Raw genomic sequence first — 226,863 nt, forward strand, 5'->3', positions numbered from 1 at the left:
TGCCCTCACCCGCACCAGCCACTTCGCAGCGCTGTGCCCCGCCGAGCTGACGCTCGGCGGGGCACAGCAAGGGCCGAATTAACCAACAGCGTCCGGCCCGGGGCGGGCCCTCCCTGTCGCCGTACGACTCGGCGCCGGACAGGCGGGCCTGAGTGGCCGTCAGGACCACCGACCCGATGAAGAGCCAGGTGGGGGCACAGGGGACGGGTCCGGTCGCATGCGGCAGGATGACGTCCGCGTCAGACCGCCCCGTACGCCACGCGTACGCCATCGGTACGTCCCGACGCGACCGCGCCGCATCCCTCGGACCACGGGAGAGAATCACTGATGTACCGGGCCCTCACACTGCACGACGTGATCGTCGCCGGAATCGCGGTGGCCGTCGGCGTCGCCGCGGGTCTGCTCCTGAGAGCGACCCTGCGCTGGCTGGGCGAACGCGCCAGCCGGACGCGGTGGGGCGGAGACGACGTCATCGTCGACGCCCTGCGGACCCTCGTCCCGTGGGCGGCGATGGCAGCCGGCGCGGCCGCCGCCGCCGCGGTGCTCCCGCTGACCCCCACGACCGGCCACAACGTCACCGTGGCGCTGACCGCGCTGCTCATCCTGGCCGGCACGCTCACGGCGGCCCGGGTCATCGCCGGTCTGGTGCGGTCCGTGGCACAGTCCCGGTCCGGAGTCGCCGGCTCGGCCACCATATTCGTCAACATCACGCGCGTCGTGGTGCTGGCCATGGGCTTCCTCGTCGTACTCCAGACTCTGGGCGTCTCCATCGCGCCGCTGCTCACGGCACTCGGTGTGGGCGGTCTGGCGGTGGCGCTGGCGTTGCAGGACACGCTGGCCAATCTCTTCGCGGGCGTGCACATCCTCGCCGCGAAGACCGTCCAGCCCGGCGACTACATCCGCCTCAGCAGCGGTGAGGAGGGCTATGTCGTCGACATCAACTGGCGCAACACCGTGGTGCGCAACCTGTCGAACAACCTGGTGATCATCCCCAACGCCCAGCTCGCCGGCACCAACATGACCAACTTCAGCCAGCCCGAGCAGCAGCTCTCGATCATGGTCCAGGTGGGAGTCGGCTACGACAGCGACCTGGAGCACGTCGAGCGCGTCACGACCGAGGTCGTCGAGGCCGTGATGTCGGACATCACCGGGGCCGTCCCCGACCACGAACCGGCCGTCCGTTTCCACACGTTCGGAGATTCCAGGATCGGCTTCACGGTGATCCTGGGCGTCGGCGAGTTCAGCGACCAGTACCGGATCAAGCACGAGTTCATCAAGCGCCTGCACCAGCGCTACCGGGCCGAGGGCATCAGGGTCCCCGCCCCCAAGCGGACCGTGACCGTACAGCAGGGCGAGGCGCAGGGAGAGTCACGTGGTGAGCCGCCGATGCCGACGGCCTTCCCGCACCAGCGCGAGGCGAGCGAGCCGGTGCGGTAACGCCGTGCTTCGCGGTCAGGGCGCGTACTTGTAACCGACCCGTCGCACCGTCTGGATCGTGGCGCGGTGCTCGGCGCCCAGCTTGCGGCGCAGGCGGGCGATGTGGACGTCGACGGTCCGGCCGTCGCCGACATGGCCGTAACCCCACACCGTGGTCACCAACTGGTCGCGCGTGTGCACCCGGTGGGGGTGCGTCACCAGGTGGGCGAGCAGTTCGAACTCCAGGTACGTGAGGTCGAGTGGCCGCCCGTCCACGGCGGCGGTGCGGTCGGCCCCGTCGATCCGCACGGGACCGTCGTCCGGCGCGTCGTCCGTGCCGGGAACGGGCACCACGGCCGGCTGCTGATCGGCCGGTACCAGCACCAGGTAGCCGATCATCGGCGGCCGCCCCGGCAGCGCGGGCAGCGTGTGCTGGGGCGCCGGGAGCCAGGTGGCGCCCGGCGGAAGGAAGTCGCCCACGTCGAGGGTCGTGCCGGTACGCACCACCTCGTCCCGGTCGACGGCCCGCAGCCGGTGCCGGCCGAGGTGAGCGGGTGCCTGGGGCTGGGCCTGGGGAGCGGCGGAGAAGGTACGGGTGTTCGCCATGAGAGGTCAGCTTCTTTCGCGCGGAGGAGTCGTCGAGGGACGTACTGCGTCGTGCGCGCTGGACCGAAGACCGGGGTGAACGGCTTTAGAGGGCCCGCGCGTTCCTCGCGCGACAACACACCCGGTCGAAGTCGTGATGCTGACGGGAAGGCCAGAACGGCTCCAGGTCGCTGCGACCTCTCGCGGTGTCCTGGTGGCTGGCCATGGGACCTATTGAAGCAGACGCCCGCCCCCGAGGGCACGCGAAGGGGGCGCCCGCCGGACCGGCGGACGCCCCCAGTTGCCTGTGGCGCACGATCAGACCTGGCCGGCCTTCTCCAGGGCGGTGCAGCAGGTGTCGACGATCAGACGCGTGACGACGTACGGGTCGACGTTCGCGTTCGGGCGGCGGTCCTCGATGTAGCCCTTCTGGTCCTGGCCGACCTGCCACGGGATGCGGACCGAGGCGCCGCGGTCGGAGACGCCGTAGCTGTACTCGTTCCACGGGGCGGTCTCGTGCAGTCCGGTGAGGCGGTCGTCGATGCCGGCGCCGTAGTTCTTGACGTGGTCCATCGGCTTCGAGCCCTCGCCCAGCGACTCGCACGCGGTGACGATCGCGTCGTACCCCTCGCGCATTGCCTTCGTCGAGAAGTTGGTGTGCGCGCCCGCGCCGTTCCAGTCGCCCTTGACCGGCTTCGGGTCGAGGGTCGCGGAGACGTTGAAGTCCTCGGCGGTGCGGTACAGCAGCCAGCGGGCCACCCACAGCTGGTCGGCGACCTCCAGCGGCGCCAGCGGGCCGACCTGGAACTCCCACTGGCCCGGCATGACCTCGGCGTTGATGCCGGAGATGCCCAGACCGGCGGCGAGGCAGTGGTCGAGGTGCTTCTCGACGATCTCGCGGCCGAAGATCTCGTCGGCGCCCACGCCGCAGTAGTAGCCGCCCTGCGCGGCCGGGAAGCCGTTGACCGGGAAGCCGAGCGGGCGCGAGCCGTCGAAGAAGGTGTACTCCTGCTCGATACCGAAGATCGGCTCCTGGCCGGCGAACTGCTCGGCGACCGGGCGCAGCAGCGCACGCGTGTTGGACTCGTGCGGCGTCATGTCGATGTTCAGGACCTCGCACATGACGAGGACGTCGTCACCGCCGCGGATCGGGTCCGGGCAGGAGAAGACGGGGTTCAGCACCCGGTCGGACGCGTGACCCACGGCCTGGTTCGTGCTGGATCCGTCGAAGCCCCAGATGGGCAGCTCGGCGCCATCGGCCAGTATCTTCGTCTTCGAGCGAAGCTTGGCGGTCGGCTCTGTGCCGTCGATCCAGATGTACTCGGCCTTGAAGGTCACGGACGCCATCCTTTGCGGTGCTGCTGCGGTACTGCGGCTTGTGAGGGCAGCTTCGCAAGCGCTGATTTCCCGTCCGTTGCCCGATTGTGAACCCCGTGTTACTCAGGTTTCCGGCGTATCACGAGTGCGTATCGCGACCGTCCGCTACTCCCGGACGACACACTGGCGGGCATGAGCGAACCGTTGACCAGGCCGCGCATCGGACTTCTCGGCACCGGCCCCTGGGCCAGAGGCACCCACGCACCGGCGCTCGCGGCGCATCCCTGCGCCGGCTTCGCGGGCGTGTGGGGCCGCAGGCCCGAGGCGGCCGCCGCGATCGCCGCCGCCCACGGGACCACGGCGTACGACGACGTCGACGACCTGTTCGCCGCGTGTGACGCCGTGGCGATCGCCCTGCCGCCCGACGTCCAGGCTCCGCTGGCGGTACGGGCCGCGGGCGCCGGATGCCACCTGCTGCTGGACAAGCCGCCCGCGACGACTGTGGCGGGGGCGCGGGAGGTCGTCGGGGCGGCGGCGAAGGCGGGCGTGTCGTCGGTGGTCTTCTGCACCCTGCGCTTCGCGACGGGCACGACGGAGTGGATCGCCGAGCAGGCGGCGGCGGGCGGCTGGTTCACCGCACACGCGCGGTGGCTCGGCGCGCTCTACTCGCCGGGTGCGGACAGTCCGTACGCCGCATCGCCGTGGCGCCGCGAGAAGGGCGCCCTGTGGGACGTGGGACCGCACGCGCTGTCCGTACTCCTGCCGGTCCTCGGCGACGTTACGTCGACGACCGCGGCGCCGGGCCCCGGGGACACGGCCCACCTCGTACTGCGCCACACCTCCGAGGCGTCGAGCACGCTCACGCTGAGCCTGAGCGCCCCGGTGGGCGCGGCGGGCGCGGCGGTGGAGCTGCGGGGCGCGGCGGGCGTGGCCGAACTGCCGCCGTGGGGCGACGCGGTCACTGCCTTCACCACGGCGGTCGACGCACTGCTGGCCGCCGTACGCACCGGGGAGCCGCACCCCTGCGACGCGGTGTTCGGCCTGCGCCTGACGGAGATCCTCGCCGACGCGCAGACCCAGCTGGGACGCTGAGCACTTCGGCCCGGCCGACGTACAGGGCCGGGCCGGAGCGGAACACCGGTCACGGGAAGGGGCGGGGGTGGGGGGAAACAGGTGAGCCCCGCCCGCCCCGCCTAGCCCACGCGCTCGATCCGTGCCTTGCGGATCAGGAACTTGCCCGGCTCCCGTACCTGCTCGAACGCCGCGTTGTTCAGCAGTGCACAGCTCCCGGAAGTCGAAGTGACCTCAACGGTGGTCGACTTGGAGTTGTCCAGGTTGGTGACCTTGAGCTTCGTACCGACAGGGAACTCCCCGCTGGAGGCGGCCGGTGCGCCGCCCTCACCGGACAGCGTGACGGTGGACCCGGCGCAGACCACTTCGCCGGCCGCCCCGTCACCCCCACCGGCACCCGCCTGGTCCCCCGCGCCCGCCCCGTCCCCCGCGCCGCCCTCCGCCGGCGGCGCCGTTTCCTCGCCCGGGGGAGCCGTCTCGTCCGCGGGCGGCGCGGCCTGGTCCGCCGGCGGGGCCGCCGCGTCGTCCGGCGGAGCCGCCTCGCCACACCCGGACGCCGCCTGCTGGCGCTTGATCTGCTCGATGACGGCCTCGCGGTTGGCGATCCGCGCATCCGACTGCGCGTCAGGGTTGGCCCGTTGTCCGGCGATGAACTGCTCGTTGTTGCTCAGCGCGGTGGCCAGCCCGTCACAGGCAACCGAGGCCTGGCTCGTACCGGTCATCACGACGGCGGTGCCCGCGACCAGCGCGGCGGCGCCCGCCAGCAGGGCGATCTTCTTCTTGCGGGTGAGGGACTTCTTGCGCGACACGTGTGACTCCTGTCCGCGGCCGTGTACACCAGGGCCGCATGGGTTTCCGTGTGCCGTTACGTACGAGTAGCAACCGCGTCCGTCTCAATCACCCCACCAACAACTTCTGTATCAGGCGGGCGGCAGCGCCCGGCACAGGGCGTCCAGCGCCCCCGCGTACGCGTGCTCGGGCGGCGTCGAATACCCCACGACCAGCCCGTCACGCCCGCGACCGTCATCACCGGCATCACCCGCCCCACGGCCCCCGGGCCCACACTCCGGGTGCAGGTAGTCGGAGAGCCCCTCCACCGCCAGCCCCTGCCACGCCGCCGCCTTCACCACCGCCCGCTCGGTGCCCGGCGGCAGCTCCAGCACGGCGTGCAGGCCCGCCGCGATCCCCGTCACACGCACGTGCGGCGCCCGTTCGGCCAGGACCGCGACCAACTGGTCGCGCCTGCGCCGGTGACGCTGCCGCATCCGGCGTACATGACGGTCGTAACCGCCCGATGCGACGAAGTCCGCCAGCGTCAGCTGCTCGGTCGCGCTCGACCACTGCTCACGCTCGCCCTTCGCCGCCACGACGCCGTCCATGAGCCGCTCCGGCAGCACCATCCAGCCGATCCGCAGGGTCGGCGACAGGCTCTTGCTGACCGACCCGATCAGCACCACATGGTCCGGATCGAGCCCCTGCACCGCGCCGACCGGCTGCCGGTCATAACGGAACTCGCCGTCGTAGTCGTCCTCCAGGACCAGCCCCCCCGTCGCCCGCGCCCAGTCCACGACGGCCGCCCGCCGCTCCGGAAGCAACGGCCCCCCGGTCGGGAACTGGTGCGCCGGAGTGAGCAGTACGGCCCCTGGCCCGCCCAGTCCGCCCACCCGCGCCCCGTCCTCGTCGACCCCCACCGGCACGGTACGCACCCCCTCGCCCGCCAGCAGCGCGCGATGGAACGGCAGCCCGTACGCCTCCACCGCCCACGTCCCGCCCACCACCCGGGCCAGCAGCCGCAGCGCGTGCGCGGCCCCGGAGCACAGCACGATCCGCCCGGCGTCCGCCCTCACCCCACGCACGCGCGCCAGGTACTCCGCCAGCGCCTGCCGCAGCTCCGCCCTGCCCCGCGGATCACCGGGCCCGAACGCGTCGTGGGGCGCGGCGGTCAGCGCCCGGCGGGCGGAGGCGAGCCAGGCGCCGCGCGGAAAGGCGGAGGGGTCCGGTCTGCCCTGGACGAGGTCGTACGCCGGACGGGACTCCCGCGCGGGTGTGCGGGACCGGGGCAGGGGCGCGGCCGGCGCGGCCCGCTGGGCCACGCGGGTCCCGGAGCCCTGCCTGGCCGTCAGCCAGCCCTCGGCGACGAGTTCGGCGTACGCGTCGGCGACCGTATTGCGGGCGATTCCCAGGTCGGCGGCGAGTGAACGGTACGGAGGCAGCCGCGTTCCCGGGGCGAGCCGCCCGCCGCGAATCGCCTCACGCAGTGCGCGCATGAGCACGGCACGCCGACTGCCCGAGCCGGCGGTCTCCAGCTCCAGATGCAGATCGCTGCCGAGCTCCTCCGCCGAATTGACCCATGATTCCGCCATTCGAATGCACCCCTTCTCCGGTCGCCTGTACGCCTAGATTCGTATCCATGACGACGACAGAGATCAAGCAGACGCCCGCCACCTCCACCCGCCTCAACTTCGCCAAGGCCGCCCCGAAGGCGTTCAGGGCCGTGATCGGTCTCGACGCCGCCGCCCGCGAGGGGCTCGACCCGACGCTGGTGGAACTGGTCCAGATCCGTGCCTCGCACGTCAACCACTGCGCGTACTGCCTGCACATGCACACCTCCGACGCGCGCAAGGCGGGCGAGAGCGAGGAGCGGATGCACATGGTCGCGGTCTGGAAGGAAGCCAAGCACTTCTTCACCGAGAAGGAGCAGGCGGCCCTGGCGCTCACGGACGCCGTGACACTGATCGCGGACGGCGGACTTCCGGACGACGTGTACGCCCGGGCGTCGGCCCACTTCGATGACAGGGAACTGGCTCAGCTGCTGGCCCTGATCTTCACGATCAACACCTGGAACCGCATAGCGCTGGCCACCGCGAAGACGGCGGGCGAGGACGAGCGAGTCTCCTGATCCGGCGGTGGCGCGCACCCGCCCCGCCCCCCCGCTTCACCCGGTGCGCGGCGCCTCGAGCCCCTCCTCGTACGCCGCGACGTTCTCGTTGACGTACGCCAGCAGGTCGGTGCCCTGCTTCGTGAGCTCCGCCTCGCGGGCTTCCGACCCGTCCGCCCACTGGGCGTTGGAGAAGACCACCGACCTGACCGTCATGAGCCGCCGGAACACCCCCGCGGAACCGGGCGGCACGGTCGGCAGGTCCGCCTCGGGCGGCGGGTCGAGCGAGACGACCTGGTAGGTGACCGGGTCCATGGAGGCCATCCCGAAGACCGAGGCCGCGTCCTGCGCCCGCTTGAGGCTGAGTACGCCAATGGTCACCTGCGAGCGCCGCTCCGCGTCCGTGAACAGCGCGGAGGTCAGCTGAAGACAGCCGCCGCCCTGCGCCACGAGGCCGGCGAGCTGCTGGGACATACCGTGCTCGCACGCGGTGGTGGTGGCGACGTCGACCCGGTGGTAGACGGTGCCGTCGGCGAGCCGCACGGTCTTCTCGGGGAAGGCGCGGGCGGCGCGTACGACGGGGCGCGACAGCAGCGAGGGCAGCGCGGTGGGCGCGTCGGAGGGGAGCGCGGCGTCGACCGAGGGGGCGGGCGCGGCCGAGGCGGAGGCCGAGGACGGCGGGCCGGCCGTTCCGGCCTTGTCGGCGCCGGAGTCGTCGCCCTGGCCGACGTACAGCACCGCGCCCACCGCCACAGCCGAGACCACGGCCAGCACGCCCACCGCGCCGCCCGCTATGAGCCAGGTCCGGCGTGCGGACTGCGGGGCCGGTGGCGGGGGAGGGGGAAACCGGGGCGGGTAGGAACCGTACGGACCATGATCACCAGAACTCATGGCCGCGGAGGGTAGCAGCGATGCACCGCCCGGGTCCCGCCGAGTAACGAAATGCTCAAATCGCCCCGGAGGTCAGGAACTCGGTCACCGTGACATGGCGTCGCGCACGGCCTCGTCCGTACGCGCCACCACGGCTGTACCGTCCTCCGCCGTGATGATCGGCCGCTGGATCAGCTTCGGATGCTCGGACAGCGCCTCGATCCACCGGTCCCGCGAACCGGCGTCCCGAGCCCAGTCCTTGAGCCCCAGCTCCTTCGCCGCCGCCTCCTGCGTGCGCGTGATGTCCCACGGCTCGAGCCCGAGCCGCTCCAGCACCGCACGGATCTCGTCCTGGGTCGGTACGTCCTCCAGGTAGCGGCGCACGGTGTAGTCGGCGCCCTCCTCGTCCAGCAGATGCAGCGCGCTGCGGCACTTCGAACACGCGGGATTGATCCAGATCTCCATGGCCCCAACCGTACCTCCAGGCAGCCCCCCCAAACACGCTCTGGCCAGGGCCGATTGTCAGTGGTGGGCAGTAAAATCGAAGGAGTCAGAGAGGGTTCCCGACCGCCCCAGGAGGATGCCCATGGCCGCAGCCGCGCTGTTCTCGATCGCTCCGCAGTCCTTGTCGAAGACCCCACTGCCGGCCGGGCGGCCGCGCGCGTGGTACGAGACGCACAACCGCCGCCTCAAGGCCATGCGCCTGGCCATCGCACTGCTCGACACGGGTGTGTACCACCCGGCGCAGGCACCCAACCGCACGATACGCACCACCGCGGAGCTCATCGGCATCCACCCGCCGTCGGACACGACCTGCCGGATGGTGCGCGCCCTGATCCGCTACGGCCGCTGACCGAGGCCGACCGGGGGCGCGTCCTCGCAACGAGCGAAGGCGCGCCCCTCCCGGCATGTCCGGCACTTCGACGCCTGGCCGGAAAAGCACCCTCCCGGACCCCCGGCCGGCACCCCCATCATGTGCTGATGACGACTACTGCCGCCTTCGGCTCCGCCTGGAGCCGCAGTACCGCCGGGGAGACGGGCCGCCGCCGTGTGACGTGTCACAGACGCCCCCAACTTCATTACTGCTCAGTACAGTTGCCCGGCAACGCGGTCTGCCCCTGTGCGGAGAGGATCGAATGAGCACTTTGGAAGACACGACGCTCGACCAGGTGGTCGACACAGCCCGGTACCCCCTGTCGGAACCCGACAGCGCCGGAGGACGGGACGTCATCTCCCGTGCCCGGCGCGAACTGGCCGCTGTCGGCTGCACCGTGCTGCCGGACTTCGTCCGCCCGTCGCTGCGCGAGGTCCTCAGGGAGGAGTGCTCGGCCATCGCCCCCCGGGCGCACTCCGACGTCGAAACGGTCAACGTATACAACATCGCGGTCGACTCGGAACTGCCGGCGGAACACCCCGGCCGCCGGACTTTCCAGCGGGGCAACGCCTTCGTGGCCCGCGACCGCATCCCCGCGAACTCCCTGATCAGCAGGCTCTACTCCCACCCGGAGTTCCAGGAGTTCGTCGCCCGCTGCTTCGGACTGCCGAAGCTCCACGAGCTGGCGGACCCGCTCTCCGGGCTGGTTCTCAACGTCGTCGCGCCCGGCATGGAGCACCCCTGGCACTTCGACACCAACGAGTTCACCGTGAGCATGCTCACCCAGCAGCCGCAGTCCGGAGGAGACTTCGAGTACTGCCCGAACATCAGGTCCGCACAGGACGAGAGCTTCGACGACGTCCGCGCCGTACTGGACGGCCGGGGCGAGCGGCTGATCCGGCGCCTTCCCCTGCAACCGGGCGACCTGCAGCTGTTCAAGGGCCGGTACTCCCTGCACCGGGTGAGCCCCGTGGGCGGCGAGGCCGCGCGCCATTCCGCGATATTCGCCTACAGCGAGCGCCCCGGCGTCATCGGGAGCGTCGCCCGCACCCGCCAGCTCTTCGGCCGGGTCCTGCCCGAGCACCTGGAGTCCGAGGGCCGGGCCGTCCGGGGTGACCGGCTGCTGGATTAGCGGTTCCGCACTCCGCAACTCTGCCGATCCACGGAGGAGCAAGCCCTGTGCGTTTCGACGCGACCGGAAAAGTAACGCTCGACCACATCTACACGCAGCCCGACCCCCGCGCGTACTTCAGCGTGCTGCGCCCGCTCGGCTACTGCGTTCCGCAGCTGGCCAAGCCCTACTTCGCCAAGCTCATCGAGGAGTACGCGGAGACCCGGCAGGTAGCGGTGCCGAAGGTGCTGGACATCGGCTGCTCGTACGGGATCAACGCCGCGCTGCTGAAGTACGACGCCACCATGGACGAGCTGTACGCGCGCTACGGCGGCGCGCAGGGCACGGAACCGGGCCGGGGCACCACCCGCCAGGCCCTGCTCGCCCGTGACCGCGAGCTGTCGCGCTCCCGCCGCCCCGCGCGCGGCATCCGCTTCACCGGCCTGGACACCTCGACGAACGCCCTCTCCTACGCACTGGAGGCGGGGTTCCTCGACGACGCGGTGAACGCCGACCTGGAAAGGAACGAGCCCACGGCCCACCAGCGCGCCCAGTTCGCCGGCACGGACCTGGTGATCTCGACGGGCTGCCTCGGATACGTGACCGAGCGGACCCTGACGCGCGTCGTGCGGGCGCAGGGCGGCCACCGCCCCTGGATGGCGCACTTCGTCCTGCGGATGTTCCCCTTCGACTCCGTCGAGCACGCGCTGGACGGCCTGGGATACCGGACCGTCCGCGTCGAAGGAGTCTTCAAACAGCGGCGCTTCGCCTCCCCCGAGGAGCAGTCGCTCGTACTGGAAAAGATGTCGGCCGCCGGCGTGGATCCGCACGGCCTGGAGACGGACGGCTGGCTGTACGCACAGCTCTACCTCTCCCGGCCCGCCGACGAGCTGGCGCCAGGCCCCCACGAACCGAATCGAGAACAGCTGTGAACACGAGTCAGGCAACAGCGGCCGCCGTCACGACCTTCTCCCAGGAGGACAGCCTCCCGCGGGTGCCGCTGCCCGCGCTGGAGGCGAGCTGCGAGAGGTTCCTCGCCTGGTGCGCGCCGCTGCTCAGCGACGGGGAACGGGCGGCGACGGAGGCGGAAGTGGCCGCGTTCCTCCGCCCCGACGGACCGGGCCGGGTCCTGCACCGAGCCCTGGAGGAGTACGACGCCACCGACGGCGTACACAGCTGGCTCGACACCTTCTGGCCGTACCGCTACCTGGGCCGCCGGGACCGGATCGCCCTGAACGCCAACTTCTCCTTCCTGTTCCAGGACTCCGGCGAGGAGCAGGTGGAACGGGCGGCCGGCCTCGTCGCGGGGGCCCTCCACTACAAAGGCCGCCTCGATCAGGAAAGCATCCCGCCGGTGACGCAGCGCGGGCGGCCGCAGTCGATGGTGCAGAACAAGTACCTGTTCTCCACCACCCGCATCCCCGGAGCGGAACTGGACACCGTCCGCAGCCCCCACTCCGAGGCATGGCCCGGCCCGTCCGACGCCCGGCACATCGTGGTGTTCTTCCGGGGCGCCATGTTCCGGCTGGACGTCATCGGCGCGGACGGTGTGCCGCACAGCCTGGACGACCTGCGGACGGGCCTGCACGCCGTCATGAAGGCGGGCGCCGAACCGCCCGCCCCCGGCACATCGGTCGGCCACCTCACGACGACGGCCCGGGCGGAGTGGGCGGCCGCCCGGCAGTCCCTGCTCGCCCGCCACCCCCGCAACGGGGAGGCACTGGACACCATCGAGACCGCCCTTTTCTGCGTCTGCCTGGAGGACTTCGCACCGGCGGACACCCAGGCGGCCTGCGACGAGCTGCTGTACGGCGACCGGGGCAACCGCTGGTTCGACAAGGCCGTGTCCTTCGTCGTCTTCGCCGACGGCCGCGCGGGCATCAACGTCGAACACTGCGAGCTGGACGGCACCACCATCCTCAGCTTCACCGACGCGCTCCTGAGCACCCCCGCCGAGGAGCACTCCCGCCGGTCCGGAGCCCGCACCCAGGGCCCGCCGGTCCCGGAACCCGTCACGTTCGACCTGAACGACACACTGCGCTCCCAGGTGCGCTCCGCCGCGGAGGCCTTCGCGCAGTACGGGGAGGACACGGCCACCAGCACCGTCTCCTTCGAGGACTTCGGCGCAGGCACCGCCAAGGCACTCGGCGTCTCGCCCGACGCGTTCGTCCAGGTCGCCTACCAGCTGGCCCACCAGCGCGCGAAGGGACACCTGGGCGCGACGTACGAGTCGATCGCCACACGCCAGTACCGGCACGGCCGGACCGAGGCGATGCGCGTGGTCACCCCCGAGATGCAGGCCTTCGTCACGGCGATGGACGACCGGGCGGCGGACGCCGCGACGCGACGCACCGCGTTCCGCGCCGCGGCCGAGCAGCACGTCGCACGCGCGAAGGAGTGCCAGGCCGGCCAGGTGCCCGAGCAGCACCTGTGGGAACTGGAACTGATCCAGCGCCGCCGGGGCGCCGCCCTGGGAGTCACCGAACAGCCGGCCCTCTACCGGAGCCCGGGCTGGCTGAAGATGCGCGACGACTACCTGAGCACGAGTTCGGCCCCCTCCGCCAACATCCAGTACTTCGGCTTCGGCTCCACCAGCCCCCGCTGCATCGGCGTCGCGTACGTCCTGCTCCCCACCCGCTTCAACCTCTACCTGAGCACTCCACGCCCGGTGGCCCCCCAGATGCACACCTTCGCCACCGAACTCCGCCGCGCGGTCGCCGAGCTGCGCGACCTCCTGGCACCGGGGGCCTGACCCGCTCCAACGCGGAGGGCCGCCACCCGAAACCGGGTGGCGGCCCTCCGTGCTGTTCCGTGCTGTCCCGCGCGACTTAGAGGTCGAAGTACAGCTCGAACTCGTGCGGGTGCGGGCGGAGCTGGATCGGGGCGATCTCGTTCACGCGCTTGTAGTCGATCCACGTCTCGATCAGGTCGGGGGTGAAGACACCGCCGGCCAGCAGGTAGTCGTGGTCCGCCTCGAGGGCGTCGAGGACAGCGGGGAGCGAGGTCGGGACCTGCTGGACGTTCGCGTGCTCCTCGGGAGCCAGCTCGTACAGGTCCTTGTCGATCGGCTCCGCCGGCTCGATCTTGTTCTTCACGCCGTCCAGGCCGGCCATCAGGAGCGCCGAGAACGCGAGGTACGGGTTCGAGGACGGGTCCGGGGCGCGGAACTCGACGCGCTTGGCCTTCGGGTTCGAGCCCGTGATCGGGATACGCATCGCAGCCGAGCGGTTGCGCTGCGAGTACACCATGTTGACCGGGGCCTCGAAGCCGGGGACCAGGCGGTGGTACGAGTTCACCGTCGGGTTCGTGAAGGCGAGGAGGGAGGGGGCGTGCTTGAGGATGCCGCCGATGTAGTAGCGGGCGATGTCCGAGAGACCCGCGTAACCCTGCTCGTCGTAGAACAGCGGGTTGCCGCCGGACCACAGCGACTGGTGGACGTGCATGCCCGAGCCGTTGTCACCGAAGATCGGCTTCGGCATGAAGGTCGCGGTCTTGCCGTTGCGCCAGGCGACGTTCTTCACGACGTACTTGAAGAGCATCAGGTCGTCGGCCGCGGCGAGCAGCGTGTTGAACTTGTAGTTGATCTCGGCCTGGCCGGCCGTGCCGACCTCGTGGTGCTGGCGCTCGACCTGGAGGCCGTTCTTGTCCAGTTCCAGGGAGATCTCGGCACGCAGGTCGGCGAAGTGGTCGACCGGCGGGGTGGGGAAGTAGCCACCCTTGTAGCGGACCTTGTAGCCGCGGTTGTTCTCGACCGCACCGGTGTTCCAGGCGCCGGCCTCGGAGTCGATGTGGTAGAAGGACTCGTTCGCGGAGGTCTGGAAGCGCACGTTGTCGAACACGTAGAACTCGGCCTCGGGGCCGAAGTACGCCGTGTCGGCGATGCCGGTGGACGTGAGATAAGCCTCGGCCTTCTTCGCCACGTTCCGCGGGTCACGGCTGTACTGCTCGCCCGTGATCGGGTCGTGGATGAAGAAGTTGATGTTGACCGTCTTGTCCTTGCGGAACGGGTCGACACGCGCCGTCGACAGGTCCGCACGGAGCGCCATGTCGGACTCGTGGATGGCCTGGAAGCCGCGGATCGACGATCCGTCGAAGGCCAGCTCCTCGTTCGGGTCGAACGCCGCGGCCGGGATCGTGAAGTGCTGCATCACTCCGGGCAGGTCGCAGAACCGGACGTCGACGAACTTGACGTCTTCGTCGGCGATGAACTTCTTCGCGTCGTCGGCGTTCTGGAACATCCAACTCCTCCTACTCCCACCCGGTAGGGATGGGGTTGCAGCTCTCCGTGCGGCCAGTGCGGTGGCACACGCTGGACCCGACCATAGGCAGACCGGATTTCTCAAGCATGACCCATTTGTTTCGCGCAAGTTAACCGGACCGGCTCCGCACCGGTTGGGAAGGGCCCGACCTCCAGGGTACGAAAGCGGTCGCAGTACCTTGTACGGGTGGACAACAGGCAAGCAATCGGATCGTGGCTCTCCGGGCCGGGCGAAGCCGCCAAGGAGATGGGTGCCGACAGCGGGTACCGGGGCGAGCGGCTCGGACTGCCGGAGCAGGGACCCGGGGCCGTCGCCCCGCTCGGCCGGCGCTTCGGCGCCCTCTTCCTCGACTGGGCCCTGTGCATGCTCATCGCATACGGGCTGCTCACGGGTGGTGACTGGCAGGCCTCGGGCAACTGGGCGCTGGGCGTTCTGCTCGTCCTGAGCGTGCTCACCGTCGGCACGGTCGGCTCCACGCCGGGCAAGCGCCTCTTCCGCCTGCGTGTCGTCGCCGAGAACGGCGGCCGCCTCGGCCTCTTCCGTGTCCTCGTGCGCAGCGTCCTGCTGTGCCTCGCGATCCCCGCCCTGGTGTGGGACCGCGACGGCCGCGGCCTGCACGACCGCCTCGCGCGCGCCGTCCAGGTCCGGATCTAGCGAAGAGACCGGACCCGGCGAAGAGAAAAGAAGGGCGGCCCGGAACCGATGAGGTTCCGGGCCGCCCTTCGACGTATGTCCAAGCGTGTGTCGTACGGGAGTGGAGAGGTCAGCGCATCTTTCCGCGCGGCATCCGCCCGCCCTTGGGGATCGGCCCCTTCGGCAGCGGCATGTTCGACATCAGGTCGCCCATCGCGCGCAGCCGGTCGTTGGCCGATGTCACCTGGGGGCCGGTGAGGACGCGCGGCAGCTTGAGCATCGTGGTGCGCAGCTTCTTCAGCGGCACCTGACCCTCGTCGTTGCCGATGACGATGTCGTGGACGGGTACGTCGACCACGATCCGCGCCATCTTCCTCTTCTCGGCCGCCAGCAGGCTCTTCAGCCGGTTCGGGTTGCCCTCGGCCACCAGGACGATGCCTGCCTTGCCGACCGCCCGGTGCACGACGTCCTGGCTGCGGTTCATCGCCACCGCCGGAGTCGTCGACCAGCCGCGGCCCACGTTCTGCAGCACGGAGGCCGCAGCGCCCGGCTGTCCCTCCATCTGTCCGAACGCCGCCCGCTCGGCGCGGCGTCCGAAGACGATCGCCATCGCGAGGAAGGCCAGCAGGAAGCCCAGAATGCCCAGATAGACCGGGTGATCGATCAAGAAGCCGATCGCGAGGAAGACACCGAAGGTGACGATGCCCACGCCCGCGAGAACGAGACCGATCCTGGAGTCGGCCCGCCGGGTCATCTTGTAGGTCAGGGCAATCTGCTTGAGTCGCCCGGGGTTCGCAGTGTCCGCGTTGTCTGCGTGTTCCTTCCTCGCCATGCTGTGAAGTTTACGTTGCCCGGGAAGCCCGGCCCGCCACGGCCTCCAGTACGTGCTGAGCCTCGACCCGGTCCTTGGCCCTGCGCCGGTCTTCGAGCACCGACGTCCATGCGTTGCGGCGTGCGGTGCGCTGTCCGCCGCCCATGAGCAGGGACTCGACGGCGCGCAGGGCGTCGGTGACGGACGGGATGGCGGTAGCGCGGACGGGTGTCGCGGCCTGCATGGTGTGGGTCCCCCCTCGGAGTGGTGACTCGGGAACGGGCGGGTGCGGAAGTGCAGCTGTGCGTAAACCTAGGGTCACTGATTGGTGTTACCAGCGCATGACCGGGCGGTCAAACACCCATGAACCCTTAACTCGTACGGGTGAAACGAAAGTGCGGCCCGTGCGCTCCCCCCACCTGCGGGGACTGCACGGGCCGCGCCCTCTCGGCCATTACTGGCCGGTAATCACTTGTGCCGGGATTCACACAGTCGGTGCGGCCGCCAGCTTCTCGCGACGCTCCATCGCCTGGCCGAACAGCCGGCCCGCGCGGTACGAGGAACGGACCAGCGGCCCGGACATCACACCGGAGTAGCCGATCTCCTCGGCCTCCTCCTTCAGCTCCACGAACTCGTGCGGCTTCACCCAGCGCTCGACGGGGTGGTGGCGCGGCGAGGGGCGCAGGTACTGCGTGATCGTGATGAGCTCGCAACCCGCGTCGTACAGGTCCTGGAGCGCCTGGCTGACCTCTTCGCGCTCCTCGCCCATGCCCAGGATGAGGTTCGACTTCGTGACCAGCCCGGCCTCGCGGGCGCGCGTGATCACTTCGAGGGAGCGCTCGTAGCGGAAGCCGGGACGGATGCGCTTGAAGATGCGCGGCACCGTCTCGACGTTGTGCGCGAGCACCTCCGGGCGGGACGAGAAGACCTCGGCCAGCTGCTCGGGAACCGCGTTGAAGTCGGGGATGAGCAGCTCGACCTTGGTACGGCCGGCCTCGCGCTCCGCCGTCATCGCGTGGATCTGGCGCACGGTCTCCGCGTACAGCCAGGCGCCGCCGTCCTCCAGGTCGTCGCGCGCGACGCCCGTGATGGTGGCGTAGTTCAGGTCCATCGTGACGACGGACTCACCCACGCGGCGCGGCTCGTCCAGGTCGAGCGCGGCAGGCTTGCCCGTGTCGATCTGGCAGAAGTCGCAGCGCCGGGTGCACTGGTCACCGCCGATGAGGAAGGTGGCCTCGCGGTCCTCCCAGCATTCGTAGATGTTCGGACAGCCGGCCTCCTGGCACACCGTGTGCAGGCCTTCGCTCTTCACGAGCGCCTGCATCTTGGTGTACTCGGGGCCCATCTTCGCCCGGGTCTTGATCCACTCGGGCTTGCGCTCGATGGGGGTCTGGCTGTTCCGGACCTCCAGGCGCAGCATCTTGCGTCCGTCGGGTGCGACTGCGGACACGTCCGGCTCCCTACGACTTCGATTCTTCGGCGCCCACCAGGGTACGCCCGATATTTGTATGGGGATTACGTCACGCCAACCCATGGCCAGCGGTCTGCATTCCCCGGGGCTGGACGGTGGCCTTCTCGACGGGGCGAGGGGCCGGATCCGCGTTCTCCAGTACGTCCCGCAGATGCTTCTCGACGACCGGCAGGACTTCGTCGATGGTGACATCACGGCCCAGCTCGCCCGCGAGCGAGGCGACGCCCGCGTCGCGGATGCCGCACGGCACGATCCGGTCGAACCAGGTGTTGTCCGGGTTCACGTTCAGCGCGAAGCCGTGCATCGTGACGCCCTTGGCGACGCGGATGCCGATGGCGGCGAGCTTGCGGTCCTCACGGCGCTGGCCGGCGTTGGACGGGGCGTACTCGGGGCCGTTCAGCCTCGGGTCGAATTCGTCGTCCTGGAGTCGCGGGTCGAAATCCAGGGAGAGCCTGCCGAGCGACGGCCGCCGCTCCACCGGGTCGCCCAGCACCCAGACGCCGCTGCGGCCCTCGACCCGGCTCGTTTCGACGCCGAAGCCGGCACAGGTGCGGATCAGGGCGTCCTCGAGGCGGCGTACGTGCGCCACCACGTCGACCGGGCGCGGCAGCTTCATGATCGGGTAGCCGACGAGCTGGCCGGGGCCGTGCCAGGTGATCTTGCCACCGCGGTCCACGTCCACCACGGGGGTGCCGTCCAGCGGGCGCTCGCTGTCCTGCGTGCGTCGTCCGGCGGTGTAGACCGGCGGGTGCTCGAGGAGCAGGCAGGTGTCCGGGACCTCGTCCGCGAACCGCGCCGCGTGCACCTCGCGCTGCTTCTGCCAGGCCTCCTGGTACTCGACCGCTTCCTCGCCGAACCCCAGTCGGACAAACCGCAGGTCACTCACGGCAACGCCTCCCTAGAACCAACATCCGGCGCGTTGTGCGCGCCTCAGCCACTGTACGGCCGCGGCGTTCGAGGCCACCGGGCAGGTCGTTTTCGTCAGTGTTCGTCAGCGTTCCAACGAATCCTCACACGATCGGATGAATGCGAGTCGATGCGGCCGGGGCGGGCGGCATGTGCCGCTAAATTCGCGCCGTTCCATGAGGGCTGCTGCCCGGAGCCCAGAAGGCAGGAGACCGCACAGCTGATGACGGAACGACCCCCGCAGCGCACGCCCAACCGCCAGCTCGCCGCGCTCATCGCGGAAGCGGGATTCTCCAACGCGGGCCTCGCCCGACGGGTGGACCAGCTCGGCCTGGAGCACGGCCTCGACCTGCGGTACGACAAGACGTCGGTGACCCGGTGGCTGCGCGGCCAGCAGCCCCGCGGCACCACGCCCGCGCTGATCGCCGAGGTCTTCACCCGGCGCCTCGGGCGGCGGCTGACCGCCCAGGACCTGGGGCTCGACGCCTGCGCCCCCGTCTACGCGGGGCTGGAGTTCGCGGCCGGTCCCGAGGAGGCCGTCGACATCGTCAGCGGACTGTGGCGCAAGGACTCCGGCAGCCACGCCGAGCTGCGCAAGATCGCGTTCACCCCGGCCGGGCTCGTCGTCCCGAGCCGGGACTGGCTGATCGGGCGCGCCGACGACCGGGTCGCCCGCGGTGACCCCCCGCCGGTGAACGGTGCCCGGGTGCCCGCGCAGGGACGCCCCGCCGTGCCCCGGCCGCGCCACACCGACCGCGGGCCCGGGCAGCGCGTGACCATGGGCGACATCGCGGCGCTGCGCTCGGTCGGCGAACTGTTCCGGACGCTGGACCACGCCTACGGCGGCGGGCACGCCCGGCAGGCCCTGGTGCGCTACCTGGAGCACGAGACGGAGCCGATGCTGCGCGGCACGTACGGGGAGGCGACGGGGCGGCGGCTCTTCGCGGCCGCCGCGGATCTGACCCGGCTGGCGGGCTGGACGTCGTTCGACATCGCGGCGCACGGCCTCGCCCAGCGGTACTTCGTCCAGGCACTGCGCCTCGCCCAGGCGGCGGGCGACCGGCCGTACGGCTCGTACGTCCTGGTCACCATGAGCCGACAGGCGGTCCACCTCGGCCACGGGCGCGAGGCGGTACAGCTGGCGCGGGTAGCGCAGCAGGGCGTGGGGAGCGCGGCGCCGGCTGTCGTGCAGGCGCTGTTGCACTCGGTCGAGGCGCGGGGGCACGGTGTGCTGGGAGAGGTCCGGGCGTGCACGGCCTCGCTCGTGCGGGCGGAGCGGGCGATGGAGGCGGCGCGGCCGGGGGACGAGCTGCCGCACTGGGCCCGCTTCTTCGACGAGGCGCAGCTGGCGGACGAGTTCGGGCACTGCCACCGGGACCTTCAGCAGTACCGCGCGGCGGCGCAGCACGCGGAGCGCTCGCTCCAGCTGCGCGCGCCCGGCTATGCGCGGAGCCGGCTGTTCTGCCGGGTGGTGCTCGCGAGCGCACGGCTGGGGCTGGGGGAGCTGGACCAGGCGTGCGCGCTGGGGGCGGAGGCCGCGCAGCAGGCTTCGGAGATGCGGTCGGCGCGGGCGCTGGAGTACGTACGCGACTTCGAGAAGCGGCTCGAGCCGTACCGGGACGCGGCGGCGGTCCGGAACTACCGGGACCGGGTTGCGGCACTGGGGTGACGGCGCCCTTCGCGGGTGCGGCACTTCGCCGCTCCGCCCCGGCCCCCGCCCCTCGAAGGCCGGAGGGGTCGGAGCCGCCCAGGAGGTCGATCCCGAGCGCGGACCCTGCCCGGCCCTGGACCGCCGCGCCCGCGACCTCGCCGCAGGGGAATCCGGCCCGTCCGGGGCCGGCGACGCTCAGGCCGCCTCGCGCAGCGCACCGGCCGCGTAACCGGGCTGGATGCCGAAGTCGAGGAGGATGTCGTGCGCGGCCCGGCGGCCCGAGTGGAGCGCGCCCTGAACCGTGCTCGTCTCCCGGTGGTCGCCGCACACGTACAGGCCCGAAAGGAGCCGTACGGGACGGCGCAGGTCGTGCGGCGCCGGCATGGCCGGGACCGCCTCCCGGTCGTGGTGGACCGCGAGGAGTTCCCAGTCGCGCGTGGACACGCCGTACAGCCGGGCCAGGTGGGCGCGTACCGCACGGTCGGTGTCGGGCGGGGGCGTGCCCAGGACGGTGGAGGAGACCAGCGCCCGGCCGCGCGGCGCGCGCGACGGGTCGACCTCGCTGAGTACGGCGGTGTGCGAGACCGGGCCGCTCCGGTCGGCGTCCAGCAGCAGGGCGGGGTCCGCGAGCGGAGAGGCGGGCGCGGCGTGATGCAGGACGGTCACCTGGTGGAAGGGCGGCACCCGCAGCCCGGGGAGCAGTCCGGCGGCGGCACGGGCGCCGGTGGCCAACAGCAGGGAACGGCAGCCGAATTCGCCGTGCTCCTCGGTGGTGACCGAGGTCGTGGAAGCGGCGGTCACCCGTACTCCCGTACGTACCGTTCCCGGCGGCAGTGTGGCCGCCAGCAGCTCGGGCAGCGCCGAGGCCCCGCCCTCGGGCACGCACAGTCTGCCCCGCGCGAAGCCGCGCAACGCGAGGTCGGCGCACCGGCTGGAGGTGGTGAGTTCGGGGTCGCTGAGCAGCGCCGAGAGCAGCGGGCGCAGGAAGCCGTCGACCGTACGGGAGGGCAGTCCGCGTCCGGACAGGGCTTCGGCGGCGGTCCGTTCGGGGCGGGCCATCAGCCGGTGCGCCGGTGTGGCCGCGAACCGGCCGAGCGCCGCGCCGAGGCGGGCCTGGTCGAGCGCGCCCCCGAACGGCGGGCGGGGAGCGCCGGCCAGGGCGCGCGCGGCACTGAGTGCGCCGCGGGCGCTCCCGGCCTCCCCCGCGCGATAGCGACGGCCCTCGCTGTGCACGAGGACGCCGGGCGAGAAGGTACGCAGCGCGATCCCTTCGAGGCCCGGCGTGCGGAGCAGTTCCGGGTACGCGGTGCTGAGGACCTGGCCGATGCGGTCGAGCCGGAAACCGTCGACCTCCTCGGTGGCCATCCTTCCGCCGACGTGAGGGGCGGCCTCCAGGACGCCGACTGTTACTCCGGCGCTGGTCAGTTGATGGGCTGCGGAGAGACCGGCGACCCCGGCCCCGACTATGACGACGTCCGCGTGGTGTGCGGTGGTGAGCACGTGGCCCTCCCCGAGGTCGGCGCGACTGTGCGGGTCTCATGCCCTCAACAGGTTCACGGAATACCCGAGTTCGGGTTGCAGCGTAGAAGCGGACGCAGGGCGGGCACAGTCGCGCATCGACCGGGGCATCGGAGCACAACCGGAGCACAACCGGAGACCAATGGTCGAACGACAGACAGAATGCGATCAGAATCGGTCAAGCGGCGCCGTGCGGCCGGGTCAGCGAAGCGCCGTGCGGCCGGGTCAGCCCAGCGCCGCCCGGAGTGTGTCGTCGATCCCCGGGAACGCGAACGAGAAGCCCGACTCCTCCAACTGCCGCGGCAGCACCCGCTGGCTGCCCAGCACGTCGGCGGAGAACTCACCCAGGGCGAGCCGCAGCGCCGGCGCGGGCACCGTGCAGAGGGTGGGCCGCTTGAGCACCCGCCCCATCGCCTCCGTCATCTCCCGGTTGGTGACCGGCCGCGGCGCCGTGAGGTTCACGGGACCGGAGAGCGACTCGGTGTCGATCAGGTGGCGCAGCGCCGCGATCTGATCGTGCATCGAGATGTAGCTCTGGTACTGGCGGCCGGACCCCAGCCGCCCGCCGAGTCCCGCCTTGAACAGCGGGAACAGCCTTCCCCAGGCGCCGCCCTCGCGCGCCACCACAAGTCCCGTGCGGGCGAACACCGTCCGTACGCCCGCCTCCTGCGCCGGAGCGGCGGCCTCCTCCCAGTCCACACACACGGACGGCAGGAAACCGTCCCCGGGCGGTGCCTCCTCGTCCACCGCGCGTTCCCCGGTGTCGCCGTAGAACCCGATGGCCGAACCGCACACGAGAACCCTCGGCGGGGCTTCCAGGGAAGCGACGGCCTCGGCGATCGCGGCCGTACCGAGGACGCGGCTCTCGCGGATCTCCTTCTTGTACGTCCTGGTCCAGCGGTGGTCGCCGACGCCGGCCCCCGCCAGGTGGACGACCGCCTCGCACCCGGCGAGCGCGTGGGCGTCGACGTACTGGCGCTTCGGGTCCCACGTCACCTCCTCCCGGCTGCGCGCCGGGCGCCGCACCACGCGGCGCACCTCGTGTCCGTCCGCGCGCAGCGAGCGCACGAGCGCCGTACCGATGAGACCGGTCGAGCCGGTGACCGCAATCCGCATGCCGCCCATCCTGCCCCGCATTCCGGCCAGCCGGGACCGGATGGCACAGTGGCGGCCATGCCGGAGCCCGCCCCCGCCCACGTGATACGCCCCGCCACGACGGCCGACGAGAAGGAGCTGGCCGCGCTCGACCGGGAGACCTGGTCGCCGGTGCACTCCGTACAGCCGAGGCCACAGCCCCCGTACGGCCCGTTCTTCGACGAAAGGCACCGGCCCGAGGACATCCTGGTGGCCGAACTGGACGGTGCGATCGTCGGATACATCCGGCTGGTCCCGCCCACCCCCCTGGCGAGCAACGCGCACGTGCGGCAGATCCAGGGCCTGGCCGTGGCGGAACGGGCGCGCGGGCACGGGATCGGACGCGCCCTGCTGCGCGCGTCCTTCGAGGCGGCGAGGCGCCAGGGAGCGGTGCGCATCACGCTGCGGGTGCTCGGCCACAACGCGCCCGCGCGAGCGCTGTACGAGGCCGAGGGTTTCGTCGTCGAGGGCGTACTGCCGGGCGAGTTCCACCTCCACGGGAAGTACGTCGACGACGTGCTCATGGGGCGCGGACCGGGCTTGGGCTGACGGGCGTGCGGTGACTCCCTGAGCCATAGTGGGAGGGGTATGAAGAACCTCCCGATGCCGCCCACGTCAGCGACCCGCGCGATGAGCCGCGGGCCCTTCGCCCGATGAGTTCGGCGCGGGCCAGGGGCGCGGAAGAAGCCCCCGGCTGGCTGCGCGGAACGCCGCAGCCGCGCTGGCTCAAAGCCCTGCCCGCGATCATCCTCGGACTCCTCACCGTCGCGCAGATCGTCACGCCCCAGACGCTCCAGCTGGGCTACTTCGTGGTCGCCGTGACACCGGTGGCGGCCCTCGCCTACGGCCCGCTCAGCGTCGCGGTGCTCGGCTGCCTCACGCTCCTGACGCTGAGCCTGCCGTACGGCCGCCGGATCTGGGACGTCGAGACCCCCGACCTGCTGGCGGTGGTGGTGGTCGTCGTGCTCAGCGTGGTCATCTCCTGGGTCCGCACCCGCCGCGAGCAACAGCTGGTGACGGTCCGCACGGTGGCGGAGGCCGCCCAGCTGGCCGTTCTGCCGCCGCTGCCCACCGCTGTGGGCGAGGTGCGGTGCGCGGGCCTGTACCGGTCCGCGCAGCGTGGGCTGCTGGTGGGAGGGGACCTCTACGACGTACGCGAGGGTCCGCACGGCGTACGGGCGCTGGTGGCCGACGTACAGGGGCACGGTCTGGAGGCGGTGGCGACGGTCGCCGCGCTGCTGGGCGCCTTCCGCGAGGCCGTGCTGGACGAGGAGGACCTGGCGCGGGTCGCGGCGCGGCTGGACAGGCGGCTGGTCGTCGACTCCCGCGCCGTGGAGCACGCTGAGCTCTTCGCCACCGCCGTGGTGCTGGAGTTCCCCGCCGACGCAGCCGTACTGCGCGTGGCCAGTTGCGGCCACCCGCCGCCCCTGCTGCTGCGGGGCGGGACGGCGCGTGAGATCACCCTGGACCCGGCGCCGCCCCTGGGGCTCGGCCTGGCCGGGACCGTGCCGGTCGCGGTGACCTCCGTACCGCTGGAGCGAGGGGACCGCGTCCTCGCCCACACGGACGGGGTGACGGAGGCGCGCGATGCCTCCGGCACCTTCTACCCGCTCGCACAGCGGCTGCCCGCGCTGACCGCCTCCGTCCCGGAGGACGACCTGATGGCCCTCAACGAGGCCGTACGCGAGGACCTGGTGCGCTTCGCGGGCAGTGCGGAGAACGTCAAGGACGACGTGGCCCTGCTCGCGCTCGGGCACGAGGAGATCGGCGACCGGGAGCCGGCAGCCGCACCCCGCCCGTGAGCGGGGCCCGCCGACGTCGGGGCTACCCTCCGAACCGCTCCCACAGCCGGGGGAACCGGTCGGCCAGGGCCGCTTCGTCCTCGAAGTCGAACGGCGCCCCGTACGGCTCCGGCGCCTGCGCCGGGACGCCCAGGTCCGGCGCGACCGCGCCGGTGAGCTGCTCGTACGCCTCGTCCGCCGCGTACCCCAGCTCCTCGGCGTCGCCATCGACCTCCTCGTCGAAGTCGCCGAGGAGGTCGGCCAGGTTGTCCGGGTCGTGCAGGGCGCCCTCGAAGACCTCCCGGCCCTGGCCGATCAGCCAGCAGCGGAAGTAGTCGAAGGCGTCGTCGCTCGCGCCGCCCAGCAGCACGGCAGCCGCGCCCCACAGGTCCCAGCGGTACGCGCGGTTGTATCGGGCCTCGAAGTGTCTGGCGAAGTCGAGCACGGAGTCGGGGTCCAGCTGGAGCAACGCGTCGACCAGCAGGTCGGCGTGATCCTCGGGGTCGCCCTCGGCGGCCTCGCGGGTGTGGTCGATGATCTCCCAGAATTCCGTCTCGTCCATCACGGGACAAGCATCGGCCTTGCCACAGGCCCGCGCACGCGGAGTACCCCGGATGCGGCTGTGTCGTTACCGGGCGCGCGGCGCGGCGCGGTAATCACGACAGAAGATGTCGGCTTTGGGTGCCAGTGTGGTGATGCACGGCACGGAGCAGCGGCACCCGAGGAGCAGCTATGAGCGAGCAGGACGCACCACTCAAGGGCAGAATCGCGCTGGTGGCCGGCGCGACCAGGGGCGCGGGGCGGGCGATCGCCGTGCAGCTGGGGGCGGCCGGAGCGACGGTGTACGTCACCGGGCGCACCACCCGCGAGCACGTCAGCGAGGTCGGCCGTCCCGGCGAGACCATCGAGCAGACGGCCGGACTCATCAACGACGCGGGCGGCGAAGGCATCGCCGTACCCACCGACCACCTCGAACAGGACCAGGTCAGGGCGCTCGTCGAGCGGATCGACCGGGAGCACGGACGGCTGGACATCCTCGTGGACAGCGTCTGGGGCGGCGAGCACCTGCTGGAGTTCGGCAAGAAGATGTGGGACACGGAACTCGCCATCGGGCTGCGGATGCTGGAACTCGGCGTGAAGACCCACGCCATCACGCTGAGCTTCGCGCTGCCCCTGCTGGTGCGCAACCGTGGCGGCCTGGTGGTGGAGGTGACCGACGGAACGGACGAGTACAACCGCACCCGTTTCCGGGAGAACTTCTACTTCGACCTCGCCAAGAACGCGCCCATCCGGATGGCGTTCGCCCTCGGGCACGATCTGGCGGACGTCGGCGGCACGGCGGTCTGTGTCACCCCGGGGTTCCTGCGCTCGGAGGAAATGCTGGACGCCTTCGGTGTCACCGAGGAGAACTGGCGCGACGCGATCGCCAAGGTCCCCGACTTCGTGATCGCCGAGTCGCCGGTGTACGTCGGCCGGGCGGTCGTGGCCATCGCCGCAGACCCGGACCGGGCGCGCTGGAACGGGCGGTCGCTGTCCAGCGGGCAGCTCGCGAAGGAGTACGGCTTCACGGACACCGACGGCAGCCGGCCGGACGCCTGGCCGTACATCATGGAGGTCTCGCAGGGCGGGAAGGATGCCCCGGCGAGCGACTACCGCTGAACGCCGCCTGCACGCCTAGTCGTAGAGCCGTGCCGTACGGGCCGCCGCCTCCGCGAAGCGTTCGCGGAGGTCGGGCGGCCCCAGGACCTCCAGCTCCGGCCCGACGGAGAAGAGCTGGCCGAAGGCGACCTCGTACGACTCGACCGGCAGGGTCACCGTGATACGCCCCAGCTCGTCCGGCGGCCCGGCCACGGCCAGCGCCTCCGTCGCCGCGGCGCGGTCCACGGCGTACGGCAGCCGCCGCGCGCCCGTCTCCGACAGCCGCACCACCACCTCGGACCGCAGGATCGAGCGGGCGAAGTCCGCCGCCCGCTCCTCCCAGAACTCCGGCAGTACGAAGCTCTCGTCCCGCACGAAACGCTCCTCGGACACGGCCACCGCGGCGAAGCGGTCGATCCGGTACACCCGGAAATCGTCGCCCGAGCGGGCGCACAAGTACCAGACCCCGGCCTTGAGCACGAGGCCGTACGGTGCCAGTTCCCGCTCGACCTCGCCGTCCTGGCCGCGCCGGTAGCGGCCCGTGATCATCCGGTCGTCCCAGACCGCCTCCGCGATCGTCGGCAGCAGCTCGGGCGTCTTGGGCTCCTGGTACCAGCCGGGCGCATCGAGATGGAACCGCTGCGCGGCTGTGTCCGAAGCGTCCCGGAGCGACGGGAGCAGCGCCGCTGAAACCTTCAGGCGGGCGGCCGACGCCGCGTCGTCGAGACCCATCTCCCGCAGCGCGCCCGGCAGTCCGGAGAGGAAGAGCGCCTCGGCCTCACTGCGGGCCAGGCCGGTCAGCCGGGTGCGGTAGCCGCCGATCAGGCGGTAGCCCCCGCTCCGGCCACGGTCGGCGTACACCGGAACACCCGCCTCCGAAAGCGCTTGCGCGTCCCGCGTGACGGTCCGCTCGGAGACCTCCAGTTCCCGGGCGAGTTCGCCGGCGGTCATGGAGGGGCGGGACTGGAGCAGAAGCACCATCTTGATGAGCCGGGCTGCGCGCATGCCGGACATTGTGCCGTGCGGCCCCCAACTGCGGCTCCCTCCCGGACCCGGTCCCCGAACGCCGGACGGGCCGGACCCTCCCGCCAGGGAGAATCCGGCCCGTCCGGCGTTCGGGACTCAGCCCCTCACAGGCCGTAGCGCTCCCGCGCCTCCTTGACCGCCGAGGCCGGCACCTCGCCACGGCGGGCGAGCTGGGCCAGGGCGGCGACCACGATCGACTGGGCGTCGACGCCGAAGTGGCGGCGGGCCGCCTCGCGGGTGTCCGAGAGGCCGAAGCCGTCCGTACCGAGCGAGGAGTAGTCCTGCTCGACCCACTGGCTGATCTGGTCCGGAACCTGACGCATCCAGTCGCTCACCGCGAGGACGGGGCCCGGCGCGCCTTCGAGCGCGCGGGTGACGTACGGCGTACGGGACTCGCCGCGCAGCAGCGCCTCGTCGCACTCCAGCGCGTCGCGGCGCAGCTCGCCCCAGGAGGTGGCGGACCAGACGTCGGCCGCGACGTCCCAGTCGGCGGCGAGCAGTTCCTGCGCCTCCAGGGCCCAGTGGATCGCCGTGCCGGAGCCGAGCAGCTGGACGCGCGGGGTCTCGGCGGTGGCGTTCGCCGCCTCCTTGAAGCGGTAGAGGCCCTTGACGATGCCCTCCTCGACGCCTTCCGGCATCGCGGGCTGCGGCTTCGGCTCGTTGTACACGGTCAGGTAGTAGAAGACGTTCTCGGCCTCGGGGCCGTACATCCTGCGCAGACCGTCCTTGACGATGACGGCGACCTCGTACGCGAAGGCCGGGTCGTAGTTGAGCGACGCCGGGTTCGTGGACGCGATGAGGTGCGAGTGGCCGTCCGCGTGCTGGAGGCCCTCACCCGTCAGGGTCGTACGGCCGGCGGTGGCGCCCACGATGAAGCCGCGGCCGAGCTGGTCGCCGAGCTGCCACATCTGGTCGGCGGTGCGCTGCCAGCCGAACATCGAATAGAAGATGTAGAAGGGGATCATCGGTTCGCCGTGCGTCGCGTACGACGTCGAGGCGGCGATGAAGTCGGCCATGGCGCCGGCCTCGGTGATCCCCTCGTTGAGGATCTGGCCGTCCTTGGCTTCCTTGTAGTACATGAGCTGGTCGCGGTCGACCGGCTCGTACGTCTGGCCCAGCGGCGAGTAGATGCCGGCCGACGGGAACAGCGACTCCATGCCGAAGGTGCGGGCCTCGTCGGGGACGATCGGCACCCAGCGCCTGCCCGTCTCCTTGTCCCGCATCAGCTCCTTGGCCAGGCGTACGAAGGCCATGGTGGTGGCCATCTCCTGCTTGCCCGATCCCTTGAGGAGCGCGCTGAAGGCGCGGTCGGCGGGCTCGGGCAGGGCCACCGCGTGCACCCGGCGGGCCGGGGCGGGGCCACCGAGGGCGGCGCGGCGCTCCTGCAGGTAGCGGACCTCGGGGGAGTCGGCGCCGGGGTGCCCGTACGGTACGAGCTCCTCGTCCAGCTTCGCGTCCGGGATCGGCAGCTCCAGCAGGTCCCGCATGGCGCGGAACTCCTTGCCGGAGAGCTTCTTCATCTGGTGGTTGGCGTTCTTCGACTCGAAGCCCGCACCGAGGGTGTAGCCCTTGACGGTCTGCGCGAGGATCACCGTCGGCGCGCCCTTGAACTCCACGGCCGCCCGGTACGCCGCGTACACCTTGCGGGCCTCGTGGCCGCCGCGGGAGCTGTGGAAGCACTCGGCGATCTTGGCGTCGGTGAGCAGCTTGCCCAGCTCGGCCAGCGCGGGCTCGGCGCCGAAGAAGTGCTCGCGGATGTACGCCACGTCACGAGTCGCGTACGTCTGGAACTGCGCGTCCGGCACCGCGCGCAGCCGGCGTACCAGCGCGCCCTGGGTGTCCAGCTGGAACAGCTCGTCCCAGGCGGAGCCCCACAGCGTCTTGATGACGTTCCAGCCCGCACCGCGGAACTGGGCCTCCAGCTCCTGGACGACGCGGAAGTTCGCGCGGACCGGGCCGTCGAGGCGCTGGAGGTTGCAGTTGATGACGAAGGTCAGGTTGTCGAGCTGCTCGCGGGCGGCGAGGGTGATCGCGGTGGTCGACTCGGGCTCGTCCATCTCGCCGTCACCGAGGAACGCCCAGACGTGGGAGTTGGACGTGTCCTTGATGCTGCGGTTCTGCAGGTAGCGGTTGAAGCGCGCCTGGTAGATCGCGGAGAGCGGCCCGAGGCCCATCGACACGGTCGGGAACTCCCACATCCAGGGAAGCCGCCGCGGATGCGGGTACGAGGGCAGTCCGTCGCCGGCGGCCTCCTGGCGGAAGCGGTCGAGCTGGCCCTCGTTCAGGCGGCCGTCGAGGAAGGCGCGGGCGTAGATGCCGGGGGAGGCGTGGCCCTGGATGTAGAGCTGGTCACCGGAGCCGTCCCCCTCCTTGCCACGGAAGAAGTGGTTGAAGCCGGTCTCGTACAGCCAGGCCGCGGAGGCGAAGGTGGCGATGTGGCCGCCGACGCCGAAGCGGGAGCCGCGGGTGACCATGGCGGCGGCGTTCCAGCGGTTCCAGGCGGTGATCCGGGCTTCCATCGCCTCGTCGCCGTCGAAGGCGGGCTCGGCGGAGGTCGGGATGGTGTTGACGTAGTCCGTCTCCAGCAGCTTCGGCAGCGCGACACCGGCGCCTTCGGCGTGCTGGAGCGTGCGGCGCATCAGGTAGGCCGCCCGCTGCGGGCCTGCGGCCTTGGTGACGGCGTCGAGGGAGGCCGCCCATTCGGCGGTCTCCTCGGTGTCACGGTCCGGGAGCTGGTCGAGCTCACTCGGAGAAATGCCTACGGGGTCGGTCATGATGGCCGCCTTCCGGACAGGAGGGGGGTGGAGAAAAGGGGGGCCTTGTCTGGCAGGACAGGGCGACGGGGTCGGTGGACCCGCCGTCGACTGTAAGTCCCTGATCGATGATCGATCAAAGCCTGGGGGCGAAAAACTTCTCCGTACAACGAAATTGGCATTCCGTGCCGTGAAATGGGGCACGGGGTGCCGAGACCTTATGCGGCATTTCGGGCGCGGGCGGGTAGGGAACAGCCCTGCGGGGCACGCGGGCGCACCCGCGCGCGGCGGCGGTCAGGCCCTCGGCGCGCAGCCCAGGACGTGGGCCTTGACCAGGCTGCCGATGTCCGGGTCGCGGCGGCGGAACGCCTGCACCAGCGCCTCGTGCTCCTCGGCGTACGACTTCTGGACCGTGCCCAGCCAGCGGATGGACAGGGCCGTGAAGACCTCGATGCCCAGGCCCTCCCACGTGTGCAGCAGGACGCTGTTGTGTGCGGCCCGGACCAGCTCGCGGTGAAAGCCGACCGTGTGGCGCACCTGCGCCGTCCCGTCCGCCGTGCGGTCCGCCTCGTACAGCGCCGCCACGTGCGGCTCCAGCGCCGAGCAGTCCTCCGCCAGGGCCGACGCCGCGAGCTCGGCCGCGATCTGCTCCAGGCCGGCCCGTACGGGATAGCTCTCCTCCAGGTCGGCCGCCGTGAGATTCCGTACCCGTACGCCCTTGTTCGGCGCCGACTCGATCAGGCGCAGGGACTCCAGCTCGCGCAGCGCCTCCCGCACCGGGGTCTGGCTGACCTCCAGCTCGGTGGCGATCCGGCGCTCCACGATCCGCTCACCCGGCTTCCAGCGCCCGCTGACGATCCCCTCCACGATGTGCTCGCGGATCTGCTCGCGCAGCGAGTGGACGACGGGCGGGGTCATGAAGCGCTCCTTCAAGCCGTGTTCGGTCCTCTAGACCATACGGCGGCGCCCCCGTCCGGATAAGTCCGGACGGGGGCGCAGACGCTGGTGAGACGAGCGTTACAGGCCGAGCTCGACCTCGAACTCGCCGGCCTCCAGGATCGCCTTGACGGCCGTCAGGTAGCGGGCCGCGTCGGCGCCGTCCACCAGGCGGTGGTCGTAGGAGAGAGCCAGGTAGGTCATGTCACGGATCGCGATGGTCTCGCCGAGGTCCGGGTGGTTGATGACCACCGGGCGCTTGACGGTGGCACCGATGCCCAGGATGGCGACCTGGTTCGGCGGCACGATGACCGTGTCGAACAGCGCACCGCGCGAACCGGTGTTGCTGATCGTGAACGTCGCACCGGACATCTCGTCCGGGCTGATCTTGCCGGAGCGGGCCTTGCCGGCCAGCTCGGCGGTCTTCTTGGAGATACCGGCGAGGTTGAGGTCGCCCGCACCCTTGATGACCGGGGTCATCAGACCCTTTTCGGCGTCCACCGCGATACCGATGTTCTCGGTGTCGAAGTAGGTGATCGTGCCCTCGTCCTCGTTGATCCGGGCGTTGACGACCGGGTAGGCCTTCAGCGCCTGGGCCGCGGCCTTGACGAAGAACGGCATCGGGGACAGCTTGACGCCCTCGCGGGCGGCGAACGCGTCCTTCGCCTTGTTCCGCAGCTTCATCAGCTTCGTGATGTCGACCTCGACGACCGAGGTCAGCTGGGCCTGCGTGTGCAGCGCCTTCATCATGTTGTCGCCGATGACCTTGCGCATGCGGGTCATCTTGACCGTCTGACCACGCAGCGGGGACACCTCGAGGGACGGAGCCTTCGAAGCGGCGGCCGGGGCGGCGGCGGCCGGAGCCGGGGCAGCGGCGGCGGCCTTGGCGGCCTCCGCGGCGGCGACGACGTCCTGCTTGCGGATACGGCCACCGACACCGGTGCCCTTGACCGAGCCCAGGTCGACGCTGTTCTCGGCGGCGAGCTTACGGACCAGCGGGGTCACGTACGCACCGTCCGCGTCGCCCGCGGAGGGGGCGGCGGGGGCGGGAGCGGCCGGAGCGGCGGCGGCCGGAGCGGCGGCGGCCGGAGCCGCGGGAGCCGGAGCGGCAGCGGCGGGAGCGGCCTGGACCGGAGCGGGAGCCGGAGCCGGCGTCGGCGCGGGGGCCGGTGCCGGAGCGGCGGCCGGCTCGGGAGCCGGAGCGGCGGCGGGGGCCGGGGCCTCCTGCGCCGGGGCGGCGGCCGGGGCCGCGCCCGCGGCACCGATGACGGCGAGCTTCGCGCCGACCTCGGCGGTCTCGTCCTCACCGACCAGGATTTCCAGCAGCGTGCCCGCGGCCGGGGAGGGGATCTCGGTGTCGACCTTGTCGGTCGAGACCTCGAGCAGCGGCTCGTCCTCCGCGACCTCCTCGCCGACCTCCTTCAGCCAGCGCGTGACGGTGCCCTCGGTGACCGACTCGCCCAGCGCGGGCAGTACGACGTCGGTACCGGAGGCGCCACCGGCCGGAGCCTCGGCGGCGGGGGCCGGAGCGGCCTCGGGCTGGGCGGCCGGAGCCTCGGCGGCGGGGGCCGGGGCCTCGGCAGGTGCCTCGGCGGCGGCCGGGGCGGGAGCGGCCTCGGGCGAACCCGTGCCGTCGTCGATGACGGCCAGCTCTGCGCCGACCTCCACCGTCTCGTCCTCGGCGACCTTGATGGACGCGAGGATGCCGGCGGCGGGGGCCGGGATCTCGGTGTCGACCTTGTCGGTCGAGACCTCGAGCAGCGGCTCGTCAGCCTCGACGCGCTCGCCCTCGGCCTTGAGCCAACGGGTGACAGTGCCCTCGGTGACGCTCTCGCCGAGCGCCGGAAGGGTTACGGAAACCGGCATGGTTTCTGTTGCTCCTTACGAATTGCGGAAGTGGTCGTCGCGCCCGGACTGGATCAGTCGTGGGAGTGAAGAGGCTTGCCGGCCAGGGCCAGGTGGGCTTCGCCCATCGCCTCGTTCTGCGTCGGGTGGGCGTGGATGAGCTGCGCGACCTCGGCCGGCAGCGCCTCCCAGTTGTAGATCAGCTGAGCCTCGCCGACCTGCTCGCCCATACGGTCACCGACCATGTGGACGCCGACCACGGCACCGTCCTTGACCTGGACGAGCTTGATCTCGCCCGCGGTCTTCAGGATCTTGCTCTTGCCGTTGCCCGCGAGGTTGTACTTCAGTGCGACGACCTTGTCCGCGCCGTAGATCTCCTTGGCCTTGGCCTCGGTGATACCGACGGAGGCGACCTCGGGGTGGCAGTACGTCACGCGCGGCACACCGTCGTAGTCGACCGGTACGGTCTTCAGGCCGGCCAGCCGCTCCGCCACCAGCATGCCCTCGGCGAAGCCGACGTGCGCGAGCTGGAGCGTGGGGACGAGGTCACCGACGGCCGAGATGGTGGGCACGTTGGTCTGCATGTACTCGTCGACCAGGACGTAGCCGCGGTCCATCGCGACGCCCTGCTCCTCGTAGCCCAGGCCCTGCGACACGGGGCCGCGGCCGATGGCGACGAGCAGCAGCTCGGCCTCGAACTCCTTGCCGTTGGCGAGGGTGACCTTGACGCCGTCGTTCGTGTACTCGGCCTTCTCGAAGAAGGCGCCGAGCGAGAAGTTGATGCCGCGCTTGCGGAACGCGCGCTCCAGCAGCTTCGAGCTGTTCTCGTCCTCGACCGGCACGAGGTGCTTGAGGCCCTCGACGATGGTGACGTCGGTGCCGAAGGACTTCCACGCGGAGGCGAACTCGACGCCGATGACGCCGCCGCCCAGCACGATCGCCGACTTCGGGACGCGGTCCAGCGTCAGCGCGTGGTCCGAGGAGATGATGCGGTTGCCGTCGATCTCCAGGCCCGGCAGCGACTTCGGCACGGAGCCGGTCGCCAGCAGGACGTGGCGGCCCTCGACACGCTGGCCGTTCACGTCGACGGAGGTCGGGGAGGAGAGCCTGCCCTCGCCCTCGATGTACGTCACCTTGCGCGAGGCGACCAGGCCCTGCAGTCCCTTGTACAGGCCGGCGATGACGTCGTCCTTGTACTTGTGGACGCCCGCCATGTCGACGCCGTCGAAGGTCGCCTTGATGCCGAACTGCTCGGACTCGCGTGCCTGGTCGGCGATCTCGCCCGCGTGCAGCAGGGCCTTCGTCGGGATGCAGCCGTTGTGCAGGCAGGTGCCGCCGAGCTTGTTCTTCTCGATCAGGGCGACGTCCAGGCCCAGCTGCGCTCCGCGCAGCGCCGCGGCGTAACCGCCGCTGCCACCGCCGAGGATCACTAGGTCGAAAACGGTGCTGGCGTCGTTCGCCACGTCACGTCCTCCATGCATGTGCGCCGGTCGCCGGTCTTCGACCGGGCGGCGGCTGGTGTTCGGCCGCTTTTATTCGGCCCTGTGGTGGGGGCCCTGTCCTGCCGAGAACCCATCTTCGCACTTGTTGACGGACGGCGGGACGCGGGGCCGGGGTCCGAGACGGTCGCGGGAGCGCCCGGCTCGGGTTACTGGGGCGTACGGATGTGCGGATTTCGTTGAAGGCGAAATCGGACGTAGGTATTCCTGCGTGCGTACGGTCCCGGGCACGTGCCCGGGACCGTACGACCGTACCTACGAGGAAATCGCGCCGATCAGCCGAGGTCGCCCGCGGCCGTGCGCTCGGCGAGCGCCACCAGGGTGCGGATCGCGGAGCCGGTGCCGCCCTTGGGGGTGTAGCCGAACGGGCCGCCGTCGTTGTAGGCGGGACCCGCGATGTCCAGGTGCGCCCACGCGATGTCCTCGCCGACGAACTCCTGGAGGAACAGACCGGCGACCAGGCCGCCGCCCATCCGCTCACCCATGTTGGCGATGTCGGCCGTCGCGGACTCCATGCCCTTGCGCAGCTCGGCCGGCATCGGCATCGGCCAGGACTGCTCGCCGGCCTCCTCCGCGATCTCGTGGATCGCGGTACGGAACGACTCGTCGTTGCCCATGATGCCGAAGGTGCGGCTGCCGAGCGCCAGCACCATCGCGCCGGTCAGCGTCGCCACGTCGACGATCGCGTCCGGGCGCTCCTCGGAGGCGCGGGTCAGGGCGTCGGCCAGGACGAGACGGCCCTCGGCGTCGGTGTTGAGCACCTCGACGGTCTTGCCGCTGTACATGCGCAGCACGTCGCCGGGGCGGGTGGCGCTGCCGGACGGCATGTTCTCCGCGAGCGCCAGCCAGCCGGTGACGTTGACCTTCAGGCCGAGGCGGGCGGCCGTGACGACGGCGGCGAACACGGCGGCGGCGCCGGCCATGTCGCACTTCATCGTCTCGTTGTGGCCGGCCGGCTTCAGCGAGATGCCGCCGGAGTCGTAGGTGATGCCCTTGCCGACGAAGGCCAGGCTCTTCTCCGCCTTGGGGTGCGTGTAGGCGAGCTTGACCAGGCGCGGACCGTGCTCCGAGCCCTGGCCGACGCCGAGGATGCCGCCGTAGCCGCCCTTGGCGAGCGACTTCTCGTCGAGCACCTGCACCTTGAGGCCGTGCTCCTTGCCGGCGGCGGAGGCCACGGCGGCGAAGGACTCGGGGTAGAGGTCGTTGGGCGGGGTGTTGACCAGGTCGCGGGCGCGGTTGATCTCCTCGGTCAGCGCCAGGGCGCGCTCCGCGGCGGCCTTGAACGCCTTGTCGCGCGGCTTGCCGCCGAGCACGGTGATCTCGGCGAGCGGCTGCTTCGCGCCGTTGCCCCCGGACTTCTCGGCCTTCCCGGCGGTCTCGCCGCCCTGGTAGGCGGTGAAGGCGTACGCACCGAGCAGCGCGCCCTCGGCGATCGCGGCGGCGTCCTCGACGGCCTCGACGGGCAGGGCGAAGCCGGCCTTCTTGGAGCCGTTCAGCGCGCGGGCGGCCGCACCGGCCGCGCGGCGCAGTGACTCGGAGCTGTACGCGTCGTCCTTGTCCAGGGCCGCGCCCAGGCCGACAGCCAGTACGACAGGGGACTTGAAGCCCGACGGGGCGGGCAGCTTGGTCACCTCGCCCTCGGCACCCGAGGCGCCGAGGGTCTCCAGGACGGTGGCGAGCTTTCCGTCGAACGCCTTGTCCACGGCCTCGGCGCCCGGTGCGACGACCAGGGCCCCGGACTTGGATCCAGCGCCCTTCGCCACGCCGACGACGATGGCGTCGGCGCGCAGCGCCGCCGCGCCGGAAGTGCTGAGAGTGAGAGCAGTCACGGTGGTGAAATCTCGCTTCCGTTGAGTTCTTCGGCCGATGGGGTGGGGCCGGCCGTGCCCGGCGCGTCCGTGACCCGGTGGCCCGGCGGCCGGCCGGATGCGCCGGGAACGAGCCTACGCGCGGTTGCCCCCTTCGATCACAGCAGCGAGCAGTTCACTCATCAGAGGTGTCCTTTTCGCGTTTATGGGGCGCGTGGTGAGGCCTGAGTCACACTCGTGGCAATCCGGCAAGGGGCAATGGCCTTGCTTCGCAGGATTTCCGCAGATCGCCCGCTATTTCTGCGCAGGGCGTTCGACAAGGGGGAGGGTGCGCCGTGGCGTACAGGACGCGTATGGGCAGAACCGGAGCGGCACTGCTGGTGGCCGGTCTGCTCACGGTGGCGGTGCCGCCGACCGGTGCGGGAGCGGCCGCGGTACCACGTATCGACCTGAAGGTGCTGGTCGTCGACGACGGCGGCAACGCCGTGGACGCGGTCGAGTCGGAGCTGCGCGGCACCGGCGTCCCGTACACCGTGGTGCGGCTGGACCGGCCGGGGAGGCCGGTGATCGACGCGGCCTTCCTCTCCGACACGGTGGACGGGCGGCCGCGCGCCAAGTACCAGGGGGTCGTCCTGCCCAGCGCCGACCCGTTCGGGGCCGGCTCCGCGGAGTCGGAGGCCCTGGCCGCGTACGAGAAGGCCTTCGGCGTCCGGCAGGTCGACGCGTACAACTGGGCGCATCCCGGCGTCGGGCTCGACTACACGAACGAAGGCGGGTACGCCGGGCCGCTCGACGGCGTGGCCGCGGCGGTGACCCCGGCCGGGAAGGCCGGGCCCTTCGGCTACCTGGACGGCGCTGTCGCGTTCGAGGACAACTCGGCGTCCGTCGACGAGAGCTACGGGTACGCGGGCCGGCCCCGCGAGGGCTACACCAGCTACCTGGACATGCCGGTCGCCGGAGAAAGCGGCGCCCGGGCCAGCCTCGTCGGCGAGTACGCCCACGACGGGCGCCGCGAACTGGTGGTCACCTTCGCCTACAACCGGCACCAGCGGCAGTTCCGGCTGCTCGCCCGCGGCATTGTCGAATGGCTCACCCAGGGCGTCCACCTCGGGCAGAGCCGCAACTACTTCTCCGTGCACGTCGACGACGTCTTCGCGCCCGACAGCCGCTGGGACACCGAGCTCAACTGCACCCCCGGCGACTTCGACTGCGGCGACGGCGAGGGCCAGGGCACCACGCCGATCCGGATGAATCCGGCGGACGCGCAGTACGCCGCGCAGTGGCAGCAGAGCGCCGGGTTCACCCTCGACATGGTCTACAACGCGGGCTCCGGCGAGGCGTGGAAGAGCGAGAACGGCGGCAGCGACCCGCTCACCGCGCAGCTGCTGGCCGACCGGGCGAAGTACCGCTGGGTGAACCACACGTACACACACCCCTTCCTCGGCTGCGTCCAGGACACCTCGACCGTGCCGTGGCAGTGCGCCAAGAGTGCGACGGGCAGCACGCTGTGGATGAGCCGCGCCGAGATCGCCGCCCAGATCAGGAACAACCACAGCTGGGCGGTCGGCAAGGGCATCGCCGTCGACCGGGCCGAGCTGGTCACCGGTGAGCACTCCGGTCTGAAGACCCTTCCGCAGCAGCCGGCGGACAACCCGAACCTGGCGGGCGCGTTCGCCGACAGCGGCGTGAAGTGGGTGGCGAGCGACAACTCGCGCGAGCCGGGCCAGCGTGCCGTCGGCGGTGCGCTCACCGTGCCGCGCCACCCGATGAACGTGTACTACAACGTCGGCACCGCCGCCGAGATGACGGACGAGTACAACTGGATCTACAGCAGCAGCGCCGACGGCGGCAGCGGCGTCTGCGAGACCAACCCCGGGTCGACCTGCCTGGGCGAACCGCTCGACCCGGCCACCGGCTACGCGACGCACATCGCGCCGCAGGAGGCGCGCACCGCGCTCGGTCACGTCATCGCCAACGACCCGCGCCCGCACTACGTCCACCAGTCCAACCTGGCCGAGGGGCGGATCCTCTACCCCGTCCTGGACAAGGTCCTCGGCGACTACCGTTCCCTCTTCGCGGACAACACCCCGGTGGTCAACCCGCGTCACCGGGACGTCGGTTCGGAACTCTCCCGCCGCGCTGCCTGGGACAAGGCGCTCGCGGACGGCAAGGTCACGGCGTACCGCATTGGCACTACCGTGACCGTCAAGGCGCCGGCGGGGGTCGCGGCGCCCGTCACCGCACCGGAGGGCACGCGGAAACAACTACTCCTGGGCACCGGCGTGTTCGGCACGGCATACGCGGGACAGCGCTCGGCCTGGACGGCGCCCGAATCGCTCCAGCAGGCGGTCACGCTCCGGCTTCCCGTCTGACCGGCCCGGCCCCGCCCGGTCCGCCCGGCCCCGCCCGGTCTGCCCGACCAGCAGACCGGGCACAGCACACCGCACCCGTCCTGGGGGGACACGAACATGAGCCGCGGGCTCCACGTCAGCATGCTCACCGAGGGCACCTACCCGCACGTCCAGGGGGGTGTCAGCACCTGGTGCGACCAGCTCGTCCGCGGAATGCCGGACGTCGACTTCCACGTCGTCTCGCTCACCGGCAGCGGCCTCGAGCCCGTCACCTGGGAGCTGCCGGACAACGTCTACCGGCACACGACGGTCCCGCTGTGGGGAGCGGAGGCCGGGGCACGGAACGCGCTGCGCGCCGCGCGCCCTGTCCTCGGCCGCGAGCGCCGCCGCTTCCTCGCCTCGTACGAACGCTTCCTGCTCGCCGTGCTCGACCCGGAGGCCGGCTGCGACTTCGGCCATGAGCTGTACGTCCTCGCCGCCCTCTCCCGCCAGGGGCGGCTGACCCCGGCCCTGCGCTCGGAGGCGGCGCTGCGGACGCTCACCAGGATCTGGACCATGCGGCACCTGGCGACGGCCCGCGCCGAGCCGACGATCCACGACGCGCTCACCGCCACCGACCTGCTGGAGCACCTGCTCCGTCCGCTGGCCACCCGCATCCCCGCCGACAGCGTCGCGCACGCCGTCAGCAGCGGGCTCGCCACCCTCCCCGCGCTCACCGCGAAGCACTTCGACGGTGCGCCGTTCCTCCTGACCGAGCACGGCATCTACCTGCGCGAGCGCTACCTCGGGCACCGCACGGCCACCCAGCGCTGGCCGGTCAAGGCGCTGCTGCTCGGCTTCTACCGCGAGCTGAACTCGCTCGGCTACCGCGAGGCCGACCTGATCACACCCTGCAACCAGTACAACCGCCGCTGGGAGGAGCGCGGCGGGGCGCCCGCCGAGCGCATCCGCACCGTCTACAACGGCGTCGACCCGCACCTCTTCCCGCACGCGGGCCCCGAACCGGACGTTCCCACCCTCACCTGGACCGGCCGCATCGACCCGATCAAGGACCTGGAGACGCTCGTACGGGCCTACGCGCTCGCCCGCGCCCGGCTGCCGGAGCTGCGGCTGCGGCTCTTCGGCGGGGTGCCGGACGGCGGGGAGGAGTACCTCACGGGGCTGGAGAAGCTCGCCGCCGAGCTCGGGGTTGCCGACGGCATCACCTTCGAAGGGCGCATATCCGACGTGGCGCGCGCCTATGGGGCGGGGCACGTCGTCATGCTCTCCAGCATCAGTGAGGGCTTTCCGTTCAGCATCCTCGAAGCGATGTCGTGCGGCCGGACGACGGTGTCGACGGATGTCGGCGGTGTACGGGAAGCGGTCGGCGACACGGGAATCGTGGTGCCGCCGCGCGAAGCCGAGGCGATGGCGCGGGCGGTGCTCGAGCTGATGCGCGACGACGCCCGGCGCATGGAACTGGGGCGGCTCGCGCGGCAGCGGGTGATCGACCTGTTCACGCTGCGCCGCTCGGTCGAGGGCTTCCGCGGGATCTACCGCGAACTGGACGGCGTACCGGAGCCGACAGGCCTCGCCGTTCTCCCGGCGCACTGGACGACCGAGCTCAAAGACCCCTGGTGGAATGATCTGTCGTCGCACGGGGCGGCCTGATGAGCGGCTCCCTGTGGACGGGCGCGGGCGAGGCCGTACGGCGTGACGCGCGGCCGCGCGCGCCGAAACCGGGACCGCGCTGGGCGGCCGATCCCGTCGACGAACTGGCCGAACGTCTGGGGCCGTTGGCGGCGGCCGCCGTGCACCCCGACGAGATCGCGGCGATCCTCGAGTCCGACGGCATGACGGACGATCACATCCGGCTGACCTACGGCCGTGAGAGTTCCTTCGCCCTGGCCGAGGACCTGTTCGCGCGCGTGCCCCGCGCCTGCCGGGAACCGGAGACGCCACCGTCGGCGGGGCCCTGGAACATCGGCCTCGCCGGATGTCTGCTGCGCGGGCTGGTGTTCGCCCTGCCGGGGCTCGCGTACGTCCTGGGGGCGCCGTTTCTGTCCGTCCCGGCGGAGGACGGGCGGGGCCTGCCCGCCGGGACGGACGTCCTGCTCGTGGGAACGCTCGTCGGCTGGGCGTGGAACCAGGCGCTGGCCCATCGCGCGTACGCCTGGCTGGGCATGGGCGAGCGCCGGTCCGCGGCCCGCGCCCTGCTCATCGGGGGCCCGGCGGGCGCCCTGCTCGGCACGGCGGCCGCCGTCGCCGTCGCGGGGCCGGGAGACGGCGCGGTGGCGGCGTTCGCCACCGCCCAGGCGCTGTACCAGGGCGCCGCGACGGCGCTGCTGGTGCTCGGCCGCGAGCGGCTGCTGCTGTACGCGCTGACCCCGTTGGCGGCGGGCGCCGGGGTGACGCTGTTGCACGAGGTCCCGGACGCGGGGAGGGCGGCGCCGCTGCTCGTGTCGGGGGCGGCGGTGCTGACCCTGGCGGCCCGCGAGGTGCTGCGTGCCGGGCTCTCGGCGCCCCCCGCCGAGGCGCCGCGCGCGTCGCGCGGGCCTTCGCTGATCCGGTCCCTCCCGTACGGCGTTTTCGGCCTCGCCACCGGAACCCTGGTACTGCACGCCGTACTCCAGAACACGCTCGGCGGGGCCGCCTCCGGGGTCGTCGCGGCCCCCGGCGCCGTCGCGCTCACGCTCAGCATGGGGCCCGCCGAGTGGCTCCTGTACCGGTTCCGGCGCGACTGCGACGCTGGGCTGCGCAGGAGTACCACCCCCCGGGCCTTCCGGCGCGCCGCCACCCTCACGCTGGGCCGGTGCCTGGGCGCCTACCTCGCCGTGCTGTTCGTCCTCCTGGCCGCGACGACGCTGCTGTGGATCGGCGCACCCGTGCCGGACACCGGCCGCGCGACCGGCCTGCTGCTCATCGGCGTCATGCTGTGGACGGGGCTGCTGCTCCAGTCGTTCGGCGCGGCGACCGCCGCGGCGACCGTCTGCGGCGTGGCCGCGCTCGTCCAGACGGCGGCCCTTTTCGCGGACCCGCCCGTGGCCGGTACCGTCGTGCTCGCCGTCCCCGGGGTCGCGTCCGCCGTCCTGGCAGCCCTGGTCTGCGTACTCCTCGGTCGCGCGACGGCTCACCGTCCTTGAGGATGCCTACGTGAAGAACCTGCTCGTGCCCTTCTACGAGCACCCCGCCGAACGCCCGGACGCCTGGGAGGCCGTCATCCGGGCGGCCCCCCGGCTGTACGGCGTCGTGCTCAACCCCGACAGCGGCCCGGGCGCCGCGCCCGACCCCGCGTTCGCCGCCGTGTCGACGCGGCTGCGCGCGGCGGGCGTACGCGTCCTCGGGTACGCCGACACGGACTACGCGCGCCGCCCGCACGACGACGTGGTCCAGGACCTGTTGCGCCACCGCGACTGGTACGGCGCGGACGGCGCGTTCCTGGACCAGGTGACGGCAGGACCGGAGGCGCTGGCCCACTGTCAGCGTCTCGCCGTCGCCGCGCGCGTGGCCGGCGCGGTGACCCTCGTGCTCAACCACGGCGTCCACCCCGACCCCCGCTACCTCGGACTCGCCGACGTCCTCGTCACGTTCGAGGGCACCTGGGACACGTACCGCGACGCCCCGGACGCTCCGCCCTGGACAGCGGCGCACACCCACGACCGCTTCTGCCACCTCGTGTACGCGGCGCCCGCCACCGCAGCGTTCACCGCCGGCATCGGCTGCGTCGTGCCGGGCGAAGCGCCGCACCCGTGGGGGACGTTGCCGTACGCGCTGGAGGCGGCCCGGTGAGGCCCAGGAACGTGCTGCTCCTCCTGCTTCCGCTGCTGCTGCTCGCCGGGTGCACGGGCGGCGGCCCTTCCGCACCGGACGACCGGGAGGCATCCGCGCGCTGGCAGCCGGAGCCGGGGCTCGCCTGGCAGTGGCAGCTCAGCGGCACACTGGACCCGGCCGTCGACGTACCGGTGTACGACATCGACGGCTTCGACCACCCCGCCTCCGCCGTCGCCGACCTGCACCGCCGCGGCCGCAAGGTCATCTGCTACCTCTCCACCGGCGCCTGGGAGGACTTCAGGCCGGACGCCGGCGAATTCCCCACGTCCGTACTGGGCCGCGGGAACGGCTGGAAGGGCGAGCGCTGGCTCGACATCCGCCGCACCGACGTCCTGGAACCCCTGATGGCACACCGTATGGACCTCTGCCGCGACAAGGGCTTCGACGCGGTCGAGCCCGACAACATGGACGGCTACCGCAACCGCACCGGTTTCCCGCTGACCGCCGCCCACCAGCTCGACTACAACCGCCTGATCGCCCGCCTCGCCCACGAGCGCGGCCTGGCCGTCGGCCTGAAGAACGACCTCGACCAGATCCCGGAACTCGTGGGCGACTTCGACTTCGCGGTCAACGAGCAGTGCGCCCAGTACGACGAATGCGAGAAGCTCACGCCGTTCGTCCGGGCGGGCAAGGCGGTCTTCCACGTGGAGTACGAGCTGGCGACGAGCCGCTTCTGCCCCCGGGCGCGCGAGCTGAGGCTCAGCTCGATGCGGAAGAAGTACGACCTCGGGGTGTGGCGCGAACCCTGCGCGTAGCCCGCGTGCTGTCCCCGGAGCCCGTCACCTCCACTGTCCATCTGTCACTGCAGCACCAGGACCACCAGTGCGGCCGTCGCCGCGGTCTCCGCCAGGCCGCCGAAGACGTCTCCGGTGACCCCGCCGAAGCGGCGCACGCAGTGACGCAGCAGGAGGTGCGCGGCGGCGAGCGCGACCAGCACGGCGGCGGCGTGGCGCAGGGCGGCGTACGGGCCCAAGAGCGCACCCGCGGCCGCGCAGGCGGCGCCCGCCACCACCGTGACGGCCGCCGCCGGACGGACCGGAACCGTCCCCGCCACCACCGCGCCGAGGCCCTCGGGGCGCGCCGGAGGGACTCCCGTACGGGAAGCGAGGGTCAGGGCGAGGCGGGCGGCGACGGCCGAGACGGCGGCGCCGGCCGCGCCGTGCGCCCACCCGGCGGCGTACAGCTCGGCGAGCGCGGCGACCTGGGCGAGGAGCACGAACAGCAGGGTGATGACGCCGAAGGGGCCGATGTCCGACTGCTTCATGATGCGCAGCGCCTCTTCGGCCGGTTTGCCGCTGCCCAGGCCGTCGGCGGTGTCGGCGAGACCGTCCAGGTGCAGGCCCCGGGTGAGGGCGGCCGGTACGGCGGCGCTCGCCACGGCGGCGAGCAGCGGACCCGACCCGAGCAGCAGGAGTACGCCGCCGGCGGCCGCCGCGCACAGGCCCACGACGAGACCGGCGAGGGGGGCGCACAGCATTCCGGCGCGCGCCGCCTCGCGGTCCCATCGGGTCACGCGGACGGGGAGCACGGTGAGCGTGCCGAAGGCGAAACGTATGCCGTCGCCGAGGAGAGAGGTCACGGCGCGCACGCTAGTCGCCGGAGACGGCCGGTAAGTTGCGCATAGCGCGCAAAAGTACACAGAGAGGTGACGAGTGGCATGGGTCACTGGTGGTATCGCAACATTCTCGAACCGGGGAAGCTCCCGCTGCTGCTGGCCCTGCTGTCCTTCGTCCTCACCTTCCTGATCACCCGGACCATCACCCGGATGATCCGGGCGGGGCGGGGCCCCTTCCGGAACGTCTCGCCCGGCGGGCTGCACATCCACCACGTGGTCCCCGGCGTGATCCTGATGACGATCGGCGGTTTCGGGGCGGTGGCCACCGGCGCGCACGGCGTCAGTTCGGCGATCTGCGCGGTGATCTTCGGGATGGGCGCGGGGTTGGTCCTCGACGAGTTCGCGCTGGTCCTGCACCTCGACGACGTCTACTGGACCGAGCAGGGGCGCCAGAGTGTGGAGGTCGTGGTCGTGACCGCCGCCGTGGTCGGACTGGTCCTCATCGGATCGGTCCCGTTCGGGGTCGACCAGCTGACGCCGGACGAGCGGCAGAGCCGCGGCGTACTCGTGCTCAACGTGTGCCTCAACTTCCTCCTGGCGCTGGTGGCGCTCACGAAGGGCAAGCTCCTCACCGCGCTCTTCGGCGCCGTCGTGCCCTTCGTGGCGCTTGTCGGCGCGATCCGGCTGGCCAAGCCCGGCTCCCCGTGGGCCAAGCGCGTCTACCGGCGGCGTCCGAAGGCCCGGGCCAGAGCGGCGCTGCGCCTCTGGCACCACGACCGGCGCTGGTCCGGGCTCAGCCGGAAATTCCAGGACCTGATCGGCGGGACACCGACCCCGGAACGGACGCCGTCGCCCGAGCAGAAGTGAGCGACCGCGCACAGCGCCAGGACCGCGGCGATCGCCGCCAGGTGCTCCTTGCCCGCGAGGTTGCTCTTGACGCACACCTCCACCACCATCGCCACGACCACCAGACCCCCGGTCCAGTACGCGCCGTACCGCAAGCACACATGGACGGCGAGGCCGACGACCGCAGCCGAAGGGCCGGTGTCGACGACCTGCGCGTCCGAGGCGGGCAGCCCGAGAGGGCTTCCGGGGCCCAGCGCGATGCCGACGCGGGCGTACAGGGTCCCGGCGAGCGTCGCGACGTACGCGACGACCAGGGCGCGCAGCCGCCCGACGCAGATCTCGGCGACGCCGAAGACCAGCAGGACCTGCGCGAGCGCGCCCCACACGGGCAGATCGAGCGCGGGCACGAACAGCGACAGCGGGGTGCGCAGCAGTGCGAGCCACAGCGGGTCCTCGGCGCGGACGAAGCCGATGCAGTGGACCGGGCCGTAGCCCCACGACTGGTGCTGTACGGCCTGGAGGAGCGCCGTGAGGCAGACCGCCCCGAGCGTCAGCGGGACGGCCCGCCACTTCCGGGCCACGAGCGCGGTCCGCACACCGGCGTACAGCGGACCCCACTCGCGGCGCGCGAACGCGCGCACCGGTGACGGGGTCGTCAGGGTCGTCACCGTCGGGTCTCCAGGTGACGGCGGTGCATCCACCCGGGCAGGCCGGGCGCTTCGAGGAAGCCCTCGGCGCGGGCGGACGCGATACCGATGCGCAGCAGGTCGGAGCTCTTCTCGAAGAGCATGAATCGGGGCTCCCAGATCGGGCGGTACTTGGCGTTGGCGCGGTACAGCGACTCGATCTGCCACCAGCGCGAGAAGAAGCTGAGCAGCGAACGCCACATCCTCAGTACCGGCCCCGCGCCGAGCTTCGAGCCACGTTCGAAGACCGACCTGAACATCGCGAAGTTCAGTGAGACCTGCGTGATCCCGATCTCCTTGGCGGACTGGAGCAGCTCGATGACCATGAACTCCATCAGGCCGTTCTCGGAGTCGCGGTCCCGCCGCATCAGGTCGAGGGAGAGCCCGTTGGGGCCCCACGGTACGAAGCTCAGTACCGCCCTCAGCCGCCCCTCCCCGTCGGTGCACTCGAGCATCACGCACTGGCCGTCCGCCGGGTCGCCGAGCCGGCCGAGCGCCATCGAGAAACCGCGCTCGGTCTCGCCGTCGCGCCAGTCGTCGGCCCTGCGCAGCAGTTCGGTCATCTCGTCGTCGGGAATGTCCTGGTGGCGGCGGATGCGGACCGTGTAGCCGGCCCGCTCCACGCGGTTGTAGGCCTGGCGCACGGTGCGCATCGCGCGCCCCTCCAGCGTGAACTCGTCGATCTCGACGATCGCCTCGTCACCCAGCTCCAGCGCGTCCAGGCCGTGCCGGGCGTAGACCGTGCCGCCCTCCTCGCTCGCGCCCATCACGGCGGGGATCCAGCCGTGCTCGCGCGCCTCCGCCAGCCAGGGTTCGATGGCACCCGGCCAGGCCTCGGGGTCGCCGATCGGGTCGCCGGACGCGAGCGACACGCCGCCGACGACCCGGTAGGTGACGGCGGCCTTGCCGGTGGGGGACCAGATGGCGCTCTTCTCGCGGCGCAGCGCGAAGTAGCCGAGGGAGTCGCGGTCGCCGAACTTGTCGAGGAGGGCGCGGAGTTTCGTCTCGTCCTCCTCGGTGATCGGGTCGACGGTCCGGCGGGAGCGGAAGGCGGCGTACAGGACGGCCAGGAGCAGCAGCGTGCTCATGACGTTGATGGTGACGTTGACCCAGCCCGGTGTGGTGATGCCCTGGAAGCGGGCGTCGTCCGGCGCCAGCGACACCAGCCGCATCACGCCGTACCGCCAGCGGTCCAGGAACGAGGACCGGTCGTCGTCGGGCGCGGTGTTGCTGACCGTGACGAGGAGGGTGGCGATCAGGGAGGTGACGAGCAGCCCGCCGAGGGCCACGACGGCGGCCAGCGCGGGGTTGGAGCGGTCGCCCTTCGCGTAGAACTCGCGCCGGCCGAGGAGCAGGGCCAGGACGAAGGCGGCGGTGAGAACCAGGGAGACCCAGTTCTGCCAGTACTGCCGTACCTCGGGGAAGAGCATCACGAGGGCGAAGAGCAGCAGGAAGAGCCCGCCGAGTACGAAGTTGAGGATCCAGGCGGCGCGTTTGCGACGGCGCATGGTGACCGCGAGGAAGAGCGTGAAGGCGCCGGAGGCGAAGCCCGCCGTCAACAGGTAGGGGGTGAAGAAGTCGTCGGTGTTGTGGCGTCGCAGATCCTGGCCGAGCGAAACCCATACGGCGCTCAGGAAGTTGATGAACGTGACGGTGCGCAGATACCAGACGGCGAAGGCCGCGCCGCGGCGCGAGCGGAGGGTGCCGCGCCTGCTCGTCGGGCTCGTTCGGTTCGTTCCTTCGGTGGCCAAGCGGACTTCTCCCATGAAACGCGATGATATGGGGCACCGCGGTACGCAGAGTGGGCGTGTGCGGCCGGTGGCCGCCGGCCGCACACGCGGTCAGTCCGTCGCGCCTTCGGTCTCCACGGCCGTCCCGCCGGCCGTCCCTTCGGCCGTCCCGTTGTCCGTCCGTCCGGCCTCCGGTACGGCCACCCCGTCCTCGTCCGGCGCCCGCTCGGGCAGCTCGGCCGCGAGGGCGGCGGCAGCCTGTACGAGCGGGAGCGCGAGCAATGCCCCGGTTCCTTCCCCCACAGTGACGCCCTGGTCGAGCAGAGGGTTGAGTGCCATCCGGTCCAGCGCCTTCGCCTGTCCCGGCTCGCCGCTCACCTGGCCCGCGAGCCACCAGTCCGGCGCCCGGAAGGCGGCGCGCTGGCCCACCAGGGCGCAGGCGGCGGAGACCACGCCGTCGAGGATCACCGGCGTACGCCGCACAGCGCACTGGAGGAGGAAGCCGGTCGCCGCGGCGAGGTCGGCACCGCCGACGGCCGCCAGCAGCTCCAGCTGGTCCCCGAGCACGGGCCGCGCGCGGCGCAGCGCGTCGCGGATGGCGGCGCACTTGCGCATCCACGCCAGGTCGTCGATGTGGGCGCCGCCGCGGCCGGTGACCACCGAGGCGTCCGTGCCGCACAGGGCGGCGATCAGGGTGGCGGCGGCGGTGGTGCCGCCGACGCTCAGATCGCCGAGTACGACCAGGTCGGTGCCGGAATCGGCTTCCTCGTCGGCGATCGCCATGCCGAGGCGTACGGCCTGCTCGGCCTCTTCCGGGGTGAGCGCGTCCTCGATGTCGATGCGCCCGGAACCGCGCCGCACGCGGTGGCGTACGACCTCGTCGGGAAGCAGCGCCGGATCGCAGTCGAGCCCGGCGTCGACGATCCGCACGGTCGCGCCCATACGGCGGGCGAGCACGGCGACGGGGCTCTCGCCGTCCAGCACGGAACGCACGAGCCGGTGTGCGCCTCCCGCCGGCCGGGCCGAGACGCCCAGCCCGGCGACCCCGTGATCGCCGGCGAAGAGGACCACGCGGGGCCGCTCGATGGGCTTGACGCGTGCGGACGCCTGCGCGGCCGACAGCCACTCACCCAGCTCGTCGAGCCGGCCGAGTGCGCCGGGCGGCACGATCAGCCGCTCCCGGCGTTCTTCGGCATCGCGCCGGACGCCGCCGTCGGGGCGCTCGATCAGGTCGGAGAAGTCGTCGAGGTTAAGCGAGCTCATTCGCCGAACAGTACCGGCAGCGTCACTGACGCCCAGTCAGCGGTGGCGGACCCTGGCGGGAAGCCCCCACTCACCCCCGCAACACCACAGCCTGCCCCGCCACCACCAGCAGCACCTGCTCGCACTCCCCGGCGAACGCCGCGTTCAGACGCCCCAGTTCGTCCCGGAAGCGGCGCCCGCTCGCCGTGGCCGGTACGACGCCCGAGCCGACCTCGTTGCTCACCGCCACCACCGTCCGCCGTGTCCCGCGCACCGCCTCCACCAGCTCCGTCACCCGTTCCCCCAGCGCCCGCCGCCCGTCCGCCGCCCACTTCGCGTCGTCCCACGCCCCGACCCGGTCCATCGCGTCGGTCAGCCACAGCGCAAGGCAGTCGATCAGCAGCGGCGGGCCCTCCGCCGCCAGCAGCGGAGCCAGCTCGCACGTCTCCTCCGTGCGCCAGGCGCCCGGCCTGCGTTCCCGGTGCAGGCCCACCCGCTCCGCCCACTCCCCGTCACCTTCCCGGGTGCCGCTGGTGGCGACGTACACCACCTCGGGGAACGTCTCCAGGCGCCGCTCCGCCTCCACCGACTTGCCCGACCGCGCCCCGCCCAGCACCAGCGTCCGCCGTGGCACGTCCGGCACCGCGTGGTACTCGCCGACGATCACGGTCGTCCCGTCCGGCACGGCCCGCGCGCCCGCCGCGGCGAGCCGCCGCTCCAGCTCGGGGCCCTGCGGCACATCGTGATCGAGGTGTACGGCGACGACATCCGTGGTCGCCCGGACCGCCCCCGTCGCCCGCAGCCGTGCCAGCGCGTCCGGCCGGCCCGTGACGTCGGCGACGACCATGTCGTACGTACGGCCGTCCGTCGTCCCCCCGGCGGGCGCCCCGCCCGGCGGCAGGTACAGCAGCAGCTCGCCGTCCGGCGAGGTCACCTCGTACCCCGTGCCCGGCGAGTCCATCGGGACGGCCCGCACCCGGTGCCCGCTGATCAGCGTCAGCTCCCTCCCGTCCGGCACCCGCCCGGCCGCCGGCAGCCCGGCCGGCAGTTCCATCGGCGGCCCGTCGTGCGGGTGCGTCAGCAGCACCTGCCGTACGCCGGTGAGCGAGTGCCCGGCCCGGGCGGCGGCCAGCGCGGCCCCCGGCGTCAGATCGAGCATCAGCGCGCCGTCGACGAGCAGCGCGGTCGCCGCCCTGGCGAGCCCGCCGCGGGCGGTGGCGCACGAGGCGCAGGGGCAGTCGGGTCGGGGCAGGCCTGCCGGAGCCCCGGTGCCGAGGAGAGTGAGTTCCACGAGCACGATCCTCCCGCGTCCCCGCCGGTGATGCGCGCCCGGCTACTCTGCGGGGCAGGCTGTGCTGGACAAAGGCACGGCTGGGACCCGGGAGGCGAACATGGCGTGGACGTGGCGGTTCGAGAAGGCCGACGGTACGGAGGTCCAGCCGGCGGTGGTGCCGGAGGAGTTCACCACGCAGGGCGACGCGGAGTCGTGGATCGGCGAGGTCTGGAAGGACCTGGTCGAAGGCGGCGCCGACCAGGTGGTGCTCTTCGACGACGGCACGAAGATCTACGGCCCGATGAACCTGCACGCGGAAGAGGCCTGACGGTCTGAGCACGTGTCCCCGGCCGCCGGACGGCCCCGCATCGGGTCCGTCCGGCGGCCGGGGACAGCAGGCGCTCGCCCTAGAGAACGTCCCTGATGACCCTCTGGTAGTCGCTCGCCAGGTCCTGCCGCGCCACCGGCGCCCCCGCCTCAGCGGTGGCCTTCGGCGGTGCGGACGCCGCTCCGGTGCCGGAACACCCGCTCAGGCAGGCCAGTACGACCGCACAGGCCGCGGCGGTCAAGGACAGCGGAAGCGGGTGGCGTGCCCGTCCGCGGCCCGCGGGGCCGGGGTGCGCGCCGAAGCGGCCCGCGTGGCCGGGATGCGCGACGGCCACCCGGGCCGCTCGGCCGGGGTCACGTGTTCCATCCATGCCTGGAGTGTCCCGTTCGGGGGAATCCAGGGCCCGTGGAGAAGGTCCGTCGGAGGGGCGCCGGGGGAGTGGCGGAGGGACGCGTCAGCCGCGTACGCCGCACAGGTGCAGCAGCGCCGCGACCTGACGGTACGGGTCGGTCCGCCCCGCGCGGTCCTCCAGGGTCAGGATCCGCTCCAGCTCCTCGGCGGGAAGCCGTGAGGCGTCGTTGGCGTCGCCCTCGACGTTGTCGGTGAAGACCCGGACGCCGTACCACGTGTGCAGCGGGGCGGCGATCCCGGCGAGAGTCGACGTCAGGGCGTCGAGACGGTCGGCGCGCACCCGCAGGCCGAGCCGGCTGGTGTACGCGTCCGAGTCGAACGCGGTGAGCGCCCCGGCCCAGTCCCCGGCCAGCCCGGGCCGCATCGCGAGCGCGTCGGCGTTGCGTACGAGCAGGGACAGCAGTCCGCCGGGCGCCAGCATCCGGCCCAGGCCCGCCACCATGGCGTCGGGCTCCTCGACGTACATCAGCACGCCGTGGCACAGCACCACGTCGAAGCTGCCGGGCAGGAAGTGCACCCCGGTCTCCAGGCCGTCGCCCTCGACCAGGCGCACCCGCTCGCGGATGCCCTCGGGCTCACCGGCGAGCGCCTCGCGCGCCGCGACGAGCATGTCGGGGTCGGACTCCAGGCCGGTCACCTTGTGACCGGCCCGGGCCAGGCGCAGCGCCTGCGTGCCCTGGCCCATGCCGACGTCGAGCACGGAGAGCCGCCGGCCCACCGGGAAGCGGGCCGATATCTGCTCGTCGAGCTGGCGCGCGACCAGCTCCTGGCGCACGGTGTCACGCAGGGTGCCGACGCCCTTCAGCCAGTCGGCCGCCGCGCCCTCGAACCGCGAGATGCCCGTGGATTCGTCCGCGCTCAGGGCCGTTCCCCGCGCTTGACCTGGGGCTTCGGCAGACGCAGGCGGCGCATCTGGAGCGTACGCATCAGGCCGTAGGCCACGGCGCCGCGCTTCGGCTCGTTCGGGAAGCGCTCGTTCAGCTGCTTCTTGAGGCGGATGACCAGGCCGATGGAGTCGATCACGATCATCACGATCACACCGAGCCACAGCAGCAGCGCGATGTTCTGGATGTTGCTGATGCGGATCATGCTCAGGACGAGGATCACCACCGCGAGCGGCAGGAAGAACTCGGCCACGCAGAAGCGGGAGTCGACGAAGTCGCGCACGAAGCGGCGGACGGGGCCCTTGTCGCGGGCCGGCAGGTAGCGCTCGTCTCCGCTCGCCAGTGCCTCCCGCTGCCTTGCCAGGTCCGCACGGCGGGCCTCGCGCTGACGCTTCATCGCCTCCTTGCGGTTCGACGGAGCCACCGCACCGTTGCGGCGCTGCGACTGTGCGACAGCGCGCTTCGGGGTGGGGCGGCCCTTCGGGGCCTGCGGATCACGGGACGCTTTGGAGAGGTCCACCTGCACCTTGTCGGCGGGGGCCTTCTCTTCCTTGGAGGAACGGCTACGGAACACAAAGACCAAGGGTACGGGGTACGGCGCATGGACCCCAGCCCGGAGGGGAACGATCCCGCAACGGTCGGTTTCCCCGACCTTCACCTACTCCCTGGGCTGGAGTCCGGCGGACGGCAGTCGTCCTGGAGGAGGAGCGCATCGGCCCGCGAACAGTGCGGTAATGGATGCAGGGCCCGTAGTGTGGGTTCAAGTGCTGGAGCTGGTTCCGTAGTCCGTCAGAAGGGGGCGCGCGAAGCCCATGAGCGGTGTCATGAAGCGTATGGGGATGATCTTCCGCGCGAAGGCAAACAAGGCCCTTGACCGGGCCGAGGATCCGCGCGAGACCCTCGATTACTCGTACCAGAAACAGCTGGAGCTGCTTCAGAAGGTACGCCGCGGTGTCGCCGACGTGGCGACGTCGCGCAAGCGGCTCGAACTGCAGCTCAACCAGCTGCAGGGCCAGTCCTCCAAGCTGGAGGACCAGGGCCGCAAGGCGCTCGCGCTCGGCCGGGAGGACCTCGCCCGCGAGGCGCTGTCCCGTCGTGCCGCGTTGCAGCAGCAGGTCACCGACCTGGAGACGCAGCACCAGACGCTCCAGGGCGAGGAGGAGAAGCTGACGCTCGCCGCGCAGCGCCTCCAGGCCAAGGTCGACGCCTTCCGTACGAAGAAGGAGACCATCAAGGCCACGTACACCGCCGCGCAGGCGCAGACCCGGATCGGCGAGGCCTTCTCGGGCATCTCCGAGGAGATGGGCGACGTCGGCCTGGCGATCCAGCGGGCCGAGGACAAGACCGCGCAGCTGCAGGCGAGGGCCGGCGCGATCGACGAGCTTCTGGCGTCCGGCGCCCTGGACGACTCGTCCGGGATGGCGAAGGACGACATCGCCGCCGAGCTGGACCGCATCTCCGGTGGTACGGATGTAGAGCTGGAGCTCCAGCGCATGAAGGCCGAGCTGGCGGGCGGCCCGACGGCTCAGCAGCAGGCGCTCGAAGGCGGCCAGCAGGACGGTGCGCAGGCGCCGCAGAGCCACAAGTTCGACAAGCAGTAGGCCGCCTCACTCCGCGCGCCTCACTCCGCGAAGGAGCACGTCGTGATCGTACGGATCATGGGGGAGGGCCAGGTGAGTGTGGCCGACAGCCACTTCACCGAGCTCAACAAGCTCGACGACGAACTGCTCGCCGAAATGGAGAGCGGTGACGAGTCCGGCTTCCGGCGCACGCTCGGTGCGCTTCTCGAAGCGGTACGCCGCCTCGGGGAGCCACTGGCGGACGCATCCCTCGAACCCTCCGAGCTGATCCTCCCGTCCGAGGACGCGACCCTCGACGAGGTCCGCGAGATGCTGACCGACGACGGCCTGATCCCGGGCTAGCGCCGATCCCGGGCTAGCGCCGATCCGGGCCGGCGCCGGCGCAGCCCCGAGCCCGGGTCGGCCTGCTCCCCGGGCTCTGCTCCCCGGGTCGGCTCTGTACCCGGGCCGGCCCCTGCCCCGTGCCGGCTCCGGCCGGGCCCGGGCCCCTCCAGCCACGTGCTGCCCCGCCGCCGCGGCCTTGCCCGCAGCGTGCGGGGCATCGCTCCGTCCCCGCACGCCGTACCGTTGCGTGACATGACTGCCCTCGGTACGGGACTCACCCGCTCCCGGTGCTGGCTCGGCGCGCATCCCCTCGCGCTGGACGCCGCCCTGGCGTTCGCCGTCCTCGTAACGATCGTGCTCGGCTCCTTCGCCGACCCGCACGGCGGCCCCAACGGACCGACCTTCGGCACCCGGACCCCCGGCGTGACCAGCCTCGTCCTGATGGTGCTCGGCTCTGCCGCCCTGGTCTTCCGCCGCCGCAGGCCCATGGCCGTACTCGCCTTCACCGGCGTGGTCACGCTGGCCGAGCTCGTCTCGGGCGACCCGCCGGCCCCGGTCGCGATGAGCGCCGTCATCGCGCTCTACACGGTCGCCTCCCGCACCGACCGGCCCACCACCTGGCGCGTCGGCCTGCTGACGATGACGGGCCTGACCGGCGCGGCGATGTGCTTCGGCAGCGGCCCCTGGTACTCCCAGGAGAACCTCGGGATCTTCGCCTGGACCGGTATCGGGGCGACCGCCGGAGACGCCGTGCGCAGCCGCCGCGCCTTCGTCGACGCCATCCGCGAACGCGCCGAACGAGCGGAGCGCACCCGCGAGGAGGAGGCGCGCCGCCGCGTCGCGGAGGAGCGGCTGCGCATCGCGCGGGATCTCCACGACGTCGTCGCCCACCACATCGCGCTGGTCAACGTCCAGGCGGGCGTCGCGGCCCACGTCATGGACAAGCGCCCGGACCAGGCCAAGGAAGCCCTCGGGCATGTACGGGAAGCCAGCCGCTCGGCGCTGAACGAGCTGCGCGCCACCGTCGGCCTGCTCCGCCAGTCCGGCGACCCGGAGGCCCCGACCGAGCCCGCCCCCGGACTCGCGGTGCTCGACCAGCTCCTGGACACCTTCCGGCACGCCGGCCTCCCGGTGGAGGTGGCCAGGCCGGACAAGGAGGCGGCCGCGCCGCTGCCCGCCGCCGTCGACCTCGCGGCGTACCGGATCATCCAGGAGGCCCTGACCAATGTGCAGAAGCACGCGGGCGAGCACGTGAAGGCCGAGGTCAGCGTCGTGCGCGTCGGCTCGTCCGCCGAAGTCACCGTGATCGACAACGGCGGCGGGAAGCGGAGCGCGGACGACGGACCCGAAGCCGGTGGCGGCCACGGGCTCACCGGCATGCGCGAGCGCGTCACCGCCCTCGGCGGCACCCTGAGCGCGGGACCCCGCTACGGCGGCGGATTCCGCGTTCATGCGATCCTGCCGTTCCAGGTGCGTACGGGGGAGAAGACGGTGGAGAACGCATGACGGCGGCCACGGTCGACATCAGGGTCCTGCTCGCCGACGACCAGGCCCTGCTGCGCAGCGCGTTCCGGGTCCTCGTCGACTCCGAGCCCGACATGGAGGTCGTCGGTGAGGCCGCGGACGGCGCGGAGGCCGTCGAGCTCGCCCGCTCGCTGCGCGCCGACGTCGTCCTGATGGACATCCGCATGCCCGGTACGGACGGCCTCGCCGCCACCCGCATGATCAGCGAGGACCCCGAACTGTCCGCCGTACGCGTCGTGATGCTGACGACCTTCGAGGTCGACGAGTACGTCGTCCAGTCGCTGCGCGCCGGAGCCTCCGGCTTCCTCGGCAAGGGCGCGGAGCCCGAGGAACTGCTCAACGCCATCCGCATCGCCGCGGCCGGCGAGGCGCTGCTCTCGCCCGCGGCGACCAAGGGCCTGATCGCCAAATTCCTCGCACAGGGCGGCACTTCGGACGACGACGAGGCCTCGGCGGCCCGTACCGAACGGCTTTCGGCGCTGACCGTGCGCGAGCGCGAGGTCCTGATCCAGGTGGCCGGCGGCCACTCCAACGACGAGATCGCCGAGCAGCTCGTCGTCAGCCCGCTCACCGTGAAGACCCATGTGAACAGGGCGATGGCGAAGCTCGGCGCCCGCGACCGCGCGCAATTGGTGGTAATCGCGTACGAATCGGGCCTGGTACGGCCGAGGGTGGAGTGAAGGTGTAGCGGCGCGTACTCCAAGTGCGGTATGCGGCGCATAAGAAAGGGACCTGGGAGCGAGAGAACTCTCTCTTCGCATGGCTGATCGTATAGACGGGCCACTGTGCTCGACTGCCGTACCTGCCTCGCACGCCACAGAAGAGAGACTCACCCATGTCCTGGCTGTCCAGGTTCAGCCTCGCTCAGCGGGCGCTGATCGGTCTGATGTCGATCATCGCGATCGTCTTCGGCGCCATCGCGATACCGCAGCTGAAGCAGCAACTGCTGCCCACCATCGAGTTCCCGATGGTGTCCGTGCTGGCGCCCTACCAGGGCGCGTCCCCCGACGTGGTCGAGAAGCAGGTCGTCGAACCGCTCGAAAGCACCATCAAGGCAGTCGACGGCATCACCGGCGTCACCTCCACGGCGAGTGAGGGCAACGCCGTGATCATGGCCCAGTTCGACTACGGCAACGACACCAAGCAGCTCGTCGCCGACGTCCAGCAGGCCGTGAACCGCTCCCGTGCCCAGCTCCCCGACGACGTCGACCCGCAGGTCGTGGCCGGCTCGACGGACGACATCCCGACCGTCCTGCTCGCCGTCACCTCGGGCCAGGACCAGCAGGCGCTCGCCGGCCGGCTGGAGAACAGCGTCGTCCCCGTACTCGAGGACATCGACGGCGTCGGCCAGGTCACCATCGACGGTGTGCGCGACCTCCAGGTCGCCGTCACCCCCGACGACAAGAAGCTCGCGGCGGCCGGCCTGAACGCCGCGGCCCTCGGCCAGGCGCTCCAGGCGGGCGGCGCCACCGTCCCGGCCGGTTCCTTCGCCGAGGACGGCAAGAGCCGCACGGTCCAGGTCGGCGGCGGCTACACGTCGCTGCGGCAGATCGAGGACCTGCGCGTCACCGCCGCCCCCACCGGGCAGGGCAAGCCGCCGAAGCCGGTACGCCTCGGTGAGGTCGCCACCGTCAAGGAGCAGCCCGCCACCGCGGTCTCCATCACGCGTACCAACGGCAAGCCCAGCCTGTCCCTGGCCATCACGATGGACCAGGACGGCAGCGCCGTCGCCATCTCCGACGCGGTCAAGGACAAGCTCCCCGAGCTCCGCGACAGCATCGGCTCCGGCAGCGAGATCGCCGTCGTCTTCGACCAGGGGCCGGCCGTCTCCAAGTCGATCTCCGGTCTGACCACCGAGGGCGCCCTGGGCCTGGTCTTCGCCGTCGTCGTCATCCTGGTCTTCCTCGCGTCGGTCCGCTCGACGCTCGTCACCGCCGTCTCCATCCCGCTGTCGGTGGTCCTCGCGCTGATCGTGCTGTGGACCCGCGACCTGTCGCTCAACGTCCTCACGCTCGGCGCGCTGACCATCGCGATCGGCCGCGTCGTCGACGACTCGATCGTGGTCCTGGAGAACATCAAGCGTCACCTGGCGTACGGCGAGGAGCGCCACTCGGCGATCGTCACCGCCGTCAAGGAGGTGGCCGGCGCGGTCACCGCCTCGACGCTGACCACGGTCGCCGTCTTCCTGCCGATCGGTCTCGTCGGCGGCATGGTGGGCCAGCTGTTCGGCTCGTTCTCGCTCACCGTCACGGCGGCCCTGCTCGCCTCGCTGCTGGTGTCCCTCACCGTGGTGCCGGTCTTCTCGTACTGGTTCCTGGGCGCCCCGAAGGGCTCCGAGGGCGTCGACGCGGCCGAACTGCGCCGCACGGCGGAGGAGAAGGAGGCGCGCAGCCCGCTCCAGCGGATGTACGTCCCGGTCCTGCGCTTCGCGACCCGCCGCCGTCTGACGAGCCTGGCCATCGCGGTCGTCGTCCTCATCGGTACGCTTGCCATGGCGCCGCTGCTGAAGACCAACTTCCTGGACGAGGGCGAGCAGGACACCCTGTCCGTCACGCAGGAACTGAAGCCGGGCACCAGCCTGGAGGCGGCCGACCGGGCCGCGCTCAAGGTCGAGAAGGCGCTCGACTCCATCGACACGATCAAGGACTACCAGGTCACGGTCGGCTCCTCCGGGTTCGCGGCAGCCTTCGGCGGAGGCACCGGCGCCAACCAGGCGACGTACCAGCTGACCCTCGAGGACGCCTCCGACTCCGAGGCCACCCAGAAGCGGATCGACGAGGAGCTGGGCAAGCTCGACGGCATCGGTGACACCACCATCGGCGCGGGCGGCGGCTTCGGCAGCCAGGACCTGAGCGTCGTGGTCAAGGCCGGTGACGGCGAGGTGCTGAAGAAGGCGTCCGAGCAGGTACGGGACGCGGTCGCCAAGCTCGACGACGTCACCGACGTACAGAGCGACCTGGCCCAGAGCGTGCCGCGGATCTCCGTCAAGGCCAACGACAAGGCGGCCGCCGCCGGCTTCAACCAGCAAACCCTCGGCGCGGCCGTCACCCAGGCGGTGCGCGGCACCACCTCGGGCAAGGCGGTCCTCGACGACACCGAGCGCGACGTCGTCGTGAAGTCGGCCAGGCCGGCGACCACGATGGACGAGCTGAGGAAGCTGAACCTCGGTCAGGTCGAGCTCGGCGACATCGCCGAGGTGAAGCTGGTCGCCGGCCCGGTCTCCATGACCCGGATCGACGGCGCCCGCGCGGCGACGATCACGGCCAAGCCGACCGCCGACAACACGGGCGCGGTGACCGCCGCGCTCCAGACGAAGATCACCGAGCTGGAGAAGGAGCTGCCGACGGGCGCGAGCGTCGAGATCGGCGGTGTCTCCTCGGACCAGAACGAGGCCTTCGCCCAGCTCGGCCTGGCCATGCTGGCGGCCATCGCGATCGTCTTCATGCTGCTGGTCGCGACGTTCCGCTCGCTCGTCCAGCCGCTGATCCTGCTGGTCTCCATCCCGTTCGCGGCGACCGGCGCGATCGGCCTGCTGCTCGTCACCGGTACGCCCATGGGTGTCCCGGCCATGATCGGCATGCTGATGCTGATCGGCATCGTGGTGACCAACGCGATCGTCCTGATCGACCTGATCAACCAGTACCGGGCCCAGGGCCTGGGCGTCGTCGAGGCGGTTCTGGAGGGCGGACGTCACCGCCTGCGGCCGATCCTGATGACGGCACTGGCGACGATCTTCGCGCTGCTGCCGATGGCACTGGGCATCACCGGAGAGGGCGGCTTCATCTCGAAGCCGCTGGCGATCGTGGTGATCGGTGGCCTGATCACGTCGACGCTGCTGACGCTTCTCCTGGTGCCGACGCTGTACGCGATGGTGGAGCTCCGCAAGGAGCGCCGCGCCAAGAGGAAGGCGGCCAAGCGCGCGGCGAAGGCGGGTTCCCCGGACGAGTCCGGCGCGGCGCAGGCCGAGGAGCCGGCGAAGGTCTGACCGGCGTACGTACGACGCACGCGCGACCGCACAGCGGCGAGCCCCGGCCCCCCTCACTACAAGGAGGGCCGGGGCTCGCCCCGTTCTCAGGCTTCGGGCACCTCGGGCGGCCCCTCGGGGATGGCGTGGACCTCGACCGGATCGTTCCCGGGCTTGCCACCGGGGCCGGGGCAGGCCGAGGCCCGCGCGGCGATCTCCAGAGCCCGCTCCTCGTTCTTGACGTCGACCACCCAGTAGCCGGCCAGGATGCGCCCGGGCTCCGCGGGCCCGTCGGTCACCTTCGCCCGGCCGTCGTCCGTCGCCCGTACCGTCTTGACCCGCGCGGGCCCGCCGAGACCCCGGGCCTCGACCAGCTCGCCCGCCGCGCCGATCTCCTGGTTGAGCGCGTCCATGTGCGCGAACATGGCCAGCATGTCGTCCTTGGAGAAGGACGACATCAGCCCGTCCCACTCGTCGGCGGGCACGTTCATCTGGATCATGTACTCCATAGTCATCACCCTTCCTCGCTCTCCACCGTGGCAGGTGCGAGGAACCACCGCACCCCCTGACGCGTCGGCGTGAGGGGGTGCGGTGGGCACGGCGTACGAGCGGCCTACGGCAGAGCCAGCATCCGCTCCAGCGCGAGCTTCGCGAACTGCTCGGTCTCGCGCTCGACCTCGATGCGGTTGACCAGGTTGCCCTCCGCCAGCGACTCCAGCGTCCACACCAGGTGCGGCAGGTCGATGCGGTTCATCGTCGAGCAGAAGCAGACCGTCTTGTCGAGGAAGACGACCTCCTTGTCCTCGGCCGCGAACCGGTTGGCGAGGCGCTGCACCAGGTTCAGCTCGGTGCCGATGGCCCACTTGGAGCCGGCCGGAGCCGCCTCCAGCATCTTGATGATGTACTCCGTCGAGCCGACGTAATCGGCGGCCGCGACGACCTCGTGCTTGCACTCGGGGTGCACGAGGACGTTGACGCCCGGGATGCGCTCGCGCACGTCATTGACGGACTCGACCGAGAAGCGCCCGTGCACCGAGCAGTGCCCGCGCCACAGGATCATCTTCGCGTTCCGCAGCTCCTCGACGGTCAGGCCGCCGTTCGGCTTGTGCGGGTTGTAGAGCACGCAGTCGTCCAGCGACATGCCCATGTCCCGCACGGCGGTGTTGCGCCCCAGGTGCTGGTCGGGCAGAAAGAGGACCTTGTCGCCCTGCTCGAAGGCCCAGTCCAGTGCGCGCTTCGCGTTCGACGACGTACAGATCGTGCCGCCGTGCTTGCCGGTGAACGCCTTGATGTCGGCGGAGGAGTTCATGTACGAGACGGGCACGACCTGCTCGGCCACGCCGGCCTCGGTCAGCACGTCCCAGCACTCGGCGACCTGCTCGGCGGTGGCCATGTCGGCCATCGAGCAGCCCGCCGCCAGGTCGGGCAGGACCACCTTCTGGTCGTCGGACGTCAGGATGTCCGCGGACTCGGCCATGAAGTGCACACCGCAGAAGACGATGTACTCGGCCTCCGGCTTGGCGGCCGCGTCCTTGGCCAGCTTGAAGGAGTCCCCGGTGACGTCAGCGAACTGGATGACCTCGTCGCGCTGGTAGTGGTGACCGAGGATGAAGACCTTGTCCCCGAGCTTTTCCTTGGCGGCGCGGGCGCGCTCCACCAGGTCCGGGTCGGAGGGCGAGGGCAGGTCGCCGGGGCAGTCCACACCCCGCTCGCTCTTGGCGTCGGCCTCGCGGCCGAGCAGCAGCAGAGCGAGCGGCGACGGCTGGACATCCAGTGGCTGGGCGGTGGTCACGACACGCACCCTTTCTTGTCTGCGAACACGCTTTTCGTCGATTTGACGTTATCTATCATAACCGCTTCATGTCACTTTGACGATGCCGATGTCGTCGATGTGACGAATTGCCGCCCGCGCCCGTCCCGTACTCCTGTGGAACGGGGTGTGCGAGCATGAATGGGAAGACAAGCGCTCAGGCCCGGAATGAATCCGCGGTCGCGCCGGTTGCAAACGTCGGCAAGCAGTCCGTACAACCCGGGAGAGATGTAGATGTCCGTTCAGGACGAAAAGACCACCGTGAGCGACGGCATTCTCCTGTCCGACGCCGCCGCCTCCAAGGTCAAGGCCCTGCTGGATCAGGAAGGCCGGGAGGACCTGGCACTCCGCGTCGCCGTCCAGCCCGGCGGCTGCTCCGGCCTCCGATACCAGCTCTTCTTCGACGAGCGCTCGCTCGACGGCGACGTCGTCAAGGACTTCGACGGTGTCAAGGTCGTCACCGACCGCATGAGCGCCCCGTACCTGGGCGGTGCCTCCATCGACTTCGTCGACACCATCGAGAAGCAGGGCTTCACGATCGACAACCCGAACGCCACGGGCTCCTGCGCCTGCGGCGACTCGTTCAGCTAAGCCTGAAGCGCGCACGAAGGAGGCGGCGGACCCCGACGGGACCGCCGCCCTCTTTGGTGTGCCCGTACGTACCTACGCGCGCGGCACCGTCTCGCCGCTCCGCGCGTCGACGACCTTCCGGCCGTCCAGCGGCTTGTCGAGCGTCACGGTCTCCTTCAGGTCCTTGGCGATCATGATGCAGACCCGGTCGGGATCCGGATTGGTCTCGGTGATCCTCACCTTGACCGCACCGTTCTCCTCGCTCGCCTTCGCGGCGTAGTCGCTGCACGCGCCGCCCCAGAAGTGCAGGGTGAGCTTGCGACCGTCGGCGCTGTACGACTCGACCTGCCGCGGCTGCTCCGAGGGCTCGCCGCTCTCGGGCGGGGCCGGCGGGGCGGTGGGCTTGGCCAGGTAGTCGGGATCGACCGCGGGGTGCGTGATGGTGAACGGCTGCGCGCCGCCGCCGGGCCTCACCTCGAAGAGCCACGACGGTACGAGGGCCTGGCGCCCGTCGACGTACTGCGCGGCCAGCCCGAAGACCGCCCCGCCCACCGTCACGGGCTCCGGCGCGGCCGGCGACTGCCCGCCGTCCGTGTCGCACGGCGGTTCGGTCCGGTCGCCCTCCTCGGCCCTGTCGCCGTGCGGCACGGGGGTCGCGCACCCTCCGATGCCGATCTTGCCGGCGCCCTGCCCGGCCTTGTTCAGCTCCTTCAGCGCCGCGTCCGCGCTGATCACCGGATACTCGGCGCCCTTCTTGAGGCTCTTCAACTGCCCGCTGCCGCCGACCGGTTCGCCGTCGGAGCCGATCTGGATGCCGGTCGCCCAGCCGTACGAGGGCAGCCCGCCCACCTCCGGGTCGGCGTTGACCACCCGTACCGCGCCCATCAGCTGGCGGGCGTCCAGTTCGGCGTCCTCCTGGCCCAGGGCCTTCAGGACGGGCGCCGCCGCCTCCTTCGCGGCCTTCTCGCTCACCGCGGGCCCTTCACCGCCCGGCGGGAGGGAGGCGTCGGCGCACTCCTTGCCCTTGGCGCAGTTGTCGCTGCCGCGGGGGCCGTATTTCGCGAACGTCCAGGTGCCCGGTGCCTGCTTGTTGACCTGGAGCACGGGGCCCGAGCCGTCCTTGACGACGCCGGCCTTCCAGGCCTCGCCCTCGACGCGCGGCTTGCCCGGTACGCCGAGCGCCTCGGCCAGCCGTGCCACCTCGGCCTCGGTGACCGTGCCCGAGGCCCGGTACACCGGGGCCGAGCGCGGGCCCTTGGGCAGCTTGCCGTCGGCGCGGTAGGTCACGCCGCCGTTCGGGTCGGGCTCGCCGGGCGCGATGCCCGGCGAGTCGCCGTCCGAATGGCCGTCGAGGTTGAGCGGCGGCGGAGTGCCGTCGCCCGCCGCCGCGCCGCTGCCGCCGCCCGAGGCGGTCGACGCCCAGTAGGCGGCGCCGCCCCCGGCCAGCAGCACCGCTGCGGCCACTGAGGCGGCGACCAGCGGGGAACGCCGCCTGTGGACGCTGACCCCGTCCTCTTCCGGTCGCTCGGTGCTCACCGCATCGCTCCTTCGGCTGCTCTGCCGTCCTGTGCCGTATGTCTTATCCCTTTACGGGGGACACCGGTGGGACGGAGCAGGGGGGCGCGCGGTTCCCTTCACGCTTTCCCTCGTGCGCCTCAGGAGCCGGGCTCAGCCCCCGTATTCGGACATCCCGCCCACCAGCCGCGCCGACGCGGGCGGCACGGTGACGCCGTGGATGAGCGAGGCGGGCACGGGCCCGGACGACGTCGCGGCGGGCACCGCCCAGTGCGGCACCATCCGTGCGCAGTCCCCGCGCAGTTCCTCCAGGCCGCCGTCCTGCTCGGCCCGGGCCGGCGACGTAACGCTGTGCTTCTGCATGCGGGATGCTCCCGTAGCTCTGGGGCCCGCCACGCTGCGGACCCTGTGCTGGCACCGTAGGCAGCTGGGACGGGCCGAAAAAAGCCCTACTATCGGGTAGTTTTGCCGCTTAGTGCGAGAGGGCTACGACCGGGTAGCGTGAACTGTCCTCACACTCACCGCCCGCAGGAGCGTCCTCGTCGTGCGTATCGCAGTCACCGGCTCCATCGCCACCGACCATCTGATGACCTTCCCCGGCCGCTTCGCCGACCAGTTGGTCGCGGACCAGCTGCACACGGTCTCCCTCTCCTTCCTGGTCGACAACCTCGACGTACGCCGGGGCGGTGTCGGCGCCAACATCTGCTTCGGCATGGGCCAGCTCGGCACGGCGCCGATCCTGGTCGGCGCCGCCGGCTCGGACTTCGACGAGTACCGCGCGTGGCTCGACCGGCACGGAGTGGACACCGGCTCGGTGCGCATCTCCGAGGTCCTGCACACCGCCCGCTTCGTGTGCACGACCGACGCCGACCACAACCAGATCGGCTCCTTCTACACGGGCGCGATGAGCGAGGCACGCCAGATCGAGCTCCAGGCGGTGGCCGAGCGCGTCGGCGGACTCGACCTGGTGCTGATCGGCGCCGACGACCCCGAGGCGATGCTGCGCCACACGGAGGAGTGCAAGACCCGCTCCATCCCGTTCGCCGCGGACTTCTCGCAGCAGATCGCCCGTATGTCGGGGGACGACATCCGCACGCTGCTCGACGGCGCGACGTACCTCTTCTCGAACGAGTACGAGAAGGGGCTCATCGAGTCCAAGACCGGCTGGACCGACGAGGAGATCCTCGCCAGGGTCGGCCACCGCGTCACCACGCTCGGCTCGCGCGGTGTGCGGATCGAGCGCGTAGGGGACGAGCCGGTCCTGGTCGGCTGCCCGGAGGAAGAGGGCAAGGTCGACCCGACCGGCGTCGGCGACGCGTTCCGCGCGGGCTTCCTCTCCGGCCTCGCCTGGAACGTCGGCCTGGAGCGCGCCGCACAGGTCGGGTGCATGCTGGCGACGCTGGTGATCGAGACGCTGGGCACCCAGGAGTACACGCTGCGCCGCGCCCACTTCATGGACCGCTTCACGAAGGCGTACGGCCACGCGGCGGCGGAAGAGGTCCGCGCCCACCTGTCCTGAACCGAAGGCTTGGCGCTGAGCGGGAAGGCATTCCCGCTCAGCGGCCGAGCCCAGCCCGTCCGGGGTGTGGCCGCACCCGTCAGGCGAGCCGCCGCACGACGTACGCCACGCCCCGCTCCGCCGCCCGCTCCCCGACGTACTCCTGCCCCCGCATCCCGCACCACGCGGGAATGTCCAGCCGGGCCGCCTCGTCGTCCGAGAGCACCGTCACCGTCCCGCCGACCGGCACATCGCCGATCACCTTCGCGAGCTCGATCACGGGGATCGGGCACCGCTTGCCGAGCGAGTCCACGACCAGCGACTCCACATCGGCCGGCCCCGACGACGCGACCGGAGCGCCCAGCCGCTCCCGCACCCCCGCCACGGTCCCCGGCAGCACCTCCAGGAACCGGTCCACGTCCTCCGCAGTCGTCCCCGGCGGGAGCGAGACCCGGACGTTGCCCTCCGTCAGCACCCCCATCGCCCGCAGCACATGGCTCGGCGTGAGCGTGCTGCTCGTACACGACGAACCGGACGATACGGAGAAACCGGCCCGGTCCAGCTCGTGCAGCAGCGTCTCCCCGTCGACGTACAGGCACGAGAAGGTGACGACGTGCGGCAGCCGCCGCACCGGATCGCCGACGACCTCCACATCCGGTACCAGCTCGGGCACCCGGAGCCGGATCCGGTCCACCAGCGCCCGCAGCCTCGCAGCCTCCCCCGCCGCCTCCGCCCGTACGGCCCGCAGCGAGGCGGCCGCCGCCACGATGGCCGGGAGGTTCTCGAAGCCGGCCGCCCGACCGGACTCCCGCTCGTCGGCGGGCCCTTGAGGGGCGTACCGCACGCCCTTGCGTACGACGAGCAGCCCGACGCCCGCCGGACCGCCCCATTTGTGCGCACTCGCCGTGAGCAGCGACCAGTCGCCCTCCACCGGCCCCCATCCCAGCGACTGCGCCGCGTCCACCAGCAGCGGCACACCCACCGCCCGGCACTCCTGTGCGATTTCGGCCACCGGCTGCTCGGTGCCGACCTCGTGGTTGGCGGACTGCAGGCACGCCAGCGCGGTGCCCTCGCGCAGCGCCCGCGCGTACGTCCCGGGGTCCACCCGGCCCGCCCGGTCCACCGCGACCTGCGTCGTCGTACCGCCCGTGGCCTCGTGCTCGGCGGCTGCATGGAGCACCGAGGAGTGCTCGACGGCGGAGACGGCCAGGTGGCGGCCGACACGCCGACGAGCGGCGAGCGCGCCGGCGATCCCGGAGTGCACCGCGCGGGTGCCGGAAGAGGTGAATACGAGCTCGTCGGGGCGGCACCCCACGGCCTCCGCCGCCGCCTCCCGGGCCGCGTCGAGCAGCAGCCTGGCGCGCCGCCCCTCGCGGTAGAGGCGGGACGGGTCGGCCCAGCCCTCGTCGAGCGAGGCCAGCAGGGCCTGCCGGGCGACGGGGTGCAGCGGGGCGGAGGACGCGGTGTCGAAGTAGGGCACACCGCCACGCTAATCCCCGGCCCGGCGCGTCCGCGCCCCACCACCGAAGTGGAGCCGTGGCGGCACTGGCCGGATGCCCGGTCAGATGGCGGGCGGAGCCCGGGATTCCGCCGAGAAGCCACCCCTTCGGGGAGGGGTACGGCGCGTTGGGCACCCTCCCCGCGCGACCCCAAATAGCGTCCAGTAGGGTTTGGTCCGCATAAACATCCAAACCCCTGCCCGCGTCAGGGCCGGCGACCGACCAGCGAGACGGCCGCAACCAACCGCGCGGGCGAGACTCTCGGGAAGGCGCTACGTGAGTCCCAACGGCTCCGACCGCTCGTCGCGGCGCCCGATGCGGCGGAAGCTGCTCCAGGTGCTGACCGCGGGCGTGGTCCTGGCGACCGCCTCTGGTTGCTCGTACACATGGGAAGACTTCCCCCGCCTCGGGATGCCTACCCCGGTCACCGAAGAGGCTCCCAGGATTCTCTCCCTCTGGCAGGGCTCGTGGGCGGCAGCGCTCATCACGGGCGTCCTGGTCTGGGGCCTGATCCTGTGGAGCGTCATCTTCCACCGGCGTAGCCGCACCAAGGTCGAAGTACCTCCGCAGACCCGGTACAACATGCCCATCGAGGCGCTGTACACCGTGGTTCCGCTCATCATCGTCTCGGTCCTCTTCTACTTCACCGCGCGCGACGAGTCGAAGCTCCTCGCGCTCGATGACAAGCCGGCCCACACCGTCAACGTGGTCGGCTTCCAGTGGAGCTGGGGCTTCAACTACGTGGAGAACGTGGACGGCGACGCCGCCACGGGCGTGAAGCCCCCCAAGGAGCTCGACGCCATCCCGGACAGCTACACCAAGCAGTTCCCCGCCGGCGCCGAAGGCGTCTACGCGGTCGGCACGCCGGGTGAGCGGAACCCGCAGAACGGCAACCCGGGTCCGACCCTGTGGCTGCCGAAGGGCGAGAAGGTCCGCTTCATCCTGACTTCGCGCGACGTCATCCACTCCTTCTGGGTGGTGCCGTTCCTGATGAAGCAGGACGTCATCCCGGGCCACACCAACGCCTTCGAGGTGACCCCCACGCGTGAGGGCACCTTCAAGGGCAAGTGCGCCGAACTCTGCGGTGTCGACCACTCCCGGATGCTCTTCAACGTGAAGGTCGTCTCCCCGGAGCGGTACCAGCAGCACCTCAAGGAGCTGGCGGAGAAGGGCCAGACCGGCTACATCCCGTCCGGTATCGAGCAGACCGACCCGGCCAGGAATGCGGAGACGAACAAACTGTGAGCATCCTCAATCAACCCAAGGGTGCCGCGGCGGCAGACGACTCGTACTACGAGAACGAACTGCCGGTACGGCGCAAGCAGCCGGGAAATGTCGTCATCAAGTGGTTGACCACCACTGACCACAAGACCATCGGCTCGCTCTACCTGATCACGTCGTTCGTGTTCTTCTGTGTCGGCGGCCTGATGGCGCTCTTCATGCGCGCCGAACTGGCCCGGCCCGGCACTCAGATCATGTCGAACGAGCAGTTCAACCAGGCGTTCACGATGCACGGCACGATCATGCTGCTGATGTTCGCGACGCCGCTGTTCGCCGGATTCGCGAACTGGATCATGCCGCTGCAGATCGGCGCGCCCGACGTGGCGTTCCCGCGGCTGAACATGTTCGCGTACTGGCTGTACCTCTTCGGTTCGCTGATCGCCGTGGCCGGCTTCCTCACCCCCCAGGGTGCGGCCGACTTCGGCTGGTTCGCCTACGCCCCGCTGTCGGACGCGGTCCGTTCGCCCGGCGTCGGCGCCGATATGTGGATCATGGGTCTGGCCTTCTCCGGCTTCGGCACGATCCTCGGTTCGGTCAACTTCATCACCACGATCATCTGCATGCGCGCACCCGGCATGACGATGTTCCGGATGCCGATCTTCACCTGGAACGTGCTGCTGACCGGTGTCCTGGTCCTGCTCGCCTTCCCGGTGCTGGCTGCCGCGCTCTTCGCGCTGGAGGCGGACCGTAAATTCGGTGCGCACATCTTCGACGCGGCCAACGGCGGATCACTGCTGTGGCAGCACCTCTTCTGGTTCTTCGGCCATCCAGAGGTGTACATCATCGCCCTGCCGTTCTTCGGAATCGTTTCCGAGATCATCCCGGTCTTCAGCCGCAAGCCGATGTTCGGTTACATCGGCCTGATCGGCGCGACGATCGCGATCGCGGGCCTGTCGGTCACGGTGTGGGCGCACCACATGTACGTCACGGGCGGCGTGCTACTGCCGTTCTTCTCGTTCATGACCTTCCTTATCGCGGTACCGACCGGGGTGAAGTTCTTCAACTGGATCGGCACCATGTGGAAGGGCTCGTTGTCCTTCGAGACACCGATGCTCTGGACGGTCGGCTTCCTGATCACCTTCGCCTTCGGTGGTCTGACCGGTGTCATCCTGGCGTCGCCCCCGATGGACTTCCACGTCTCCGACTCGTACTTCGTCGTCGCGCACTTCCACTACGTCGTCTTCGGCACCGTGGTCTTCGCGATGTTCGCCGGATTCCACTTCTGGTGGCCGAAGTTCACGGGCAAGATGCTGGACGAGCGCCTGGGCAAGATCACCTTCTGGACGCTGTTCGTGGGCTTCCACGGCACGTTCCTGGTGCAGCACTGGCTCGGTGCCGAGGGCATGCCGCGCCGGTACGCGGACTACCTCGCCGCCGACGGCTTCACCCTGCTGAACACGATCTCGACGATCGCCTCGTTCCTGCTGGGCATGTCGATCCTTCCGTTCTTCTACAACGTCTGGAAGACCGCGAAGTACGGCAAGAAGATCGAGGTCGACGACCCGTGGGGTTACGGCCGTTCGCTGGAGTGGGCGACTTCCTGCCCGCCCCCGCGGCACAACTTCCTCACGCTGCCGCGGATCCGTTCCGAATCCCCGGCATTCGACCTGCACCACCCTGAGATCGCCGCTCTCGACCAGCTCGAGAACGTCGGACAGAAGGACACCGCGCTGCTCGGCGGCAAGGAGGCCGGCAAGTGAAGATCCAGGGCAAGATGTTCATCTGGTTGAGCATCTTCATCCTCGCCATGGCGATCGTCTATGGCGTGTGGTCGAAGGAGCCCGCCGGAACCACGGCGCTCTTCCTGGCCTTCGGCCTGAGCATCATGATCGGCTACTACCTGGCTTTCACGGCCAAGCGTGTCGACGCCATGGCTCAGGACAACAAGGAGGCCGATGTAGCGGACGAGGCCGGTGACGTCGGCTTCTTCTCGCCGCACAGCTGGCAGCCGCTCTCGCTGGCCGTCGGAGGCGCCTTCGCCTTCCTGGGTGTCGCTCTGGGCTGGTGGCTGCTGTTCTTCTCGGCACCGCTGATCCTGATCGGCCTCTTCGGCTGGGTCTTCGAGTATTACCGGGGCGAGAACCAGAACCAGTAGAAGCACTCGCGACACGCCCGAGGGGCCCGCCCACCTGCACGTCAGGTGGGCGGGCCCCTCGTTTGGCTTCTCTCGGCGCGCCGTGCACGCGAAATGTTCTTAATGTGTGATCATGACCCACTCTCCTCGACCCCGGACGGTCCTGAGCTGCCTCCTGCTGATCGCGTCCCTCGCGGCAGCCGGGACGGCGTGCGGCGGATCCGGCGACGGCCATCCGCTCTCGGCGGCGCCGTACGACGCGGCGGACCAGGTCTCCCTCAACGCGGACACGGGTACGGCGAAGGCGGATCCCGAGAAGCCGCTGGAGATCACCGCCAGGAACAAGGACGGCCGGATCACGGACGTGACGGCCTCCGACGCCTCGGGGCGCTACCTGGCGGGCGAGCTCTCCGCCGACGGCTCACGGTGGCACAGCACCGCCCCGCTGGCCGCCGGAGCGCGCTACACGGTCAAGGTCGCCACCGAGGACGAGGACGGCGCGCCCGGCGCGCGCACCCTCTCCTTCGAGACCTCGGTCCCCCCAAGAAAGCGCCTGAAGGTCGCCTTCGGCCCCAAGACGGGCAAGTACGGCGTCGGCCAGCCCGTCACCGCCGAACTGAGCGCCCCCGTCAAGGGCGAGACGGCCAGGGCGGTCGTCGAACGGGCCCTGAAGGTGCGCTCGGAGCCCGCGGTGCAGGGGGCCTGGCACTGGGTGGACGACAAGAAACTGCACTTCCGTCCGAAGGAGTACTGGCCCGCCAACGCCACGATCACGGTGCGCAGCACCCTCGAGGGCATCAAGGTGGCCGACCGGCTCTACGGCGGCCCCACGAAGCCGCTGCGGCTCACCACCGGGGACCGGATCGAGGCCATCACGGACGCCGGCTCGCACCAGATGACGGTGAAGCGCAACGGCAAGGTGATCAACACCATTCCGGTGACCACGGGCAAGCCCGGTTTCTCCACCCGCAACGGCGTCAAGGTCGTACTGGGCAAGGAGTACTTCGTACGGATGCGCGGTACGACCGTCGGCATCGCCGAGGGGACGGCCGACTCGTACGACCTGCCCGTCTACTACGCGACCCGGGTCACCTGGAGCGGCGAGTACGTCCACGCCGCGCCCTGGTCGGTCGGCTCGCAGGGATCCGCCAACGTCAGCCACGGCTGCACCGGTATGAGCACGGACAACGCCGCGTGGTTCTTCAAGACGGTCCGCGAGGGCGACATCGTCAAGGTCGTCAACAGCGCGGGCAACATGATGGATCCGTTCGGCAACGGCTTCGGCGACTGGAACCTGCCCTGGGACAAGTGGCGCAAGGGCAGCGCGCTGCTGGCCGGCCTGCACGAAGGCGGAAGCCCCGTCGACGCGGCCAGGCTGCGGCCGGAGGTCTGACGGGGCCCCGCGCGGGTGTCACGCCTCTACGGCGAGCCTGCGGCGCAGCAGGGCGGCCAGGGCGTCCGCGAACTCCACCGGGTCCACCGGGAGGGTCACGGCGCTCTCGGCGCGGCTCCAGGTGGCCAGCCAGGAGTCCTGCGGGCGCCCGATCAGCAGCAGCACGGGCGGGCAGTCGAAGACCTCGTCCTTGATCTGCCGGCACACGCCCATGCCGCCCGCGGGAGTGGCCTCGCCGTCCAGCACGCAGACGTCGACACCGCCCTCCTCCAGCGCCTTGAGAACGGCCGGCAGTGTGGCGCACTCCAGGAACTCGACCGGCGGCACGTCCGCGGCGGGCCTGCGACCCGCTGCCAGCCGCACCTGTTCGCGGGTGTTCGCGTTGTCGCTGTAGACCAGGACCGTGGCGGTCATTGTTCCTCCATGCATCTGAAAGCCCTCGAAGGCTCGGTGTTGGATCAGGAACCGATGCGCGGATGCTACTCCGTCCGACGGCCGGTCAGCAGGGGTTCGTTCATGCCTTCGACGGTACCTCCGATGGGCCGTTCGGCTCAGGTCACAGGGCCTTCTCAGAGCATGGACACACCGAATGGCACCCCCGGGAGTGAGGGCGGGATAAGCGACCGACATAATGTCGGTCGTGGCGACAGCAACGACAGTAGATACCGGGCACGCGCACCCGTCGGTCAATCGACCGAACCTCACCAGCGTCGGAACCATCATCTGGCTGAGTTCCGAGCTGATGTTCTTCGCGGCCCTATTCGCGATGTACTTCACCCTGCGATCGGTGACGGGTCCCGACTTCTGGAAGCAGCAGGCCGAACACCTGAACTTCCCGTTCTCGGCGACGAACACCACGATCCTGGTGCTCTCCTCCCTCACCTGCCAGCTCGGCGTCTTCGCCGCCGAGCGCGGGGACGTGAAGAAGCTCAGGGCGTGGTTCATCATCACGTTCGTGATGGGTGCGATCTTCATCGGAGGCCAGGTCCTCGAGTACACCGAGCTGGTGAAGGACGCGGGCCTCTCGCTCTCGTCCGACCCGTACGGCTCGGTGTTCTACCTGACGACCGGCTTCCACGGACTGCATGTGACGGGCGGACTCATCGCCTTCCTGCTGGTCCTCGGCCGTACATACGCGGCCAAGAGATTCACCCACGAGCAGGCAACCGCCGCCATCGTCGTGTCCTACTACTGGCACTTCGTCGATGTCGTCTGGATCGGCCTCTTCGCCACGATCTACATGATCAAGTAGGTCGGGTCCGAAACCCGGCCCACATCCAGCACCATCGACGCAGAAGATCCTGACACCGGGGTAATCCGTGAAAAAGCTCTCCGCACGACGACGCCATCCGCTGGCGGCGGTCGTCGTACTACTCCTCGCGCTGGCGGCCACCGGGGGGCTGTACGCCGCGTTCGCGCCCGCGGGCAAGGCCCAGGCCGATGAAACCGCCCAGTCCCTCGCCATCGAGGAGGGCAAGCGGCTCTACGCCACTGGCTGCTCCAGCTGCCACGGCACCGGCGGTCAGGGCGGCAGTGACGGCCCGTCCCTCGTGGGCGTCGGCTCGGCCGCAGTGGACTTCCAGGTCGGCACCGGCCGTATGCCGGCGCAGCAGCCCGGCGCCCAGGTGCCCAAGAAGCCGAGGATCTACTCGCAGGCCGAGATCGACCAGCTCGCCGCGTACGTCGCTTCCCTCGGAGCCGGCCCGATCACGCCGACCGAGAAGCAGTACAGCCCTGAGGGTGCGGACATCGCCAAGGGTGGCGACCTGTTCCGTACCAACTGCGCCCAGTGCCACAACTTCACGGGCGAGGGCGGTGCCCTGACGAACGGCAAGTACGCTCCGAGCCTCGAAGGCGTGAGCCCGAAGCACCTCTACCAGGCCATGCAGACCGGCCCGCAGAACATGCCGTCCTTCCCCGACACAACGCTGCCGGAGCAGCAGAAGAAGGACATCATCGCGTACGTCAAGACGGTGAACGGCGAGGAGACGGAGACCCCCGGCGGCTTCGCGCTGGGTGGCCTCGGCCCCGTCAGCGAGGGTCTGTTCGGCTGGATCTTCGGTCTCGGTTCGTTGATCGCCGTCGCCGTCTGGGTCGCGGCCCACACCGCTAAGGCCAAGAAGTCATGAGTAGCCAAGAGATTCCAGAGAAGAACCTGCCCAGTGAGCAGGACACCGCGCACGGCGCGGTAGCCGTGGCGGAAGACCCGTTCGCGGACCCGGGGCTGCCGCCCCACAAGCCGCGTATCCAGGACATCGACGAGCGGGCAGCCAAGCGCTCCGAGCGCACGGTCGCCCTCCTGTTCACGCTGTCGATGCTTTCCACGATCGGCTTCATCGCCTCCTTCGTGGCGTTCTCGGTCGAGAAGATCGTGTACGTCTGGCCGCTCGGCCACGTGAGCGCGCTGAACCTCTCGCTGGGTGTGACCCTGGGCCTCGCGCTCTTCTGCATCGGCGCGGGCGCGGTCCACTGGGCCCGCACCCTGATGTCCGACGTGGAGGTCGCCGACGACCGGCACGCCATCTCGGCCGAGCCCGAGGTCAAGGCCAAGGTCATGGCCGACTTCAAGGACGGCGCCGAGGAGTCCGCGATCGGCCGTCGCAAGCTGATCCGCACCACGATGTTCGGCGCGCTGGCCATGGTGCCGCTCTCCGGTGTGGTGCTGCTGCGCGACCTGGGCCCGCTCCCCGAGGACAAGCTCCGCCACACGCTGTGGAGCAAGGGCAAGCAGCTCATCAACATGAACACGAACGAGCCGCTGCGTCCCGAGGACGTCGCGGTGGGTTCGCTGACCTTCGCCAAGCCGGAAGGCCTGGAGGAGGACAACCACGAGTTCAACAACGAGATCGCCAAGGCGGCCCTGATGATCGTCCGGCTCCAGCCGGAGGACATCAAGGACAAGCGCGAGCTCGACTGGTCCCACCAGGGCATCGTGGCGTTCTCGAAGATCTGCACCCACGTCGGCTGCCCGATCAGCCTGTACGAGCAGCAGACGCATCACGTGCTCTGCCCGTGCCACCAGTCCACCTTCGACCTCTCCGACGGTGCCCGCGTCATCTTCGGCCCGGCCGGTCACGCCCTCCCGCAGCTGCGGATCGGTGTGAATGACGAAGGATTCCTCGAGGCGCTCAGCGACTTCGAAGAGCCCGTCGGTCCTAGTTTCTGGGAGCGCGGATGAGCACCGTGACCGACGACAAGCGCAAGGCACCCGCCGGTGAGCGGGTAGCCGACTGGGCGGACGGCCGGCTGGGCATCTACAGCCTCGCCAAGGCCAACATGCGCAAGATCTTCCCGGACCACTGGTCCTTCATGCTGGGTGAGATCGCGCTCTACAGCTTCATCATCATCATCCTCACGGGTGTGTACCTGACGCTGTTCTTCCACCCGAGCATGAACGAGGTCGTGTACCACGGCTCGTACGTGCCGATGCAGGGCATCCGGATGACGGAGGCCTACGCGTCGACCCTGGAGATCAGCTTCGACGTCCGTGGCGGTCTGCTCATCCGGCAGATCCACCACTGGGCCGCGCTGATCTTCCTCGCGGCGATGTTCGTGCACATGATGCGCGTGTTCTTCACGGGCGCGTTCCGCAAGCCGCGTGAGATCAACTGGCTGTTCGGCTTCCTGCTGTTCGTCCTGGGCATGTTCACCGGTTTCACCGGCTACTCGCTCCCCGACGACCTGCTCTCCGGCACCGGTGTCCGCTTCACGCAGGGCGCGATCCTGGCGACGCCCGTCGTCGGCACGTACATCTCGTTCTTCCTGTTCGGCGGCGAGTTCCCCGGCCACGACATGGTGGCCCGGTTCTACTCGATCCACATCCTGCTGCTGCCGGGCATCATGCTCGGCCTCGTGGTGGCGCACCTGATCCTGGTCTTCTACCACAAGCACACGCAGTTCGCGGGCCCCGGCCGTACGAACAAGAACGTCGTCGGCATGCCGCTGCTGCCGGTCTACATGGCCAAGGCCGGAGGCTTCTTCTTCCTGGTCTTCGGTGTCATCGCGGTCATCGCCGGCCTCTTCACGATCAACCCGGTCTGGGCGCTCGGCCCGTACCGTCCGGACCAGGTGTCCACCGGCGCCCAGCCCGACTGGTACATGGGCTTCGCCGAAGGCCTGATCCGTGTCATGCCGGGCTGGGAGATCAACCTCTGGGGCCACACGCTCGCCCTGGGTGTGTTCATCCCGCTGACTCTCTTCGGTGTGGTCCTCGCGGCGATCGCGGTGTACCCGTTCATCGAGTCGTGGGTCACCGGCGACAAGCGCGAGCACCACATCCTGGACCGGCCGCGCAACGCGCCGACCCGGACCGCGCTGGGCGTCGCCTGGATCACCGGCTACGTGATCATGCTGCTCGGTGGTGGTAACGACATCTTCGCCACGCACTTCCACCTGTCGATCAACTCGATCACGTGGTTCGTCCGGATCTCCTACTTCGTGGGCCCGGTCCTGGCGTTCATCGTCACCAGGCGCATCTGCCTGGGCCTCCAGCGGCGCGACAAGGACAAGGTGCTGCACGGACGCGAGTCGGGCATCATCAAGCGCCTGCCGCACGGTGAGTTCGTCGAGGTGCACGAGCCGCTCAGCCAGCAGCAGCTGCACACGCTCACGGCGCACGAGCAGTACGCGCCGGCCGAGATCGGCCCGTCGGTCGACGAGAACGGCGTCGAGCGCAAGGTGACGCGCGGCCAGAAGCTCCGCGCCAAGCTGAGCAAGGGCTACTACGGCGAGGGGAACCAGATCCCCAAGCCGACCGCCGACGAGTACAAGGAGATCACCAGCGGCCACGGCCACCACTGATCTCCGACCTACAAGGTCGCCACAGCAGGAGCCCCGTCCATTCGTCGGACGGGGCTCTTCGCTGTCCGCCCGGCTGGATAGGGTAGGAGCCATCCTTATTGGCTGTGGACCCTGGAGCGGACCATGAACGTTGTGACCCCGGTTGGCGGCGACAGCGTGGCGGCCGGCTCCTGGCCGGGTGTCCTGAACGCCCTGCTGCGCGGCAAGGACCTCTCCGCCGACGACACGGCCTGGGCGATGGACCGCATCATGACCGGCGAGGCGACCGACGCCCAGATCGCCGGCTTCGCTGTCGCGCTGCGGGCCAAGGGCGAGACGGTCGACGAGGTCACCGGTCTGGTGCGGGCCATGTACGCGCACGCCAACACCATCGAGGTGCCGGGCCGTACGGTCGACATCGTCGGTACGGGCGGCGATCTGGCCAAGACGGTCAACATCTCGACGATGTCGGCGATCGTCGTGGCGGGCACCGGCGCCAAGGTCGTCAAGCACGGCAACCGGGCCGCCTCGTCGGCGAGCGGGGCCTCCGACGTCCTGGAGAAGCTCGGCGTCAACCTGGAGCTGACGCCGCGGCGCGTCGCCGAGGTGGCGGAGGAAGCGGGCATCACGTTCTGCTTCGCGGTGAAGTTCCATCCCGCCCTGCGGTACGCCGCCAAGGCGCGCAAGGAGCTGGGCGCGCAGACGACGTTCAACATCCTCGGCCCGCTCACGAACCCGGCCCGGGTGAAGGCGCAGGCCGTCGGTGTCGCGGACGCGCGGATGGCCCCCATCGTGGCGGGTGTCCTCGCCGAACGGGGGAATTCCGCGCTGGTCTTCCGTGGCGACGACGGCCTCGACGAGCTGACGACGACCGCGACCTCGCGGGTGTGGATCGTACGGAACGGGACGGTCACGGAGCAGGCCTTCGACCCGCGCGACGTGGGCCTGGAGATCGTGCCCGTCGAAGCGCTGCGCGGGGCGGACGCCTCGTACAACGCGGATGTCGCGCGGCGGCTGCTGGCCGGCGAGACCGGTCCCGTCCGGGAGGCGGTGCTGCTGAACACCGCGGCGGCGCTGGTGGCGCTGGACCCGTCCGACGCCCCGCTGGACGAGCAACTCGCGGCAGGGATCGCCAAGGCCGCCGAGTCGATCGACTCGGGCGCGGCCAGGGCCGCGCTGGAGCGCTGGGTGGCTGCCAGCAACAGCTGAGTGCCGGTCGAGGGCCGGTGAGATGGCGCAAGGAGTGGTCCAAGCCACTTCGGGTCTCAAAAAGTGGACTACGCCTTGCGTCTTCTTGATCGTGTGGCAGGATGCTTGGCAGGTCATGAGTGACAGCGTTTTGGCCCCGGCTTGCTGTCCGGCAACCCTCCGTCCGTGGCGGGGTGCCCCGGGTGAAGACCGGGTCGTGGACAGAAAGGTCCACGGCAAGCGCGGACCCCTCGACATCGGTGAATGTCACAGCTTGGGGTCCTGGTCCTCAAGGAGCCCCTTGTGAGCAAGCGAATGCGATAGGGCCTTACGCCCCTTCTTCGCACACCCCTTTTCTCTTCTTCTCCAGCGCTGCCGCGTATCCGCCGGCGCGGGGAATTCGCCTGCCTGTTCCGGGAGTTCGCCATGTCTGTTTCCACTGCTGCCGCCGACCAGACGGTTTGTACGCCGCTTCCCGTTCTCGGACGAGATGTCCTCGTGCCGCTCGTGACCGGTGGAGAGGTCACGTACGCCGCCCTCGACTACGCCGCCAGCGCCCCGGCCCTCCAGCGAGTGTGGGACGACGTGGCGGCGTACGCGCCGTACTACGGCAGCGTGCACCGCGGCGCCGGGTACCTCTCGCAACTGTCGACGGACCTCTTCGAGAACAGCCGTGCCACCGTCGCCGAGTTCCTCGGCTGCCGAGAGGGCGACCAGGTCGTCTTCACCCGCTCCACGACCGACTCGCTCAACCTGCTGGCCGCCGCGCTCCCCGCCGACTGCAAGGTCTTCGTCTTCGAGACCGAGCACCACGCCTCGCTGCTGCCGTGGCGTGACGCGCGGGTCAACTTCCTGAACGCGCCCCGCACTCCGGCCCAGGCCGTCGAGACCCTGGAGCGCGCGCTGGCCGAGCGCGATCCCTACGGCCCCGCCCTGGTGTGCGTCACCGGCGCGTCGAACGTCACCGGGGAGCTGTGGCCGGTGAAGGAGCTCGCCGCCGCCGCGCACGCCCACGGCGCGCGGATCGTGCTCGACGCGGCGCAGCTCGCCCCGCACCACCCGCTGGACATCGCCGAGCTCGACGTCGACTGGGTCGCCTTCTCCGGGCACAAGCTCTACGCGCCGTTCGGCTCCGGCGTGCTCGCGGGCCGCGCCGACTGGCTGCAGAGCGCCGAGCCGTACCTCGCGGGCGGCGGCGCCTCGCGCAAGGTCGCCCGCCGCGCCGACGGCGGCGTGGACGTCGAGTGGCACACCACGGCCGCCCGCCACGAGGCCGGTTCGCCCAACGTCATCGGCGTGTACGCGATCGCCTCCGCCTGCAAGGCGCTCACCGAGGCCGGCTTCGACTCCCTGGTCGAGCGCGAGCAGCGGCTCGTGACGAAGGTGCTGGAGGGCCTGGCCGAGGTCGACGCGGTGAGGGTGCTCTCGCTCTTCGGGGACGACGCCGCGCGTGTCGGCGTCATCTCCTTCGTCGTCGAGGGCTGGAACAGCTCGCACTTCGCGGCCGCGCTCTCCGCCGAGTACGGAATCGGCGTACGGGACGGACTGTTCTGCGCCCACCCGCTGGTCCGCACTCTGCTCGGCAGCGAACCGCAGGAGCCGGGCGAGTGCGGCGCGCCGGAGGCCGAGCCGGGTGAGCGCTCGCTGAACGCGATCCGCGTGAGCTTCGGCGCCGGTACGCCCGACGAGCACGTCGAGCGTTTCGTGGGCGCCGTCAAGGAGCTCGTCAAGGACGGTGCGAAGTGGAACTACCGCACCGAGGAAGGCCGTTGCGTCCCGGCGGTCTGAACGGCCCGCGCTCGCGTCGCCACCGCCCGCGGCCGCCTGCCCCCGGCGCCGCCCCGTGGGATCCCACGTGCGCGCCGGGACGGGCTACGCGTCGAGGCCGATCGCGAAGGCCGCTTCCAGGTCGTGCTGCGAGTACGTACGGAACGCGACATGCGTGTCGGTGCCCTCGACTCCGGGGATCTTGCTGATCCGGCCGGGGATGACATCCGCCAGGTCGTCGTGCCTGGCCACGCGGACCATGGCGATCAGGTCGTATGTACCGGTGACCGAGAAGACCTCGCTGACGCTGTCCAGCGCGGCGATCGACTCGGCGATCTCGGGGATCCGGTCCACGCTGGTCTTGATGAGCACGATCGCGGTGATCACGGTTGGCTTTCTCCCTCGGTGGCCGGCGCTGAGGTCCTCACTCTAGCCGTACGCCGACTACGCCCCCATGCGTAGAGGAAGCCCGCGCAGAACCCCGCCACGTGCGCGAGATACGCCACCCCGGGACCCGAACCCGCACGCTGCGCCGCCAGCCATTGCAGGGCGAACCAGAAGATCAGCACGATCCAGGCGGGGAAGCGCAGCGGCAGGAAGAGAAGGAAGGGGAACAGGCTCGTGACCCGCGCCCGGGGGAAGAGGAAGAGGAAGGCGCCGAGCACCGCCGAGATCGCTCCCGAGGCCCCCACCAGCGTCTGTTCGGACTCGGCATGGGCGACGGCGTACGTGACGAGTGCGAGGTAGCCGCAGCCGACGTAGAACAGGGCGAACTGCAGGCGGCCCATGCGTTGCTCGGCCATCGCCCCGAAGACGAACAGGAAGAGCATGTTGCCCAGCAGATGGAGCCAGCTGCCGTGCACGAACAGGGCGGTGAGCGGGGTGACGAGCCTGGACGGGTCGCCGCTCAGCAGCTCGCTCGGGATCACGCCCCAGCGTTCGAAGTAGGCGCTCTGTACGGCGAGGAGGATGTCGCCCGTGCCGTACACCGGATGGAGTCCCGAGAGGGGGCCGATGGCGAAGATCAGGCAGCAGAGGCCGATCGCGCCGTACGTCACCACGGGGCCCCGGGCCGCTTCGCGCCAATTGATCACGGCCAGATCATCCCGTAACAGGACCGGCCGGGACGGAGTGCCTCGCCGGACCCCGTCCCGGAGCGTGGACAGTCCGCCGCAGGGGGTACCCGTGAGGCCGTAGGGTTACGGGCAGTAGGCACGACGAAAGAGGACGCACGATGACGACAGTTCCCCTGCCGACTGCCCAGACCCGGTGGCGCTGCGCCCTGTGCGGCAACCTCACACGTTTCGATGTCACCCGCTCGTCGAAGGTGATCGAGTACGTCCATCTCGACCTGGCCGGAGAGCCGAAGGTCGAGGAACGCGAGGTGGTCAGTGAGACCATCGAGTCGGTGCGCTGCCGCTGGTGCAACGCGGTGGACCAGATCGAACTGGTGGACAGGCCGGGCGCCGGCTCCTGAGAGGACCGGCCCGAAAGTAGTGGGGTGACGGATTGTGGAGCATGCAAGCGGCGCTGAACCGGCCGGGCCGGCCGGGGACGCCGCCGAGGTGCTCGACCGCCCGCTGCCCGAAGGCGTACGGCACAAGGTCGTCGCACTGGTCTCGGACGCCTTCGGCGGGCTCACCGTCGCGGAACTCCCCTCCCAGCTGAGGCAGTACGCCCGTTTTACGCCCTCCCGGCGCGCCAAGTTCGCGGGCAACGCGATGGCCGCCGCGCTGGAGGGTGACTCGCTGTTCCGTCAGCGCATCAGCGAGCGGCTGCGCGAGGCGCAGCCCGAGCTGGCCCGCGCCCTGGAGTCGGGCGCGCCACCGGCCGCCGCCGATCCCGTCGACGTGGCGGCCGCTGCGTACGTCCTGCGTCCCGTCGGCTGGGTCAAGCTGGTGGCCGCCGCAGGCGAGGAGGCCCTGCGGGCGGACATCGAGCGGGCCGACGAGGCCGCCCAGCGCGAGCTGGAGCGGCTGCGCGAGGAGCTCGCGCACGCGCGCGAGCAGACGAAGAGCGAGACCGAACGGCTGCGCACGGAGCTGGAGGCCGCCCGCAAGGAGGCCGACGTGCTCAGCCGCAAGCTGCGCAGCGCCCTCAGTGACGTGAAGCGCGGCGAGGCCGCCCTGCGCCGTACGAACGCCGAGACCGAGATGCTCAAGTCCGACGCCGCCGCCCGGGTCACCGCCGCCGAGAGCGAGGCCCGGCGGCTGCGGGCCCGGCTCGGTGAGGCGGAGGCGTCCGTCGAGGCGAGCCGCAGGGCGGTGCGCGAGGGCCGCAGCATCGAGGACATGCGAGTGCGGCTGCTGCTCGACACGGTGCTGGACGCCGCCCAGGGGCTGCGTCGCGAACTGGCCCTGCCGCCCGCCTCCGTGCATCCCGCCGACACGGTGGACGCCGTCGAGCCCGGACGTATGACCCCCAAGGACATCGCGGCCAGGGCGCTTTCCGAGACCGACCCGGCGCTGCTCGACCAGCTGCTCGAACTGCCGCAGTGTCATCTGGTCGTGGACGGCTACAACGTCACCAAGACGGGCTATCCGCAGATGCCGCTCGACAAGCAGCGGCTGAGGCTCCTCGGCGGCCTCTCGATGCTCGCGGCGCAGACGGGCGCCGAAGTGACGTGCGTCTTCGACGGGGCGGAACTGGTGGCGCCGGTGCTGCTCGCACCGCCGCGCGGAGTGCGGGTGCTGTTCAGCAAGCCGGGCGTGACGGCCGACGAGCTCATCAGGCAGCTCGTACGGGCGGAACCGCCGGGGCGTCCCGTCGTGGTGGCCTCGACCGACCGTGAAGTGGCCGACGGTGTCGCCAAGTCGGGCGCGAGGCCCGTTGCGTCCGCCTTGTTGCTGAAGAGGCTTTCGCGCGTCTAGTGACGTCTCGGCGTAATGCCCGAATTCGGGAAACGCACCGTCAATTGGCCATTACTGCCAGTGTGATGTAAGTAAAGATTGTGACCACTGGGTGAGTTTTTACACCTGAGGATTTGAACTGATCACAAGAAGGTCACTAAGGTCTGCCCTCGAACCTTCGAACGGTAGATCGCCCATCCGGGGTGTCAGCGAAGGTACCGCCGAGTCCATGCAATTCGGTCCATTTCCGCGGGGGAGCCGAAGCGTGGAGCCGGGGATCACGTCCCCGATCCCGGTAGGCGGCTCGAGGAAGAAGGAGCTCGCCTTCGTGGCGTCCCACCGTCGTCCCAAGCAGCCGAGCCGCACTCGTGTGACCGTGCTCACCGCGACCGCAGCCGCAGCCGTCGCGCTCACGTCCCAGACCGCTCAGGCCGACCCCAAGCCGACCAAGAGCGAGGTCAAGGCCAAGGTCGACAAGCTCTACCACGAGGCCGAAGCCGCGACGGAGAAGTACAACCAGTCCAAGGAGCGGCAGGACAAGCTCAAGGAAGAGGTCGACAACCTCCAGGACAAGGTCGCCCGCGGCCAGGAGGACCTCAACGAGATGCGCGGCGCGCTCGGTTCGGTGGCCAGTGCCCAGTACCGCACCGGCAGCATCGACCCCTCCGTGCAGCTCTTCCTCTCCGCCGACCCGGACACCTTCCTCGACAAGGCCGGCGCGATGGACCAGCTGAGCGCCAAGCAGGCCGAGTCGCTCGAGAAGATCCAGGCGAAGCAGCGCTCGCTGGCGCAGCAGCGCGCCGAGGCGACGGACAAGCTCGACGACCTCGAAGACGTACGCCAGGAACTCGGCGAGAAGAAGAAGAAGTTCCAGGGCAAGCTCGCCGAGGCGCAGCGGCTCCTGAACACGCTCACCGCCGCCGAGCGTGAAGAGCTGCGGGAGAAGGAGCAGCGCGCCAGCCGCGCGGCCAGCGAGCGCGTGAACCTCGGCAAGGAGGTTCCGGCCTCCGACCGCGGCGCCGCCGCGCTGAGCGCCGCGGCCACCCAGATCGGCAAGCCGTACATCTCCGGTGCGACCGGGCCCAACGCGTACGACTGCTCCGGGCTGACCCAGTGGGCGTTCGCCCAGGCTGGTGTCTCCATCTCCCGGACCACGTTCACCCAGCACAACGACGGCCAGAAGCTGTACAGCAAGAGCCAGCTCAAGCCGGGCGACATGGTGTTCTTCAACAACCTGGCGCACGTCGGCTTCTACGCCGGCAACAACCAGATCCTGCACGCCCCGAAGCCCGGTGCCAACGTGCGGTACGAGTCGATGGACTACATGGGCACCTTCCAGTTCGGCGTGCGCGTCTGACAAACGCCAGTCGCGACGGCCGTTGCCGACACCGCCCATTCGGGCGAATTCCGGCAACTCCCGCTGACTGTCCGCCCCGCCGGTGACCTGGTTCTCCGGCGGGGCGTCGCTGTCTGTGCCCGTTCTCCGCCCGGCGAGGTCTTTGGCCGCCGCGTGATCGCACCGCTACTGTCTGCTCGCGCAGCCCCCGGTCCATTGGTCCGCCCGTCCGGGCGGCAGGGGGCTGCACGCAGTGGAAGGAGTGCGGCTTCCTGTGGCGACCCACCGGCGTCCCTCACAGTCCGGCCTCACGCAGAGCGCCCGGGTCACGGTTCTGTCCGCCGCCGCGGCGACGGCGGCGGCAGCGCTCGTCGCGTCCCCGGCGAGCGCCGACCCCCACGACACGTCGCCGGCCGGCTCCTCGGCGACCGCCTCGGCCACTTCCCCGGCCACCGTCACGGCCACCCGGACGCGGGTCGACCGGCTCTTCGAGCAGGCGGAGCAGGCGACCGAGAGGTTCAACAAGGCCGACGAGCTCGCGGACCGGCTGCGCGAAGAGGTCGGCCAGGCCCAGGACATGGCGGCGCGCGGCCAGGAGCGCATCAACCGCATGCGGGGCGCGCTCGGCGCGGTCGCGGGCGCCCAGTACCGGGCGGGCGGCCTGGACCCGGCCCTCGCCCTGCTGCTGTCGGAGGACCCCGACAGTTACCTCTCCAAGGCCGCGGCACTCGACCGTATCGGCGCCCGCCAGACGAGCGCCCTCACCGAACTCAGGGCCGCCCAGCGCAAGCTGGGGCAGCAGCGCGCGGAAGCCTCCACCAAGCTCGGCGAACTGGAGCGCAGCCGGGCCGCCGTCGCCCGCCACAAGCGCGTCGTCGAGCGCAAGCTCGCGGAGGCGCGGCGGCTGCTCAACTCGCTGCCGACGGAGGAGCGCGAGGAGTTCGACGGCCGGTCCTCGCGTTCCGGCGACCGCGGTGAGACGCCGCCTCTGCCGGGTGGGGCGCCCGCCTCCTCGCGCGCGTCGGCCGCCGTGCTGGCGGCACAGCGAGCCGTGGGCAAACCGTACATCTGGGGCGCCAACGGCCCTTCGGGCTTCGACTGTTCGGGCCTCACGCAGTGGTCGTACGCCCAGGCCGGCGTCTCCCTGCCGCGTACCTCGCAGGCACAGCGGTACGCCGGACGGCAGGTCTCCCTCGACCAGGCGCAGCCGGGGGACCTCGTGGCGTACCGCGACGACGCGAGCCACATCGGGATGTACATGGGCAACGGTCAAGTGGTGCACGCGCCCTACCCCGGGGCCCCGGTGCGCTACGACCCGGTCGGCATGATGCCGGTCTCGTCGGTGACCCGGGTCTGAGCTGAGCGGACCGCCCTGCCCGTACGATCGGCTGGGTGGCAGGCCGGAGGCGTGGGACGCGGTGGAGGCGGTGGGCGGGACCCGCCCTCGTGCCTCTCCTTCTCGTGTCCGCGTGTACGACGCCCGGGGAACCCGCGGACACCGCGACCCGGGACATCCAGCGGACGCTCGACCGCCGGGCGGCGGCCGTCGTCTCCCGCGACGAGGCGGCGTACCTGGCGGCGCTCGACCCGGCCGCGACAGAGCTGCGGGCGGCGGAGCGCGAGGAGTTCGCGAACCTCGCCGAGGTGCCGCTGCGCTCCTGGGACTACCGGCTGACGGGCCTCGACCGTACGGGCACGGGGCGCGCCACCGTGCGGGTCGAGCTGCGCTACCGGTTCGCGGGGTACGACGAGGCGCCCGTGAAGGTGGCCGAGCGGCTGGACCTGACGCGACGCGACGGGCGCTGGTACGTCGTGGCCGAGCGCCCGGAGCGCCGGGGCGGCGGCCGGCTCTGGGAGCAGGGCAGGGTCACTGTCGTACGGGGCGAACGCAGCCTGGTCCTGGGCGCCGGGCAGGACACGAAACGGCTGCGGGAGATAGCGGACATCGCCGACCGCGCGGTCCCGGCGGTGGACCGGGCCTGGCCGGCGCGGTGGACCCGCCGGCTGGTGATCCTCGTGCCGCCCTCGCTCGAGGGCATGGGGGCTCTGCTGGGGGGCCCGGCGGCGGGGTACCGGGGAACGGCGGCCGTCACGAGCGCGGAAGCGGGCGGTTCGGGAGCGAGGCCCGCGGACCGGGTGATCGTCAATCCCGAGGCGTACGGGCTGCTCGGCGACTTCGGGCAGCGGATCGTCATCACCCACGAGTCCACGCATGTCGCCACCCGCGCCCACACCTCCGCCGCCACCCCGATGTGGCTCTCGGAGGGCTTCGCCGACTGGGCGGCGTACCGGGGGACGGGGCGCACTGCGGGGGAGATCGCCCCTGGGCTCGGGTTGGCCGTACGCTCCGGCGATCTTCCGGCGGCCCTCCCTGCCGACAAGGACTTCGGCTTCGGCGGCGACGCGGGGGCGCTCGGCCGGGCGTACGAGGGCGGCTGGCTGGCGTGCGCGCTGATCGCGGAGGAGTGGGGCGAGGAGAAGCTGACCGCGTTCTACCGTGCGGTGGGCGGGCAGGCGCGGCGGGAGGGGGCGGTGGAGCGGGCGATGGGGGATGTGCTGGGAACGACCCCGGAGGACTTCACGGCGCGGTGGCGGGAGTACGTACGGCAGCGGCTGGGCTGAGTCCCAGTCGGCCTTCCCCCGGCGCCGCGGGACATGAGGGGCGCGCACACTACGACGCCATTTGCTTCCGCTTCCCCGCCGCTCCCGCCCGCTGCGCCGGCAGCGGCCTCGCGTCGCCGGTACGCCGCCCGGGCACCGTGTCCCGCCACAGCCGGCGGCACGCGCTCAGCGTCGCCGCCACCAGCAGCCCGTTGCGCAGCACCAGCAACAGCACGCCGAGTCCGTCGCTCGTCACGACGTGCGAGAACCACACCGGGAACTCCAGGCACGTGACCCCGGCCGCGGCGAGCACCAGCAGCGCCGGCCGCCCCATCCGGCTGCCCCGGAAGACCAGGCACGCCGCGGCCAGGCCGACCAGCCACACCAGGTACTGCGGGCTGATCACCCGGCTCGTCGTGGTGAACAGCAGGACCGCGGCGAAGGCCGCGTCGCACGGCGTCGACGCCCGGAACCCGCCCGCCCGCACCCGCCACACCAGCAGCCAGCCGAACGCGAGCCCGGTCAGCACCATCGCGGCCGCGCTGACCAGCGGCACGTACGGGCCGACGAACTCGACCGAGCCGTAATTGAGCAGCACCTCGCCCCGCCAGCCGAAGTGCCGCGCCACATGGAAAACGAGGGCGCCGAGCGACTCGACCTCGGTGCCCCGGTCGCGCTGGAAGGTGAGGAAGGCGAGAGCCCCCGGCATCGTGGCGCTGAACGCCCCCACGAGCCCGGCCCCGGCCGCAGCCGCCGCCGCCCACGCGGCGCGGGTCGCACGCCCCCGTGCCGTGCCGACGAGCAGCAGCACCGGCCACACCTTCAGGAGCGCTCCGAAGGCCGCCAGCGCCCCCAGGACGCGGGGGTGGCGCGCCCCCGCCAGCAGGGCCGCGACGGCGACCGCGGTGACCATCACGTCGTACCGGGCGTACGCCGTCGGGCCCAGCAGCGGTACCCCCGCCACCCACACCCACGCGCCCGCCAGCCGCTTGCCCGGGCGGTGTCCGGCGTACAGCAGCAGGCCGGTGACCAGCGCGTCCGCGAAGCAGGCCAGCACGAAGAAGGCCGTCGCGTAGCCGAGGAACGGCAGCAGGGCGGGGGAGAGGACCGCCAGGGCGGCCGCCGGCGGGTACTGCCAGGTGATGTCGTCCAGCGGGAAGGTGCCGGTCCGCAGGATCTCGTACCAGCCCTGATAGATCACCGAGACGTCGCTCGTGACGTCCGGCCCGGGCACGGTGAGCACCTTGAAGACGCACAGGAGCAGGACGGTCCGGGTGAGCACCCACACCCCGATGGGCTTTGTACTGCCTGCGCCCGTCATGACCACCCTCGTCCGTTTCCTGCATCGCTGAGGGAGACATGATGCAGGGCCGGGCTGTGCGAGCCAAGGAGCTGGGCCGTTCGGTACTGTCGGCGGCGATGCACAAGACCTTGATCGTGACCAATGACTTTCCGCCCCGCCCCGGCGGCATCCAGGCGTTCCTGCACAACATGGCGTTGCGTTTGGACCCCGAGCAGCTCGTCGTCTACGCCTCCACGTGGAAGCGCGGCAGCGAGGGTGCGGAGGCGACCGGGGCCTTCGACGCCGAGCAGCCGTTCACCGTCGTACGCGACCGGACGACGATGCTGCTCCCGACGCCGCGCGTCACCCGGCGGGCGGCCGGACTGCTGCGCGAACACGGCTGTACGTCCGTGTGGTTCGGGGCGGCCGCGCCGCTCGGGCTGATGGCTCCCGCACTGCGCAGGGCGGGCGCGCGGCGGATCGTCGCCACCACACACGGCCACGAGGCGGGCTGGGCCCAGCTGCCCGCCTCCCGGCAGCTGCTGCGCAGGATAGGCGAGGACACGGACACGATCACCTATCTCGGTGAGTACACGCGCTCGCGCATCGCGGCCGCGCTCACGCCGCAGGCCGCCGCGCGCATGGTCCAGCTCCCGCCCGGCGTCGACGAGAAGACCTTCCACCCGGGCTCCGGCGGCGACGCCGTCCGCGAGCGGCTCGGGCTCACGGACCGGCCCGTGGTGGTGTGTGTGTCCCGCCTGGTGCCCCGCAAGGGCCAGGACACGCTGATCCTGGCGATGCCCCGCATCCTGCGCGAGGTGCCGGACGCGGTACTGCTGATCGTCGGCGGCGGGCCGTACGCCGGGGAACTGAGGAAGCTGGCCGCCGAGACGGGCGTCACCGAATCGGTGCGCTTCACGGGGGCCGTGCCCTGGGCGGACCTGCCGGCGCACTTCGGCGCGGGTGACGTCTTCGCGATGCCGTGCCGTACGCGCCGGGGCGGCCTCGACGTCGAAGGGCTCGGCATCGTCTACCTGGAGGCGTCGGCGACCGGCCTGCCGGTCGTGGCGGGCGACTCGGGCGGGGCGCCCGACGCCGTACTCGACGGAGAGACCGGGTGGGTGGTGCGCGGCGGTCCGGCGGCGGTCGCCGCCGACGAGTCGGCCGACCGGATCGTCGCGCTGCTCAAGGACCCCGAGCTGCGGCGCCGGATGGGCGAGCGGGGCCGGGAGTGGGTCGAGGAGAAGTGGCGCTGGGACCTGCTCGCGGAGAAGCTCAAGACGCTGCTCTGACGCCCGCGCGAGCCCGCAGGACAGCGCAGCGGCCCTCCGGATCCTTCCGGGGGGCCGCTGCCGCGTACGGGGCCGGTCAGCCCCGGTAGATCGCCTCGATCTCGTCCGCGAAGTCCTTCGCGACCACATTGCGCTTGAGCTTCAGCGAGGGCGTGATGTGACCGGCCTCCTCGGTGAACTGGGTCGGCAGCACACGGAACTTGCGCACCGACTCCGCCTTCGACACCGCCGAGTTGCCGTCGTTCACGGCCTGCTGGACGACCGCCAGCAGCTCCGCGTCGTCGCGCAGCGACTCAGCCGTCGAACCGGCCGGCTTGCCGTTCTCGGCGGCCCAGCGGCCGAGGAACTCCTCGTCGAGGGTGACCAGCGCGCCGACGAACGGCCGCCCGTCGCCCACCACCATGCACTCCGCGACCAGCGCGTGCGCCCGGATACGGTCCTCGATCACCGCGGGGGCGACGTTCTTGCCGCCGGCCGTGACGATGATCTCCTTCTTGCGGCCGGTGATGGCGAGATAACCGTCCTCGTCGAGCGTGCCGATGTCACCGGTGTGGAACCAGCCGTCGGTCAGCGTCTCGGCGGTGGCCGCCTCGTTGTTCCAGTACCCCGAGAACAGGTGCTCGCCGTGCAGCAGCACCTCGCCGTCGTCGGCGATGCGCACGACCGACCCGGGCAGCGGCTGGCCGACCGTACCGATCTTCTGCCGGTCCCACGGGTTGAAGGCGGTGGCCGCGCACGACTCCGTCAGGCCGTAGCCCTCCAGGACCGTGAAGCCGATGCCCCGGAAGAAGTGGCCGAGGCGCTCGCCCAGCGGGGCGCCGCCGGAGATCGCGTACTCGCCGCGGCCGCCGAGCACCGCGCGCAGCTTGCTGTAGACCAGCTTGTCGAAGAGCTTGTGCTTGAGCTTGAGGCCGAGAGACGCACCCTGCGGGGTGCCGATCGCGCGGCTGTAGGCGATCGCGGTGTCCGCGGCCCTGTCGAAGATCTTGCCCTTGCCGTCCGCCTGCGCCTTGGCGCGCGCCGAGTTGTAGACCTTCTCGAAGACGCGCGGCACACCCAGGATCAGCGTCGGCCGGAACGAGGCCAGCTCGTCGGTCAGGTTCTTGATGTCCGGTACGCAGCCGAGCTTGATCGGCGCCATGACCGACGCGATCTCGACCAGCCGGCCGAAGACGTGCGCGGCCGGCAGGAACAGCAGCACCGAACACTCGCCCGTACGGAACAGCGGCTTCAGGCGCTCGACGGCGTTCCCGCACTCGGCGAAGAAGCTGCGGTGGCTGAGCACGCAGCCCTTGGGGCGGCCGGTGGTGCCGGAGGTGTAGACGATCGTCGCCGGGTCGTCGGCCTTGGCGCTCGTGCTGCGCTCGTCGACCGTCTCGTCCGTGACCTCGGCGCCCGAGACGCGCAGCTGCTCCACGCCGTCCCGGTCGATCTGCCAGACGTGCTGGAGGGCGGGCAGCCGGTCGCGCACGGACTCGACGGCGGCGGCGTGCCCGTCGCTCTCGACGATCACGGCGACCGCGCCGGAATCGCCCAGGATCCACTGCACCTGCTCGGCGGAGCTGGTCTCGTACACCGGCACGGTCACCGCGCCGGCCGTCCAGATCGCGAAGTCCATCTGCACCCACTCGTAGCGGGTGCGGGACATCAGGGCGACCCGGTCGCCGGGCGCCACCCCGGCGGCGATCAGGCCCTTGGCGGCGGCGCGGACCTCGGCGAGGAACTCGGTGGCGGTGACATCCGTCCAGACGCCTGCCACCTTGCGGCTCATGACAGCCACATCGGGATGCTGAGTGGCGTTGCGGCGGATGAGATCTGTCAGGTTGCCGTCCGAGGGGACCTCGTACAGGGCCGGAAGGCTGAACTCGCGCAAGACTGCTGCTCCTCATCGGGCGCCGGCGCCACGTCAATGTGCGCGTCGGTTCCGGTCCAAGACCGGGCAGGTGCTCAGTGGGGTGAGCACGGTTGGACTGCCCGGACGTTACCCATCAGTAGTCGGTTCCCGATAGGGGGTTCCGGCCAGATGTTCGCTGCGTCACACGCGGTGGCGGTGCTCCGGGCAGACTAGTCCAACCACGCGGAAACCCGGTAGTAACCGCAGGTCCGGCCCCCTCTACCCAGGCGGGACCCGGGCGTCCTAGGGTGATCGCCATGCGAGTGCATGTGGTCAGCGACGTACACGGGAACGCGAAGGATCTGGCTCGGGCGGGGGACGGCGCCGACGCGCTCGTCTGCCTCGGTGACCTGGTGCTCTTCCTCGACTACGCCGATCATTCCCGCGGCATCTTCCCCGAGCTCTTCGGCACCGGGAACGCGGACCTGATCGTCGAACTGCGCACCGCCCGCCGCTTCGAGGAGGCCCGGGAGCTCGGCCGCCGGCTGTGGGCGGGCGTCGACCGGGCGGCCGCCACCGAGGAGGCGGTGCGGGCGCAGTACGCCGAACTCTTCGCGGCGTTCCCCACCCCGACGTACGCCACCTACGGCAACGTGGACATGCCGCAGCTGTGGCCCGAGTACGCCCGGCCCGGGACCACCGTGCTCGACGGCGAGCGCGTCGAGATCGGCGGCCGCGTCTTCGGCTTCGTGGGCGGCGGGCTCAGGACACAGATGCGTACGCCCTACGAGATCGACGACGAGGAGTACGCCGCCAAGGTCGAGGCCCTGGGTGAGGTGGACGTGCTGTGCTCGCACATCCCGCCGGAGGTGCCCGAGCTGGTGTACGACACCGTCGCCCGCCGGTTCGAGCGCGGCAGCCGGGCGCTGCTCGCGGCGATCCGCAAAACCCGGCCCAAGTACGCGCTGTTCGGCCACGTCCACCAGCCGCAGGTCCAGCGCATGCGCGTCGGCGTCACGGAATGCGTCAATGTCGGTCACTTCGCGTCCTCCGGCCGTCCCTGGGCCCTGGAGTGGTGAGCCCGGAGCGGTGAATCGCGGCCCGACCGGTCGCGGTAGCCTTCACGCGGACAAGTCCCCCGAGTACCTGCCCCCCTGACCGGTTACCGCACTGGAGGAGCCACAGCGATGGCGGAACACACCAGCTCGAGCATCACGATCGAGGCGGCACCGGCCGACGTGATGGGCGTGATCGCCGACTTCGCCCGCTACCCCGAGTGGACCGGCGAGGTGAAGGAGGCCGAGGTCCTCGCCACCGACGCCAAGGGCCGCGCCGAGCAGGTACGCCTGCTCCTGGACGCCGGCGCGATCAAGGACGACCACACACTCGCGTACACCTGGACCGGCGACAACGAGGTCAGCTGGACGCTGGTCAAGTCGCAGATGCTGCGCGCCCTCGACGGTTCGTACAGCCTCGCCCCGGCGGGCGGCGGCGACCGTACCGAGGTCACCTACCAGCTGACCGTCGACGTCAAGATCCCGATGCTCGGCATGATCAAGCGCAAGGCCGAGAAGGTCATCATCGACCGTGCTCTGGCCGGTCTCAAGAAGCGCGTCGAGAGCGAACCCACCCAGCCGAAGGGCTGATGTCCTGCATGCGCACGGTCCTCGTCACCGGCCCCGGCGGCGCGGGCCGCACCACCGTCGCCGCGGCGACCGCCCTGGCGGCCGCGCGACGCGGGAAGCGCGTCCTGGTCCTCTCCACCGATCCGGCGGACACCCTGGGCGCGGCCCTGGGCATAACCACCGGCTCCGCGCCGGCCGAGGCCGCGCCCGGCCTGTGGGCCGCGAGGACCGACTCCGGCGCGCATTTCCGCGCCGAACTCCTCGCCCTCCAGGAGCGCGCGGGCTCCGTACTCGACCTGCTCGGCGCGAACCGCCTGGCCGCCGAGGAACTCACCGAACTCCCCGGCAGCGAACAGTTCGCACTGCTCCGCGCCCTGCGGTCCTGCGGCGAGGAGCCGGGCCCCGGGGGCGCGTACGACCTCGTCGTCGTCGACCTGCCGCCGCTGCACGCGGCCCTCGCCGCCCTCGCGCTCCCCGAGCAGCTGCGCCGCTACCTACGCAGGCTGCTGCCGCCCGAGCGCCAGGCGGCCCGTGCGCTGCGGCCCATGCTCGCCCAGCTCGCCGGCGTCCCGATGCCCGCGCAGTGGCTGTACGAGACGGCCGCCCGCTGGGACGGAGAGCTGGCCGCCGTCGAGGCGCTGCTCGCGGACCCGGAAACGACCGTACGACTGGTCGCCGAGCCGGGGCCCGCGGGAGCTGACGCACTGCGCACCGCCCGCACCGGACTGGCCCTCTTCGGCCTCCGCGTGGAGGCGGTGACGGCGAACCGGATGCTGCCGCAGGACTCCCCGGACACCTTCCTGGCCCCGCTCGCCGCCCAGCAGCAGAAGTGCCTGGACGAGTGGGCCGAGTGGTACGGCGCGGGGCAGCCGGCGGCGCCGGTCCGCGAGGTGCGTCACCTCGGCGGGGACCCGCGCGGTCTCGACGACCTCGACGCCCTGGGAGCGGGCGGGGTCCTGGCGGTGGAGCCGGGGCCGTCGGGCGCGGACGATCCGTGGCCGGTGGAGGACCGCCTCGCGGAGGACGGTTTCCTCGTCTGGCACCTGCCGCTGCCGGGAGCAGTGAAGGGAGAGCTCGGCCTGGTCCGCCGGGGCGACGAACTCGTCCTCGACGCGGGCCCGTTCCGCCGGATCCTGCACCTGCCCTCCGCCCTGCGCCGCTGCGACGTCTCGGGCGCGGGCCTGACCGGCGGCGTACTGAGGGTGCGATTCACTCCGGACCCCAAGCTGTGGCCGCAGACCAAGTGAACCGGCTGCCGCCGTTCGGGTAACGTCGGTGGTACGAGGCGTAAGTACCGTACGAACCGCCGCCTGCCCGCAGGAGTCCGACATGAGCGATGCCACCGAGCGTCCCTCTCCCGACGCCGCCGAGCCCGCCGAGGCCCCCGAAGCCGACGCGTGGGCGAAGGCATGCGCCGAGGATCTCGCCGCCGAGAAGGCCCGCCGCCGCGCCACGAGCGGCGGGGCTCAGCCGGGGTCCGCCGCCGAGGAGCTGCGCAAGCTCGTCGACGCCGTCGCCGACAAGGTCGCCTCGTTCCAGTCGGCCCTGCCGGGCATGGCCGCGCAGGGCACGGTCAGCCAGCTCATCGACCAGGCGAAGTCGGCCGTCGAGCCCGTCATCGAGCGCAACCCGGAGGTCTTCGACCACCTGGCCGCCGCGGGCAACGAGCTGCTGGCCGCCTACCGGTCCGCCGTCCAAGGCCAGGAAGGCCGCTGGACCCGCGGCCCCGCTCAGCCGACGGACCGTGAGAACGACGGGGACGACGGCCCCGAAGGCCCTTCGCCGAGCACGCACATCGACCTGGACTGAGCTGCGCCTCGGGTACGGTTGGCCCTAGCGGGGCTCGACCGAAAACTGAGGGACACATGGGACTCACCATCGGCGTCGACATCGGCGGCACGAAGATCGCGGCAGGCGTGGTCGACGAAGAGGGCACCATTCTCGACACGCACAAGGTGCCGACGCCGCCGACCGCCGAAGGCATCGTCGACGCGATCTGCGCGGCTGTCTCCGAGGCCGGCAAGGGCCACCAGATCGAGGCGGTCGGCATCGGTGCCGCCGGGTACGTCGACGACAAGCGCGCCACCGTCCTCTTCGCGCCCAACATCAACTGGCGGCACGAGCCGCTGAAGGACAAGGTCGAGCAGCGCGTCGGGCTTCCGGTCGTCGTGGAGAACGACGCCAACGCGGCGGCCTGGGGCGAGTACAGGTTCGGCGCCGGCAAGGGCCACGAGGACGTCATCTGCATCACCCTCGGCACCGGCCTCGGCGGCGGCATCATCATCGGCAACAAGCTGCGCCGCGGACGCTTCGGCGTGGCCGCCGAGTTCGGCCACATCCGGGTCGTCCCCGACGGCCTGCTGTGCGGCTGCGGAAGCCAGGGCTGCTGGGAGCAGTACGCCTCCGGGCGCGCCCTCGTCAGGTACGCCAAGCAGCGCGCCAACGCCACTCCCGAGAACGCCAAGATCCTGCTCGCCCTCGGCGACGGTACGGTCGCGGGCATCGAGGGCAAGCACATCAGCGCCGCCGCCCGCCAGGGCTGCCCGGTGGCCGTGGATTCCTTCCGGGAGCTGGCCCGCTGGGCGGGCGCCGGCCTGGCCGACCTGGCCTCGCTCTTCGACCCGTCGGCGTTCATCGTCGGCGGCGGCGTCTCGGACGAGGGCGAGCTGGTGCTCGACCCGATCCGCAAGTCGTTCCGGCGCTGGCTGATCGGCGGCCAGTGGCGTCCGCACGCGCAGGTGCTCGCCGCGCAGCTGGGCGGCAAGGCAGGCCTGGTCGGGGCGGCGGACCTGGCGCGCCAGGGCTGACAACCGGCTCACGTACGTGTGGCCGTGCCCGCCGTGCCCCCTTGGGGTGCGGCGGGCACTTCCGTATCTTGATCCGCATGGCGACGAGTACGACGAGCACGCTGCCCGAGTCCCGTACCGAGCCTGACGGTTCGGCCGTGATCCGTGTCCTCAGCTACAACATCCGCTCGATGCGAGACGACCGCCAGGCGCTGGCCCGGGTCATCGGTGCCTGCGAGCCCGACCTTGTCCTCGTGCAGGAGGCGCCGCGCTTCTTCCGCTGGCGCAAGCACGCCGCGTGGCTCGCCGCCCGCAGCGACCTGGTGATGCTCGGCGGCGGAGCGACCGCTTCGGGCCCGCTGCTGCTGTGTTCGCTGCGGGTGACGGTGGAGCGCACCGATGACGTGCTGCTGCCGCGTACGCCCGGACTGCACCAGCGGGGGTTCGCGACGGCGGTGGTGCGGATCGGGGGTGCGCGGCTCGGCGTACTGAGCTGCCACCTCAGCCTCCAGCGGGAGGAGCGGTACGCGCAGGGCGGGATGCTGCTCGACCGGCTCGCGGCGCTGGACGTACCGCACGCGGTGGCGGGCGGCGATCTGAACGAACGGCCCGACGGCCGGACCTTCCGCCGGCTGGCGGGGGAGCTCCAGGACTGCTGGGCGGTGAAGCCGTGGGGCGGTGAGTACACCTCTACCCCGGACCGTCCTCATCAGCGTATCGACGCGGTCTTCGCGACTCCCGGGATCGAAGTCCTGGGCTGCGGCGTCCCGTTGGGCGCCCCCGAGGCGGACCTGCGGGCGGCCACGGACCATCTGCCGGTGCTGGCGGCCCTGCGCGTGCCGGCGTCGTAACCCGGGACCACCCCCCTCACCGGCTCGTCGTCCAGGTGGGGAGGGTGAGGGGCAACCTCCAGGTGCGGCAACCGCTAGACGACCGCGCCGCGACCCGGGTCGTCGTCCTCCTCGTCGCCGTGCGCCATCCGCGCCACCAGCGTGCCGAAACCGCCCAGGAAGCCGCCCACGCCGAGCGTCGTCAGCCACCACGTCATGTCCCACTGGAACAGCACCGCGGCGAGCAGCAGCAGAGGGCCGCCTATGACCGCGAGCCAGGCGAACCGGGCCGTGGTGTCGGCGGGCGGCAGCGGCGGCGGCTCCGGCGGCACGAAGTGGCCCTCGTCGCTCTCGTCGAGGTCGTCCTCGTCCGGCTCGTCCAACGAGTAGTTGCGCGGGCCGCCGACGCCGGGAGCGAACACCACGGAGCCGCCGAGCGGTCTGTTCCGGTCCGGGCCCCCGTCCGGGTCCGTGTCCGGGTCCGTCTCGTCGTGCTCGGACGCCGCCCCGGCGTCCTCCTTCTTCAGCGACTTCCGCGGCCGGTCGCCATCCACGCTGTTGAAATCACCCTCCGGCAGGGCGAGATCCTCGATCGACTTGAACGGCTTCGCGCCCGGCGGGTCCGGTGGCTCCTCGCCGTACCCCGCGACGATCGCGGCCCACGCGGCGTCCTCGTCGACGGGCTTGCCGACGGGCTCCCCGGCGGCGGCAGCCGCGGCCGTAGCCGCGTCCGCCGCCGTCTCGTCCGGCTCCCGCTCCTCCTCGCGGCCCGCAGGCTCCGCGTCGTGCTCAGCCACCGGTCGTGCTCCCCTTCTTCCCGACACTCGGAGCGAGGCGGCCGATGAACGCATAACTCTCGTCGAAGATCCGCTCCGCGTCATGGTCCAACGTCGCGACGTGGTAGCTCTGTTCCAGCAGGATCTCGGTGACGTCGGTCGAGGACACCCGGCTGAGGATGCGGGCCGAGTCCGCCGCGGGCACCACATGGTCCTGCGGGCTGTGCAGCAGCAGCATCGGCTGCGTCACCTGGGGCAGCTCCCCGTCGACGAGCCGGAAGAAATTCCGCACGGAGTGCGCCGCGTGCAGCGGGACGCGGTCGTAGCCGACCTCCTCGGAGCCCGCCTTCGCGATGTCGCTGCGCAGACCCTTCGTCGTACGGACGAGATGGCGGGCCACCGGCAGCGCGTACGCCGACAGGCCGTGCACCTTGTTCGCGGGGTTCACCACCACGATCCCGGTGATCGCGTCCCCGTGCTTCGCGGCCAGGCGAAGCGTCAGCGCCCCGCCCATCGAGAGCCCGAAGACGAAGACCTGGCTGCACTGCCCGCGCAGTACACGCAGCTCGCGGTCGACCTCCGCGTACCAGTCCTGCCAGCCCGTGAGCTGCATGTCCTCCCAGCGGGTGCCGTGCCCGGGCAGCAGCGGCAGGGAGACGGTCAGTCCGCGCTCGACCAGATGGTCTGCCCAGGGGCGCAGCGACTGGGGGGAACCGGTGAAGCCGTGACAGAGGAGGACGCCGACCTCTCCGCCCTCGTGGCGGAACGGTTCGGCTCCAGGAAGGACCGGCACCGGGGTCTCCTGTTCATGAGTGTGAGTCTGAGTCTTGTACTGCGAGGGGGGTGCGCAAGATGCCCTTCACCGTACGCGACCGGACCGACACCGACCAGGTCCGTCGGGCGGCCTTGTGCGCGAGAACGCAGGCCCGGCACGGGTTATGGTCTGTTCGACAGACAAAGGAAGGCACTCGGTTGATCTACGGCGCAATGAAGTTCTCCATCGGAGGGTCACTGAAGGTTGCCTTCAGACCCTGGGTGGAGGGCCTCGAGAACATTCCCGCCGAGGGCCCCGCGATCCTGGCGAGCAACCACCTGTCCTTCTCGGACTCCTTCTTCCTGCCCGCGGTGCTCGACCGCAAGGTCACCTTCATCGCCAAGGCCGAGTACTTCACCTCGCCCGGTGTGAAGGGGAAGCTCACGGCCGCGTTCTTCAAGGGCGTAGGCCAGCTCCCCGTGGACCGCTCGGGTGCGCGCGGCGCGGGTGAGGCGGCGATCAAGGCCGGCATCGACGTCATCACGGGCGGCGGTCTCTTCGGCATCTACCCGGAGGGCACCCGCTCGCCGGACGGCCGTCTCTACCGCGGCAAGCCGGGCGGCCTCGCGCGCGTGGCGCTCGCCACCGGAGCGCCCGTGATCCCGGTCGCGATGATCGACACCGAGAAGATCCAGCCGCCCGGCAAGGTCGTACCCAAGCTGATGCGCCCGGGGATCAAGATCGGAAAGCCGCTGGACTTCAGCCGCTACCACGGCATGGACGGCGACCGGTTCATCCTGCGGTCGGTGACCGACGAGGTCATGTACGAGATCATGAAGCTCTCCGGCCAGGAGTATGTCGACATCTACGCGACGGCGGCGAAGCGCCAGATCGCCGACGCGGAGAAGGCCGCGAAGGCCGAGAGGGCCGAGCTGGAGAAGGCCCAGAAGGCGGAACGGACCGGCGCGTAACAGCGTCCGTCCAGGGGTGGGGATGATGGCCAGGGCTCAGCGCGAGCGTGTCGTACGCATGTCGGTCGAGCAGCCGCTGTGGCGTGCGCTGACCGGCTACCGCGTCATGACGATGGGGTACGCGGTGCTCCTCTCCGTGTTCACACGCGAGAAGTTCGAGCGTCCGTGGGTGGCCGTCGCCTTCCTCGCGGTGATGTCCGTGTGGACCCTCGCCACGCTCCCCAAGGTGGCGAACGCGGCGAACTGCACCAGGCGCTTCCTCGTCGCCGACCTCACCATCGCCCTCACCGGCATCCTGCTCACCCCGCTCGCCGATGCCCAGGCGCAGCAGATCGACGGCTCCACGCTGCCGACGATATGGACCGCGGGTTCGGTGCTGGCGTTCGCCATCAAGGGCGGCTGGCGCTGGGCGGCCTTCGCCTCGTCCTTCGTTGCCGCCGCCAACATCGTCGAGCGCGGCGAGCCCAGCCGGGACATGTTCCACAACGTCCTGCTGGTGTGGGTCGCCTCCATTGCGATCGGTTACGTCGTCGAGGTCGCCCGCGCCTCCGAGCGCACCCTCGCCCGCGCCCTGGAGATCGAGGCCGCGACCCGCGAGCGCGAGCGCCTCGCCCGCGACATCCACGACAGCGTGCTCCAGGTGCTCGCCATGGTGCAGCGGCGCGGCACCTCGCTCGGCGGCGAGGCGGCCGAACTGGGCCGGATGGCCGGCGAGCAGGAAGTCGCCCTGCGCACCCTGGTCTCCAGCGGCCTCGTACCGGCGACGCGCGCCTCGGAGGACGCGGCGCTGGGCGCGGTCGTCCGTGCGGTCGAGGTGGACGAGGACGACGACGAGCGCGCCTCCGGGCCCGCCGCGCGAGCCTGCGACCTGCGTTCCCTGCTCGCCCCGCACGCCTGCTCGATGGTCAGCTTCGCCGAACCCGGCGCCCCGGTCCTGCTGGAACCGGCGGCGGCCATGGAGCTGGCGGCGGCTGTCAGTGCCGCCCTGGACAATGTGCGCAGGCACGCGGGTGAGGACGCCCAGGCCTGGATCCTGATCGAGGACTGGCCGGAAGAAGTGATCGTGACGGTACGGGACGACGGTCCCGGCATTCCGGAGGGCAGGCTCGCGCAGGCCGAGGGGGAGGGGCGCCTGGGCGTCGCCCTCTCGATCCGCGGGCGGTTGCGGGACATCGGCGGCACCGCCGAGCTGATCTCGGTTCCGGGGCAGGGCACTGAAGTCGAACTGAAGGTTCCACGGGGGAAGGCAGGACAGGCGAGATGAGCGACGAGCAGCAGACGATCAGGGTGATGGTGGTCGACGACCACCCGATGTGGCGGGACGCGGTCGCGCGCGACCTGGACGCCGCCGGCTTCGACGTGGTGGCCACCGCGGGCGACGGGCCGCAGGCGGTGCGCCGGGCCCAGGCCGTCGGCCCCCAGGTCCTCGTCCTCGACCTCAACCTCCCCGGCATGCCCGGCGTCCAGGTCTGCAAGGAGCTCGTCGGCGCCGACCCGTCTCTGCGCGTCCTGGTGCTGTCCGCGAGCGGTGAGCACGCCGACGTACTGGAGGCGGTGAAGTCCGGTGCGACGGGCTATCTACTGAAGTCGGCAGGGCCCGAGGAGCTCATCGACGCGGTGCGCCGCACGGCCGCCGGCGACCCGGTCTTCACGCCGGGGCTGGCCGGCCTGGTCCTCGGCGAGTACCGCCGGCTGGCCTCCGACCCGCCGCCCGCCGCCTCCTCGAACGAACCGAAGGCACCGCAGCTCACGGATCGCGAGACCGAGGTGCTGCGGCTGGTGGCGAAGGGCCTGTCGTACAAGCAGATCGCCGAGCGCCTGGTGATCTCGCACCGAACCGTCCAGAACCACGTGCAGAACACACTCGGCAAGCTCCAGCTGCACAACCGCGTGGAGCTCGTCCGCTATGCCATCGAACGCGGCCTCGACGACGCCTAGTACGACCCGGAGCACGCCCCGGAATTGCCCGACGCCCCATGTCGCTGTGACCTGGCTCACCACTAGCGTGGCCGCCACACGGCACAGCTGGATGTGGCGAAGGGACAATTTCATGCGGGTCGGAGTACTGACCGGGGGAGGCGACTGCCCCGGGCTCAACGCGGTCATCCGCGCCGTCGTCCGCAAGGGCGTGCAGGAGTACGGCTACGACTTCACCGGCTTCCGGGACGGCTGGCGCGGGCCGCTCGACGGCGACACCGTACGGCTCGACATTCCGGCCGTACGCGGCATCCTGCCCCGCGGCGGCACCATCCTCGGTTCCTCGCGCACCAATCCGCTCCAGGCCGGCGACGGCATCCGCCGGGTCAAGGAGAACCTCGCCACGTGCGAGATCGACGCGCTCATCGTGATAGGCGGCGAGGACACGCTCGGCGTCGCCGCCCGCCTGTCCGACGAGTACGGCGTCAAGTGCGTCGGCGTACCCAAGACCATTGACAACGACCTGTCCGCCACCGACTACACCTTCGGCTTCAACACCGCCGTCGGCATCGCGACCGAGGCGATCGACCGCCTCCACACCACCGCCGAATCGCACATGCGCGTCCTGGTCGTCGAGGTCATGGGCCGGCACGCGGGCTGGATCGCCCTGCACTCGGGCCTGGCCGGCGGCGCGAACGTCATCCTCATCCCCGAGCAGCGCTTCGACATCGAGCGGGTCTGCGGCTGGATCACCTCCCGCTTCAAGGCGTCGTACGCCCCGATCGTCGTCGTCGCCGAGGGCGCCATGCCCCAGGACGGCGAACTGGTCCTCAAGGACGGGACGCTCGACTCGTTCGGCCATGTGCGGCTCTCCGGAGTCGGTGAGTGGCTGGCCAAGGAGATCGAGAAACGGACGGGGAAGGAAGCGCGCACCACCGTCCTCGGGCACGTGCAGCGCGGCGGTACGCCGAGCTCCTTCGACCGGTGGCTGGCGACCCGTTTCGGGCTGCACGCCATAGAGGCCGTGCGCGACGGCGACTTCGGCAAGATGGTCGCGCTCCGGGGCACGGACATCGTGCGGGTGCCGATCGGGGAGGCGACGGCGCGGCTGAAGACCGTCGACCCGGAGCTCTACGCCGAGGTCGGCGTCTTCTTCGGCTGAGCGGGGCGGGGCTGTGGGCCCTATCTTCGCGCTGAAGGGCCCACAGCCCCGCTTTCGCCACCTCGGGAGACGCCGTGGAAATCCTGGCATTCGGCGTGCAGTCCGACGAGAAGCCGCTGATCGAGAGCGCCTTCGCCGGCCACCACGACATCCGCTGCCTGGACGTCTTCCTCACCGAGGACACCGCTCCCATCGCCGTCGGCTACGAAGTCGTCAGCTCCGGCGTGAACGCGGACCTCGGCCCGCGCGTCCTGCGCGCCCTGGCGGCCGGCGGGACGAAGATGATCGCCCAGCGCTCCACCGGCTTCAACAACATCGACCTCGACGCCGCCCGGCAGCTCGGGCTGACCGTGGCCCGGGTCTCGTACTACTCGCCGTACTCCGTCGCCGAATTCGCCTGGACCCTCGCCATGGCCGTCAACCGCCGCATCGTGCGCGCGGCGGGCCGTACCCGGGACTTCGACTTCCGCCTCGACGGCCTCCTCGGCCGTGACCTGCGCGGCCGTACGGCCGGTGTCCTCGGGACCGGCAAGATCGGCGAGGCGTTCACCCGTATCGCCCACGGCTTCGGCATGAACCTGCTCGGCTGGGACGTGGTGCAGAACCCCGCCTGCGTCCTGGTGAACTCGAGCCGCGGTGGCCTCATCGACACCGCGGCTCTCGTCCATGAACTGCGCCAGGGCCGCTTCACCGCGTGGGGCTCGACGTGTACGAGGCGGAGGCCGGGCTCTTCTTCGTCGACAAGTCCCTGGAGGGCATCGACGACGACACCCTGGCCCGGCTCGTCACCTTCCCGAACGTCCTGGTCACCTCGCACCAGGCCTACTACACCGTGGACGCGGTCGGCCAGATCGTCGAGGCGACCCGCCGGAACGTCCTCGACTACACGGCGGGCCGCCGCAGCGAGAACGTGCTCGTCCCGGCGGAGGGCGAATCGCAGGACGAGGCCGGCGCCGACGCCGGTACCGGCTGACCGAGCAGCTCGCCGGTGATCGCGGTGCCCCGCAACGTCAGGACCGACTCCGGGTGGAACTGCACGCCCGCGAAGCCCGGCCCGCGCAGGGCGTGCACCTCGCCCGTGGCCGGGTCGCGGCTGACCTCGACGCCGTGCGCGGCCAGCTCCGCCGCCTCGTCCTCGCCGCAGCGCGCGACGAAGCTGTTGTAGAAGCCGACGGTCTCGGGGCGCCCGAAGAGGTCGATCCTGGTCTGGGCCCCCTGGTACGGCACCTGCTTGCGCACGGTCTCCAGCCCGAGTTCGGCCGCCAGCAGCTCGTGCCCCAGGCAGACCCCGAGCAGCCCGTACCGGTGGCCGCGTACCAGCTCCGCCGTGAGCCCCCGCAGGAAGCGCATCTTCGGGTCGTCCGCGTCGGAGGGGTCGCCGGGCCCCGGTCCGAGCACCACGGGACCCCGGTGCGCGAGCGCGGCCGCCCGCAGGCCCGGCTCGTCGTACCGCCGTACGGTCACGTCGAGCCCGGACGAGCGCAGCAGGTGGGCGAGCATCGCCGTGAAGGTGTCCTCGGCGTCGATCACCAGCGCGTGTCCGGTCAGGGCCGCCGTCCGCTCCTGCATCCGCAGCCAGAACGGCGCGAGGTGCGCCCGCCGTGAGTCCAGCGCCTCCCGGACGCGCGGGTCGTCCGCCAGCTTCGGCCGTACGCCCTCGTGCGCCGGCCTGCCGGGGCGCACGCCCAGCGCCGCCAGCACCCCCGCCGCCTTGGCGTGCGTCTCGGCGACCTCGCTGTGCGGGTCCGAGTCGCGCACCAGCGTCGCGCCGACGGGCACCCGCAGCCGGCCGTCGGCCGCGATGTCGGCGGTGCGGATGAGGATGGGCGAGTCCAGGGTCTGGGCGCCGCCCGCGTCACGGCCGATGAGGGCCAGCGCGCCCGCGTAGTAGCCCCGGCCACCGGGCTCGTACCGCTCGATGACACGGCAGGCGTTCTGCACCGGCGAACCGGTGACGGTCGCCGCGAACATCGTCTCTTTCAGTACCTCGCGCACGTCGAGGGAGGAGCGGCCCCGCAACTCGTACTCCGTGTGCGCGAGATGGGCCATCTCCTTGAGCCGGGGGCCGACGACGACCCCGCCCCTGTCGCCGACGGTGCACATCATCTTGAGCTCTTCGTCGACGACCATCGACAGCTCGGCGGTCTCCTTGCCGTCGTCGAGGAAGTCCAGCAGGCTCTCGGTGTCCGGCCCGTCCGAGGGGTAGCGGTACGTGCCGCTGATCGGGTTCATGACGACCGTCCCGCCGCTCATCCGGACGTGCACCTCCGGGCTCGCGCCGACCAGCGTGCGCTCCCCGGTGTGCACGACGAAGGTCCAGTACGCCCCGCGCTCACCGGCGAGCAGCCGCCGGAAGAGCGCCAGCGCGTCGGCCCGCGAGAACCCCGCGATGGCGCCTTCGAAGGTCCTGCGGATCACGAAGTTCGCGCCCTCGCCGCGCCCGATCTCGTCCTCGACGACCCGCCGCACAATCCCGGCGTACTCCTCGTCCGCGACGTCGAAGGCCCCACCCTCCACGCGCACGTCGTGGGCGGGCAGCTGCGCGAGGACCTGGTCGAGCGGGAGCGCGTACGTCTCCCCGGCGACCAGCACACTCAGTGGCGTCCCGTCGTCGCGTACGTCGAACCCGCGCTCTCTGATCTGCCGGAACGGCACGAGCGCGAGCACGGGCATGTCGCCGTCGCCGGCCGGGATGTCGGCCAGGCGCGCGGCCTCGTGCACGTCACCGATCAGCAGCTCGACGCTGTCGTGGTCCTGACCGGGCGTCCGCCTGTGCAGCAGCGCGAAGGGGCGGGTGTCGTCGAGGAGTGTGCCGATGAGCATGGGGTCGTGTTCCTTCCGGGGGGATCCGGTCGATCCGGGTGGAGAGGAACAGCCCCTGGGAAACACCAAAGGCCGCCCCTCGGGCGGCCTTCGCGATGCGGTGTTGCGCGCGATTGTCAGTGGGCCGCCGGATGAGCGGGCCACCACCAGGTCTGAGTCGTCTGCGCGAACATGCTCCGCACCCTAGCGGAATCGGACACGTGCGTCATGCGTGTCTCAGCGACGCATCAGCGTGTCGAGCGCCGACGCGAGATACGAGCCGAATTCGTCGCCCTCGGGAAGCACGGAAGGGGCGGCGTGTCCCAGCTGGCTGTGTCCCAGATAGACGCTGTACGCGAGCAGTCCGCGGCGGCGTGCCTCCGGCTCGGGGAAGCCGAGGTCGGCGAAGAGCCCGGCCACGTAGTCGACCCGGCGCTCGGTCACGCGCCGCAGCGCCGCGGCCACCTGCGGGTGCGACGCGGTGGCCAGCAGGGAGACCTCCAGCGGGTCGTCGATGGCCGATGTGGTGGCCTCGGTGAAGAGCCGGCGGATGCGGGCTGCGGGATCGGGCTCGCTGTCGATCTCCGTGATGGCCGCCTCGGTGGCGGTCTCGGCCCAGCGGGCGAGCGCGGCCTCGATGAGCGCCTCACGGTTGGTGAAGTGCCAGTAGAAGCTGCCCTTGGTGGTGCCGAGCCGGGCGGCGAGCGGCTCGACGGCGACGGCCGCGAGGCCGCCCTCGGCGATCGCGGTGAGCGCCGCGTCCGCCCAGTCCTGCGCGCTCAGCCGGGCCTTCCTGTCCTTCTTCTCCTGCCGTTGTGCCATGACCGTACGGTACCGTATGGTTGACCATACGCCAGCGTATGGAGGTTCGCCGTGAGCGCGATCCGCAATGTCCACGAACGCACTGTCCAGGCCCCCGCGGAAGAGGTGGGCGCCCTGCTCGACCGCCTTTCCGCCGAGGACGACCCCGTCTTTCCCACGCCGGCCTGGGAGGCCATGAGCTTCGACCGCCCCCTCGCCGTCGGCGCGTCCGGCGGTCACGGCCCGGTCCGCTACAGCGTGTCGGCGTACGAACCGGGCCGCCGTGTCCGCTTCGCCTTCGCGCCGCCCGACAACGGCTTCCACGAGCTGACGGTGGAGCCGCTCGGGCCCGGCCGCTGTCTCGTGCGGCACGTACTGGAGCAGGACCTGCGGGGCACCGCGCTCCTGCTGTGGCACACCGTGGTGAAGGCGGTCCACGGCACCGTCGTCGAGGAGCTCTTCGACAACATCGAGCGGGGGGTGGCCGGTGGCGTGGAGCGGCCCGTGCGCTGGTCGCCCTGGGTGCGGCTGCTGCACCGGCTGAACTGGGGCCGGGCGGCCGCGGTCGGCATACCGGAGAGCGCCCGGCTGATCCGTACCGCCATCGATCGTCCCGGCTACCAGGACGCGTACCGGATGCCGCTGCTGCCCGGGATGCCACGCGACCCGGACAGCTGGACGGGAATCCTGCGGGACGCCTTCCCCGTCGTGGCGCGCGAGGGCGGCGAGCTGCTGATGGACGTCGACACGGCCGGGCTGCGGGCGCGGGCCTCGATCCTGGTCGACGAACGGCATGTGACGCTCAGCACGGTGGCGAGGGCCGACACCACGCGCGGGCGGCTCTACTGGAGTGTGGTGCGCAGGGTGCATCCCCTGATGGCTCGCGCCATGCTGCGCCGTACGCACCGCAGACTGGCACTGGCGGCGCCGAGCGCCGGTGAGCGGGCGGCCATGCGAGCGGCCCGTGTCTCATCTGGTGGGCCGGAGGATGGACAGGCGGGCTGACCCCGTAATGTTGTCAAGGTGACCGTGAACGCTAAGACCACCCCTACCGGTGGCAACACCTGGCGAGACCTTCCCGCGGCGCAGCAGCCTGAGTACCCCGATGCCGAGGCTCTGCGCGATGTGATCGCGGACCTCGAGTCGTATCCGCCACTCGTCTTCGCGGGCGAGTGCGACCAGCTGCGCGCCCGACTGGGAGCCGTCGCCAAGGGCGAGGCGTTCCTGTTGCAGGGCGGCGACTGTGCCGAGGCCTTCGACGCTGTATCCGCCGACCACATCCGAAACAAGCTCAAGACCCTTCTCCAGATGGGCGCGGTGCTGACGTACGCCGCCTCCGTGCCCGTCGTCAAGGTGGGCCGGATCGCCGGCCAGTACTCCAAGCCGCGCTCCAAGAACACCGAGACCCGCGACGGCGTGACCCTGCCGACCTACCGCGGCGACTCCGTCAACGGCTTCGAGTTCACCGAGAAGGCCCGGGTCCCGGACCCCGAGCGGCTGAAGCGGATGTACCACGCGTCCGCCTCGACGCTGAACCTCGTACGCGCCTTCACCACCGGCGGTTACGCGGACCTGCGCCAGGTGCACGCCTGGAACCAGGACTTCGTGAAGTCGTCGCCCTCCGGGCAGCGTTACGAGCAGCTGGCCCGCGAGATCGACAACGCGCTGAACTTCATGAAGGCCGCGGGGACCGACCCCGCGGAGTTCCGCACCGTCGAGTTCTACGCCTCCCACGAGGCGCTGCTCATGGACTACGAGTCCGCCCTGACCAGGGTCGACTCGCGGACGGGCCACCTGTACGACGTATCGGGCCACATGCTGTGGATCGGTGAGCGCACCCGCCAGCTCGACGGCGCGCACATCGAGTTCGCGTCGCAGATCCGCAACCCGATCGGCGTGAAGCTCGGCCCGACGACCACCGTCGACGAGGCGCTGAGCTACGTCGACAAGCTCGACCCGGACCGCGAGCCCGGCCGGCTGACCTTCGTCGTCCGCATGGGCGCCGACAAGGTCCGCGACAAGCTCCCCGAGCTGGTCGAGAAGGTCACGGCCTCCGGTGCGGCCGTGGCGTGGGTGACCGACCCGATGCACGGCAACACCTACGAGGCGGCCTCCGGCCACAAGACGCGTCGCTTCGACGACGTGCTCGACGAGGTCAAGGGCTTCTTCGAGGTGCACAAGGGGCTTGGCACGCACCCGGGCGGCATCCACGTCGAGCTGACCGGTGACGACGTCACGGAATGCGTGGGCGGCGGCGACGAGATCTTCGTCGACGACCTGCACCAGCGCTACGAGACGGCCTGCGATCCGCGGCTCAACCGCAGCCAGTCGCTGGACCTGGCGTTCCTGGTCGCCGAGATGTACCGCGATCAGTAGGCGGTAGAAGCAGAACGGCTGGGGGGCGCGGATCGAATGTGATCCGCGCCCCACAGTCGTATCAGGGGCTTTTACGTGCGCGGGGCGCCGGGTAAGGTTAGGTTGACCTTACCGATTAGTCGTCCCCCTCGCCCGTGTCAGGAGGTGTGCCGCGTGTTCGTCTGTTCCTGCTTCGGCGTAACGGATCAGCAGATCAAGGAGCACGCTGCCGCCGGTGCCTGCACACCGCGCCAGATAGCGTCGGTCAGCAAGGCGGGGACGGACTGCGGCTCCTGCGTGCGCACCATCCAGGGACTTCTCGGCCGTGGCGCGTGCCCGCGCCGCGCGCTGATCGAACAGGGCGAGACGGCTCTGGCCGAGACGTCCCTCGCCGATTCGCGCCTCCCCGAAGCCGCCTGACCGCCTCGATCGGCCGACCGCCTCGATCGGCCGCTCAGCTGCTCGGCTGCTCGATCAGCTGGGCGATGTAGAGCGACTCACCGAGCTTGTCGACCAGCTCCAGCTGGGTGTCGAGATAGTCGATGTGGTGCTCTTCGTCCTTGAGGATGTCCTCGAAGATGTTCGCCGAGGTGATGTCTCCCTTGGCCCGCATGACCTCGATGCCGCGCTTGAGGCGGTCGATCGCCTCGACCTCGATCTGCCGGTCGGCCTGGAACATCTCAGTGACGGTCTGCCCCACCCGCACATGGAAGAGCCGCTGGTAATTCGGCAGGCCGTCCAGGAAGAGAATCCGGTCGGTCAGTGTCTCCGCGTGCCTCATCTCGTCGAAGGACTCGGCCCGGGTGTACTTCGCGAGCTTCGTCCAGCCGAAGTTGTCCTGCATTTTGGCGTGCAGGAAGTACTGATTGATGGCAGTCAGCTCGGCGGTCAGCTGCTCGTTGAGGAATTCGATGACCTCGGGGTCGCCCTGCATCGCAGAGGCTCCTTCCAGGCGTGGTACTGGGCAGGTTTCGCGCATCCTCGCATCGCGGGTGAGGAGCGTCCAGTAAGTGCAGGCTTATTAGGAGTTGCCCCGAATAGGGTCAGACCTGGTCATGACCACCCTTCGCCGTCTGTCACCATGGAGTCATGGGTCAGCCGGAAAGCCGGGAACATCACGAATCAGCGCAGCCCGAGCTTCCGCCGGGGCAGCGGCTGCAGCGTGGCTGGCCCGTCACCCACTACGGTCCTGTACCCAAATTCAAGCCGGAACGCTGGGAGTTCCGCATATTCGGCGCGACAGCCGACAGTGACAAACGCTGCTGGAACCACGAGCAGTTCTCGGCGCTCCCGTTCTCCACGGTCGAGGCCGATCTGCACTGCGTCACGAAATTCAGCATGCTTGGGGCCGAATGGGGTGGCGTACTCGCTCGTACGCTCGTCGAACTCGCGCCCCCCGCGCCGAGCGTCACCCACGTCATGGTCTGGGCCGAATACGGCTTCAGCGCGAATCTGCGGCTCGCGGACTTCACTTCGGAGCGGACCATCTTCGCCACCCACAAGGGGGGCGAGCTCCTCACCGCCGAGCACGGCTTCCCGTTGCGCCTGGTCGTACCGCATCTGTACGCCTGGAAAGGGCCCAAGTGGGTCCGGGGTGTCGAGTACATGACCGCAGACCGCCGGGGCTTCTGGGAGGAGCGCGGCTATCACAACGTCGGCGACCCCTGGCGCGAGCAGCGGTACTCGTACCAGGAGGAGCCGGGGGACGGCCCCGAACTGTAGGCCGGGACCGTCTCCACCGGGGCTGTTGGGTCCCGTCCCCGCCGACGGATTCAGTGGTGGTACTGGTGGACCACCGCGTGGCCCTTGCCGCGGCCGATCATCCACTTGTTGACGGGTGTGGTGATGAGGAAGGCGGCGAAGAGCGCGATGGCGAGCACGCCCCAGAACATCGCGTCCGTGAGATGCGCGTCCATCGCGCCCGGCCACAGGGCGAGTACGCCGTTGTCGATCAGCTCCATCACGGCGATGGAGAGCGTGTCGGCGGCGAGGGCGACCCGGAAGGCGGTCTTGAAGCCGACGCCGGCCTTGAGGATGCCGCGCAGGGTGAGGGCGTAACCGAAGAAGAACGCCAGGATGATCGCCAGGATCATCGTCTGCATGTTGCCCCAGCCCAGCGCGGTGCCGATGATCATGCCGAGCACCTCGCCGATGGCGCAGCCGGTGAGGCAGTGGAGCGTGGCCTGGGCGGCCATGGACCAGCTGACCTTGCCCGTGCCGTGGGTGCCATGGTGGGCGTGGGTCGCGCGGTCCCCGTGGTCCTGGTGGTCCTCGGAGCCGCCGTGGTGCGCGTCGTGCGTCTCAGGTGTGCCGTGCGCGTGTGCGTCGTGCTGCATGTGAGCCCCCAGAGCCAGGTAGCGGTTCCTGCCTTCCGACCCAACCGTATACCCCCCCAGGGTATTCCTCAATGATATTCAGGAGTACTCAGAAGTCACGCAGCTCCTTCAGCCGCGCCACATCGGCCGCATGGCCCTCCTTGCCGCCGGGTGTCTCGATCGTCAGCGGTACGCCTTCGGTCGCCGGGTGCGAGAACAGTTCCCGGAACGGCTCCTCGCCGATGTGGCCCGAGCCGATGTTCTCGTGTCGGTCCTTGTGGGCGCCCACGCCTTCCTTGGAGTCATTGGCGTGGATCAGCTTGAGCCGGCCCTCACCGACCGTGTCCACCAGCAGGTCCAGCGTCTGCTTCATCCCGCCGGGCCCCGCGAGGTCGTGCCCGGCCGCGTAGATGTGGCACGTGTCGAGGCAGACGCCCAGCTTGGGGTGCGCGTCGAGCGCCTCGAAGTACGGGCCGAAGTCCCAGGTGCGCGAGCAGAGGGAGGAGCCCTGCCCCGCCGTCGATTCGAGCAGCAGGAACGGGTCGTCGTCGTGGGTCAGCTCGTCGAGGAGCGGCAGCAGGTGGGTGCGTACCTGCGCGAGCGCCTCGGAGCGCGGGCGCCCGCCGGTCGCGGAGCCGGTGTGCACCACCACGCCGAGCGCGCCGATCTCGCGGCCGCGGCGCAGCGAGTGCCGCAGCGACTCCACGGACTTCTCGACGGTCGCCTCGGTGTGGGAGCCGAAGTTGATCAGGTACGGGGCGTGGACGTACGCCGGTATCCGTTCAGCGGCGCAGGCCGCGCGGAACAGCTCGTCCTGCGCCGGATTTCCGGTGGGTGTCGCCCAGCCGCGCGGGTTGGCGACGAAGACCTGGACGGCCTCGGCGCCCATCTCACGGGCGTACGCGAGACCGTTCGTGGCGAGGCCGCCGGCCACGGGGATGTGGCCGCCGACGGGGTTGCGGGAGGGGAAAGGTGCGTTGCTCATCGCCGTCAAGGATGCCAGGGCCCGGGGGGCCTCCCGGGCCCCGGGCCCCGGGCCGCCTGGCCCCCTGGCCGTCTAGAGACCGCCCTTGGTCCTGATGGTGATCGTGCTGCCCTCCGGGGCCTTCTCGCCCTCCTCGACCGACTGGCCGGCGATCTCGTCGCTGAACGAGAGGAAGGGACGGTCGATCTCGACCTCGAAGCCCGCGTCCTGGAGAGTGCTCTCCGCGTCGTCGACGTTCTCACCCACCACGTCCGGCACGGGGATCATGCGCGGGCCCTTGGAGACGGTCAGCGTGATGGTGTCGCCCTCGGCGAGCCGCTCGTCTTCGTTGGCGGACTGCCGGGCGACGGCTCCGGCCTCCTCCTGCGAGGTGATCCGCGCGGGTGCGACCTTCACGGTGAACCCGGCCTCCTCCAGTTCGGAGGTGGCGTCGTCCACGCTCTCGCCGGTCACGTCGGGCACCTCCACGGCGATGCCCTTGCTGACGACCATGGCGACGGCGGAGTCCGGGTGCCGCTCGGTGCCGGCGCGCGGGTCCGTACGGACGACCGAGCCCTGCGCCACGTCCTCGCTGAACGTCCTGGTGACGATGCCGGGGGCGAGGCCGGTCTTCTCGAGCTCGTCCTTCGCCCTGGCCAGCGGCAGCCCCTCGACGTCCGGGACCTTCACCGTCTCGGGGCCGCGCGAGACGACCAGCGTGACGGACCCGTTGTCGCGGACACGAGCGCGGGAGGCCGGGTCGCTGTTCATGATGGTGCCGCGGTCGTACGTCTCGCTGTACTTGCGCTGCACCTTCTTCACGTCGAGACCGGCGGCGGAGAGCCGCTCGGTGGCCTCCTTCTCGGTCTGGCCGAGGAGCGAGGGGACGCGGGTGAACTGCCCGGAGTTGATGTACCAGACACCGGCGCCGACCCCGAGGACGAGCAGGACGGCGGCGACGATCGCGAGCACGCCGCGTCTGGGCGCGCGGGCCCGCCGGGGAGCCGCGGGCTGCGACGTGGGCATCTGGAGGCGGCTGGTGCGGTTGAGCGGTTCGTCTCCGTCGCCGTTGCTGGCGGCGCTGCTCCCGATGACCCGGGGGATGACGCTCGTACGGTCCTCGGCGCCGTCGTGCGTCACCTCCGCGTGGGCCTGCGGCGGCACGGCGTCGAGCTGGTCGTCCCGCAGGGCGGCGCGCGCTTCCCTGGCCTGCGCGAGGAGAGCGACGGCGTCGTACGGCCGGATCTCCGGGTTGCGTGCGGTGGCGCCCGCGACCAGCTCGTCCAGCCCGACGGCGAGACCGGGCACGACGGCGGACGGGGCGGGCACGTCCTCGTGGAGGTGCTGGTAGAGCACCTGCGCGGGGGTGCCGCCGGTGTGCGGCTTGGCGCCGGTCAGCATCTCGTACAGCACGACACCGCAGGCGTAGACGTCCACGCGGGTGTCGGCCGTGCCGTGCTCTATCTGCTCGGGCGCGAGGTACGACACGGTGCCGAGGACGGAGCCGGTGGTGCTGGTGACGGTGTCGACGGCCCTCACGAGACCGAAGTCGGCGACCTTGACGCGGCCGTCGTCCCCGATCAGGACGTTCTCCGGCTTCATGTCCCGGTGGACGAAGCCGGCGCGGTGGGCGGCGCCGAGCGCGGCCAGTACGGGCTCGAGGATGTCGAGGGCGGCACGGGGCTGGAGAGCGCCGCGCTCGCGGAGCACGTCGCGCAGGGTGCAGCCGGCGACGTACTCCATCGCGAGGTAGACGTACGCCCCGTCCGTTCCCTGGTCGAAGACGCCCACCACATTCGGGTGCGCGAGGCGGGCGACCGACTTGGCCTCACGGATGAACCGGTCCACGAAGGAGGCGTCGGCGGCGAGGGTGGGGTGCATCACCTTGAGCGCGAGCACCCGGTCGAGGCGGGTGTCGACGGCCCGGTAGACCGTGGCCATGCCGCCGACGGCGACGCGCGCGTCGATGCGGTAGCGGCCGTCGAGCACGTGCCCGACGAGCGGGTCCTGAAGGGTCGTATCCACGGGGCGAGTCTACGAGCCGCCGCTGACACCCTTCCCGCCCCGTGCCGGGCGGGGGCGGTATTGCAGCGGAGCTGTGACGTGGGGCCGGGCGCGTGGGGCGGGGTGGCCGGGGCTCGCCCCGGACCCCACTTCTCGAAGTGTCACAGCGGGAAGGAGCGGGGTCGGGAAAGCTCCCTGCGCAGCGGCCGGCGCGGCCGGGCCGGTCAGAACGCCGGGCGTTCCGGGTCCAGGGCCGCCCGCCCCGCCCCGGGCGACGAAGCCTGCGCGAAGTGGCGCCGCGGAATCCGCCCCGCCCGGTACGCGAGGCGCCCCGCCTCCACCCCGTGCCGCATCGCCTCGGCCATGAGCACCGGCTCCTGCGCCCGCGTCACCGCCGACGCCAGCATCACCGCGGCGCACCCCAGCTCCATCGCCAGCGTCGCGTCCGAAGCGGTGCCCGCTCCCGCGTCCAGAACGACCGGCACGCGCGCGTGCTCCACGATCAGCTGGAAATTGTGCGGGTTGCGGATGCCGAGCCCGGACCCGATGGGCGAGCCCAGCGGCATGATCGCCGCACACCCCACGTCCTCCAGCTTCCGCGCGAGCACAGGGTCGTCGTTCGTGTACGGCAGCACGGTGAAGCCGTCGTCCACCAGCGTCTCCGCCGCGTCCAGCAGCTCGACGGGGTCGGGCAGCAGCGTCCGCTCGTCTGCGACGACCTCCAGCTTCACCCAGTCCGTACCGAGCGCTTCCCGAGCCAGGCGCGCCGTCAGCACCGCCTCGCCCGCCGTGAAACACCCCGCCGTGTTCGGCAGCACACGGATACCGAGCTTCTCCAGAACGGAAAGCACCGATCCCTGGACACTCGGATCGAGCCGCCGCATCGCGACGGTGGTCAGTTCGGTCCCGGACGCGACAAGTGAACGTTCCAGTACGTCGAGGCTCGGCGCCCCGCCCGTTCCCATGATCAGACGCGAGGAGAACGTCGTGCCGCCGATGGTCAGAAGGTCGTCGGCCATGGTTCAGCCTCCCTGGACTGCGGTGAGGACTTCGATACGGTCGCCGTCGCCGAGCGCGGTGGAATCCCACTGCCCGCGCGGTACGACGGTTTCGTTGAGGGCGGCGGCCACCCCGGAAGGGGCCCGCGTGAGGGTCGCGACGAGCGCGCCCAGCGTCGTACCGGCGCCGACCTCCCGGGTCTCGCCGTTCACGGAGATGGTCATACGGGCTGCTCCTGCGGTACGGAGAGGGGGGACACGGCAGAAGAGGGGGAGGCCGGAGACGCCGGCGCGAAACGCAGCGGGCTGAACGGACGCGCCTCGTCCGGCAGCTCCCCGCCGTCCAGCACGGCGGCCATCGCGTCACCTGTGACCGGCGTGAGCAGCACCCCGTTGCGGTAGTGCCCGGTGGCCAGGTGCAGCCCGGGCAGCGTGGTCGGGCCCAGCAGCGGCGCGTTGTCGGGGGAGCCGGGGCGCAGGCCCGCGCGGGTTTCCGTCAGCGGCAGCTCGGTGATCCCGGGCACCAGCTCGTGCGCGTCGCGCAGCAGCTCGTACACGCCGCCCGCCGTGACCGTCGTGTCCCAGCCGAGTTCTTCGCTCGTCGCGCCGACGACCAGCTCGCCGTTCTCGCGTGGCACCAGATAGACGTGGCTGCCGCGCACCACGGCGCGCACCGTCCGGCTCAGGAAGGGCGCGTACGCCCGGGGCACGGCCAGTCGCAGCACCTGGCCCTTCACCGGCCGTACCGGCGGCAGCACGTCCAGCGGTACGCCCGCGAGCCGGCCGCTGAGGCTGCCCGCCGCCAGCACCACCTGCCCGGCGGCGAGCTCGGTCCCGTCCGCCAGTACGGCGCCGGAGGCCCGTTCCCGTACCACTGAGAGCCGGTCGGCCCAGCCGCGGTGGAAGACCACCCCGGCCCGCTCGCAGGCCGTCAGCAGGGCAGCGGCCAGCCGCCTCGGGTCGACCTGGTGATCGCCGTCCACGCGCAGGCCCCCGCGCACGCTGGGCGCGAGCATCGGCTCCAGGCGGCGGCATTCGCGCCCTGTGAGCCACTCAGACTCCAGGCCGGAGCGGCGCTGGAGGGCGTGGAGTTCGCGCAGGTGGGCCCGGTCGTCGGTGTCGAGCGCGACGGCGAGCGTGCCGCAGGCGCGGTAGCCGGTGTCCTGCCCGCTCGCCGCCTCCAGCTCCGCGACGAACGCCGGGTAGCGCTCCGCGGACGCGAGATTGAGCCCGAGCAGCGTCTGCTCGCCGTAATGCAGCTCGGTGACGGCGGCGAGCATTCCGGCCGCGACCCGCGCGGCCCCGCCGCCCGGCTCCGGATCGGCCACAGCGACGCGCAGCCCACGCTGCGCGGCCCGCCAGGCCGTGACCAGGCCGATGATCCCGCCCCCGACAACGAGGACGTCTGATGTACGTGACATGGGCGTCCAGCCCCTCCCTTCGCCGGCATGACCCGGATCAGGTTCGTACGGTCGGAGGCCGCCCAGCCTCCCTCTCAGCCCGGTACGCCCGGACTCCCGCGAGTTGTTTTCGCCTGCTGGGGCCGGAGATCTCGCCCCGGACGGCAGCAGTACGGTGGCCACCCTAACGCCCGGCCCCAACGCGCTGTAAGGGAGCAACTCCAGTGGCCCGCTCGCTCGACGGACGCGTCCTCTCACCTGTCGCCGACCAGGCGCCCGGCCAGGTGGGCACACAGACCCGGTTCACGTATCACGAGCAGGGCGGCAGGATCTGGGCCGAGTACACGGGCGGCGATGTCGTACGCGGCCACCTCGTCGGCACGCGCGAGGGTGACGCGCTGGACTTCCGGTACGTACAGCTCAAGCACGACGGAACCACCTCGTCGGGCCACTGCACGTCCACGGTCGTCGGCCTCCCCGACGGGCGTGTACGGCTGGAGGAGACCTGGGCGTGGGAGTCGCAGGAGGGCAGCGGGACGAGCGTCGTCGAGGAGCTGTCCCAGCCCTCCCCGTGACGGTGTGTCAGAGATCTCCCTTTCGTGGACTTGAGAGCGGCCGGACGCGCCGCCCTAGAGTGACCGGGTGAGCGACCAGAGGCAGACAGAGCGGCGCGTCGTCATCGTCGGCGCGGGAATGGCTGGCGTACAGACCGCCGTGGCCCTGCGCGAGCAGGGCTGGACGGGCTCCGTCACGCTGATCGGCGCCGAGCCGCATCAGCCGTACGACAGGCCGCCGCTGTCCAAGGCGGTGCTGCTCGGGCAGGCCGAGGGGTCGGCCTTCGACGTCGACTTCGAGGCGCTCGGCATCGGACTCCACCTGGGGCGCGAGGTGTCGGGCGTGCGCCCCGCGGGGCACGAGATCGACACCCCCTCGGGCCCGGTTCCGTACGACGTACTGGTTGTCGCCACCGGAGCGATGCCCATCACGCTGCCCGGCGGCGAAGGCGTACCCGGCGTCCATCTCCTGCGCACCCTCGACGACGCCGCCCGGCTGCGGCCCGTCCTCGACCGGAAGCACGACATCGTGGTCGTCGGGGCGGGCTGGATCGGCGCGGAGTTCACCACCGCCGCCCGCGAGGCGGGCTGCGCGGTGACCGTCGTGGAGGCGGCCGACCGGCCGCTCGCGGGCACCATGCCCGCCGAGGTCGCCGCTCCGATGGCCGGCTGGTACGCCGAGAGCGGCGCCGAACTGCTCACCGGCGCGCGCGTCGCGCACATCGAGCCGGGCACGGTCGTCCTTGCCGACGGCCGGCGGCTGGCGGCGGGCGCGGTGGTCGTCGGTATCGGCGCCAGGCCCGCGACGGCGTGGCTGGCGGGCTCCGGCATCGCCCTCGGCCCGGACGGCTCCGTCACCGCCGACGCGCGCCTGCGCGCCTCGCAGCCGGACGTGTACGCCGTCGGGGACTGCGCGTCCTTCCCCTCCGCCCGCTACGGGGAACGCCTGCTCGTCCACCACTGGGACAACGCCCTCCAGGGCCCGCGCACGGTCGCGGCGAACATCGTCGGCGAGACACCGCAGAAGTACGACCCGGTGCCGTACTTCTGGTCCGAGCAGTTCGGCCGCTTCGTGCAGTACGCCGGCCACCACGCCCAAGCCGACACGACGGTGTGGCGCGGCGACCCGGCCGACGCCGCCTGGTCGGTGTGCTGGCTGCGCGACGGTTCGCTCGTCGCGCTGCTCACCGTGGCCCGGCCGCGCGACCTCGCGCAGGGCCGCAGGCTCATCGCGTCGGGCGTCCGGCTGGACCCGGAGCGGACCGCCGATCCGTCCGTACCGCTCAAGTCCGCCACTCGTTAGGCGGTCACTGCGGCCCGGACGGCAGGCCCCGACTACCGGCTGTCAGTCCCAGATGGCACGCTTGTCCCGTGACCGAGATTGACGCAAAGATCGATGCTCTCGTCCCCGCCTGGCTCAACCTCCCCGACATCGCGGAAAAGCTCGATGTCGAGGTGACGCGCGTCCGGCAGCTGGTCAAGGAAGGCCAGCTGATCGCCGTACGCCGCGGAGAGAACAGGGTGCTTCAGGTGCCTGCCGCCTTCATCGACGGCGACAAGGTGGTCAAGGGTCTCGCAGGGACCCTGACGCTCCTGAGGGACGACGGCTTCTCCGACGAAGAGATGCTCGAGTGGCTCTTCACCTCCGACCCGACCCTGCCCGGAACCCCCGCGCAGGCGTTGAGTGAGAATCGCGGCACGGAGGTGAAGCGGCGCGCCCAGGCGCTCGCCGTCTGACCTCAGCCGACACGACCGAACGCGGTGTACGGGCCTTCGCCGGCCCGTGCACCGCCCACCCACGGGGGGACACCACCATGCCCGCGTCCACGTCCACGCCCACCTCCGCGGCCCCGTTCACGGACGGTGTCACCGCGCGCGAGCGGCTCGCCGACGCCCGGTTGTACCTGTGCACGGACGCGCGCAAGCGCCAGGGCGACCTCCCGGAGTTCCTCGATGCCGTGCTGTCCTCCGGCGTGGACATCGTGCAGCTGCGCGACAAGGGCATGGAGGCCGGCGAGGAGCTGGAGCACCTCCGGGTCTTCGCCGACGCCTGCCGCAGGCACGGCAAGCTGCTCGCCGTGAACGACCGCGCCGACGTGGCCCACGCCATCGGCGCGGATGTGCTGCACCTGGGCCAGGGCGACCTGCCCGTCCCGGCCGCGCGGGCGATCCTGGGCGCCGGCATCCTCGTCGGCCGCTCCACGCACGGCGAGTCCGAGGTCGACGCGGCTGTCGCCGAGCCAGGCGTGGACTATTTCTGCACCGGCCCCTGCTGGCCCACCCCCACCAAGCCCGGCCGGTACGCCCCGGGCCTCGGCCTCGTCCGGTACGCGGCGGGCCTGCGGCAGGACCGGCCGTGGTTCGCGATCGGCGGCATCGACGCGGGCAACCTCGACGAGGTGCTGGACGCGGGCGCCCGCAGGGTCGTGGTCGTACGGGCGATCACGGAGGCCGACGACCCCGCCGAGGCGGCGGCCGTCCTCGCGAAGAGAGTCAGGGCGTACGCCGGATAACCGCTCCCGGCTGTCGATGGCCTGTCAACGGCTGTCCACGGTTGTCCGATAGGTGGACAATAATCCGGCAATAGGGACAAAACCCCCTCTATTGTTGGGTCCCCGCCGAGCCCTCGCTAACCTGCGGGTATGGCCCTTGGGACAGCTTCGACCAGGACGGATCACGCGCTTACCGTGCGTGATCTGCTCGCGACCGGCAAAACTTCGTACTCGTTCGAGTTTTTCGCGCCCAGGACCGAGAAGGGCGAGCGGAACCTCTGGAACGCGCTGCGCAGGGTCGAGGCAGTGGCCCCCAGCTTCGTCTCCGTGACGTACGGGGCGGGCGGATCCACCAGGGCCGGCACGGTCGGGGCCACCGAGCAGATCGCCTCCGACTCCACGCTCACCCCGGTCGCGCACCTCACGGCGGTCGACCACTCCGTCGCGGAACTGCGCAACATGATCGGCCAGTACGCGGACGCCGGGATCCGGAACATCCTCGCCGTGCGCGGAGACCCGCCCGGCGACCCGATGGGCGAGTGGGTCAAGCACCCGCAGGGCGTGCGGTACGCCGCCGACCTGGTCCGTCTCATCAAGGAGTCCGGCGACTTCTGCGTCGGCGTCGCTGCCTTCCCCGAGATGCACCCGCGCTCGACCGACTGGGACACCGACATCGCGCACTTCGTGGACAAGTGCCGCGCCGGCGCCGACTACGCGATCACGCAGATGTTCTTCGAGCCGGAGAACTACCTGCGGCTGCGGGACAGCGTCGCGGCCGCGGGCTGCGAGACGCCGATCATCCCCGAGGTCATGCCCGTGACCGGTGTCAAACAACTGGACAGGCTCCCCCAGCTCAGCAACGCGCACTTCCCACCCGCCGTGAAAGAGCGGATCCTCGCCGTCAAGGACGATCCGGCCGCTGTACGCTCCATTGGCATCGAGTTCGCCACGGAGTTCTGCGCGAGGCTGCTCTCCGAGGGCGTTCCCGGATTGCACTTCATTACGCTCAACAATTCCACGGCGACGCTCGAGATCTACGAGAATCTCGGACTGCACGAGCAGTCCTGACCGGCCGTACCCGCCACCCTTCGCGGCGGCGGCCGTAGGAGAGGGGCGGGCATGGGCTGGGCGGTCCTCTACATCGCGTTCGGAGTTGTCGCACTGTGGCTGCTCGGCGAAGTGCTGTTGCAGTACAAGGCGCGGCTGCGGTGGCGGCTGCTGGCCTTCGCCGGGTTCATGGGTGTGGTCCTCGGCGTGCTGATGCCGTCCGTGATCGTGATCGCGGGCGGCGCTGTCGCCTTCGCGATCGGCCAGACGTACGTCACGCTGTCGTTCCGCCGCGGCTTCTCGACCGGCTGGGCGATCGGCGGCAAACCGGGTGAGAGCCGCCGCCGCAAGCGCGGTGCGCGGCCCGTCGAGCAGGAGCCGACGCTGGAGGTGTCGGACCTCGAGTACGAACCCGCCGCCCCGGCCGAGCCGGTGTACACGCCGGTGGAGCCGCTGCCGGACGAGACCGGGCAGTACGGCGTCTACGACGTGGCGGCCTACGCCGCCCAACAGCAGTCCCAGAACGACGCGTTCGGGGCATACGGCGGGTACGACACCTACTCGGGCTACGACCAGCCGAACCAGGAGACGTACACCGGTGACCAGTACAGCTACCCGCAGGGCCAGCAGCAGTACGCCGCCTACTCCGACCCGTACATCGGCACTCAGCAGTACGGGGCGCAGGAGTACGGCGGCCAGGAGTACGGCGGGGGCCAGGAGTACGGCGGGGGCCAGGACTACGGCACCCAGCAGTACGGCAACGAGACTCCGCCCGGCGGTGTGTGGGTCCCGCAACAGCGCGACGGGGAGCAGCCCTTCGGCGGCGAGCAGCCTGCCCAGGAGCCCTACCAGAACGGCTACGACCCCACCGGCTACAACGAGCAGTACCGCTACTGACCGGCCCGGCGGGGGCGACGTAATCCGGTCACGGCGCCTACTGCGAACCCCGGAAGCCCTCTCCCTCCACGACGAGCCCCGCGACGAGGGCTCCCGACATCCCGGCGTGCGCCAGTCCGCCGCCGGGATGCGCCCAGCCGCCGGCCAGCAGGAGACCGGGCAGCCGTGTGCTGTTGGCCGGGTGCAGCCGACCGCCCCCGGCGCCCGCCAGCGACGGCGGCGGCACCGAACCCCCCGGGGCTCCGGTCGTCGCCGCGGTGTCGGCCGGGGTCCGGACCTCACGCCAGAGCAGGCGCTCCCGCAGATCAGGGACGGCCGCGAGCGCGGCCCCGGTCATCGCGTCGGCGTACCGGGCGACCAGCGCCTCGTCCGTCCAGTCGACGGGCCCCTGCGGGGCGACGGTCGCCGTGAGCGTGACGGCCTCGTGGTCGTCGTCCGGGCGGGTCAGCGGGTCGTCGGGGCGCAGCACGGTGACCGTGGGGCGCTCGGCGTGCTCGCCGGCGAATGCCGCTGACGCCTCCGCCCCCGCGTCGGGGGAGTGGACCACCGTCCGGTGCGCGGTCCCGTCCCGGCGGCCGCCGCGCAGGGCCAGCAGCACCGTGAGCCGGCCCGGAGGCACCGGTCCGGGGACGACATCGCCGGCGGCCCACAGCTCACGCCCCGGCGTCATCCCGGCCAGGAGACGGGGATCGCCCCCGAAGACCACCGTGTGCGCTTCGGCGACCGTGCCGTCGGCCAGCTCCACGCCCGACGCACGGCCGTCCTTCTCCGTCACGGTGACGACCTCGGCGCCGAAGGCGAACTCCACCTTCCGGGCCAGGCACCGCTCGTACAGCGCCCGCGCGAGCTCCCGCATCCCGCCGCGCACGTACCAGCTGCCGAAGGTCTGCTCCATGTAGGGCAGGACGGCGGCGGCAGCGGGTGCGGCGCGCGGATCGAGGCCGTACGCCAGGGCGTAACTGTCCAGCAGGGCGGCCAGTCTCGGGTCTGCCAGCTCCCACTCGCCGATCTGCGCGACCGTGGCCGCCGTGCGGTCCCGCCGCAGCATCCTGCGCAGGCGCACCGACGGATACGGGTCCCGGCCGAGCACCTGCCAGTCCGGCCACAGCGGCTCTTCGAGCAGGGGCCGTCTGGTCCGGTCCCACGCGTCGCGTGACCGGTTCATGAACGCGCCCCAGCGCTCACCGGCTCCGGCGCCGAACGCCGTGTCCAGCGCGGAAACGACGCCCGCGCGCGAGGCGTTGGGCAGCGAGACGTCCGTACCGTCGGCGAAGAGGTGGCGGGCGGCCGGGTCCACGGGGACGAGCCCGACGCACTGCTCCAGGGACTCCTTGCCGGTTTTGGCGAACAGGTCCCGGAAGACGGCGGGCAGGTGCAACAGGCCCGGCCCCGTGTCGAAGACGAAGCCGTCCCGTTCGTGCCTGCCCAGCGCGCCGCCGTAGGTCGCCGCGCGCTCGTACACCGCCACGCGGTGGCCCGCGACGGCCAGCCGGGCGGCGGACGCCATCGCGCCCATCCCGGAGCCGATCACCACAATCCGTGCCATGCCAGGGACTTTAGCGGCCGCCACTGACAACCCGGGCGGGGGCAGGGGACGGGGGAGTGGGGGGGAGTACATGCGCGGACGCGATGGTCCCCAGCCGGTGCGGGGCGCGGCTGGGGGTGAGCACACAGGGGTGAGTATCCGTACCTAGTGCGGGAGATGAGTAGGAGCACGGATGGGCTCCCACCTGCGCAGACGGAAGAGTGGGGACCACGGAAGGGGCGCCGGCGCCGATACCGCCGACACGGGGCGGCGGAGCGGAGCGGTTCCCCTGCCGGAGCGGGGGTGTACCACGGGGTCGGGGGACCCCGCGGGGGGAGCACAGAGAGACGCCGGTCCGGCGAGGCTCGGGGGGATCGAGCCTCGCAGGACCGGCGTTTCGCTGTTCCCGAGCGGCGTTCGCGGGCGGCGGTCCACAGCACGCCCTCAGCGGGGTTCCCGAGCGGGGTTCGCCAGGGGGTTCGCTACCGGCGTCCGCTCACCCGGCCGTGCAGCAGCAGCGACAGCGCGGAGTGCACGTCGTCGATGGTCCGCTCACGCTGAAATGCCTGCCAGTCCAGCGCCGCCACCAGCACCATGCCGACCAGCGCGGCCGCCGTCAGCGGAATGTCGATCTCCTTGCTCAGCTCACCGTTCTCGACGCCCTCGCGCAGCACCGTCTCGACGACGGCGACGGCTTCCTGCCGTACGACCAGGAGCGTCGACTGCCAGGCCCGGTTGGTGCGCCACAGTTCGGCGACGTACAGCTGGGTGAAGGCCGGGTAGCGGTCGATGAAGCCCAGGCCGGACCTGATCATCGCGTCGAGGGCCTCCACCTTCGTGCCGCCGCGCTCGGCCGTCTCGTCGGCCGCGGCCTGGAGGGACGCGGTGAGCAGTCCGACTCCGTGCCGCAGCAGCTCCTCGAAGAGCTCCGTCTTGCTCTTGAAGTTGTAGTAGACCGTGCCCTTGGCGACCCCGGCGCGCTCGGCGATCTCATCCACCGTCGTCGAGGAGAACCCCTGCTCCGCGATGAGAGTGACGGCCGCCTCGTAGAGCTTCTGCCGGGTGACCTGGCGGCGCGTGCTGCTGCTTTCCATGGGGACGATTCTCACAGGCTGAGCTCCGGGTGGAGACGGTCGAGCGTCCACACCTGCTTGCGCCGCGCCGAGAGGGCCGTCAGCGCCAGCGCTCCCGCGGTGAACGCGAGCAGAACGACGCTGCCCGTCCACACCGGCTCCAGACCGCCGCCCGTGATGAGCCGGCGCAGGCCCTCCACGACGTACGTCATCGGCAGGAAGGGGTGGATGGCGTTGAAGAAGCCCGGACTGGTCTGAACGGGGTAGGTGCCGCCCGCCGAGGTCAGCTGGAGCATCAGCACGGCGAGGACCAGGATGCGGCCCGCCGCGCCGAACCGGGCGTTCAGCCACTGCACGATCGCCGAGAAGCAGGCCGTCACCAGCGCCAGGAAACCGACCGTCCCCGCAGCGCGTTCCATCTGCAGGCCGAGGCCCCAGTGCAGTACGGACATCAGCGCGGCCACCTGCAGCACCCCGAGCGCGGCGACCGGCAGCCAGCCCGCGAGAGCGATCCGCCAGGCCGAGGCGCCCGCCGCGAGGGCGCGGCGGTTGAGCGGCTGGATCAGCATGTACGCCACCATGGCGCCGACCCACAGGGACAGCGGGATGAAGTACGGGGCGAAGCCGGTGCCGTAGTTGGGCGCCTTGTGCATCGACTGGGAGGCGAGCTGGACCGGGTCGGCCATCACACCCGTTCGCTGGTCGCGGTTCTTCTTGTCGTAGTCCGGAATCTTGCCGACGCCCTTGTGCAGGCCGCTGGCGAGGTCGCCCGAGCCGTCGGCGAGCTTGACCAGGCCGCCGTTCAGCTCGCCGGCGCCGGACTGGAGCCGGGACACCCCGTTGTCGAGGTCGGTGGCACCGGTGTCGAGCCTGCCGATGCCGCTGTCGAGGTCCACCGCACCCGTCTTCGCGGAGCCCAGACCGGTGTTGATCCTGGCGGCGCCCCGGGCGACCTTCTCGGCGCCACTGTTCAGGGCGTTGACCTGGCTGACGGCGGTGTCGAGGTCCTCGTCCAGGTGCGGCGCCCGCGCGGCGATCTTGCGCGCCTGGTCCTGGAGCTTGCCCAGTTCCTTGTCGAGCCGGTCCAGATCCCCGCGCTGGTTCTTGACGAGGTTGTTGACGTCCGCGGCGATCAGAGCCGTGTCCGCCGCGGCCTTGTCGGCCTTCTTCAGGTGCGGGCAGGCAGGGTCGTCGAGCGGCTGGTTCACACAGCGCGCCTCGTAGACGGTGTGCAGTTCGTCGGCCGCCACGCGGGAAGCCTCGGCCGCGACGGGCGCGCGCTTCACGAGCGAGCCGAGGTTGTCGCGGACGATCCGGGTGCTGTCGGCGACGAGAGTGGCCGTGTCACCGACCGTCTTGCCGTTGTCCCTGAGGTATGGGCTGACCGAGTCCACGATGCCGTTGACCTTGTCGGCGAGCCGCTGCGTGCCGTCGGCCACCCGCTGCGCACCGGTCTTCAGCTCGCCCGACTTCGTGTGCAGGGTCGTCAGGCCTCCGGACAGTTTGCTGCTGCCCCTCTTGGCTTCCGTCAGTCCGTCGTCGAGTTTCTTCGAGCCGGCCTTGGCCTTGTTGAGGCCGCCCTTGAGGTCGCTCGAGCCCTTCTTGGCCTTTCCGATCCCGCCCTTGATGTCGTCGGCGCCCTTGGCCGCCTTCGCGGTGGAGTCATGGATGTCGGAGAAGGAGATGAAGATCTTGTCGAGGAACGAACGCGACGCGTTCTTCGAAGCGGCGGTCCGCACCTCGGAGAAGACCGTTCGCGAGATCTGCCCGACGATGTAGTTGTTCGCGTCGTTGGTGCGCACCTGAAGCGCACTCGTCTCGGGAACGTCGCCCGAACTGGACGCGATCCGCTCGCTGAAGTTCTCCGGCATGGTCAGGGACAGGTAGTACGCCCCGTCCTCGACGCCCCTGCGGGCCTCGTCGGCGCTCACCTCGTGCCACTCGAAGACCTTGCTGTCGAGCAGCTTTCCGGTGATCTCGTCACCCGCGGCGATCTTCTTGCCGCCGGCGGTGGCGCCCTTGTCGTCGTTGACCAGCGCGACGGGTATGCGGTCGAGCCTGCCGTACGGGTCCCAGAAGGACCACAGGTACAGCGCGCCGTACAGCAGGGGAAGCAGCAGCAGCGCGACGAGTGCGGCGCGCGGCAGCCTGCCCCTTCCGAACCGCTTCAGCTCAAGCGCGGCCAGCTTCGGCGATCGCATCGTCCGCCCCCTCTTCGTCGGTGTCGTTGCTGGTCCCGGTCCCGGTCCCGGTCTTGGTCGCTGTCTCGGCCTCGGTGGCGGCATCGGCATCGTTACCGGTCCCGCCTTCGGTGCCGGTGCTGGTGCCGGTCCCGGTGCCGGTCTCGGTGCCGCTCCCGGGCTCGGCCTCCGCCCCGCTCTTGGTGGTGTCGCTCCCGGTGCTGACCCGCAGTGCGTCGTCCGGTGCCTCACTGCACACCGCGACGACGGTCGTCCCCCCGCGGGCGACGGAGCGCAGCAGCTCCCAGGCCAGGGCACGTTCGGCGTCGGAGAGCTTCAGGTCCATGTCGTCCACGGCAAGCAGCCGGGGGCTTCCCATCAGCGCGAGTCCGACGGACAGACGCAGCGCTTCCAGCCGCTCAAGGTCCCGTACGGACGTACGCGCCCCCTTGGGCAGCGTGTCCAGGTCCAGGCCGGCTGCGTCGAGCGCGGCGTCGATCCGCGCCCGGGCGGCGGCGGCGCGCTCGGCGCGGGGCCGCAGCAGGGCGCGCAGCGAGCCGCCGTAGCAGCGCTGCAGGAGCGCCCGCTCCCGCAGATGCTCGGCGACGGTGAAAGCCGGGTCGAGTTCGCTGACGCCGGTGACCGGGCCGAGCGCGCTCAGGCGGCGTACGGCGGCCATCTTCTTGGGCAGGCGCAGGCCGCCGATCTCCGCGTGACCCTCGGTGGCGCGCATGCGGCCGGTGAGAGCGAGCAGAAGACAGGTGCGGCCGGATCCGGACGGACCCTCCACCGCGATGAGCGTGCCGGGCTCCGCCACGACGCGCACGCCGCGGAACGCCCAGCCACGCGGACCCTTGAGGCCGAAGTTCTCCGCTGTCACAGCTGCCCCGTGCGGGCTGTCCACAAGCCCTCCCCTTTTTGAACTGACCAGTCAGTGCAAAAGTATCCCGAACCTGCTTCCGAAGCAAAAGACCAGGTCAGGGCGGATTGTCAGTGGTGCCCCTCACGATGGACACATACGGCGACATAGCCGTCACGCGACGAAGGAGGTTCGTCATGGCTCGCACGTCTCGCACGTCCTCAGCTGCCGCACGCCGGCGCCGCGCCACCGGCCCCGCTCCCTCCCCGACCGGCCCCGCCGGCGACGTCCACCCGGTGCTCCGCCGGGCCGGTGCGCCGCCCGCCGCACTCGACCTGCTCGCCCAGGCCCGCAGCGGACTGGACGAGGCCGCCGGCCTCGACGTGCCGAACGAGCGGTACGCCACGGCCCACCTCGCCGCGCTGCGCACCGCCGCCGCCGTCCTCGCGGCCCGCGGTCGGCCGGAGACCACCGCGCCCCGGCGCCGGCGGATCCGCACCGCCTGGGAGGTCCTCCCGGAGATCGCGCCGGAACTGACTGAATGGAGCGCCCTGTTCGCGTCGGGCGCCCGTCGCCGGGCGCTCGCCGAGGCGGGCATACAGGGAGCGGCGAGCACCCGGGACGCCGACGACCTGCTGCGCGACGCGGCGATGTTCCTGCGCCTGGTCGAGCGGCTGCTCGTGCTCGATCCGGTGCTGCCCCAGCCGCGGACGGGGAGTGCGGACCGTACGGACGCCGGATGACAGGACCGGTTCGCGGAGGCAATAGGGTGGGCTGGGCGTCTATCGCCCGCACCGTTCACCGCCCCGCCGTCCGCGGCGGCACCGCGCCGAGGAGTCAACTGCCGTGTCGGACCCGATGCGCCCCCGCGCCTCCCTCCGTACCGCCGTGGTCTGGGAGGTCCTCAAGGACGCTCTCGACCGCAAGGTCAAGGCGGCCGGGAGCGACGCCCTGGACGTCCTCGACACCGGCGGCGGCACGGGCAACTTCGCGGTGCCCGTCGCCCGCCTCGGTCACCGCGTCACCGTCGTCGACCCCAGCCCCAACGCGCTGTTCGCGCTGGAGCGCAGGGCCGCCGAGGCAGGCGTCGCCGACCGTGTGCGCGGCGTGCAGGGCGACATCCACGGCCTCTTCGACGTCGTCGAGCGCGGTGGCTACGACGCGGTCCTGTGCCACGGCGTCCTCGAGTACGTCGACGACCCGGCCGAGGGCGTACGCAACGCAGTCGACGCCCTGCGCCCCTCCGGCACCCTCAGCCTGCTCGCCGCGGGCCTCGGCGGCGCCGTCCTGGCCAGGGCACTGGCCGGGCACTTCACCGAGGCCAGGCAGGCCCTCAGCGACCCGGCGGGCCGCTGGGGCGAGGGCGACCCGGTCCCGCGGCGCTTCACCGCCGATCAGCTCACCGAGCTGGTCGCCGAGGCCGGCGTCGAGGTCGGCGCCGTCCACGGGGTACGGGTCTTCGCCGACCTGGTCCCCGGCGCCCTGGTGGACACCGAGCCGGGCGCCATGGACGCCCTGCTCAAGCTGGAGGCCGCGGCAGCCGAGCTGCCCGCCTTCCACGCCGTCGCGACCCAGCTCCACGTCCTCGGTGAGAAGCAGGAGCCCGGCGAGCTCTGACCAACCGGTCACCGGGGGCGCGAGAAGCGGCTGATCAGCAACGCAGTGGCACATGGAGTCCGCCACAGGCCCCCCGATCAGCCGCTCTGCCCCGTATGATCGGAGCACACCGTGCGCATGGCGGATCGGCCAATGGGGAATGCACACCTCAGGCAACCGAGACGGCATGGCGGCCCGGAATGTGAATTGGCGTAGAGGGCGGGTTTCACGGGGGCGATTCCCTGCCTATTCTGAAAGGGCCGCAAACGGTCGCCCCCCGCGACCGACGAGTAGGAGGACTCCCGTGCCGCTCTCGGAGCACGAGCAGCGAATGCTCGAGCAGATGGAGCGAGCGCTGTACGCCGAAGATCCCAAGTTCGCGACAGCGCTTGAGGGAAGCGGGCTGCGTACGTATACCCGGCGACGGGTCTACCAGGCAGTCGCAGGCTTTCTGGTGGGTATCGCGCTCCTCATGGCCGGAATGGTCGCACAGCAGATCTGGGTCAGCGTGGTGGGCTTCCTTGTGATGCTCGGCTGCGCGGTGCTCGCGGTCACCGGCTGGCGCAAGGCCCCGAAGCCGGGGGAGCAACCGGCTCCCGGTACCGGTACCGGTGCGGCTGCTCGCAGCCGGCCCCGGCAGCGACGGTCGGTCATGGACCGCATCGAGCAGCGGTGGCAGCGTCGCCGCGACGAGGGCCAAGGACACTGACACCGGCCGCGTTCGCTGACCGGACACCGGTCGATCGCATCCAACACTTGCAGACGAGTGAGGGGTGACCGCTACTTCGCGGTCACCCCTCACTCGTCTCTCGTACGCCTCCGGTCAGCCGCGCTGCCGCGACGGCCGGCGCCGCAGGGCGCCCGCCCACCGCTCCACGTTCCAGCGGCTCGCTCCCCACCGGTCGCCCACGGCGGTCCAGCGAGCCGACACGGCCCAGACCACCCGGACAGTCGAGCGCGGTGCGAGAACCGCGCGCAGACGCGCTCCCCGGCCCGCCGCCGCCCGCAGACCCTCCCGTACCAGCCGGGCCTCCTCGGCGAGGCTGCCCGCGACAGCGGGCCGCGGGGCGTAGAGCACCTGCTCCACCGCACCCGCCGCCCGATGCACCGCCTCGGCCGGGGTGCCTTCGAGCTTCCCGAGGCGCACGATCCGCGCGGCGGCCTTGCGCGGCGTCTGCGACTCGTCCGGCGCAACGCCGTAGTCCCACGCCGCATCGGAGATCTCACGCCAGCCGGCGAGCGTACGGGCAGCCGCGTCCGCGGGCGTGCGCCCCCCGGACCCCAGCCGTCGCGCCCGCACCTGGCTCCGCCACAGGAACGGCAGCAGCACCACGAGTACGACGAGCACCACGCCCAGCGCCACCAGCAGCAGCGGACCGAGCGGGAACCCGGTGTCGGTGGGCCCGGCCCCGCCCTGCTGCGCGGGCCCGCCGCACTCGCCCTGCCGCCGCATCTGCGGGGGGCAGCTGTCCGTGACGCTGGGTGCCGCCGAAGGCGCGTTGGAGGTGCTCGGCTGGGCCTGCGCGGGGTTGGACGCGGTGTCGGACGGCGTCTGCTCGCGGGTGTACTCCGGCACCGAGCCACGGGTCGGCGTCGGCTCGAACCGCGTCCACCCCACGCCCTCGAAGTACAGCTCGGGCCAGGCGTGCGCGTCGCGCAGGCCGACGGACATGGTGCCGTCGGGCTGTACGGAGCCGGGGGTGAAGCCCACCGACACCCGTGCCGGGATGCCGAGTGTCCTGGCCATCGCGGCCATCGAGAACGAGAAGTGGACGCAGAAGCCCTCCTTGTCCCGGAGGAAGCGGGCGATCGCGGCCGTGCCGCTGCCCGACTGCACCTGGGTGTCGTACGTGAAGCCGCCCTTCGACGCGAACCAGTCCTGGAGCGCCACCGCCCGCTCGTAGTCGTTCGCGGCCCCCTTCGTCACCCGCAGCGCGGTCGCCCCGACCACCTGAGGCAGCGAACCGGGCACCTTGGTGTACTCGCGCAGCAGCCGGGCGGGCGGCGTGGTGGCCGCGCCCAGCTGCTGGGCGGTCGGCTGCACTATCAGGCTGCCGGCCGTGTACCGCACGCCGCGGGTGGTCTGGCCCCGGTCGCCGACCAGGGTGCGGCCGGCCGGTTCGTACCGCCAGCGGCCGGCGATGTCCACCTTCGTCGCCGGGTAGGGCAGCGGCAGATAGCTCTGCGCGTACCAGCCGGCCGCCGAGACGCTGGAGTTGATCTCGGTCGTACGGACGTCGGGGCTCAGCCCCTGCGGACGCGGCAGCCGTTCCGGTACGTCCTCGATCCGGCGCTCCGAGGACTTCCAGGCGGCGCCGTCGAACTGGTCCAGCGCGACGATCCGCAGATAGAGGTCCTTCGTACTGTCCGTGTTCGTGCGGTACCGCAGCACCTCGCGGTCCTCGGGCTGGTTGAGGCTGTTCTGGAGCGAGACCAGCGGATTGACCGCCGAGATGGTGCCGCCGCCGGAACCGCCACCGCTCCCGGCGGCGCCCGTGCCGCTCAGCAGCCCGCCGTCCAGGGCGGGCAGCGAGGCGGGGACGACCAGGGCGATGCCAAGCGCCAGTACGCCGATGCGCCGGCCCGTGCGGACCGGGGCCAGCGCGGAACCGCCCGCCGTCTCGAACCCGGCGGCCGCCGTACGCCCCTGGGCGCGCGGCGCGCCGCCGAAGACGCGGCCCCACTGGGAGAGCCGGTCCCGGCCCTCGGACAGCAGAAGCAGCAGGTAGCCCGAGGCCGCCAGCAGGAACCACAGCCAGCTCGCGCCGCCCGGCGAAAGTCCTGCCGCCACCGAGTAGAGCGCGAGCAGCGGCAGGCCGGCCGGGGCCGCGCTGCGGAACGTCACCGCGATCGCGTCCACCGCCAGACCGATCAGCAGCACGCCGCCGACGAGCATCAGCCGGATGCCCTCGGTCGCCGGAGCCGGGATGGCGTACCGCCCGACCTCCTCGGCGCCCGTCGTCAGCAGCCGCGCGAAGGCCTGGAACGCCTCGGGCCCCGGCAGTACGCCGCCGATCGCCGCGTCCCTGGCGAACACCACGGTCAGCATCACCAGCGCCACGAGGGCCTGGACCGCCACGGTCAGAGTCCGGGCCAGCGGAACCCGCCTGGCGAGCGCTCCCACCCCCGCCTGGACCGCCACCAGCAGTACGGCCGTCAGGAACCAGGACGCCTTGTTGACCAGCGGCAGCAGCGCTCCCGCCGCCATCAGGGTGGCCGCCGTGGCGCACAGCGCCAGCCGTCCGCGACCGCTCATGACCAACCCCCAGTTGTGCCCGCCGCGCCGCCGGCGGGGGAGGCCCCCGAGCCGGTGCGCTGTCGTTCGGCCATCCGCCACAGGTCGGCGAGCTGCATGCCGGGCGGCACCGTCAGTACGGTCCACCCCGCCTCGCGCAGCGGCCTGACCCGCTCCTCGGCCGCGGCCGGTACGCGCGCCATCAGGCCCGCCGCGTCCACCACTCTCCTCTGCCCCGCGGCCCGCACCCGCGTCCAGGTCTCACTGTCCAGGACGAAGGCGACGGCGGCCCCGCTGCGCTGGCGCATGCGCGCCGCCACGAGCGCCTGCTCCTCGTCCAGATCACCGAAGAAGGCGACCAGAAGCCCTTCGTTCCCGCCGCGCAGCACGTCGTACGAAGCGGAGAGCCCGACGCAGTCCGAGTGCCCGACGACGGCGAGCGTGTCCATCATCAGCCCGGCGGAGTCGGCCGTCTCCTGGGTGGCCCCGGCGAAACCGTCGGCCCCTTCACCGGGTACCGAATTGCCCGTGTCGGTCAACAGCCTTACCGAGAAGCCCCGTTCGAGCATGTGAGCCAGAGCGGAAGCCGCCCCCGACACCGCCCACTCGAAGGCCGAGTCGGGGCCGGCCCCCTGGTACGCGAGCCGCCGGGTGTCGAGCAGCACCGTGCACCTGGCCCGCTGCGGCTGCTCCTCGCGGCGCACCATCAGCTCGCCGTAGCGCGCGGTGGAGCGCCAGTGCACGCGGCGCAGGTCGTCGCCGTGCCGGTAGCCGCGCGGGATCACGTCGTCCTCGCCGGCCAGCGCCAGCGAGCGGTTGCGTCCGTCGCCGTATCCGGAAGCCTCGCCGGTCATCCGCACGGCGGGCAGCGCCTCGACGCGCGGGATGACGGTCAGAGTGTCGTACGCGTTGAACGAGCGCGTCAGCTCGCACATGCCGAAGGGGTCCGTCAGCCGCAGCTGGAGCGGACCGAGCGGGTAGCGACCGCGCAGGTCCGAGCGGACCCGGTAGGACACCTCGCGCCGGCCGCCCGCCTCCACCCGGTCCAGGACGAACCGGGGCCGGGGCCCCAGGACGTACGGCACCCGGTCCTGGAGCATCAGCAGACCGGTCGGCAGCCGCGAGACGTTGTCCAGCCGCAGATGTACGCGCGCCTCCGAACCCGTCGGGACGCGCGACGGCGTCAGCCGCCTGCTGCCCGCGACCCGGTAGCGGGTGCGGTACAGGACGGTCACGCAGACCAGCGGCAGCACGGCGAGCAGCAGCCCGACCCGCAGCAGGTCGCCCTGGCCCAGGACGTACGCGCACACCGCGGCGGCCACGCCCGCCGCCAGGAACGACCGGCCGCGCGTGGTCAGCCCCGACAGTGCGGCCCGCGGTCCGCCTTTGCCGCCGTCGCCGTCCCCGCCGCCGTCGGCAGCGGCGGGCGCCCCGGCCGCCATCACAGTCGCCGTACGCCGGGCTGCTGATGGCCGTACAGCGGAGCAGCGGGAGGCGGCGCCGTTCCCCGCTCCGCCGTCGGTACGGCGGTGCGCTGCAGGATCTCCAGAACGACCTGCTCGGACGTACGCCGGTTCAGCTGGGCCTGGGCCGTCGGTAGCAGCCGGTGCGCGAGCACCGCCACCGCGAGAGCCTGTACGTCGTCGGGCAGCGCGTAGTCGCGTCCGCTCAGCGCCGCCGAGGCCTTGGCGGCGCGCAGCAGGTGCAGCGTGGCGCGCGGCGAGGCGCCGAGGCGCAGGTCGGGGTGGCTGCGGGTGGCCGAGACCAGCTCGACGGCGTACCGCCGTACGGCGTCGGCCACGTGGACCGTGCGGACCGCGTCGATCAGCTTCAGGATCTCGTGGGCGTGCGCCACCGGCTGGAGGTCGTCGAGCGGCGAAGCCGCGCCGTGCACGTCCAGCATCTGGAGCTCGGCCTCGGCGCTCGGGTAACCGATGGACACCCGCGCCATGAAGCGGTCGCGCTGGGCCTCGGGCAGCGGATACGTGCCCTCCATCTCCACCGGGTTCTGCGTGGCCACCACCATGAAGGGCGACGGCAGCTCGTACGTCTTGCCGTCGATGGTGACCTGGCGCTCCTCCATCGACTCCAGCAGCGCCGACTGCGTCTTCGGCGAGGCGCGGTTGATCTCGTCGCCGATCACGATCTGGGCGAAGATCGCGCCCGGCTTGAATTCGAACTCGCGCTGCTGCTGGTCGTAGATGCTCACGCCGGTGATGTCCGAAGGCAGCAGGTCGGGCGTGAACTGGATACGCCGCACCGAGCAGTCGATGGATCTCGCGAGCGCCTTGGCGAGCATCGTCTTGCCCACGCCCGGCACGTCTTCGATCAGCAGATGCCCCTCGGCGAGGAGCACGGTCAGCGAAAGCCGTACGACCTCCGGCTTGCCCTCGATCACGCCCTCCACCGACCTGCGCACCCGCTCCGCTGTGGTGGTCAGATCTGTGAGGCTCGCTCGATCGTCATAGGTCGTCACCCGGCCCTCCTCGGCCCCGTTCTACGGGCCGGCGCCACGACGACGGAACGGCCCACCCCGAAACACGGACATCACGCACGGACGGTCCCGGCGCGTTGTCACACCCGCATTGTTGTTGCCGTTACCGCTTCGTGTCACTCGCCTGTGGATAACGGGGAGGGATATGTCGGGGGTTGCCGCCGTTTCGTCCGCTCGACAGCCGCCGCGGACGCTACTTCACCGGGTCGATCTCCCGCAGCAGGCCGGTGGCCACCTCGAAGACGAAGCCGCGTACATCGTCGGTGTGCGGCAGGAACGGCGAGGTCCGTACGCGCTGCATCGACTGGCGAACGTCCTGGTCGACGTCCCGGAAGGCCTCCACGGCCCAGGACGGACGCTGGCCGACCTCGTCCTCCAGCTCGTGCCTGAAGTCCTCGGTGAGGCTCTCCAGACCGCAGTTGGTGTGGTGGATGAGTATGACGCTGCGGGTGCCGAGCGCACGCTGGCTGATGGTCAGCGAGCGGATCACGTCGTCGGTGACCGCGCCGCCGGCGTTGCGGATGGTGTGGCAGTCGCCCAGTTCCAGGCCGAGGGCGTCGTGGAGGTCCAGGCGCGCGTCCATGCAGGCGACCACGGCGACGTGCAGCACGGGCCGCGCGTCCATCCCCGGATCACGGAACCCTGCGGCGTACTCCTGGTTGGCCTCTACGAGACGGTCGGTGACCGTGCCCCCGGTGCGCGCCGCGACGGGCTGCGCTGCGGTGGGGTCGGCGGGGAGGTGCGCGGAAGTCGACATGCCATAGACGTTAATGGTCACGGGCGGGGCGGGCCCGCTGTGAGATGGGACAAAGAACGTCAACGAGGCTTGTTGTGAGGTAACCCACAGGAGTCGCGAAGCATCCTCCTTACGGGTGAAGACAAGCCCGCGCGACGCGCTGGCCCGTTGATTGACCGGAAGGACGAGTCGACTAAAGTGACGCGAAGTGGGTGGCGTGACGCGTCCCTTACTGCGTTACGGAAACATCTCGCACATTATGAATTTCTCCCGCGTGCGCGGCGTACGTACGGCCCGGCCTCCTCCCGCTCGCCGGTCGGCCGACGCCACTTCCCCGGCGCCGGCAGACCGTCCCCTTTCGAGCGGGTGGGGACCAGGTCGTACGTACACCACCGCGCCGGTACCTGAGAGGGCGCATGAGCCAGACCCGACACGTCCCGGTGATGCTCCAGCGATGCCTGGACCTGTTGGCCCCGGCGCTCGGCGAGCCGGGAGCGGTGGTCGTCGACTGCACCCTCGGCCTCGGCGGACACAGCGAGGCTCTGCTCACCGCTTTCCCCGAGGCGCGGCTCGTCGCGCTCGACCGGGACAAGGAGGCGCTGCGGCTCTCCGGCGAGCGGCTCGCCCCGTTCGGCGACCGGGCCACCCTGGTGCACGCCGTCTACGACGAGCTCCCCGACGTACTGGAACGCCTCTCCGTCCCGCGCGTCCAGGGCATCCTCTTCGACCTCGGCGTCTCCTCGATGCAGCTCGACGAGCGCGAGCGCGGTTTCGCCTACGCCCACGACGCCCCGCTCGACATGCGCATGGACCAGACGACGGGCGTCAGCGCCGCCGAAGTCCTCAATACGTACCCGCCGGGCGAGCTGGTGCGGATCCTGCGCCAGTACGGCGAGGAGAAGCAGGCCAAGAGGATCGTCTCCGCGATCGTCCGCGAGCGCGAGAAGGAGCCGTTCAGCAACAGCGCCCGGCTCGTCGAGCTGATCCGCGACGCACTGCCGCAGGCCGCCAAGCGCACCGGCGGCAACCCCGCCAAGCGCACGTTCCAGGCGCTGCGCATCGAGGTCAACGGTGAGCTCTCGGTACTGGAGCGGGCCGTCCCGGCAGCGGTGAAGTCGCTCGCCGTGGGCGGACGGATCGCCGTCCTCTCGTACCACTCGCTCGAAGACCGCCTGGTCAAGCAGGTCTTCGCGGCGGGCGCCGCCAATACGGCGCCGCCGGGTCTGCCGGTCGTCCCCGAGCAGTACCAGCCGAGGCTGAAGCTGTTGACGCGCGGCGCGGAACTGCCGACGGAGGAAGAGGTCGCGGAGAACCGCCGCGCCGCCCCCGCGCGGCTGCGGGGGGCGCAGCGCATCCGGGAGGACGTGCTGTGACCAAGCCGGCCAAGCAGCTGAAGGGGCGGGCCGCGCGGTTGTCGCGGCTGATGCCCTCGGGCCCCCACCAGGCGGCCAGGACCCCCTTCGTGCTGCTGGTCGTGCTGCTGCTCGGCGGCGGTCTCATCACGCTCCTGCTGCTGAACTCCTCGCTCAACGAAGGCTCGTTCAAGCTCAGCGAGCTCAAGAAGCGCACCACCGAACTGACCGACGAGGAGCAGGCGCTCCAGCAGGACGTGGACGACCGGTCCGCGCCCGCCGCGCTGGAGCGCAGGGCCCGCGAGCTCGGCATGGTGCCGGGTGGCAGCCCCGCGTTCCTCGGCCCCGACGGTACGGTCCGGGGCGTGCCCTCCCAGGCCTCGGCCAACGCCCTCGCCCACCGGGCGCCCCTCGGCCTCCCCGCCCCCGGTCCGCCCCCGGCGGTGTCCTCCGCCCCGCAGGGCCCGGCGCCGTCCGCCCCCTCTTCCGCGCCCGTCCTGACCGTCCCTGCGCCGCCCGCGTCCCTGCCCGCCTCGGCCCCGGCGCCCGCCGGCCCGCCCGCGCCCGCACCTGTTCCCGTCCCGTAAGCCGTCCCGGCCCGTCCCCGCATCCACCACAGCCCGCCCGTCCGCGAAGCCGACCCCGACCCCGGCAGGTGACGCAGTGCCCCCCCAGGAACCCCCGCGCCGTCGCGTGCCCGGCCCCGGGCGGCCGCGCAGCGGCGGGCGCCCGAAGCCCCCCGCGCGGCCCAAGACGCGGCCCCCGGTGGCGCGGCCGCGCCCCGCTCCCAAGGCGCCGCGCGCCCTGGTGCTCGGCAGTCCCCGGCCCCGGCTGCGGCTCGTCGGTGTCGGTCTCACCCTGGTCATGCTGGCCTTCGTCGTACGGCTGCTCCAGGTCCAGGCCGTCGACGCGAGCGCGTACACCGCCAAGGCGGAGAAGAACCGGTACCTCAGCTCCACGCTGGCCGCCGAGCGCGGCCAGATCACCGACCGCGGCGGCATCGCGCTGGCCACCAGCGTCGACGCGCACAACATCACGGCCGACCCGTTCATGTTCACCGCCAAGTTCACCAAGACGCCGGACGCTGCCGAGCAGGCCGCCGCGCTCCTCGCGCCGATCCTCCGCAAGGACGCGGACGACCTGGCGAAGAAGCTGCGGACCCCCAAGATCAGGTACGTCGTTCTGGCCCAGCGCCAGACACCGCAGATCTGGAACCAGATCAAGGACCTCAGGAGCGTCTTCGCCGAGAAGGCCGGTGAGGACAAGGCCAAGGGCGGCAAGGGCGTCAACGTCCTCGCGGGCGTCTTCCAGGAGGCCAGCAGCAAGCGCGTCTACCCCAACGGTGATCTCGCCGCCGGGATACTCGGTTACGTCAACTCCGAGGGCAAGGGCGCGGGCGGCCTGGAGACCCAGCTGGACGACGAACTGGCCGGCAAGGACGGCGAGATCAAGTACGCCCAGTCCGGCGGTCGCAGGGTCCCCACCGTCGGCGCCCGTGAGGTCCCCGCGGTCCCCGGCTCGGACATCGAGCTGACCATCGACCGCGACATCCAGTGGGCCGCCCAGGACGCCATCACCGAGCAGGTCAGGAAGTCCGGCGCGGACCGTGGCTACGTGATAGTCCAGGACACCCGCACCGGCGAGGTCCTCGCCATGGCCAACGCCCCCGGCTTCGACCCCAACGACCTCTCGCAGGCCAACGCCGCCGCCATGGGCAATGCCGCCCTCCAGGACGCGTACGAACCGGGCTCGACCGCCAAGGTCATGTCCATGGCGGCGGTACTGGAGGAGAACGCGGCGGCGCCGGGCACCCACGTCGTCGTACCGAACCGGCTGCACCGGGGCGACCGGCTGTTCAAGGACGACATCGACCACCCCACCTGGAACCTGACGCTCAACGGCGTACTGGCGAAGTCGAGCAACATCGGCACGATCCTGGCCACCGAGCAGCTCGGCAAGACCCGGCGCGAGGCCAACCAGGTGCTCCACTCCTACCTGCGCAAGTTCGGCCTCGGCCGTCCCAGCGGGCTCGGCTATCCCGGCGAGACGTCGGGCATCCTGGCGGCGCCCAAGGACTGGAGCACCTCGCAGCAGTACACGATCCCGTTCGGCCAGGGCCTGTCGCTCAACGCGATGCAGGCCGCGTCCGTCTACTCGACGATCGCCAACGGCGGTGTACGGATCCAGCCAACGCTCGTACGCGGCACCAAGGGGCCCGACGGCCGCTTCACTCCGGCCCCCGCTCCCAGGAAGAGCCGGGTGGTCAGCGAGAAGACCGCCAGGACCGTGGCCACCATGCTGGAGTCGGTCGTCGACGACGAGGAGGGTACGGGCACCAAGGCCCGCATCCCCGGCTACCGCGTCGGCGGCAAGACCGGCACCTCCAACCGGGTGGATCCGGCCACCGGACGCTACAAGGGCTACACCGCGTCCTTCGCCGGCTTCGCGCCCGCCGACAAACCGCGGGTCACCGTGTACTGCGCCATCCAGAACCCGACCAGGGGCAGCTATTTCGGCGGCCAGATCTGCGGCCCCATCTACAAGCAGGTGATGGAGTTCGCACTCAAGACCCTCCAGGTCGCACCGACCGGCAGCAAGCCCGCCCGGCTGCCGGTGTCCTTCACACCCGGCGAGTGACTCAGGACCACCAGTGACAACCATCACCCGGAACCCCGGGAACCACGAAGACCCCGATGCGCGCAGCGCCCCCTCTCCCTCCCGTCTCCCGCCACCACCCGCAACCGACAGCGATGCGCGTCGGCACCCCTCGTTTCGCGGGGGGCCGGGTACGCCCGGTACGCTCACCGCCGTGCCACACGCTGATCAGTCCCAAACCACCCAGAAGGACGCCCCGGTGACCTACCCCGGGGCGCCCCGGCCGGTCCAGGTCCGCCCGACACCCCTCGGGGAGCTGGCCGAACGGCTGGGTATCGAGACCCGGGCCGCCGAGAGCGCCGCCGAGGTCACCGGTATCACGCACGACTCCCGCGCGGTCAGGCCAGGTGATCTGTACGCCGCCCTGCCCGGGGCGCGCCTCCACGGCGCGGACTTCGCCACGCAGGCGGCGGGACTCGGCGCGGCCGCGATCCTCACCGATCACGCCGGCGCCGCGAGGGCCGAGGCCACGGGCCTGCCGGCCCTGGTCGTCGACGACCCGCGCGGCCGGATGGGTGAGCTCGCCACCGAGATCTACGGCCACCCCGGCGACGCCCTGCTCCAGCTCGGCATCACCGGCACGTCCGGCAAGACCACCACGGCGTACCTCGTCGAGGGCGGTCTGCAGGCGGCCGGGAGGAAGACCGGTCTGATCGGTACGGTCGAGATGCGCATCGGCGACGAGCGGATCAAGTCCGAGCGCACCACCCCCGAGGCCACCGACCTCCAGGCCCTCTTCGCCGTCATGCGCGAGCGAGGCGTCGAGGCGGTCGCCATGGAGGTCTCCAGCCACGCGCTGGTGCTCGGCCGGGTCGACGGCTGCGTCTTCGACGTCGCCGTCTTCAACAACCTGAGCCCCGAGCACATGGAATTCCACTCCGACATGGAGGACTACTTCCAGGCGAAGGCGCGTCTCTTCACCCCGGAGCGCAGCCGGACCGGCGTCGTGAACTTCGACGACGAGTACGGCCGCCGGCTCATCACCGAGTCGGGCGTCCCCGTCACCTCCTTCTCGGCCGAGGGCCACCCGGACGCCGATTGGCGCGCCGAGGGCGTCGAGGTCGGCCCGTTCACCAGTACCTTCACGGCGGTCGGCCCCAAGGGCGAGCGCGTCACCGCGACCGCCCCGCTGGCCGGCCCCTTCAACGTCGCCAACACGCTCGCCGCGATCGTCACGCTCGCCGTGGCCGGCGTCGACCCGCAGACCGCCGCCGACGGCATCGCCGCCGTCCCCGGCGTACCGGGCCGCCTGGAGCGCGTGGACGCGGGCCAGCCGTACCTCGCCGTCGTGGACTACGCCCACAAGACGGACGCCGTCGAATCGGTACTGCGCGCCCTGCGCAAGGTCACCGAGGGTGAGCTGCACATCGTGCTCGGCTGCGGCGGCGACCGCGACAAACAGAAGCGGCCGTCGATGGGCGCCGCAGCGGCCCGCCTCGCCGACACCGCCGTACTGACCTCCGACAACCCGCGCTCCGAGGACCCCCTCGCGATCCTCGCCGCCATGCTCGCGGGCGCCGCCGAGGTCCCCGCGCACGAGCGCGGCGACGTCCTGGTCGACGCCGACCGGGCCTCGGCCATCGCGGCGGCGGTCGCCCGCGCCAAGCCGGGCGACACCGTGCTCGTCGCGGGCAAGGGCCACGAGCAGGGTCAGGACCTCGCCGGAGTGGTACGCCCCTTCGACGACCGCCAGGTGCTCCGCGCCGCGATCCGCAGCGCCGGATCGGCCCACGACGGCGGGGTGACCCGGTGATCGCACTCTCCCTCGCCGAGATCGCCGGAATCACCGGCGGGCAGTCGCACGACATACCGGACAGCGGCCTCCAGGTCACCGGCCCTGTCGTCATCGACTCCCGCGAGGTGCAGCCCGGCAGCCTGTTCGCCGCCTTCGCCGGCGAGAACGTCGACGGCCACGACTACGCCGAGCGGGCCGTCGCCTCGGGCGCCGCGGCCGTTCTGGCCACCCGCCCCGTCGGCGTTCCGGCCGTCGTCGTGGATGACGTCACCGAGGCGCTGGGCGCCCTGGCACGCGCCGTCGTCGGACGGCTCGGCACGAAGGTCGTGGCGCTCACCGGCTCGGCCGGCAAGACGTCCACCAAGGATCTGATCGCCCAGCTGCTGGAGCGCAAGGCCCCCACGGTCTGGACGCCCGGCTCCCTCAACAACGAGATCGGCCTGCCGCTCACCGCCCTGCGCGCCACCGAGGAGACCGAGCACCTGGTCCTCGAAATGGGCGCGCGCGGCATCGGCCACATCCGCTACCTCACCGAGCTGACCCCGCCGCGCATCGGCCTCGTACTGAATGTCGGAACCGCCCACATCGGCGAGTTCGGCGGCCGCGAGCAGATCGCCGAGGCCAAGGGCGAAATGGTCGAGGCGCTGCCGACGGCGGAAGCGGGCGGGGTGGCCGTGCTGAACGCCGACGATCAGCTCGTGCGGGCCATGGCCGCTCGCACAAAGGCCCGGGTGGTGCTCTTCGGCGAGGCCGCAGATGCGGACGTACGGGCCGAGAATGTCCGGCTCACCGGGAGCGGACAGCCGGCCTTCAGCCTTCACACACCCACCGGGTGCAGTGACGTGACCATGCGGCTGTACGGTGAGCACCACGTGTCGAACGCGCTCGCCGCGGCCGCCGTCGCCCATGAGCTGGGCATGTCCGTGGACGAGATCGCCACCGCGCTCTCCGAGGCGGGCACGCTGTCCCGCTGGCGCATGGAGGTCACCGAGCGTCCTGACGGCGTGACAGTCGTCAACGACGCCTACAACGCGAACCCCGAATCCATGCGAGCCGCCCTGCGCGCGCTCGCGGCAATGGGCCGGGCCTCTCAGGCAAAGGGGGGGCGTACGTGGGCGGTGCTCGGCCAGATGGCCGAGCTCGGTGACGATTCGCTCGCCGAGCACGACGCGGTCGGACGGCTCGCCGTCCGGCTCAACGTCAGCAAGCTCGTGGCAGTCGGGGGCAGGGAAGCGTCCTGGCTGCAGCTGGGCGCTTACAACGAGGGTTCGTGGGGTGAGGAGTCGGTGCACGTGTCCGACGCACAGGCGGCGGTCGACCTGTTGCGCAGTGAGCTGCGTCCGGGGGACGTCGTGCTGGTGAAGGCTTCCAGGTCGGTCGGTCTCGAGCGGGTCGCGCAGGCGCTCCTCGACCACCGCACCGAGGGCGAGGTCGCCGGCCGATGAGGCAGATCCTCTTCGCGGGAGCCATCGGGCTCTTCCTGACCCTGATCGGGACCCCGCTGCTCATCAAACTGCTGGCCCGCAAGGGTTACGGGCAGTTCATCCGGGACGACGGTCCGCGCGGCCACCACGGCAAGCGCGGCACCCCGACCATGGGCGGCATCGCCTTCATCCTGGCCACGCTCATCGCGTACGCCCTGGCGAAGGTGATCACCGGCGAGAAGCCGAGCGCCTCCGGCCTGCTGGTGCTCTTCCTCATGGCAGGCATGGGCCTGGTCGGCTTCCTCGACGACTACATCAAGATCGTCAAGCAGCGTTCGCTGGGCCTGCGGGCCAAGGCGAAGATGGCCGGACAGCTGATCGTCGGTATCGCCTTCGCGGTGCTGGCCCTGCAGTTCAAGGACTTCCGCGGCCTCGCCCCGGCGTCCACCAAGCTGTCCTTCGTCCAGGACTTCGGCTGGTCCATCGGCCCGGTGCTGTTCGTCGTCTGGGCGCTGTTCATGATCCTGGCGATGTCGAACGGTGTGAACCTCACCGACGGCCTCGACGGACTCGCCACCGGCGCCTCCGTGATGGTCTTCGGCGCGTACACCTTCATCGGTCTGTGGCAGTTCCAGGAGTCCTGCGCGGACGCGCTGAGCCTGACCAACCCGGATGCCTGTTTCGAGGTACGGGATCCGCTGGACCTCGCGGTCGTCGCCGCCGCCCTCATGGGCGCCTGCTTCGGCTTCCTGTGGTGGAACACCTCGCCCGCGAAGATCTTCATGGGAGACACCGGCTCGCTCGCCCTCGGCGGCGCGCTCGCGGGTCTGGCGATCTGCTCGCGCACCGAGTTCCTGATGGCGCTCCTCGGCGGCCTGTTCGTCCTCATCACGATGTCCGTCGTGATCCAGGTCGGCTCGTTCAAGATGACCGGCAAGCGCGTCTTCAAGATGGCGCCGCTCCAGCATCACTTCGAGCTCAAGGGCTGGTCCGAAGTCCTTGTGGTGGTCCGCTTCTGGATCATCCAGGGCATGTGCGTGATCGTCGGCCTCGGGCTCTTCTACGCGGGCTGGGCGGCCGACAAGTGACAGAAGTGACCTGGGCCGGCAAGCGGGTGACCGTCGCGGGTCTTGGCGTCTCCGGGATCCCCGCGGCACGTGTGCTGCGGGGCCTCGGGGCCCACGTCACGGTCGTCAACGACGGTGACGACGAGCGCTCCCGCGCCCAGGCCGCCGAACTCGAGGCCCTGGGCGTCACCGTGCGCCTCGGCGACGGCGCGACCCTCCCCGAGGGCACCGAGCTCATCGTCACCGCGCCGGGCTGGAAGCCCGACAAGCCGCTCTTCCTGGCTGCCGCCGAGGCGGGCGTGGAGATCTGGGGCGACGTCGAGCTGGCGTGGCGCCTGCGCGGCCCCGACGCCGCTCCCTGGCTCGCCGTCACCGGCACCAACGGCAAGACCACGACCGTACGCATGCTGGCCTCCATCCTGGAGGCCGCCGGCCTGCGTACCGCCGCCGTCGGCAACATCGGCGTATCCCTGCTCGACGCCGTCCTCGGCGACGAGCGGTACGACGTCCTGGCCGTCGAGCTCTCCAGCTACCAGCTGCACTGGGCGCCCTCGCTGCGCGCCCACTCCGCGGCCGTGCTGAACCTCGCGCCCGACCACCTCGACTGGCACGGCTCCATGGCGGCGTACGTCGCCGACAAGGGCCGGATCTACGAGGGCAACCAGGTCGCGTGCGTCTACAACGTGGCCGACCCGGCGACCGAGGCCCTGGTCCGCGAGGCCGACGTCGAGGAGGGCTGCCGCGCGATCGGCTTCACCCTCGGCCCGCCCGCGCCCTCCCAACTCGGTGTCGTCGACGGCATCCTGGTCGACCGCGCCTTCGTCGAGAACCGGCAGAAGAACGCGCAGGAGCTGGCGGAGGTCTCCGACGTCAACCCGCCCGCCCCGCACAACATCGCCAACGCCCTCGCGGCCGCGGCCCTCGCCCGTGCCTACGGCGTCGAGCCCGCCGCCGTACGCGACGGACTGCGGGCCTTCCGCCCCGACGCCCACCGCATCGAGCATGTCGCGGACGTGGGCGGTGTCGCGTACGTCGACGACTCCAAGGCCACCAACACCCATGCCGCCGAGGCCTCCCTGGCGGCGTACGACCCCATCGTGTGGATCGCCGGCGGCCTCGCCAAGGGCGCAACTTTCGACGAGCTCGTCGAGAAGTCGGCGAAGCGGCTGCGCGGCGCCGTCCTCATCGGTGCCGACCGCGCCCTGATCCGCGAAGCCCTCGCGCGACACGCCCCCGAGGTACCGGTGGTCGACCTCGACCGGACCGACACTGGGGCGATGTCGGCGGCGGTCCGCGAAGCGGCGCGGCTCGCACAGCCCGGGGACACGGTCCTGATGGCCCCGGCCTGCGCCTCCATGGACATGTTCACCAACTACAACAAGCGTGGCGAGGCATTCGCCGACGCCGTACGCGAGTTGGCTCCGGAGCGCGACTAGCGGACCGGTCCCCGCGCCACGGACCGGCCGGCGCAGCTCATGAGTGGAGGGGACACCGAGATGTTGGCCGACGACAGTGCCCCGCGCGCCCGCACCGCGCTGCGCGGGCGCCCGGGTGCGGCCGGGGCACGGACAGCCCGCCGTCCCGCCGCCGTACGCCGTCGCACGCTCCTGTCCGGACCGCCCGGTGAGAACCGGCTGCGCCGCCTGTACGAGCAGGCGCGCCGCACCTGGGACCGCCCTCTGACGGCGTACTACCTCATCCTGGGCAGCGCTCTGCTGATCACCGTGCTCGGCCTCGTGATGGTCTACTCGGCGTCGATGATCAAGGCGCTGGAGCTGTCGCTCCCCGCCTCGTACTTCTTCCGCAAGCAGTTCGTCGCGGCGGTCATCGGAACGGCTCTGCTGCTCGCCGCCTCCCGGATGCCCGCCAAGCTGCACCGCGCGCTGTCCTACCCGCTGCTGGCCGTGACCGTCTTCCTGATGGTGCTCGTCCAGATCCCCGGGATAGGAGTCGCCATCGGCGGCAACCAGAACTGGATCTCGCTCGGCGGCCCCTTCATGCTCCAGCCCAGCGAGTTCGGCAAGCTGGCCCTCGTGCTGTGGGGGGCCGACCTGCTCGCCCGCAAGCAGGAGAAGCGGCTGCTGACCCAGTGGAAGCACATGCTGGTACCGCTCGTCCCCGTCGCCTTCCTGCTGCTCGGCCTGATCATGCTCGGTGGCGACATGGGTACGGCGATCCTCCTCACCGCGATCCTCTTCGGCCTGCTCTGGCTCGCGGGAGCGCCCACCCGGCTCTTCGCCGGCGTACTCGGCTTCGCGGCCTTCGTCGGCTTCGTCCTCATCAGCAGCAACGCCAACCGGATGTCGCGGCTCGCCTGCACCGGCGCGACCGACCTCGGCCCGAAGGGTGAATGCTGGCAGGCGGTGCACGGAATCTATGCTCTCGCCTCGGGCGGATGGTTCGGTTCCGGGCTGGGGGCAAGTGTGGAGAAATGGGGTCAACTCCCAGAGCCGCACACCGACTTCATCTTCGCGATCACCGGTGAGGAACTGGGTCTGGCGGGGACGCTGTCGGTACTCGCCCTCTTCGCGGCTCTAGGCTATGCGGGTATCCGCGTGGCCGGACGCACGGAGGACCCCTTCGTGAGGTACGCCGCGGGAGGTGTGACCACCTGGATCACGGCGCAGGCCGTGGTCAACATCGGTGCGGTGCTCGGTCTGCTGCCGATCGCCGGTGTCCCGCTCCCGCTGTTCTCGTACGGGGGCTCCTCCCTGCTGCCGACCATGTTCGCCGTAGGGTTGCTGATCGCCTTCGCGCGAGAGGATCCCGCTGCGAAGGCCGCCCTCGCCATGCGAAGGACTGTCCTTGGCAAAGGGGCCGGGGTGAGATGGAAGACGATGAGACGGCGCGTCAAGAAGCGTCCGTCCGGAGAGCGGTGAATTTCGGTGCATGTCGTACTCGCCGGTGGGGGGACCGCCGGCCACATCGAGCCCGCGCTTGCCCTCGCGGACGCACTGCGGAGGCAGGACCCTTCCGTGGGCATCACAGCCCTCGGCACGGAGCGCGGACTTGAGACCAGGCTCGTACCCGAGCGCGGCTACGAACTCGGGCTGATCCCCGCGGTCCCGCTGCCCCGCAAACCCACCCCGGAACTGATCACCGTCCCCGGGCGGCTGCGCGGCACCATCAAGGCCGCCGAGCAGATCCTGGAGCGTACGAAGGCGGACTGCGTCGTCGGCTTCGGCGGGTACGTCGCGCTGCCCGGCTACCTCGCGGCCAAGCGCCTCGGCGTACCGATCATCGTCCACGAGGCCAACGCCAGGCCCGGTCTGGCCAACAAGATCGGCTCGCGCTACGCGCACGCCGTGGCCGTCTCCACCCCCGACAGCAAGCTGCGCGGCGCCCGCTACATCGGCATCCCGCTGCGCCGCACCATCGCCACCCTCGACCGGGCCCGGGTCCGCCCGGAGGCGCGCGCCGCCTTCGGCCTCGACCCGAACCTGCCGACGCTGCTGGTCTCCGGCGGCTCGCAGGGCGCGCGGCGCCTCAACGAGGTCGTCCAGCAGGTCGCACCGGTGCTCCAGCGCTCCGGCATCCAGATCCTGCACGCGGTCGGACCCAAGAACGAACTGCCGCGCGTGGACAACATGCCCGGGATGCCGCCCTACATCCCGGTACCGTACGTGGACCGGATGGACCTCGCGTACGCCGCGGCCGACATGATGCTCTGCCGCGCGGGCGCGATGACCGTCGCCGAACTCTCCGCCGTCGGGCTCCCGGCCGCCTACGTCCCGCTGCCCATCGGCAACGGCGAGCAGCGGCTCAACGCCCAGCCGGTGGTCAACGCCGGAGGCGGACTGCTGGTCGACGACGCGCAGCTGACGCCCGAGTGGGTGCAGAGCCAGGTGATCCCGGTCCTCGCGGACCCGCACCGGCTGTTCGAGATGAGCCGCGCCGCCGCCGAGTTCGGCCGCCGGGACGCCGACGACCTGCTCGTCGGCATGGTGTACGAGGCGATCGCCGCACGCAGGGCCGGCTGAACGGCCCACCGACGCAGGTGCCAGGAGGCGACAGGGAGTGGCCGGACCGACGACCGCCCAGCGCGGTGAACGACAGGCGCAGGGGTCGTCGGCGGCCCGCCCGCCGCGCGGCCGTCCCGGTCGGGACGGAGCCGGCCGCCCGTTCCGGCTGCCCGGGCGCGGCGCCCTGATCCTGGCACTCGTCCTGGCGGTGCTGCTCACATCCGGCGGAATCTGGGTGCTCTACGGCTCTTCCTGGCTGCGCGTCGAGCAGGTGAAGGCGTCCGGCACACAGGTTCTGACGTCCGACGAGGTGCTGGAGGCGGCGGCGGTCCCGGTCGGAGCGCCCCTGATCTCGGTCGGCACCGACGAAATCGAGGACCGGCTGCGCCGGAAATTGCCCCGTATCGACTCGGTGGAAGTCGTTCGCTCATGGCCGCACGGCATTGGTCTGAAAGTGACGGAGCGAAAGCCGGTACTGCTCATGAAAAAGGGCGCAAACTTCATCGAAGTGGACGACGAGAGTGTGCGGTTCGCCACGGTCGCGAAGGCGCCCGAGGGTGTGCCACTGCTGGAACTGTCGTCCGGCGACTCCCCGAGTCTGCGCCGTTTCGGAGCAGACCGGCTGCTGCGCGAGGCGGTGCGGGTCACGGGCGACCTGCCCGAGTCCGTCGCACTCGACGTGCGGACCGTCCAGGTCGGCTCCTACGACTCCATCACCCTGGGGCTCAAGAGGGACCGTACTGTCATCTGGGGCAGCGCCGAGCAGGGCGAGGTGAAGGCGCGCGCACTGAAGGCGCTCATGAAAGCAGCACCGGGAGCCGGGCTCTTCAATGTGAGTGCGCCCACCGCCCCCGCAGCGTCGGGTAGTTGACGGTCATACGTGCTGGCCAGCACCCTGGTTGGCCAGCGATATGGGTGATCACATAGGGTGAAAAGAAAAACGGGAGGTTCGGCGTGTTCGTTGAACGTGCGCCACTTGTCGACTTAGTGTCCTGTTCGGAGAGTCCAAGGAACAGACACACTGGTAACCCTAAACTTCACCGTTAGGGTTCGGGTCGGCGTTCGGACCGTCCCAATCGGCATCAGTCGTCGCGGCGCTGCAACCCCGCGGCGGCACGTAACTCGAGGCGAGAGGCCTTCGACGTGGCAGCACCGCAGAACTACCTCGCAGTCATCAAGGTCATCGGTGTCGGCGGCGGTGGTGTCAATGCCATCAACCGAATGATCGAGGTCGGTCTCAAGGGCGTCGAGTTCATCGCGATCAACACCGACGCGCAAGCTCTGTTGATGAGCGACGCCGACGTCAAGCTCGACGTCGGACGTGAACTGACCCGCGGCCTCGGCGCCGGAGCCAACCCGGCAGTCGGCCGCAAGGCGGCAGAGGACCACCGCGAGGAGATCGAGGAGGTCCTCAAGGGGGCCGACATGGTCTTCGTCACCGCGGGCGAAGGCGGTGGCACCGGAACCGGTGGCGCACCCGTCGTCGCCAACATCGCGCGCTCGCTCGGCGCCCTCACGATCGGCGTGGTCACCCGCCCGTTCACCTTCGAGGGCCGGCGGCGCGCGAACCAGGCGGAGGACGGCATCGCCGAACTCCGCGAAGAGGTCGACACCCTCATCGTCATCCCGAACGACCGGCTGCTGTCCATCTCGGACCGTCAGGTCAGCGTGCTGGACGCCTTCAAGTCGGCGGACCAGGTCCTGCTGAGCGGCGTCCAGGGCATCACCGATCTCATCACCACCCCCGGCCTCATCAACCTCGACTTCGCCGACGTCAAGTCGGTCATGTCCGAGGCCGGTTCGGCCCTCATGGGCATCGGCTCGGCGCGCGGCGACGACCGCGCGGTGGCGGCGGCCGAGATGGCGATCTCCTCGCCGCTCCTGGAGGCGTCCATCGACGGCGCCCGTGGCGTGCTGCTCTCCATCTCCGGCGGCAGCGACCTCGGTCTCTTCGAGATCAACGAGGCCGCGCAGCTGGTGAGCGAGGCCGCCCACCCCGAGGCCAACATCATCTTCGGCGCGGTCATCGACGACGCGCTGGGCGACGAGGTACGGGTCACCGTCATCGCCGCGGGCTTCGACGGCGGACAGCCGCCGGCCCGTCGCGAGAACGTACTCGGTGCCAGTTCGGGGGCGGCCGCCAAGCGCGAGGAGCCCGCGCCGTCCCGCGCCGCGGAGACCTCGCGGCCCGTCGGCGGCATCGGCACGGTTCCCCCGCGCGAGCGCGAGGAGCCGGCCCCGGCCCAGGCCGAGGCCGCGCCGGTGAGCGAGCTGCCGAACACGCCGGTCTCGCCGCCGCACGTACCGCCGGCCCGTCCGTACGACAGCCAGGCCGAAGAGCTGGATGTCCCGGACTTCTTGAAGTGACAGTGCAGCACGACGCGATACACGTGGACGGCGCCCACTTCGCCTTCACCGACAGGTGGGGCGGGGTGAGCGCCGTTCCGTACGAGCAGCTCAACCTCGGCGGCGCGGTCGGCGACGACCCCGCGGCCGTACGCGGCAACCGGGAACTGGCAGCCAAGTCGCTCGGGCTCGACCCGGACCTGGTCGTCTGGATGAATCAGGTGCACGGGCGGGACGTGGCCGTGGTCGAAGGCCCGTGGGGCGCGGAGATTCCCTCCGTCGACGCGGTCGTGACCGCCCGGCGCGGGCTCGCCCTCGCCGTACTCACCGCGGACTGCACGCCCGTTCTGCTCGCCGACCCGGTGGCCGGTGTCGCGGCCGCCGCTCACGCCGGACGCCCCGGCATGGTCGCGGGGGTCGTCCCCGCCGCCGTCGAGGCGATGATCACACTGGGCGCCGATCCTTCCCGTATCACCGCGCGTACGGGGCCCGCCGTCTGCGGCCGCTGCTACGAAGTCCCGGCGGGAATGCGGGACGAGGTCGCGGACGCCGTGCCCGCGGCCTGGTCGGAGACCAGTTGGGGCACGCCGGCCGTCGATGTGAGCGCCGGAGTGCACGCCCAGCTCGATGCGCTCGGCGTACGCGACCGGTGGCAGTCGCCGGTGTGCACGCTGGAGTCGGGCGACCACTTCTCGTACCGCCGCGACCGCACCACGGGGCGGCTCGCCGGATATGTCTGGCTGGATGGATAGGGCATGACGGACCGTAAGTCTCAACTCGCCGCAAATCTGGCGCAGGTGGAGGAACGTATCGCCTCCGCGTGCGCGGCGGCGGGACGGGCGCGTGAAGAGGTGACGCTGATCGTGGTCACCAAGACGTACCCCGCGAGTGATGTGCGCCTGCTCGCCGAGCTCGGCGTACGCCACGTCGCGGAGAACAAGGACCAGGAAGCGGCCCCCAAGGCGGCCGAGTCGCGGGACCTGCCGGTCAGCTGGCACTTCGTCGGACAGCTTCAGACCAACAAGGTCCGTTCTGTGGCGAGTTATGTCGATGTGGTGCAGTCCGTGGACCGGGTGAAGCTCGTCACCGCTCTGTCGACGGCGGCGGTACGGGCCGAACGCGAGCTCGACTGCCTCATCCAGGTCGCCCTCGACGCGGAGTCGGGCGAGCGGGGGGAGCGCGGAGGCGTCGCGCCGGACGGCATCGAGGAGTTGGCCGCGAAGGTGGCCGAAGCCCCCGGTCTGAGGCTCGGCGGTCTGATGACCGTCGCGCCGCTCGCCGGACCGTACGCGGGACGCGAACAGGCGGCGTTCGAGCGGCTGATGGAATTCTCATCCAGCCTGCGCGCGGCTCATCCTGCTGCGAACATGGTCTCGGCAGGGATGAGTGCGGACCTTGAGCAGGCCGTGGCCGCCGGGGCGACACATGTACGCGTCGGTACTGCGGTACTCGGAGTCCGACCCCGGCTCGGGTAACGTCGCGAAGCAAGTCGGACCACAGCAGAAAATATGGTCATTCCCACTGATAGGTGGGCGGGCCGAGTGGATCGCGGGCACTTGGTGACGCTGCACGTTGGCAACAAGGGCGATCCACCACAGAGCGGAGGACTCAGAGAATGGCCGGCGCGATGCGCAAGATGGCGGTCTACCTCGGCCTCGTGGAGGACGATGGGTACGACGGCCGGGGTTTCGATCCCGATGACGATTTCGAACCCGAGCCGGAGCCCGAGCGGGAGCACCGCCGGCACCAGCCCCCGCACCAGGAGCGGCACGAAGAGCCGGTCCGCGTGGTGCAGCCGCCCGCGCAGCGCGAGCCTGCGCCCCACCCCGCTCCGCATCCCGCGGAAATCGGACGACCGGCACGAATCGCCCCCGTGGCATCCATCACACCTGAACGTCCGAACCTGGAGAAGAACGCACCGGTGATCATGCCCAAGGTTGTGTCCGAGCGGGAGCCGTACCGCATCACCACGCTGCACCCGCGGACCTACAACGAGGCCCGTACCATCGGGGAACACTTCCGTGAGGGCACTCCGGTGATCATGAACCTGACCGAGATGGACGACACGGACGCGAAGCGACTTGTCGACTTCGCGGCGGGACTCGTCTTCGGCCTGCATGGCAGCATTGAACGAGTGACGCAGAAGGTGTTCCTGTTGTCGCCTGCTAACGTCGATGTCACGGCGGAGGACAAGGCCCGTATTGCAGAGGGCGGTTTCTTCAACCAGAGCTGAGACACGACAACGGGAACGAACCCGGCCGGGAGGCCGGAACCACGAGAGCACGGGGAGAGGGAAGCGCGAGATGAGCGTCGCACTACAGGTGATCTACATCGCGCTGATGTGCTTCCTGATCGTCCTGATCTTCCGGCTGGTCATGGATTACGTCTTCCAGTTCGCGCGCTCATGGGAACCCGGCAAGGCGATGGTGGTCGTTCTGGAGGCCACTTACACTGTCACCGATCCACCGCTCAAGCTTCTGCGGCGGTTCATTCCGCCGCTGCGTCTCGGGGGCGTGGCACTCGACCTGTCCTTCTTCGTTCTGATGATCATCGTTTACATCCTGATCAGCATCGTGATCAGGCTGTGAGCGATACGGTCTTGCCGACTGCCGACGACTACGTAGAGGTGAAGTAGAGATGCCGTTGACCCCCGAGGACGTGCGGAACAAGCAGTTCACGACCGTCCGCCTCCGAGAAGGCTATGACGAGGACGAGGTCGATGCCTTCCTCGACGAGGTCGAAGCTGAACTGACGCGCCTGCTGCGCGAGAACGAGGATCTTCGCGCGAAGCTGGCCGCCGCGACGCGTGCCGCCGCGCAGAACCAGCAGCAGCAGGGTATGCGCAAGCCGCCGGAGCAGCAGGATCGTCCCGGCGCTCCCGTGCCTGCGGCCATATCCGGCCCGCCGGTCCAGCAGCAGCCCCCGCAGATGGGTCCGCCCCAGCTGCCCGGTGGCGCTCCGCAGCTGCCCGCCGGTCCCAGCGGCCACGGCCAGCAGGGTCAGCACGGCCAGGGCCAGCTCGGGCAGGGTCAGCTCGGCCAGGGCCAGCACGGTCAGGGCCAGCACGGTCCCGGTCCGATGGGCCAGGGCCAGATGCAGGGCCAGATGCAGGGCCAGATGGGCCAGCAGATGGGTCAGCAGATGGGCCAGGGCATGGGTGGTCCGATGGGCGGCCCCATGGGCGGTCACGGTCCGCAGCTCCCGCAGCCCGGTCAGGGCCCCGGCGGCGACAGCGCCGCGCGTGTGCTCTCGCTGGCGCAGCAGACCGCCGATCAGGCGATCGCCGAGGCCCGTTCCGAGGCCAACAAGATCGTCGGCGAGGCCCGCAGCCGCGCCGAGGGTCTGGAGCGGGACGCCCGTGCGAAGGCTGACGCGCTGGAGCGGGACGCGCAGGAGAAGCACCGCGTAGCGATGGGCTCGCTGGAGTCGGCCCGCGCGACGCTGGAGCGCAAGGTCGAGGACCTGCGTGGCTTCGAGCGCGAGTACCGGACCCGCCTGAAGTCCTACCTGGAGAGCCAGCTGCGTCAGCTGGAGACCCAGGCGGACGACTCGCTGGCTCCGCCGCGTACGCCGGCGACCGCGTCGCTGCCGCCGGCCCCGCAGATGAGCGGGTCCATGGCGCCGGCCGGTGCGGGTGCGATGGGGCACTCCATGGGTGGCAACCCGTCGATGGGCGGCCACGGTGGCCCCTCCTCGAACGGTCCGTCGTACGGCGGCCAGCAGCAGATGTCGCCGGCGATGACTCAGCCGATGGCGCCGGTTCGGCCGCAGGCGCCGCAGCCGATGCAGCAGGCTCCTTCGCCGATGCGCGGGTTCCTGATCGACGAGGACGACAACTGACGGCCGTGCGCGCGCTGAGCGCGTAGCCGTCGGCAGGCTGAGGGCCGGGCCCCGGGGATTCTTCCCCCGGGGCCCGGCCCTTTTGCGTGGGGGCACGCGGGCGGGTGCGGGCGTGGCCCTGGCCTGGGCTGATGCGCCTCCGCGATGCGGGCCGGCGGCGCCCGCGGCGGGCTTGTTCCCCCACCGGCTCCTTCCCGAACTGGGAGCAAGCCCCGAGACCCCCGGACGCCCTGCTGTCGTGACCTCGAACGCGGAAGGGCCCGGCCGACAGCGTCGGCCGGGCCCTTCCGCCCGCTGTTACGCCTCGGTCTTGCGGAGGCGGAAGGTCAGGGACAGGGGCTCGTCCGTGAAGGGGGCGCCGTACGTGGCGTCCGCCTCGGCCTCCGCGAAGTCCAGCGCCAGCACCTCGTCCGCGATCAGGGCCGCGTGCTCGGTGAGGGCCTCCGCCGTCTCGGGGGAGTCCGCCGACCACCGGACCGCGATGCGGTCCGCGACGTCCAGGCCGCTGTTCTTGCGCGCCTCCTGGATCAGCCGGATCGCGTCACGGGCCAGGCCTGCCCGCCGCAGTTCCGGAGTGATCTCCAGGTCCAGCGCGACCGTCGCGCCGGAGTCGGACGCCACCGACCAGCCTTCGCGCGGCGTCTCGGTGATGATCACCTCGTCGGGGGAGAGGGAGACCGTCTCGCCGTCGACCGTGACCGTCGCCGTGCCCCCGCGCAGGGCCAGGGAGAGCGCGGCGGCGTCCGCCTCGGCCACCGCCTTGGCCACCGCCTGGACACCCTTGCCGAAGCGCTTGCCCAGAGCGCGGAAGTTCGCCTTGGCGGTCGTGTCGACCAGCGAGCCGCCCACCTCCGAGAGGGAGGCGAGCGAGGTGACGTTCAGTTCCTCGGTGATCTGGGCCTGGAGCTCGGCCGTCAGGGACTCGAAGCCCGAGGCCGCCACCAGGGCGCGGGACAGGGGCTGGCGGGTCTTGACACCCGACTCGGCTCGCGTCGCGCGGCCCAGCTCGACCAGGCGGCGTACCAGCGCCATCTGGCGGGAGAGGGTGGGGTCGATGGAGGAGAGGTCCGGCTCGGGCCAGGTGGAGAGGTGGACCGACTCCGGGGCACCCGGCGTGACGGGCACGATCATGTCCTGCCAGACCCGCTCTGTGATGAACGGGGTGAGAGGAGCCATGAGGCGCGTGATCGTCTCGACCACGTCGTGCAGGGTCCGCAGGGCCGCCTTGTCGCCCTGCCAGAAGCGGCGGCGCGAGCGGCGCACGTACCAGTTCGAGAGGTCGTCGACGAAGGCGGACAGGAGCTTGCCCGCCCGCTGGGTGTCGTAGGACTCCAGGGCCTGCGTGACCTGGTCCGTCAGGGCGTGGAGCTCGGACAGGAGCCAGCGGTCCAGGACCGGGCGGTCCGCCGGAGCCGGGTCCGCGGCGCTGGGGGCCCAGCTCGACGTACGGGCGTACAGCGCCTGGAAGGCGACGGTGTTCCAGTACGTGAGGAGCGTCTTGCGCACGACCTCCTGGATCGTGCTGTGGCCGACCCGCCGGGCCGCCCAGGGGGAGCCGCCGGCCGCCATGAACCAGCGGACCGCGTCGGCGCCGTGCTGGTCCATGAGCGGGATGGGCTGGAGGATGTTGCCCAGGTGCTTGGACATCTTCCGGCCGTCCTCGGCGAGGATGTGGCCCAGGCAGACGACGTTCTCGTACGAGGACTTGTCGAAGACCAGGGTGCCGACCGCCATCAGCGTGTAGAACCAGCCGCGGGTCTGGTCGATCGCCTCCGAGATGAACTGCGCCGGGTAGCGCTGCTCGAAGAGCTCCTTGTTCTGGTACGGGTAGCCGTACTGCGCGAACGGCATCGACCCCGAGTCGTACCAGGCGTCGATGACCTCGGGGACGCGCGTCGCCGTCAGCGAGCAGCCCTCGCCGGTGCAGGGGAACGTGACCGCGTCGATGTACGGGCGGTGCGGGTCCAGCCCCGACTGGTCGGTGCCCGTCAGGTCGGAGAGCTCGGCCAGCGAGCCGACGCACGTGAGGTGGTCGTCCTCGCAGCGCCAGATGGGCAGCGGGGTGCCCCAGTAGCGGTTGCGGGAGAGCGCCCAGTCGATGTTGTTGTTCAGCCAGTCGCCGAAGCGGCCCTGCTTCACCGACTCGGGGAACCAGTTCGTCTTCTCGTTCTCGCGCAGCATCGCGTCCTTGACCGCGGTGGTCCTGATGTACCAGGACGGCTGGGCGTAGTAGAGGAGCGCGGTGTGGCAGCGCCAGCAGTGCGGGTAGCTGTGCTCGTACGGGACGTGCCGGAAGAGGAGGCCGCGGTTGCCCAGGTCGTCGGTGAGGGCCTCGTCGGCCTTCTTGAAGAACTGGCCGCCGACGAGGGCGACTTCCGGGGAGAACGTGCCGTCGGCGAGCACCGGGTTCACGACCGGCAGGCCGTACGCCCGGCAGGTCCTGAGGTCGTCCTCACCGAAGGCCGGGGCCTGGTGGACCAGACCCGTGCCGTCCTCGGTGGTCACGTAGTCGGCGTTCACCACGAAGTGGGCCTCGGACGGGAACTCCACCAGGGCGAAGGGGCGCTCGTACGACCAGCGCTCCATCTCGGCGCCCGTGAAGGACCGGCCGGTCGCCTCCCAGCCCTCGCCCAGGGACTTCTCCAGGAGGGGCTGGGCCACGACCAGCTTCTCCTCGCCGTTCGTGGCGACGACGTAGGTGACGTCGGGGTGCGCCGCGACCGCCGTGTTGGACACCAGGGTCCAGGGAGTCGTCGTCCAGATGAGCAGCGACGCCTCGCCCGCGAGCGGGCCCGAGGTCAGCGGGAGGCGGACGAAGACCGAGGGGTCGACGACCGTCTCGTACCCCTGTGCCAGCTCGTGGTCGGACAGGCCGGTGCCGCATCGGGGGCACCAGGGGGCGACGCGGTGGTCCTGGACCAGCAGGTCCTTGTTGAAGATCTCCTTCAGGGACCACCAGACCGACTGGACGTACGACGGGTCCATGGTCCGGTACGCGTCGTCGAGATCGACCCAGTAGCCCATGCGGGTCGTGAGCTCGGCGAAGGCGTCGGTGTGGCGGGTCACCGACTCGCGGCACTTCGCGTTGAACTCCGCGATGCCGTACTCCTCGATGTCCTTCTTGCCGTTGAAGCCCAGTTCCTTCTCGACGGCGAGCTCGACCGGCAGGCCGTGGCAGTCCCAGCCGGCCTTGCGGGCGACGTGGTAGCCGCGCATGGTCCGGAAGCGCGGGAAGACGTCCTTGAAGACGCGGGCCTCGATGTGGTGCGCGCCCGGCATGCCGTTGGCGGTGGGCGGGCCCTCGTAGAACACCCACTCGGGGCGACCCTCGGACTGTTCGAGACTCTTCGAGAAGACCTTGTTCTCGCGCCAGAAATCGAGCACGGCGTGCTCGAGCGCGGGCAGGTCGACCTGGGCGGGCACCTGGCGGTACAGCGACATCGATTCCTCCGGCGGACTGTGACTTCCGTCGGAGGGACGAGAGTCGTGCTCCCGCGGTACCACCCTCCTTGGCCCCGGGCGGCGCCCGTGACCCCCTCATTGGGGCAGCGATGCCGGTTCTACTGGCCTTGCGCCCGTGGGCGGAGCCCACTGTTCAAAGCTTTCTTCCGGCGGCTCAGGGGTGATGCTTCACGCCGCGCTCGCCGCCGGGCTCACACCGTCCCCGGATCGCTCTTGGCTGCGTACGACGCTACTCGTCCCCTTCGAGGCCTTTCGCTGCGCCCAGTGTACGGGCCGGGGGGCCGGTCGGCCGCCCGGTTTCCGCGCGGCGCCCGAAGGTGCGCCGATAGCCCGAATGGCCACACGCGGCGCCCCCGGCTCCGGCCGCGCCTTCCGGAGCGGATTACCGGGCGGAGAGCTGGGCACAACCGATGCAGGCTCATCGCGTCCGGCGCGCGGCAGGGCTCAACCGGCGGCGTGCCCCGTTGCCGCGGGGCTGGAGTCGACTTATCGTCCCAGCACGATGCGCGAGCAAGATCACAATATGTGAAGGGGCCGCGGCCATGGTGGCTAAGAAGACCGCCGCACAGAGCGCAGACGGGACCGGCTCGGCGGAGAACGAGACCGTCGCGAGCGAGGCCGTCGCGAAGAAGGCCGCTGCCAAGAAGACCGCCGCGAAGAAGACCGCCGCCAAGAAGGCGGCACCGGCCAGGAAGGCCGCACCGGCCAGGAAAGCGGCGCCGGTCAAGTCGGCCAGGACGGCCAAGAAGGCACCTGCCGAGAAGGCGGCTGCGAAGAGGGCCGCTCCTGCGGCCAAGGGGGCGGCCCAGGCCGCGGAAGAGACAGGAGCCAAGACGGTGGTTGCGAAAAAGGCTGCGAGCAGGACCACGGCCGCCAAGAAGGCGGTCCCGGCCACGGTGACGGCGCTCCCCACGACCGGGACGGTCGCCCCGGTGGCTCCCGGCGAGCTCGCGGTCAGGCCGGGCGAAGATCCATGGACCCCGGAGGAGGTCGCCGAGGCGCGGGCCGAGCTGGAGAAGGACGTCGCCGGGCTCCGGGCGGAGATCATCGCGTCGGAGGAGGCGGTGACCGGCCTGATGCGGGACTCGGGGGACGGCGCGGGCGACGACCAGGCCGATACCGGCACCAAGAACATCTCCCGGGAGTACGAGCTGGCGCTGGCGGCCAGCGCCCGTGAGCGCCTGGAGCAGACGGAGCGGGCCCTGGAGCGGCTGGACGCGGGGACGTACGGGCTCTGCGAGGTCTGCGGCAAGCCGATCGGCAAGGCGCGCATGCAGGCGTTCCCGCGTGCCACGCTGTGCGTGGAGGACAAGCAGAAGCAGGAGCGCCGGTACTGACTCCGCCACGGCGGGGTCGCACGCGGTCACCGAGGCCGTCCGTACGTGTGTGCCGTACCCTCGTCCTCAGTCAGGCACCTAGGTTGAGGGACTCACGTGGCAGAGGCGGAGCGCATCATCGGTACGCCGGATACCCCCGAGGCCGGGGGAGCCGAGCCGGAGGAGTCCTCCGATGCGGCCGTCCCCGACGAGCAGCCGGCGAGCAGGGGCAAGCGGAAGATCGCTGTGCTGTTCAGCGTGGCCCTCGTGGCCTATCTGCTCGATCTGAGCAGCAAGATGCTCGTGGTGGCCAAACTGGAGCACCACGAGCCGATCGAGGTCATCGGTGACCTGCTGAAGTTCGAGGCGATCAGGAACGCGGGCGCCGCGTTCGGCATCGGCGAGGCCTTCACCGTCATCTTCACGGCCATCGCGGCCTCGGTGATCGTGGTGATCGCCCGGCTCGCGCGCAAGCTCTACAGCCTGCCCTGGGCCATCGCGCTCGGGCTGCTGCTCGGCGGCGCGCTCGGCAATCTCACCGACCGGATCTTCCGCTCGCCCGGTGTCTTCAAGGGCGCTGTGGTGGACTTCATCGCTCCGGCGAACTTCGCGGTCTTCAACCTCGCGGACTCCGCGATCGTGTGCGGCGGCATCCTCATTGTGATCCTGTCGTTCCGGGGCCTGGACCCCGACGGGACTGTTCACAAGGACTGACAAGGCATACTCGACGGGTGAGTACCATTCCCGAGTTCCGCACCCTGCCCGTTCCCGATGGCCTTGAGGGCGAGCGCGTCGACGCCGCCATTTCCCGGATGTTCGGGTTCTCCCGCACGAAGGCGGCCGAGCTTGCCGCCGCCGGGAAGGTTCAGGTCGACGGGTCGGTGGTCGGGAAGTCCGAGCGGGTCCGGGGCGGGGCCTGGCTCGAGGTGGAGATGCCGCGGGCCGCAGCCCCCGTACAGATCGTCGCCGAGCCCGTCGAGGGCATGGAGATCGTGCATGATGACGACGACATCGTCGTCATCGACAAGCCCGTCGGCGTCGCCGCCCACCCCAGCCCCGGCTGGACCGGCACCACCGTGATCGGCGGCCTCGCCGCCGCCGGTTACCGCATCTCGACCTCGGGCGCCTCCGAGCGCCAGGGCATCGTGCACCGCCTCGACGTGGGCACGTCGGGTCTCATGGTCGTGGCCAAGTCGGAGCGGGCGTACACGCTGCTCAAGGCGCAGTTCCGGGACCGGGTCGTGGTGAAGAAGTACCACGCTCTCGTCCAGGGTCACCCCGACCCGATGAGCGGCACCATCGACGCTCCGATCGGGCGCCACCCCAATCACGACTACAAGTGGGCCGTGACGGCCGAGGGCAAGCCCTCCGTCACGCACTACGACCTGATCGAGGCCTTCAGGGCGGCGTCGCTCCTCGACATCAAGCTGGAGACGGGGCGGACGCACCAGATCCGCGTGCACATGTCCGCGCACCGTCACCCGTGCGTCGGTGACACGACCTACGGCGCCGACCCGACGATGGGCAAGCGGCTCGGTCTGACGCGGCAGTGGCTGCACGCGATGCGGCTCGGGTTCGAGCACCCGTCGGACGGGCAGTGGGTCGAGTTCGAGAGCTCGTACCCCGCGGACCTGCAGAAGGCGCTGGACGTGATCCGCGCCGAGAGCGAGTGAGCGAGCGTTCCATGAGCGCGGAGCCGATGAGCGCGCCGTCGTCGTACGACGTCCGGATCGCGGAGGGGCCGGCCGACCTGGAGGCCTGTTTCGCCGTCCGCAAGCAGGTCTTCGTCGTCGAGCAGCGGGTGCCCGCCGACATCGAGTACGACGCGTACGACGCGGGCGCGGTGCACGTCCTGGCCGTGACGGCTGACGGGACGCCGCTGGGTACGGGACGGCTGCTGCACGGCCCGGCCGCGGCCGGCAAGACCGGCGGGGACACGACGGTCGGTTCGCTCGGCCGGCTGGCCGTCAGCCGCGAGGCCCGCGGACTCGGCGTCGGGGCGGCGCTGGTGCGGGCGATCGAGGACGCGGCCCGGGAGCGCGGTCTGCGCGCGGTGGACCTGCACGCGCAGACGCACGCGCTCGGCTTCTACGAGCGGCTCGGGTACGCCGGGTACGGACCGGAGTTCCCGGACGCGGGGATTCCGCACCAGGCGATGAGGCGCGCGCTGTAGGCGCAGCTCAGAACGGCTGATGGGGTCACAGCTCGGTGCTGTGGCCCCATTTTGCTTGCCCGCTAATCGTTAGGAAAGTTTCCCAACACTCTTGACGCTAACTGGAAACAACCCTAACTTTCACCCGAACTCCCGTACCGGAACCCCCACCCGAAGGGAGCACCACCCCATGCACCGACGTACGATCCGAGCGCGCAAAGCTCTGCTCACCGCCTCGGCATTCGGAATCGTGATCGCATTGCAGTCGCCCGTCGGCGCCACACCCCCCGCGCCCCCGTCCCCCGTCTCCGCCAACGGACAGCTCAAGGTCTGCGGCCGCCAGCTCTGCAACGAGGACGGGCAGGCCGTCCAGCTGCGCGGCATGAGCACCCACGGCACCCAGTGGTACTCCCAGTGCGTCACCGACGGCTCGCTCGACGCCCTCGCCGGTGACTGGCGCGCCGACGTCCTGCGCGTCTCGACGTACGTCCAGGAGGACGGCTACGAGACGGACCCCCAGCGCTTCACCGCGCTCGCCCAGAAGTTCGTCGACGGGGCCAACCGGCGCGGTATGTACGCCGTGATCGACTGGCACATGCTCGACCCGGGCGACCCGGACTTCAACCTCGCGCGCGCCAAGACCTTCTTCACCACGATGGCGAAGAGGTACAAGGACAACCCCGGTGTGCTCTACGAGATAGCCAACGAGCCCTCGGGGGTGAGCTGGTCGAAGATCAAGTCCTACGCCGAGAAGATCATCCCGGTCATCAGGGCGCAGGACCCGGACGCCGTGGTCCTGGTCGGCACACGCGCGTGGTCCTCGTTCGGCGTCTCGGAGGGATCCGACGAGCGGGAGGTGGTCGCCAACCCGGTGAACGCCTCCAACATCATGTACACCTTCCACTTCTACGCCGCCTCCCACCGGGACGAGTACCTGAACGCCCTCAACCGGGCCTCCGACCGGCTCCCCGTCTTCGTCACCGAGTTCGGCACGCAGGACTACGCCGGGGAGGGCGCCAACGACTTCGCCCAGACCCAGCGCTTCCTCGACCTGATGAAGCGCAAGAAGATCTCCTGGACCAACTGGAACTACTCCGACGACGACCGTTCGGGCGCGGTCTTCAAGCCCGGCACCTGCAACGGCGGCACCTGGACCGGCAACGGCGTACTGAAGGAAGCCGGCGTCTGGATCCGGCAGCGGATCCGGGAGTAATGGCACCCTTGGGGTCTTGATCGTCGAGATTCCGAACCGCCGGATGGTGCACCGTGGATCAATTGGCCCTGCTGTTCCTGCTGTTGCTGGGGGCCGTCGTCACGGTGCCTCTGGGGGAGCGTCTCGGGCTGCCGGCGCCGGTTCTGATGACCGTCGCCGGGATCGTCCTGGCACTGCTGCCGTTCGTGCCGAACGTCGAGGTCCCGCCCGAGTACATCCTGCCGCTGGTCCTGCCGCCCCTGCTGTACGCCGCCGTGCAGCGCACCTCCTGGCGGCAGTTCACCGCGAACATCAGGCCCATCCTGCTGCTCGCGGTGGCGCTCGTCTTCGTGACGACGGCCGCGGTGGCCGCGGTCGCCCATGCCGTCGTCCCCGGGCTGCCGCTCGCAGCCGCCATCGCGCTCGGCGCGCTGGTCGCCCCGCCCGACCCGGTCGCGGCCACCGCCGTGGCCGGGTCGCTGGGGCTGCCGCGGCGGCTCGTGTCGATCCTGGAGGGCGAGGGGCTGTTCAACGACGTGACGGCCATCGTGCTCTACCACGTGGCGATCGCGGCGGCGGTGAGCGGGACGTTCTCCTGGCCGGCCGCGGTCGGGGACCTCTTCCTCTCCGCCCTCGTCGCCGTCGTCACCGGGTTCGGGCTCGGCTGGATCACCGACAAGCTGATGAGCTACCTCGGCGACGCGACCCTCCAGATCAGCCTCACACTGCTCGCGCCCTTCGTCGCCTATGTGCTGGCCGAGGAGTTCAAGGGGTCCGGCGTGCTCGCCGTCCTCGTCATCGCGCTCTACCTCGCGGAGCACGCCGTCGACGCCGACGACGTACTCGGCCGCCTCGCCGGACAGACCTTCTGGCAGATCGTCGACACGCTGGTCACCGGGATCGCCTTCGGCCTGATCGGTCTTGAGCTGCACAACGTCTTCGGTACGGCCGACGGCCGCGTCGGCGAAATGCTCGGCTGGGGCGCGGCGATCGTCGGAGTCGTCGTCGGCGTACGGCTGGTGTGGCTGCTGCCCGCCACCTGGCTGGCCAAGCGGCTGCACACGCTCCGGGACTACGACGAGGACATCCCCGTCAGCTGGCGCGAGACGGTCGTCATGTGGTGGTCGGGCATGCGGGGCGTCGCGTCGGTCGCGCTGGCGCTCGCCATTCCGCTCCGGACGGACGACGGCTCGCCCTTCCCGGCGCGGGACGAGATCGTGTTCATCGCCTTCTCCGTCATCATGGCCACCCTCCTCGTCCAGGGGCTCACGCTCCCGTGGCTGGTGCGCAGGCTCGGCGTACGCGCGGACACGGGCGCGGAGCGCGACCTCGAACACGACCTGGCGGTACGGGCGGCCAAGGCCGCCAAGCGCAGGCTCAAGGAGATCCAGGAGGTCGAGGAGCTGCCCGACGACGTCCTGGACCGGCTGCATCGCGGGGCGCTCGACATCGGGGCCAGGATCAGCCCCGATGTCGTGGACGAGGAGCGGCGCGAGGCCTTCGCGCAGCGCGTCGAGCGGGTCAAGTCGGTGCACCGGATCCAGCGCGAGATGATGTCGGCCGCGCGGCACGAGGTGCTCTCCGCGCGGAGCGAACCGGGCGCCGACCCCGAGGTCGTGGACCGGGTGCTGCACCACCTGGACGTGCGCAGCCTCAAGTAGCGGCTATCCGCGTCCCGTGCGCGGCTCTTCGTCCGGGACCGGCGGCTTGCCGTTCGGGGGCCGGTCCGCGGGGGCGGTGGCTATGCGCGGGAGTGCGTAGGGGTGCTTCTCGGTCAGCCAGGCGATCAGATGCTCGCGTACGGTGCACCGGACCGTCCACACGTCGTCCGCGTCCTTGGCCGTGACGACCGCCCGTACCACCATGGTGTTCGGCGTCGTGTCGGTGACGGCCAGGCTCCAGTCGCGGCCGTCCCACGCCTTGCACGTGCCCAGGATCTCCTGGAGCTTCTCCCGCATCAGGTCCACCGGCGCGGTGTGGTCGAGGTGCAGGAAGACCGTGCCCGTCATCTGGGCGCCGCCGCGCGACCAGTTCTCGAACGGCTTGCTGGTGAAGTACGACACCGGCATGGTGATCCGCCGCTCGTCCCAGGTCCGTACGGCCAGGAACGTCAGCGTCACCTCCTCCACCACGCCCCACTCGCCGTCCACGACCACCGTGTCCCCTATGCGCACCATGTCGCCGAAGGCGATCTGGAAGCCGGCGAAGAGGTTGCCGAGGGTCGACTGGGCCGCGACGCCGGCGACGATGCCGATGATTCCGGCCGAGGCGAGCATCGACGTACCGACCGCCTTCATGCCGGGGAAGGTCATCAGCATCGCGCCGGCCGCCACCACCGCCACGACCGCGGTCACGATCCGCATGATCAGCGTGACCTGGGTACGGACGCGCCGAACCCGGGCCGGATCGCGGGTCGTGGAGGCGTAGCGGGCGTACGACGACTCCACGACGGCGGAGGCGATCCGTATCACCAGCCAGGCGCCGGCTCCGATCAGTACCAGGGAGAGCACCTGGCCGATTCCCGCCCGGTGGTCCTGGACGATCGTCAGGGCGGTCTTCTCGTACGCCCCTCTCAGGACGGCGGCGAGGATCAGAACCTGCAGCGGCACACGGCAGCGGCGCAGCAGGCCCCACAGTGGGGTCTCGTGGTGGCGGGCATCGGTCCGGCGCAGCAGAAGGTCGGCGGCCCAGCCGACGACCAGCGTGAGCACGACCGAGCCGCCGATGACGATCAACGGGCGCAGTACGTTCTCCATGACTCCGACGCTCAAATGGGAGGATGGCGGGATGGACATCATGCTTTTCCACTCCGTCTACGGTCTGCGCCCGGCGGTGCACGCCGCAGCAGAGCGGCTGCGTGCCGCCGGGCACCAGGTGCACGTGCCCGACCTCTTCGAGGGGCAAACTGCCGCGACCATGGAGGAGGGCGCGGTGATCAAGGACGGCATCGGACGGGACGAGCTCCTGCGGCGCGCCGTCGTCGCCGCCGCCCCGCACTCCGAGAACGGTCTGGTGTACGCCGGTTTCTCCTTCGGCGGCTCCGTCGCGCAGAACCTCGCGCTCGGTGACGAGAAGGCCCGTGGCCTGCTGCTTCTGCACGGGACGTCGGACATCGCCGACGACGCCGCGGCGCATGATCTGCCCGTACAGCTGCATGTCGCGGAGCCGGATCCCTTCGAGTCCGACGACTGGCTGAACGCCTGGTATCTGCGGATGCGGCGGATCGGCGCGGACGTGGAGATTTATCGCTATCCGGGAGCCGGCCACCTCTACACCGACCCGGATCTGCCGGACTACGACGCCGATGCCGCCGCGCAGACGTGGAAGGTCGCCGCCGGGTTCCTGGCGACGCTCTGACGGCTGCGGCTGCGGCCGGGCCGTCGTTACGGGCGCGTGCAGCGTCCCGTCGGGGCGCTCGCGGGCGGGCGGCACAGGTGGACACGGTCGGCAGGGCTGTCGCTCACCCAGCGGCCGACGCACTCGTCGGGCGTCGTACGGCCGCGCTCGGCGCAGAAGGACAGCGCCGCGCGCCCGTCGGCGAACGGGCCGGTGACGTAAATCACCCAGTACCCGGACCGGAACGAGCGGAAGTCGTCGCTCCGCAACACCTGGGCCTCCGGGACCTGCTGCCGGACGGCCGCCAGCCGGCTTTCGAGTGCGGCGCGGCCGGCGGTCAGCGGCTCGGAGTGAAGCTGCGCGATCCAGCTGCCGGCCACGGACGGCTGTCGCGGTGGCGATGAGTTCGCGGCCGGTGTGGACGGTGTGACCGGCGGCGGTGCCGAAGGGGCCGGGGACGTCGCCGGCTCCCCGCTGACGGGGGTCGCGCTCGCGGTGACCGTCGTCGTGCCGCCGCCCCTTCCGGCCGTCGGGTCCGGTTCCCGTTCCGGCTTCAGCGCGGCGTAGGCCCCCGCACCGAGCAGCGCCAGGGCGACGACCCCGGCCGCGGCGGCCAGCGGAGCCCGGCCGCGACGTGAGTGAGTGGTGACCGTCGCGGCGACGCTTCGCGGGCCGGCGGTGGGCAGCGCATGCGGCGTGGAAGGTGCGGACGCGGGCGTGGGCGGTGCGGACGCGTCGCCGGGCCGCGGTGTGTCGATCCGCGTGGGCGACGGCGGTACGGGCACGGGCGCCGGCGCCGGGAAGTGTCCAGCCTCGGCGGCCGCCAGCAGTGCGTCGAGCCGGCCGGCGTCCGGGCGCGCGGCCGGGTCCCGTACCAGCAGCTCCGCCAGCACCGGACCGAGCGGCCCGGCCTGCCGGGGCGGCGGAACGGGATCGTCGAGCACGGCGGCCAGCGTGGCGAGAGTGCTGCCGCGGCGCATCGGGCTGACGCCCTCCACGCAGACGTACAGCGTCATGCCCAGCGACCAGAAGTCGGACGCCGGGACATCGGCGGAGCCCCGGACGCGCTCCGGCGCCATGTACTCGGGGGAGCCGATCACCTCGCCGGTCATGGTGAGGGAGGCCGAGCCCTGGACGGCGGCGATGCCGAAGTCGGTGAGGACCGCCCGCCCGTCTGCCCGCAGCAGCACGTTGGCGGGCTTCACGTCCCGGTGATGGATGCCGACGGCGTGGGCGGCGCGCAGGGCGGCGAGGATCTCGCGGCCGGTGCGCGCCGCCTCCCGGGGCGGCAAGGGGCCCTCCTCCAGGCGGTGCTGGAGGGTACGGCCCGGCAGGAGCTCCATCACGAGCCAGGGGTGCGGCTCTTCGTCGATGATGTGATGGATCGTCACCACGTGGGGGTGGCTGATCCTGGCCAGCGCTCTGGCCTCGCGCAGTACCCGCTCCCGCAGGACGTGCGAGGCCTCGGCGTCACCGGCGGACGCCGGGCCGTAAGGCAGGACTTCCTTCAGGGCGACCTCGCGGTGGAGGACGGTGTCGCGGGCACGCCATACCGTGCCCATGCCCCCTCGGCCGAGCCGCTCCAGCAGCTCGAAACGCCCGTCGACGATGTCCCCGATGTCCCCCGGCCCGCTCATGGCGTCAGAGTAGAGGACCCTTAGGTCAGCCGGCGCGGTAAGCGGTCCAGCTGTCCGTCATCCGCGTGACCTGACCGGCGGTGAACTGGTACATGCAGTTGTCGTACGTGTAGTCCATGAAGTTGTGGACCGGGTCGACGCCGGTCTTGCTGGCGCAGGAGTCACGGCCGGTCGGGCACTGGTACGCGGCGCTCTTCTCGGCCGGGGTGTCGGTGACGTAGTCGCCGTTGCCGTTGCAGCCGCCCTGGAACGTGTGGTAGAGCCCCATCCAGTGGCCGACCTCGTGGGTTGCGGTGTCGCCCTCGTTGTAGTTGGCGGAGCTGCCGCCGGGGAGCGACTTGTCGAGCACGACGACCCCGTCCATGCTCGGGCTGGAGTTGTACGAACTCGGGAAGGTCGCCCAGCCGAGCAGGCCGCCGCTGAGGTTGGCGGTGTAGAAGTTCAGCGCCCCGGCGCCGCCCTTGCGCAGGGTCGACTTCATCTGCTTCTCGGCGGTCGAACCGGACGCCAGGTTGTACCAGGAGGCGTTGTCCGTGTAGTCCGTACCGGCCAGCGTGAACTGGAAGTTGGAGTTGACGTTCCCGGTGCCCTGGCCACCGAACGCCGAGTTGAGGACAGCCATCTGGTTGTTGATGTCGGTCGCCGTGAGCTTGCCGGTGGTGCCGCTGTGCACGACGTGGAAGTACACCGGGATGGTCGTCACGGCAGTGGCGGAAAGAGCCCTGCCGGTGCCACCGGAGAGGCGGAGCTTGTCGAGTCTCTTGCGCAGGTCCGCGTCCATGGCCTTGGCCTTGGCCGCGGTGACCTCGTTGGGCTCGTCGGCGTGCTGGTCGCCCGACGGACGCGCCTCGCGGGCGCTGCTCGCGTGGGTCTCCTCGACGCACTTCTCGGCGGGCGCCTTGGCGACGGCGATGCCGGCGGGTGCGGACAGGGTGGACAGGGCCAAGGTTCCGGCCATCACTGCCGTACCGATGAACCGCTTGCGCAGAAGGGGGGATATACGAGCAAGAGCACGCACGTTGACTCCTCGCGGGGGTGGGCGAGGGTGGGTTCCTCGCCGCTGCCCGGAGGTTATGTGTGCATGTCAGATCTCGATGAGAAGCGATCAAGCCCAATCAATCCTGAGATCAATTGGGGCATCGGGACGAAAAGTTTCAGCCTGGTCCAGACTTTGAGATCTCCAGGTAAGTCCTGGGGCTACCGAGGCGGGTGGTGTGTCCGCATTCGGATGGCGGATTAACACCACCCGCCTCCTGGCGTGATCTGTCCGTAACAGGGCGCGTGATGGCTAAAAATCGCCTATCAGCGAACCGGCTGGTTCACCCGCTCGACCTTCTGCGTTCCGCTGAGCGTGCGGTACGAGCGCGCCCAGCGTGCGGTCGCGTCCTGCCGCGCCTTGTCGGAGATGACGTAGTAGTCCATCTGTGAACGCTCGCCCGTGACGTCGAGGACGCCGTAGCCGTGGGAGTCCATGTCCAGCCACTTCACGTGGCGGTTGGCGGCCTTGACCGCCGTCGAGGCGACGAGCGAGACGGTCTGCGGCGCGACGTGCAGGATGTCGTCGAGGTTGTCCGAGGAGACCGAGGTGACCACGAACTCGGTCGCCGCCGACGGCGACAGCGGGTACGTCGCCGCCTTGACCGGCACGTCGTTGGCCCACGCCATGTGGATGTCACCGGTCAGGAAGACCGTGTTCCTGACCGCCCGGTCCCTGAGGTGGGTGATCAGCTCCTTGCGGTCGTCGGTGTAGCCGTCCCACTGGTCGACGTTGACCGCGAGGCCCTCCTTGGGCAGCCCCATCAACTCGGCCAACGGCTCGAGGAGATGGGCCGGCAGGGAGCCGAACGCCACCGGCGAGATCATGACCGACGTGCCGACCAGCTTCCAGGTGGCGTCGGACGAGGCGAGACCCGCCTTGAGCCAGTCCAGCTGGGCGCGGCCCGTGAGCGTGCGCTCCGGGTCGTCCACCGAGCCGCTGCCGGTCTTCGCCTGCTCGGAGCGGAACGATCTCAGGTCCAGGAGATGCAGATCGGCCAGCTTCCCGAAGCGCAGCCGGCGGTAGACCGTGCCCTCGGTGGAGGCGCGGACCGGCATCCACTCGAAGTACGCCTGCTTCGCGGCGGCAACGCGCGCGGACCACTCGCCCTCCGCGCCCGGCGTGTGGTTCTCGGCGCCGCCGGACCAGGCGTCGTTGGCGATCTCGTGGTCGTCCCAGATGGCTATGACCGGGTGCGTGGCGTGCAGGGCCTGGAGGTCGGCGTCGGTCTTGTACTTGCCGTGGCGGGTGCGGTAGTCGGCGAGCGTGAGGATCTCGTGGGCCGGCTCGTGCTGCCGTACGACGTACGGGGGCGTCGGGTACCCGCCCGTCGCGTACTCGTATATGTAGTCCCCCAGGTGCAGGACCGCGTCCAGATCGGTGCGGGCCGCGAGATGCCGGTACGCCGAGAAGTACCCCGACTCCCAGTTGGCGCAGGAGACCACGCCGAAGCGCACCCCGGGCGTGGCGGCGTCAGTGGCGGGAGCCGTGCGGGTACGGGCGACGGGGGACACGACCCCGTCCACGGTGAAGCGGAAGTAGTAGTCGGTCGCCGGGGTCAGGCCCCGCACGTCGGCCTTGACGGTGTGGTCGGTCGCCGCGCTCGCGGTGGTCGTGCCGCGGGCCGCGGTCTTCGAGAACCCCCGGTCCTCGGCGACCTCCCACGTCACCGCGACATCGGGCCCCTTGCCGGAGCCGGGCACCGCGTCGGGGGTGGGCGTGATCCGGGTCCACAGCAGGACCCCGTCGGGCAGTGGGTCGCCGGAAGCGACTCCGTGGAGGAACTCGGGTGCCTGTACGGCGGTGGCCGCGGCCGCGGTGTGCGTGCCGGCGACGACGGGGACGGAAACAGCGGTCGCGGCAGCGGCCTTGACGACCGTACGGCGGCTGGGAGAGGAAACAAATCGACTGGTCACGGCCGTACATTACTGATCAGTACAGCTCAAGGGTGGGCAAACGCAAGAACGTTCGCCCACCCTTGGGTGAAGTGCCGTGCGGCCGCTAGCCCTTGAGGGCCTTTTCGATCGCGGTCTTGAACTCGGCCGCCGTCATGGGCGGGTTCTTGCCGTCCGACCCGGTGACCGTCTCACCGTCCATCTTCAGCGCCGGGGTGCCCTTGACTCCGCTCTTGTCGAAGGTGGCCGACATCTTCAGCGCCCAGGCGTCGAAGGTGCCGTCCTGCACGTTCCGCTGGAACTCCTTGTTGCCCTTGAGCGCGTCCACCTCGTCGGCCACCTTGATCAGGTAGTCGTCCTTGGCGAACTTGTCGTCCTGCTCCGCGGGGTGGTTCTTCTGCGAGTACAGCGCGCCCTTGAACTCCAGGAACGCCTCGGGGCCGACGTTCAGCGCGGCGCCCAGTGCGCTCAGCGCGTTGCGTGAGCCCTCGCCGGGGATGGTCCGGTCGATGAAGGTCGCGCCGATGTACTTGACCTTGTACTTGCCTGCGTCGACATCCTTCAGAATCGTTTCGCCGTTGGCCTGCTCGAAGGTCGCGCAGACGGGGCAGCGCGAGTCCTCGTACAGCTCCAGCGTCTTCTTCGCGTCCTTTTTGCCGACGACGACGGTCGTGCCGTCCTTGCCCTCGGTGTTGGCGGGAGCGGTGACCTGCTTCTCGTTCTTCGCGGCCTCCCAGGCGGAGGGCTCGTTCGCCTGCATGACGCCGTATCCGACGCCGCCGGCCACCGCGAGGACGCCGACGATCGAAAGCGCGACGATCACCTGGCGGCGCGTCTTGTCCTTCTTGGCCTGCCGCTCGCGCTCGGCGCGCAGTCGCTCGCGGGCAGCCGCCTTGTTGGCCTGGTTGTTGCGTGCGCTCATGGTCGTGTTCTCCGTACGTGAAGAGGAAGGTGAGGGAGGGATGCTGGGCCGGGCTCAGGCGAAAACGCATGCCGAGCGCGGCGGACCCCTGCGTCCCACGGAGTGCACGAACAGGCGGCCCGGGGAGGCGGTACGGACCCGGCGGGCGAGCCGCACCGGGCGGCGTACGGGCAACTGGGCGGCGCCGGCCACGACGACCGCGATCAGCAACGGCCGGAAGGTGAACGCGGCCACGGTCCGCACCAGGCCGGCCAGCGCCGCCTCACCGCGCCGCAGCCAGGCCGCGGCGAGCAGTCCCACCGCGACATGGGCGGCGAGCAGCGCCCAGGGGAGGGCGGGGTCGGGAGAGCTGAGGAGGGCGGCGACGCTCTCCTGCGGACCGGTGACGCGTGCGAGCGGAGCGCCGAGCCCGCTTTCGGGGCCGCCGCTTCCGCCGCACAGTACGTCGAACCCGACCGAGCGCAGGGAGCCCGCCACCGGGCCGCCCGCGGCGCCGTAGCAGAGGTGCTGTCCGGTGGTGAAGACGGTGTCGGCGGCCAGCTCCAGCGGTACGAGCAGACCGGCGATGGCGCCGAAGCCGCGCTCGCGACCCGCGAGCGCGTACGCGACGGCGAACACAGCGGCCGCGATCCCGGCCACCACGGTCAGCGGCAGCGGCACCCGGGACAGCAGCACATGGGACGCGGCCGAGAGCGTGACGACGAGCGCGGTGAAAAGCGCAGCACGCACCACCCTCAGCTGCGTCCCGGATACGTCCATGGGACGTGATTTTGCCACGGCTTGCTGTAAGGGAGCCCTAAAGCCGTGACCGCCGCGCCGCTCAGAGGCCAGGGATCCGGCCATTCCTGAACAGGTCGACGAAGATCTGGTGGTCGGCCCGCGCCCGCGCCCCGTAGGAATGCGCGAAGTCCACCAGCTGGTCGCCGAAGCTGTCCTCGTCGCCCGCGATGGCCGCGTCGATCGCCCGCTCCGTGGAGAACGGCACCAGCGAGTGCCCGCTCTCGTCGTCCGCCGCCGAGTGCATCGTGGCCGTCGCCCTGCCGAGGTCCGCGACGACCGCCGCGATCTCGTCGAGGTCGTCGATGTCCGACCAGTCCAGGTCCACGGCGTACGGCGAGACCTCCGCGACCAGCTGCCCCGTCCCGTCCAGCTCCGTCCAGCCCAGCCACGGGTCCGCGTGCGCCTGCAGGGCGCGCTGCGAGATCACCGTGCGGTGGCCCTCGTGCTGGAAGTAGTCGCGGACGGCGCCGTCCGTGATGTGCCGGGAGACCGCCGGAGTCTGCGCCTGCTTCATGTAGATCACGACGTCGTTCTCGAGGGCGTCGCTGTTGCCTTCGAGCAGGATGTTGTACGACGGCAGGCCGGCCGACCCGATGCCGATGCCGCGCCGCCCCACGACGTCCTTCACGCGGTAGGAGTCGGGGCGGGTCAGGCTGGACTCGGGCAGCGTCTCCAGATAGCCGTCGAAGGCCGCCAGGACCTTGTAGCGGGTGGCGGCGTCGAGGTCGATGGAGCCGCCGCCGGCGGCGAAGCGGCGCTCGAAGTCACGGATCTCGGTCATGGAGTCGAGCAGCCCGAAGCGGGTCAGCGAGCGGGCCGAGCGCAGCGCCCCGAGCAGCGGGCCGTCGGCCGTGTCCAGCGTGAAGGGCGGCACCTCGTCGTTCTTGGCGCCGGTGGCCAGGGCGTGGATGCGCTCGCGGTAGGCGGCGGCGTACGTCCGCACCAGCTCGGTGATCTGCTCGTCGCTCAGCGCCTTCGTGTAGCCGATGAGCGCGACGGAGGCGGCGAAGCGCTTGAGGTCCCAGGTGAAGGGGCCGACGTACGCCTCGTCGAAGTCGTTGACGTTGAAGATCAGCCGGCCCTGCGCGTCCATGTACGTGCCGAAGTTCTCGGCGTGCAGATCGCCGTGGATCCACACCCGGCCGGTCCGCTCGTCCAGGTACGGGCCGCCGTGCTGCTCGCGTTCGAGGTCGGCGTAGAACAGGCAGGCCGTGCCCCGGTAGAAGGCGAAGGCGGACGCGGCCATCTTGCGGAACTTCACCCGGAAGGCGGCGGGGTCGGCGGCCAGGAGCCTGCCGAACGCGGTCGCGAAGACGGCGAGAATCTGCTCGCCGCGCTGAGCGGCGTCTGTCTGCTGGACCGACATCGCCGGTTGCCTCCTGGTGCATGACGTTTTTGACAAAATGGACAGGGCGTTCCCTCTGTCCAACGCCTGACCGTACTCGTGAGTGCCCCCTCGTTGTCAGTCGGCCGACGTAGACTTCCGAGCTGTCCCCCAACCTGTCACCGACCGTTTTGCCGGAGGCCTTCGCCGTGACCAAGCCGCCCTTCACGCACCTTCACGTACACACCCAGTACTCACTGCTGGACGGTGCCGCGCGGCTCAAGGACATGTTCGATGCCTGCAACGAGATGGGCATGTCGCACATCGCGATGACCGACCACGGCAACCTGCACGGGGCGTACGACTTCTTCCATTCGGCGAAGAAGGCCGGGGTGACGCCGATCATCGGCATCGAGGCGTACGTCGCCCCCGAGTCGCGGCGCAACAAGCGGCGCATCCAGTGGGGCCAGCCGCACCAGAAGCGCGACGACGTGTCCGGTTCCGGTGGTTATACGCACAAGACGATCTGGGCGGCGAACAGGACCGGCCTGCACAACCTCTTCCGGCTGTCCTCGGACGCGTACGCCGAGGGCTGGCTGACGAAGTGGCCGCGCATGGACAAGGAGACCATCTCCCAGTGGTCGGAGGGCCTCATCGCCTCCACCGGGTGTCCGTCGGGCGAGGTGCAGACCCGGCTGCGGCTCGGTCAGTTCGACGAGGCGGTCCAGGCCGCGTCCGACTACAAGGACATCTTCGGCGAGGGCCGGTACTTCCTGGAGCTGATGGACCACGGCATCGAGATCGAGCGCCGCGTCCGCGACGGGCTGCTGGAGATCGGCAAGAAGCTCGGCATCCCACCGCTGGTCACCAACGACTCCCACTACACGTACGCGAACGAGGCCACCGCCCACGACGCGCTGCTGTGCATCCAGACGGGCAAGAACCTCTCCGACCCGGACCGCTTCCGCTTCGACGGCACCGGCTACTACCTGAAGTCGACCGACGAGATGTACGCCGTCGACTCCTCCGACGCCTGGCAGGAAGGCTGCGCCAACACGCTCCTGGTCGCGCAGCAGATCGACACGGAGGGCTGGTTCAAGGAGCGGAACCTGATGCCCAAGTTCGACGTGCCCGAGGGCTTCACCGAGGTGACCTGGTTCCGCGAGGAGACCATGCGCGGCATGGCCCGGCGCTACCCGAACGGCATCCCGGAAGACCGGCTCCAGCAGGTCGAGTACGAGATGAAGATCATCATCGACATGGGCTTCCCGGGGTACTTCCTCGTGGTGGCCGACTTCATCATGTGGGCGAAGAACAACGGCATCGCGGTCGGCCCCGGCCGAGGCTCCGCGGCCGGCTCGATCGTCGCGTACGCCATGGGCATCACCGACCTCGACCCGATCGAGCACGGCCTGATCTTCGAGCGGTTCCTCAACCCCGAGCGCATCTCCATGCCCGATGTCGACATCGACTTCGACGAGCGCAGGCGCGGTGAGGTGATCAGGTACGTCACCGAGAAGTACGGCGCCGACAAGGTCGCCATGATCGGTACGTACGGAAAGATCAAGGCCAAGAACGCGATCAAGGACTCGGCGCGCGTCCTCGGCTACCCGTACGCGATGGGCGACCGGCTCACCAAGGCGATGCCCGCCGACGTCCTCGGCAAGGGCATCGACCTCAACGGCATCACCGACCCCAAGCACCCGCGCTACAGCGAGGCGGGCGAGATCCGGGGGATGTACGAGAACGAGCCGGACGTGAAGAAGGTCATCGACACCGCGAAGGGCGTCGAGGGCCTGGTCCGGCAGATGGGTGTGCACGCGGCCGGCGTGATCATGTCCAGCGAGACGATCACCGACCATGTGCCCGTCTGGGTGCGCCACACCGACGGCGTGACCATCACCCAGTGGGACTACCCGAGCTGCGAGTCGCTCGGCCTGCTGAAGATGGACTTCCTCGGCCTGCGCAACCTGACGATCATGGACGACGCCGTCAAGATGGTGAAGTCCAACAAGGGCATCGACCTGGAGCTGCTCAGCCTCCCGCTGGACGACCCGGCGACGTACGAACTGCTGTGCCGCGGTGACACGCTGGGCGTCTTCCAGTTCGACGGCGGCCCGATGCGGTCCCTGCTGCGGCTGATGAAGCCCGACAACTTCGAGGACATTTCCGCCGTCTCGGCCCTGTACCGGCCGGGCCCGATGGGCATGAACTCGCACACGAACTACGCGCTGCGCAAGAACGGCCAGCAGGAGATCACGCCGATCCACCCGGAGCTGGAGGAGCCTCTCAAGGAGGTCCTCGGCCTCACCCACGGCCTGATCGTGTACCAGGAGCAGGTGCAGAAGGCCGCGCAGATCATCGCGGGCTACTCGCTCGGCGAGGCCGACATCCTGCGCCGCGTCATGGGTAAGAAGAAGCCCGACGAGCTCCAGAAGAACTTCGTTCTCTTCCAGGCGGGCGCGAAGAAGAAGGGGTACTCCGACGCGGCGATCCAGGCACTGTGGGACGTGCTGGTCCCCTTCGCCGGCTACGCGTTCAACAAGGCGCACTCCTCGGCGTACGGACTGGTCACGTACTGGACGGCGTACCTCAAGGCGAACCACCCCGCCGAGTACATGGCGGCGCTGCTGACCTCGGTCAAGGACGACAAGGACAAGTCGGCCGTCTACCTCAACGAGTGCCGCCGCATGGGCATCAAGGTGCTCCCGCCGAACGTGAACGAGTCCGAGTCGAACTTCGCCGCGCAGGGCGACGACGTGATCCTCTTCGGCCTGACCGCCATCCGCAACGTCGGCCAGAACGTCGTGGACTCGATCATCAGGTGCCGGAAGGCGAAGGGGAAGTACAGCTCGTTCCCCGACTTCCTCGACAAGGTCGAGGCGGTCGTCTGCAACAAGCGGACTGTCGAATCGCTCATCAAGGCCGGCGCCTTCGACGAGATGGGTCACACCCGCAAGGGCCTCGTCGCGCACCACGAACCGATGATCGACAACGTGGTGCAGGTCAAGCGCAAGGAGGCGGAGGGGCAGTTCGACCTCTTCGGCGGCATGGGCGAGGAGGAGAGCGACGAGCCGGGCTTCGGTCTCGACGTCGAGTTCTCCGACATCGAGTGGGAGAAGTCGTACCTGCTCGCGCAGGAGCGCGAGATGCTCGGCCTGTACGTGTCCGACCATCCGCTCTTCGGCATCGAGCACGTTCTGAGCGACAAGGCCGACGCCGCGATCTCGCAGCTCACCGGCGGCGAGCACTCCGACGGTGCGATCGTCACCATCGGCGGCATCATCTCGGGCCTCCAGCGCAAGATGACCAAGCAGGGCAACGCCTGGGCGATCGCGACGGTGGAGGACCTGGCCGGGTCCATCGAGTGCATGTTCTTCCCGGCGACCTACCAGCTCGTCTCGACCCAGCTCGTCGAGGACACGGTCGTCTTCGTCAAGGGACGCCTCGACAAGCGTGAGGACATCCCCCGGCTCGTCGCGATGGAGCTCATGGTCCCCGACGTGTCGTCGGCCGGGACGAACGCGCCCGTGGTCCTCACCATCCCGACGGTGAAGGTGACGCCGCCGATGGTGACCAAGCTCGGCGAGATCCTCAAGCACCACCGGGGCAACACGGAGGTCCGGATCAAGCTCCAGGGGGCGCGCAAGACGACGGTGCTGCGGCTCGACCGGCACCGCGTGCAGCCGGACCCGGCGCTCTTCGGGGACCTGAAGGTGCTGCTCGGCCCGTCCTGCCTGGCCGGGTAGGCACGTACGGAGCACACGGAGCACGTACTGGGTGCGTATGGAGAAGGGGCGCACCCGTCGTCACGGGTGCGCCCCTTCTCGTTCGCGTGCGTACGCGCTGCGATCAGTTGTGGCCGAAGCGACGCTGATGCTTACGGGCAACATCGGCAGGGCTGCCCTGTGCGTGCGTCTGCGGCTGGGCATGGGACTCGAAGGCGCTGTCCTTGGCCTGCTCGGTTCCACGCGCCGCCGAGGATGCCCGGTCCGGGTGGGCGCTCTGCTTGCGATTCTTGTTCTTGGCCATGGTGCTGCCTCCTGTGGGGGTTCTGGGGGCCAGGGCCGGGACCAGATTCACACAGCACGACATAGCTCGCATTTTGGATCATTACCGTGCGTAATTGGGGCAGTTGCGCGGCAACTTCGCCGTCCGCCACGCCGATGATCGAGTTCCGGCCGTTAACCCTCACGCAGTCGGGCAGACTCGAAGGAAGCCCGAAGCACTCCGAAGCACCTTTCGATCCCGAGGTTCCCGAAAGAGGGTGGAACGCGTGGACCGCTGCGTCGTCCTGGTGGACGCCGGCTATTTGCTGGGCGCCGCCGCGAGCCTGCTCGCCGGAGAACCGGCCCGCTCCCGCATCACCGTGGATCATGCGGCCCTCATCCAGGGCCTGCGAGAACGGGCCGAAGCGGATACGGAACAGCCGCTGCTTCGCATCTACTGGTTCGACGGCGCGCCCGACCGCGTTCCGCAGCCCGAGCACCGGCGACTGCGCGTCATGCCGCGCGTGACGGTCAGGCTGGGAGCCCTGACCCGGAGCGACGGGCGGTGGGCGCAGAAGGGCGTCGACGCCGCGATGCACGCGGAACTGACGGAGCTGGCCAGAAATCGCGCTTGCTCGGACATTGTGCTGGTGACCGGGGACGGGGATCTGCTACCGGGTCTGATGTCCGCCAAGGAACACGGCGTAGCGGTGCATTTGTGGGCCGTGCAGGCCGCCGACGGGGACTACAACCAGTCCGAGGACCTCGTCGCCGAGGCCGACGAGCGGCGGGTTCTGGACCGGGCCTGGATCACCAAGGCCGTACGGGCCAAGGACCTCACCGGGATCTGCGCGCCGCCGCCGGTGCCGCGGCCGGAAATCGCCGCCATCCTCTCGGCGCCGCTGCCGGAGTCGGCTCTCGCGGCGTCGGCGGAGCGTGCCGAACGTGCGGCGCACGCGCAGGCGCAGGCGCGGGCCGAGGCGGAAGCGTCGGGTGCGCCCGTACGGAACGGGTCCGCGCGGGCGGTGGATTCCGGGGACCCCTCGCAGGCTCCCGCGTCCACCACCGAAGCGAACGGCTCCGAAGAAGCGCATCCGGCGCACGGCACCAGGGGCGTGCCGACCCCGAAGGACCTCGCCGGCCTGCGCGGTCCGGGCGCCCAGGCGGCTCAGCATCCGCATCCTCAGCCGAACGGGGCCGCGGTGTCGTCGGGCGCCGTGGCCGGGGCCACGCTGCGGTGGTCGTCCGACAAGGGCTGGGCGGAGCGCCCGGGCAACGGCAGCCCGCTCGGCGAGCCGGCCGAGACCGCATCGCTGCCGACGCTGGCGCAGCTGACCAGCGCGGAGCAGCGCTGGGCGGACCGCGAGGAGGACATCACCACGGTCGGCGGCGACCCCTTCGAGGTCGGCCAGGTCTTCGCCCGGCGCTGGATGGAACGTCTGCCGGACCCCGGCCACACCCAGAGGCTCTCGACGATGTACCCGAGGATTCCGCACCGGATCGACGGCGAACTGCTGCGGTACGCCGCGAGGTTCGGTCTGCTGGCGCACAAGGACGACCAGATCGACGAGCACGACAGGTACGCGATCCGGGCAGGCTTCTGGCGCGAGATCGACGTGCGGGCGGCGGCGGAGCATGTGACGGCGGGAGAGTAGCGGCCGGGGAGCAGGGGAGAGGACGGCGCGGCTGATCTTCCCCTGCCAGGTGCCCGCCGCCCGTCCGGCGTTCGGGAACCGGGTCCGGGGCGGACCCCTGGCGCCGGGAAGGGGCGGGCAGGGGGAAAGGCAACGGATGTCCGAGACCGCCCCGGGGGCCGGTCCGGGCCGGGAACCCCGTAGGCTCGTCCCTCGTGAGTACGGGCACAGCACAGGCGGGTCGCGGCACGGGAGTCGTGTGTGCCGTGCGGGAGCTGGTCAAGACGTATCCCGCCGCCCGTGGCCGCCGCGGAGTGCCCGCGACGCCGGCCGTACGGGCCACCGACGGCATCTCCCTCGACGTGCACCGCGGTGAGATCTTCGGGCTGCTCGGGCCCAACGGTGCCGGAAAGTCCACCCTCGTACGGCAGCTGACCGGGCTCATGCGGCCCGACTCCGGGAGCGTCGAGCTGCTCGGGCACGATCTCGTACGGCATCCCGAGCGCGCCTCGCGGCTCGTCGCCCACCTCGGGCAGGAATCCACCGCGCTGGACGAGCTGACCGTGTCGCTCGCCGCCGAGACGACCGGACGGCTGCGCGGGCTCACCGCGAAGGCCGCCCGGGCCGAGCGGGACGACGTACTCGAAGAGCTCGGCCTCGGCGAGATCGCCGGGCGGCCGCTCAAGAAGCTGTCCGGCGGCCAGCGGCGGCTCGCCTGCTTCGCCGCCGTGCTGGTGGGCGAGCGGCCCGTACTCGTACTGGACGAACCGACCACCGGCATGGACCCCGTCGCGCGCCGCGCGGTCTGGGCGGCCGTCGACCGGCGGCGGGCGGAGAACGGCGCGACCGTGCTGCTCGTCACGCACAATGTCATCGAGGCCGAGACGGTGCTGGACCGCGTCGCTGTGCTGGAGAGCGGCCGTGTCATCGCCTGTGACAGCCCGTCCGGGCTCAAGTCGCGCGTCGCCGGTGAGGTGCGGCTCGACCTTGTCTGGCGGGAGCGGGCACCGCTGGACGTCCCCGAGGTCGCGGCGCTGCGGGAATCAGCGCAGGAGTCCGGGCGGCGCTGGGTGCTGCGGCTGGCCCCCGACGAGGCGCGGGCGGCGGTCGCCGCCGTGACCGGGGGCAAGGCGTTCGCGGCGCTCGACGACTTCACGCTGGCCACGCCGAGCCTCGAAGACGTCTACCTGGCACTCGGCGGAAGCACGAACGGGACGAAGGGGCTGGTCAAGGCGTGAGTGTCGTGCCTGCGGAGGCCGAAACCGGCTCCATGCGGATCAGGGGGGCGAGGGACGAGGCCACCGGGGCGGCCGGTGACAGGCCCGCCCCGCTCGCGCCCCGCGCGCGTCTTCTCCCGTCGCTCGCCGCCGTCTACCGGGCGCAGTTGTCCCGGGCGCGGGTGGCGCGCATCCCGCTGCTCTTCGTGGCGACCTTCCAGTCCGTCGGGATCATGGTCCTGATGCGCGGGGTCGTCGACGGGGGCGCCGAGGCGCGGGCTGTCGTGGCCGGGTCGAGCGTGCTCGTCGTCGCCTTCGTCGCGCTGAATCTGCTCGCCCAGTACTTCGGACAGCTGCGGGCCAGCGGCGGCCTCGACCACTACGCCACCCTGCCGGTGCCGCCGGCCGCGGTGGTGCTGGGCGCTGCTGCCGCGTACGCCTCCTTCACCGTGCCGGGCACGGTCGTCACGGCCGTCGTGGGATGCGTGCTCTTCCAGCTGCCGCTCACCCACCTGTGGGTGCTCGCGGCGGTCGTCCCGCTCGCGGGCGCCGCGCTCGCCGGGCTCGGAGCGGCGCTCGGACTGCTCGCGCCGCGCCAGGAACTCGCGACGCTGCTCGGCCAGCTGGGCATGTCCGCGGCGCTGCTGCTGGGGGTGCTGCCCGCCGAGCGGCTGCCCGTGCCGATCTCGTACGCCCGGGATCTGCTGCCTTCGACGTACGGCGTCGAGGCCTTCGCTCGGACCTTCGACGCGCACCCCGACTGGGCCGCGGTGGTACTCGACCTGGCGGTGTGCGCCGTCGTGGGGGTCGTCTCGCTGGCCGTCGCCACCTGGGCGTACCGGCGGGCAGCAGTCCGCTGACCGGCCCGCGGCGGTCCGGTGAGGCATGGGCCGCGGCGGCCTGGCACGATGGCAGGGTGACCGCTCCTCTGACGCCGCCTCACCACCAGCCGCCGAACGACCCCTGGCAGAAGTCCGACGCCGGGGGCGCTCCGCAGCCGCCGTCCGCGCCCCACACCGGACACGGCGCCGACTCCCTCGCCGCAGGGGGGCAGGACGGCGACCCCAGCACGTCGACGGAGGTCGTCCGGGCCGCCGTGGTGGTCCTGGCGCTGACGTTCCTGGGCGTCGCGCTCGGGCTGCTGTGGCTGTGGCTGGCGCCGCGCGTGCCGCTGATCTCCACCGACAAGGCCGTCTTCCTCAAGGACACCGAGAGCGAGGAAGCGGTCGGGGCCGACGGCACGTTCGTACTGCTGGCCCTGGCCTTCGGCGCGGTCAGCGCGGCCGTGGTCTTCTGGTTCAACCGGCGCGGGGGTATCCCGCTGGTGGTCGGGCTCGCGCTGGGCGGGCTGCTCGGCTCGTTGCTGGCGTGGGGGACCGGCGTGTGGTTCGGGCCCACGGACGATGTGGTCGAGCGGGCGCGCGAGGTCGGGCAGGGCGTGGCGTTCGACGCGCCGCTCAAGCTGGGGGCGAAGGGTGCGCTGCTGGCGTGGCCGATGGCCGCGATGCTCGTCCACCTCGGGCTGACGGCGCTGTTCGGGCCGCGGGACCCGGAGCCGGAGTGGGTAACGGGGTACGGGGACGCGACGCCGGGCGCGGCGCCGGGCGACGGTACGCAGACCTGACGCGGCGCGGGCAGCTGTGCGAGCCCCGCCTGCGATCCCCGGTGTTGCATGCCCTTCGGCGGTCGAACGCCGGGTGGAGCGGGGCTCGACGGGAGTAAAATCACGTGCCATGTCGAACCCTGATGATCTGCTCGTCGACATCGCCGCCACGGTGGAGTCCGAGCACTGCAATCAGATGTCTCTCACCGTGGTCGCCGGTGGCGCCGTAATCACCGGACGGCTGGCTCCCGAGGCGGTGTGGAGGCAGCGAGTGGCCGAGGTGCTGAAGGACTCCGACCGGCTGGGCCCGTTCTCGAGCATCTTCGTGGCCGCCGGATCGAAGCCCGGTCCGGACAAGGACGCGCCTCCGACACACCTGCACTTCCATGTCGCGAGGATCCTCCAGGGCAGCGTCGGGATCCCCGAGACCGGTGGCATGTACCGCATCGCCATCAAGGATGTGAGCGCGTGGACGGTAGGTGACTTCAGCTACTCCGACCAGTGAGCAGCTCACCCACCCCCTGAAGAGAGCGCACCCGCCTGGAACACCGGGGGGTGATGACACCGAGGGGCGCCGCCCCCTGTGGACACCGAGTTGACCCGGCGCCGACGGACCGCTCAACCGCGCCTCAGCCGCGGCCGATCGGGGCGATCACCGCGTCCGTCAGCGCCGCCAGGTCCGCGGGGGACAACTCGACCTCCAGGCCGCGCCGGCCCGCCGAGATGCACACGGTCTCGTACGACGACGCCGAGGCGTCCAGGACCGTACGGAGCTTCTTGCGCTGGCCCAGGGGCGAGATGCCACCGCGGACGTAACCCGTGGTGCGTTCCGCCGCCACCGGGTCGGCCATCGCCGCGCGCTTGCCGCCGACCGCCGCCGCCAGCGCCTTGAGGTCCAGCGAGCCCGCCACCGGTACGACCGCCACCGTCAGCGTGCCGTCGATGTCGGCCACCAGGGTCTTGAAGACACGGTCCGGCGAAACGCCCAGGGCCCGCGCCGCCTCCTCGCCGTACGAGGGGGACGCCGGGTCGTGCTCGTACGCGTGGAGGACGTACGCCGTCCCCGCCGCGGTCAGGGCGACCGTCGCGGGGGTGCCTCCGGCCTGGCGCTTGTTCTTGGCCACTGCGGCTGTGCCTCCGAAGCTCAGTTGGGGCTGGTGGGTGACCTGGTCAGTTCGACCGCGGGCAGCGAGGGGAGGTGACGGATCACCGCCGTCTCGGCGCGCAGCAGCTTCAGCTCCTCGCGCAGGCGGGTCGCCGTGTCGGGCGCCTGGAGCAGGCGCTGCTTCGCCGGAATGTCAAGCACCGTCGCGGCGGCGACCAGGTACGAGACGACGGACGGCTCGTCCGGCAGCTCCGCCCCCGTGGCCAGCGAGCGCTCCCGCGCCCCCGCCAGCCGCTTCTGGTAGTTGCGGAAGGCCCGCAGCACACCCTCGGCCAGGGCGCCGGCGTCGTCGCCCGGCTCCTCGGGCAGCTCCTCCACCTCGGCCGTGAGGTAGGGACCGCTCGCGTCGACGGAGAGGATCTTGACGCGGGTCGTCCCGGTGGCCAGCACCTCGTAACCGCCGTCCTCGCGCTCACGGATCGTCGCCGCGTCCGCGATGCACCCCACCCGGTGAAAGGCCTGGATGGGATCCGGGCCGAAGCCCGCGGCGGGGCCGCGCTCGGCCATGGTCGTGGAGTCCGGCATGCCCGGCGCGGTCGTGGCGACTTCACGGCCGTCGCGGATGGCGACGACCACGAAGCGGCGCGGCTCGTCCTCGGAAGAGGGCGAGGAAGGGGAGGCGGCGGCCGAGTCGGGGGACTGTGCGGAGTCGCCGGAGTCCGCGCCCTTCGACAGATCGCGCATCATGGCGCGATAACGCTCCTCGAAGATGTTCAGCGGCAGCACCAGGCCGGGGAACAGCACCGAGTTCAGCGGGAAGAGGGGAAGACGAGCGGTGGTCACAGCGCTCAAGCGTAATGGCCGCCGAATCGGGCCCGGCGGGCCGTCCGGCGCAAAGGCCCCAGAGGCATCGTCGAGGCCACCTGGATCCTCGCGGTGTCGCGCAGTTCCAGGAAGCGGCCCAGCACGTCGTCGCTCAGATACGCCCAGGGGAACGAGGTCGCGTACGGCCCGATCAGCCGGAACTGTTCCAGGGCGTCGGCCCACCGCCCCCTGGTGACCAGGACGTACACCAGCAGGTTGCGTACCTCGGCCGGCCACGGGTCGCCCGCCGCGTACTCGGCGGACAGCGCGATCGCCAGGTCGGCCGCCGCGTCGACGCGCTCGGGCGCGATCGCCGAGGCGGGACCGGTCGTGCCGCCCCCGCTCAGCAGGTGCGCGAAGGCCGCGCGCACGGGCAGGGCCTGCACCAGCGATCCGGGCAGGGCGTCTTCGGCGGCCTGTTCGGCGAAGTCGAAGCACTCGCGGTGCGAGCCGTACCACTGGGCCGAGAGGTACTGGAGTGCCGATACGTGGCACCCGTAATGGTGCGAGGAACGGCCCACGGCCTCCGCCCACAGTTCCTCGAAGGCGGAATGTGCCGCGTGCGTGCCACGCGCGTGGTCCAGGGCGATGCGCCACGGCACCGGGTCGCGCGGCGCGGCGTCCGCGGCGGCCTCGATCAGCGGGCCGACGTCACGCAGCCGCTCGGCGCGGGCCGGCGACTCCCACGCCCTGCGCACGGACAGCTCGGCCTTCACGAGCAGCGCGTCCGGATCGCGCGGGGACGCGGCGAGCCAGTCGCTGAGCCATTCCTCCCGGCTGTGCGCGAAGGTGGCCAGGCGGGTGGCGTACCGGTCGCGGTTCTCCCACTCGGCGCCCTCCCGGGTGGCGGCGAGGAGCTTCGCCGCGGGCCCGTGGTCGCCGAGCGCGGCGGCGACGAGGGTCGGCCCGAGGCGCTCGTCGGGTACGTCGAGGAGTACCTCGTCGTCGCCGAGCAGACCGGCGCCGAGATCCGGGGTGTGGCGGATCATGCGCGCGGTGCTGATCAGAGCGCGAAGGAATGGCATGGTCGCACCATTGAAAACCGCAGGTCGGGGCGGCGCCAGTGCGTGTCGGTGAAGCTTTAGTATCGGCTGGAAAGGTTGTGCCACCGTCAGTCAAGGGACGGTAAAGGAAGCGTGGGCGGCGGGGGTTGCCGTGGCGCTCCGGTGACCCCCGCACGCACGGACCGACAGCCCGGCCCGGCACGGACCGAAGCAGCTCAGCCCCGCCGAAGCAGTCGGGACGCCCCCGCCGCCACCGTCGTCGCCAGGATCCAGCCGAGCAGGATCAGGCCCGCCGCCGCCCATTGCCAGGGGCCGTCGAGCTGCCAGTAACCGTCCTGCCCCAGATTGATCACCGGCAGCAGCAGGTCGAGCGCGTAGAGGGAGGCGTTCCACTCCGGGTGCTGCTCGCGGTTGATCGCGGGCGGATCGAGCCGCGCGAACGCCACCGCGCCCGCCGCCCAGAGCACGGCCATCCAGACCGCCGCCCGGCCCGGCCGGTAGCCGTACGCCACCGTCCAGTCCTGCAGGAAGCCCCAGAGCTTTCCGGCGAGCGGCAGCGTCTCGCGCCGTCTTCGCTGCTTGGCCAGGAGCACTTCGCGGGCGTCGGCGTCCTCCCCGCTGTTGCGCAGGACGGCCGCGAGCCGTTCGTACGGTTCCGGGGCGTACTCCGGAGTCGCGGCCGTCACCCACTCCAGCCGCCGCGAGAGCGGGAACAGCCCGCGCGGTACGAGGCTCTCGTACGTGAAGCCGCCCATGGCCAGCCCGCCAGGACGCGGCCAGCTGTCCGCCTTGTCCACCAGATTGCCGACCTTCGCGCCGGACAGCACGACCTTCCCCTCCTCGGGCCGCTCGCACAGAAATCGCAGCTCGGGCGTCTGGACCCGGCGCAGCGACAACTCGTGCCCGAGCGACATGACGAACCGGGCCCCGTCGAAGTCCACCGCGTCGCCGAACCGTCCGTCGTCGAGCCGCAGCCCGCCCTCGCACTCGAACCGCTGCACGCGCGTGCCGCGTACCGGCGTGTTCCCGATGCCGTACGGAGGAGTGGTCCCCGGCGCCGCTCCGCGGGGCCCGATCCCCGCCGGCGTCATGTAGAGCGTGCGCTCGACGGTCAGCTGGGGGGCGTTCAGCGCGCGCCGCCCCTCCACGCCGTACGGCCTGCGCAGCCGGCTGCCGCGCAGGCTCAGCGAGACCCCGACCTTCGCGCCGCGCAGACTGAACTCGCCGTGCGACTCGATCATCTCGGCCTGGAGGTCCTGGGCGACGGACAGTCCGTCGGCGGCGATGGAACGGCCGTTGCGGTCCTGGCGTACGACGATCTGGTTGATCAGCAGGTCCGTGCCGATCTGCGCGTCGGTGAGCCGGATGCCGCCGGGCACGGTGCAGCGCGGCAGATGCAGGTCGCCCTCGGTGTGCAGCCGGGCCGCCTCGAGGCGTGGGATGGAGCAGCCGACCATGCGCAGCGTGGTGAAGTGGCACTCGGGCAGCAGCACCTCCTTCTCGAAGCGGCAGTTGTTCATCTCGACGTACGGCTCGACGCGCCCGCCCGAGAGCTTGAGCGTGCCGGTGATCTGTACGCCGCTGAGTTTGAGGGCCGCGACCCGCCCGGGCAGCGCGGGCGGCCCGCTGAGCAGCAGCAGCGCGACGACGCGCGCGCGGACGCAGCGTTCGGGGGGCCACGGACGGGGGGACAACGGGTCGTCCAGGACGGGATTGCGGGTGCGGAGGTCGTACGTACTGCCGTTGCGGAACGCCTGCCACATGCCGAGTTCCGAGGCACTGAGCCAGTCGGGCGCTTCGACGTCTTGCTGCGGCTCGGTCAAGGCCGCCCCTTTCGCCGATTCGTACAGCCGTTCTTCCCTCTGTGTGACGGGCTGAACGCTAGTGGTCATGAATGACGCGTGGGGCGTGTATCAGCCAGTGATACGGAGGCTCGGCTGCCGGATGGGGTCTGAGAGAATTGTCAGCGTGATCTCTCGAATCGATCTGCGCGGTGACGCCCTCCCCGAGGGTGCCGACCTGCGCGACCTGCTGCCCCGTGCCGACTTCGATGTACAGGCCGCCCTGGAGAAGGTGCGGCCCATCTGCGAGGACGTGCATCATCGGGGCACGGCGGCGCTGATCGAGTACGCGGAGAAATTCGACGGCGTGAAGCTGGAGCGCGTACGGGTTCCGGCGGAGGCGCTGAGCGCCGCCCTGGAGCAGCTCGAGCCCAAGGTCAGGGCCGCGCTCGAGGAGTCGATCCGGCGCGCCCGCATCGTGCACCGCGAGCAGCGCCGCAGCGAGCACACCACACAGGTCGTGCCCGGCGGCACGGTCACCGAGCGCTGGGTGCCGGTCGGACGCGTGGGCCTGTACGCGCCCGGCGGCCGGTCCGTCTACCCCTCCTCCGTGATCATGAACGTGGTCCCGGCGCAGGAGGCCGGAGTCGAGTCGATCGCGCTCGCTTCCCCCGCCCAGGCGGAGTTCGGCGGCCTGCCGCACCCCACGATCCTCGCGGCCTGCGCGCTGCTCGGCATCGACGAGGTGTACGCCGCGGGCGGCGCCACGGCCGTCGCGATGTTCGCGTACGGAACGGACGAGTGCGCGCCGGTCAACATGGTCACCGGTCCCGGCAACATCTGGGTGGCCGCCGCCAAGCGCTACTTCACCGGCCTCATCGGCATCGACACCGAGGCCGGCCCCACCGAGATCGCGGTCCTCGCCGACGACACGGCCGACCCGGTGCACGTCGCCGCCGACCTGATCAGCCAGGCCGAGCACGACCCGCTGGCCGCCGCCGTCCTGGTGACGGACTCCGAGGAGCTCGCGGTCGCGGTCGAGAAGGAGCTGGAGCCGCAGGTCGCGGCCACCAAGCACCGTGACGACCGGATCATTCCGGCGCTCGGCGGCAAGCAGTCGTCCATCGTCCTGGTCGACTCCATGGAAGAGGGCCTCAAGGTCGTCGACGCGTACGGCGCCGAGCACCTGGAGATCCAGACCGCCGACGCCGCCGCGCTCGCCCGGCGCGTACGCAACGCGGGCGCGATCTTCGTCGGCCCGTACGCCCCGGTCTCGCTCGGCGACTACTGCGCCGGCTCCAACCACGTCCTGCCGACCGGCGGCTGCGCCTGCCACTCGTCGGGCCTGTCGGTCCAGTCGTTCCTTCGCGGCATCCACATCGTGGACTACACGCGCGACGCGCTCGCCGAGGTCACGCACCACGTGGTGACGCTGGCCGAGGCGGAGGACCTTCCGGCGCACGGCGCCGCCCTGAAGGCGCGCTTCGGATGGAAGGTGCCGACGGAATGACCCGTGCGACCAGCACCACCCGTATCGACGATCTCCCCATCCGCGACGAGCTGCGCGGCAAGTCCCCGTACGGCGCGCCCCAGCTCGACGTGCCCGTACGGCTGAACACCAACGAGAACCCGTACCCGCTGCCCGAGGCGCTCGTCGAGCGCATCGCGGAGCGGGTGCGCGACGCGGCCCGCGAGCTCAACCGCTACCCGGACCGGGACGCGGTCGAGCTGCGCACCGAGCTGGCCCGCTACCTCACCCGCACCGCCGGGTACGAGGTCGCCATGGCCAACGTCTGGGCGGCCAACGGCTCCAACGAGGTCATCCAGCAGCTGCTCCAGACCTTCGGCGGCCCCGGCCGTACCGCCATCGGCTTCGAGCCGTCGTACTCGATGCACGGCCTCATCTCGCGCGGCACCGGCACCGGCTGGATCTCCGGGCCGCGCAACGAGGACTTCACCATCGACGTCGCGGCGGCCGAGAAGTCCATCGCCGAGAACCAGCCCGATGTCGTCTTCATCACCTCGCCCAACAACCCCACCGGCACGGCGGTCGGAGCCGACACCGTCCTCGCGCTGTACGAGGCGGCCCAGGCGGCCAAGCCGTCGCTTGTCGTCGTCGACGAGGCGTACGGCGAATTCAGCCACCACCCGTCCCTGCTGCCGCTGATCGAGGGACGGCCGAACATGGTGCTCTCCCGCACCATGTCCAAGGCGTTCGGCGCCGCCGGTCTGCGCCTCGGGTACCTCGCCGCCGACCCCGCCGTGGTCGACGCCGTACAGCTGGTGCGCCTGCCGTACCACCTGTCGTCCGTCACGCAGGCCACCGCGCTCGCCGCGCTCGAACACACCGATACGCTGCTGGGGTACGTCGAGCAGCTCAAGACCGAGCGGGACCGCCTGGTCACCGAGCTGCGCGCCATCGGCTTCGAGGTGACGGACTCGGACGCCAACTTCGTCCAGTTCGGCCGGTTCGACGGCGCGGCAGGCTCCCACGAGGCGTGGCAGCGGATCCTCGACCAGGGCGTCCTGGTCCGTGACAACGGCGTACCGGGCTGGCTGCGGGTCACCGCCGGCACCCCCGAAGAGAACGACGCGTTCCTCGATGCGGTACGCGCACTGAAGAAGGAGCACAGCTCATGAGTCGCGTAGGACGCGTCGAGCGGACCACCAAGGAGACCTCGGTCGTCGTCGAGATCAACCTCGACGGCACCGGCAAGGTCGATGTGTCGACAGGCGTCGGCTTCTACGACCACATGCTCGACCAGCTCGGCCGCCACGGCCTCTTCGACCTCACCGTGAAGACCGACGGGGACCTGCACATCGACTCGCACCACACGATCGAGGACACCGCCCTGGCTCTCGGCGCCGCCTTCAAGCAGGCGCTCGGCGACAAGGTCGGCATCTACCGCTTCGGCAACTGCACGGTGCCGCTGGACGAGTCGCTCGCCCAGGTCACCGTGGATCTCTCCGGCCGCCCATACCTCGTGCACACCGAGCCCGAGAAGATGGCGCCGATGATCGGCGAGTACGACACGACGATGACCCGGCACATCCTGGAGTCCTTCGTCGCGCAGGCCCAGATCGCCCTGCACGTGCACGTCCCGTACGGACGCAACGCGCACCACATCGTGGAGTGCCAGTTCAAGGCCCTGGCGCGGGCCCTGCGGTACGCGTCGGAGCACGACCCGCGCGCCGCCGGCATCCTCCCCTCCACCAAGGGCGCACTGTGACAGGCCTCTCCACCATTCTGATCGTCGTCGGGCTCTTCCTCCTGGGAGGCGTGTACTCCTTCTGGAAGCAGGAGCTGCCCAAGGGCGTCATCGTGCTCCTCGGGATCGGCGCCGTGATGTGCCTGGTCGCCGGTGTCATGCGAATCCAAGGACTCTGGGCATGAGCGACAAGAAGAAGATCGTCGTCTTCGACTACGGCTTCGGCAATGTCCGCTCCGCCGAGCGGGCGCTGGCCCACGTCGGCGCGGACGTCGAGATCACCCGCGACTTCGACAAGGCCATGAACGCCGACGGGCTGCTCGTCCCCGGCGTCGGCGCCTTCTCCGCCTGCATGAAGGGGCTGCGCGACGCGCGCGGCGACTGGATCGTCGGCCGCAGGCTCTCCGGCGGCCGCCCGGTGATGGGCATCTGCGTGGGCATGCAGATCCTCTTCGAGCGCGGTATCGAGCACGGGGTGGAGACCGAGGGCCTCGACGAGTGGCCCGGCACGGTCGGCCCGCTCCAGGCGCCGGTCGTCCCGCACATGGGCTGGAACACGGTCCGGGCGCCCGAGGACAGCGAGCTGTTCGCCGGCCTCGACGCCGACGCGCGCTACTACTTCGTGCACTCGTACGCCGTGCACGACTGGAGCCTGGAAGTCACCAACGCCAAGATCCGTGCGCCCAAGGTCACTTGGAGCACGCACGGCGAGCCCTTCGTGGCGGCCGTCGAGAACGGCGCGCTGTGGGCGACCCAGTTCCACCCCGAGAAGTCCGGCGACGCCGGCGCCCAGCTGCTGACCAACTGGATCGGAACCCTCTGATGCCCTCCGCGAACACCGCGAAGCTTGAACTGCTCCCCGCCGTCGACGTCCGCGACGGTCAGGCCGTGCGCCTGGTCCATGGCGAGTCCGGCTCGGAGACGTCGTACGGCGATCCCCTTCAGGCCGCCCTCGCCTGGCAGCAGGCGGGCGCCGAGTGGCTGCACCTCGTCGACCTCGACGCGGCGTTCGGCACCGGTGACAACCGGGCTCGGATCGCCGAGGTCGCCCGTTCCATGGACATCAAGGTCGAGCTGTCCGGCGGCATCCGCGACGACGCCTCGCTCGCGGCGGCGCTCGCCACCGGCTGCAAGCGCGTCAACCTCGGTACGGCCGCGCTGGAGACCCCCGAGTGGGTCGCCAAGGTCATCGCGGAGTACGGCGACAAGATCGCGGTCGGCCTGGACGTGCGCGGTACGACCCTGCGCGGCCGCGGCTGGACCCGCGACGGCGGCGACCTCTACGAGACGCTGGCGCGCCTCGACTCCGAGGGCTGCGCGCGGTACGTCGTCACGGACATCGCCAAGGACGGCACGCTCCAGGGCCCGAACCTGGAACTCCTGAAGAACGTCTGCGCCGCGACCGACAAGCCCGTCGTCGCCTCCGGCGGCGTCTCCTCCCTCGACGACCTGCGCGCGATCGCGTCGCTCGTCCCCGAGGGTGTTGAGGGCGCGATCGTCGGAAAGGCGCTGTACGCCAAGGCGTTCACGCTGGAAGAGGCGCTGGCGGCGGTGTCCGCATGACGGTGTCCCCTTCCGGTTCCGTACGCAAGGTCTCGACCGGTGCCCCGTGGGAGGAGCAGTTCGGCTACTCCCGCGCCGTTGAGCTGCCGAACGGCCTGGTCCTCGTCTCGGGCTGCACGTCGGTCGTGGACGGCGTCATCGACGCCGGTACGCCGTACCAGCAGACCCTCACCGCATTCGGCGTCGCCTTCGGCGCGCTGGAGCAGGTCGGCCTCGGACGCGAGGACGTCGTACGCACCCGCATGTACATCACGCACGCCCGGGACGTCGACGACGTCGGTCGCGCGCACAAGGAGCTGTTCGACGACGTGCGGCCGGCGGCGTCGATGATCATCGTCTCCGGATTCGTGGACCCGAGCCTGGTCGTCGAGATCGAGATCGAGGCCTACCGAGGAGACCGAGGAGGTCGCGACTCATGACCCTCGCGGTCCGAGTGATCCCCTGCCTGGACGTCGACAACGGCAGAGTCGTCAAGGGCGTCAACTTCCAGAACCTGCGCGACGCCGGCGACCCCGTCGAGATGGCGAAGCTGTACGACGCGGAGGGCGCCGACGAGCTGACGTTCCTCGACATCACCGCGTCCTCCGGCAACCGGGAGACGACGTACGACGTGGTGCGCCGCACCGCCGAGCAGGTCTTCATCCCGCTGACGGTCGGCGGCGGCGTACGCACCACCGAGGACGTCGACAAGCTGCTGCGGGCCGGCGCGGACAAGGTCGGCGTGAACACCGCCGCCATCGCCCGTCCCGACCTGATCCGCGAAATCGCGGAGCGCTTCGGGCGGCAGGTCCTGGTGCTGTCGGTCGACGCACGCCGTACGGAATCCGGCTCATTCGAGGTCACGACGCACGGCGGCCGCAAGTCCGCCGGCATCGACGCGGTCGAGTGGGCGCACCGGGCGGCGGAGCTCGGAGCGGGCGAGATCCTGCTCAACTCGATGGACGCGGACGGCACGAAGGACGGCTACGACACCGAGATGATCGCGGCGGTGCGCAAGCACGTCACCGTCCCGGTGATCGCGTCCGGTGGCGCGGGCAGGCTCGCCCACTTCCCGCCGGCGATCGCGGCGGGCGCGGACGCGGTGCTCGCGGCGTCGGTCTTCCACTTCGGCGACCTGCGGATCTCCCAGGTCAAGGACACCTTGCGCGAGGCGGGCCACCCGGTCCGTTAGCCGCCCTGCGGGCGTCTCCTCGAACGCCGGAGGTGCGGATGGTTCCACCACCACATCCACACCTCCGGCGTTCGAGGAACGGGCTCCCCGGGCGGAGCGGCGCTACATGGAGATACCGAGCTTCGCCTCGCGCAGGCGCTCGATCGCTTCCTTGTCGCCCTCCAGCTCCACCCGCGCCGAGTCCTGCCGCCCGAAGGCGAACAGCACCAGCTCACCCGGCTCGCCCGTGACCGTCACCACCGGCGTCCCGCGATGCGCCACCGCCGTCTGCCCGTCCGGGCGCCGCAGCACCACACCCACCGGCGCCTTGCGGCCGAGGAGACGGGCCGCCTTCTCGATCCGCGACCAGAGAGCGTTCGCGAACACCGCGTCCAGCTCGCGCGGCGTCCAGTCGGGCTGTGCCCGCCGTACATCCTCGGCGTGGACGTAGAACTCGACGGTGTTGGCGGCCTCGTCGAGCTGCTTGAGCGCGTACGGAGACATCCGTGGCGGACCGGTGCGGATGAGCTGGATCAGTTCCTCGTACGGCTTGGCGGCGAACTCCGCCTGCACCCGCTCCAGCCGGCTCTTCAGCGCCGCGAGCACTATCCCGCCCGCCGCGTCCGCGCGGCGCTCGCGCACCACGACGTGGGCGGCGAGTTCGCGGGTGGTCCAGCCGTCGCACAGCGTCGGGGCATCGGGTCCGGCAGCCTCCAGCAGGTCGGCGAGGAGAAGTCGTTCACGCTTGGCATGGGTCGACATGACGGCCAGCGTACGGCCGTAACTCCGCCGGGGCCACGGCGCCGCGCGTCCAATGACCGGACGGCGTCCGTGCCGAGGCCCGCAGGCGCGGCACAATGGCGGACATGACCAGTACGCCCCCTCCCAGCAGCCTCGACCCCGCCATCGCCGCCCGCCTCAAGCGGAGCGCCGACGGCCTGGTCCCGGCCATCGCCCAGCAGTACGACACCGGTGAGGTGCTCATGCTCGGCTGGATGGACGACGAGGCGCTCCACCGGACCCTCACCACGGGACGCTGCACATACTGGTCGCGCAGCCGCCAGGAGTACTGGGTCAAGGGCGACACCTCGGGCCACTTCCAGCACGTCAAGTCGGTCGCGCTCGACTGCGACGCCGACACCGTCCTCGTCAGGGTCGACCAGATCGGCGCCGCCTGTCACACCGGCGACCGCACCTGCTTCGACTCCGACGTGCTCCTCCCGCTCGCGAAGTAAGGTCACCGGCCATGGACATCGAGACCTTCCGCAAGCTGGCCGTCGACCGGCGTGTCATCCCCGTCAGCCGCAGGCTGCTCGCGGACGGCGACACCCCCGTCGGCCTCTACCGCAAGCTCGCCGCGGAGCGCCCCGGCACCTTCCTCCTGGAGTCCGCCGAGAACGGCCGCTCCTGGTCCCGTTACTCCTTCGTCGGCGTACGCAGCGCCGCGACCCTCACCGCCCGCGACGGCCAGGCGCACTGGCTCGGGACGCCGCCCGTCGGCGTGCCCGTGGACGGCGACCCGCTCGACGCGCTGCGCGCCACCATCGACGCACTGCACACCCCGCGCGATCTCGCGGGCGGCCTGCCGCCGTTCACCGGCGGCATGGTCGGCTACCTCGGGTACGACGTCGTACGCCGCCTGGAGAAGATCGGCGAGCACGGCCGGGACGATCTCCGGCTGCCCGAGCTGACCATGCTGCTCACCTCGGACCTGGCCGTGCTCGACCACTGGGACGGCTCGGTGCTGCTGATCGCCAACGCGATCAACCACAACGACCTCGACACGGGCGTCGACGAGGCGTACACCGACGCCGTGGCCCGGCTCGACGCGATGGAGGCCGACCTCAGCCGGGCCGTGCCCACCTCGCCCGCTGCCCTGCCCCCGTCCGAGCTGCCGCCGTACACCGCGCTGTGGGGCGGCGAGGCATACCAGGCCGCCGTCGACGACATCAAGGAGCGCATCCGCGCGGGCGAGGCCTTCCAGGTCGTACCGTCCCAGCGCTTCGAGACGCCGTGCACGGCGAGCGCGCTCGATGTCTACCGGGTACTGCGCGCCACCAACCCGTCGCCGTACATGTACCTCTTCCGCTTCGACGGCTTCGACGTCGTCGGCTCCAGCCCCGAGGCGCTGGTCAAGGTCGAGGACGGGCGCGCGATGGTGCACCCGATCGCCGGGACCCGCCACCGCGGCGCCACGCCGCAGGAGGACCAGGCGCTCGCCGACGAGCTGCTCGCCGACCCCAAGGAGCGCGCCGAGCACCTGATGCTCGTCGACCTCGGCCGCAACGACCTGGGCCGGGTCTGCGAGCCCGGCAGCGTCGAGGTCGTCGACTTCATGTCCGTCGAGCGGTACTCGCACGTCATGCACATCGTGTCGACCGTGACCGGCCGGGTCGCGCCGGGTCGCAGCGCCTTCGACGTGCTGACCGCCTGCTTCCCGGCGGGCACGCTGTCCGGAGCGCCGAAGCCGCGCGCCATGCAGATCATCGAGGAGCTGGAGCCGTCGCGGCGCGGACTGTACGGCGGCTGCGTCGGCTACCTCGACTTCGCCGGCGACTCCGACACCGCCATCGCGATCCGTACCGCCCTGCTCCGCGACGGTACGGCATATGTGCAGGCCGGAGCGGGTGTGGTGGCCGACTCGGACCCGGTCGCCGAGGACAACGAGTGCCGGAACAAGGCGGCCGCGGTGCTGCGCGCGGTCCACACGGCGAACCGCCTCTGACCGCGATCCGGACGTAAGGGATAGTGGGGTGCGTGAGTGCCGCAACCCCCGTACCCCTTCCGCTTCCGCGCGGCGAGAGCGTGCCGGCCGCCTCCACGGGCCGCCGCAGCCTCGCCGCCGCCCTGCTGCTCGGCGCCCTCGGCGCCGCCGTCGTGCTCCTGGCCTCCGGCCGGATCTGGGCCGAGGGCGCGGCCGTGGTGCCCGGCGGCGCACTGCCCCTCGACGTCGAGGGGCAGGACGTCACCGGTACCCCCGCGGCGCTGGCCATCGTCGGCCTCGCCGCGCTCGTCGCGGTCTTCGCGGTCCGCAGGGCGGGTCGCCTGCTGGTCGCCGGGCTGCTCGCGCTGAGCGGCGCGGGCGCCGCCGTAACCGCCCTCCTCGGCGCGTCCGGCGACGCGGCCCTCGACGAGAAGGCCGCGGAGATGACCGGCGACGCCGCCGCTACGGCCGGCTCGCTGACGCACACGGCATGGCCGTACGTGACGGCGGCGGGCGGCCTGCTGATCCTGGCCGCCGGACTGCTCGCACTGTGGTGCGGCAGGAAATGGCCCTCCATGTCCGGCCGTTACGAGCGCGACGGCAGCCCACGGGCCCGCAGGGCCCCCGCCGCCCCGGACCCGGACCGGCCCGAGGACCTCTGGAAGGCCCTCGACCGCGGCGAGGACCCGACGCGCGACGCATGACCCCCGAGATCACGCGCCCGCTCCTCGTACGGGACAATGAGCGACGAGCGTACGACTCACGGATCATCACCTCACCACAGAGCGAAAGCAACGAGGAGCAACTCATGGCGGGCACGAGCCACGGACACACCCCGGCCGCCTGGACCGGTGTCACCATCTCCTTCATCGGTTTCTGCATTTCGGGCGCCTTCATGGTGCTGGCCAATCCGTTCGGCTTCTGGGCCGGACTCGTCGTCGTACTGCTCGGTGGTGTGGTCGGGATGGCCATGAGTGCCGCGGGTCTCGGCATGCCGAAGGAGTCCGAGGAGACGCGGCGGGCCCGTGACGAGGCCGGCCAGGCGCAGGTCCAGGCCCACTGACAACACCTCCCCGGCCCGGCCTTCGCCGGCGCCGACGCGGTTCCGACGCGGATCTGAAGCAAGGCGCAGCCCCAGGCGGGCTGCGCCTTTCCTCATGAGCGGGGACAATCGGCGCGTGGATACCGTGCCTTCACCCGCCCCGGCCCCCTCGCCGGGCCCCCCGCGGCCCCCCGCGTCGCTCGTCCGCCGGCTCGCCGCGCCGGCCGTCACGCTCGCGGGCGTCGCGGCGGCCTTCGTGTACGTGGGCACCGTCGACCCCAATGAGCCGGGCCACTACCCCGTCTGCCCGCTCCTGCAGCTCACCGGCATCTATTGCCCCGGCTGCGGCGGGCTGCGGAGCGCCCACGGGGTCGCCACCGGTGATCTGGCGGGCGCGCTCGGCGCCAACGCCATGGCGGTCGTCGGGTACGGCGTCTTCGCCGTGCTGTGGGCCGTCTGGGTGGTACGCGCGACCCGGGGAATCCCGATGCGGATCTTCCTCAGGCCCGTCTACTGGTGGAGCATCGGCGCTGTGGCCGCGATCTTCAGCGTCGTCCGGAACCTGCCGTTCGGCTCGGCACTCGCTCCGTGAAGTCCCAGGTAGTGGGACTGACCGCCACTCGATGCGAGACCTGAGGCCTCCTGCGGATAGCATTGGTATGGCTGATCCTGGTCCACCATCACCCTCCCGGAAGGGGGCCGCTCGCGTGAGTGTGCTCGACGAGATCATCGAAGGCGTGCTCGCCGACCTCGCGGAGCGGCAGGCAACCGTCAGTCTCGACGAGCTCAAGGACCGCGCGGCCAAGGCAGCCCCGGCCAAGGACGGAGTCGCCGCGCTGCGCGGCGACGGAGTCCAGGTCATCTGCGAGGTCAAGCGCTCCAGCCCTTCCAAGGGCGCGCTCGCCGCGATCGCGGACCCCGCCGGACTCGCCGCCGACTACGAGGCGGGCGGCGCGGCCGTCATCTCCGTACTGACCGAGCAGCGTCGCTTCGGCGGCTCGCTGGCCGACCTCGAGGCCGTACGCGCCAGGGTCGACATCCCGGTGCTCCGCAAGGACTTCATCGTCACGGCCTACCAGCTCTGGGAGGCGCGGGCGTACGGCGCCGACCTGGCCCTGCTGATCGTGGCCGCCCTCGAGCAGGAGGCCCTGGTCTCCCTGATCGAGCGGGCCGAGTCCATCGGACTCACGCCGCTGGTCGAGGCGCACGACGAGGAAGAGGTCGAGCGCGCGGTCGAGGCCGGCGCGAAGATCATCGGCATCAACGCGCGCAACCTCAAGACCCTCAAGGTCGACCGCGGCACGTTCGAGCGGGTCGCCCCCGAGGTCCCGGCAGGCATCATCACGATCGCCGAGTCCGGCGTCCGCGGCCCGCACGACCTCATCGCCTACGCCAACGCGGGCGCCGACGCGGTCCTCGTGGGCGAGTCGCTGGTCACCGGCCGTGACCCCAAGGGCGCCGTCGCCGACCTGGTCGCCGCAGGTGCCCACCCCGCCCTGCGCCACGGCCGGAGCTGACTCCGCCCCCATGACCACCCTCCGCAGCACCGTCGCACGCACCCGGCCGGGCCTTCGCCCGTCCGGGGCGCAGGCGCGCGACCCGCACGCGCCGCTGGCGCGCGGGTGCCGCCCGCGCGGGTGCCGGGCTCCGGCGCGGCGGGTACGGGGACGCCGGGTGCGGTACCACATCGGTTCCGAGCCGGGCCAGATCAACGGCATGCGATGGCGCACCGAAGGCGCGCTGTAGCGGTTCGCCATGCCCGTACGCCCGGATGCGTCCGAGGCGTACCGGGGCGGGCGCGCTCGCCGCGCATACGGTCAAGTCCACCCGTTGATCTTTCATGGGGCGCCAGCCCCTTCTGAGGAGTACGTCGGATGTCTTCTGACTTCTTCATTCCGGACCCCGAGGGCACCGTCCCCAGCGCCGAGGGCTACTTCGGCGCGTACGGCGGCAAGTTCATCCCGGAGGCGCTCGTCGCCGCGGTCGACGAGGTCGCCGTCGAGTACGACAAGGCCAAGTCCGACCCGGCCTTCGCGGCCGAGCTGAACGAGCTCATGGTCAACTACACCGGCCGGCCCAGCTCGCTCACCGAGGTGGCCCGGTTCGCCGAGCACGCGGGCGGCGCGCGCATCTTCCTCAAGCGCGAGGACCTCAACCACACCGGCTCACACAAGATCAACAACGTGCTGGGCCAGGCGCTGCTCACCAAGCGCATGGGCAAGACGCGGGTGATCGCGGAGACGGGCGCCGGCCAGCACGGTGTGGCCACCGCCACGGCGTGCGCCCTGTTCGGTCTCGAATGCACCATCTACATGGGCGAGATCGACACCCGGCGTCAGGCGCTGAACGTGGCCCGGATGAGGATGCTCGGCGCCGAGGTCGTCGCCGTGAAGTCCGGCAGCCGGACGCTCAAGGACGCCATCAACGAGGCGTTCCGTGACTGGGTCGCCAATGTCGACCGTACGCACTACCTCTTCGGCACGGTCGCCGGCCCGCACCCCTTCCCCGCCATGGTCCGCGACTTCCACCGCGTCATCGGCGTCGAGGCCCGCCGCCAGATCCTGGAACGCACCGGCCGGCTGCCCGACGCGGCCGTCGCCTGTGTGGGCGGCGGGTCCAATGCCATCGGGCTCTTCCACGCCTTCATCCCGGACACGGGCGTACGCCTGGTCGGATGCGAGCCCGCCGGGCACGGCATCGAGACGGGTGAGCACGCGGCGACCCTGTCGGCGGGCGAGCCCGGCATCCTGCACGGCTCGCGGTCGTACGTCCTCCAGGACGAGGAGGGCCAGATCACTGAGCCGTACTCGATTTCGGCGGGCCTCGACTACCCGGGCATCGGTCCCGAGCACGCGTACCTCAAGGACAGCGGGCGCGGCGAGTACCGGGCCGTGACGGACGACGCGGCGATGCAGTCGCTGCTCCTCCTGTCCCGCACCGAGGGCATCATCCCGGCCATCGAGTCCGCCCACGCCCTCGCCGGCGCGCTGGAGCTCGGCAAGGAGCTCGGAAAGGACGGGTTGATCCTGGTCAATCTGTCCGGGCGTGGCGACAAGGACATGGACACGGCCGCCCGCTACTTCGGCCTGTACGACACCGATGCCGCGGTCGAGGCCGACGCCTCCGCCGTCAACGGCGCCGCCGAGATCCAGAGGGACACCAAGTGAGCGGGAACATTCAGCTGCTGAGCGACACCCTGGGGCGGGCCAAGTCGGAGAACCGGGCCGCCCTCATCGCCTACCTCCCGGCCGGATTCCCCACCGTGGACGGCGGCATCGACGCGGTCAAGGCGGTCATCGAGGGCGGCGCGGACGTCGTCGAGATCGGGCTGCCGCACAGCGACCCGGTGCTCGACGGCCCGGTCATCCAGACCGCCGACGACATCGCCCTGCGCGGCGGAGTGAAGATCGCCGACGTGATGCGCACGGTCCGCGAGGCCCATGAGGCGACCGGGGCCCCGGTGCTCGTCATGACGTACTGGAACCCGATCGACCGGTACGGCGTAGAGCGGTTCACCGCCGAGCTGGCAGAGGCGGGCGGCGCGGGCTGCATCCTGCCCGACCTCCCGGTCCAGGAGTCCGTCCTGTGGCGCGAGCACGCGGAGAAACACGGTCTGGCCACGGTCTTCGTGGTCGCGCCGAGCAGCAAGGACGAGCGGCTCGCCACGATCACCGCGGCCGGATCCGGGTTCGTCTACGCGGCCTCGCTGATGGGCGTGACCGGCACGCGTGAGTCGGTGGGCGCGCAGGCGCAGGACCTGGTGCGGCGGACACGGGCGACGACCGAGCTGCCGGTGTGCGTCGGGCTCGGGGTCTCCAACGCCGTACAGGCCAAGGAGGTCGCGGCCTTCGCCGACGGTGTGATCGTCGGCTCCGCCTTCGTGCAGCGGCTTCTCGACGCCCCGGATCGTGCGGCAGGTCTGGAAGCCGTACGGAAGCTCGCCGGAGAGCTGGCGGAAGGCGTCCGCAGGGGCGGCACGAACGCCTGACACGAACACCTGGGCGGTGTAGCTCGTACGGGTGGACCTGGACCGGGGAGGCACGCTGGTGCCTCCCCGGTTCGTTGCTGCGGGTGTGAGTGACAAGAACCGTGACGGAAAACGAACCGCCCGCGAGCGCCTGATCCAGGAGCGCGAGGCGCAGAAGGCGCGCGACAAGCGCCGGCGGACACTGATCGTGGCCGGCGCCGTGGTCGGCGTGCTGGGCCTGGCCGCCGTGGTCGGCATCCTCGCCGCGAACGCGGGCTCGGACGGGGACGACGACAGCGCGAGCGCCGTGGTCGCACCCGAGGGGACGGACGCCAAGGGCGATCCGCTGATCCCGGTGGGGGCGACGGACGCACCGTCGACGCTCACGGTGTGGGAGGACTTCCGCTGCCCGGCGTGCGCCCAGTTCGAGAACGCCTTCCGGGACACGATCCATGAGCTGGAGGCGGCGGGCCAGATCAAGGTCCAGTACCACCTGGCCACGCTCATCGACGGGAACATGGGCGGCTCCGGATCGCTGAACGCGGCCAACGCCGCGGCGTGTGCGCAGGACGTGGGCAAGTTCGTGCCGTACCACGACGTGCTGTACCAGAACCAGCCGCCGGAGCCCGACGACGCCTTCAGCAAGGACAGCCGTCTGATCGAGCTGGCGGGGAAGGTCGACGGGCTCGTCACGGAACCGTTCAAGCAGTGTGTGTCCGACGGGACGCACAACGGCTGGGTGCGCAAGTCCAACGAGGCGTTCCAGAAGGGCAACTTCAGCGGGACGCCGACCGTCCAGCTCAACGGGGAGTCGATCTTCCCGAAGAAGGGCAACGAACAGATCTCGCCCGACAACCTGAAGAAGTGGGTCGCCGAGGCCAACAAGGGCAAGAAGGCGGGGACGGCGACCGCCACACCGCCGGCGTCCCCGACCTCCCCGGCGCCCGCGCCGTCGGGGTCGTCGGCGCCCCCGGCTTCCGTGCCGCCCGCCTCCGCGTCCCGGGCGCCCTCGCCGCCTCCGGCGTCCATGCCGCAGGCCTCTGTGCCGCCGGCTTCCGCGCCGCAGGGTTCGGTGCCGCAGGGGTACGTGCCTCCGGTCACGCCGTAGCGCCCGGTGCGGGGCGCGGGGCGGGCCGCCCGTTACCCAGACGTTGCCGGGTGGGTTGCCGTACGTCCCACCCGGCAAGGTAGCGTCGACCCTGCCATGGACCTTGCCTACATCCCCAGCCCGTCGACCGGTGTGATCGAGCTCGGACCGATCCCGCTCCGCGGCTACGCGTTCTGCATCATCATTGGCGTCTTTGTGGCCGTCTGGTACGGCAACAAGCGCTGGATCGCCCGCGGAGGCAAAGCCGGCACGGTCGCCGACATCGCCGTGTGGGCGGTCCCCTTCGGCCTCGTCGGCGGACGGCTGTACCACGTCGTCACCGACTACCAGCTGTACTTCAGCGAGGGCCAGAACTGGGTCGACGCGTTCAAGATCTGGGAGGGCGGCCTCGGCATCTGGGGCGCCGTCGCTCTCGGCGCGGTCGGAGCCTGGATCGGCTGCCGCCGCCGCGGGATCCCCCTCCCGGCCTGGGCCGACGCGATGGCTCCCGGTCTCGCCTTCGCCCAGGCGATCGGCCGATGGGGAAACTGGTTCAACCAGGAGCTCTACGGACGGCCGACTGACGTGCCCTGGGCGCTCAAGATCTCCGAGGGCGTGAACCGCGAGGCAGGCACGTACCACCCGACCTTCCTGTACGAGTCGCTGTGGTGCATCGGCGCCGCGCTGCTGGTCATCTGGGCCGACCGCCGCTTCAAGCTCGGGCACGGCCGGGTCTTCGCGCTGTACGTCGCGCTGTACTGCACCGGTCGGGGCTGGATCGAGTACATGCGGGTCGACGAGGCGCATCACGTGCTGGGGCTGCGACTGAACGTGTGGACCTCGATCGTGGTGTTCGTGTGCGCGGTGGCGTACTTCGTGATCTCGGCGAAGGTGCGGCCGGGGCGCGAGGAGATCGTCGAACCGGGGTCTCCTGAGGCGCGCGCCAAGTCGGGGGCTGATGCCGGTGCCGATGCCGATGGTGACGCCGGTGCCGATGCCGATGGTGACGCCGGTGTCGAGGCCGATGCGGTCGCTGACGGCGAATCCGGGCACAGGGCTGATGCCAAGGACTAGGGCGTCCGGCGGCGTTCCGGCCGCCTGACCCCGTTTCTTCCAAGGCTTCGGACGGGCTGGAACTACCCGCTCAGCGGGCAGTTCCAGCCCGTCCGGCGTGTGCAACCCGACGCCGGTCTATCGGCCGCCGCGCGATGCCAGAGCCAGGATCCTGTGGGCGGCTGCGACGACCGCCGCGTCGACGAAACGGCCGTCGGGCAGCGCCAGAGCGCCCCCGTCCGTCGCTGCGGCTTTGACGACCTCCTCCGCCTGCTCGACCTCCCGGGGCGCGGGAAGGAACGCGCGCTCGATCACCGGCAGCTGGCGGGGATGCAGCGCCGTACGGCCCAGGAGGCCGAGCGCCCGGCCCCGCGCACACGACGCCGCCAGTCCCTCCAGGTCCCGTACGTCGGCGTACACCGACTGGACCGGCGGCTCCAGTCCCGCCGCCCGTGCGGCGACCACCACCCGGCTGCGCGGCCACGCGAGCCCGGCGTCGTCCCGTACGCCCAGATCCGCGCAGAGGTCCGCCTCGCCCAGGGCGATCCCGCGCAGACGTGGGTGCGCGCCGGCGATCACGTACGCGTGCTCGATGCCCAGCGCTGATTCGAGCAGGGCGTACAGCGGCACGTCCGGCATCCGGTGCGCGACGCGGCGTACTTCGGAGGGGTCCGTGATCTTCGGGAGGCGAAGGGCCGCGAGGCCGGGGAGGCGGTCGAGGGCGTGAAGGTCGGCTTCGGCGAAGGGGGTGCCGAGGGCGTTCACCCGGACGTGGACGGGCGCCGGGGGGCGTTCGGTGAGGAGTTCGGCGGTCGCTGAGCGGGCGTACCCCTTGCGGTCGGGCGCGACCGCGTCCTCCAGGTCCACGATCACCACATCGGCGCCGGACCGCAGCGCCTTGACGACCGTCTCGGGGCGGTCACCCGGCACGTAGAGCCAGGTCAAGGCAGTCAGCGGTGTGGTCATCGGGTGCCGCCGGTCGCTCGGAGCGTGCCGATCTCGGATGCGGACAGGCCCGCCTCGGTGAGTACGGCGTCCGTGTCGGCGTTGTGCGGGCGGCCGGCCCAGCGGATTCCACCGGGGGTCTCGGAGAGGCGGAAGAGGACGTTCTGCATGCGCAGCGGGCCGAGTTCCGGGTCCTGGACCTCGGTGATGGTGTCCAGGGCGCGGTACTGCGGGTCGGTCATGACGTCCTGTACGTCGTAGACGGGCGCGATCGCCGCTTCCGCCTTTTCGAACGCGGCCAGCGCTTCGTCGCGGGTGCGGCGGCCGATCCAGTGCCCCACCGCCTCGTCGAGTTCGTCGGCGTGCTCGGCGCGGCCGCTGCCGGTCGTGAACCACGGTTCGTCGATCAGGTCGGGGCGGCCCACCAGGCGCATCACGCGCTCGGCCACGGACTGGGCCGACGTGGAGACGGCCACCCAGGCGCTGTCGGAGGTGCGGTAGGTGTTGCGCGGGGCGTTGTTGCGGGAGCGGTTGCCGGTGCGGGGCTGGACGTAGCCGAGTTGGTCGTACCAGAGCGGCTGGGGGCCGAGGACGGTGAGGATCGGTTCGATGATGGCCATGTCGACGACCTGGCCGCGGTGGGTTGTGGTGCGGGCCGTGAGCGCCGTCATCACGGCGTAGGCGGTGGCGAGCGCCGCGATCGAGTCGGCCAGGCCGAACGGGGGGAGCGTGGGCGGGCCTTCGGGCTCACCGGTGATCGCCGCGAAACCGCTCATCGCTTCGGCGAGCGTGCCGAAGCCGGGGCGGTGGGAGTACGGGCCGAACTGGCCGAAGCCGGTGACGCGGGTCAGGATCAGGCGGGGATTGACGGCGCTCAGTTCCGCCGGGCCGAGGCCCCACTTCTCCAGGGTGCCGGGGCGGAAGTTCTCGATGATCACGTCGGTGGTGGCGGTGAGGCGCAGGAGGGCGTCGCGGCCGGTGGGGCAGGAGAGGTCGAGGGTGATGGTGCGCTTGTTGCGGCCGAGCAGCTTCCACCACAGGCCGATGCCGTCCTTGGAGGGGCCGTGGCCCCGGGAGGGGTCGGGTTTGGTGGGGTGCTCGACCTTGATCACGTCCGCGCCGAAGTCGCCGAGCATGGTGGCGGCCAGGGGACCGGCGAAGAGGGTGGCCAGGTCGAGGACGCGCAGGCCGGTGAGGGGCTGGGGCGCGGGTGCGGGTGTGGGTGCTGGTGGTGTCGTCGTCATGGCCGGAGTGCCTCCGTGTGGGTGAGGTGGGCCAGGGTGTCGAAGCCGATGCCGTCCAGGCCGGCGACGGACGTGGCCAGGCGGTTGTGGAGGGGAGCGGTCCAGCGGCTGGGGATGGCGTCCGGGGAGCCGGCGACGAGGCCCGCGATGCTGCCGGCCGTCGCGCCGTTCGAGTCCGTGTCCCAGCCGCCGGACACCGCGCGGCAGATGGAGCCGGTGAAGTCGCCGTCCGCGTGGGTGAGCGCGGCCGCGATCAGGGCGGCGTTCGGCAGGACGTGCACCCAGTGGTGGTGGCCGTAGGTCGCGTGGAGGTCGTCCACGACGGTGTCGAAGCTGGTGGCGGATGCCCTGACCGCTGTTTCGATGCCGTGACGGACCGCTCGGGCGAGGCGGGATCCCGGGGGGACGACGGTCAGGCCGGTGCGCAGGCAGTGATGTACGTCGGTGGACCCGGCGGCGGCCTCGGCGATGGTCGCGGCGATGAACGTGGCGCCGTACACACCGTTGGCCGTGTGGGTGAGTGTCGCGTCCCGGTGGGCCTGTTCGGCGGCGGCGGCCGGGTCGCCGGGGTGCGTCCAGCCGTGGATGTCGGCTCGGATCAGGGCGCCGATCCATTCGCGGAACGGGTTGTGGTGGCTGGCGGTGTGAGGGGGCGTCAGGCCGAGGAGGAGGTTGCGGTAGGCGATGCGCTCGGCCGTGAAGGCGCGGCCGGCCGGTAGTTCGTCCAGCCAGAGCCCGGCCAGGTGGGTGGTCGTGAAGGCCTTGGTGTGGCGCTGGAGGAGGAGCAGGCCGAGGAGCGGGTAGTTGAGGTCGTCGTCCTCGGGCATGCCGTTGATGTTCTCGGCGAGGGACGTGGGGGCGGAGCGGCGGTTCCAGGGGTGGCGGCTGAGGAGGTGGCGGGGGACGCCCCGGGCGGTGAACCAGGTGTCCAGGGGCCAGTTGCCGGCGGCGGCGGCCAGTTGGCGGATGGCCGGGAGGGGGAGCTTTTCCACCGGCTTTCCCAGGAGGCAGCCGGCCGCTCGGCCCAGCCAGGCGGCGTGCAGGCGGGGGAGAAGGGGGGCCGCGGTAGCTTCTGCGCGGTGAGCTGGTCCGCCGTTCGCGGGGGCGTCGGGGTCGGTGCCGCGCCGGGGCGTCTCCTCGGGCGCCGAACACGCGGGTGCTCGGTGTTGTGCGGGGTGATCGCGTCCGACGTCCTGCGGGGAGCGCCCCGGCACGTCCCCTCCCGGCGCCGGAATGCGCCGGGCGGGGTGGGTACGGGGGGCGGTTGTGCCGCCGGGCCATGTCGGGCACGCGGATCTGATGGCGGGCAGGTCGGTCGGTTCTGCTTGGTGGGTGGGGGTGGGGAGTTGGGACAGGTCGTTCAGGAGGTGCTGCGCCAGGGCGCGGAGGCGGGCGGGTGCGGGGGTGGGGGACGCGCCGGCGGCGGGTGGGGCCGGGGGGCCGCCCGCCGCTTGCCAGCGGCTACGGATCGCTGTCGCGTCGCGGCCGTCCTCCGAGGCCTGGCGCAGTTCGTGGGTGATCAAGTCCTCCGGTTGCACCCAGGTCAGCCGTACGCTCACGCCGTGCCCGCCAGCGCCGTGAAGATCGCCTCGTGGGACCGGCGGCGCTCCGTGTCGCGGGTGTAGATCTCGCGGGTCACGGCCGCGAGGGTGCGCGCCGGGGCGTGCAGGTCGGTTCGGCTCGCCTCTGCGACGGTTTTCGCCCAGTCGGAGGGGATCGCCGCCTCGCCGTACAGGGCACCGGAGATGGCGCCGCTCATCGTGGCGATCGAGTCGCAGTCACGGCCGTAGTTGACCGAGCCCAGGACGGTGTGGCGGTAGTCGCCGCCGGCGACCAGGAGCATCCCGAGGGCGATGGGGAGTTCCTCGATGGAGTGCAGGCGGGAGGGGCGGCGGGCGGCGAGGGTCGGTCTGCGGTAGTCCGGGCCCACTGTGTCGAACGGCGCTACGGCGGCGCGGAGCGGGGCGAGCGCGGACTCGAAGTCGTGGTGGCGCACGGCGGCTTCGGCCACGGCCTCGATCGCCGAGCGGGTGCCGTCCTTCGCGAGGGACAGGCACGTGTCGACCACGGTGGCGGGCGTGGCCTCGGGGGCGCAGGCGGCGGCGACCGCGGCGGCGAAGACGCCGGCCGCCTCGCGTCCGTACGACGACTGGTGGGCGCCGGCCACGTCGATCGCCTCGGCGTACGCCGCGGTGGGGTTGCCCGCGTTGACCAGGCCGACCGGGGCCATGTACATCGCCGCGCCACAGTTGACGATGTTGCCGGTGCCGGCTTCGCGCGGGTCCACGTGGCCGTAGTGGAGGCGGGCGACGATCCACTTCTCGGCGAGGAAGACGCGCTGGAGGGGGAGGGCTTCTGTTTCCAGCTCCGGGATCCAGACGGGGGATTCGATGAGCTGGGGGACCAGGTGGTCGGCGACCGCGTAGGCGTCCAGGTGGTCCCGTGCGGCGTCGTACACGCGGATCAGGGCGTGGGTCATCAGGGTGTCGTCGGTGATGTGGCCGTCGCCCTTGTGGTACGGGGCGATGGGGCGCGCCGTACGCCAGTCCTCGTGGAACGGGCCGACGATGCCGTGGACGCGGCCGCCGTGGCGTTCGGAGATCTGCTCGGGGGACCAGCCCTCGACCGGTCCGCCGAGCGCGTCGCCGACGGCTGCGCCGATCAGGCTGCCGGTGGTCCGGTCCTCCAGGGTGAGTGGGGGGAAGGTCGTCATGGTGGATCATCCGTTCGTGGTGGGGTGGAGTTGTGCCAGGTGTGAGGCGAGTTCCACCAGGTCCGTGCCGGCCAGGCGGGGGAGGGCGCAGCCGACCAGAGTCCGGCAGGTGTCGCGCCAGCCGGCCGGGAGCGCGTCGCCGCCGCAGAGCGCGCCGGTCAGGGCGCCGGCGAGGGCGGGGGCGGAGTCCGCGACCCGGGACAGGCAGGCCGCCGCCGGTACGGCCTCGCTGACGCGGCCGCGGGCGGCGGTGGCCAGGGCGAGGGCGACGGGGACGGTTTCGGCGGCGGCGATGCCGTAGCTGTAGACGTGGTCGACGATCTGGTGCTCGAGGGTGGGGACCAGGGCGAAGGCCCCGCCGCAGGGGTGTGTGGCGGTCGCGGCCCGGGCTTCGCGCGCCAGGTGTACGGCGTGGGCCGCGTTGCGGCCGATCTCGGTGGCCCGGGGGAGCTGGGCGAGTGCGGCGTCCACCGCCTCGTCGACCCCGGCGCCGCCCAGGGCGGCCGCGATCGCCGCGGCCATGGCGCGGGCGCCGTGGACGCCGTCGCCGTCCTGGGTGTAGCGGGCGTCGAACTCGGCCAGCACCGCGGCGGCGGCCGGGTCGCCGGGGTGGACGGTGGCGAGGACGGCGGCGCGGATGCAGGCGGCGTCGTCGAAGTAGTGCGGGTTGTCGTGGCCGGTCGCGGGCGGGCGCAGGCCGGTGGCGAGGTTGCCGAGGCCGGCGCGAACGGAGATCCGGGCGCGGAGGGGGAGTACGGCGGACTCGACCTCGGGGGCGCGGTCGGCGGCCGCGGCGACCTCGGCGGCGAGGGCGGTCCAGGCGCGGTCCACCGCGGCGCGGATCCTGCCGGGGCTGGCGGCGAGGATCGTACCGGCGGTGAAGGCGGCCCACTCCGCGTCGTCGGACGGGCCCAGGCGCAGCGGTTCGGGGGGCTGGTTCAGGGCGATGGGGACGGGGAGGGTGGTGGTGGCGTTCTGCTCGGCGAACGTGTCGAGTTCGCGGGTGAGGCGGCGGGTCCAGTCGGGCATACGAGCGGCGCGGTGGCGCGCTGCGGGCCACCCGGCGGCGTCCCCCGCGGCCAGGCCCAGGAGAAGCCCTTCGATCCGGCGCGGTCCGGGCGTGGTGGGGAGTGGCGCCGGCGTGGTGGCTGTGGCCGTGGGGAGTGCGGCTGAGGTGTCCGGCGGTTCGTCCGGGGTGGGCGGTGGGGGGTCGTAGGGGGTCATGACGCTGCCCGGTGGGGATGGGCCCGGGGACCGGTGGAGTCCGGGGAGTCGTCGTCCGGGGTCAGGAGGTCCGCCACGTCGAGGACGTGGTAGTCCCGCATCGACGGGAGGCAGCTTCCTCTCGCCGGGGAGATCACCGAGGCCCAGGCCGGCGGGATCGCCCCGGCCCCGCACATCGCGCCGGCCAGGGCGCCCGCCACCGCCGCCGTGGTGTCCGCGTCGCGGCCCATGTTGACCGCCGTCAGGACCGCGGTGGTGAAGTCGCCCCGGGACGCCGCGAAAGCGCCGAACGCCAGGCCCACTGCCTCCGGGGCCAGATCCGTCCACGGGTAGCCGCCGATCACCACCGCCGAGCGAACCGCCCGTTCGCCGTCCGGGGCCGCGGCCACCGCACGGCGCAGCGAGCGGGCCGTCCAGGAGTCGGACGGGATGACGGACAGGGCGGCGGCGGTGATCGCGGAAGGGCTGTCGCCCGTCATGGCGGCCGCCACGCCCGCCGCCACCGCCTGGCCGCCGTAGATGCCCTCGCCCTCGTGGCTCACGCAGCCGTCGATCGCCACCAGCCGCGCCGCCTCCGCCGGGCGGCCCGCCGCGAACACGCCGAACGGAGCGGCGCGCATCGCCAGGCCGTCGCTCCACGCGTGGCGGTGCTGGGCCGAGATGGGGGCGGCCAGGCCCCGGCGGAGGTTCTCCAGCGTGCCGCGTTCGCTGAAGCCCGCGCCCCGGAATGGGCCTTCGTCCAGGTCGGCGATCCACAGGTGCCACGCATTCTCGACGTGGGCCACGGTGAGCGCCGAGCCGTGGCGGGCCAGGAGGAGACCGGAGAAAATGGCGTACTCCGTGTCGTCCGTACCGGCGGGATCGGAGGACACGAAGCCTTCGATGCGGCCCCAACGGCGGCGGATCTCCGAGGGTTTCATGTTCTCCGCAGGGGCCCCGAGCGCGTCGCCCACCGCCAGCCCGAGCAGGGCGCCCCGCCCCCTGTCGCGGAGTGCGCGAACGGCGTGAAGCTCGCGCAGGGCCTCCAGCGCGCGGCCTTGATCGGTGCGGGATTGCATGGAATCAACTCCCTGGGCTCGTTCCTGGATCTGTGCCACGCGAGGGCCCGGCAAAGGCTCCGAATCGCCAGCGTCACCCGGTCGGCGTGGGGTCTGAGCTGCGGGTAAGTACGGCCTGCCTTGCTGGCGGGCCGCTCGAATCGTGCGTACTTTCGATGCTGTTGAGGGGTGGAGCGGGCCGCATACGGCCCCGCCTCCGGCGAGAGGGGAACGGGCGAAATGGCCATCATCGAGACCGAGGCGACGCTTCACGAGGCGCACCGCGACAACCACACCCACCGTGACGTCAATGGGGGTTGGCTGCGCCCGGCGGTCTTCGGGGCGATGGACGGTCTGGTCTCGAACCTGGCGCTGATGACCGGTGTGGCCGGCGGGTCCGTGGGACAGCAGACGATCGTCATCACCGGCCTCGCCGGACTGGCCGCCGGCGCCTTCTCCATGGCGGCGGGCGAATACACCTCCGTGGCCTCGCAGCGCGAGCTCGTCGAGGCCGAACTGGATGTGGAGCGCAGGGAGTTGCGCAAGCATCCCAAGGACGAGCTGGAGGAGCTCGCCGCGCTCTACGAGTCGCGGGGCGTCGACGCGGACCTGGCGCGTGAGGTCGCCACGCAGCTGTCCAGGGACCCCGAGCAGGCGCTGGAGATCCACGCCCGCGAGGAGCTCGGGATCGACCCCGGGGACCTTCCCTCACCCCTGGTTGCCGCCGTATCGTCGTTCGGGGCGTTCGCGCTGGGCGCCCTGCTGCCCGTACTGCCGTACCTCCTCGGGGCCTCGACGATGTGGCCGGCGGTGGTGCTCGCGCTGGTGGGGCTGTTCGCCTGCGGGGCGCTCGTGGCGAAGGTGACGGCGCGGTCCTGGTGGTTCAGCGGGCTCAGGCAGCTGGCGCTCGGTGGAACCGCGGCGGGTGTGACGTACGCCCTCGGCGCTCTGTTCGGAACAGCCGTAGAGTGAGACACTATGCGGGGCTCCACATAAGTAATCTGTTACTCGGTGGTTTCGTCTTCGCAACCACCGGGCAAGAGCCCACGACACCGCAGGCAATGAAGCCTGCTCCGTGACGACCGGGTGAATGTCGGTCCGTCCGCCTTTGAGTCACCTGCACCGCTATGAGCGGTGTCCGCATGTTGGAATGCGCTATCCACTTCGCGAGAAGCCAGCCATCATGTAACCTGCACGAAATTTCGCGGAGGGCCAACGTCGTCCCTCGGTAGTTGCATATGCCACGACGACGACGGGAGTGCCGATGCGTTCCGACGCCTGGTCGCCCATGGACGGTCGCCCCGCCCAGCAGGGGATGTACGACCCCCGTAACGAGCACGACGCCTGTGGCGTCGGCTTTGTGGCCACCCTGACCGGTGTGGCCAGCCATGAGCTGGTCGAGCAGGCGCTGACCGTACTGCGCAACCTCGAACACCGCGGTGCCACGGGATCCGAGCCCGACTCCGGCGACGGCGCCGGAATCCTGCTCCAGGTCCCTGACGCCTTCCTGCGCGAGGTCACGGAATTCGACCTCCCCGAGGCCGGGGCGTACGCCGTCGGCATCGCCTTCCTTCCCGCCGACGGCTCCGCACAGGCCGTCGAGCGGATCGAGGCGATCGCCGCTGAGGAAGGCCTCGACGTTCTGGGGTGGCGTGAGGTTCCCGTCACTCCCTCCCTGCTCGGCAACGGCGCCCGCGCCACCATGCCGTCCTTCGCCCAGATCTTCGTGGCGGACGGTACGTCGACGGGTCTGGAGCTGGACCGCAAGGCATTCGTCCTGCGCAAGCGCGCCGAGCGTGAGGCCGGTGTCTACTTCCCGTCGCTCTCCGCGCGCACCATCGTCTACAAGGGCATGCTCACCACCGGGCAGCTCGAGCCGTTCTTCCCGGACCTGTCCGACCGGCGCTTCGCGACCACCGTCGCGCTGGTCCACTCGCGGTTCTCGACGAACACCTTCCCGAGCTGGCCGCTCGCCCACCCGTACCGCTTCGTCGCGCACAACGGTGAGATCAACACGGTCAAGGGCAACCGCAACTGGATGCGTGCCCGTGAGTCGCAGCTCGCTTCCGACCTCTTCGGGGCCGAGAAGCTGGAGCGGATCTTCCCCGTCTGTACGCCCGACGCCTCGGACTCCGCGTCTTTCGACGAGGTACTGGAGCTGCTCCACCTGGGTGGACGCTCGCTGCCGCACGCCGTGCTGATGATGGTCCCCGAGGCGTGGGAGAACCACGACTCCATGGACCCGGCCCGCCGCGCGTTCTACCAGTACCACGCCACGATGATGGAGCCCTGGGACGGCCCCGCCTGCGTCACCTTCACCGACGGCACCCAGGTCGGCGCCGTACTCGACCGCAACGGTCTGCGTCCCGGCCGCTACTGGGTGACGGACGACGGGCTGGTCGTGCTGTCCTCCGAGGTGGGCGTGCTGGACATCGACCCGGCCAAGGTGGTCCGCAAGGGCCGGCTGCAGCCCGGCAAGATGTTCCTCGTCGACACCGCCGAGCACCGGATCATCGAGGACGACGAGATCAAGGCCGGCCTCGCCGCCGAGGCTCCGTACCAGGAGTGGCTGGAAGCCGGCGAGATCGAGCTGGAGGACCTGCCCGAGCGTGAGCACATCGTGCACACCCACGCCTCGGTCACCCGCCGCCAGCAGACCTTCGGCTACACCGAGGAAGAGCTCCGCGTCATCCTCGCGCCGATGGCCCGCACCGGCGGCGAGCCGCTCGGCTCCATGGGCACGGACTCGCCCATCGCGGCGCTGTCCGAGCGGCCCCGGCTGCTCTTCGACTACTTCACGCAGCTCTTCGCGCAGGTCACCAACCCGCCGCTGGACGCCATCCGCGAGGAGCTCGTCACCTCGCTGCGCTCGTCGCTCGGCCCGCAGGGCAACATCCTGGAGCCGACCGCCGCGACCTGCCGCAACGTCACGCTGCCGTTCCCGGTGATCGACAACGACGAGCTGGCCAAGCTCATACACATCAACGCCGACGGCGACATGCCGGGCCTGACGGCCGCCACGCTGTCCGGTCTCTACCGCGTCAGCGGCGGCGGGGACGCGCTGGCCGCCCGGATCGAGGAGATCTGCGTCGAGGCCGACGCCGCCATCGAGGCCGGCGCCCGCCTGATCGTGCTCTCCGACCGGCACTCGGACGCCGAGCACGCGCCGATCCCGTCGCTGCTGCTCACCTCCGCCGTGCACCACCACCTCATCCGTACGAAGCAGCGCACCCAGGTGGGCCTGCTCGTCGAGGCCGGCGACGTGCGCGAGGTCCACCACGTCGCGCTGCTCATCGGTTTCGGCGCGGCCGCCGTCAACCCGTACCTGGCCATGGAGTCCGTCGAGGACCTGGTCCGCGCGGGGACGTTCATCGAGGGCGCCGAGCCCGAGCAGGCCATCCGGAACCTGATCTACGCCCTCGGCAAGGGCGTCCTGAAGGTCATGTCCAAGATGGGCATCTCGACCGTCGCCTCCTACCGGGGCGCGCAGGTCTTCGAGGCCGTCGGTCTGGACGAGGCCTTCGTCGAGAAGTACTTCAACGGCACGGCGACCAAGATCGGCGGCGCCGGTCTGGACGTCGTCGCCAAGGAGGTCGCCGCCCGGCACGCCAAGGCGTACCCGGCCTCCGGGATCTCCGCGTCGCACCGCGCGCTGGAGATCGGCGGCGAGTACCAGTGGCGCCGCGAGGGCGAGCCGCACCTGTTCGACCCGGAGACGGTATTCCGCCTCCAGCACGCCACGCGCAACCGCCGGTACGACATCTTCAAGCAGTACACGGACCGGGTGAACGAGCAGTCCGAGCGGCTGATGACGCTGCGTGGGCTCTTCGGGTTCACGTCGGCCCGTGAGGCCATTTCGATCGACGAGGTCGAGCCCGCCTCCGAGATCGTCAAGCGCTTCTCCACCGGCGCCATGTCGTACGGCTCCATCTCCCAGGAGGCGCACGAGACCCTCGCCATCGCCATGAACCAGCTGGGCGGCAAGTCCAACACCGGTGAGGGCGGCGAGGACGCCGAGCGGCTGTACGACCCGGCGCGGCGCTCCAGCATCAAGCAGGTCGCCTCCGGCCGCTTCGGTGTGACGAGCGAGTACCTGGTCAACGCCGACGACATCCAGATCAAGATGGCGCAGGGCGCGAAGCCCGGCGAGGGCGGTCAGCTGCCCGGCCACAAGGTCTACCCGTGGGTCGCGAAGACCCGGCACTCGACACCCGGCGTGGGGCTCATCTCGCCGCCGCCGCACCACGACATCTACTCCATCGAGGACCTGGCTCAGCTGATCCACGACCTCAAGAACGCCAACCCGGCCGCGCGCATCCACGTGAAGCTGGTGTCGGAGGTCGGTGTCGGCACCGTCGCGGCGGGTGTGTCCAAGGCGCACGCCGACGTCGTGCTGATCTCGGGACACGACGGTGGTACGGGTGCTTCGCCGCTCACCTCGCTCAAGCACGCGGGCGGTCCCTGGGAGCTCGGCCTCGCCGAGACCCAGCAGACGCTGCTGCTCAACGGGCTGCGCGACCGTATCGTCGTCCAGACCGACGGTCAGCTGAAGACCGGCCGCGACGTCATCATCGCCGCGCTGCTCGGCGCCGAGGAGTTCGGTTTCGCGACCGCGCCGCTCGTCGTCTCCGGCTGCGTCATGATGCGCGTGTGCCACCTGGACACCTGCCCGGTCGGCATCGCGACGCAGAACCCGGTCCTGCGTGACCGGTTCTCCGGCAAGGCCGAATACATCGTCAACTTCTTCCAGTTCATCGCTGAGGAAGTGCGCGAGCTGCTGGCCGAGCTCGGTTTCCGTACGCTCGAAGAGGCCGTCGGCCACGCCGAGCTGCTCGACACCGACGCGGCCGTGGACCACTGGAAGGCGCAGGGTCTCGACCTGGAGCCGCTCTTCTACGTGCCCGAGCTGCCGGAGGGCGCGGTCCGCCACCAGATCACGACCCAGGACCACGCGCTGGAGAAGGCGCTCGACAACGAGCTGATCAAGCTCGCCGCCGACGCCCTGGCCGTGGAGAGCGCCGAGGCCGCCGGACCGGTCCGCGCTCAGGTCGCGATCCGCAACATCAACCGGACCGTCGGCACGATGCTCGGTCACGAGGTGACGAAGAAGTTCGGCGGGGCCGGTCTGCCCGACGACACCATCGACATCACCTTCACGGGCTCGGCCGGTCAGTCCTTCGGCGCCTTCGTGCCGCGCGGTGTGACGCTGCGACTGGAGGGCGACGCCAACGACTACGTGGGCAAGGGCCTTTCGGGCGGCCGGATCGTCGTCCGTCCCGACCGGGGCGCCGACCACCTCGCCGAGTACTCGACGATCGCGGGCAACACCATCGCGTACGGCGCCACCAGCGGTGAGCTCTTCCTGCGGGGCAGGACGGGCGAGCGCTTCTGCGTCCGCAACTCCGGTGCCACGGTCGTGTCGGAGGGCGTGGGCGACCACGGCTGCGAGTACATGACCGGCGGTCGCGCGGTGGTGCTGGGTGAGACCGGGCGCAACTTCGCGGCCGGCATGTCCGGCGGCATCGCGTACGTCATCGACCTCGACCCGGACAACGTCAACTCAGGCAACGCCGGGGCGGTCGAGGCTCTCGACGACACCGACAAGCTGTGGCTGCACGATGTGGTGCGCCGCCACGAGGAGGAGACCGGGTCCACGGTCGCCTCGAAGCTGCTGGCCGAGTGGGACGCCGCGGTGGCCCGCTTCAGCAAGATCATCCCGTCCACGTACAAGGCAGTGCTCGCCGCCAAGGACGCCGCTGAGCTCGCCGGTCTCTCCGAGCAGGAGACCACCGAGAAGATGATGGAGGCGGCGACCAATGGCTGACCCCAAGGGCTTCCTGACCACCGGACGCGAGGTCGCCGAGACCCGTCCCGCCGGTGAGCGCGTCAAGGACTGGAACGAGGTCTACGTTCCCGGCTCCCTGCTGCCGATCATCAGCAAGCAGGCCGGGCGCTGCATGGACTGCGGCATCCCGTTCTGTCACAACGGCTGTCCGCTCGGGAACCTCATCCCCGAGTGGAACGACTACGCCTACCGCGAGGACTGGGCGGCGGCGTCGGAGCGGCTGCACGCCACGAACAACTTCCCGGAGTTCACCGGGCGGCTGTGCCCGGCCCCGTGCGAGTCGGCGTGCGTGCTCGGCATCAACCAGCCGGCCGTCACCATCAAGAACGTCGAGGTCTCGATCATCGACAAGGCGTGGGGCAACGGCGACGTCACGCCGCAGCCGCCCGAGCGTCTGTCGGGCAAGACCGTCGCCGTCATCGGCTCGGGCCCGGCGGGTCTCGCCGCCGCCCAGCAGCTGACGCGGGCCGGCCACACGGTCGCGGTGTACGAGCGCGCCGACCGCATCGGCGGCCTGCTGCGCTACGGCATCCCCGAGTTCAAGATGGAGAAGGTGCACATCAACCGCCGCATCGAGCAGATGCGCGCGGAGGGCACCAAGTTCCGCACGGAGGTCGAGATCGGCCGCGACATCGACGCCGCCAAGCTGCGGCGCCGGTACGACGCGGTGGTCATCGCCGCCGGTGCGACGGTCTCCCGCGACCTGCCGGTCCCGGGCCGTGAACTGAACGGCATCCACTTCGCGATGGAGTACCTGCCGCTCGCCAACAAGGTGCAGGAGGGCGACCTGACGGTCTCCCCGATCACCGCCGAGGGCAAGCACGTCGTGGTCATCGGCGGCGGCGACACCGGCGCGGACTGCGTGGGCACCGCCCACCGCCAGGGCGCGGCCTCCGTCACGCAGCTGGAGATCATGCCGAGGCCGGGCGAGGACCGTAACGCCAACCAGCCGTGGCCGACGTTCCCGATGCTCTACAAGGTCACCTCCGCGCACGAGGAGGGCGGCGAGCGGGTCTACTCCGTCTCGACCACCCACTTCGAGGGCGACGAGGACGGCAACGTCCAGTTCCTGCACCTCGTCGAGGTGGAGTTCAAGGACGGTAAGCTGGAGCAGAAGGCCGGTACGGAGCGGAAGATCCCCGCTCAGCTGGTCACACTGGCCATGGGCTTCACCGGCACCGACCAGGCGAACGGTCTGGTCCAGCAGTTCGGCCTGGAGCTCGACGCACGCGGCAACGTCGCGCGCGACGCGCAGTACGCGACCAACGTCGACGGCGTCTTCGTCGCCGGTGACGCCGGCCGCGGCCAGTCGCTGATCGTCTGGGCGATCGCCGAGGGTCGCTCGGCGGCCCGGGGCGTGGACCGGTTCCTGACGGGGACGAGCGAACTGCCCGCCCCGGTGAAGCCGACGGACCGTGCCCTGACCGTCTGACGTACGGCCCTTACGGCCCCCAAGACGTCCCGTACAACGGCGTACGGAACTATGCGGCGCCCGCCCTGTCCCCGACCGGACATGGGGCGGGCGCCGCGCCATGTTGTCAGCCCCGCAGCGCCGGGCGCTTGTCCGCCGGGAACTCACCGGGCTCGGCGGGTACGGGAGCGGCACCGGGTTCCTCCTTCGAGGGGGCCAGCATCCGGTGAACCAGGACGGCCGCCACCGCCATCGTGAGGGCGACGAGCGTCAGGGCGAACTGCCAGGCGTACGTGAACTGTCCGGCCAGTTCGGCGTGGCGGGGGCCCGCCAGCTTGCCCGCCGCCACGTCGGCCGCCAGGGCGGCGTCGCCCACGCGGGTCTGGACGAGGGTGATCAGGGCGGCGCCGAAGACGGCGAGCATCAGGGAGTTGGAGCCGGCCCGGATCGTGTTGAGCAGCCCCGAAGCCATGCCCACGTGCTCCTGGGCGACCATGCCCATGGCCTGCGCGTCGACCAGGCCCATGGCCAGGCCGTTGGCCACGCCGATCAGGATCAGCGGGGCGGCGAGGGTGGCGGCGCCGGCGCCGGGGTGCAGCAGGAGGACCAGCAGGGCGTTTCCGGCGGCGGACAGCAGGAGGGCCGTACCGACCAGGTGGCGGGCCGGGACGCCGCGGTTGACCAGGCGGCCGCCGATCTGCGGGACGACGAAGACGGGGGCGGTCATCATCAGCATGACCAGGCCGGCGTCACCGGCGGAGAGGCTGTTGGCACCCTGGAGGTAGGTGGGGAAGAAGATCATCACCCCGGAGGAGCCGATCGCCACGGACGTCGCGCCGACGATCCAGCCCATGAACCGGCGGTTGCGCAGAAGCGCCAGATCCAGCATCGGGCGGTCGGCGCGGCGCTCGACCCGCACGAAGAGGGCGAGCAGTGCGAGACCGCCGAGCAGTGGAACGAGTACCCGCGGGCCGGTCCAGCCCGCCTTGCCGCCCTGGGTGACGGCGAACATGACCAGGCCGAGCGCCGCGATGAAGGTGACCGCGCCGGCCCTGTCCACGCGCGGGCGGCCAGCGGCGCGCGACTCGGTCATGAGGAAGGTCGCGGAGAAGATGACGATGCCGGCGACCCCGAAGACGAGGAAGGCCGTACGCCATCCGAACGCGCCCACCAGCGCGCCGGAGACGCTCGGGCCGACCGCGATGCCGATGCCCGCGACCGTGCCGACCGTCGCGAACACCTTGGTGCGGGCCGGTCCTTCGAAGGCCGTCGCGAGGATCGCGCCGCCGCCCGCCATCACGCCGGCCGCGCCGATCCCGGAGAGCGTGCGGGCCGCGTCCAGGACCAGGATGCTCTGGGCGGTGGAGGCGACGAAGGTGCCGGCGGTGTAGACGGCGGCGCCCGCCGCGTACACCTTCCGGCGTCCGAAGAGGTCGCCGAGCGAGCCCGCGACGAGCATGAACGCGGACGCGGTCAGGAAATAGCCGGTGACGACCCACTGGAGGGACGCGCCCGATGCGTCGAGGTCCCGGCCGATCTCGGGGAGGGCGATCGTCGTGCCGGACATGGACATGGGGAAGGTGAGGTAACCGAGCAGGACGATCAGCAAGGTCATTCCGGCGCGGGGGACACGTATCGGCTTCATGGTTAAACCCTCGTACCTCAAGCGGAGTTGAGGTCAAGCGCCGACTGTGGGGTGCGGGCGTGTCAGGCGGTGAACGGTGGGGTGCGGGCGTCTCAGGCGACGAATGAGGTGAGCGCCGACGTCTTCATCAGCGCGAGCGCGACGAGCAGCACCAGCACCCCGGCGCCCGCGGCCACCTGGATCGCGGTGCGGTTCTTGCGGGGCGCGTACGCCAGGGCGAGGCTGACCAGTCCGCCGGTGAGCAGGCCGCCCAGATGGGCCTGCCAGGAGGTGAACAGCGCGGAGAGCACCATCCAGATCATGAGCCCGGCCATGAACCGGTTGACGGCCTGCATGTCACGGCCCAGACGACGGCAGATCACGTAGTACGACGCGGAGACGCCGAAGATCGCGCCTGAGGCCCCGACGACGACGGTGTGCGGCGCGATCAGGTAGACCAGTACCGAACCACCGAGCGCGGACAGCAGATAGAGAGCGGCGTAGCGCGTCCGGCCGAGCTGGTCCTCGACGGTCCGTCCCACGTTCCACAGACAGAACATGTTCATGATGATGTGCATGATCCCGAAGCTGCCCCCGGTGGTGGGCAGGTGGAGAAAGGCGCCGGTGAACAGCCGGTACCACTCGCCCTCGGCCACCCCGACGACGGTCGGGGCGGCGTAGAAGCCGCCCTCGGGGCCCAGCAGGCCCCAGCCGAGCATGCCGAAGCGTTCGACGAGGTCGGGGCGAGCCAGTTCGCCGAGGTAGGCGAGGACGTTCAGGGTGATCAGTGCGTACGTCACCACCGGTGCGGCCGCCCCGGCCACCGAACCACCGAAGGCAGTACGTGCCTGGCGGACGGATCTGTGGCCGTCCTTGACGCACTCGGGGCACTGGTGGCCGACGGCCGCCTCACGCATGCAGTCCGGGCAGATGAACCGCTCGCAGCGCGTGCAGCTCACGTACGTCTCGTACTTGGGGTGGCGGTAACACGTCGTGACAGCGGCTTCCACGGCCGGCTCCTTGGACTTCTGGGCAAACGGGGGAGAGCCGGTGGGGGTCGGCGCCGATCAAGATAACGTACCGACCCGTATCAGCTACCGAGTGCGGGTCATCCGGTCGTCGAACCGCCGTCGACCGTCAACTCGGTGCCGGTGATGTACGACGACGCGTCCGACACCAGGAAGCGCACGAGCTCACCGACCTCCTCGGGCCGCCCCATCCGCCCGAGCGGCAGATGCGACCAGTCGCGGTCCGCGACCGACGACACCATCGGCGTGTCGATGGCCCCAGGGTGGACGGAGTTGACGCGGATCCCGTACTTCGCGAGGTCGAGCGCGCAGCAACGGGTCAGGCCGCGCAGGCCGAACTTCGCGGACCCGTACGCCGCATGGCCCGGGATGCCGACCAGGCCGGCCGTCGACGAGACATTTACGATCGAACCGCCGCCCGCTTCCTTCATCGCGGGTACGACGGCCCGGATGCCCAGGAACGGGCCGAGAAGGTTGATCCGTACCAGGGCCTCGAAGTTCTCAAGGGTCTCGTCCTCCACGGACGCGGTGCGCCACAGGGCGGCGTTGTTCACGAGGGCGTCGATCCTGCCGTACGCGGCGAGCGCGGCCCGGGTTGTCCCGGCCCAGCTCTGCTGCGACGACACGTCATGACGTACGAACAACCCTTGTCCGCCCAGCGCCTTCGCGACCTCCCGGCCCTCTTCCATCCGTACGTCCGTGACGACCACGCGTGCGCCGGCTTCGGCGAAGAGGCGGGCCTCGGCCGCGCCCTGGCCGCGGCCCGCGCCCGTGATGATCACGACCTTGCCGTCCAGCGGGATGGCGCTCACTTGCCCTCCTGGATCGTCTATGACTAATAGAAATATGTCTATCAGTCATGCAACTCGGAAGGAAGGTGGCTGTCCCACCCGCCCATAGACTGCGGCCCGTGACGGAGAAGAAGCAGGGGACAGGGGAGCGGCCCGCGCTGCCGGCGACGAGCTGGGCCGTGCTCGGCCTGCTGTCCTTCGGTGAGGAACTGTCCGGCTACGACGTGAAGAAGTGGTCGGACGGGTCGCTGCGCTTCTTTTACTGGAGTCCGTCGTTCAGTCAGATCTACAGCGAGCTGAAGCGGCTGGAGCACGCCGGATTCGCGACCTCGCGCATGGTCGCTCAGGACACCGGCACCCGCGACAAGCGGGTGTACAGGATCACCGACGAAGGCATGGACGCCGTCCGCGACTGGGCGCGCAACGCTCCCGTCGACCCGCCAGTGCTCAAGCACGGTCCGATGCTGCGGATCTGGCTCGGGCATCTCCTCGAACCCGAGCAGATGCGCGAGGTGCTCGCGCGCCACCGGGAGTTCGCGGAGACGATGCGCCGGCGCGCGGTCGCGGACAGGGAGGTCGCGAGGGGCGAGGCGGCGTGGGCGTATCCCGCACTCACCCTCAAGTGGGCGGAGCGGTACTACGCCGCCGAGCGGGACCTCACCGACGCCATGCTGTCGGACATCGAGGAGCTGGAAGCCTCGGAGCGCGGGCGCGGCAGGCAGCCGTAGGCGCCCGGGGAAATCGGAACAGCGGGCCCCTCCTGACATCGGCGCCGCGAACGGCTCGGGTCACGTTCCGGACAGGGGCGGATCCAGTTGACGTAACCTCAACAGTCCTGCGAATCCCGCCGATCCGGGCTGCGCCGCCTGTTCCCGTCAGCCCCGTAATCGCGTACGAAACGGAGATCCGACGTGGCGATAAGCCTCCACAAGGTCGAGGAGACCGCGCCCGCGCTCGTCAGCCTCTACAAGAGTGCCGGGGTCTCCCTGCGCAAGCTCGGCATGAGCGGGCAGCGCGCGGCCGTCTACCTGGTCCTCGACTACTCGGGTTCCATGAAGCCGTACTACCAGGACGGCAGCGTGCAGGCGCTCGCCGACCGCGTGCTGGGCCTCTCGGCCAACCTCGACGACGACGGCAGCGTGCCCCTCGTCTTCTTCTCCACGGACGTCGACGCGGTCACGGACATCGCCCTCGACAACCACCGGGGGCGGATCGACAAGATCGTCGCCGGGCTCGGGCACATGGGCAGGACCAGCTACCACCTGGCCATGGACGCCGTGATCGACCACTACCTCGACAGCGGATCGACGGCTCCCGCCCTGGTGGTCTTCCAGACCGACGGCGGCCCGATCAACAAGCTCGCGGCGGAGCGCTACGTCTGCAAGGCCGCGAAGCTGCCGCTGTTCTGGCAGTTCGTGGGCTTCGGCAATACGCGGAGTACGCAGTTCGACTTCCTGCGCAAGCTGGACGAACTGGCCGTACCGGCGAGGCGTCCGGTCGACAACGCGGGGTACTTCCACGCCGGGCAGGATCCGCGTCAGGTCTCGGACGCGGAGCTGTACGACCAGCTGGTGCGGGAGTTCCCGGCGTGGCTGGCGGCGGCGCGGGCGCAGGGCATCGTGCGATGACGGTCAGGGTGCTGAGAGCGGCCGACCGTGAGGCCGTGGCGTGGAAGAACGGGGGTGGGGTAACCCGGGGGATCGCGGCTTCCCCCGAGGGCGCCGGGATGGCGGAGTTCGACTGGCGGATCAGCCTCGCGGACGTCGAAGCGGACGGCCCGTTCTCGGCCTTCCCCGACGTGGACCGGATCCTGACGATGGCCGAAGGTGCGGGGATGGACCTCACGGTGGGCGGGGAGCGACGGCTCGTCGACGAGCGGTACGTCCCGCAGGACTTCCCCGGGGACATCGCCACCGACTGCCAACTGATCGGCGGCCGGGTCGTGAACTTCAACGTCATGCACCGCAGGGGCCGGACGGCGGCGCGGGTGGCGGTGCTGCGCGGCGGCCTGAACGTCGCGGTTCCGCCCGGTGGGACAGTGGTGATCGTCTCCCTCGACGGCACAGCGTTGTTCGACAGTGTCACCCTTGGCCGGTACGACGCCGTGGTCACCGCGTCTCCGGGCGCCCTGTTCAGCCGGGGGCACACCGCTGTGGTCACTCTGACGAGCGGCGGCTGATCTGTCTGTCCCCCGGGGGGCCGGGAGGCGGCTGCTGCGCCGACCTGGGGGCGCTGATCCGTGGCCGCTGCCGGCCCCGCGCGGCGGTGGGTCCGAGGCCGCGCCGTGCGGGACCGGCCGTCCGCACGGTCAGCCCCGCGCAGCCGGTATCGGCGCGGGCATCGAGCAATTCCGATCGGTGCCGTATTCGCCGTCGGAATACCGGACAGGAGGTGTCGGGTATCCGGGTTTCAATGGCGCCATGGTTATCGGTTGGGCAGACTTCCAGGCCGCGGAACCGCAGTTCGCGGATGTCGTGCGGCAGCGATTTCAGCAGTACAGGCACCACGTCCTCGCGACGATCCGCAAGGATGGATCGCCGCGCGTGACCGGGCTCGAAGTGACCTTCCTGCACGGTGAGTTGTGGTTCGGGATGATGCCGTACTCGCGCAAGGCGCAGGACCTTCAGCGCGATCCGCGGTTCGCCGTCCAGGCGAACCCCGGGGCGGATGACGAGATGCGCGACGGAGACGTGCGGATCAGCGGCCGGGCGGTGGAGGTCACCGACCCCGAGGTGATCGCCCGTTTCGTCGGTGAGATCAAGCCGCCGGAGCCCTTCCATCTGTTCCGGGTGGAGCCGGCCGAGGTGGTCAGGACGTCCGTCGAGGGCGACGCGCTCGTCGTACGGACCTGGCGGCCGGGCCGTCCGGTACGCACGATCCGCCGGGGGAACTCCGACGAAGCGCCTCGAGAGGGCTGAGGGCCGTGTTCGGGCCGGCCGCCGCGGGCCGTGGGCGGGACCCCGACCTCGGCGGCCACTTGCCCCACCCCGCACGCCTGTTGCGGCAAGGCGGCCGCCGGGCGCCTGGTCCCGCGCCCGGCCGGGCGACGGGTGCCGGGCACCGGGTCATCCGGCCCCGGCCAGCACCCTCCGCCGGCACTCCGACGGTGTTCCCCACGCGTCCCGCAGCGGGCGGGCCTTGCGGAGCCAGAGGGAGAGGTCCAGCTCCTCCGTATAGCCGACCGCTCCGTGCAGCTGGAGCGCCGTCCGGGCCGCGGCGTACGCCGCCTCGCCCGCCGCGAGCTTCGCCGCGGCTGTGTCGCCGGACGTCATGGACAGCGCGGCCCCGAAGAGCAGCGGCCGGGCGAACTCCAGCCCGATCAGTGTGTCGGCCAGCCGGTGCTTGACCGCCTGGAAGCCGCCGATGGCCGTCCCGAACTGCGTGCGCTGCTTGACGTACCTCACCGTCCGGTCCAGCAGCGCGAGCCCCGTGCCCAGCGCCTGCGCCGCGGTGGCGAACGCCGCCCAGTCGGCGGCGTGCCCGGCGGCCGCCGTCACGGCGGGCCCGGCGGCGAGCAGTTCACCGCCCGGATCGGGCCGGTACAGCCGGCGCGCCGGATCCGTCGACGGGTGGAGCACGCCGTACCCGGGAGCGAGCCGCAGCTCGTCGCCGTGCACGGTCAGGAGGTACGTCGCCGAATCCGCGTCCAGCGCGTACGGGCCGCCGCCCGGCAGCGTGAGCGTCGCGCACGCTCCACCGGAGGCCAGCGCCGGCAACAGCCGCTTCGCCGGGCCGTCCTCGCCGTGCGAGGCGAGGTGGGCCAGCAGGGCGGCGGCCGCGACGGTCTCCACCACCGGACCCGGCACGGCGTGCCGCCCGACTTCCGCACAGGCCACCGCCAGTTCGACCGGCAGCGGCCCCACCCCCTCGTACGCCTCGGGAACGGCCAGCGCGAAGACGCCCGCCCCCGCGAGCCGCGTCCACAGCGCGTTCCCGGGAACGGCGTTTCCGGCCGCCCAGGACCGGACAACCGCCGGTGTGTCCGCGCCCGTCAGCATCGCGTCCAGGGAACGGCCGAAAGCGGCCTGCTCGTCGGTCAGCAGGAACCTCATCAGCGGCGGCCCTTCGGGAGGCCGAGCAGCCGCTCGGCGATGATGTCGCGCTGGATCTCGTTCGTTCCCGCGTAGATCGGCCCGGCGAGCGAGAACACGTACCCCTCGGCCCACTCGCTCCGTGCCAGCTCCCCGTCCGCGCCGAGCAGATCGAGCGCGGTCTCGTGCAGAGCGATGTCGTAGTCCGACCAGAAGACCTTGTTGAGGCTGGACTCCGCCCCGATGGCCGCGCCCGCCGCGAAGCGCGAAGCGTTGGCGTACGTGAACAGTTGATAGGCGCGCGCCCCGACAATCGCGTCCGCCACCCGGTCGCGCAGCGCCGTGTCCGAAGGGTCGGCCGACGTGCGCCACCGCTGGACCAGCCGGTCGGCGGCGGCGACGAAACGGCCAGGGGAGCGCAGAGTCAGCCCGCGTTCGTTCCCGGTCGTCGACATGGCGATCCGCCAGCCCTGCCCGGGCTCCCCGATGACGTCCTCGTCCGGTACGAACACGTCGTCCAGGAAGAGTTCCGCGAAGGCGGGCTTGCCGTCGAGCCGGCCGATGGGGCGGACCGTGACCCCGTCCGCCCTCAGGTCGAACATGAGGTACGTCAGACCGTGGTGGAGCCTGGCCGCACCGGGGTCGGTACGGAAGATCCCGAAGGCCCGGTCCGCGAAGGCGGCCCGCGACGACCAGGTCTTGTGCCCGGACAGCAGCCACCCGCCGTCCGTCCGCACGGCGCGGGACCGGAGGGAGGCGAGGTCCGACCCCGACTCCGGCTCGGACCAGGCCTGCGCCCAGATCACCTCGCCGCTCGCCATGGACGGCAGGACGCGGGCGCGCTGCTCGGCGGTGGCGTGGTCGAAGAGCGTCGGTGCGAGGAGGCTGATGCCGTTCTGCGAGACCCGCCCCGGGGCGCCCGCCGCGAAGTACTCCTCCTCGAAGACCAGCCACTCGAAAATGTCTGCGCCCCGGCCGCCGTACTCCTCGGGCCACGACACCACCGACCAGCGGTCCGCGTGCAGCCGCGCTTCCCATGCGCGATGAGCGGCGAAACCCTCTTCCGTCTCCAGGGAGGGGAGCGGCCGCGCGGGGACGTGCGCGGCCAGCCACGCCCGCGCCTCGGCGCGGAAGGCGTCCTCCTCGGGGGTGTGCCGCAGGTCCATCAGGAGCTCGCCTTCTTCATCGCGGCCACATCCATCCCGCCGAGCGAGTCGGCGGCCGTCTCGGCGTTGTGCGCGTGGGCGAGGTGGTGCAGGCCGAAGACCGAGTCCATGCCGGTGTGCATGCCCTGGAGGTCCTCCGCCTGGTTCACGGCCCGCTTGGTGAGGGCCAGCCCCAGGCGCGGCATCGCGGCGATCCGAAGAGCCAGTTCCTCGGTACGTTCAGCCAGTTCGGCCCGCTCCACGACACGGTTGACCATGCCGACCTCGTACGCCCTGCGTGCCGGCATCCGGTCGCCCGTGTAGAGGAACTCCTTGGCGATCCTCGGCGGCATGACCCAGGGGTGCGCGAAATACTCGACCCCGGGAATGCCCATCCGCACCACCGGATCGGCGAAGAACGCGTCCTCGGAGGCGACGATCAGGTCGCAGATCCAGGCGAGCATCAGCCCGCCCGCGACGCACGCTCCCTGGACGGACGCGACGACCGGCTTCGGCAGTTCACGCCAGCGCCGGCACATGCCCAGATAGACCTCCGACTCACGGGCGAAGCGCGATTCGGCGCCCTGCTTGTCGGAGTGGTCCCACCAGAGGCCCGCCCTGCGCTCGAAGGGGAGGTGGGCGTCGCGCCCGGGCGTGCCGATGTCGTGGCCCGCGGAGAAGTGCTCGCCGGCTCCCGCCAGCACGATCACCTTCACGTCGGCGTCTTCCGCCGCGCGGTAGAAGGCCTCGTCCAGGGCGTAGGTCATCGCGGAGTTCTGGGCGTTGCGGTAGCGGGGGCGGTTGAGGGTGACGTGGGCGAGCGGGCCGCGGCGCTCGTACAGCACGGGTTCCTCGCGGGCAGTGGGCATCGGTCATCCTTCCCTAACAAGTGTTTGGTAGGTTAACGTACGGCCATAGCAGCGTCGAGGGAGGAACGGGCATGAGCGCACCCGAGAACCCGTCCAAGGCCGTTCCCGGGAACCGGCACGCGGCCGTTCCCGGGAACGCTCCCGAGTACGTGCCGGGGCACGGTCTGCTCAAGGGCCGCACCGCAGTCATCACCGCCGCCGCCGGGGCCGGTATCGGCGGCGCCACCGCGCGCAAGTTCCTGGAGGAGGGCGCACGCATCCTCATCGGCGATGCGCACGCCCGCCGCCTGAAAGAGACCGAGGAGGCGCTCGCCGGGGAGTTCGGTGCCGGGAAAGTCGCCTCCCTGCCGTGCGACGTCACCGAAGAGGCCGAGGTGGGGGCGCTCTTCGACCTCGCCGTACGCGAACACGGCGGCCTGGACATCGTCGTCAACAACGCGGGCCTCGGCGGCACGGCCCACCTCGTCGACATGACCGACGAACAGTGGTCCAAGGTCGTCGACGTCACGCTGAACGGCACCTTCCGCTGCACCCGGGCGGCTCTGCGTGCCCTGAAGGCGGCCGGCCGGGGCGGCGTCGTCGTCAACAACGCCTCCGTCGTCGGCTGGCGCGCCCAGACGGGCCAGGCCCACTACGCCGCCGCCAAGGCAGGGGTCATGGCGCTCACCCGGTGCGCGGCCGTCGAGGCGGCGGCGTACGGCGTGCGCGTCAACGCCGTCGCGCCCAGCCTCGCCATGCATCCGCACCTGGTGAAGGTGACCTCGGCCGAGCTGCTCGCCGAACTCACCGAGCGCGAGGCCTTCGGGAGGTACGCCGAGCCCTGGGAGGTGGCGAACGTCATCGTCTTCCTCGCCAGCGGCTACTCCTCGTACATGACCGGCGAGACGGTCTCCATCAGCAGCCAGCGTGCCTAGGCGGACAATGGCAGCGTGCCTAACAAGAAGAAGAACCAGGTGACCGCCTCGCCCGAGCGGCGCCGCGAACTCCTCGACACGGCAGCCGAGGTGTTCGCCGCCCAGGGCTACAACGCCACCACGGTCCGCAAGATCGCGGACGCGGCGGGCATGCTCGCGGGCAGCCTCTACTACCACTTCGATTCCAAGGAATCGATGCTCGACGAGATCCTCTCGACCTTCCTGGACGAGCTGTGGGAGGGGTACGACGCCGTGCTCGCGGCCGGGCTCGGACCGAGGGAGACCATCGAGGCGCTCGTCACCGAGTCCTTCCGCGAGATCGACCGGCACCGGGCGGCCGTCGCGATCTACCAGAAGGAGTCCAGGCACCTGTCGGCGCAGCCCCGTTTCCACTACCTCGCCGACTCGCAGCAGAAGTTCGAGAAGGCGTGGCTCGGCACACTGGAACGCGGGGTCGCGGCGCGGGTCTTCCGCGCCGACCTCGACATCCGGCTCACGTACCGCTTCGTCCGCGACACCGTCTGGGTCGCCGCGTCCTGGTACCGGCCGGGCGGCCTGCACAGTCCCGACGAGATCGCCCGTCAGTACCTGTCGATGGTCCTGGACGGAGTCGCTCTGCGTACGTGAACCGTTTGTTCGACGATCGTCAAACGAAGGAGCAGCTGCCATGACCGAGGCCTACATAGTCGAAGCGGTACGCACCCCTGTCGGCCGCCGCAAGGGAGGCCTCGCGGCCGTCCACCCGGCCGACCTCGGCGCGCACGTCCTCAAAGCCCTCGTCGCCCGCTCCGGCATCGACCCGGCAGCGGTCGAGGACGTCGTCTTCGGCTGCCTGGACACGGTCGGGCCGCAGGCCGGTGACATCGCCCGTACGGCGTGGCTGGCGGCCGGACTGCCCGAGGAAGTGCCGGGAGTCACGATCGACCGCCAGTGCGGCTCCTCGCAGCAGGCGGTGCACTTCGCGGCGCAGGGCGTGATGTCGGGGACGCAGGACCTGGTGGTCGCCGGCGGCACGCAGAACATGACGCAGATCCCGATCGCCTTCGCGTCCCGCCGGGCGGCGGAACCCCTGGGCCTCACGGAGGGCCCGTTCGCGGGATCGGAGGGCTGGCGCGCCCGGTACGGCTCACTGCCGGTGAACCAGTTCCACGGGGCGCAGCTGATCGCCGAGAAGTGGGGCATCTCGCGGCTCGACATGGAGGAGTTCGCCCTCCTGTCGCACCAGCGGGCGGTGCGCGCGATCGACGCGGGCCGCTTCGAGCGCGAGACGGTGGCGTACGGCGACGTGACGGCCGACGAGGGCCCGCGGCGCGACACCACGCTGGAGAAGATGGCGGGGCTGAAAGCGGTTCTGGAGGGCGGCACGATCACGGCGGCGTGCTCGTCGCAGGTCTCTGACGGGGCGGCGGCGCTGCTGATCGCGTCCGGACGCGCGGTCGCGGAACACGGGCTGACGCCGCGCGCGCGTATCCACCATCTGTCGGTGCGGGGTGAGGACCCGATCCGGATGCTGTCCGCTCCGATTCCGGCGACGGCGTACGCGCTGAAGAAGGCCGGCATGACGATCGACGACATCGACCTGGTCGAGATCAACGAGGCCTTCGCCCCTGTCGTGCTCGCCTGGCTGAAGGAAACGGGCGCGGACCCCGCCCGCGTGAACGTCAACGGCGGCGCCATCGCGCTGGGTCACCCCTTGGGGGCGACCGGCGCCAAGCTGATGACGACGCTGCTGCACGAACTGGAGCGTACGGGGGGCCGGTTCGGCCTCCAGACGATGTGCGAGGGCGGCGGCCAGGCGAACGTCACGATCATCGAACGCCTCTGAGGGCGACCACAACCGCGACCGTGCGGCCGATCGCGACCATCCGTCGGCCGCGCCCGACCGCCCCCGGCCGACCGCGACCACCCGTATCGGCCGCGCCCGACCGCCTGCGCTGCCCTTACCGGCCCGATGTGAAGCCCAGCAGTACGCCCGCCGAGACCTCCACCATGCCCGGGGCCAGGTCGCCCTCCGAGGCGCCGCCGCCGGAGCCGCGGCCGCAGTGGCCCGGAACTCGTACGACTCGGGGTCCACGTCCTGGATGTGCACCACCGGGCCGAGCGACGCCCCGGCCGCCTCCGCGTAGACCTCCGCCTTGCGGCGGGCCGCGGCCACCGCCCTGCGCCGGGCCTCGTCGCGCATCGCGGGCTTGTCGCGGACGTCGAAGTCGACGCCGTCGACCCGGTTGGCGCCGGCGGCCACCGCGTCCACGATGAGCTGCTGCAGCCCGTCGATATCCGTCGACTCGACCACGTAGGAGGTCCGGCAGCTCCAGCCGTATCGCGGCTGGTCCGACGAGGAGTGGGACGCGGCGCGCGGACGACTGGTGGACCGGGGACTGCTGAGCGAGGACGGCACGGCGACGGAAGCGGGGTGCCCGGATTCTGCGGCCCGGCAGGGCTGGAACGCGTCACCGCGTACGACGATCTTCCGGTGGCCAAGGGGTGGTGCTCCGGCGCCATCGTGTTAGAGTGGGCGAGTTGCAGTTTTGGTACCCATAAACATTATGTGCGCCTGACGGGAATGCTTCCTCAGGCGCATTTTGTTTTCCGGTTCTCCGGATGGGGCTCATTGCGGCGACGTGGAATCCGTACAGTGCGGATTTCCGGATCTGCCCCAGTTTTTTAGGAGAATGACATGGCTACTGGAACCGTGAAGTGGTTCAACTCGGAAAAGGGCTTCGGCTTCATCGAGCAGGACGGCGGCGGCGCTGACGTCTTCGCCCACTACTCCAACATTGCCACCCAGGGCTTCCGTGAGCTCCAGGAGGGCCAGAAGGTCTCCTTCGACGTCACGCAGGGCCAGAAGGGCCCGCAGGCGGAGAACATCGTCCCGGCCTAATTCGCCGACGCGATACCTCGCTAGCCGGGGCCCGCACCGTGAAGGTGCGGGCCCCGGCTTGTGCTTGTTCCCAGGAAGGCAAAACCTGAATGACCCGCTCCGAACGCCCCGCCGCCGCCACCGCGCGCTCCGCGCGCCCCGTCCGCAATCGCTCCTCGCAGGCCGCTCGCGGCAAGGCCCCCGCAAAGGGTTCCGCCCGCCGTGCCGCGCCCGTACAGGGTGAATTCGCGATGCCGGAGACCATTACCCCGGCGCTGCCGGCCGTCGAGAACTTCGCCGATCTCGACATGCCCGCGGCCCTCCTGAAGACCCTGGCGGCCCAGGGTGTGACCGAGCCCTTCCCCATTCAGGGCGCGACCCTGCCGAACACGCTCGCGGGCCGCGACATCCTCGGCCGCGGACGCACCGGTTCCGGCAAGACGCTCGCCTTCGGCCTCGGACTGCTCGCCCGCACCGCCGGCCGCCGCTCCGAGCCGCGCGCGCCGCTCGCACTGGTCCTGGTGCCCACGCGCGAGCTGGCGCAGCAGGTCACCGACGCGCTCACGCCGTACGCCACCGCGGTGAACCTGCGGATGGCCACGGTCGTCGGCGGCATGTCGATCACCAAGCAGGCGAACACGCTGCGGCGTGGCGCGGAGGTGCTCGTCGCCACCCCCGGCCGGCTGAAGGACCTCATCGAGCGCGGTGACGCGGACCTCGGCCAGGTGTCGATCACCGTCCTCGACGAGGCCGACCAGATGG

At 71.1% G+C, this 226,863-nt stretch carries 210 protein-coding genes, 2 pseudogenes and 2 riboswitches (1 of these 214 only partly in view); of the genes and pseudogenes, 126 read left to right on the top strand and 86 right to left on the bottom strand.

Annotation, left to right across the window (positions count from 1 at the left end; translation table 11 throughout):
• Positions 1–271: hypothetical protein (locus ACWIHY_RS20100; RefSeq protein WP_454377003.1), on the bottom strand; the 271-nt coding region annotated here is incomplete at its 3' end.
• A 56-nt stretch (positions 272–327) separates the two neighbouring features.
• Here ACWIHY_RS20100 and ACWIHY_RS20105 point away from each other — a divergent pair.
• A complete protein-coding gene (locus ACWIHY_RS20105; RefSeq protein ID WP_454377004.1) occupies positions 328–1,437 on the top strand; it encodes a mechanosensitive ion channel family protein in 1,110 nt (369 codons plus the stop codon).
• A 15-nt stretch (positions 1,438–1,452) separates the two neighbouring features.
• Here the strand turns inward: ACWIHY_RS20105 and ACWIHY_RS20110 are convergent, their stop codons facing one another.
• Entirely contained in the window at positions 1,453–2,022 is a 570-nt protein-coding gene (locus tag ACWIHY_RS20110) for a winged helix-turn-helix domain-containing protein (protein WP_454377005.1), read from the bottom strand.
• Between the two features lie 297 nt (positions 2,023–2,319).
• On the bottom strand, positions 2,320–3,339 hold the full coding sequence (gene glnII, locus ACWIHY_RS20115) for a glutamine synthetase (RefSeq protein ID WP_454377006.1): 1,020 nt from the start codon (positions 3,337–3,339) through the stop codon (positions 2,320–2,322).
• Between the two features lie 171 nt (positions 3,340–3,510).
• On the opposite strand from glnII, the gene ACWIHY_RS20120 reads away from it, so the two are divergent.
• Positions 3,511–4,410 carry a Gfo/Idh/MocA family protein gene (locus tag ACWIHY_RS20120; protein ID WP_454377007.1) on the top strand — a complete coding sequence of 300 codons (900 nt, stop codon included), beginning with the start codon at positions 3,511–3,513 and terminating at the stop codon, positions 4,408–4,410.
• Between the two features lie 101 nt (positions 4,411–4,511).
• Here ACWIHY_RS20120 and ACWIHY_RS20125 read toward each other — a convergent pair whose 3' ends face one another.
• Positions 4,512–5,198 carry a hypothetical protein gene (locus ACWIHY_RS20125; RefSeq protein WP_454377008.1) on the bottom strand — a complete coding sequence of 229 codons (687 nt, stop codon included), beginning with the start codon at positions 5,196–5,198 and terminating at the stop codon, positions 4,512–4,514.
• Positions 5,199–5,309: 111 nt separating this feature from the next.
• Complete coding sequence (gene pdxR / locus ACWIHY_RS20130; RefSeq protein WP_454377009.1) at positions 5,310–6,752, bottom strand: MocR-like pyridoxine biosynthesis transcription factor PdxR; 1,443 nt, start codon at positions 6,750–6,752, stop codon at positions 5,310–5,312.
• A 47-nt stretch (positions 6,753–6,799) separates the two neighbouring features.
• On the opposite strand from pdxR, the gene ACWIHY_RS20135 reads away from it, so the two are divergent.
• The gene (locus ACWIHY_RS20135) at positions 6,800–7,288 is read left to right on the top strand and encodes a carboxymuconolactone decarboxylase family protein (RefSeq protein WP_454377010.1); all 489 of its coding nucleotides are present in this window, start codon (positions 6,800–6,802) and stop codon (positions 7,286–7,288) included.
• Between the two features lie 36 nt (positions 7,289–7,324).
• Here the strand turns inward: ACWIHY_RS20135 and ACWIHY_RS20140 are convergent, their stop codons facing one another.
• Positions 7,325–8,158: a hypothetical protein gene (locus ACWIHY_RS20140; protein ID WP_454377011.1), complete on the bottom strand. Its 834-nt coding sequence runs from the start codon at positions 8,156–8,158 to the stop codon at positions 7,325–7,327.
• Between the two features lie 84 nt (positions 8,159–8,242).
• Positions 8,243–8,602 (bottom strand): arsenate reductase family protein, encoded by a 360-nt coding sequence (locus ACWIHY_RS20145; protein ID WP_454377012.1) that lies wholly within the window; start codon positions 8,600–8,602, stop codon positions 8,243–8,245.
• A gap of 121 nt (positions 8,603–8,723) precedes the next feature.
• Between ACWIHY_RS20145 and ACWIHY_RS20150 the strand changes: the two genes are divergently transcribed.
• The 4 genes from ACWIHY_RS20150 to ACWIHY_RS20165 all read left to right on the top strand — a co-directional run bounded on the left by ACWIHY_RS20150 (position 8,724) and on the right by ACWIHY_RS20165 (position 12,874).
• Positions 8,724–8,990 carry a hypothetical protein gene (locus ACWIHY_RS20150; RefSeq protein WP_454377013.1) on the top strand — a complete coding sequence of 89 codons (267 nt, stop codon included), beginning with the start codon at positions 8,724–8,726 and terminating at the stop codon, positions 8,988–8,990.
• A 283-nt stretch (positions 8,991–9,273) separates the two neighbouring features.
• On the top strand, positions 9,274–10,143 hold the full coding sequence (locus tag ACWIHY_RS20155) for a HalD/BesD family halogenase (RefSeq protein WP_454377014.1): 870 nt from the start codon (positions 9,274–9,276) through the stop codon (positions 10,141–10,143).
• A gap of 47 nt (positions 10,144–10,190) precedes the next feature.
• Positions 10,191–11,054: a class I SAM-dependent methyltransferase gene (locus ACWIHY_RS20160; RefSeq protein ID WP_454377015.1), complete on the top strand. Its 864-nt coding sequence runs from the start codon at positions 10,191–10,193 to the stop codon at positions 11,052–11,054.
• Positions 11,051–12,874 (top strand): choline/carnitine O-acyltransferase, encoded by a 1,824-nt coding sequence (locus ACWIHY_RS20165; RefSeq protein ID WP_454377016.1) that lies wholly within the window; start codon positions 11,051–11,053, stop codon positions 12,872–12,874. Before ACWIHY_RS20160 ends, ACWIHY_RS20165 begins: the two co-directional genes overlap by 4 nt.
• 76 nt (positions 12,875–12,950) lie before the next feature.
• Here the strand turns inward: ACWIHY_RS20165 and glnA are convergent, their stop codons facing one another.
• Positions 12,951–14,360, bottom strand: coding sequence for a type I glutamate--ammonia ligase (gene glnA, locus ACWIHY_RS20170; protein WP_028811345.1), 1,410 nt, complete (start codon positions 14,358–14,360; stop codon positions 12,951–12,953).
• Positions 14,361–14,567: 207 nt separating this feature from the next.
• Here glnA and ACWIHY_RS20175 point away from each other — a divergent pair, with 207 nt between their 5' ends.
• On the top strand, positions 14,568–15,035 hold the full coding sequence (locus tag ACWIHY_RS20175; RefSeq protein WP_454377017.1) for an RDD family protein: 468 nt from the start codon (positions 14,568–14,570) through the stop codon (positions 15,033–15,035).
• Between the two features lie 109 nt (positions 15,036–15,144).
• Here ACWIHY_RS20175 and ACWIHY_RS20180 read toward each other — a convergent pair whose 3' ends face one another.
• From ACWIHY_RS20180 to lipB, 4 genes are all read right to left on the bottom strand, one after another.
• Entirely contained in the window at positions 15,145–15,846 is a 702-nt protein-coding gene (locus ACWIHY_RS20180) for a DUF4191 domain-containing protein (protein ID WP_454377018.1), read from the bottom strand.
• Between the two features lie 10 nt (positions 15,847–15,856).
• Positions 15,857–16,069, bottom strand: a complete 213-nt coding sequence (locus ACWIHY_RS20185) for an SCO2195 family GlnR-regulated protein (protein WP_454377019.1) — start codon at positions 16,067–16,069, stop codon at positions 15,857–15,859.
• 240 nt (positions 16,070–16,309) lie between these two features.
• Positions 16,310–17,275, bottom strand: a complete 966-nt coding sequence (lipA, locus tag ACWIHY_RS20190; RefSeq protein ID WP_454377020.1) for a lipoyl synthase — start codon at positions 17,273–17,275, stop codon at positions 16,310–16,312.
• 70 nt (positions 17,276–17,345) lie between these two features.
• A complete protein-coding gene (lipB, locus tag ACWIHY_RS20195; RefSeq protein ID WP_454377021.1) occupies positions 17,346–18,182 on the bottom strand; it encodes a lipoyl(octanoyl) transferase LipB in 837 nt (278 codons plus the stop codon).
• 243 nt (positions 18,183–18,425) lie between these two features.
• Here lipB and ACWIHY_RS20200 point away from each other — a divergent pair, with 243 nt between their 5' ends.
• A complete protein-coding gene (locus ACWIHY_RS20200) occupies positions 18,426–19,871 on the top strand; it encodes a regulator (protein WP_454377022.1) in 1,446 nt (481 codons plus the stop codon).
• A 177-nt stretch (positions 19,872–20,048) separates the two neighbouring features.
• On the opposite strand, the gene ACWIHY_RS20205 is transcribed toward ACWIHY_RS20200, so the two are convergent.
• Both ACWIHY_RS20205 and ACWIHY_RS20210 read right to left on the bottom strand, forming a co-directional pair.
• Entirely contained in the window at positions 20,049–21,353 is a 1,305-nt protein-coding gene (locus ACWIHY_RS20205; RefSeq protein ID WP_454377023.1) for an NAD(P)/FAD-dependent oxidoreductase, read from the bottom strand.
• Positions 21,354–21,596: 243 nt separating this feature from the next.
• On the bottom strand, positions 21,597–22,496 hold the full coding sequence (locus tag ACWIHY_RS20210) for a TIGR01777 family oxidoreductase (protein ID WP_454377205.1): 900 nt from the start codon (positions 22,494–22,496) through the stop codon (positions 21,597–21,599).
• Between the two features lie 48 nt (positions 22,497–22,544).
• Here ACWIHY_RS20210 and ACWIHY_RS20215 point away from each other — a divergent pair, with 48 nt between their 5' ends.
• Positions 22,545–23,054 carry an N-acetyltransferase family protein gene (locus ACWIHY_RS20215; RefSeq protein WP_454377024.1) on the top strand — a complete coding sequence of 170 codons (510 nt, stop codon included), beginning with the start codon at positions 22,545–22,547 and terminating at the stop codon, positions 23,052–23,054.
• 104 nt (positions 23,055–23,158) lie between these two features.
• Positions 23,159–24,307: a PP2C family protein-serine/threonine phosphatase gene (locus tag ACWIHY_RS20220; protein WP_454377025.1), complete on the top strand. Its 1,149-nt coding sequence runs from the start codon at positions 23,159–23,161 to the stop codon at positions 24,305–24,307.
• 22 nt (positions 24,308–24,329) lie between these two features.
• Here ACWIHY_RS20220 and ACWIHY_RS20225 read toward each other — a convergent pair whose 3' ends face one another.
• Positions 24,330–24,848 carry a DUF4240 domain-containing protein gene (locus tag ACWIHY_RS20225; protein WP_454377206.1) on the bottom strand — a complete coding sequence of 173 codons (519 nt, stop codon included), beginning with the start codon at positions 24,846–24,848 and terminating at the stop codon, positions 24,330–24,332.
• Between the two features lie 170 nt (positions 24,849–25,018).
• On the opposite strand from ACWIHY_RS20225, the gene ACWIHY_RS20230 reads away from it, so the two are divergent.
• Positions 25,019–25,945 carry an SDR family oxidoreductase gene (locus ACWIHY_RS20230; RefSeq protein ID WP_454377026.1) on the top strand — a complete coding sequence of 309 codons (927 nt, stop codon included), beginning with the start codon at positions 25,019–25,021 and terminating at the stop codon, positions 25,943–25,945.
• 15 nt (positions 25,946–25,960) lie between these two features.
• Here the strand turns inward: ACWIHY_RS20230 and ACWIHY_RS20235 are convergent, their stop codons facing one another.
• The 6 genes from ACWIHY_RS20235 to ACWIHY_RS20260 all read right to left on the bottom strand — a co-directional run bounded on the left by ACWIHY_RS20235 (position 25,961) and on the right by ACWIHY_RS20260 (position 35,812).
• Entirely contained in the window at positions 25,961–26,929 is a 969-nt protein-coding gene (locus ACWIHY_RS20235; protein WP_454377027.1) for a helix-turn-helix transcriptional regulator, read from the bottom strand.
• A gap of 125 nt (positions 26,930–27,054) precedes the next feature.
• Positions 27,055–29,724 carry a pyruvate dehydrogenase (acetyl-transferring), homodimeric type gene (gene aceE, locus ACWIHY_RS20240; protein ID WP_454377028.1) on the bottom strand — a complete coding sequence of 890 codons (2,670 nt, stop codon included), beginning with the start codon at positions 29,722–29,724 and terminating at the stop codon, positions 27,055–27,057.
• Positions 29,725–29,997: 273 nt separating this feature from the next.
• The gene (locus ACWIHY_RS20245) at positions 29,998–30,621 is read right to left on the bottom strand and encodes a GntR family transcriptional regulator (RefSeq protein WP_454377029.1); all 624 of its coding nucleotides are present in this window, start codon (positions 30,619–30,621) and stop codon (positions 29,998–30,000) included.
• 99 nt (positions 30,622–30,720) lie between these two features.
• The gene (gene sucB, locus ACWIHY_RS20250; protein WP_454377030.1) at positions 30,721–32,505 is read right to left on the bottom strand and encodes a 2-oxoglutarate dehydrogenase, E2 component, dihydrolipoamide succinyltransferase; all 1,785 of its coding nucleotides are present in this window, start codon (positions 32,503–32,505) and stop codon (positions 30,721–30,723) included.
• A 53-nt stretch (positions 32,506–32,558) separates the two neighbouring features.
• Complete coding sequence (gene lpdA, locus ACWIHY_RS20255) at positions 32,559–33,947, bottom strand: dihydrolipoyl dehydrogenase (RefSeq protein ID WP_454377031.1); 1,389 nt, start codon at positions 33,945–33,947, stop codon at positions 32,559–32,561.
• 311 nt (positions 33,948–34,258) lie between these two features.
• Positions 34,259–35,812, bottom strand: a complete 1,554-nt coding sequence (locus ACWIHY_RS20260) for a leucyl aminopeptidase (protein ID WP_454377032.1) — start codon at positions 35,810–35,812, stop codon at positions 34,259–34,261.
• Positions 35,813–36,144: 332 nt separating this feature from the next.
• Here ACWIHY_RS20260 and ACWIHY_RS20265 point away from each other — a divergent pair, with 332 nt between their 5' ends.
• From ACWIHY_RS20265 to ACWIHY_RS20285, 5 genes are all read left to right on the top strand, one after another.
• Positions 36,145–38,163, top strand: a complete 2,019-nt coding sequence (locus tag ACWIHY_RS20265) for a hypothetical protein (protein WP_454377033.1) — start codon at positions 36,145–36,147, stop codon at positions 38,161–38,163.
• Between the two features lie 96 nt (positions 38,164–38,259).
• Positions 38,260–39,792 (top strand): GT4 family glycosyltransferase PelF, encoded by a 1,533-nt coding sequence (pelF, locus tag ACWIHY_RS20270; RefSeq protein ID WP_454377034.1) that lies wholly within the window; start codon positions 38,260–38,262, stop codon positions 39,790–39,792.
• A complete protein-coding gene (locus ACWIHY_RS20275) occupies positions 39,792–41,264 on the top strand; it encodes a hypothetical protein (protein WP_454377035.1) in 1,473 nt (490 codons plus the stop codon). The genes pelF and ACWIHY_RS20275 overlap by 1 nt, the downstream gene beginning before the upstream one ends.
• 10 nt (positions 41,265–41,274) lie before the next feature.
• Positions 41,275–41,910 carry a spherulation-specific family 4 protein gene (locus tag ACWIHY_RS20280; protein WP_454377036.1) on the top strand — a complete coding sequence of 212 codons (636 nt, stop codon included), beginning with the start codon at positions 41,275–41,277 and terminating at the stop codon, positions 41,908–41,910.
• Positions 41,907–42,707: an endo alpha-1,4 polygalactosaminidase gene (locus ACWIHY_RS20285; RefSeq protein WP_454377037.1), complete on the top strand. Its 801-nt coding sequence runs from the start codon at positions 41,907–41,909 to the stop codon at positions 42,705–42,707. The genes ACWIHY_RS20280 and ACWIHY_RS20285 overlap by 4 nt, the downstream gene beginning before the upstream one ends.
• A 44-nt stretch (positions 42,708–42,751) precedes the next feature.
• On the opposite strand, the gene cobS is transcribed toward ACWIHY_RS20285, so the two are convergent.
• The 5 genes from cobS to ACWIHY_RS20310 form a co-directional block, all read right to left on the bottom strand.
• A complete protein-coding gene (gene cobS / locus ACWIHY_RS20290; RefSeq protein ID WP_454377038.1) occupies positions 42,752–43,531 on the bottom strand; it encodes an adenosylcobinamide-GDP ribazoletransferase in 780 nt (259 codons plus the stop codon).
• A 695-nt stretch (positions 43,532–44,226) separates the two neighbouring features.
• A complete protein-coding gene (locus tag ACWIHY_RS20295) occupies positions 44,227–45,021 on the bottom strand; it encodes a hypothetical protein (RefSeq protein WP_454377039.1) in 795 nt (264 codons plus the stop codon).
• Entirely contained in the window at positions 45,018–46,805 is a 1,788-nt protein-coding gene (locus ACWIHY_RS20300) for a phosphatidylglycerol lysyltransferase domain-containing protein (protein ID WP_454377040.1), read from the bottom strand. The genes ACWIHY_RS20295 and ACWIHY_RS20300 overlap by 4 nt, the downstream gene beginning before the upstream one ends.
• 75 nt (positions 46,806–46,880) lie before the next feature.
• Positions 46,881–48,032 carry a nicotinate-nucleotide--dimethylbenzimidazole phosphoribosyltransferase gene (gene cobT / locus ACWIHY_RS20305; protein WP_454377041.1) on the bottom strand — a complete coding sequence of 384 codons (1,152 nt, stop codon included), beginning with the start codon at positions 48,030–48,032 and terminating at the stop codon, positions 46,881–46,883.
• Positions 48,033–48,102: 70 nt separating this feature from the next.
• Positions 48,103–49,302: a bifunctional adenosylcobinamide kinase/adenosylcobinamide-phosphate guanylyltransferase gene (locus ACWIHY_RS20310; RefSeq protein WP_454377042.1), complete on the bottom strand. Its 1,200-nt coding sequence runs from the start codon at positions 49,300–49,302 to the stop codon at positions 48,103–48,105.
• A 100-nt stretch (positions 49,303–49,402) separates the two neighbouring features.
• Between ACWIHY_RS20310 and ACWIHY_RS20315 the strand changes: the two genes are divergently transcribed.
• Positions 49,403–49,612 carry a hypothetical protein gene (locus ACWIHY_RS20315; protein ID WP_214977534.1) on the top strand — a complete coding sequence of 70 codons (210 nt, stop codon included), beginning with the start codon at positions 49,403–49,405 and terminating at the stop codon, positions 49,610–49,612.
• 79 nt (positions 49,613–49,691) lie between these two features.
• Here the strand turns inward: ACWIHY_RS20315 and ACWIHY_RS20320 are convergent, their stop codons facing one another.
• The 3 genes from ACWIHY_RS20320 to ACWIHY_RS20330 form a co-directional block, all read right to left on the bottom strand.
• A complete protein-coding gene (locus tag ACWIHY_RS20320; RefSeq protein WP_454377043.1) occupies positions 49,692–49,982 on the bottom strand; it encodes a hypothetical protein in 291 nt (96 codons plus the stop codon).
• An 84-nt stretch (positions 49,983–50,066) separates the two neighbouring features.
• Positions 50,067–50,810: a class I SAM-dependent methyltransferase gene (locus tag ACWIHY_RS20325; RefSeq protein WP_454377207.1), complete on the bottom strand. Its 744-nt coding sequence runs from the start codon at positions 50,808–50,810 to the stop codon at positions 50,067–50,069.
• A gap of 71 nt (positions 50,811–50,881) precedes the next feature.
• Positions 50,882–51,481, bottom strand: coding sequence for a DUF3043 domain-containing protein (locus tag ACWIHY_RS20330; RefSeq protein WP_454377044.1), 600 nt, complete (start codon positions 51,479–51,481; stop codon positions 50,882–50,884).
• Positions 51,482–51,731: 250 nt separating this feature from the next.
• Here ACWIHY_RS20330 and ACWIHY_RS20335 point away from each other — a divergent pair, with 250 nt between their 5' ends.
• The 5 genes from ACWIHY_RS20335 to ACWIHY_RS20355 all read left to right on the top strand — a co-directional run bounded on the left by ACWIHY_RS20335 (position 51,732) and on the right by ACWIHY_RS20355 (position 58,320).
• The gene (locus ACWIHY_RS20335) at positions 51,732–52,508 is read left to right on the top strand and encodes a PspA/IM30 family protein (RefSeq protein ID WP_454377045.1); all 777 of its coding nucleotides are present in this window, start codon (positions 51,732–51,734) and stop codon (positions 52,506–52,508) included.
• A gap of 42 nt (positions 52,509–52,550) precedes the next feature.
• Positions 52,551–52,829, top strand: coding sequence for a PspA-associated protein PspAA (pspAA, locus tag ACWIHY_RS20340; protein ID WP_454377046.1), 279 nt, complete (start codon positions 52,551–52,553; stop codon positions 52,827–52,829).
• Positions 52,830–53,063: 234 nt separating this feature from the next.
• Positions 53,064–54,317 (top strand): sensor histidine kinase, encoded by a 1,254-nt coding sequence (locus ACWIHY_RS20345; RefSeq protein ID WP_454377047.1) that lies wholly within the window; start codon positions 53,064–53,066, stop codon positions 54,315–54,317.
• Positions 54,314–55,015, top strand: a complete 702-nt coding sequence (locus ACWIHY_RS20350) for a response regulator (protein WP_454377048.1) — start codon at positions 54,314–54,316, stop codon at positions 55,013–55,015. Before ACWIHY_RS20345 ends, ACWIHY_RS20350 begins: the two co-directional genes overlap by 4 nt.
• A gap of 155 nt (positions 55,016–55,170) precedes the next feature.
• On the top strand, positions 55,171–58,320 hold the full coding sequence (locus tag ACWIHY_RS20355; RefSeq protein WP_454377049.1) for an efflux RND transporter permease subunit: 3,150 nt from the start codon (positions 55,171–55,173) through the stop codon (positions 58,318–58,320).
• An 86-nt stretch (positions 58,321–58,406) separates the two neighbouring features.
• Here ACWIHY_RS20355 and ACWIHY_RS20360 read toward each other — a convergent pair whose 3' ends face one another.
• Positions 58,407–58,814, bottom strand: a complete 408-nt coding sequence (locus ACWIHY_RS20360) for a YciI family protein (RefSeq protein WP_454377050.1) — start codon at positions 58,812–58,814, stop codon at positions 58,407–58,409.
• Between the two features lie 98 nt (positions 58,815–58,912).
• Positions 58,913–60,100, bottom strand: coding sequence for a quinolinate synthase NadA (gene nadA / locus ACWIHY_RS20365; RefSeq protein WP_454377051.1), 1,188 nt, complete (start codon positions 60,098–60,100; stop codon positions 58,913–58,915).
• Positions 60,101–60,343: 243 nt separating this feature from the next.
• Between nadA and ACWIHY_RS20370 the strand changes: the two genes are divergently transcribed.
• Entirely contained in the window at positions 60,344–60,700 is a 357-nt protein-coding gene (locus tag ACWIHY_RS20370) for a HesB/IscA family protein (protein WP_454377052.1), read from the top strand.
• A gap of 72 nt (positions 60,701–60,772) precedes the next feature.
• On the opposite strand, the gene ACWIHY_RS20375 is transcribed toward ACWIHY_RS20370, so the two are convergent.
• Positions 60,773–62,215 carry a hypothetical protein gene (locus tag ACWIHY_RS20375; protein ID WP_454377053.1) on the bottom strand — a complete coding sequence of 481 codons (1,443 nt, stop codon included), beginning with the start codon at positions 62,213–62,215 and terminating at the stop codon, positions 60,773–60,775.
• 132 nt (positions 62,216–62,347) lie between these two features.
• Positions 62,348–62,557 carry a hypothetical protein gene (locus ACWIHY_RS20380; protein WP_454377054.1) on the bottom strand — a complete coding sequence of 70 codons (210 nt, stop codon included), beginning with the start codon at positions 62,555–62,557 and terminating at the stop codon, positions 62,348–62,350.
• A gap of 181 nt (positions 62,558–62,738) precedes the next feature.
• On the opposite strand from ACWIHY_RS20380, the gene ACWIHY_RS20385 reads away from it, so the two are divergent.
• Complete coding sequence (locus ACWIHY_RS20385; RefSeq protein WP_454377055.1) at positions 62,739–63,713, top strand: carbohydrate kinase family protein; 975 nt, start codon at positions 62,739–62,741, stop codon at positions 63,711–63,713.
• Positions 63,714–63,792: 79 nt separating this feature from the next.
• On the opposite strand, the gene ACWIHY_RS20390 is transcribed toward ACWIHY_RS20385, so the two are convergent.
• Positions 63,793–65,172 (bottom strand): aminotransferase class V-fold PLP-dependent enzyme, encoded by a 1,380-nt coding sequence (locus tag ACWIHY_RS20390; protein WP_454377056.1) that lies wholly within the window; start codon positions 65,170–65,172, stop codon positions 63,793–63,795.
• Positions 65,173–65,467: 295 nt separating this feature from the next.
• Between ACWIHY_RS20390 and ctaC the strand changes: the two genes are divergently transcribed.
• The 4 genes from ctaC (at position 65,468) to ACWIHY_RS20410 (ending at position 69,939) form a co-directional block, all read left to right on the top strand.
• Positions 65,468–66,436: an aa3-type cytochrome oxidase subunit II gene (gene ctaC, locus ACWIHY_RS20395; RefSeq protein WP_454377057.1), complete on the top strand. Its 969-nt coding sequence runs from the start codon at positions 65,468–65,470 to the stop codon at positions 66,434–66,436.
• Positions 66,433–68,172 carry an aa3-type cytochrome oxidase subunit I gene (gene ctaD / locus ACWIHY_RS20400; protein WP_454377058.1) on the top strand — a complete coding sequence of 580 codons (1,740 nt, stop codon included), beginning with the start codon at positions 66,433–66,435 and terminating at the stop codon, positions 68,170–68,172. Before ctaC ends, ctaD begins: the two co-directional genes overlap by 4 nt.
• Positions 68,169–68,567: a cytochrome c oxidase subunit 4 gene (locus ACWIHY_RS20405; RefSeq protein WP_454377059.1), complete on the top strand. Its 399-nt coding sequence runs from the start codon at positions 68,169–68,171 to the stop codon at positions 68,565–68,567. Before ctaD ends, ACWIHY_RS20405 begins: the two co-directional genes overlap by 4 nt.
• Positions 68,568–68,679: 112 nt before the next feature.
• A complete protein-coding gene (locus ACWIHY_RS20410) occupies positions 68,680–69,939 on the top strand; it encodes an Ig-like domain-containing protein (RefSeq protein ID WP_454377060.1) in 1,260 nt (419 codons plus the stop codon).
• Positions 69,940–69,957: 18 nt separating this feature from the next.
• On the opposite strand, the gene ACWIHY_RS20415 is transcribed toward ACWIHY_RS20410, so the two are convergent.
• Positions 69,958–70,353, bottom strand: coding sequence for a hypothetical protein (locus ACWIHY_RS20415; RefSeq protein ID WP_454377061.1), 396 nt, complete (start codon positions 70,351–70,353; stop codon positions 69,958–69,960).
• 217 nt (positions 70,354–70,570) lie between these two features.
• On the opposite strand from ACWIHY_RS20415, the gene ctaE reads away from it, so the two are divergent.
• From ctaE to ACWIHY_RS20445, 6 genes are all read left to right on the top strand, one after another.
• Positions 70,571–71,191 (top strand): aa3-type cytochrome oxidase subunit III, encoded by a 621-nt coding sequence (ctaE, locus tag ACWIHY_RS20420; protein WP_138900048.1) that lies wholly within the window; start codon positions 70,571–70,573, stop codon positions 71,189–71,191.
• A 67-nt stretch (positions 71,192–71,258) separates the two neighbouring features.
• A complete protein-coding gene (gene qcrC / locus ACWIHY_RS20425) occupies positions 71,259–72,068 on the top strand; it encodes a cytochrome bc1 complex diheme cytochrome c subunit (RefSeq protein ID WP_138900049.1) in 810 nt (269 codons plus the stop codon).
• Positions 72,065–73,117, top strand: coding sequence for a cytochrome bc1 complex Rieske iron-sulfur subunit (gene qcrA, locus ACWIHY_RS20430; RefSeq protein WP_454377062.1), 1,053 nt, complete (start codon positions 72,065–72,067; stop codon positions 73,115–73,117). Before qcrC ends, qcrA begins: the two co-directional genes overlap by 4 nt.
• Complete coding sequence (gene qcrB / locus ACWIHY_RS20435; RefSeq protein WP_454377063.1) at positions 73,114–74,739, top strand: cytochrome bc1 complex cytochrome b subunit; 1,626 nt, start codon at positions 73,114–73,116, stop codon at positions 74,737–74,739. The genes qcrA and qcrB overlap by 4 nt, the downstream gene beginning before the upstream one ends.
• Before the next feature lie 123 nt (positions 74,740–74,862).
• Positions 74,863–75,927 (top strand): anthranilate phosphoribosyltransferase, encoded by a 1,065-nt coding sequence (gene trpD, locus ACWIHY_RS20440; protein ID WP_454377064.1) that lies wholly within the window; start codon positions 74,863–74,865, stop codon positions 75,925–75,927.
• 111 nt (positions 75,928–76,038) lie between these two features.
• Positions 76,039–76,155: riboswitch (SAM riboswitch) on the top strand.
• A gap of 177 nt (positions 76,156–76,332) precedes the next feature.
• Positions 76,333–77,694, top strand: coding sequence for an aminotransferase class V-fold PLP-dependent enzyme (locus ACWIHY_RS20445; protein ID WP_454377065.1), 1,362 nt, complete (start codon positions 76,333–76,335; stop codon positions 77,692–77,694).
• An 84-nt stretch (positions 77,695–77,778) separates the two neighbouring features.
• On the opposite strand, the gene ACWIHY_RS20450 is transcribed toward ACWIHY_RS20445, so the two are convergent.
• Both ACWIHY_RS20450 and ACWIHY_RS20455 read right to left on the bottom strand, forming a co-directional pair.
• The gene (locus tag ACWIHY_RS20450) at positions 77,779–78,060 is read right to left on the bottom strand and encodes an Lrp/AsnC family transcriptional regulator (RefSeq protein WP_065488891.1); all 282 of its coding nucleotides are present in this window, start codon (positions 78,058–78,060) and stop codon (positions 77,779–77,781) included.
• A complete protein-coding gene (locus tag ACWIHY_RS20455; protein WP_454377066.1) occupies positions 78,057–78,767 on the bottom strand; it encodes a rhomboid family intramembrane serine protease in 711 nt (236 codons plus the stop codon). Before ACWIHY_RS20455 ends, ACWIHY_RS20450 begins: the two co-directional genes overlap by 4 nt.
• Positions 78,768–78,907: 140 nt before the next feature.
• On the opposite strand from ACWIHY_RS20455, the gene ACWIHY_RS20460 reads away from it, so the two are divergent.
• The 5 genes from ACWIHY_RS20460 to ACWIHY_RS20480 all read left to right on the top strand — a co-directional run bounded on the left by ACWIHY_RS20460 (position 78,908) and on the right by ACWIHY_RS20480 (position 84,480).
• A complete protein-coding gene (locus ACWIHY_RS20460) occupies positions 78,908–79,150 on the top strand; it encodes a hypothetical protein (protein WP_454377067.1) in 243 nt (80 codons plus the stop codon).
• Between the two features lie 34 nt (positions 79,151–79,184).
• Positions 79,185–80,543 carry an NYN domain-containing protein gene (locus tag ACWIHY_RS20465; RefSeq protein WP_454377068.1) on the top strand — a complete coding sequence of 453 codons (1,359 nt, stop codon included), beginning with the start codon at positions 79,185–79,187 and terminating at the stop codon, positions 80,541–80,543.
• Between the two features lie 307 nt (positions 80,544–80,850).
• Positions 80,851–81,879, top strand: a complete 1,029-nt coding sequence (locus ACWIHY_RS20470) for a C40 family peptidase (RefSeq protein WP_454377069.1) — start codon at positions 80,851–80,853, stop codon at positions 81,877–81,879.
• Positions 81,880–82,132: 253 nt separating this feature from the next.
• Positions 82,133–83,215, top strand: coding sequence for an NlpC/P60 family protein (locus ACWIHY_RS20475; protein WP_454377070.1), 1,083 nt, complete (start codon positions 82,133–82,135; stop codon positions 83,213–83,215).
• Positions 83,216–83,304: 89 nt separating this feature from the next.
• On the top strand, positions 83,305–84,480 hold the full coding sequence (locus ACWIHY_RS20480; RefSeq protein ID WP_454377071.1) for a hypothetical protein: 1,176 nt from the start codon (positions 83,305–83,307) through the stop codon (positions 84,478–84,480).
• A 49-nt stretch (positions 84,481–84,529) separates the two neighbouring features.
• Here ACWIHY_RS20480 and ACWIHY_RS20485 read toward each other — a convergent pair whose 3' ends face one another.
• Entirely contained in the window at positions 84,530–85,780 is a 1,251-nt protein-coding gene (locus ACWIHY_RS20485; RefSeq protein ID WP_454377072.1) for a glycosyltransferase 87 family protein, read from the bottom strand.
• 98 nt (positions 85,781–85,878) lie between these two features.
• On the opposite strand from ACWIHY_RS20485, the gene ACWIHY_RS20490 reads away from it, so the two are divergent.
• Positions 85,879–87,033: a glycosyltransferase family 4 protein gene (locus ACWIHY_RS20490; protein WP_454377073.1), complete on the top strand. Its 1,155-nt coding sequence runs from the start codon at positions 85,879–85,881 to the stop codon at positions 87,031–87,033.
• A 76-nt stretch (positions 87,034–87,109) separates the two neighbouring features.
• On the opposite strand, the gene ACWIHY_RS20495 is transcribed toward ACWIHY_RS20490, so the two are convergent.
• Positions 87,110–88,906, bottom strand: a complete 1,797-nt coding sequence (locus ACWIHY_RS20495) for an AMP-dependent synthetase/ligase (RefSeq protein WP_454377074.1) — start codon at positions 88,904–88,906, stop codon at positions 87,110–87,112.
• A gap of 290 nt (positions 88,907–89,196) precedes the next feature.
• Here ACWIHY_RS20495 and ACWIHY_RS20500 point away from each other — a divergent pair, with 290 nt between their 5' ends.
• From ACWIHY_RS20500 to ACWIHY_RS20525, 6 genes are all read left to right on the top strand, one after another.
• On the top strand, positions 89,197–89,946 hold the full coding sequence (locus ACWIHY_RS20500) for a metallophosphoesterase family protein (RefSeq protein WP_454377208.1): 750 nt from the start codon (positions 89,197–89,199) through the stop codon (positions 89,944–89,946).
• A gap of 108 nt (positions 89,947–90,054) precedes the next feature.
• Complete coding sequence (locus ACWIHY_RS20505; RefSeq protein ID WP_454377075.1) at positions 90,055–90,513, top strand: SRPBCC family protein; 459 nt, start codon at positions 90,055–90,057, stop codon at positions 90,511–90,513.
• An 8-nt stretch (positions 90,514–90,521) separates the two neighbouring features.
• Complete coding sequence (locus ACWIHY_RS20510) at positions 90,522–91,739, top strand: ArsA family ATPase (protein WP_454377077.1); 1,218 nt, start codon at positions 90,522–90,524, stop codon at positions 91,737–91,739.
• An 82-nt stretch (positions 91,740–91,821) separates the two neighbouring features.
• Entirely contained in the window at positions 91,822–92,301 is a 480-nt protein-coding gene (locus ACWIHY_RS20515; protein ID WP_454377078.1) for a DUF5304 domain-containing protein, read from the top strand.
• A 56-nt stretch (positions 92,302–92,357) separates the two neighbouring features.
• The gene (locus tag ACWIHY_RS20520) at positions 92,358–93,299 is read left to right on the top strand and encodes an ROK family glucokinase (protein ID WP_454377079.1); all 942 of its coding nucleotides are present in this window, start codon (positions 92,358–92,360) and stop codon (positions 93,297–93,299) included.
• A gap of 77 nt (positions 93,300–93,376) precedes the next feature.
• On the top strand, positions 93,377–94,129 hold the full coding sequence (locus ACWIHY_RS20525) for an endonuclease/exonuclease/phosphatase family protein (RefSeq protein WP_454377080.1): 753 nt from the start codon (positions 93,377–93,379) through the stop codon (positions 94,127–94,129).
• 74 nt (positions 94,130–94,203) lie between these two features.
• Here ACWIHY_RS20525 and ACWIHY_RS20530 read toward each other — a convergent pair whose 3' ends face one another.
• Positions 94,204–94,905: a hypothetical protein gene (locus ACWIHY_RS20530; protein ID WP_454377081.1), complete on the bottom strand. Its 702-nt coding sequence runs from the start codon at positions 94,903–94,905 to the stop codon at positions 94,204–94,206.
• On the bottom strand, positions 94,898–95,677 hold the full coding sequence (locus ACWIHY_RS20535; protein ID WP_454377082.1) for an alpha/beta hydrolase: 780 nt from the start codon (positions 95,675–95,677) through the stop codon (positions 94,898–94,900). Before ACWIHY_RS20535 ends, ACWIHY_RS20530 begins: the two co-directional genes overlap by 8 nt.
• Before the next feature lie 194 nt (positions 95,678–95,871).
• Here ACWIHY_RS20535 and ACWIHY_RS20540 point away from each other — a divergent pair, with 194 nt between their 5' ends.
• The 5 genes from ACWIHY_RS20540 to ACWIHY_RS20560 all read left to right on the top strand — a co-directional run bounded on the left by ACWIHY_RS20540 (position 95,872) and on the right by ACWIHY_RS20560 (position 100,680).
• A complete protein-coding gene (locus ACWIHY_RS20540; RefSeq protein WP_454377209.1) occupies positions 95,872–96,609 on the top strand; it encodes a lysophospholipid acyltransferase family protein in 738 nt (245 codons plus the stop codon).
• Between the two features lie 22 nt (positions 96,610–96,631).
• Positions 96,632–97,873 (top strand): MacS family sensor histidine kinase, encoded by a 1,242-nt coding sequence (macS, locus tag ACWIHY_RS20545; protein ID WP_454377083.1) that lies wholly within the window; start codon positions 96,632–96,634, stop codon positions 97,871–97,873.
• Entirely contained in the window at positions 97,870–98,547 is a 678-nt protein-coding gene (locus ACWIHY_RS20550; protein ID WP_454377084.1) for a response regulator, read from the top strand. Before macS ends, ACWIHY_RS20550 begins: the two co-directional genes overlap by 4 nt.
• Positions 98,548–98,659: 112 nt before the next feature.
• Positions 98,660–99,688 (top strand): 6-phosphofructokinase, encoded by a 1,029-nt coding sequence (locus tag ACWIHY_RS20555; RefSeq protein WP_454377085.1) that lies wholly within the window; start codon positions 98,660–98,662, stop codon positions 99,686–99,688.
• 95 nt (positions 99,689–99,783) lie between these two features.
• Positions 99,784–100,680, top strand: a complete 897-nt coding sequence (locus ACWIHY_RS20560; protein ID WP_454377210.1) for an NAD(P)-dependent oxidoreductase — start codon at positions 99,784–99,786, stop codon at positions 100,678–100,680.
• On the opposite strand, the gene ACWIHY_RS20565 is transcribed toward ACWIHY_RS20560, so the two are convergent.
• From ACWIHY_RS20565 to ACWIHY_RS20575, 3 genes are all read right to left on the bottom strand, one after another.
• Positions 100,571–102,511, bottom strand: coding sequence for an anthranilate synthase family protein (locus ACWIHY_RS20565; protein WP_454377086.1), 1,941 nt, complete (start codon positions 102,509–102,511; stop codon positions 100,571–100,573). The two genes, ACWIHY_RS20560 and ACWIHY_RS20565, sit on opposite strands and share 110 nt — an antisense overlap.
• A gap of 116 nt (positions 102,512–102,627) precedes the next feature.
• On the bottom strand, positions 102,628–102,720 hold the full coding sequence (locus ACWIHY_RS20570; protein ID WP_454377087.1) for a trp operon leader peptide: 93 nt from the start codon (positions 102,718–102,720) through the stop codon (positions 102,628–102,630).
• Between the two features lie 7 nt (positions 102,721–102,727).
• Positions 102,728–103,312: a TetR/AcrR family transcriptional regulator gene (locus ACWIHY_RS20575; RefSeq protein WP_454377088.1), complete on the bottom strand. Its 585-nt coding sequence runs from the start codon at positions 103,310–103,312 to the stop codon at positions 102,728–102,730.
• 51 nt (positions 103,313–103,363) lie between these two features.
• On the opposite strand from ACWIHY_RS20575, the gene ACWIHY_RS20580 reads away from it, so the two are divergent.
• The 3 genes from ACWIHY_RS20580 to ACWIHY_RS20590 all read left to right on the top strand — a co-directional run bounded on the left by ACWIHY_RS20580 (position 103,364) and on the right by ACWIHY_RS20590 (position 106,066).
• Positions 103,364–104,296 carry a DUF2867 domain-containing protein gene (locus ACWIHY_RS20580; protein ID WP_454377089.1) on the top strand — a complete coding sequence of 311 codons (933 nt, stop codon included), beginning with the start codon at positions 103,364–103,366 and terminating at the stop codon, positions 104,294–104,296.
• 18 nt (positions 104,297–104,314) lie between these two features.
• Positions 104,315–105,667 carry a class II 3-deoxy-7-phosphoheptulonate synthase gene (locus ACWIHY_RS20585; RefSeq protein ID WP_454377090.1) on the top strand — a complete coding sequence of 451 codons (1,353 nt, stop codon included), beginning with the start codon at positions 104,315–104,317 and terminating at the stop codon, positions 105,665–105,667.
• 144 nt (positions 105,668–105,811) lie between these two features.
• Positions 105,812–106,066, top strand: a complete 255-nt coding sequence (locus ACWIHY_RS20590) for a (2Fe-2S)-binding protein (protein WP_454377091.1) — start codon at positions 105,812–105,814, stop codon at positions 106,064–106,066.
• Positions 106,067–106,100: 34 nt separating this feature from the next.
• Here the strand turns inward: ACWIHY_RS20590 and bfr are convergent, their stop codons facing one another.
• Positions 106,101–106,580, bottom strand: a complete 480-nt coding sequence (gene bfr / locus ACWIHY_RS20595) for a bacterioferritin (RefSeq protein WP_454377092.1) — start codon at positions 106,578–106,580, stop codon at positions 106,101–106,103.
• Positions 106,581–106,735: 155 nt separating this feature from the next.
• Here bfr and ACWIHY_RS20600 point away from each other — a divergent pair, with 155 nt between their 5' ends.
• Entirely contained in the window at positions 106,736–107,368 is a 633-nt protein-coding gene (locus tag ACWIHY_RS20600; RefSeq protein WP_454377093.1) for a sulfite oxidase-like oxidoreductase, read from the top strand.
• Between the two features lie 50 nt (positions 107,369–107,418).
• On the opposite strand, the gene ACWIHY_RS20605 is transcribed toward ACWIHY_RS20600, so the two are convergent.
• The 6 genes from ACWIHY_RS20605 to thiO all read right to left on the bottom strand — a co-directional run bounded on the left by ACWIHY_RS20605 (position 107,419) and on the right by thiO (position 113,348).
• On the bottom strand, positions 107,419–107,982 hold the full coding sequence (locus ACWIHY_RS20605) for a DUF4396 domain-containing protein (protein WP_454377094.1): 564 nt from the start codon (positions 107,980–107,982) through the stop codon (positions 107,419–107,421).
• An 88-nt stretch (positions 107,983–108,070) separates the two neighbouring features.
• On the bottom strand, positions 108,071–108,946 hold the full coding sequence (locus tag ACWIHY_RS20610; RefSeq protein WP_454377095.1) for a deoxyribonuclease IV: 876 nt from the start codon (positions 108,944–108,946) through the stop codon (positions 108,071–108,073).
• Between the two features lie 72 nt (positions 108,947–109,018).
• Positions 109,019–110,950: a Stk1 family PASTA domain-containing Ser/Thr kinase gene (pknB, locus tag ACWIHY_RS20615; RefSeq protein ID WP_454377096.1), complete on the bottom strand. Its 1,932-nt coding sequence runs from the start codon at positions 110,948–110,950 to the stop codon at positions 109,019–109,021.
• A 203-nt stretch (positions 110,951–111,153) separates the two neighbouring features.
• A complete protein-coding gene (locus ACWIHY_RS20620; protein ID WP_454377097.1) occupies positions 111,154–111,948 on the bottom strand; it encodes a thiazole synthase in 795 nt (264 codons plus the stop codon).
• Positions 111,949–111,951: 3 nt separating this feature from the next.
• Positions 111,952–112,152, bottom strand: a complete 201-nt coding sequence (thiS, locus tag ACWIHY_RS20625; RefSeq protein WP_454377098.1) for a sulfur carrier protein ThiS — start codon at positions 112,150–112,152, stop codon at positions 111,952–111,954.
• Positions 112,149–113,348 (bottom strand): glycine oxidase ThiO, encoded by a 1,200-nt coding sequence (gene thiO / locus ACWIHY_RS20630; RefSeq protein WP_454377099.1) that lies wholly within the window; start codon positions 113,346–113,348, stop codon positions 112,149–112,151. The genes thiS and thiO overlap by 4 nt, the downstream gene beginning before the upstream one ends.
• Positions 113,345–113,458, bottom strand: a riboswitch (TPP riboswitch). (Overlaps the previous gene by 4 nt.)
• Before the next feature lie 93 nt (positions 113,459–113,551).
• Here thiO and ACWIHY_RS20635 point away from each other — a divergent pair.
• The 6 genes from ACWIHY_RS20635 (at position 113,552) to ACWIHY_RS20660 (ending at position 118,317) form a co-directional block, all read left to right on the top strand.
• Positions 113,552–113,902, top strand: a complete 351-nt coding sequence (locus tag ACWIHY_RS20635; RefSeq protein ID WP_454377100.1) for a hypothetical protein — start codon at positions 113,552–113,554, stop codon at positions 113,900–113,902.
• A 118-nt stretch (positions 113,903–114,020) separates the two neighbouring features.
• Positions 114,021–115,184, top strand: a complete 1,164-nt coding sequence (locus tag ACWIHY_RS20640) for an NAD(P)/FAD-dependent oxidoreductase (protein ID WP_454377211.1) — start codon at positions 114,021–114,023, stop codon at positions 115,182–115,184.
• Between the two features lie 68 nt (positions 115,185–115,252).
• On the top strand, positions 115,253–115,618 hold the full coding sequence (locus ACWIHY_RS20645) for an Rv2175c family DNA-binding protein (RefSeq protein ID WP_454377101.1): 366 nt from the start codon (positions 115,253–115,255) through the stop codon (positions 115,616–115,618).
• A 77-nt stretch (positions 115,619–115,695) separates the two neighbouring features.
• The gene (gene thiE / locus ACWIHY_RS20650; RefSeq protein ID WP_454377102.1) at positions 115,696–116,394 is read left to right on the top strand and encodes a thiamine phosphate synthase; all 699 of its coding nucleotides are present in this window, start codon (positions 115,696–115,698) and stop codon (positions 116,392–116,394) included.
• Positions 116,395–116,523: 129 nt separating this feature from the next.
• The gene (gene metF, locus ACWIHY_RS20655) at positions 116,524–117,441 is read left to right on the top strand and encodes a methylenetetrahydrofolate reductase [NAD(P)H] (protein ID WP_454377103.1); all 918 of its coding nucleotides are present in this window, start codon (positions 116,524–116,526) and stop codon (positions 117,439–117,441) included.
• Positions 117,442–117,492: 51 nt separating this feature from the next.
• Complete coding sequence (locus ACWIHY_RS20660) at positions 117,493–118,317, top strand: hypothetical protein (protein WP_454377104.1); 825 nt, start codon at positions 117,493–117,495, stop codon at positions 118,315–118,317.
• A gap of 37 nt (positions 118,318–118,354) precedes the next feature.
• On the opposite strand, the gene ACWIHY_RS20665 is transcribed toward ACWIHY_RS20660, so the two are convergent.
• The 4 genes from ACWIHY_RS20665 to ACWIHY_RS20680 all read right to left on the bottom strand — a co-directional run bounded on the left by ACWIHY_RS20665 (position 118,355) and on the right by ACWIHY_RS20680 (position 123,999).
• Positions 118,355–119,863, bottom strand: a complete 1,509-nt coding sequence (locus ACWIHY_RS20665) for a phytoene desaturase family protein (RefSeq protein ID WP_454377105.1) — start codon at positions 119,861–119,863, stop codon at positions 118,355–118,357.
• Between the two features lie 461 nt (positions 119,864–120,324).
• Complete coding sequence (locus tag ACWIHY_RS20670) at positions 120,325–120,936, bottom strand: TetR/AcrR family transcriptional regulator (protein WP_454377106.1); 612 nt, start codon at positions 120,934–120,936, stop codon at positions 120,325–120,327.
• 11 nt (positions 120,937–120,947) lie between these two features.
• Complete coding sequence (locus tag ACWIHY_RS20675) at positions 120,948–123,116, bottom strand: YhgE/Pip family protein (protein WP_454377107.1); 2,169 nt, start codon at positions 123,114–123,116, stop codon at positions 120,948–120,950.
• The gene (locus ACWIHY_RS20680) at positions 123,088–123,999 is read right to left on the bottom strand and encodes an ATP-binding cassette domain-containing protein (RefSeq protein ID WP_454377108.1); all 912 of its coding nucleotides are present in this window, start codon (positions 123,997–123,999) and stop codon (positions 123,088–123,090) included. The genes ACWIHY_RS20675 and ACWIHY_RS20680 overlap by 29 nt, the downstream gene beginning before the upstream one ends.
• Positions 124,000–124,151: 152 nt before the next feature.
• On the opposite strand from ACWIHY_RS20680, the gene ACWIHY_RS20685 reads away from it, so the two are divergent.
• The 3 genes from ACWIHY_RS20685 (at position 124,152) to ACWIHY_RS20695 (ending at position 126,259) form a co-directional block, all read left to right on the top strand.
• A complete protein-coding gene (locus tag ACWIHY_RS20685; protein WP_454377109.1) occupies positions 124,152–124,697 on the top strand; it encodes an SAV_6107 family HEPN domain-containing protein in 546 nt (181 codons plus the stop codon).
• Between the two features lie 103 nt (positions 124,698–124,800).
• Complete coding sequence (locus ACWIHY_RS20690; RefSeq protein ID WP_454377110.1) at positions 124,801–125,571, top strand: methyltransferase; 771 nt, start codon at positions 124,801–124,803, stop codon at positions 125,569–125,571.
• A 283-nt stretch (positions 125,572–125,854) separates the two neighbouring features.
• Complete coding sequence (locus ACWIHY_RS20695; protein ID WP_454377111.1) at positions 125,855–126,259, top strand: DUF3040 domain-containing protein; 405 nt, start codon at positions 125,855–125,857, stop codon at positions 126,257–126,259.
• A gap of 114 nt (positions 126,260–126,373) precedes the next feature.
• On the opposite strand, the gene ACWIHY_RS20700 is transcribed toward ACWIHY_RS20695, so the two are convergent.
• The 4 genes from ACWIHY_RS20700 to ACWIHY_RS20715 form a co-directional block, all read right to left on the bottom strand.
• Positions 126,374–128,806 carry a transglutaminase TgpA family protein gene (locus ACWIHY_RS20700; protein WP_454377112.1) on the bottom strand — a complete coding sequence of 811 codons (2,433 nt, stop codon included), beginning with the start codon at positions 128,804–128,806 and terminating at the stop codon, positions 126,374–126,376.
• Positions 128,803–130,227, bottom strand: coding sequence for a DUF58 domain-containing protein (locus ACWIHY_RS20705; protein ID WP_454377113.1), 1,425 nt, complete (start codon positions 130,225–130,227; stop codon positions 128,803–128,805). The genes ACWIHY_RS20700 and ACWIHY_RS20705 overlap by 4 nt, the downstream gene beginning before the upstream one ends.
• Positions 130,227–131,261 carry an AAA family ATPase gene (locus ACWIHY_RS20710; protein WP_454377114.1) on the bottom strand — a complete coding sequence of 345 codons (1,035 nt, stop codon included), beginning with the start codon at positions 131,259–131,261 and terminating at the stop codon, positions 130,227–130,229. Before ACWIHY_RS20710 ends, ACWIHY_RS20705 begins: the two co-directional genes overlap by 1 nt.
• Positions 131,262–131,472: 211 nt before the next feature.
• Positions 131,473–132,036, bottom strand: coding sequence for a beta-class carbonic anhydrase (locus ACWIHY_RS20715; protein ID WP_454377115.1), 564 nt, complete (start codon positions 132,034–132,036; stop codon positions 131,473–131,475).
• Between the two features lie 395 nt (positions 132,037–132,431).
• Between ACWIHY_RS20715 and rsmH the strand changes: the two genes are divergently transcribed.
• The 16 genes from rsmH to ACWIHY_RS20795 all read left to right on the top strand — a co-directional run bounded on the left by rsmH (position 132,432) and on the right by ACWIHY_RS20795 (position 150,396).
• Positions 132,432–133,388: a 16S rRNA (cytosine(1402)-N(4))-methyltransferase RsmH gene (gene rsmH / locus ACWIHY_RS20720; protein WP_454377116.1), complete on the top strand. Its 957-nt coding sequence runs from the start codon at positions 132,432–132,434 to the stop codon at positions 133,386–133,388.
• The gene (locus ACWIHY_RS20725; protein WP_454377117.1) at positions 133,385–133,954 is read left to right on the top strand and encodes an FtsB family cell division protein; all 570 of its coding nucleotides are present in this window, start codon (positions 133,385–133,387) and stop codon (positions 133,952–133,954) included. Before rsmH ends, ACWIHY_RS20725 begins: the two co-directional genes overlap by 4 nt.
• 76 nt (positions 133,955–134,030) lie before the next feature.
• The gene (locus tag ACWIHY_RS20730) at positions 134,031–136,004 is read left to right on the top strand and encodes a peptidoglycan D,D-transpeptidase FtsI family protein (protein WP_454377118.1); all 1,974 of its coding nucleotides are present in this window, start codon (positions 134,031–134,033) and stop codon (positions 136,002–136,004) included.
• A 13-nt stretch (positions 136,005–136,017) separates the two neighbouring features.
• Positions 136,018–137,775, top strand: coding sequence for a UDP-N-acetylmuramoyl-L-alanyl-D-glutamate--2,6-diaminopimelate ligase (locus ACWIHY_RS20735; RefSeq protein ID WP_454377119.1), 1,758 nt, complete (start codon positions 136,018–136,020; stop codon positions 137,773–137,775).
• The gene (locus ACWIHY_RS20740) at positions 137,772–139,202 is read left to right on the top strand and encodes a UDP-N-acetylmuramoyl-tripeptide--D-alanyl-D-alanine ligase (RefSeq protein WP_454377120.1); all 1,431 of its coding nucleotides are present in this window, start codon (positions 137,772–137,774) and stop codon (positions 139,200–139,202) included. The genes ACWIHY_RS20735 and ACWIHY_RS20740 overlap by 4 nt, the downstream gene beginning before the upstream one ends.
• Complete coding sequence (gene mraY, locus ACWIHY_RS20745; protein WP_454377121.1) at positions 139,199–140,269, top strand: phospho-N-acetylmuramoyl-pentapeptide-transferase; 1,071 nt, start codon at positions 139,199–139,201, stop codon at positions 140,267–140,269. Before ACWIHY_RS20740 ends, mraY begins: the two co-directional genes overlap by 4 nt.
• The gene (gene murD / locus ACWIHY_RS20750) at positions 140,266–141,684 is read left to right on the top strand and encodes a UDP-N-acetylmuramoyl-L-alanine--D-glutamate ligase (RefSeq protein ID WP_454377122.1); all 1,419 of its coding nucleotides are present in this window, start codon (positions 140,266–140,268) and stop codon (positions 141,682–141,684) included. Before mraY ends, murD begins: the two co-directional genes overlap by 4 nt.
• A 60-nt stretch (positions 141,685–141,744) precedes the next feature.
• The gene (gene ftsW, locus ACWIHY_RS20755; protein WP_454377123.1) at positions 141,745–143,127 is read left to right on the top strand and encodes a putative lipid II flippase FtsW; all 1,383 of its coding nucleotides are present in this window, start codon (positions 141,745–141,747) and stop codon (positions 143,125–143,127) included.
• 6 nt (positions 143,128–143,133) lie between these two features.
• Positions 143,134–144,228 carry an undecaprenyldiphospho-muramoylpentapeptide beta-N-acetylglucosaminyltransferase gene (gene murG, locus ACWIHY_RS20760; RefSeq protein WP_454377124.1) on the top strand — a complete coding sequence of 365 codons (1,095 nt, stop codon included), beginning with the start codon at positions 143,134–143,136 and terminating at the stop codon, positions 144,226–144,228.
• 37 nt (positions 144,229–144,265) lie between these two features.
• A complete protein-coding gene (locus ACWIHY_RS20765) occupies positions 144,266–145,081 on the top strand; it encodes a cell division protein FtsQ/DivIB (protein ID WP_454377125.1) in 816 nt (271 codons plus the stop codon).
• Positions 145,082–145,353: 272 nt separating this feature from the next.
• The gene (gene ftsZ / locus ACWIHY_RS20770; protein WP_454377126.1) at positions 145,354–146,577 is read left to right on the top strand and encodes a cell division protein FtsZ; all 1,224 of its coding nucleotides are present in this window, start codon (positions 145,354–145,356) and stop codon (positions 146,575–146,577) included.
• Complete coding sequence (gene pgeF, locus ACWIHY_RS20775) at positions 146,574–147,308, top strand: peptidoglycan editing factor PgeF (protein ID WP_454377127.1); 735 nt, start codon at positions 146,574–146,576, stop codon at positions 147,306–147,308. Before ftsZ ends, pgeF begins: the two co-directional genes overlap by 4 nt.
• Before the next feature lie 3 nt (positions 147,309–147,311).
• Complete coding sequence (locus ACWIHY_RS20780; RefSeq protein WP_454377128.1) at positions 147,312–148,031, top strand: YggS family pyridoxal phosphate-dependent enzyme; 720 nt, start codon at positions 147,312–147,314, stop codon at positions 148,029–148,031.
• A gap of 140 nt (positions 148,032–148,171) precedes the next feature.
• Positions 148,172–148,789 carry a cell division protein SepF gene (locus tag ACWIHY_RS20785; RefSeq protein WP_454377129.1) on the top strand — a complete coding sequence of 206 codons (618 nt, stop codon included), beginning with the start codon at positions 148,172–148,174 and terminating at the stop codon, positions 148,787–148,789.
• A gap of 70 nt (positions 148,790–148,859) precedes the next feature.
• Positions 148,860–149,144: a YggT family protein gene (locus ACWIHY_RS20790; protein ID WP_138902161.1), complete on the top strand. Its 285-nt coding sequence runs from the start codon at positions 148,860–148,862 to the stop codon at positions 149,142–149,144.
• A 49-nt stretch (positions 149,145–149,193) separates the two neighbouring features.
• Positions 149,194–150,396 (top strand): DivIVA domain-containing protein, encoded by a 1,203-nt coding sequence (locus ACWIHY_RS20795; RefSeq protein WP_454377130.1) that lies wholly within the window; start codon positions 149,194–149,196, stop codon positions 150,394–150,396.
• 297 nt (positions 150,397–150,693) lie between these two features.
• Here ACWIHY_RS20795 and ileS read toward each other — a convergent pair whose 3' ends face one another.
• A complete protein-coding gene (ileS, locus tag ACWIHY_RS20800) occupies positions 150,694–153,837 on the bottom strand; it encodes an isoleucine--tRNA ligase (RefSeq protein ID WP_454377131.1) in 3,144 nt (1,047 codons plus the stop codon).
• A gap of 563 nt (positions 153,838–154,400) precedes the next feature.
• Here ileS and ACWIHY_RS20805 point away from each other — a divergent pair.
• The 6 genes from ACWIHY_RS20805 to ACWIHY_RS20830 all read left to right on the top strand — a co-directional run bounded on the left by ACWIHY_RS20805 (position 154,401) and on the right by ACWIHY_RS20830 (position 160,179).
• Positions 154,401–155,195, top strand: coding sequence for a TraR/DksA family transcriptional regulator (locus ACWIHY_RS20805; protein WP_454377132.1), 795 nt, complete (start codon positions 154,401–154,403; stop codon positions 155,193–155,195).
• Positions 155,196–155,291: 96 nt separating this feature from the next.
• Positions 155,292–155,888: a signal peptidase II gene (gene lspA / locus ACWIHY_RS20810; protein ID WP_454377133.1), complete on the top strand. Its 597-nt coding sequence runs from the start codon at positions 155,292–155,294 to the stop codon at positions 155,886–155,888.
• Between the two features lie 17 nt (positions 155,889–155,905).
• Positions 155,906–156,847 (top strand): RluA family pseudouridine synthase, encoded by a 942-nt coding sequence (locus tag ACWIHY_RS20815; RefSeq protein WP_454377134.1) that lies wholly within the window; start codon positions 155,906–155,908, stop codon positions 156,845–156,847.
• 11 nt (positions 156,848–156,858) lie between these two features.
• Entirely contained in the window at positions 156,859–157,347 is a 489-nt protein-coding gene (locus ACWIHY_RS20820; RefSeq protein ID WP_454377135.1) for a GNAT family N-acetyltransferase, read from the top strand.
• A 169-nt stretch (positions 157,348–157,516) separates the two neighbouring features.
• Positions 157,517–158,539: a glycoside hydrolase family 5 protein gene (locus ACWIHY_RS20825; RefSeq protein ID WP_454377136.1), complete on the top strand. Its 1,023-nt coding sequence runs from the start codon at positions 157,517–157,519 to the stop codon at positions 158,537–158,539.
• A 53-nt stretch (positions 158,540–158,592) separates the two neighbouring features.
• On the top strand, positions 158,593–160,179 hold the full coding sequence (locus tag ACWIHY_RS20830; protein ID WP_454377137.1) for a Na+/H+ antiporter: 1,587 nt from the start codon (positions 158,593–158,595) through the stop codon (positions 160,177–160,179).
• A gap of 3 nt (positions 160,180–160,182) precedes the next feature.
• Here the strand turns inward: ACWIHY_RS20830 and ACWIHY_RS20835 are convergent, their stop codons facing one another.
• Positions 160,183–161,274, bottom strand: a complete 1,092-nt coding sequence (locus ACWIHY_RS20835; RefSeq protein ID WP_454377138.1) for a mechanosensitive ion channel family protein — start codon at positions 161,272–161,274, stop codon at positions 160,183–160,185.
• Between the two features lie 31 nt (positions 161,275–161,305).
• On the opposite strand from ACWIHY_RS20835, the gene ACWIHY_RS20840 reads away from it, so the two are divergent.
• Complete coding sequence (locus tag ACWIHY_RS20840; RefSeq protein ID WP_454377139.1) at positions 161,306–161,875, top strand: dienelactone hydrolase family protein; 570 nt, start codon at positions 161,306–161,308, stop codon at positions 161,873–161,875.
• A gap of 26 nt (positions 161,876–161,901) precedes the next feature.
• Here the strand turns inward: ACWIHY_RS20840 and ACWIHY_RS20845 are convergent, their stop codons facing one another.
• The 6 genes from ACWIHY_RS20845 to ACWIHY_RS20870 all read right to left on the bottom strand — a co-directional run bounded on the left by ACWIHY_RS20845 (position 161,902) and on the right by ACWIHY_RS20870 (position 169,490).
• The gene (locus tag ACWIHY_RS20845) at positions 161,902–163,491 is read right to left on the bottom strand and encodes a serine/threonine-protein kinase (protein ID WP_454377140.1); all 1,590 of its coding nucleotides are present in this window, start codon (positions 163,489–163,491) and stop codon (positions 161,902–161,904) included.
• A gap of 25 nt (positions 163,492–163,516) precedes the next feature.
• A complete protein-coding gene (locus tag ACWIHY_RS20850; RefSeq protein WP_454377212.1) occupies positions 163,517–164,449 on the bottom strand; it encodes a zinc metalloprotease in 933 nt (310 codons plus the stop codon).
• A gap of 344 nt (positions 164,450–164,793) precedes the next feature.
• Positions 164,794–166,443 carry an alkaline phosphatase D family protein gene (locus tag ACWIHY_RS20855; RefSeq protein WP_454377141.1) on the bottom strand — a complete coding sequence of 550 codons (1,650 nt, stop codon included), beginning with the start codon at positions 166,441–166,443 and terminating at the stop codon, positions 164,794–164,796.
• An 85-nt stretch (positions 166,444–166,528) separates the two neighbouring features.
• A complete protein-coding gene (locus ACWIHY_RS20860; protein ID WP_454377142.1) occupies positions 166,529–167,344 on the bottom strand; it encodes a thioredoxin domain-containing protein in 816 nt (271 codons plus the stop codon).
• Between the two features lie 54 nt (positions 167,345–167,398).
• Entirely contained in the window at positions 167,399–168,103 is a 705-nt protein-coding gene (locus tag ACWIHY_RS20865; protein ID WP_454377143.1) for a hypothetical protein, read from the bottom strand.
• Between the two features lie 61 nt (positions 168,104–168,164).
• Positions 168,165–169,490, bottom strand: coding sequence for a DUF2252 domain-containing protein (locus ACWIHY_RS20870; RefSeq protein ID WP_454377144.1), 1,326 nt, complete (start codon positions 169,488–169,490; stop codon positions 168,165–168,167).
• Positions 169,491–169,657: 167 nt separating this feature from the next.
• On the opposite strand from ACWIHY_RS20870, the gene dnaE reads away from it, so the two are divergent.
• Positions 169,658–173,197, top strand: a complete 3,540-nt coding sequence (dnaE, locus tag ACWIHY_RS20875; protein ID WP_454377145.1) for a DNA polymerase III subunit alpha — start codon at positions 169,658–169,660, stop codon at positions 173,195–173,197.
• 103 nt (positions 173,198–173,300) lie between these two features.
• Here dnaE and ACWIHY_RS20880 read toward each other — a convergent pair whose 3' ends face one another.
• The gene (locus tag ACWIHY_RS20880) at positions 173,301–173,480 is read right to left on the bottom strand and encodes a hypothetical protein (protein WP_454377146.1); all 180 of its coding nucleotides are present in this window, start codon (positions 173,478–173,480) and stop codon (positions 173,301–173,303) included.
• Positions 173,481–173,715: 235 nt separating this feature from the next.
• On the opposite strand from ACWIHY_RS20880, the gene ACWIHY_RS20885 reads away from it, so the two are divergent.
• From ACWIHY_RS20885 to ACWIHY_RS20905, 5 genes are all read left to right on the top strand, one after another.
• Positions 173,716–175,092: an NYN domain-containing protein gene (locus tag ACWIHY_RS20885; protein ID WP_454377147.1), complete on the top strand. Its 1,377-nt coding sequence runs from the start codon at positions 173,716–173,718 to the stop codon at positions 175,090–175,092.
• A 236-nt stretch (positions 175,093–175,328) separates the two neighbouring features.
• Positions 175,329–176,309 carry an ABC transporter ATP-binding protein gene (locus tag ACWIHY_RS20890; RefSeq protein WP_454377213.1) on the top strand — a complete coding sequence of 327 codons (981 nt, stop codon included), beginning with the start codon at positions 175,329–175,331 and terminating at the stop codon, positions 176,307–176,309.
• Positions 176,306–177,148, top strand: a complete 843-nt coding sequence (locus tag ACWIHY_RS20895) for an ABC transporter permease (protein WP_454377148.1) — start codon at positions 176,306–176,308, stop codon at positions 177,146–177,148. The genes ACWIHY_RS20890 and ACWIHY_RS20895 overlap by 4 nt, the downstream gene beginning before the upstream one ends.
• Before the next feature lie 56 nt (positions 177,149–177,204).
• Entirely contained in the window at positions 177,205–177,912 is a 708-nt protein-coding gene (locus tag ACWIHY_RS20900; RefSeq protein WP_454377149.1) for a hypothetical protein, read from the top strand.
• A 109-nt stretch (positions 177,913–178,021) separates the two neighbouring features.
• Entirely contained in the window at positions 178,022–178,396 is a 375-nt protein-coding gene (locus tag ACWIHY_RS20905) for a hypothetical protein (RefSeq protein WP_454377150.1), read from the top strand.
• A 124-nt stretch (positions 178,397–178,520) separates the two neighbouring features.
• Here ACWIHY_RS20905 and ybaK read toward each other — a convergent pair whose 3' ends face one another.
• The 4 genes from ybaK to ACWIHY_RS20925 all read right to left on the bottom strand — a co-directional run bounded on the left by ybaK (position 178,521) and on the right by ACWIHY_RS20925 (position 182,687).
• The gene (ybaK, locus tag ACWIHY_RS20910; RefSeq protein ID WP_454377151.1) at positions 178,521–179,015 is read right to left on the bottom strand and encodes a Cys-tRNA(Pro) deacylase; all 495 of its coding nucleotides are present in this window, start codon (positions 179,013–179,015) and stop codon (positions 178,521–178,523) included.
• Positions 179,016–179,035: 20 nt separating this feature from the next.
• A complete protein-coding gene (locus ACWIHY_RS20915) occupies positions 179,036–179,839 on the bottom strand; it encodes an LON peptidase substrate-binding domain-containing protein (RefSeq protein WP_454377152.1) in 804 nt (267 codons plus the stop codon).
• A 5-nt stretch (positions 179,840–179,844) separates the two neighbouring features.
• Positions 179,845–180,885 (bottom strand): hypothetical protein, encoded by a 1,041-nt coding sequence (locus ACWIHY_RS20920; protein WP_454377153.1) that lies wholly within the window; start codon positions 180,883–180,885, stop codon positions 179,845–179,847.
• Between the two features lie 194 nt (positions 180,886–181,079).
• Positions 181,080–182,687: an oxidoreductase gene (locus ACWIHY_RS20925; protein ID WP_454377154.1), complete on the bottom strand. Its 1,608-nt coding sequence runs from the start codon at positions 182,685–182,687 to the stop codon at positions 181,080–181,082.
• 145 nt (positions 182,688–182,832) lie between these two features.
• On the opposite strand from ACWIHY_RS20925, the gene hisD reads away from it, so the two are divergent.
• The 8 genes from hisD to hisF are packed head-to-tail and all read left to right on the top strand — an operon-like array spanning position 182,833 to position 188,588.
• Positions 182,833–184,155 carry a histidinol dehydrogenase gene (hisD, locus tag ACWIHY_RS20930; protein WP_454377155.1) on the top strand — a complete coding sequence of 441 codons (1,323 nt, stop codon included), beginning with the start codon at positions 182,833–182,835 and terminating at the stop codon, positions 184,153–184,155.
• The gene (locus ACWIHY_RS20935) at positions 184,152–185,285 is read left to right on the top strand and encodes a histidinol-phosphate transaminase (protein ID WP_454377156.1); all 1,134 of its coding nucleotides are present in this window, start codon (positions 184,152–184,154) and stop codon (positions 185,283–185,285) included. The genes hisD and ACWIHY_RS20935 overlap by 4 nt, the downstream gene beginning before the upstream one ends.
• Positions 185,282–185,875, top strand: a complete 594-nt coding sequence (gene hisB / locus ACWIHY_RS20940; protein WP_454377157.1) for an imidazoleglycerol-phosphate dehydratase HisB — start codon at positions 185,282–185,284, stop codon at positions 185,873–185,875. The genes ACWIHY_RS20935 and hisB overlap by 4 nt, the downstream gene beginning before the upstream one ends.
• Positions 185,872–186,039, top strand: a complete 168-nt coding sequence (locus ACWIHY_RS20945; protein ID WP_454377158.1) for a hypothetical protein — start codon at positions 185,872–185,874, stop codon at positions 186,037–186,039. Before hisB ends, ACWIHY_RS20945 begins: the two co-directional genes overlap by 4 nt.
• Positions 186,036–186,677, top strand: a complete 642-nt coding sequence (gene hisH / locus ACWIHY_RS20950; protein ID WP_454377159.1) for an imidazole glycerol phosphate synthase subunit HisH — start codon at positions 186,036–186,038, stop codon at positions 186,675–186,677. Before ACWIHY_RS20945 ends, hisH begins: the two co-directional genes overlap by 4 nt.
• Positions 186,677–187,417 (top strand): bifunctional 1-(5-phosphoribosyl)-5-((5-phosphoribosylamino)methylideneamino)imidazole-4-carboxamide isomerase/phosphoribosylanthranilate isomerase PriA, encoded by a 741-nt coding sequence (priA, locus tag ACWIHY_RS20955; protein ID WP_454377160.1) that lies wholly within the window; start codon positions 186,677–186,679, stop codon positions 187,415–187,417. The genes hisH and priA overlap by 1 nt, the downstream gene beginning before the upstream one ends.
• Complete coding sequence (locus tag ACWIHY_RS20960) at positions 187,414–187,836, top strand: RidA family protein (RefSeq protein WP_454377161.1); 423 nt, start codon at positions 187,414–187,416, stop codon at positions 187,834–187,836. Before priA ends, ACWIHY_RS20960 begins: the two co-directional genes overlap by 4 nt.
• Positions 187,833–188,588 carry an imidazole glycerol phosphate synthase subunit HisF gene (gene hisF / locus ACWIHY_RS20965; RefSeq protein WP_214977418.1) on the top strand — a complete coding sequence of 252 codons (756 nt, stop codon included), beginning with the start codon at positions 187,833–187,835 and terminating at the stop codon, positions 188,586–188,588. Before ACWIHY_RS20960 ends, hisF begins: the two co-directional genes overlap by 4 nt.
• Positions 188,589–188,690: 102 nt before the next feature.
• Here hisF and ACWIHY_RS20970 read toward each other — a convergent pair whose 3' ends face one another.
• Positions 188,691–189,329: a TIGR03085 family metal-binding protein gene (locus tag ACWIHY_RS20970; protein ID WP_454377162.1), complete on the bottom strand. Its 639-nt coding sequence runs from the start codon at positions 189,327–189,329 to the stop codon at positions 188,691–188,693.
• 104 nt (positions 189,330–189,433) lie between these two features.
• Between ACWIHY_RS20970 and hisI the strand changes: the two genes are divergently transcribed.
• From hisI to lgt, 11 genes are all read left to right on the top strand, one after another.
• Positions 189,434–189,802 carry a phosphoribosyl-AMP cyclohydrolase gene (gene hisI, locus ACWIHY_RS20975; RefSeq protein WP_454377163.1) on the top strand — a complete coding sequence of 123 codons (369 nt, stop codon included), beginning with the start codon at positions 189,434–189,436 and terminating at the stop codon, positions 189,800–189,802.
• Positions 189,803–189,813: 11 nt separating this feature from the next.
• Positions 189,814–191,292 (top strand): anthranilate synthase component I, encoded by a 1,479-nt coding sequence (locus ACWIHY_RS20980; protein WP_454377164.1) that lies wholly within the window; start codon positions 189,814–189,816, stop codon positions 191,290–191,292.
• A gap of 32 nt (positions 191,293–191,324) precedes the next feature.
• Positions 191,325–191,975, top strand: coding sequence for a TIGR02234 family membrane protein (locus tag ACWIHY_RS20985; RefSeq protein WP_454377165.1), 651 nt, complete (start codon positions 191,325–191,327; stop codon positions 191,973–191,975).
• Positions 191,976–192,079: 104 nt separating this feature from the next.
• Positions 192,080–192,334: an HGxxPAAW family protein gene (locus ACWIHY_RS20990; protein WP_454377214.1), complete on the top strand. Its 255-nt coding sequence runs from the start codon at positions 192,080–192,082 to the stop codon at positions 192,332–192,334.
• Positions 192,335–192,428: 94 nt separating this feature from the next.
• Complete coding sequence (locus ACWIHY_RS20995; protein WP_454377166.1) at positions 192,429–192,905, top strand: DUF2752 domain-containing protein; 477 nt, start codon at positions 192,429–192,431, stop codon at positions 192,903–192,905.
• Between the two features lie 115 nt (positions 192,906–193,020).
• Positions 193,021–193,830, top strand: a complete 810-nt coding sequence (gene trpC, locus ACWIHY_RS21000) for an indole-3-glycerol phosphate synthase TrpC (protein WP_454377167.1) — start codon at positions 193,021–193,023, stop codon at positions 193,828–193,830.
• 10 nt (positions 193,831–193,840) lie between these two features.
• Entirely contained in the window at positions 193,841–194,059 is a 219-nt protein-coding gene (trpM, locus tag ACWIHY_RS21005) for a tryptophan biosynthesis modulator TrpM (protein ID WP_454377168.1), read from the top strand.
• 128 nt (positions 194,060–194,187) lie between these two features.
• Positions 194,188–195,480: a tryptophan synthase subunit beta gene (gene trpB, locus ACWIHY_RS21010; RefSeq protein ID WP_454377169.1), complete on the top strand. Its 1,293-nt coding sequence runs from the start codon at positions 194,188–194,190 to the stop codon at positions 195,478–195,480.
• Positions 195,477–196,301, top strand: a complete 825-nt coding sequence (trpA, locus tag ACWIHY_RS21015; protein ID WP_454377170.1) for a tryptophan synthase subunit alpha — start codon at positions 195,477–195,479, stop codon at positions 196,299–196,301. Before trpB ends, trpA begins: the two co-directional genes overlap by 4 nt.
• 85 nt (positions 196,302–196,386) lie before the next feature.
• Positions 196,387–197,388, top strand: coding sequence for a DsbA family protein (locus ACWIHY_RS21020; protein WP_454377171.1), 1,002 nt, complete (start codon positions 196,387–196,389; stop codon positions 197,386–197,388).
• A gap of 96 nt (positions 197,389–197,484) precedes the next feature.
• Positions 197,485–198,441, top strand: a complete 957-nt coding sequence (gene lgt / locus ACWIHY_RS21025; RefSeq protein WP_454377172.1) for a prolipoprotein diacylglyceryl transferase — start codon at positions 197,485–197,487, stop codon at positions 198,439–198,441.
• A 117-nt stretch (positions 198,442–198,558) separates the two neighbouring features.
• Here the strand turns inward: lgt and ACWIHY_RS21030 are convergent, their stop codons facing one another.
• The 6 genes from ACWIHY_RS21030 to ACWIHY_RS21055 are packed head-to-tail and all read right to left on the bottom strand — an operon-like array spanning position 198,559 to position 205,604.
• On the bottom strand, positions 198,559–199,386 hold the full coding sequence (locus ACWIHY_RS21030) for an HpcH/HpaI aldolase/citrate lyase family protein (RefSeq protein WP_454377173.1): 828 nt from the start codon (positions 199,384–199,386) through the stop codon (positions 198,559–198,561).
• Positions 199,383–200,609: a CaiB/BaiF CoA transferase family protein gene (locus ACWIHY_RS21035; RefSeq protein WP_454377174.1), complete on the bottom strand. Its 1,227-nt coding sequence runs from the start codon at positions 200,607–200,609 to the stop codon at positions 199,383–199,385. The genes ACWIHY_RS21030 and ACWIHY_RS21035 overlap by 4 nt, the downstream gene beginning before the upstream one ends.
• Complete coding sequence (locus tag ACWIHY_RS21040; RefSeq protein WP_454377175.1) at positions 200,606–202,168, bottom strand: ADP-ribosylglycohydrolase family protein; 1,563 nt, start codon at positions 202,166–202,168, stop codon at positions 200,606–200,608. Before ACWIHY_RS21040 ends, ACWIHY_RS21035 begins: the two co-directional genes overlap by 4 nt.
• Positions 202,165–203,322 (bottom strand): ADP-ribosylglycohydrolase family protein, encoded by a 1,158-nt coding sequence (locus ACWIHY_RS21045; RefSeq protein WP_454377176.1) that lies wholly within the window; start codon positions 203,320–203,322, stop codon positions 202,165–202,167. Before ACWIHY_RS21045 ends, ACWIHY_RS21040 begins: the two co-directional genes overlap by 4 nt.
• A gap of 6 nt (positions 203,323–203,328) precedes the next feature.
• Positions 203,329–204,546, bottom strand: a complete 1,218-nt coding sequence (locus tag ACWIHY_RS21050) for an ADP-ribosylglycohydrolase family protein (protein WP_454377177.1) — start codon at positions 204,544–204,546, stop codon at positions 203,329–203,331.
• Positions 204,543–205,604, bottom strand: a complete 1,062-nt coding sequence (locus ACWIHY_RS21055) for an ADP-ribosylglycohydrolase family protein (protein ID WP_454377178.1) — start codon at positions 205,602–205,604, stop codon at positions 204,543–204,545. The genes ACWIHY_RS21050 and ACWIHY_RS21055 overlap by 4 nt, the downstream gene beginning before the upstream one ends.
• A 219-nt stretch (positions 205,605–205,823) precedes the next feature.
• Between ACWIHY_RS21055 and ACWIHY_RS21060 the strand changes: the two genes are divergently transcribed.
• From ACWIHY_RS21060 to ACWIHY_RS21070, 3 genes are all read left to right on the top strand, one after another.
• Positions 205,824–206,555 (top strand): VIT1/CCC1 transporter family protein, encoded by a 732-nt coding sequence (locus tag ACWIHY_RS21060; protein ID WP_454377179.1) that lies wholly within the window; start codon positions 205,824–205,826, stop codon positions 206,553–206,555.
• 292 nt (positions 206,556–206,847) lie between these two features.
• Positions 206,848–211,407: a glutamate synthase large subunit gene (gene gltB / locus ACWIHY_RS21065; RefSeq protein ID WP_454377180.1), complete on the top strand. Its 4,560-nt coding sequence runs from the start codon at positions 206,848–206,850 to the stop codon at positions 211,405–211,407.
• Positions 211,400–212,860 carry a glutamate synthase subunit beta gene (locus ACWIHY_RS21070; RefSeq protein ID WP_454377181.1) on the top strand — a complete coding sequence of 487 codons (1,461 nt, stop codon included), beginning with the start codon at positions 211,400–211,402 and terminating at the stop codon, positions 212,858–212,860. Before gltB ends, ACWIHY_RS21070 begins: the two co-directional genes overlap by 8 nt.
• A 106-nt stretch (positions 212,861–212,966) precedes the next feature.
• Here ACWIHY_RS21070 and ACWIHY_RS21075 read toward each other — a convergent pair whose 3' ends face one another.
• The 3 genes from ACWIHY_RS21075 to ACWIHY_RS21085 all read right to left on the bottom strand — a co-directional run bounded on the left by ACWIHY_RS21075 (position 212,967) and on the right by ACWIHY_RS21085 (position 216,294).
• Positions 212,967–214,484 (bottom strand): MFS transporter, encoded by a 1,518-nt coding sequence (locus ACWIHY_RS21075; RefSeq protein ID WP_454377182.1) that lies wholly within the window; start codon positions 214,482–214,484, stop codon positions 212,967–212,969.
• A gap of 92 nt (positions 214,485–214,576) precedes the next feature.
• Positions 214,577–215,473, bottom strand: a complete 897-nt coding sequence (locus ACWIHY_RS21080; RefSeq protein WP_454377183.1) for a rhomboid family intramembrane serine protease — start codon at positions 215,471–215,473, stop codon at positions 214,577–214,579.
• Between the two features lie 98 nt (positions 215,474–215,571).
• On the bottom strand, positions 215,572–216,294 hold the full coding sequence (locus ACWIHY_RS21085; RefSeq protein WP_454377215.1) for an SDR family NAD(P)-dependent oxidoreductase: 723 nt from the start codon (positions 216,292–216,294) through the stop codon (positions 215,572–215,574).
• 107 nt (positions 216,295–216,401) lie between these two features.
• Between ACWIHY_RS21085 and ACWIHY_RS21090 the strand changes: the two genes are divergently transcribed.
• The 4 genes from ACWIHY_RS21090 to ACWIHY_RS21105 all read left to right on the top strand — a co-directional run bounded on the left by ACWIHY_RS21090 (position 216,402) and on the right by ACWIHY_RS21105 (position 219,200).
• Positions 216,402–217,010, top strand: coding sequence for a helix-turn-helix transcriptional regulator (locus ACWIHY_RS21090; RefSeq protein ID WP_454377184.1), 609 nt, complete (start codon positions 216,402–216,404; stop codon positions 217,008–217,010).
• A gap of 183 nt (positions 217,011–217,193) precedes the next feature.
• The gene (locus ACWIHY_RS21095) at positions 217,194–217,910 is read left to right on the top strand and encodes a VWA domain-containing protein (RefSeq protein ID WP_454377185.1); all 717 of its coding nucleotides are present in this window, start codon (positions 217,194–217,196) and stop codon (positions 217,908–217,910) included.
• Positions 217,907–218,461 (top strand): HutD/Ves family protein, encoded by a 555-nt coding sequence (locus tag ACWIHY_RS21100; RefSeq protein WP_454377186.1) that lies wholly within the window; start codon positions 217,907–217,909, stop codon positions 218,459–218,461. Before ACWIHY_RS21095 ends, ACWIHY_RS21100 begins: the two co-directional genes overlap by 4 nt.
• Before the next feature lie 241 nt (positions 218,462–218,702).
• Positions 218,703–219,200 carry a pyridoxamine 5'-phosphate oxidase family protein gene (locus tag ACWIHY_RS21105; RefSeq protein WP_454377187.1) on the top strand — a complete coding sequence of 166 codons (498 nt, stop codon included), beginning with the start codon at positions 218,703–218,705 and terminating at the stop codon, positions 219,198–219,200.
• Positions 219,201–219,347: 147 nt separating this feature from the next.
• Here ACWIHY_RS21105 and ACWIHY_RS21110 read toward each other — a convergent pair whose 3' ends face one another.
• The 3 genes from ACWIHY_RS21110 to ACWIHY_RS21120 are packed head-to-tail and all read right to left on the bottom strand — an operon-like array spanning position 219,348 to position 222,327.
• Positions 219,348–220,334 (bottom strand): acyl-CoA dehydrogenase family protein, encoded by a 987-nt coding sequence (locus tag ACWIHY_RS21110; protein ID WP_454377188.1) that lies wholly within the window; start codon positions 220,332–220,334, stop codon positions 219,348–219,350.
• Positions 220,334–221,479: an acyl-CoA dehydrogenase family protein gene (locus ACWIHY_RS21115; RefSeq protein ID WP_454377189.1), complete on the bottom strand. Its 1,146-nt coding sequence runs from the start codon at positions 221,477–221,479 to the stop codon at positions 220,334–220,336. Before ACWIHY_RS21115 ends, ACWIHY_RS21110 begins: the two co-directional genes overlap by 1 nt.
• Positions 221,479–222,327 carry an enoyl-CoA hydratase gene (locus ACWIHY_RS21120; RefSeq protein WP_454377190.1) on the bottom strand — a complete coding sequence of 283 codons (849 nt, stop codon included), beginning with the start codon at positions 222,325–222,327 and terminating at the stop codon, positions 221,479–221,481. Before ACWIHY_RS21120 ends, ACWIHY_RS21115 begins: the two co-directional genes overlap by 1 nt.
• A 71-nt stretch (positions 222,328–222,398) precedes the next feature.
• On the opposite strand from ACWIHY_RS21120, the gene ACWIHY_RS21125 reads away from it, so the two are divergent.
• The 3 genes from ACWIHY_RS21125 to ACWIHY_RS21135 are packed head-to-tail and all read left to right on the top strand — an operon-like array spanning position 222,399 to position 225,066.
• Positions 222,399–223,241 carry an SDR family oxidoreductase gene (locus ACWIHY_RS21125; protein ID WP_454377191.1) on the top strand — a complete coding sequence of 281 codons (843 nt, stop codon included), beginning with the start codon at positions 222,399–222,401 and terminating at the stop codon, positions 223,239–223,241.
• Between the two features lie 15 nt (positions 223,242–223,256).
• Complete coding sequence (locus ACWIHY_RS21130) at positions 223,257–223,868, top strand: TetR/AcrR family transcriptional regulator (protein WP_454377192.1); 612 nt, start codon at positions 223,257–223,259, stop codon at positions 223,866–223,868.
• A 40-nt stretch (positions 223,869–223,908) separates the two neighbouring features.
• Positions 223,909–225,066 (top strand): acetyl-CoA C-acetyltransferase, encoded by a 1,158-nt coding sequence (locus tag ACWIHY_RS21135; protein WP_454377193.1) that lies wholly within the window; start codon positions 223,909–223,911, stop codon positions 225,064–225,066.
• Between the two features lie 258 nt (positions 225,067–225,324).
• Here the strand turns inward: ACWIHY_RS21135 and ACWIHY_RS21140 are convergent.
• Positions 225,325–225,639 (bottom strand): annotated as a pseudogene (locus ACWIHY_RS21140) (SIMPL domain-containing protein); the annotation flags it as partial.
• On the opposite strand from ACWIHY_RS21140, the pseudogene ACWIHY_RS21145 reads away from it, so the two are divergent.
• The 3 genes and pseudogenes from ACWIHY_RS21145 to ACWIHY_RS21155 all read left to right on the top strand — a co-directional run.
• Positions 225,596–225,751 (top strand): annotated as a pseudogene (locus ACWIHY_RS21145) (hypothetical protein); the annotation flags it as partial. The pseudogenes ACWIHY_RS21140 and ACWIHY_RS21145 overlap by 44 nt on opposite strands.
• 167 nt (positions 225,752–225,918) lie before the next feature.
• Positions 225,919–226,122, top strand: a complete 204-nt coding sequence (locus tag ACWIHY_RS21150; protein WP_015607926.1) for a cold-shock protein — start codon at positions 225,919–225,921, stop codon at positions 226,120–226,122.
• Between the two features lie 89 nt (positions 226,123–226,211).
• On the top strand, positions 226,212–226,863 hold the beginning of the coding sequence (locus ACWIHY_RS21155; protein WP_454377194.1) for a DEAD/DEAH box helicase. It continues 1,112 nt past the right edge of the window; the window shows 652 of its 1,764 coding nt (coding positions 1–652); its start codon is at positions 226,212–226,214; its stop codon lies beyond the right edge, outside the window.

The organism is Streptomyces sp. NPDC055287 (assembly GCF_053646035.1).

What these genes read in the sequence shown, in the direction of transcription:
- ACWIHY_RS20410 (WP_454377060.1), top strand. Translation starts at nt 68,680, where the DNA reads ATGACCCACTCTCCTCGACCCCGGACGGTCCTGAGCTGCCTCCTGCTG.
- ACWIHY_RS20230 (WP_454377026.1), top strand. Translation starts at nt 25,019, where the DNA reads ATGAGCGAGCAGGACGCACCACTCAAGGGCAGAATCGCGCTGGTGGCC.
- thiO (WP_454377099.1), bottom strand. Translation starts at nt 113,348, where the DNA reads ATGTCACGTACATCAGACGTCCTCGTTGTCGGGGGCGGGATCATCGGC.
- ACWIHY_RS20155 (WP_454377014.1), top strand. Translation starts at nt 9,274, where the DNA reads ATGAGCACTTTGGAAGACACGACGCTCGACCAGGTGGTCGACACAGCC.
- cobT (WP_454377041.1), bottom strand. Translation starts at nt 48,032, where the DNA reads ATGAGCTCGCTTAACCTCGACGACTTCTCCGACCTGATCGAGCGCCCC.
- ACWIHY_RS20520 (WP_454377079.1), top strand. Translation starts at nt 92,358, where the DNA reads ATGGGACTCACCATCGGCGTCGACATCGGCGGCACGAAGATCGCGGCA.
- ACWIHY_RS20605 (WP_454377094.1), bottom strand. Translation starts at nt 107,982, where the DNA reads ATGCAGCACGACGCACACGCGCACGGCACACCTGAGACGCACGACGCG.
- aceE (WP_454377028.1), bottom strand. Translation starts at nt 29,724, where the DNA reads ATGACCGACCCCGTAGGCATTTCTCCGAGTGAGCTCGACCAGCTCCCG.
- ACWIHY_RS21120 (WP_454377190.1), bottom strand. Translation starts at nt 222,327, where the DNA reads ATGCCCACTGCCCGCGAGGAACCCGTGCTGTACGAGCGCCGCGGCCCG.
- ACWIHY_RS20820 (WP_454377135.1), top strand. Translation starts at nt 156,859, where the DNA reads ATGAGCGCGGAGCCGATGAGCGCGCCGTCGTCGTACGACGTCCGGATC.
- rsmH (WP_454377116.1), top strand. Translation starts at nt 132,432, where the DNA reads ATGAGCCAGACCCGACACGTCCCGGTGATGCTCCAGCGATGCCTGGAC.
- ACWIHY_RS20220 (WP_454377025.1), top strand. Translation starts at nt 23,159, where the DNA reads ATGAGTTCGGCGCGGGCCAGGGGCGCGGAAGAAGCCCCCGGCTGGCTG.
- ACWIHY_RS20960 (WP_454377161.1), top strand. Translation starts at nt 187,414, where the DNA reads ATGACGGTGTCCCCTTCCGGTTCCGTACGCAAGGTCTCGACCGGTGCC.
- ACWIHY_RS21045 (WP_454377176.1), bottom strand. Translation starts at nt 203,322, where the DNA reads ATGACGACCTTCCCCCCACTCACCCTGGAGGACCGGACCACCGGCAGC.
- ACWIHY_RS21050 (WP_454377177.1), bottom strand. Translation starts at nt 204,546, where the DNA reads ATGACCCCCTACGACCCCCCACCGCCCACCCCGGACGAACCGCCGGAC.
- ACWIHY_RS20785 (WP_454377129.1), top strand. Translation starts at nt 148,172, where the DNA reads ATGGCCGGCGCGATGCGCAAGATGGCGGTCTACCTCGGCCTCGTGGAG.
- sucB (WP_454377030.1), bottom strand. Translation starts at nt 32,505, where the DNA reads ATGCCGGTTTCCGTAACCCTTCCGGCGCTCGGCGAGAGCGTCACCGAG.
- mraY (WP_454377121.1), top strand. Translation starts at nt 139,199, where the DNA reads ATGAGGCAGATCCTCTTCGCGGGAGCCATCGGGCTCTTCCTGACCCTG.
- ACWIHY_RS21030 (WP_454377173.1), bottom strand. Translation starts at nt 199,386, where the DNA reads ATGACCACACCGCTGACTGCCTTGACCTGGCTCTACGTGCCGGGTGAC.
- ACWIHY_RS20825 (WP_454377136.1), top strand. Translation starts at nt 157,517, where the DNA reads ATGCACCGACGTACGATCCGAGCGCGCAAAGCTCTGCTCACCGCCTCG.
- ACWIHY_RS20990 (WP_454377214.1), top strand. Translation starts at nt 192,080, where the DNA reads ATGGCGGGCACGAGCCACGGACACACCCCGGCCGCCTGGACCGGTGTC.
- ACWIHY_RS20315 (WP_214977534.1), top strand. Translation starts at nt 49,403, where the DNA reads ATGGCGTGGACGTGGCGGTTCGAGAAGGCCGACGGTACGGAGGTCCAG.
- ACWIHY_RS20215 (WP_454377024.1), top strand. Translation starts at nt 22,545, where the DNA reads ATGCCGGAGCCCGCCCCCGCCCACGTGATACGCCCCGCCACGACGGCC.
- trpD (WP_454377064.1), top strand. Translation starts at nt 74,863, where the DNA reads ATGAACGTTGTGACCCCGGTTGGCGGCGACAGCGTGGCGGCCGGCTCC.
- ACWIHY_RS20510 (WP_454377077.1), top strand. Translation starts at nt 90,522, where the DNA reads ATGCGCACGGTCCTCGTCACCGGCCCCGGCGGCGCGGGCCGCACCACC.
- ACWIHY_RS21150 (WP_015607926.1), top strand. Translation starts at nt 225,919, where the DNA reads ATGGCTACTGGAACCGTGAAGTGGTTCAACTCGGAAAAGGGCTTCGGC.
- ACWIHY_RS20550 (WP_454377084.1), top strand. Translation starts at nt 97,870, where the DNA reads ATGAGCGACGAGCAGCAGACGATCAGGGTGATGGTGGTCGACGACCAC.
- ACWIHY_RS20140 (WP_454377011.1), bottom strand. Translation starts at nt 8,158, where the DNA reads ATGAGTTCTGGTGATCATGGTCCGTACGGTTCCTACCCGCCCCGGTTT.
- ACWIHY_RS20180 (WP_454377018.1), bottom strand. Translation starts at nt 15,846, where the DNA reads ATGGCGAGGAAGGAACACGCAGACAACGCGGACACTGCGAACCCCGGG.
- hisI (WP_454377163.1), top strand. Translation starts at nt 189,434, where the DNA reads ATGACCAGTACGCCCCCTCCCAGCAGCCTCGACCCCGCCATCGCCGCC.
- pdxR (WP_454377009.1), bottom strand. Translation starts at nt 6,752, where the DNA reads ATGGCGGAATCATGGGTCAATTCGGCGGAGGAGCTCGGCAGCGATCTG.
- ACWIHY_RS20865 (WP_454377143.1), bottom strand. Translation starts at nt 168,103, where the DNA reads ATGGACGTATCCGGGACGCAGCTGAGGGTGGTGCGTGCTGCGCTTTTC.
- thiS (WP_454377098.1), bottom strand. Translation starts at nt 112,152, where the DNA reads ATGACCATCTCCGTGAACGGCGAGACCCGGGAGGTCGGCGCCGGTACG.
- ACWIHY_RS20335 (WP_454377045.1), top strand. Translation starts at nt 51,732, where the DNA reads ATGAAGCGTATGGGGATGATCTTCCGCGCGAAGGCAAACAAGGCCCTT.
- ctaE (WP_138900048.1), top strand. Translation starts at nt 70,571, where the DNA reads ATGTCGGTCGTGGCGACAGCAACGACAGTAGATACCGGGCACGCGCAC.
- ACWIHY_RS20670 (WP_454377106.1), bottom strand. Translation starts at nt 120,936, where the DNA reads ATGGAAAGCAGCAGCACGCGCCGCCAGGTCACCCGGCAGAAGCTCTAC.
- trpB (WP_454377169.1), top strand. Translation starts at nt 194,188, where the DNA reads ATGTCTTCTGACTTCTTCATTCCGGACCCCGAGGGCACCGTCCCCAGC.
- ACWIHY_RS20355 (WP_454377049.1), top strand. Translation starts at nt 55,171, where the DNA reads ATGTCCTGGCTGTCCAGGTTCAGCCTCGCTCAGCGGGCGCTGATCGGT.
- ACWIHY_RS20705 (WP_454377113.1), bottom strand. Translation starts at nt 130,227, where the DNA reads ATGGCGGCCGGGGCGCCCGCCGCTGCCGACGGCGGCGGGGACGGCGAC.
- ACWIHY_RS20995 (WP_454377166.1), top strand. Translation starts at nt 192,429, where the DNA reads ATGAGCGGGGACAATCGGCGCGTGGATACCGTGCCTTCACCCGCCCCG.
- ACWIHY_RS20970 (WP_454377162.1), bottom strand. Translation starts at nt 189,329, where the DNA reads ATGTCGACCCATGCCAAGCGTGAACGACTTCTCCTCGCCGACCTGCTG.
- ACWIHY_RS20905 (WP_454377150.1), top strand. Translation starts at nt 178,022, where the DNA reads ATGTCGAACCCTGATGATCTGCTCGTCGACATCGCCGCCACGGTGGAG.
- ACWIHY_RS20415 (WP_454377061.1), bottom strand. Translation starts at nt 70,353, where the DNA reads ATGACCGCCACGGTCCTGGTCTACAGCGACAACGCGAACACCCGCGAA.
- ACWIHY_RS21110 (WP_454377188.1), bottom strand. Translation starts at nt 220,334, where the DNA reads ATGAGGTTCCTGCTGACCGACGAGCAGGCCGCTTTCGGCCGTTCCCTG.
- ACWIHY_RS21035 (WP_454377174.1), bottom strand. Translation starts at nt 200,609, where the DNA reads ATGACGACGACACCACCAGCACCCACACCCGCACCCGCGCCCCAGCCC.
- ACWIHY_RS20150 (WP_454377013.1), top strand. Translation starts at nt 8,724, where the DNA reads ATGGCCGCAGCCGCGCTGTTCTCGATCGCTCCGCAGTCCTTGTCGAAG.
- ACWIHY_RS20345 (WP_454377047.1), top strand. Translation starts at nt 53,064, where the DNA reads ATGACTGCCCTCGGTACGGGACTCACCCGCTCCCGGTGCTGGCTCGGC.
- ACWIHY_RS20120 (WP_454377007.1), top strand. Translation starts at nt 3,511, where the DNA reads ATGAGCGAACCGTTGACCAGGCCGCGCATCGGACTTCTCGGCACCGGC.
- trpM (WP_454377168.1), top strand. Translation starts at nt 193,841, where the DNA reads ATGACCACCCTCCGCAGCACCGTCGCACGCACCCGGCCGGGCCTTCGC.
- ACWIHY_RS20660 (WP_454377104.1), top strand. Translation starts at nt 117,493, where the DNA reads ATGGGCTGGGCGGTCCTCTACATCGCGTTCGGAGTTGTCGCACTGTGG.
- hisB (WP_454377157.1), top strand. Translation starts at nt 185,282, where the DNA reads ATGAGTCGCGTAGGACGCGTCGAGCGGACCACCAAGGAGACCTCGGTC.
- ACWIHY_RS20135 (WP_454377010.1), top strand. Translation starts at nt 6,800, where the DNA reads ATGACGACGACAGAGATCAAGCAGACGCCCGCCACCTCCACCCGCCTC.
- ACWIHY_RS20555 (WP_454377085.1), top strand. Translation starts at nt 98,660, where the DNA reads ATGCGGGTCGGAGTACTGACCGGGGGAGGCGACTGCCCCGGGCTCAAC.
- ACWIHY_RS20790 (WP_138902161.1), top strand. Translation starts at nt 148,860, where the DNA reads ATGAGCGTCGCACTACAGGTGATCTACATCGCGCTGATGTGCTTCCTG.
- ACWIHY_RS20870 (WP_454377144.1), bottom strand. Translation starts at nt 169,490, where the DNA reads ATGTCGGTCCAGCAGACAGACGCCGCTCAGCGCGGCGAGCAGATTCTC.
- ileS (WP_454377131.1), bottom strand. Translation starts at nt 153,837, where the DNA reads ATGTCGCTGTACCGCCAGGTGCCCGCCCAGGTCGACCTGCCCGCGCTC.
- qcrA (WP_454377062.1), top strand. Translation starts at nt 72,065, where the DNA reads ATGAGTAGCCAAGAGATTCCAGAGAAGAACCTGCCCAGTGAGCAGGAC.
- ACWIHY_RS21060 (WP_454377179.1), top strand. Translation starts at nt 205,824, where the DNA reads ATGGCCATCATCGAGACCGAGGCGACGCTTCACGAGGCGCACCGCGAC.
- ftsW (WP_454377123.1), top strand. Translation starts at nt 141,745, where the DNA reads ATGTTGGCCGACGACAGTGCCCCGCGCGCCCGCACCGCGCTGCGCGGG.
- ACWIHY_RS20145 (WP_454377012.1), bottom strand. Translation starts at nt 8,602, where the DNA reads ATGGAGATCTGGATCAATCCCGCGTGTTCGAAGTGCCGCAGCGCGCTG.
- priA (WP_454377160.1), top strand. Translation starts at nt 186,677, where the DNA reads ATGCCCTCCGCGAACACCGCGAAGCTTGAACTGCTCCCCGCCGTCGAC.
- ACWIHY_RS20835 (WP_454377138.1), bottom strand. Translation starts at nt 161,274, where the DNA reads ATGGAGAACGTACTGCGCCCGTTGATCGTCATCGGCGGCTCGGTCGTG.
- macS (WP_454377083.1), top strand. Translation starts at nt 96,632, where the DNA reads ATGATGGCCAGGGCTCAGCGCGAGCGTGTCGTACGCATGTCGGTCGAG.
- ACWIHY_RS21070 (WP_454377181.1), top strand. Translation starts at nt 211,400, where the DNA reads ATGGCTGACCCCAAGGGCTTCCTGACCACCGGACGCGAGGTCGCCGAG.
- ACWIHY_RS20380 (WP_454377054.1), bottom strand. Translation starts at nt 62,557, where the DNA reads ATGCAGAAGCACAGCGTTACGTCGCCGGCCCGGGCCGAGCAGGACGGC.
- ACWIHY_RS20860 (WP_454377142.1), bottom strand. Translation starts at nt 167,344, where the DNA reads ATGAGCGCACGCAACAACCAGGCCAACAAGGCGGCTGCCCGCGAGCGA.
- glnA (WP_028811345.1), bottom strand. Translation starts at nt 14,360, where the DNA reads ATGTTCCAGAACGCCGACGACGCGAAGAAGTTCATCGCCGACGAAGAC.
- ACWIHY_RS20540 (WP_454377209.1), top strand. Translation starts at nt 95,872, where the DNA reads ATGAAGTTCTCCATCGGAGGGTCACTGAAGGTTGCCTTCAGACCCTGG.
- ACWIHY_RS21125 (WP_454377191.1), top strand. Translation starts at nt 222,399, where the DNA reads ATGAGCGCACCCGAGAACCCGTCCAAGGCCGTTCCCGGGAACCGGCAC.
- ACWIHY_RS20235 (WP_454377027.1), bottom strand. Translation starts at nt 26,929, where the DNA reads ATGCGCGCAGCCCGGCTCATCAAGATGGTGCTTCTGCTCCAGTCCCGC.
- ACWIHY_RS20600 (WP_454377093.1), top strand. Translation starts at nt 106,736, where the DNA reads ATGGGTCAGCCGGAAAGCCGGGAACATCACGAATCAGCGCAGCCCGAG.
- ACWIHY_RS20715 (WP_454377115.1), bottom strand. Translation starts at nt 132,036, where the DNA reads ATGTCGACTTCCGCGCACCTCCCCGCCGACCCCACCGCAGCGCAGCCC.
- ACWIHY_RS20700 (WP_454377112.1), bottom strand. Translation starts at nt 128,806, where the DNA reads ATGAGCGGTCGCGGACGGCTGGCGCTGTGCGCCACGGCGGCCACCCTG.
- ACWIHY_RS21115 (WP_454377189.1), bottom strand. Translation starts at nt 221,479, where the DNA reads ATGGACCTGCGGCACACCCCCGAGGAGGACGCCTTCCGCGCCGAGGCG.
- ACWIHY_RS20685 (WP_454377109.1), top strand. Translation starts at nt 124,152, where the DNA reads ATGGCTCGCACGTCTCGCACGTCCTCAGCTGCCGCACGCCGGCGCCGC.
- ACWIHY_RS20665 (WP_454377105.1), bottom strand. Translation starts at nt 119,863, where the DNA reads ATGGCACGGATTGTGGTGATCGGCTCCGGGATGGGCGCGATGGCGTCC.
- ACWIHY_RS20610 (WP_454377095.1), bottom strand. Translation starts at nt 108,946, where the DNA reads ATGAGCAACGCACCTTTCCCCTCCCGCAACCCCGTCGGCGGCCACATC.
- ACWIHY_RS20320 (WP_454377043.1), bottom strand. Translation starts at nt 49,982, where the DNA reads ATGGATGGAACACGTGACCCCGGCCGAGCGGCCCGGGTGGCCGTCGCG.
- ACWIHY_RS20105 (WP_454377004.1), top strand. Translation starts at nt 328, where the DNA reads ATGTACCGGGCCCTCACACTGCACGACGTGATCGTCGCCGGAATCGCG.
- ACWIHY_RS20360 (WP_454377050.1), bottom strand. Translation starts at nt 58,814, where the DNA reads ATGACTATGGAGTACATGATCCAGATGAACGTGCCCGCCGACGAGTGG.
- ACWIHY_RS20370 (WP_454377052.1), top strand. Translation starts at nt 60,344, where the DNA reads ATGTCCGTTCAGGACGAAAAGACCACCGTGAGCGACGGCATTCTCCTG.
- ACWIHY_RS20210 (WP_454377205.1), bottom strand. Translation starts at nt 22,496, where the DNA reads ATGGGCGGCATGCGGATTGCGGTCACCGGCTCGACCGGTCTCATCGGT.
- ACWIHY_RS20515 (WP_454377078.1), top strand. Translation starts at nt 91,822, where the DNA reads ATGAGCGATGCCACCGAGCGTCCCTCTCCCGACGCCGCCGAGCCCGCC.
- ACWIHY_RS20275 (WP_454377035.1), top strand. Translation starts at nt 39,792, where the DNA reads ATGAGCGGCTCCCTGTGGACGGGCGCGGGCGAGGCCGTACGGCGTGAC.
- ACWIHY_RS20840 (WP_454377139.1), top strand. Translation starts at nt 161,306, where the DNA reads ATGGACATCATGCTTTTCCACTCCGTCTACGGTCTGCGCCCGGCGGTG.
- ACWIHY_RS20225 (WP_454377206.1), bottom strand. Translation starts at nt 24,848, where the DNA reads ATGGACGAGACGGAATTCTGGGAGATCATCGACCACACCCGCGAGGCC.
- pelF (WP_454377034.1), top strand. Translation starts at nt 38,260, where the DNA reads ATGAGCCGCGGGCTCCACGTCAGCATGCTCACCGAGGGCACCTACCCG.
- ACWIHY_RS20110 (WP_454377005.1), bottom strand. Translation starts at nt 2,022, where the DNA reads ATGGCGAACACCCGTACCTTCTCCGCCGCTCCCCAGGCCCAGCCCCAG.
- bfr (WP_454377092.1), bottom strand. Translation starts at nt 106,580, where the DNA reads ATGCAGGGCGACCCCGAGGTCATCGAATTCCTCAACGAGCAGCTGACC.
- ACWIHY_RS20460 (WP_454377067.1), top strand. Translation starts at nt 78,908, where the DNA reads ATGACGACAGTTCCCCTGCCGACTGCCCAGACCCGGTGGCGCTGCGCC.
- lgt (WP_454377172.1), top strand. Translation starts at nt 197,485, where the DNA reads ATGGACCTTGCCTACATCCCCAGCCCGTCGACCGGTGTGATCGAGCTC.
- ACWIHY_RS21100 (WP_454377186.1), top strand. Translation starts at nt 217,907, where the DNA reads ATGACGGTCAGGGTGCTGAGAGCGGCCGACCGTGAGGCCGTGGCGTGG.
- ACWIHY_RS20200 (WP_454377022.1), top strand. Translation starts at nt 18,426, where the DNA reads ATGACGGAACGACCCCCGCAGCGCACGCCCAACCGCCAGCTCGCCGCG.
- ACWIHY_RS20300 (WP_454377040.1), bottom strand. Translation starts at nt 46,805, where the DNA reads ATGGGAGAAGTCCGCTTGGCCACCGAAGGAACGAACCGAACGAGCCCG.
- ACWIHY_RS21055 (WP_454377178.1), bottom strand. Translation starts at nt 205,604, where the DNA reads ATGCAATCCCGCACCGATCAAGGCCGCGCGCTGGAGGCCCTGCGCGAG.
- ACWIHY_RS20185 (WP_454377019.1), bottom strand. Translation starts at nt 16,069, where the DNA reads ATGCAGGCCGCGACACCCGTCCGCGCTACCGCCATCCCGTCCGTCACC.
- ACWIHY_RS20780 (WP_454377128.1), top strand. Translation starts at nt 147,312, where the DNA reads ATGACGGACCGTAAGTCTCAACTCGCCGCAAATCTGGCGCAGGTGGAG.
- ACWIHY_RS20265 (WP_454377033.1), top strand. Translation starts at nt 36,145, where the DNA reads ATGGGCAGAACCGGAGCGGCACTGCTGGTGGCCGGTCTGCTCACGGTG.
- hisF (WP_214977418.1), top strand. Translation starts at nt 187,833, where the DNA reads ATGACCCTCGCGGTCCGAGTGATCCCCTGCCTGGACGTCGACAACGGC.
- ACWIHY_RS20445 (WP_454377065.1), top strand. Translation starts at nt 76,333, where the DNA reads ATGTCTGTTTCCACTGCTGCCGCCGACCAGACGGTTTGTACGCCGCTT.
- ACWIHY_RS20570 (WP_454377087.1), bottom strand. Translation starts at nt 102,720, where the DNA reads ATGACGCACGTGTCCGATTCCGCTAGGGTGCGGAGCATGTTCGCGCAG.
- ACWIHY_RS20880 (WP_454377146.1), bottom strand. Translation starts at nt 173,480, where the DNA reads ATGGCCAAGAACAAGAATCGCAAGCAGAGCGCCCACCCGGACCGGGCA.
- ACWIHY_RS20795 (WP_454377130.1), top strand. Translation starts at nt 149,194, where the DNA reads ATGCCGTTGACCCCCGAGGACGTGCGGAACAAGCAGTTCACGACCGTC.
- ACWIHY_RS20525 (WP_454377080.1), top strand. Translation starts at nt 93,377, where the DNA reads ATGGCGACGAGTACGACGAGCACGCTGCCCGAGTCCCGTACCGAGCCT.
- ACWIHY_RS20675 (WP_454377107.1), bottom strand. Translation starts at nt 123,116, where the DNA reads ATGCGATCGCCGAAGCTGGCCGCGCTTGAGCTGAAGCGGTTCGGAAGG.
- metF (WP_454377103.1), top strand. Translation starts at nt 116,524, where the DNA reads ATGGCCCTTGGGACAGCTTCGACCAGGACGGATCACGCGCTTACCGTG.
- ACWIHY_RS20490 (WP_454377073.1), top strand. Translation starts at nt 85,879, where the DNA reads ATGCACAAGACCTTGATCGTGACCAATGACTTTCCGCCCCGCCCCGGC.
- ACWIHY_RS20845 (WP_454377140.1), bottom strand. Translation starts at nt 163,491, where the DNA reads ATGAGCGGGCCGGGGGACATCGGGGACATCGTCGACGGGCGTTTCGAG.
- ACWIHY_RS20935 (WP_454377156.1), top strand. Translation starts at nt 184,152, where the DNA reads ATGACCCGTGCGACCAGCACCACCCGTATCGACGATCTCCCCATCCGC.
- hisH (WP_454377159.1), top strand. Translation starts at nt 186,036, where the DNA reads ATGAGCGACAAGAAGAAGATCGTCGTCTTCGACTACGGCTTCGGCAAT.
- gltB (WP_454377180.1), top strand. Translation starts at nt 206,848, where the DNA reads ATGCGTTCCGACGCCTGGTCGCCCATGGACGGTCGCCCCGCCCAGCAG.
- ACWIHY_RS20505 (WP_454377075.1), top strand. Translation starts at nt 90,055, where the DNA reads ATGGCGGAACACACCAGCTCGAGCATCACGATCGAGGCGGCACCGGCC.
- ACWIHY_RS20565 (WP_454377086.1), bottom strand. Translation starts at nt 102,511, where the DNA reads ATGCTCATCGGCACACTCCTCGACGACACCCGCCCCTTCGCGCTGCTG.
- ACWIHY_RS20920 (WP_454377153.1), bottom strand. Translation starts at nt 180,885, where the DNA reads ATGCCATTCCTTCGCGCTCTGATCAGCACCGCGCGCATGATCCGCCAC.
- qcrB (WP_454377063.1), top strand. Translation starts at nt 73,114, where the DNA reads ATGAGCACCGTGACCGACGACAAGCGCAAGGCACCCGCCGGTGAGCGG.
- ACWIHY_RS20805 (WP_454377132.1), top strand. Translation starts at nt 154,401, where the DNA reads ATGGTGGCTAAGAAGACCGCCGCACAGAGCGCAGACGGGACCGGCTCG.
- ACWIHY_RS20575 (WP_454377088.1), bottom strand. Translation starts at nt 103,312, where the DNA reads ATGGCACAACGGCAGGAGAAGAAGGACAGGAAGGCCCGGCTGAGCGCG.
- ACWIHY_RS20620 (WP_454377097.1), bottom strand. Translation starts at nt 111,948, where the DNA reads ATGGCCGACGACCTTCTGACCATCGGCGGCACGACGTTCTCCTCGCGT.
- ACWIHY_RS20980 (WP_454377164.1), top strand. Translation starts at nt 189,814, where the DNA reads ATGGACATCGAGACCTTCCGCAAGCTGGCCGTCGACCGGCGTGTCATC.
- ACWIHY_RS20350 (WP_454377048.1), top strand. Translation starts at nt 54,314, where the DNA reads ATGACGGCGGCCACGGTCGACATCAGGGTCCTGCTCGCCGACGACCAG.
- ACWIHY_RS20245 (WP_454377029.1), bottom strand. Translation starts at nt 30,621, where the DNA reads ATGACCCCGCCCGTCGTCCACTCGCTGCGCGAGCAGATCCGCGAGCAC.
- ACWIHY_RS20640 (WP_454377211.1), top strand. Translation starts at nt 114,021, where the DNA reads ATGGCTGGCGTACAGACCGCCGTGGCCCTGCGCGAGCAGGGCTGGACG.
- ACWIHY_RS21075 (WP_454377182.1), bottom strand. Translation starts at nt 214,484, where the DNA reads ATGAAGCCGATACGTGTCCCCCGCGCCGGAATGACCTTGCTGATCGTC.
- ACWIHY_RS21105 (WP_454377187.1), top strand. Translation starts at nt 218,703, where the DNA reads ATGGTTATCGGTTGGGCAGACTTCCAGGCCGCGGAACCGCAGTTCGCG.
- ACWIHY_RS21135 (WP_454377193.1), top strand. Translation starts at nt 223,909, where the DNA reads ATGACCGAGGCCTACATAGTCGAAGCGGTACGCACCCCTGTCGGCCGC.
- ACWIHY_RS20850 (WP_454377212.1), bottom strand. Translation starts at nt 164,449, where the DNA reads ATGGCCGGAACCTTGGCCCTGTCCACCCTGTCCGCACCCGCCGGCATC.
- ACWIHY_RS20485 (WP_454377072.1), bottom strand. Translation starts at nt 85,780, where the DNA reads ATGACGGGCGCAGGCAGTACAAAGCCCATCGGGGTGTGGGTGCTCACC.
- thiE (WP_454377102.1), top strand. Translation starts at nt 115,696, where the DNA reads ATGCCCGCGTCCACGTCCACGCCCACCTCCGCGGCCCCGTTCACGGAC.